Consider the following 230,686-nt stretch of genomic DNA (forward strand, 5'->3'; position numbering starts at 1 on the left):
CCGCTGCATCGGTGGCCGCGGCATACGCTCCGAACGCCGCACTGTTGATCGGGGCGCGGGCGCTGCTGGGCGCCGCCGGCGCGACATTGGCGCCGTCGACCCTGGCTCTGATCCGCTCCTTGTTTCCGCAATCGCGGGAACGCAGTGTGGCCGTGGGCATTTGGGCCTCTGCTTTTTCGGCGGGGGCGATTTTGGGTCCCATGCTCGGCGGCTTGCTGCTGGAGCACTTCTGGTGGGGATCGGTGTTTTTGATCAACCTGCCCGTGGCCGCCGTGTTGTTCGTCGGTGGCGTGGCGCTGTTGCCGGAACAGCGCAATCCATTGCCGGGCCCGTGGGATCCGCCCAGCGTCGGGCTGTCACTTCTCGGCATGCTCGGCGTCGTATACGCGGTTCAGGACGGGGTCGCCAATGGGTTCCACATCGACGCGCTGATCCTCGGCGTCGGCGGAGCCGCGGCCCTGGCGCTGTTCGTCAGGCGGCAGCTGAGCGTGGCGACGCCGTTGATCGAGGTGCGGCTGTTCGGCAATCACAGGTTCTCGGCAGTGGTCGTCGCCAACCTGCTGGCGGTACTGGGCCTTTCGGGCGTGGTGTATTTCCTATCGCAGTTCTTCCAGTTGGTCATGGGATACAGCCCGCTTCAAGCCGGGCTCGCTGAGCTGCCGGCCGCGGTGGGCGCGACCGCCTTCGGTGTGCTGGCCGGCGTAGCGATGCGCCATTCGTCGCAGCGGGCGATCCTCACCATCGGTCTGGCGCTGGTTGGTTCGGCGATGGCGTCGCTGTCGCTGATCGGGCCGCATACCGAGTACCCGCACGTCGGCGTCTCCTTGTTCGTCCTCGGTATCGGCCTCGGCCTGGCCTACACCGCCGCCAGCGACGTCATCCTCGCCAGCGTTCCGCCGGAACGAGCGGGTGCGGCCGCCGCGGTCTCGGAGACCGGCTACGAGCTCGGGACGGCGCTCGGCATCGCTACGCTCGGGTCTATCGTCACCGGAGTGTTCCGCGCCCTGATGGTGTCCTCCGGCACCGCCGATTCACTCCCCGACGCGATCGAAGCGGCAAAGCGCCTGCCCGATCAGAGGGGGCTGGAAGTGCTGGCGGTCGCAAAGAGCGCCTTCAGCAGCGCCCTCGCGGTCGCCGCGGGAATCGGGTCGGTCCTGGTGCTGGCGTCTGCCGCGGCTATCTGGGTGCTGCTCAAACCGGCACCGGCGCCGCCTGAGCCGCGCGCCGGCTCCCGAACTGGTCGCGCACCCGGGAACCGATGCCGTCCCCGGAAAGATGAACTGTGCAGGTCGCGGAACCGGCTGACAAGGCCAACACCTAACATTGCAGCATGCCAGGTATCCACCACTCCGCCATCTGCACGGGCGACGTCGAACGCTCGATGAAGTTCTGGCGCGATGGCCTGGGATTGACCGAACTGTTCGACCAGAGTTTCACCGGTGGCTGGCCGGAACTGTTCGGCGCCAAGACCGATCGGTTGCGGTCGGTTTTTCTTGGCGATCCGCAGACGCCCGACACGGGCATCGTGGAATTGGTTGTCTTCGAGGGCGCCGACGGTGCGCCGGTCCCACCCCACCGGCCCCGACGCGGATTCTTCCTGCTCTCGCTGCAGCGCGACGTCGATGAGACGCTCTCGGTCCTCGGGAATCTGGGCTTCAGCGACGGCGTTCGGCGCATCACGGTCTCGGCCCCGGGCGGCAAAGCGGTCGCGATGGCGGTCATCACCGCACCTGACGGCGTGCTGGTCGAGCTGATCGGTCCCGCGCAATGACGGCCTCGACCGCCTTGGTGACCGGCGGCGCGTCCGGCATCGGCCTGGAGGTCGCCGGGCTTTTGCGCGACGCCGGCCACCGGGTCGTGACGTGGGACCTGTCGGGCGCCGACATCGATTGCGACGTCAGCGATCCCGACGCCGTATCCGCGGCCATGCAACAAACGGTGCGCGAGCACGGGGTGCCGACCCGGGTGGTGACGTCCGCGGGTATCGGGTCGTCGGGCCCGTCGGGTCTGTTGCTCAAGCAGGCGCCCGCCGATTGGGAGCGGGTGCTGTCGGTGAACCTCACCGGCACCTGGTTGACCCTCCGCGCCGCCGCACGGGCCATGGTCGAGGCCGAGGTGGAGGGTTCGATCGTCGCCGTTTCCAGCATCAGCGGCACGGTGGCCGATCGCGACATGGGCGCATACTGCGTGTCGAAAGCCGGCGTCGACATGCTGGTCAAGGTCGCCGCGGTGGAATGGGGTACGTACGGCATCCGGGTCAACGCCGTCGGGCCCGGCGTGACGCGTACCCCGATGCTGCCCAACCCCGACGCGTGGCTGGGCTGGGCCGACGGCCTGTCCAGGCGGACCGCGCTCGGTCGCCTGGGTGAGGCCTCCGACGTGGCCGGCGCCATCGTCGGTGTCCTGGAACTGCCCTGGGTGACCGGTCAGGTGGTGCACGCCGACGGCGGCCTGGCCCTGCACAGCCCGATCGACGCATACGGCCAACTGGAGAAGCTGATGCGGTTGAAGAGATTGCGGCAGATCCGAGACCAGCGGGAGAAAGCCAAAGAGGCCTAGCTGCCGAAGTCGATCACGCCCCTGACGATCGTCCCGTTGAGCAGGTCGTCGTAGGCGTCGTTGACGTCGTCGAGGCGATAGCGCTTGGTGATCATCTCGTCGAGTTGCAGCTGTCCGGTCTGGTAAAGCCGGGCCAGCCGCGCGATGTCCGCCTTCGGGTTGCACGAGCCGAATATGGTGCCCGCCAGCGTCTTGTTCATCAGGATGAAGTCCTGCAGGTCGATGTTGACCGACCGGGTCAGCTGCGACGTCATGCCGGTGAGGACACACGTACCGCCCTTGCGGGTCAGCTTCACCGCGTCACGGACGTCGTCGGCGGTGATCAGGGACGGCGAGACCACCACGGCGTCGGCCATCACCCCGTAGGTCAGGTCCCGCACCACGTCGAGCGCCTCGGTGGCCGTCGCGGCGCTGTGCGTCGCACCGAACTGCAGCGCCGATTTCTGTTTGAACTCAACGGGATCCACCGCGACGATGTGTGCCGCGCCGTTGATCCGGGCGCCCTGGATCGCGCCGGTGCCGATCCCACCGACGCCGATCACCACGACGGTATCGCCGGCGCGCATGTTGGAGCGGTTCGCGACCGATCCGTAGCCGGTCGGAATGGCGCACGACAGCAGGGCGCTCGGTGCCAGCGGCAGGTGCGGGTCGATCTTCACGAGCGAATTCGTCGACACCACAGTGTGTTCGGCGAACGCGCCGACCTTGGCGATGTGCCCCAGATTCCGGCCGTCGGCGGTGTGGTGGCGGAAGGTGCCGTCGGTGGGCATCCCGGGGACCATGGTGCCGATGCCGACGTCGCAGAGGTACTCGACCCCGGTCGCACACCAGCGGCACTGCCCGCACACCGCGACGAACGACATCACCACGTGGTCGCCCGGGGCGAAATCGGTGACGCCGTCGCCGACTTCGCGCACGATGCCAGAGCCCTCATGGCCGCCGATCATCGGGAACATCGTCGGCAGGCCGAGCGAGCGCATCACCTCGTTCGGCGCCGACATGTCGCCCTTGAGGATGTGGTCGTCGGAGTGGCACAACCCCGCGGCGGCCAGCTGGACCAAAACTTCGCCGGCGCGCGGCGGGTCCAGCTCGAATTCCTCGACGGACCACGGCCCGCCGACGTCGTGCAGAATCGCGGCGCGGCTTCTCATGCGGCGGGGGTGAACGTGACGGGAAGCTTGTTGGGCGACCGGAAGGTGAGGCCGACGATCCCGGGCTCCTCGCCGGTTCCGTCGTCGTGCACGAAGGCCAAATGCTCGACGCGGTCCAACAGGCTGTTCAGCATGACGCGCGTCTCCAGCCGCGCCAGGTGCATGCCCAGGCACATGTGGATACCGGCGGCGAACGCGATGTGGGCGTGGCGCGGCCGGTGGATGTCGAAGGTGTTGGGGTCGGGCCAGCGGCTCTCGTCGCGGTTGGCCGAGCCCATGCACATGTCGACCTGCGCGCCGGCCGGTATTGTCTTGCCGCCTATGTCGATCTCCTCGGTGGTGGTGCGCATGACCATCGTCAGCGGGGTTTCGACCCGCAGGCCCTCCTCGATGGCGGCCGGGATCAGCGACCGGTCCCGCTGGACCATCGCCAGCTGCTCGGGGTGGGTGAGCAACAGGTACAACAGGTTGCCCGAGGAGCGGTAGGTGGTCTCCAGCCCGGCCGGCAGCAGCAGGCGCAGGAAGGCGATGATCGCCTCGTCGGTGAGCTTCTCGCCGTCGATCTCGGCGGCCACCAGGTCGCCGATGATGTCGTCGGTCAGCTTGCGGCGGCGCTGCTCCACCTGATCGAGGAAGTAGCCGTGCAGCTCGGCCGCCGCAGTGAGCCCGGCCATGATGTCGGTCGGGATCGAGATGAGGTCGAGGGACAACCGGCGGAACATGTCGAGATCCTCGGCGGGGAGACCGAGCAGCGTGGAGATGATCCGGGTCGGAAACTCGAACGTCAGCGCCTTCACCAGATCGGCGTGGCCGTCGTTCTTGATTTCGTCGATCAGTTGATCGCAGACCGGCCCGATGACCGACGGTTCCCACCGCTCCAGCGCGGTGGCGCGGAAGGCCTTGGCGACCAGGCTGCGGTGGTCGTGATGCTCCTTGCCGCCCATCGCCAGGATGGTGTGACCCATCACCAGTCCGATGGTCTTGTCGTACGCGGCCGAGGTGAACACGCGGTCGTCTCGGAACGCCTGAAACAGCCCGTCGTAGCCGAACAGGACCCATTCGTCGTCCGGTCGCAGTTCCTCCGGCATCTGCGAGTGGTCCGCCAGGGAACCGTGCCAGACCGGGTCGGTGCGCCGCATATATTCGAAGAACGGATACGGACTGGTCTCCCCGGTGAGGTCGAGGGTGACGGGTTGGCCGTCCGGGTCCGTGCTGAGCGTCATTCGCGCTCCTCCTGAGCAGCCGGGTAAGGCGGATAGGTGCCGAGGGAATGTCGCTATCATAGTATAAATAGCAACGAAGCCCAACGGCTTGTGGTTTCTCCAGGAGGCGGTGATTCTCAGGTGCCCGACCGGCGATTCGTGTGCTCCCTGGACGAACTGCCGCCCGGCGCGATGAAACTGGTCGACGTCGGCAAGTTCGGCGTCGGCGTCTACAACGTGGGCGGGGAGCTGTACGCGATCGTCAACTACTGCTCCCACGAGGGCGCCCCGCTGTGTCTCGGCCTGCTCGGCGGCACCAACGAGCCCGCTCCGGAATCGCCCGACGGGATACGCCGCGTCCGCGACGGGCAGATCGTCCGATGCCCTTGGCACAACTGGGAATTCGACGTCACCACGGGCCAAAACGTCGCCGATCCGCGCCGCCGCATCCGCACCTACCAGGTCGATGTCGCCGATGGAGAGGTGTACGTGACCGCATGACCCCCATGATCATCGACACCAACGTGCAACCGCACTTTCGCTACAACGCGGAGATACGGCGGTACCTGCCGGCCGCGCACCAGCTGCGGTCGATCCCCGACGTCGAGAAGCAGTGGTATCAGGCGCCGGGCGGCGACTACCGAGAGGACCTCTACGGGGACCACTACCCGGGTTCGGATCCCGAGACCGTCAGCCGGCACCTCTTCGATGACATGGGCGTCGATTACGCCGTCCTGAACCCGCTGACCCGCGGCAACATCGCCGACTACCTGCTGAACAGCCGAATTTGCGCGGCGGTCAACGACTGGCTGCTCGATCGCTGGCTGGAGCCCGACACCACCGACCGGTTCCGGGGCACCATCCGCGTCAACCCCGAAGACCCCAAGGGCGCCGTGGCCGAAATCGAGCGCCTCGCCGGCCACCCGAAGCTGGTGCAGGTCGGTGTTCCCATGCAGTCGCGCGAGCCGTACGGCAAGCCGATGTTCGAGCCGATCTGGGAGGCCGCCGCAGCGCACGGGCTGCCGGTCGCGGTCCACATCAACGGCGGCAACGGCGTCGACTACCCGCCCACCTTCGCCGGCCACGCGCACACCTATCCCGGATACGCGGCGTTCATGCCGCTGAACTACTTCGTGCATCTGGCCACGCTCATCATCGAGGGCGTGTTCGGCCGGCACCCGGGCCTGAAGTTCGTGTTCGCCGACGGCGGCTACGACATCCTCACCCCGCTGATGTGGCGACTGGACACCTTCTGGCTCTCGATGCGCGACCAGACGCCGTGGGTGGACCGCTATCCCAGCGAATACCTGCCCGGCCACGTCCGGTTCTGCTCCTCGGCCTTCGACGGCCCGACGGAGGCGGACGCGATGCAGCGGTGGATGGACTTCACCGGCAAGTCCGACCTGCTGATGTACGGGTCGGGCTATCCGCACTGGTCCACCTCGGCGCCGGACGCGACCGCCGACGGGCTGGATCCCGCCCAGCGCGACAAGGTGTTGTGGCGCAACGCCAGCGAGCTCTACGGGTTGAAGGAGCGTGTGTGATGACGACGATCGAACGGGTCGATTCGGCCACCGGTCAAGAGGACGAGATCGCGGTGACCATCGTCGACACCGACGTGCACCCCCTGCCGGTCTCGGCCGACGTGCTCAAGTCCTACGCGCCGGCCGAGTGGGTGGACAAGATCTGGCCGACGGCCAACGCGGTCACCCCGGTGCCGCATTTCTACGACACCCCGGACTCCTACAAGACGATGTCGCTGCGCCTGGACGCGGCCCCGCCGGGCGGCGGGGTCGCCGGCAGCGACCCGGATTTCGCCGCCAAGCAGTTGCTGCTCGATGCCGGCGTGAGCATCGCGACGCTAGAGCCGATGTGCGATGCCCAGCTGCCCCAGGCCGAGCACGTGCTCAAGTCGACCTACAACGACTGGCTCGCCGATGTCTGGCTGGACAAGTACAACTGGCACGGCCGCTGGCGCGGCTCGATCAGCATCAGCGCGCAGACGCCGGAGCTGGCCGCCCGCGAAGTCCAGCGGTGGGCCGGGCACCCGTACATGGCCCAGGTGCTGATGACACCCCAGACCCGTGGAATCCCTTTCGGCAACCCGCATTTCGACCCACTCTATGAGGCGGCCTCGCGCAACGGATTCCCGGTGGCCACGCACCTGATGGGCCAGACGCCGTTCGAGTTGATTCCGATCTACCCGGTCGGCAACCCCGCGCACTGGCACGACTTCTTCGCGTCCTGGCCGCTGCTGTATGTCTCGCACCTGATGAGCCTGGTGTTTGACGGCGCGTTCGACCGCCACCCCGACCTGCGGGTGGTCTTCGTCGAGGGCGGCTTCACGTGGGCGATGCCGGTCATGTCACGGATGGACCGGATCTGGGAAGCCCGCCGCGGCGACCTGCCGCACGTGCGGCGGCGGCCGTCGGAGTATGTGCGCGAACACGTTCGGTTCACCACGCAGCCACTGGAAGACGCCGACACCGTGCAGTTCCGCGAGTACCTCGAGATGATGGACGTCGGGGACAACCTGATGTTCTCGACGGACTACCCGCACTGGAGCTACGACTCGCCCACCTACGCGATCAACCGGTTCCCCGCCGACCAGCGGGAGCAAATCATGCGCGGCAACGCGACGGCCCTCTACGGGCTTCCGGCGACGGTCAAGGCGCTTCCCGGGGAGCGGTGACGCGTTGGCGGACGTGACGCAGACCAACCTGGCACGGCCCCAAGGCCTCACCCGAATCGACCCGGTGTTGCGCGAGGCCGCGATCGGCCTGGGCGTCGTGGAGTTCCGTGCCGAGACGCTGCCCGCCGAGCGCGAACAGGCCAACCTACGCGCCGCACAGCGGGCGGCGGCCGCCGACACCGACGGCGTCACCGTGGAATCGCGATCGATCTCCGGACCCGACGGCAAGCGGCTGGACCTTCGCCTGTATCGCGGGGCGGCGGGATCGCCGGCGCCGCTGGTGGTGTACGCCCACGGCGGTGGTTTCGTGACGGGGAACCTGGACACCGATCACGCCCAGTGCGTCGAGCTCGCACGTGACGCCGGCTGTCTGGTGGTGTCCGTCGACTACCGGCTCGCGCCCGAAAACCCTTGTCCGGCAGCTCTGGCCGACGTGGAGGCGGCGCTGCGCCACGTCGTCACGAATTCGGCGCAGTTCGACGCGGACCCTCGCCGCATCGCGGTGATGGGCCGGGATTCGGGCGCGGCGCTGGTCGCGGGCCTGGCCCAGCGGATGTTCGACGAAGAAGGACCGCCGATCCTGGTGCAGATCCTGCACCAGCCGATGCTCGACTCCGACACCACGCCGTCGCGGCGCGAATTCCAGCGCACGCCCGGCCTCAACGGCCCCGCGGTGAGCCGCGCGTGGAGCCACTACCTGGGCCACGCGGCCGCCACCGGCCAAGGCGTCCCCGCACACCGGGCCAACCTGGAGGGGTTGCCGCCCACGTTCATCAGCTGCTCCGAGATCGATCCGTGCCGCGACGAGGCCATCGGCTACGCCAACCGGCTGCTACACGCCTACGTTCACACCGAATTGCATGTCATCGCAGCGACATTCAACGGCTTCGACACGCTGGTTCCCGATTGGGTTGTCTCCCAGGAAAACCGGGCGCTGCACGCGCAGACGCTTCGTCGCGTGTTCGCCATGTAGGCGGCTAGATCGGGGTGAACTTGGTGATGAGCCAGTTGCCGCCGACCCTGCTCATGCGCACCAGCACGCTGCTGACCGCCACCGACGGCTGGGGGCTGTCCTTGGTCGACGTGACCTGATCGACGAACACCAGCACGACGGCCGAGTCGGGGTGTAGCTCCGACACCGCGGCGCCCGTCACCTTGGCCGTGGTTTTCATCGACTTCTGCTTGGCCATCGGGGCCACGGTCTGCTGACTGAATTGGTCGTAGTAGGACAAGAAGTCGCCGGTGAGGTGCTTCCTGGCGGCGGCGAAGTCCTTGTCGAGCGAGTCGTACGAGTACGACAGCAACGCCACGGTTCCGTCGGATCCGGCACGGGCCACCGTGCGGGCGACGTCGGTATCGGTCTGTTGATCGGGGCGGTACTGCTTGAAGTACAGCCACGTCGCCACGCCGCCGGAAATCAGCAGCAGCACAATCAGAACCGGCGCGACGATCTTGCGCAGGCCGGGCGGCAACCCGCGGCGCCGAGGTTCGCTTAGCTCCGCGGAGTCCTCCTCGTCGGCCTCGGGTTCCGCGGCGTCGTCGGCCGCGTCCTCTTCGGCTTCGGGGTCGACGTCGGCCGCGTCCTCTTCGGCTTCGGGTTCGGGTTCGGGTTCTGGTGCGGCCGAATCCATGTCACGCACTTCTTCCGTCACGGCACGTACTCGACTTTCGACATCTTGTACTGCCCGCCGACCTTGGCGACCGTCACCCGCAGCCGCCAGACCAACGGGGGCACGTCCTTTCCGGGTGGGGAATTGGTGACCTGCGAGGTCGCCGAGACCAACACCACCGCGGAGTTGCCGTTGATGGATTCGAGGGCGGCGGCGTTCACCGTCCCTTCGGTCACCGCCTTCGATTGGGTGACCACCGAGATGAAGTCGTTGGCCCGCTGCTGGAAGTCGTCTTTGAATTGCCCGGTGGAGCCGTCGATCACGCGCTGGATGTCTTCTCTGGCCTTGTTGAAGTCGAGGGAGATCATGTTGAGGACGCCCTGCTTGGCCCCCGCGATGAACGCCGCTTCCCGCTGTTGGTTTTGGGTCGCGTCGCGGTGTTGGAGCACCATGTATGCGCTGAAACCGGCGAAAGCGCAGATGGCGATGACGGTGGCCACCGCGGCGATCGCCGGCAACCGCCGTCGCCAGGCCGGTTGCTCCGTGACGAGTTCGTCGTATTCCGCGTCGTATTCCGTGTCGTATTCCGCGTCGTAGTCCTCTTCGTAATCCTCGTCGTCGCCGTACGCCTCGGCGGCGTCGGGCCGGCCGAGGGCCTCCCGACGCAGCCGTGCGGCGGCGGCGCGGGCCTTCGCCGCGGCGGCCAGCGCCTCGGCCGCGGCGGCCTCCGCTGCCTGGGCCTCCTCGAGCAATGCCCGCGCGTCGGGGTCGGGCTCAGTCATCGCGATTACCGCTCGTCACGACCATTATCGATTGAACTCCGGTATCTCTTACGGTATTGCTCATTGCTACCATCAGAATCTCCACGAACTGCGACGAGAACCGACCAGGCGGATGATCAATCACCCACACTTTCTCCCGAATCCTCCGGCATCATGACCGCTGTCGACTCTCCCGAAAAGATACTCTTCGCTTCCACAACCCAGGCCTTTCTACAAAAAGAAGCGCCGCTGCGTCGCGTCCGGGAACTGCACGCGGCCGGCGAGTCCTTTGACCCGGCGTGGTGGCGGCGCGCCGCCGAACTCGGGTGGACCGCGCTGCTGGTGCCCGAGGAGTTGGGCGGCGGCAGCGTCTCGGGCAGCGGTCTTCAAGATCTGGCCATGGTCGCCGAACAACTCGGCAAGACGGTGGCGCCGGGACCGCTGTATCCGGTCAGCGTCGTGCTCGCGGCGCTCGCCGAGTGCGCCGACCCGCGGTCGCACACCGACACCATCGAGTCGCTGATATCGGGCGAAACGGTGGCGTCGTGGGCGGTGAGCGAGCCGGGGCGGGGCTGGGCGCCGCTGGATCCCGCGGTGACGGCCACCCGGACGGACGCCGGCTTTCGCCTCGACGGCACCAAGGACCGGGTGGAGGCCGGCGCTCAAAGCGCGGTGCTGCTCGTCGTGGCGCGATGCGGCGACGAGGTTCGTCAGTTTCTGGTCCCGACGGACGCACCGGGCGTCCGCATCGAGCCCCAGCAGTCGGTCGACTTGGTGAAGCAGTACGCGCGGGTGCATTTCGACGGCGTGGTCGTGGACCCGTCCGCGGTCGTCGGCGGCGCGACCGAGACCGCCGCCCTCATCGACCGGCAGAGCCAGATCGCCCAGGTGCTGCAGTGCGCCGAGGTCGTCGGCATCCTGCAAACGGTGTTCGACTTCACCGCCCAATGGGCGTTGGACCGCCACACATTCGGGCGCCCGCTGGCGTCATACCAAGTACTCAAGCATGGATTCGCCGACATGAAGCTGTGGCTGGAAGCCTGTCGCGCCACCACCAACGCCGCGGTCGCCGACGTCGCCGACCGCTCTTCCAGCGCGGGCTTGTCGGCGAGCATCGCCAAGTCCTACGTCGGTGAGATGTCCGTGCGGGTCGTCCAGGCGTGCGTGCAGATGCACGGCGGCATCGGCGTGACGTGGGAACACGACCTGCACCTGTACCTGAGGCGAGTCACGTTGTATCGCGCCATGTTCGGCACGCCCGAGGAACACAACCTGAGGGTGTACGAGGCGGAGAAGGCGGCCCGATCGATGGCGAACGCCGGATGACGACCACCGAGTCTGTCGCCGAGTTCGCCGCTCGGGCCCGAGAGTGGTTGGCGGACAACATGCCCGCCATCGATCCCGAGGATCCACCGCCCGTCCCGCGCGACGACGAGCGATCGTGGCAGCGCGCCCGAGAACTGCAAAAGCGGCTCTACAAAGGCGGATTCGCCGGCATTTGTTTTCCCCGCGCGTACGGCGGCCTGGGCCTGGATTACGAATACCAGAAGGCGTTCGACTCCGAGTCCTTCGGTTACGAGATGCCGCTGATCCTCAATACCCCCACGTTCACCATCTGCTGCGCCACTCTGCTCGACACCGGCGCCGAGGAGCAGAAGAAGCGGCACATCGCCGCGGCCCTGCGCGGCGATGAGGTGCTGGTGCAGCTGTTGAGCGAGCCCAGCGGGGGCTCGGACCTGGCCGGTGTGATCACCCGGGCCGAACGTCGCGGCGACCGGTGGGTGATCGACGGCGCGAAGACGTGGAGCACCAGCGCGTTCGCCGCCGACTACGGACTGTGCCTGGCGCGCACCGACTGGGACGTGCCCAAGCACGAAGGCTTGACCATGTTTCTGGTGCCCATCGCACACCCGGGAATCACGTTGCGGCGCATCACCATGCTGAGCGGTTCGACCGAGTTCTGCGAAGAATTCCTGGACGGCGTGGATGTGGGCGACGACGCCGTCGTCGGCGAGGTCAACGGCGGCTGGGCGGTGGCCTCGCGGCAGCTGTATCACGAACGCCGGGCGGTGGGGCAGGGTTCCGAGTTCTCCAGCGGCAGCGGCAGCGAGGGCGGTTCCACTAAGCCCGTCGACTATGTGGCGCTGGCCGAGAAGGTGGGCCGGGCCGATGACGAACGGGTCCACGAGATGGCCGGGCGCGTGCTCGTGCACCGCGCCGTGGCCGAGCAGTTGATCGACCACGTTTACCGCAACGTCCGCGACGGGGTTCTGCCACCGACCGCCGGGACGCTCATCAGGCTCTTTCATTCCGAGACCGTGACCCTGGAGATGGACACCGCGCTCGCGATCGCGGGAAGTGCCGGGGTCGTCGGGGAATTCGGCGAGGGCCTAGAGGCCGGCCTGCGTTACCTGTCGCGGCAGAACGTCGCCATCGGCGGCGGCACCACCGAGATGGCCCGCAACGTCATCGGCGAGCGCGTACTGGGCTTTCCGCGCGAATACGCCGCAGACCGCGGGGTGCCGTTCAGTCAGGTGCGGCACGGTCAGGGTCTGGATCGCCGCTGACGTCGCTGACGAAGGGCATTTGGACCAGCGAGAGGACGTGATGCGCCGGGCTGCCGGGTGGGGCTACCAGCACGAGGGCGCCGCCCTGCGTCTGCGCCCGGTCGCGGGCGGCGGCCAGCGCGCTGACGCCGGCCGATCCGAGGTGGGTGACTCCGCTCAGGTCGACCGTCAAAGACCCGACGCCGGAGCGGCTTTCGACGGCGATCTGGCGATCCAGCGTGGATGCGGTGGTGGTGTCGACGTCGCCGCTCACGACGATGCGGCCGGCGTCGCCGACCAGGGAGACGAATTCGGCGGCGACGGGTCGGCGGCGGTGTGAGCGACCGACGATCGTGTCGGTGATGAAGTTGGCCGGTCGCGACAGCGGGTGGATCAGGCTGGCGGTCGTGCCGCCGGCGTCGTGCGTGATCTGCGCCTGCGACACCAGGGCCTCGGCCATCGCGAGTCCGCGCCCGCGACCGCTGGCGCCCTCGCGGTAGTCCTTCCACTGCCCGTGATCGATCACGGAGGCGTGCAGGTTTCCATCACCGGCCAGCGCGGCTTCGACAACGACGCCGTCGGGAACCTCGGTCGCGTACCCGTGTTCGACCGCGTTTTCGACGAACTCGGAGACCGCGTGCACAACATCACAGATGTCGTCGCCGTCGGCCCCGATCTCCGAGAGCCAGTCACGAAGCCGCGTGCGGACCGCGCGCGCCGCATGGATGGTCGCGTCCACGGTGATGCGCAGCGGTGGCAATGGCGTGCGTCGTTGCGCCGCGAGCAGCGTGACATCGTCCTGGTAGCCGGTCGACCGCAAAAGCAATTCCAGTGTCTCCGAACAAAGTCGGTCGATCGGGCGCCCCGGCGCATCGATGACGAAGCCGCCGCGGCCGCCGGCGATGTTGGCGGCCAACTCGGCGAATTCCGCGGTGCTGGAGCCCAGCGGCCGGCCAGGCCGCTCGATCAAGCCATCCGAATACAGCAGCACCGAATCGCCCGGCTCCAGCACCTCGGTGCGCACCGGGAATCCGGTGCCGCTGCCGAGGGGCCCCGCGCCCGACGGTTCCGCGTACCGCGAGCTGGCATCGGCGCTCACCAGTAGCGGTGGCGGGTGTCCCGCTGTGCAGTACTGGAATTCGCCCGTCGCGAGGTCGAGTGAACCGATGCACAGGGTGGCCGACTTGGAGCCCGGCACGTGTTCGCGGAAGCGATCGAGCGCCTCGAGCGCCTCGATGATGCTGTGCCCCAGCGAAATTTGCATGCGCAAAGCCGTGCGCAGTTGCGACATCACCGCGGCCGCCTCGACGCCATGGCCGACGACATCGCCGACGACGAGGACCAGCCGGTCCCCGAGGGCTATCGCATCGAACCAGTCCCCACCGACGGCGGTGTCTTGGGCGGCAACGAGGTATTCCGCCGCGATGTCGGCGCCCGGAACGACGGGCACCGACGGGGCCAGTAGCGCCTGCTGCATGACGATGGCCGAATCGCGCACGTTGCGGTAGCGCTCGGCGAGGTCCTCTATGCGCGCCTCGGCGGCCAGTCGCGCCCGCACCCGCTCGGTGACGTCGTCGAAGATGATCTGCACACCCTCGACCGACCCATCGTCCCCGCGGCGCGGTGTTACCACGAAGTCGAAGTACCGCTCCTGGATGCCCGATCCGTCGTAGTCGGCTTGCAGCCGCCACTCTCTTCCGGACTGGGATTCGCCCGTCTCGTACACGCGGTCGAACATCTGGTAGATCTGCTGGCTCTCCAGCTCGGGGAAGACCTCGACCGCAGGCTTTCCCACCGGGTTGCCCGTCGGACTGAACACGCGGTAGGCGGCGTTGACCGCGACGAACCGGTGGTCGGGCCCCTTCAGGCCGACCAGCATGGCGGGAACATTCTCGAAGACGCGGCGAACCTCGTCGGCCGCACCAACGGTCTTGTCCCACTCATTTTCGGCGACCAATTGGCCGTCCCTTCCACGGAACTTCGGTACGCGGTCGCATAACCAGGCCGGATGCATGGTATTTGCACACGTAGATGCCCAGATTAGCAACGAGTGTCATGTACCCGCTGCAACGCATTTGCTAACCGTCACGTGGCGCCTGCCGAGGTTACGCCGGATGTCGGCGGGTACCTCTGGTCACATGAGCGGGACCGCACGGCCACGGCGACTGACCGAATTCGGGTTGGCATGAACGATTTACTGCTGCAGTTTGTCGACGGGTGGCGGCCGGCGGCGTACGGCGCACTCAAGGCTTTGGCGTTATTCATCACCGCTGCAACGGCTTTCCGGCTCATGCTGCGGCGCACCATCGGCGAGTTCACGCCCTTCGACTGGGTCACCGCCGTCGCGGTGGGTGCCATCGTCGGGCGCACCGCCACCGCCGCCGACACCTCATGGCTCACCGGGGCGGCCGCCCTCGTCGCCTTGATCGCCGCCCATGACCTCGTCGCGCGGCTGCGGTTCGTCCCGTGGGTGCGCCGACTGGTCGACCCGCCGGTGCGGGTGCTGATCCGCGACGGCGAACTCGATGAGGCGAACCTGCGACGTTGCCGGCTCACGCACTCGGACCTGGAGGCGATCCTGCGCCAGCACGGTCACCAAACCCCCGCGGACGTTCGCCTCGCCGTGTTCGAGACCAAGGGCGTCGTTTCCGTCTTCGACGAAGCCGACCGCTCAGGCTGAGACGGGCTTCTTCGCGGGCTCGGAAACCTTCATCAGCTTCATCAGGTTGCCGCCCATGATCTTGGCGACGTCCTCCTCGCTGAAGTCGGTCAGCTCGTCGACGAAGGAGATGGGGTCCTTCAGCCCCTCGGGGTGCGGCCAGTCCGAGCCGAAGAGCACGCGATCGGTGCCCACCATCTTGACGATCTCGGTGAACCGGTCCTCCCAGAACGGGGTGATGTAGACGCAGCGCTTGAACGCCTCGATCGGGTCCTCGCTGAACGCCTGCGGCATCTTCTTGTAGACGCCCTTGAGGCCCTTGAACAGATCGGGCACCCAGTCGGCGCCGTTTTCGATCGACAGGATCCGCAGCTCCGGGTTGCGCGACAGCGCGCCGTGGCACACCAGCGCACCCATCGCGTCCAGGATCGGCCGATGGCCCATCGCGAAGCTGCGGAAGGCGGTCGGCTTGAACGGCAAGAACTCGTCGCCGGGCTCCCACACGTTCGCGAATTCGGAGTAACCGCTGTCCGAGGCGTGCATCGAGACCGGGATCTCGGCCTTGATGCAGGCCTGCCAGAAGGGGTCGAACTCCTCGAGGCCGAACGAGCGGCTGCCCTTGAAGCCGGGCACCGGCGCCGGGCGGACCAGCACCGTGCGGGCGCCGCGCTCCAGGACCCACTCGAGTTCTTCGAGCGCACGCTCGACGATCGGCAGGGTGATCACCGGGGTGGCGAAGATGCGGTCCTTGTAGTTGAACGACCACTGCTCATACATCCACTCGTTGAGCGCGTGAATGACGTCGTGGGTCATCTCCGGGTCGTCCTTCATCCGCTCTTCGACCAGGCTGGCCAGGGTCGGGAACATTAGGGCGTAGTCGATGCCGAGCTCGTCCATGACCTCCAGCCGCGCGCCCGGTTCACGGAAGGCGGGAATGGCCTTCATGGGCTCGCCCAGGATCTCGCGGTAGCTCTTGCCCTGCGCGCCGTGCCGGAAGTAGTCCTCCTGGGCCCCGGGCCGCGCGACCACCTCGAACGTGGGGTTGGGGATGTACTCGCTGATGTGGCCGCGCACCACGATCTTGGTGCGGCCCCGCACCTGCACGTAGTCGATGACGCGCTTGCGGTTCTCCGGCAGGTACTTGGTCAGCGCCTCCTGCGGCTCGTACATGTGGTTGTCGGCGTCGAAGACGGGGAAGGAAAGTTCGCGAGACGGCATGGCGATCTCCTTGGGACAAGTTTTGGGTTCTCGGTAGGTGGTAATGACGTTACCACTTTTGCGCGACGGGGTGTAGGGGGCCTAATCGTCGGCCGGGAGGCCGGCCGTCGGCGTCGGTCCGTTGATGATCGCGAAGTTCACCGTCGCGGTCGCGGCGAGCTCGTCGCCGTCGCCGTAGATGTCGACCTGCATGACCATCGCCCGGCGACCGGAGCGCAGCATCCGCGGCACCGCGCGCGCGGCGCCCTGCTTGATGGGCCGCAGGTAGCGGACGAACAAATCGGCGGTCGTCATGGTGGTGCCGGGCTGCAGGTATTCCAGCCCGAACTGTCCCCCCGCCACGTCGACCAGGGTGGCGATCAGCCCGCCCTGCAGGGCGCCGGACGTGTTGGTGACATGGGGGCTGACGGGCATCGTCATCGCGAATTCGCCGTTGTGGATGCCCGGTCGCATCCCGATTTGGGCGAACAGCTCTCCCAGCGAGGGCGTCGGCGACTCGTCGGTTTCGCGGATGCCGAGCGCGCGGCTGCAGAAGTCATAGAGCTGTCCGACGTCGATCGGTGTGCTGATCAATTCCGCGCCGAGCCAATGCAATCGCTGCGCGCCCATGATCGTCTGCATGACGATCGCCGCCGCGGCCCCGACATCGAGTCCCGGGTTGAAGACGCCCTCGGTGATGCCCTGCCCGACGATGTCGCGAATCAGCTGGTGCATCGGGGAGAGCACGCGGGCGTATTCGCGGGGGCGCGTCTCGGCCAGATGCTGGTTGTACAGGCTCAACGCCCTGTTCAGGCTGTCCTGGGTGCTCGATTCCGGTTGCTGGCTGATGCGGTCGATCACCAGCTTGAGCGCGGCGGTGCTGTCGAGTCCGTTGATCTCGGCACGCCAGGCCTGCACCGATTGCGCGATGGTCCTGTCGAACAGCGCCAGCAGCAGCTCGTCCTTGCTGCCGAAGTGCTGGTAGAAGGCCCGCAGCGAGGTCTTGGAGCGCGCGACGACCTCTTGGACGGTGAAATCGGTGCGTCCGGTTTCGCCCAGGATCGCGACGGCCGTCTTGATGAAGCGGTCGCCGCGCGTCACCTCGACTTCCTCGGTCGGTTCAGCCATGAGAATGAGATTACCGCGAGTGGCGTGATATGCGTGCAGCCAGAACGCCGGGGCGCTGACGCGAAAACCCGCATTTGCATCGGGCCGCGACAGCCGGTCGCTACCGTCGCAAATCGTGGACACTAGTGCTGCTCTGATTGAGGTCTGGCTGCGCCAGGACGACGACGAGATCATTTGCACGGTCGTCAGCGACGACGAAAGCACCTACGAACTGGACGTGGACGCGCTGTCGATGCGCGGCGCGCAGCGCGAGATGACCGGCTACTTCATCGACCAAAGCTACGAGCCCGCGGACCAGTGGCAGGTCGAGGTTGACGGCGCCGACGGCCCCGTGGAGACGGTGCGCAGGTTCAGACCGACGCGCTTTCAGGGCCAGGCCTCGAACGACGACGTCGCGGGCGACGCGCTCGACGCGGCCGAATTCACGGCCGACGAGTTGCTGCCGTAACGCCGGCCCTCCTCGCCTAAAACGGCGGTGGTTCGTCGTCGTCGGTGTGTGGTGGTAGGGCGAAGGAGCCGCGACGCAAGGGTTTTTCGGGGGCGAATCTGGCTTAAGCGGTCGCGGTGGCGCTGCGGGGGGCGGTCCGCATCGCCACGGGCTCTGACGGGGGAGTACGAAAAGGTCCACGTCCGCGCGAGCGGCCGACCAGTCGCTAGCCGCCCCGCGCCTCGATCAGCGCCGAGCGATTGACCTTCGTGGCCGCGGTGCGCGGGATCGCGTCGACGAACTCGACGGTCTTGGGCGCCTTGTAGTGCGCGAGGCGGCTCTTGGCGTACTCGATCACCTGCTCTTCGCTCAGTAACGCGCCGACCGCGGGCTGGACCACCGCATGAACGCGGCGGCCCCACTGCGCGTCGGTGAGCCCGATGACCACGACGTCGGCGATGTCGGGGTGGCCCGCCAGAGCCGACTCCACTTCCGCCGGAAAGACATTGGCGCCGCCGGTGACGATCATGTCGACGCGCCGGTCGACGATGTAGAGATAGCCGTCCTCGTCGAGGTAGCCGATGTCGCCGGCGGAACGGAAGCCGTCCTCGGTCGACGGCAGCGGTGGTGCCCCACCCAGGTAGCGCGATCCCGCGGCCATCGGCGCGCGCAGGTAGATCTCGCCGTATTCGCCCGGCCCAAGGGGCGTCCGCCCGGCGTCCAGGATCCGGATCTCCGTGTCCCGGAAACCGCGGCCAACACTGCCCGGATGGGCGAGCCACTCGTCGCCGCGTAACGCGGTCAGCCCGAGGTTCTCGGTCATGCCATACGCGGACACGATCTGCTCGGGGCTCAGCAGCTCGAACCAGGTGCGCATGAGCGAGGGCGGCATCACGGCGGCCCCCTGCAGGATGAAGACGACGCTGGACAGGTCGCGTCGGCGGATGTCGGGCCGCGCCGCGATGCGCGCCAGCATCGTGGGCGTGGCCGTGAAGTTGGTGATTCGGAAGCGTTCGATCACGTCCAAAACCAATGCCGCGTCGAACTTTTCGAGCACCACCAGGTGGTCACCGGCCAGCAGGAAGAAGAAGGTCGCAAAGCCATTGGTGTGGTACATGGGTGCGGGCACCATGATGGTCTGCGGCTGGGCGACCGGTGTCCAGTTCGACAGGAACGGCTCGCCGTGTTGGGGCGTCCACAGCGACGGCGCCAGGCTGAGGATCACCTTGGGGACGCCGGTCGACCCGCTGCTGCAGATGCCGTTCGCGTGCGGGGAGACGGCCGCGGGCAGCGGGCCGGCGGACTCACCAGCCGCGCGCGCCTCCAGCTCCCACCGGGTTCTTTCGTCGACGACGACGGCGGGGGCGATCACGTCGCGCACCCGGTCCCGTTCCCACTCGGGTAGATCCCAGTGGATGGGAACGGGAACCGCGCCGATCTTCCAGCATCCCAAAGCGCCGAGCACCAAATGCACGGAGTTCGGGATCGCCAGGGCCACAAGGGAACCCGGACCGGCACCGCTGGCGGCCAGCGCTCGCCCCCACTGGTTGGCGCGGGCGTCGAGCTCGCCGAAGGTCAGCGACTCCGCGGTGCCGTCGAGCGCCACCACCGTCACCGCGGGTTCGTCGCTCCGTTCTTCGGCGAGCTGCTGCAGTTTGGTTCCGAACGGGATGCCGTCTTCGAGCGGGTTGGGCGCCACGCCCGATTCAACAGGTTCGGTCGTCATGCGGGTACCGGCCCGCTGAACAGCGTCTCGAGGTGGCCGTCGCGGACGTCGGGGATCAGGCGCAGGGAGAGCGCCTCGGCGCTCAGCGGCAAGCGGATCAGCGGCTGGGTGTGCCGGTCGAGCACGCTGACGTCGGACTCGTCGCAAAAACCCAGGGCGCCGAGCAACTGGTGAGAGGTCCGCAGCACCTGCCGCGCGGTGTCGGCGGCCTTGTACCTGAGCAGCAGCGCATCGGCCGAATGCACCTGCACCGGTAGCGATTCCGGTCGGCTGATGGTGTATTTCGCGAGTTCGTGCAGGCCGCGTACCCCCACGGCGGCGTCCGCGACGGCGAACCTGACGGCCTGGAAATCCGCCAGCGGCTTGCCGAACTGGACCCGGGCGCGTACGTGTTCGGTGACAATGTGCAGCGACTGCTGCAGGGCTCCCAGAATCCGCCATGATCCCAGCACGAGATGAAGGTTAACGTCGCCGGCCGGAACGGTTCCGTCGGGTGCGCTCAATGTGGCCGGCACCAGGAACGGCCCCAGCTTGGCGTTGGTGCGCGACGCCGCCCGCGGGTGGTAGCGGTTGCCGTCCAGGTCGGCGGCGACCCAGTCGCCCGGCAGGTCGCCGTGGTCGATGCGCGGCGCCTCGGGGTTGACCAGGGCCAGTCGCGCGCCGTCGATCGCCAGCAGTTCTTCGACGACCGGATAGGGCAGGGCGGTCGCGCCGGCGGCCTGGCAGAGCACCGCGGCGGCCAACAGGTCGTCGTTCGCCGACCGGACGTCGAGCTCGAACGCGCCGACGTCGCGCAGGGCCGCCTGCGCGGCGTCCCGGATGCCGTCATCGGACTCGGCGCGCAGCGCCGCCGGGGGACCGCCCAACCGGGTCAGCCGCTTCGCGGCGACCGCGGCGAAGTCGCTGATATCTTGCGGCAGCTCGGTTTTCAACGGTGTTCTCCCAGAACGTCGCGGGCCACCAGCATTCGCTGCACCTCGATGGTGCCCGACGCCACGGTGGCGGCCTGTGCGTAGCGCCAATGGTCTTCGATGGCCCCGTGCAGGGGCGCCGACGTGCCGCTGTCGAGCGCGGCGGGGCCCAGCACGTCGAACAGCAGCTCGGCGACCAGCTGATCGCAGGTGGTGGTGGCGATGCGGGCGGCGCTGGCCGCCGCCCCCGCCGACGGGTCGTCCTGCAGCGAGATGGCCCGGTACGCCAGCAGCCTGGCCACCCGGAGGTCGGCGAGCGCCCGCACCCAGCGGGCGCGAATGGACTCGGGCAGCGAGTCCCAGTCCTCGCCGAGCTGCCTGCGCATCCGGTCCAGCAGCGACTCGCATCGCGCGTAGCGGGCGATGCCGACCCGCTCGAAGGCCAGCGCTTCCCGCATCACCCGCCAGCCGTCGCCGACCTCGCCGAGGACGTCGCCGGGTAAGGCCTGCACGTCGTCGAGGAACATCTCGTTGAGGTGATGGGGCCCCAGCATCGACCCGATGGGCCGCACGGTGAAACCCGGCCGGTCCATCGGGATGAGAAACAGGGTGAGCCGCTTGGGTTTTGGCGCCTCCGGGTCGGTGCATGCGGCCAGCACGCACCAGGATGCCATCAACGCATACGACGTCCACACCTTCTGGCCGGTGATGCGCCAGCCGTCACCGTCGCGCACCGCGCGGGTGCGCAGCGACGCCAGATCGGTGCCGGCCTCCGGCTCGGAGAAGCCCTGGCACCAGATCACGTCGCCGGACGCGATGGCGGCCAGGTGCTTGGCCTTCTGTTCGGCTGTGCCGTAACGCATCAGCGCGGGCCCGACCCAGTTGATCCCCATGTACTGCGGACCGCGCGGCTCGTGCTGGGCCCACATCTCCTCGCGCAACACCGTCTGCTGCCAGACCGAACCCCCGCCGCCGCCATGCTCTTTCGGCCACGCCAGCGCCAGCAGGCCCTCGGAGGCCAGCAGCTTGCAGAACGTCTCGGTGGTGGCCAGGTCTTGCGGGTTTTCCGTACAGGCGCCGAGGAAATCGGCGGGGATGTGGTTGGACACCAACTCGCGCAGGTGGTTTCGCAGTTGTGCGGCGTCTTCGCCGAGGTCGTAATCCATCGTCGTCATCCCTTCGGCAGCCCGAGCAGCCGCTCGGCGATGATGTTGCGCTGCACTTCCGACGTTCCGCCGTAGATGGTTGCGGCAAGCGCGTCCTGGCGTTCGAACAGCAAATCCGGATCGCTCACGCCATCCTCCCCCTTCGCAACCGCGGCCAGTTCCCAAACCCGTTGCAGGGTAACCGATCCGAGCAGCTTGAGAATGTCGGCCTCCGGGCTCGCCCGCCCCGCCAGCTCGCTGCCCAGCGCGCGGTATCCCGTGGCCCGGAGCGCCTCGGCGTCGGCAAGAAGCGAGCCGAGCTCGGCGCAGATGTCGTCTGTCGGGCGCGCCCCACGCACCGCGTCGAGCCCGCGCTTGATCTCGACCCAGTTCATGATCCAGATCATCTGGCGTTCGTGGTGCAGCGACGACAGCGCCACGTTCCAGCCGCCATGCAGCGGCCCGAGCAGGTTCTCCGCCGGCACCTCGACGTCGTCGAGGAAGACCTCGCAGAAGGTCTCGTCGGAGATCGACGCCATCCGGATGGGCTCGATCCTGACCCCGGGCGCCCGCAGGTCCAGGATCAGGCAGGAAATGCCGCGATGCTTCGGCGCCTCCGGATCGGTGCGCGCATACAGGGTGCACCACCGCGACAGGTGGGCGTGCGTGGTCCATATCTTGTGGCCGTTGACCCGGAAGACGTCGCCCTCTCGCTCGGCCCGCGTGCGGAGGCCCGCGAAATCGGATCCCGCCTCCGGCTCGGACATCCCCAGTGCCCACCACTCGTCGCCGCGCAGCAGGGGAACCAGCAGCCGGTCGATTTGGGCTGGTGTGCCGAACTGACGGATGCCGGGCGCGGCAACGCCGGGACCCTGAATGTTGGGCAGCTTGGGCGCGGATCGCAGCGCGCCCTCGATCCGGACCTCCATCGCGTCGCGCAGGCCCAGCGAACGGCCGCCGTGCTCGCGCGGCCAGGTCGGCTGGAGCCACCCGGCCTCGAACGCGGCCCGCTGGTAGTCCCGCCGCAGCGCCAGGTCCCAGCGGTACTCGCGATACCGCTCGTAGTAGTCCTTCGGCAGGAATTCCGTCAGCCACGCCGCGAATTCATCGACCACCGCGCTCATCCCGCGCCTCCCGCGAACCGGCGGCCCACCTCGTGGTAGAGCGCGCGGCTGTCGCCGAGCAGCGCGGCGCCCTGCCACGCGTGCCGGACGTAGAGGTGGATGTCGTGCTCCCAGGTCTGACCGAGGGCGCCGTGCACCTGCACCGCGGTGCGCGCGCAAGTGACCGCCGCGTCGCCGGCGGCCGCCTTCGCGAGCGCCGCGGCAGTCCAGGCGTCCCCTTCGTCCGGATCGGCGAGCCGGGCCGCCGCCGCGTAGGTGAGACTGCGCGCGCGTTCCACGGCGACGTGGTTGTCGGCCAGCGCGTGCTTGATCCCCTGGAAAGCGCCGATCGGCGCGCCGAACTGCCGACGCGCCTTGGCGTGCTCGACCGCGCGGTGCAGCGCGCCGCTGGCCGCGCCGACCAGGTCGGCGGCTGCGGCCACCAGCGGCGCCGCCAGCGCCGCTTCGAGCTCGACCGCCGCGGTGGCCAACGGCTCGGCGTCGATCTCGACGTCGGCGACCGGTTGCGCGGGGTCGGTCGATTCGCCCGCAAGGACGGTCACCCCGCCGGCGCTCTCGCAGCGCGCGACCGCGGCCACGACACCGTTGTCGGCGTGCGCGAGCGTGACGATCAGTTCGGCGCGGGTCAGGTTCGGCACCGCAACCGCCCGCCCGCGCAGGCGCCCGCCGCGCAAGGTCATGGGTGCGCCGGGCAGCCGTGACCCTTTGGCGTGGACGGCCAGGGTGGCGGCCACGCCGCCGGCGATGTCGGCGAGCACCGCGTCCAGGCCGCTGGACCGCAGGGCCCCCGCGGCCAGGCCGACGCTGCTGAGCAACGGGATCGGCGCGAGGGCGGCGCCGCATTCCTCGAGGACCAGCGCCGCCTCGACGGGCCCGTAGTCTCCGTCGGGCGCGGCCAGTTCCGTCCAGCCCAAATCGACAACCGTCTTCCACGGGGCACGCCACCGTTCGGGGTCGGTCAGGGCCTGACGCGCGGCGTCGGGGGGACACTCGGTGCGCAGGATGCCGCGCACGGTGTCGCGCAGCGACAGCTGCTCCGAAGTCAGTCCGACATCCATAAGACCCCTAACATAATAAAAATAGTAAACTAGCGGCTTTGTTGCAATCGGCGCGAGCATAGGTGGGCCCATGGTCGAGTGGTATCTGTTCCTGCCGCAGGTGCGGTTGTCCGCGGCCGACATCACGGAGCGGGCCCGACATGCCGAGGCCAGCGGTTTCGACGGGGTCGCGTTCATCGATCACCTCGAGGCACCGGGGCTGGCCGACGAAAACATCTGGGAGGCAATGGGCATCGCCACCTGGGTGGCGGCCAAGACGGAGCGGCTACGGATCGGCCACCTGGTGCTCTGCGACGCCTTCCGCCATCCCGCCGTGCTCGCCAAGCAGGCCGTCACCCTCTCGGACGCGTCGGAGGGCAGGTTCGAGCTCGGCCTCGGCGCGGGGTCCTGGCCCGCCGAATTCACCAGATTCGATGTGGGCCAGCAGGATCCGAAGGCCAGGGTCGAGCAGCTCGGGCGCCACCTCGAGCTGATCAGGCAGTACTGGGGCGACATCGAGGGCAGCGCCGCGCAGGCCCCGCGCAGAAGCCATCCCATCCCGCTGGTCCTGGGCGGCACCGGGCCCCGGATGATGGAACTCGTTCGCAGGTATGCGGATTGGTGGAACGTGCCGGCGAACCACCTGGACAAGCTGCCCGCGCTGGCCCCCGCCGCGGGGACCGCCCGGGTGTCGGTGCAGCAGATGGTGGGTTTTGTCCGGACAGACAGCGATCCGGACAAGGTGCGGGAGGTGAGCGCCCGGCGATTCGCCCACCTGGGGTCGGGCCTGGTCTGCGGGGACGCCGACGAATTGATCGGGCACTTCACCGGCCTGGCCACCCAGGGCGTCGAACGGTTCTATGTGTGGTTCGCCGATTTCGCCGTCCCGGGTTCGCTGCACGAGTTCGGCGAGGCGGTGATCAAGGCGTTCGCTGGCGCCGGCGCCGGGCTTCCGTAGGCACGACCGGCGGCCGGGCGTACGGTCCGCGCTGCACGGCGGACAGCCGGATCTCGGGCAGGTCGACCGACGGGTCGACGGTGTCGAGCCAGGCGACCGCCTCGGCGACGTCGGACACCTGGATCGCGTACATCTCGAAGGGAACGTCCTGCAGCATCTCGGTTTCCACCGGGCCGGGCGTCACGATGTGCACGGCGATGCCGTCGCGGTCCACCTCGAGCGCCAGGGCGCGGGCGAACGCGTTCATGCCGGCCTTCGACGCCGAGTAGGCCGTCCGCGCCATCATCGGCTCATGCGCCGCCGAGGACGAGATGAACACGAACCGCGAGCCCGCGCGCATCAGCGGCAGCGCGGCGGCGGTCACCACGAAACACGAATCCAGGTTGGCCGACAGGATGGTCCGCCACTGATCGAAGGTCTGCTTGCGCGCGTAGGTCCCGCCCAGCGTGCCCGCCGCGTGCACGACCAGGTCGAGTCGCTCCAAAGCGCTTATCGCGGAGGAGAATCCGTCCGGATCGGAGGCATCGGCCACGATGTGGCGCGCGCCGAGCTCCTCGGCGGCGGCGCGCAGCGGGGCTGCGCGGCGCGCCGCGAGCACCACGTCGTAGCCGAGCTCGCTGAGCTTGCGGCCGCATCCTTTACCGATCCCGCCGCTGCCGCCGGTGACTAGTGCGGTTCGCATCGACGTCAGGGGCGCCGGATGTCGCGCGGGCGGGGTCCCGAACGTGACAGGGCCTGCGGCGAAAGCGCATAGATGCGTTGGTCGGGGCGGCCGGAGAGCACGTAGGTCTGGGTGTCGGCGAGGTGGCGGCCCGCCATGCGCCGAGCGCGGTCGACGTCGCCCTCCGCGATGGTGTCGGTCAGCTTGACGTGCGTGTTGAGCACCGCACGGCGCTGGGCCAACGAGGGGTAGGTGCCGCGCGCGGCGCTCTCGTCCGCCCACTGCTGTTCGTGGCTGGTCCACAGCGTCTCCAGGCTGCCGACGACGGCGATGATGGTGTGATTCCCGCAGCCGCGAACAACGAGATCGTGGAACTGGCGGCCGATTTCGGTGAAGAGGCGACCGTCTTCGAGGTGCTCGGCCATGGCGTCGTTGACCCGCTTGAGCTCCGGCACCAACGTGTCCGCGCGGTCGGGCCGCTGGGCCGCCAGGGCGGCGCAGGCCGGCTCGAGTTCCCGCAACGCCGTGCCCAGGTCGGCGACCTCGACGGCCTCGCTCTGCAGCAACAGCCCGAGCATGTAGGCCGCGCTGGTCTTGGCGGGCGCGTGCACCACCGCGCCGCCGCGGTTACCCCGCCGCACGGAAACGAGCCCCTCGGTTTCGAGGATTCGCAGCGCCTCGCGCAAGGAGACCAGGCTGACGTTGAATTGTTCGACGAGCACCTCCTGGCGCGGCAGGAGATCGCCGTCGGCGAGTTCGCCGTCGATGATCTGGCGGCGCAACTCGTCGGCTACGATTTCGGCGATCCTCGGCGCCGACAGTCGGCGCCGGGCGTCGGGACCAATTCCCAGGGCGGTCATCCAATCCTCGCGGCTCGTCTGGCTTAGCTATTTTAGCAGTAATGGTATAAATAGCCGGGTGAGGCGCGAGCCCGGCAGCCGGCCGACACCGCTTGACCAATTGCGTGTCGTCGAGATCAGCGACCGGATAGCCGGAAGTTACTGCGGGAAGCTGCTGGTCGATGCCGGGGCCCAGGTGCGCAAAATCGAGCCGCCGCAAGGGGATTGGCTGCGTCGGTACTCGGCCAGCTGTTCGCCGGTGCCCGACGGTGGGACCTCGCCGTTCTTCGGCTATCTCAACGCCGGCAAGCGCAGCCTGACCGCCGCCCCGGACTCCGAACGGTGTCGGGCCGAACTGGCCGCCGCCGACGTCGTGGTCGTCACCGCGGGCCGGTCGCGGGCCGCGGCGCTGGGCGTCGATCCGCAGCGGCTGCTGGCCGAATCCCCGCGCTCGGTCGTCATCACGATCTCCGACTTCGGTTGGACCGGGCCGTATGCCGACCGCGCCGCCAGCGAGTTCACCCTGCAGGCCTGGGCCGGTTCGCCGGGCTTTCGGGGCGATCCCGCGGGGCCGCCGATCGCGATCGGCGGCGACCTGGGGGAGTACATGGGCGGGGTGTACGCGGCGTTCGGCGCGCTGGCCGTGCGCCGCCGCGTCGAGCGCGGTGGGCCCGGCGAGCACCTCGACCTGTCCATGCTCGAGGCGATGACCGCGATGCAGAGCAGCGAATGGCTGCATTCGCAGCTGCTGCGCGTTCCGCCGATCCGCCGCACCCTCGAAGTGCCGTCGATCGAGCCGGCCAAGGATGGCTACGTCGGGATCACGATGGTCACCGGCCAGCAGTGGCTCGACTTCTGCGCGATGGTCGAGTGCCCGCAGCTCGAGGAGATCGAACAGCTGCGTTTCCAGATCGGACGGTGGGCCTACCGCGACCTGATCCGCGAACAGATCGGCCCGTGGCTGGCCGAACGGACCGTCGAGGAGATCGTCGAACTCGGGCAGCTGTTCCGGCTGCCGATCGCGGCGCTGGGCAACGGCTCCACGATCCGCGATCTCGAGTACGTGAGGCAGCGAAACGTGTTCGCCCGCAACCCCGCCGGCTTTCACCAGCCCCGTCCGCCCTGGCTGATGTCGGCGTGTGACCCCGCGCCGCTGCGCGCCGCCCCCGCCCCCGGCGAGGCCGACGACGAACCGGCTTGGGAGGCAGACACATCCGAGCCCGACCCGGCGCGGCGTGGGCTGCCACTCGAGGGCGTCCGCATCGTCGACCTGACCGCGTTCTGGGCCGGGCCCGCGGCGACCCACCTGCTGGCCGCGTTCGGCGCCGACGTCATCAAGGTGGAGTCGATACAGCGGCCCGACGGCATCCGCTACTCGGGCGGGATGCGCAAAGATGTGGACGACTGGTGGGAGTACGGCTGGGTGTTCCACGCAATGAACACCAACAAGCGTTCCGTCACACTGGATTTGGGTTCCGGTGAGGGGCGTGATCTGTTCCTCGAGTTGGCGGCCGGCGCCGACGTCGTGATCGAGAACTTCTCGCCGCGGGTGATGGACCAGTTCGGGCTCACCGCCGACGTGCTGCTGAAGGTCAACCCGAAACTGGTCGTCGCGCGGATGCCGGCCTTCGGCCTGGACGGTCCGTGGCGTGACCGGGTCGGATTCGCCCCGACGATGGAGCAGATCGCCGGTCTGGCCTGGGTCACCGGGCTGCCGGAGGCCCCGCCGGTGGCGCCGCGCGGGGCCTGCGATCCGCTGGCCGGCGTGCACGCCGCCTTCGCCGTGCTGGCCGCGCTGAGCTTCGCCGAACGCACCGGCTCGGGCCAGCAGGCCGAGCTGCCGATGCTGGAGACGGTGCTCAACGCCACCGCGATACAGGCGATCGAATCCGAGGTGTTCGGGGTGACGCTGGGCCGGCGCGGCAACCGCGGGCACGGCCTGTCGATCCAGAACCTCTACCGCTGCGCCGGGGACGACGACTGGATCGCGGTCACCGTGCGCGACGACCGGCAGTGGCGGGCCTTGGTCGAGGTGATGGGCCGGCCCGACTGGTGCGACGGGGGCCTGGCCACCGTCGCCGGGCGGCGCGCGCGGGCCGACGACGTCGACCACCGGCTGCGGGACTGGTTCGCCGGGCAGCCGTTGGACTCGACGGTGGAGCGCCTGGCCGGGGCGGGCGTTCCCGCCGCGCCCGCGGTGTCCCCGTCGCTGGTCACCGAGAATCCCCAACTGCGCGAGCGGGGTTTTTTCGAGACGCTGGACCACGCGAGCACCGGTGCGGGCCTCTACCCCTGCCCGCCGTTCGCCAAGCTCGCCGGCCAGGACAGGTGGCTGCGTCGCCCGCCGCCGCGGCTGGGCGAGCACAATGGGGAGGTACTGCGCGATCGGTGCGGCCTGACCGACGATGAACTGGCGAAGCTGGCAAGCGGCAAAGTGATCGGGACCCGCCCGAAGGGCCTCGAAAAGTGAGCGCGAAGGAGGGCTTTCGATGCGCGTGACGGTCGACGAAAACATGTGTGAGGCCAACGGCTTCTGCGAATCGCTCGCCCCGGAGGTGTTCGAACTGGGCGACGAGGACGTGGTGCAGATCGCGGACGGTCCCGTGCCGCCGCGGCTGGAGATCGACGTGCGCGCCGCGGTGGACCAGTGCCCCAAGGCCGCGCTGCGCTTGATCGAGTGACGCCCTAGAGTGCGTCGCATGCGCGACATGACGAAGTACGCCGCGATGCGGCCCTACTTCGAGGTCGTCGCCGAGGCCCTGAAGGGTTTGGTCGACGGGATCGATTTTTTCGATATGCACGCCGAGGATGTGGTGGTCGAGTTCGTCATCACCGTCCCGGACTATCCACGCCGCATCGTCGGCCGCGAAGCGCTGGCCGAGCTGTACGCCGATTACGGGGAGTCCATCGTCCAGAGCGGCAGTAGCGACGTGTACCGCTATTACGACCCCGACAAGTCGGTGGTGATTCTCGAGTACACGATGCACGGCACGGTGGTGCGCACGGGCGCGCCGTACGTCAACCGATTCATCTCGGTGATCGCGGTCAAGAACCGCAAGATCGTGCACTGGCGCGACTACCTGGACCCGTTGGCGGTATTCGCCGCGTTCGGCGACGCGCCGGCGCCGTATTGAGCTAGCGCCGCTCGTTCAGCGATATCGCCATCTCGTCGTAGATCGACATGTTGGTGAGCAGGTTCGGGTAAGCCACGGTCGCCGGCCCGAGGGCGATGTCGTCGCAGCGCAGCAGCAGTTCGTCGAACACCGCGCGGAGCTCCGCGCGCGCCAGCATGGCGCCCAGGCAGTGGTGCGGTCCGCCGCCCCCGAAAGCGACCTGGGGGTTGGGCTGTCGCCCGATGTCGAAGGTGAAGGGGGACTCGAACACCTCCTCGTCGCGGTTCGCCGAACGCAGCATCGAGACCACCCGCTCGCCCTTTGCGATGTGTTGGCCGTCCATTTCGACGTCGACCTTCGCGGTGCGCGTCCAGTAGGCGACCGGCGACGCCCAGCGCAATACCTCCTCGACGGCGGGGGGGCGCAGCGCTTCGTGCTCGCGGTATCGCTGGATCTGCTCCGGGTTCTCCACGAACGCCTGCAGCCCGATGGCCAGCGCGTTCTTGGTGGTATCGCTGCCGGCGAACGCCAGCACGAAGAAGAAGAACTCGAGTTCGTTGGTGGGCAGGCTGAATTGCTCGCCGTCCTCGCCGGTGATCACCGCGGTCGCCAGCGTGCTCCAGATGTCATCGCTCGGATTGCGCCGCTTCTCCGCGGTGAGCTCCATCGCGTAGCCGAAGACGGTGGCGTACAGGTCGGTGTAGTCCTGCCGGGTCAGTCTCGGCCCGGGCGAATTGGCCTTGAGAATGCGGTCCAGGGAATCGAAGATTCGCGGCCGGTCGTCCTCCGGTATGCCGATGATGTCGCCGATCACCGTCATCGGCAGGGCGTCGGCGACGTCATCGATCCAGTCGCCGCCGCCCCGGTCGAGCAGCCGGTCGATCATCCCCGCGGCGCGCGCCCGGATGCCGTCTTCGAGTTTGCCGACAGCGCGCGGGTTGAACGCGCCCGAGATGAGCTTGCGGCGCTTGTTCAGCGCCGGGGGATCCATGTTGATGATGGTCGGGTACGACGAGAACATCCCGGCCGGCTGGATGGTCGGCCCATCGACCGCGGTGAAGGACTCGGCGTCGCGATGCAGCCGGACCGCGTGCCGGTGCTTGGTCGCCACCCAGAAGTCGCGGTGCACCGTCTCGGCCACCCCCGGGGTCAGGTCGTGGCGGAACAGGGGACTGGTGCGCCGCAGCTCGGCGAACAGATCGTCGGGAAAACCGTTGCGCCACAAGGCCAAATCGGATAGGTCCACCGCCGCAGCCGTCATCTGAAACCCCGCTTTCCGGACACGCTGAGCGCGCGTTGACGTTCAATGCTTAAGATAGTAAAAATAGACCTAATCGTCGAACTTGGAGCGCTTCGTGACGGACACAATTTCAGACTCGGCATCGGACTCGGCCGCGGATCCCTCGGAACGCGAGTTCGGGCAGGCAGGCATCGCGCTGTCGACCTACCGGTTCCCGACGGGCTGGTTCATCGTCGCCTTCTCCTCCGACCTGGCCGCGGGCCAGGTCAAGCGCGCGCACTACTTCGGCGAGGAGCTGGTGCTGTTCCGCACCGAGTCCGGCCAGGTGCACGTGATGGAGGCCTACTGCCAGCACCTGGGCGCCAACTTGGGCGTCGGCGGCACGGTGGAGGGCGAGAACATCGTCTGCCCGTGGCACGGCTGGCAATGGCGCGGGGACGGCACCAACGCCCTGATCCCGTACAGCAAGATCGGCTGCAAGAACAACGTCCGGATCCGCACCTACCCGAGCATGGAGTGGTACGGATTCATCCTGGCCTGGCACGAGCGGCACGGCCGGACGCCGTATTGGCAGCCGCCGGTGCTGCCCGAACTGGAAACCAACGAGTACTACCCGCTGCACCCGCACACCCAGATGCTCAACCGGGTCAAGGTGCATCCGCAGATGATCATCGAGAACGCCGCCGACCCCTATCACGTTCAATACGTGCACAAGGCCGCCAACCCCGCCACCACCGCGTCGTTCGAGGTGTCCGGGTACCACCTGCACGCGACCGTCAACGCGCATTTCGGCGGCGGGCGCGCGTCGACCTGGTTGACCCCGAACGGGCCGGTCGACGCCAAGATCATTTACGACAACTACTCGTTGGGCCTCGGGCTGGTCCGCTTCCCGAGCGACCTGGTGGCCACCATCCAGGTGACGGGGCAGACGCCGGTCGACGAGGACTACACCGACTACTTCTACACGCAGGCTTCCGTCCGCGAGCCCGGCGACACCGGCGACGTGCCCACCGGCCGCGCCGCCAAGTTCCTGGCGCTGCAGCAAGAGGTCATCAAGCAGGACTTCTTCACCTGGGAGAACATGAAATACCTGGAGAAGCCCAACCTGGCCCCCGAAGAGGCGCACGACTACGCCGCCCTTCGCCGCTGGGCGCACCGCTTCTACCCGGGCCCGCAGCCTTCGCCGTCGGACTTCGGCTACACCGCCGAGGGCGAGCCCGACCCGGCGGCCGCGAAAGCCTGATGCCGGGGCCCGCCGACTTCGGGGTCGACAGCTTCACCGTGCCGGCCGTGCTGGATCGGCGGGCCGAGCAGTACCCCGACCGGGTGATGATGTCGATCGCCGGTGTGGACGTGACGTTCGAGCAGATGCGCCGGCGGTCCCGCGCGGCGGCGCACATGCTGGCCGGCGCGGGCGTCGGCCGCGGCGACTGCGTGGCGTTGTTCACCGCCACCTGCCCGGAATGGGTGTACTTGTGGCTGGGCGCGGCGCGCATCGGCGCGGTGAGCGCGGCGGTGAATGCGGCCAACAAAGGCGACTTCCTGGTGCACACGCTGCGGCTGTCGCAGGCCAAAGTGATCTTCACCGATGCCGAGCGGCGGCCCCGCGTCGACGAGGTGGTGGAGCAGCTCGATACGGTGACCGCCGTTGTGATCCAGGATGATTCGCTGACCGCCACGTTGCACCTCGATGTCGACGTTCCGGTGACCGACAGCCCCGCCGCGGCGACGGACGTGGGGGTGCTGTTCTACACGTCCGGCACCACCGGGCCATCGAAAGCCGTTGCCACGACGTGGCATTACCTGTTCTGCGTGGCCGCGACCGCCGCGTCGGCCTGGGAGTTCGACCCGGGGGAGACGCTGTGGACGGCGATGCCACTGTTTCACCTGAGTGCGGCGCCCAGCGTGCTCGCCCCGATGCTGGTCGGTGGAACGACCGTGTTGGCGAAGGCATTTCACCCGGGCGAGGTCTGGGATGACATCCGCGCCCGCGGCGCCGTCGGTTTCGCCGGCGCGGGCGCGATGGTGTCGATGCTGCAGAATCTGCCCGCGGACCCGCGCGACGCCGAGCTGCCGCTGCGGTTCATCTCGGCCGCTCCCATCGACGCGAAGTCCTATCGCGAGATCGAAAAGCGGTACGGCTGCCGGATCGTCACGATGTACGGAATGACGGAAGCGTTTCCGATCGCCGTCAAAGGCGTGTCCGACGAGGGGGTGCCCGGAACCTCGGGGCGGCCGAATCCCCATTTCGACGTCCGCATCATCGACGAGCGCGGTGATCCCGTGCCGCCCGGCGCCGTGGGTGAGATCGCCTGCCGGCCCAAGCGCCCGCACGTGATGAGCGAAGGCTACGTAAGTCAGGGTTTGCGGGTGGACCCGCACCCGGAGTGGTTTCGCACCGGCGATTTGGGCCGACTCGATGCCGAGCAGAATTTGACATACGTGGACCGCGTCAAAGACGCGCTCCGCCGGCGCGGCGAAAATGTTTCCTCGGTCGAAGTGGAGGCCGTCGTCTTACGTCACCCCGCGGTGGCCGAAGCCGCGGCGGTCGGGGTCCCCAGTGAGTTGGGTGAGGACGACATCCTCTTGTTCGTGACGTTGCGCCCTGGCGCCGCACTGGATTGCGCGGAGCTGCTCGACTTCTGCGCCGCCAGGATGCCGTACTTCTGCGTGCCGCGATTTGTCGAGACGGTCAATGAACTCCCGAAGAACGTCATCGGAAGAATACGTAAAGATTTGTTGCGGAATCGTGGCGTAAATGAGGCCACTTGGGATCGCGAAGAACATGGTTATATCGTTAGTCGCTAAGTTAAGTTAGTGTTACATGAGGCAATTTACGCGTCATTTTCCGACACAGGCTGGAGAGCCACGATGACCCTGACCTATCAGCAAGAGCAGTTCCTCCACGCCGCGATGGGGCGCGCTGCCATCCTGGACCTGAGCGCCCGGCAGAATCGGGCCTACTCCGACGGCGACCGCGATCGCTGGATCGCCACCTTCCGCCATTCCGGCGCCAGCTACACCCGCGATGGCGATCTGTTCACCGATCTGCGTGCGGCCTTCGACGGCGGCGACGGGCAGCGCCTGGTCACCGTCGACCATGAGATCCACATCGACGGCGTCAACGCCAGCCAGCGTTGCGTCGCGGTCCTGCTCGCCGCCATGTATGGCGACACCACGCTCCGGGCCACCGGGACCTTCCGGGACACGCTGATCTACGAGCGCGGCGGCTGGTACTTCACTTCCCGTGTGCTCGCATGGGATTCGGTGCCGAGCCGGCACCCGCTCGTCATGTGAGCGACACCGCTACGTGGATCCGGACCTGAGCTACCAGCTGGCCTTCGGCAGCTATGACGACGCGCTGCGCATGGTCGGCGCCAAGAGCGAACCGCGCACCGCCGCGACCCCGGTCAGCGGCGCGCGCATCCAACTGTTCGCCGCGATGGTCCACGACGGGAATCGTTCGTTCTGGGACGCCGAGTTCGCCCGGGAGCGGTGGGGAGGGCTGCTCGCCCCGCCTGCCCTGTTGATGGGTTGGCTGATACCGCCGCCGTGGGAGCCGGCCGGTAGGCCGCCGGTGGCGTCGGTGGTGCTGCGGGTGCCGTTGCCGGGCACCACGTTCATCAACGCGGCCAACGAGGTCGAGTTTCTGCTGCCGATCGTCGAGGGCGATCTGCTCACCGTCGTGGAGGAACTCGTGTCGGTGTCGCCGGAGAAACGGACGCGGCTGGGGGTGGGTCATTTCGTCGAGACGCTGGAGACCTATCGGCGTCAGGACGGCGCCGTGGTGGCCACCTGCCGAAATACGTTGTTCCGCTTCACGCCTGGAGCGCCGTCGTGACCGACCTGGACTGGAACGCGATCGAGCTCCCCGTCGACCTGCCCGAGGTCGTTGACCACATCAGCTACCAGCGGGTCGTGGAAAACGCCGGTGCGACCTGGGACTACTTCCCCGGCCATTTCGATCCCGGCTACGCCCAAAGCCAGGGCAACCCGACGATTTATGTCAACACCATGCACCTCGCCGGGTTCGCCGACCGCGTCGCGACCGACTGGGCGGGCCCGAGCAGCCGCGTGGTGCGCCGCTCGATGCGGCTGGCCGGATCGGTCTACGCCGGCGACACCATGATCGGGCGGGGCCGGGCGGTGGCCAAGCGGCGCGACACCTCGGTGGACCCGCCGCGCTGCCTGGTCGACATCGAAATCCGGGTGACCAATCAGCATGGCGCCCTCTGTTGTCCGGTCGACCTCACCCTGCAGATGCCCGAATGCCGGCATGACGGATGACGACGCAGCCGAACTGCACCTGGCGGTGTGCCGACGGTTCGGCGAGGCGGTCCGGTCGGCGGAGGGCAACTGGGATCGCCGGTCGCCGTGCGAGGAGTGGGACGCCCGGGGAGTGCTCGAGCATGTCATCGGTTTCCATGACGTGCTGCTGTTGCGCCCCTTGGGTTTGAAGCCCGACCGGCCGACCGACGACGCGCAGGAGCGATGGCAACTGACCTACGATGCGCTGGCCGAGGCTCTTGAGTCGGGCGGGGCGAGGCGGCTGGATGAGTACCGGCTCATGCCGAATCTGACCCGCGACGTTCTGGTGCACACGTGGGACCAAGCCCGCGCGGTCGGCGCCGACGACCGGCTGGACCCCGAGTGGTGCGAGCTCTGCTACGCCGGTCTGCCCCCGGATCCCCGGACGCTGAGTTCAACGGGTATGTTCCACGGCCCGGTTCCGGTTCCCGGCGAAAGTGATCCTCAGGCAAGGCTTCTCGCGCGCCTCGGCCGCGATCCGTTCTGGAGACCGGGGCCGCTATAGCGGCGGCAACTTGCCCTTGCACACCAGCGTCTGAAGCTCGACGTACTCGTGCAGGCCCTCCGGACCGAACTCGCGCCCGATGCCCGACTGCTTGAAGCCGCCGAACGGCGCGCCGATGTCGAGCGTGTACATGTTGATGCCGTAGGTGCCGGTGCGGACGCCGGCCGCGATCTCAAGGCCGTGCGCGATGTCGGAGGTCCACACCGAACCGGCCAGGCCGTAGTCGCTCTCGTTGGCGATCCGGATCGCGTCCTCCTCGTCGCGGTAGCGCAGCACGGTCAGGACCGGACCGAAGATCTCCTCCCGCGCGATGCGCATGTCGTTGGTGGCGTCGGCGAACAGCGTCGGCCGCACGTACCAGCCGCGCTCCGACGGGCTGTCGTCACCGCCCAGGACGACGCGGGCGCCTTCGCTGCGGCCGGACTTGATGTACTCCTGGACCCGGCGCTGTTGCCGTTGGGCGACAAGGGGTCCGATGTCGGTCGCCTCGTCGGCCGGGTCGCCGACGTTGAGGCCCGACATCATGTCGGCCAGCGCGTCGACGACCTCGTCGTGGCGGCGATCGCTGACCAGGATGCGGGTCTGGGCGACGCACGCCTGGCCGTTGTTCATCAGGCCGGCCGATTTCAGCCCGGCCGCCGTCTTGGCGACGTCGGCGTCGTCGAGAATGATCGCCGCCGACTTGCCGCCCAGTTCGAGGCTGTAGCGCTTCAGCTGCTCGCCGCACAGCGTGGCGATCCGGCGCCCGACGGCGCTGGACCCCGTGAACGCGATCTTGTCCACGCCCGGATGGCGCACCAGCGCCTCGCCCACGTCGGTGCCGCCGGGGAGTACGGACACCACCCCTTCGGGAAGGTCGATCTGCTCGATCATCTCCGCCAACCACAAAGCGTCCAACGGAGTTTCGGGCGCGGGTTTGACGATGACCGTACAGCCCGCGATCAGGGCCGGAATCAGCTTGGGCATGATCAGGAATTGCGGCACGTTCCACGGCACGATCGCGCCCACCACCCCGACCGGGGCCCTACTCAGGTGCACCTCCCCGAGCACGCCCTGGCGGCGTTCGGTCCATGGGAAATCGCGGGCGGCGGCCAGCGCGAGGTGTATCAGCGACGCCGCGGCCGCGCCTTGGCCCAGTCGGCTGAAGCTGCGCGGCGACCCCATCTCGTCGGTGATCAGGTCTGCCATCTCGTCCATATGGCCGCCGTAGATCGCGGCGAGCTGTTCCACCTTGGCCATTCGCTCGGCATGCGTCATGCGCGGCCAGGGGCCATGGTCGAAGGCCTGCCGCGCGGCGGCGACGGCAGCGTCCACGTCCTCGGGCCCGGCCACCTGGACGTGGCCGACCGGTTCTTCGGAGTGGGGGGAGATCACCGCGAGCTGCTGCGGGTTGGCCGGCTTGCGCCACTGCCCCCCGACGAAGAGCTCGTCGTAGGAGCGATGGGCGGGATGTTCTGTCATCGGGCACTTCCTCGGGGCCGCGACCGTAATATCGCTATTGACGCTAACATAGCCAAAAAAGCAGCGAGGCCTGACATGACCAGCGATTGGCGCAGTTACCCGTTCCAGTTGGTGCCCGGGGATCCCCAACTGGATTTCCCCGCGGCCGAAGGCGAGCATCCCGATCAGGAGTCGGACACCTGGTTCATCGCCGGCCGGCTCGACGCGACCGACAGCGACCGGTCGTTTGCCTTCCTGACCATCTTCAACAAGAACCGGCCGGGCGGCACGGTGGTCGCGGACTTCTACACGTTGGCGCTGTTCGACCTGGACACCGGGGAGTACGGAACCTACACCGATTACGACATGCCGCCGGCCAACATGGAGCCGGGAGCGCGGCGCAAGCTCGACGTGGTGTCGGGTCATCTCGACATCAGCTACCACAGTGGCGCCGGCACCGCGTCGTGGACCACCTGCCTCGATGCCGAGGGGAAGCTGCTGCCCTTCACCTATCGGGTCAGCCTCGTCGGCGAGGATCACTCGGGCCGTCCGATGCGGCTGGACCTGGCCGTAACCCCAACGCGCGCACCGACACCGGTGGGCGCTGCCACCTACAACGGCAAGATCGTCTGCTTCGGCCAAAGCGAGACGTACTCGTATTTCCAGACCGGACTGACGATGACCGGGACCCTGCGCTGGGGGGACGTGGTCGAGCAGGTCTTCGGCAGCGGCGGTCACGTCGACCGGCAGTGGTTCCCGAAGTACGCCGGCGGCGGGGGATCGGGGGGCGACCCGCGCGCCAGGTCCCACGAGTGGCGCACCATCAACTTCGACAACGGCGTCGACTTGAGCATCTGGCGCCAGTTCGACCGCACGAACGGCAATGCGCTGCAGCCGTTTACCGGCGTCACGACGAGTCATCCCGACCCGGCGATACCGCCGCAGTGCGCCGAGGACGTCGAGGTCACGATCAGTAGCTACGTTCGCTGGCCGGAGGCGGTGCGACCGCTGTTGCGGCCGGCGGCCCCGGCGCGATACATGCCGGACCGCCACCGGATCACCTGCGCCACATTGCAATTGGACATCGTGGGGGAGCCGATGGTGCCCGCCCCGGCGCACGGCCTGCCGATCGAGTACATGGAGGGCCCCTACCGCTACCAGGGAACGCTGTGGGGCAAGCCCGTTTCCGGTTTTGCGTTCAACGAGCGCTCGCTGGCGCTCTACCGAGATTGGGAGCTGGTCGAGGTGCTGGCCACCACCGTCGCGAACGCCGATCCACCCGCCCCCGACCTGCAGGCGGCGGTGGATCGGGTGGTGCCGCTGGTGGCCGCCGGCCGTCGCGACGAGGCGGCTTCGTTGCTGGCCGGGGTGGCGCCCGTCGAAAACGCCGCGCTGGCAACCCTTCTCGAAGACCTGGTTACCGTGCTGTCGGCGGCCGATTGAGGCAGCGGCTCGCCGAGGCTGAAAATTTGCAGGGGTCTACTCGAACTTTTGCCGCGAATTTACAGCCTCGGCGCGGCGTGGTCCCCGGCGGCGAGCGCCCGCGCCCAGCTGATGTGGCGATGCTGCAGTCCCGGCTCGTTGCGGCCGAACATCAGCTGATCGCGGGCGCCCGACTCGAGGTTGGCCTGCAGGCCCTCGACCAGCCGGTAGTCCTCGTCGCGGACCGTGGCGTGCGCGTAGTCGAAAACGGCCTGGGCGCCGGCGGCCACCGATTCGTCGGAGAGGTCCAGCGGGGTGGAATTCTGGTGCACGGTGACCGACCTGCCCGGGCGGTCGCCGGGGTAGATCCGGAACAGCTCGCCGTTCGCGATGGTCACCGACAACACGATGTTGGGAAACAGCGCATAGATCACGACCATGTTGTGGAGCGGGTCCCAGCGCTCCTCGGGAACGTTGTCGAGTTCGAGGATCGTGTTGAGCGGGAAGATCAACCGGTGATGCGGGCCGTACGAGTCGAATACCGTGCAGTTGCTGCGGGCAATGGTGGCAAACGTCTGCCGGTGCACGGTGGCGAAATGATAGTTCTCCGAGAAAGTGTCGACCGCCAGCTTCCAGTTGATCGGGCAGTCGAGCTCCTTCTCGCCCAGCGGAGACCACCGTCCGATGCCCCACGAGTCGAGCTCGTCGCCCAGCGGTCCCAGGTGCGCGGCGACGTCCAGGTGCGCACCGGGATCCAATGCGACCCAAAGGAATCCCGCGTATTCCGCGGCGGGCAGCTCGGTCAAGCCGTCGGAGTTGATGGCCGCTTGCCCATCGCGACCAACCGTCCCCCGCAAGCGGGAAGTGCCCCCAGCGCCCGGCTTCGCCGCGCTTGCGGTCGCCGCTTGCGGGTTACGGCCACCCGCGGCGCCCGGCTTCGCCGCGCTTGCGATCGCCGCTTCCGGTTTACGGCGACCCGCGGCGCCCGGCTTCGCCGCGCTTGCGATCGCCGCTTGCGGTTTACGGCGACCCGCGGCGCCCGGCTTCGCCGCGCTTGCGATCGCCGCTTCCGGGAACCCCTCACGTCCCGGAAGTGCCACCAAGCGCCCGTCGTTGTCGTACGTCCACGCGTGGTAGGGGCAGGTGAATCGCTTCGCGCTGCCGCAACCCGTGACCACCCGCGACTGGCGGTGCAGGCACACGTTTTCGAACGCCTTGACCGACCCCTCGGCTGTGCGTGTCAGCAGGATCGATCGGCCCAGCACCGTCTTGGTGCAGTAGGAGCCCGGACCGGGCAGCTCCGAAACGTAGCCGACCAGTTGCGGACTGGCCATCAGCATCGCGCGGTCCTGGTCGTGGCGCTCGACTGACGTGTAATCGGCCGCGTCGACCAGATGCACGCGCGGCGCGAGATCGGTCGCCTTGTCGCGGGCCAGCTTCAAGGCGCGCCGCGTCAGGTCGACGAGCTGATCGCGATCCATTCGCCCAGTACAGACCTTGCGACGGTTGTAAGGTCAAGCCGTGGCTGAGCAGCTGCTCATCGGCGACGTCACGGCCCTGACCGGGATCGCGTCGGGCCGCATCCGCCACTACGAGAAAATCGGGTTGCTGCGCGCCGAGTATCTGAGCAACGGCTATCGGGTCTTCGACGTCGAACAGGTGCTCGAGCTGTTGCGCATCGACCTGATGAGAAGCCTCGGAGTGGGCATCAACGACATTCAGCGATTACTCGACGGGGGTCAGACGACCCTGGCCGGGCTGCTGGACGAGCACCGCACGCTACTGGTGCGCGAGCGCGAGCGGCTGGATCAACTGATCGCCGCGATCGATGCGGCCACCGATACCGGCGCCGCCGACGTAGACGAACACCTCCTGCGCAGGCTGGCGACGAGGCACCGCGACAGCATCGGCGTCATCGGCAGGCTCACCGCGCCGCTCTCCGCGCCCGTCACGGCGATGTACGCCCATCTGTTCGACGAATGGGAGCTACCGGTTCCCGCCTTGTTCGGGCAGATGGCGCTGCCGCCGGCGGCCAGCACGTTGTTGGAGCGACTTGCCGAGACGCCGGGACATCAAGTTCTCTTCGACCGGCTGCGCAAACTCGCCGGTGACGTGGTTGCGCTGGACGAACGCGAGTCGGCCGCAGCCGAACTCGCGCAGAGCTGGATCGACCAGCAGCTGGCCGACCCGTTGCCCGACGACGTGGTCGCCGTGCTGCGCGGCGTGCAGCCGTTGTTGACGCACGACCCGGTGATCGTCCAGGGCTTCAGGGCGTGGGCCGGGTCGATCAGCCCGGCGGCCGCCCGGTTTCTCGACGAGATCGCCCGCCAGACCGCCCGCCGCGGCCTGCAGGCCGTCAGCGTCATCGTGCTGCCCGCCGCTACGCCAATGTGATGCACATGTGACCTATGTGGCTAATGTGCCATATGTTGTTTGTGTCGTACCCTGTGGCATGTGTCGGTTTCGCGCCGTGACGTGCTCAAACTCGCGGCCGCCACGCCTGCGCTGGTAGGGCTGGGCGTCGCGGCCGCGTCGCTGCGCGCCGCGCCGGCCTCGGCGTCACTCGGCACCTTGCTGGACTACGCGGCCGGCGTCATCCCGGCCAGCCAGATCCGGGCCGCCGGCGCCGTCGGTTCAATTCGGTACGTCTCTGACCGCCGGCCCGGCGGCAACTGGATGCTCGGCAAGCCGATTCAGGTCTCCGAGGCCCGCGACCTGAGCAGCAACGGCCTCAAGATCGTTTCCTGTTACCAGTACGGCAAGGGCAGCACCGCCGACTGGCTGGGCGGCGCCGGCGCCGGGCTGCAACACGCGCAGCGGGGCATGCAACTGCACGCCGCCGCCGGGGGTCCGGCGAACGCGCCGATCTACGCGTCGATCGATGACGACCCGTCTTACGAGCAGTACAAACAGCAGATCGTTCCCTACCTGCGATCCTGGGAGTCGGTGATCGGGCACGAGCGCACCGGCGTGTACGGCAACTCGAAAACCATCGATTGGGCCCTGCACGACGGCCTGGGTTCATACTTCTGGCAGCACAACTGGGGCTCGCCGAAGGGTTTCACCCATCCCGCCGCGAGCCTGCACCAGGTGGAGATCGACAAGCGCAGCGTCGGTGGTGTCGGGGTGGACATCAACGAAATCCTCAAGCTCCAATTCGGACAGTGGGCCTAGGGCCCGCGGCGGTCCGTGTTCCAGCAAACACTCGTTCGCCCATTTTCGGGTGGAGCGGACCCGCGTCGCGCGGTTGACGCGGCGTCAGCGGCGCGTAAGCGACCCGATTTTTTTAACATAACGATTACATAACAATCGTGCCTTGAACAGCGCAGTTATAGCTACTCGACCGTAACCACCTGCACGCAGCAGGTTTGTTCGCGGCGCCCGCGCGGGCGGTTCAACGGGGTGTTACCCAGGACACGGTTACCCGTGCGTAGAACTCACCAGTAACCGTTCAACATGCAAAAAGGGCACTGATCCTTATGACACTCTTAGTACAGCCGGTGCCGTCCGCCGCCCCGCCGGCTCCACGGGGCGACCGCCGACGACACACCGGCCGGCCGTCCTCCGGCTGTGATTCGAAGGGGAATCGACGTTAAAGAGGCAGTCCCCTCCGTCGGGACTGGCCGAAAGACCGAGACGTAAAGACGCATGCAGGGAGATACAAAAGGTGACGATCCACGAGCACGACCGGGTGTCCGCCGACCGCGACGGGGCAGGCCCGCACAAAACCGATGCTCTGGTCGACCGCCTGACGGCCGGCGAGGCCTACGCCGTCGCGTTCGGCGGCCAGGGCAGCGCCTGGCTGGAGACCCTCGAGGAGCTGGTGTCGTCGGCCGGGATCGAATCTGACCTGGCGAATCTGGTCGGTGAGGTGGAGCTGCTGCTCGAGCCGGTGGCCAAAGAGCTGGTCGTGGTGCGCCCGATCGGTTTCGAACCGCTGACCTGGGTGCGCGCGCTGGCCGCCGAGGATCCCGTCCCGTCGGACAAGCACCTCACGTCGGCCGCGGTGTCGATACCCGGCGTGCTGCTCACGCAGATGGCCGCCGCGCGGGCTCTGTCCCGGCAGGGCATGGACTGGGCCGCGACGCCGCCGGTGGCCGTCGTCGGGCACTCACAGGGCGTGCTGGCCGTCGAGGCGTTCCGGGCGGCGGGCGCCCGCGACGTCGAACTGCTGGCGTTGGCGCAGCTCATCGGGGCGGCCGGGACCCTGGTCGCCCGCCGGCGCGGGATCTCCGTGCTGGGCAACCGCCCGCCGATGGTGTCGGTGACCAACGCCGACCCGGACCGCGTTCGCCGGCTGCTCGACGAGTTCGCGCAGGACGTGCGGACCGTGCTGCCCCCGGTGCTGTCGATCCGCAACGGGCGGCGCTCGGTGGTGATCACCGGCACCCCCGAGCAACTCTCCCGCTTCGAGCTGTATTGCCAGCAGATCTCCGACAAGGAGGAGGCCGACCGCAAGAACAAGGTGCGCGGCGGCGACGTCTTCGCGCCGGTCTTCGACCCGGTGCGCGTGGAGGTGGGCTTCCACACGCCGCGGCTGGCCGACGGCATCGACATCGTCGCCGGCTGGGCCGAGAAGGTCGGCCTCGACGCCGAGCGGGCCCGGAAGCTGACCGAGGCCATCCTGGTCGGCGGCGTCGACTGGGTGGACGAGATCACGCACGTTCACCAGGCCGGCGCACGCTGGATCCTGGACCTCGGCCCGGGGGACATCCTGACCCGGCTGACCGCGCCGGTGATCCGTGGCCTCGGCATCGGCATCGTGCCGGCGGCGACCCGCGGCGGTCAGCGCAACCTCTTCACCGTCGGCGCCGTTCCCGAGGTCGCCCGGGCCTGGTCGACTTACGCCCCGACCGTGGTTTCGCTGCCCGACGGGCGGGTCAAGCTGTCGACGAAGTTCACCCGCCTGACCGGGCGGTCGCCGATCCTGCTCGCGGGCATGACGCCCACCACCGTCGACGCCAAGATCGTCGCCGCCGCGGCCAACGCCGGGCACTGGGCCGAACTGGCCGGCGGCGGGCAGGTCACCGAGGAGATTTTCGCCGCCCGCGTCGAGGAGCTCTCGACGCTGCTCGAGCCCGGGCGCACCTATCAATTCAACGCGCTGTTCCTCGACCCCTACCTGTGGAAGCTCCAGGTCGGCGGCAAGCGGCTGGTGCAGAAGGCGCGTCAGTCCGGCGCGGCGATCGACGGCCTGGTGATCAGCGCCGGCATCCCGGACCTCGAGGAGGCCGTCGAGCTGATCGGCGAGCTCAACGACGTGGGCATCAGCCACGTGGTGTTCAAGCCCGGCACCGTCGAGCAGATCCGCTCGGTCATCCGCATCGCGACCGAGGTGCCGACCAAGCCGGTGATCATGCACATCGAGGGCGGCCGGGCCGGCGGCCACCACTCCTGGGAAGACCTCGACGACCTGCTGCTGGCGACCTACTCGGAATTGCGCTCGCGTCCCAACATCACCGTCTGCGTCGGAGGCGGCATCGGCACGCCCGAGCGGGCCGCCGAGTACCTGTCCGGGCGCTGGGCACAGTCCTACGGCTTCCCGCTGATGCCGATCGACGGCATCCTGGTCGGCACCGCGGCGATGGCGACGCTGGAGTCCACCACCTCGCCGTCGGTCAAGCGGATGCTGGTGGAAACCAACGGCACCGATCAGTGGATCAGCGCCGGAAAAGCCCAGGGCGGCATGGCTTCCAGCCGCAGCCAGCTGGGCGCGGACATCCACGAGATCGACAACAGCGCCTCCCGGTGCGGCCGGCTGCTCGACGAGGTCGCCGGTGACGCCGACGCCGTCGCCGAGCGCCGCGACGAAATCATCGCGGCGATGGCCAACACCGCCAAGCCGTACTTCGGCGACGTGGCGGAGATGACCTACCTGCAGTGGTTGCAGCGCTACGTCGAACTGACCATCGGCGAGGGCAATTCGACCGCCGACACCGCCGCGCCGGGCAGCCCCTGGCTTGCCGACACGTGGCGCGACCGCTTCCAGCAGATGCTGCAGCGGGCCGAAGCCCGCTTGCACGCGCGGGATTTCGGGCCTATCGAGACACGGTTCGACGATGCGGCGCTGCTGGAGCGCCCCGACGAGGCGATCGCGACGCTGCTCGCGCACTACCCCGACGCCGAGTCGGTGCAGCTGCACCCGGCCGACGTTCCGTTCTTCGTCACGCTGTGCAAGACGCTGGGCAAGCCGGTCAACTTCGTGCCGGTCGTCGACAAGGATGTGCGGCGCTGGTGGCGCAGCGATTCGCTGTGGCAGGCCCACGACGCCCGCTACGACGCCGACCAGGTCTGCATCATCCCGGGCACGGCCGCGGTGGCCGGCATCACCCGGATGGACGAGCCCGTCGGCGAGCTGCTGGACCGCTTCGAGCAGGCCGCCATCGACGAGGTGCTGTCGTCCAACGGTCAGCCGCGGGCCGTCACGTCGCGCCGGCTTGGTCGCCCGGACGTGACCGGACCGCTGGCCGTCGTGCTCGACGCGCCCGATGTGCAGTGGGCCGGGCGCACCACCACCAATCCGGTGCATCGCATCGCCGATCCGGCCGACTGGCTGGTGCACGACGGACCCGAAAGCCGCCGCGCCACACACTCTTCCACCGGGGCGCAGCTTGCGGTCGACGGCGAGCATGTTGTCCTGACCGTCCCGCTGTCGGGCACCTGGATCGACATCCCGTTCCACTTGCCCGCCAACACCGCCGACGGCGGCACACCGGTGGTCTCCACCGAGGACGCCACCACCGCCATGCGCGCGGTCCTTGCTATCGCCGCAGGGGTCGACGGCCCGGATTTCTTGCCCGCGGTCTCCGACGGGACGGCCACGGTGACGGTGGATTGGGACCCCGAGCGGGTCGCGGACCACACCGGCGTCACCGCCACCTTCGGGGAGCCGCTGGCGCCCAGCCTCACCACCGTGCCCGATGCGCTGGTCGGCCTGTGCTGGCCCGCCGTTTTCGCGGCGATCGGCTCGGCGGTCACCGACACCGGCGTCGCGGTGGTGGAGGGCCTGTTGAGCCTGGTGCATCTGGACCACGCCGCTCACCTGGTCGGCAAGCTGCCAACGGCGCCGGCCCAATTGACCGTTGCCGCAACGGCTTCGCGGGCGGTCGACACCGACATGGGCCGCGTGGTGCCGGTGTCGGTGACGATCACCTCGAGCGACGGCGCGCTGATCGCGACGCTCGGTGAGCGTTTCGCCATCCTCGGGCGCACCGGTACCGCCGAGCTCACCGACCCGGTCCGGGCCGGCGGCGCGGTCTCCGAGAACGCGACAGACACCCCGCGTCGCCGCCGCCGCGACGTCACGCTGGCGGCGCCGGTCGACATGCGCCCGTTCGCGGTCGTCTCCGGCGACCACAACCCCATCCACACCGATCGGGCGGCCGCGCTGCTTGCCGGCCTGGAATCGCCGATCGTGCACGGCATGTGGCTGTCGGCCGCCGCGCAGCACGCCGCGACCGCCACCGACGGTCGGGCCCGCCCGCCGGCCCGGCTGATCGGCTGGACCGCGCGATTCCTGGGCATGGTGCGCCCGGGCGACGAGGTCGACTTCCGGGTGGACCGCGTCGGAATCGACCAGGGCGCAGAGGTTTTGGAGGTCGCGGCGCGTGTCGGCTCCGACCTGGTCATGTCGGCGACCGCCCGGCTGGCCGCCCCGAAGACGGTCTACGCTTTCCCCGGCCAGGGCATCCAGCACAAGGGCATGGGCATGGAGGTGCGGGCCCGGTCCAAGGCGGCCCGCAAGGTGTGGGACGCCGCGGACAAGTACACCCGCGAAACGCTGGGCTTCTCGGTGCTGCACGTGGTGCGCGACAACCCGACCAGCATCATCGCCAGCGGTGTGCACTACAACCACCCCGAGGGGGTGCTGTACCTGACGCAGTTCACCCAGGTCGCGATGGCCACCGTGGCCGCCGCGCAGGTCGCCGAGATGCGCGAGCAGGGCGCCTTCGTCGAGGGCGCCATCGCGTGCGGACACTCGGTCGGCGAGTACACCGCACTGGCCTGCGTCACCGGCATCTTCGAACTCGAGGCGCTTTTGGAGGCGGTGTTCCACCGCGGCTCCAAGATGCACGACATCGTGCCGCGTGACGAGCTGGGCCGCTCCAACTACCGGTTGGCGGCGATCCGCCCCTCGCAGATCGACCTGCCCGACGACGAGGTTTCCGCGTTTGTGGCCGGGATCGCCGAGCGCACAGGGGAATTCCTCGAGATCGTCAACTACAACCTGCGCGGCTCGCAGTACGCGATCGCCGGCGCGGTGCGCGGTCTGGAGGCCTTGGAGGCCGAGGTGGAGCGGCGCCGGGAACTCAGCGGCGGGCGGCGCTCGTTCATTCTGATACCCGGCATCGACGTGCCCTTCCATTCGCGGGTGCTGCGGGTGGGCGTGGCCGAGTTCCGCCGGTCGCTGGAGCGGCTCGTGCCGCGCGACAAGGATCCCGAAATCATCGTCGGGCGTTACATCCCCAACCTCGTGCCGCGGCCGTTCACGCTGGACCGAGACTTCATCCAGGAAATACGGGATCTGGTGCCCGCCGAGCCGCTCGACGAGATCCTGGCCGACTATGACACCTGGCGTCGTGAGCGGCCGGTTGAAATGACGCGCATCGTCTTCATCGAGCTGCTGGCGTGGCAGTTCGCCAGCCCGGTGCGCTGGATCGAGACCCAGGACCTGCTGTTCATCGAGGAGGCCGCCGGCGGTCTGGGCGTGGAGCGGTTCGTCGAGATCGGCGTGAAGTCGGCGCCGACCGTCGCCGGGCTGGCCACCAACACCCTGAAGCTGCCCGAATACGCCCACAGCACGGTGGAAGTGCTCAACGCCGAGCGCGACGTTGCCGTGCTGTTCGCCACCGACACCGACCCCGAGCCGGAGGAGGACGAGGACGTCGTCCAGGCTCCTGCCGCGGTTGACATGGCCGAAAGCGCCGCAGCCGCACCGGCTCCCGCCGCAGCTCCGTCGGGCGCTCCACGCCCCGAGGACATCGCGTTCGACGCCGCCGACGCCACCCTGGCGCTGATCGCGCTGTCGGCCAAGATGCGCATCGACCAGATCGAGGAACTCGACTCCATCGAGTCCATCACCGACGGCGCGTCGTCGCGGCGCAACCAGCTGTTGGTGGACCTCGGTTCGGAGCTGAACCTGGGCGCCATCGACGGCGCCGCCGAGGCCGACCTGGCCGGGCTGCGGACACAGGTCACCAAGCTGGCGCGCACGTACAAGCCATACGGCCCAGTGCTTTCCGACGCCATCAACGACCAGCTGCGCACGGTGCTCGGCCCGTCGGGCAAGCGTCCGGCCGCGATCGCCGAGCGGGTCAAGAAGGCCTGGGAGCTCGGCGACGGCTGGGCCAAGCACGTCACCGTGGAAGTCGCGCTGGGCACCCGCGAGGGCACCAGCGTTCGCGGGGGCGCGATGGGTCACCTGCACGAGGGCGCGCTCGCCGACGCCGCATCCGTCGACAGGGTCATCGACGCCGCGGTCGCCGCCGTCGCCGCGCGCCGCGGCATCTCGGTGGCACTCCCGTCGGCCGGCGGTGGCGGTGGCGCGACCATCGACGCCGCCGCGCTGAGCGAATTCACCGATCAGATCACCGGTCGCGACGGTGTGCTCGCCTCGGCCGCCCGCCTGATCCTGGGCCAGCTGGGCCACGACAATCCGGTCAGCGCCTCGCCGGCGGCCACCGATGCCGAACTCATCGACCTGGTCACCGCCGAATTGGGTGCGGACTGGCCGCGTTTGGTGGCGCCGGTGTTCGACGCCAAGAAGGCCGTCGTGTTCGACGACCGCTGGGCCAGCGCCCGCGAGGACCTGGTCAAGCTGTGGCTGACCGACGAGGGTGACATCGACTCCGACTGGGTGCGGCTCTCCGAGCGGTTCGAGGGCACCGGACACGTGGTCGCCACCCAGGCCACCTGGTGGCAGGGCAAGTCGCTGGCCGCCGGCCGTCAGATCCACGCGTCGCTGTACGGGCGGATCGCCGCCGGCGCCGAGAACCCGAACCCGGGCCCCTACAGCGGCGAAACCGCCGTTGTGACAGGGGCTTCCAAGGGCTCGATCGCGTCTTCGGTGGTGGCGCGGCTGCTGGATGGCGGTGCGACCGTCGTCGCGACCACGTCGAAGCTGGACGACGAGCGGCTGGCGTTCTACCGCGGGCTGTACCGCGACCACGCCCGCTACGGCGCCGCCCTATGGGTGGTGGCGGCCAACATGGCGTCGTACTCCGACATCGATGCCCTGGTCGAATGGGTCGGTACCGAGCAATCCGAAAGCCTTGGGCCGCAGTCGATTCACATCAAGGATGCGCAGACGCCGACGCTGCTGTTCCCGTTCGCGGCGCCGCGCGTGGTCGGCGACCTGTCGGAGGCCGGTTCGCGCTCCGAGATGGAGATGAAGGTGCTGCTGTGGGCGGTGCAGCGGCTGATCGGCGGCCTGTCGAAGATCGGCGCCGAGCGCGACATCGCGTCGCGGCTGCACGTGGTGCTGCCCGGCTCGCCGAACCGCGGCATGTTCGGCGGCGACGGCGCCTACGGCGAGGCCAAGTCGGCGCTGGACGCGCTGGTGAGCCGCTGGCACGCCGAGTCGTCGTGGGCGGCCCGGGTGAGCCTGGCGCACGCGCTGATCGGCTGGACCCGCGGCACCGGGCTGATGGGCCACAACGACGCCATCGTCGATGCCGTCGAGGAGGCGGGTGTCACCACCTACTCCACCGACGAGATGGCCGCCATGCTGCTCGCCCTGTGCGACGTGGAGTCCAGGGTGGCCGCCGCCAGCAAGCCGATCGAGGCCGACCTGACCGGTGGGCTGGGCGACGCCCACCTCGACATGGCCGAGCTCGCCGCCAAGGCGCGCGAGGAAATGTCAGCCGAGGTCGCCGCGGACGACGGTGCGGCCGAGGGCACCATTGCTGCGCTGCCGTCGCCCCCCCGCGGATTCAAACCGGCGCCACCCCCGCAATGGGACGACCTCGACGTCGACCCGGCCGACCTGGTGGTGATCGTCGGCGGCGCCGAACTCGGCCCGTACGGTTCGTCGCGCACCCGCTTCGAGATGGAGGTCGACAACGAGCTGTCGGCCGCCGGCGTCCTCGAGCTGGCGTGGACCACCGGGTTGATCCGCTGGGAAGACGACCCCCAACCCGGTTGGTACGACACCGAATCCGGAGAGCTGGTCGACGAGTCGGAGCTGGTCGAGCGCTACCACGACACCGTGGTGGAGCGCTGCGGCATCCGAGAGTTCGTCGACGACGGCGCGATCGACCCCGATCACGCGTCCCCGCTGCTGGTGTCGGTGTTCCTGGAGAAGGACTTCGCGTTCGTGGTGTCCTCGGAATCCGACGCGCGGGCCTTCGCCGAATTCGACCCGGAGCACACCGTCATCCGGCCGGTGCCCGACTCGAGTGACTGGCAGGTCATCCGCAAGGCCGGCACCGAGATCCGGGTGCCGCGAAAGACCAAGCTGTCGCGGGTGGTCGGCGGCCAGGTGCCGACCGGGTTCGACCCGACGGTGTGGGGCATCAGCCCGGACATGGCGAGTTCCATTGACCGGCTCGCGGTGTGGAACATCGTGGCGACCGTCGACGCATTCCTGTCCGCCGGCTTCAGCCCGGCCGAGGTGATGCGCTACGTCCACCCGAGCATGGTTGCCAACACCATGGGCACCGGGATGGGCGGCGGCACGTCGATGCAGACGATGTACCACGGGAACCTGTTGGGCCGTAACAAGCCGAACGACATCTTCCAAGAGGTGCTGCCCAATATCGTTGCGGCGCACGTGGTCCAGTCCTACATCGGCAGCTACGGCGCGATGATTCACCCCGTTGCCGCGTGCGCGACCGCGGCGGTGTCGGTCGAGGAGGGCGTCGACAAGATCCGGCTCGGCAAGGCCGAAATGGTGGTCGCCGGCGGCATCGACGACCTCACGCTGGAGGGCATCATCGGCTTCGGTGACATGGCGGCCACCGCCGACACCGGCATGATGCGCGGTCGGGGCATCCACGACTCGAAGTTCTCCCGGCCCAACGACCGGCGCCGGCTCGGCTTCGTCGAGGCTCAGGGTGGCGGCACCATCCTGCTGGCGCGCGGTGACCTGGCGCTCAAGATGGGGTTGCCGGTGCTGGCGGTGGTGGCCTTCGCGCAGTCGTTCGGTGACGGCGTGCACACCTCGATCCCGGCGCCGGGCCTGGGGGCGCTGGGCGCGGGCCGCGGCGGCAAGGACTCGCCGCTGGCGCGCGCGCTGGCCAAGCTCGGCGTGGGCGCCGACGACGTCGCGGTGATCTCCAAGCACGACACGTCGACGCTGGCCAACGATCCCAACGAAACCGAGTTGCACGAGCGACTGGCGGACTCGCTGGGCCGCTCCGAGGGTGCGCCGCTGTTCGTGGTGTCGCAGAAGAGCCTCACCGGCCACGCCAAGGGCGGCGCGGCGGTGTTCCAGATGATGGGGCTGTGCCAGATGCTGCGCGACGGGGTGATTCCGCCCAACCGCAGCCTGGACTGCGTCGACGACGAGCTCGCCGGCTCCGCCCACTTCGTGTGGGTGCGCGAGACGCTGCGGCTCGGCGAGAAGTTCCCGCTGAAGGCGGGGATGCTGACGAGCCTCGGGTTCGGGCACGTGTCCGGCCTGGTGGCGCTGGTGCACCCGCAGGCGTTCATCGCCGCGCTGGATGCCGACCAGCGCGCCGACTACCAGCGGCGCGCGGAGGCCCGCCTGCTGGCCGGTCAGCGCAGGCTGGTTTCGGCCATCGCCGGGGGGCCGCCGATGTACGAGCGGCCGCCGGACCGTCGCTTCGGCCATGACGCGCCGGAGAAGAGCCAGGAGGCGGCGATGCTGCTGAATCCGGCCGCCCGGCTCGGCGAGGACGAGGCTTTCGTCGGATGACGTCGGTCATCCGATAACCTGGCCAGCCATGGGCATTGTCGGAGTGGGGATCGACGTCGTCTCCATCCCCGATTTCGCCGAACAGGTCGACCAGCCGGGAACCGTGTTCGCCGAGACGTTCACGCCGGGTGAGCGCCGCGACGCCTCCGACAAGAGCTCGTCGGCCGCCCGTCACCTGGCCGCCCGATGGGCCGCCAAGGAGGCGGTGATCAAGGCGTGGTCGGGCTCCCGGTTCGCCCAACGGCCCATGCTGCCGGAGGACATCCACCGCGACATCGAGGTGGTCACCGACATGTGGGGCCGACCGCGCGTGCGGTTGACCGGCGACATCGCCAAGCACCTGGCCGACGTGACGATCCATGTGTCGCTGACGCACGAGGGCGATACCGCGGCCGCGGTGGCCATCCTGGAGACCACGTGACGGCGCGAGCGTGCGTGTTGGTACACGACACGCCGGTAGCCGGCGGCATTCTGCGCACGCTCGCGGGATAACGGGACGCACATGAGCGCGATGACCGAGCGCGTGCGCGAGGTGTTGCCGTCGGTGCGCCGCGACCTCGAGGACCTGGTGCGCATCGAATCGGTGTGGGCCGACCCCGCCCGGCGCGACGAGGTGCACCGCAGCGCGCGGGCGGTGGCGGACCTGTTGTCGCAGGCGGGTTTTGGCGAGGTGAACATCGTCAGCGAGGGCGGGGCGCCGGCGGTCATCGCGCGGCATCCGGCGCCGCCCGGGGCGCCGACGGTGCTGCTGTACGCGCACCACGACGTGCAGCCCGAGGGTGACCGCGGCCAGTGGGCGTCGCCGCCTTTCGAGCCCACCGAACGCGACGGGCGGCTCTACGGCCGCGGCAGCGCCGACGACAAGGCCGGCATCGCAACGCATTTGGCGGCGTTTCGGGCGCACGGCGGCCAACCGCCGGTGGGCGTCACGGTGTTTGTGGAGGGCGAGGAGGAATCCGGCTCGCCGTCACTGGGCCGGTTGCTCGCCGCGCACCGCGACGCGCTGGCCGCCGACGTGATCGTCATCGCCGACTCCGACAACTGGAGCACCGACGTTCCCGCGTTGACCGTGTCGCTGCGCGGCCTGGTCGATTGCGTCGTCGAGGTCGCCACGCTCGACCATGGCCTGCACTCCGGTATCTGGGGTGGCGTGGTGCCCGACGCGCTGACGGTGCTGGTGCGGTTGCTGGCCAGCCTGCACGACGACGACGGCAACGTGGCCGTCGACGGCCTGCACGAAAGTACCGCGGCCACGGTGGATTACCCACCCGACCGGGTACGCGCCGACTCTGGCCTGCTGGACGGGGTGTCCGAGATCGGCTCCGGCTCGGTGCCGCAGCGCCTGTGGGCCAAACCCGCGATCACCGTGATCGGCATCGACACCACGCCCATCGAGAAGGCGTCGAACACGCTGATCCCGCGGGCCCGCGCCAAGGTCAGCATGCGGGTCGCGCCCGGCGGCGACGCCGAGGCACACCTGGACGCGTTGACGGCGCATCTGCGAGAGCATGCGCCGTGGGGGGCGCGGGTCACTGTCACCCGCGGCGACGTCGGCGAGCCCTACGCCATCGATGCCAGCGGCCCCGTGTACGACGCCGCGCGGGCGGCGTTCCGGCAGGCGTGGGGCGTCGAGCCGATCGACATGGGCATGGGCGGCTCGATCCCCTTCATCGCGGAGTTCGCGGCCGCCTTCCCGCAGGCGAAGATCCTCGTCACCGGCGTCGAAGACCCCGCTACGCAGGCGCACAGCATCAACGAGAGCCTGCACCTGGGCGTGCTGGAACGCGCGGCGGTCGCGGAGGCGCTGCTGCTGGCCGGCCTGGGCTAGAGGGACAGGTCGCGCCGCAGTTTGGCGACGTGGCCGGTGGCCTTGACGTTGTACTGCGCGACGGCGATCTTGCCCCTCTCGTCGACCAGGAACGTCGAGCGGATCACGCCGGTGACGGTCTTGCCGTACATCTGCTTTTCGCCGTAGGCGCCCCAGGCCGTGAGCACCTTGCGGTCGGGATCGGACAGCAGCGGAAACGTCAGCTTCTCGGCGTCGCGGAACTTGGCCAGCTTCTCCGGCTTGTCGGGGGAGATGCCCACCACGGCGACGCCGGCGTCGTTGAGGTCGCTGAGGTTGTCGCGAAAGTCGCAGGCCTGCTTGGTGCATCCGGGTGTGGAGGCGGCCGGGTAGAAGTACACGATGACGCGGCGGCCCTTGTAGTCGGCCAGCGACACCGTGTTGCCGTCGGCGTCGGGCAGGCTGAAGGAGGGCGCTTTGTCGCCCGGGGCGAGCCGCGTGGTCTCGGTCAACGTGAGTCCTTTCTGTTCACCGCCGCGTCGGGGTTGTCGCCGGCTGATCTAGGGTAGTGCCTCAGGTGCATAGGCGGACTGGGAGGACAGACACGTGGCGGACCGGGACCCCGAGGCCATCAAGCGGGACATCGACGTCGCCCGCGACCAGCTGGCGGCCACCGTCGATTCGCTTGCCGAGCGCGCCAACCCGCGCCGCCTCGCCGACGACCTGAGGGCGCGGGCGGTCGAATTCGTGAAGAAGCCCGTGGTGATCGCGTCGCTGGTCGGGATCTCCTCGGTCGTGGTGATCGTGGTGGTCCGCCGGGTCCGGGACCGCTGACAGCTAGGCCTGGCCGGCGCGGGCGCCGCTCTGGACGTGCACGGGAAGGTCGTCGGCCCAGGGCTGGGTGGTGACCATGTCGACGACGTCGATGTAGCCGCGCTCGAACTCACCGGTCGCCGCGTCGACGAGCCGGTATTCCTGCCGCTGGCGGTAGATGGGCTGCGCGTCGAGGATCACCACCCGCACCTCGCCGGGCTCGAACCCGCAGCGCTGCTGCAGCGCCTCGACGAGGCACTCGTTGTGCATGTGCCCGTCGCCGAAATTCCACCCCAGCACCATCGAGCAGAGGACTTCGCCCTCGCAGACGTTGTAGTCGTCCTCGTCGTAGCCGGCCAGCGCGCGATGCACGAGGGTGAACAGCGCGCGCCCGTGGGTGTTCATCCCGCGGAACGCCATGGCGAGGTGGAGCGGGACCAGGGTGTCTTCCTTCGACCCGTAGAGGCGCTCGAGCTGCAGGTGCTGCATCGGGCCCAGCGCGCGGGCCCCGGTGCGAAATTTGTCGTCGACCGAGGGCTTCACGCACCACAGCGTGGTATCCCAGTTGCCGGCGTAGTACCGCATGCCCGGGAGGAAGGAAACCTTGCGCGGGTACAGGTTTCCGACGACGACGGTGCCGGCGAGCACCACGAACAGAATGGCTACGGGCAGTGGGTTGTCGACGCTCGACAGCCCCAGCCGCGCGTGGGCAACGAACAGCGACAGCACCCCGAAGATCATGAACACGTTCCACTCCAGCGGCACGCCCATCGGGAAGGCCAGCAGGATGTTGAGGTGAAACACGATCATCACGAACGCGGCGATGGCGGTCGGCCAGCCGCCGTGGCAGAAGAACAGCACCAGCGGCACCAGCCCCTCCACCGCGGTCGAGAAGTGGGCGATGACACCGGCTAATGCGCTGGGCCGCAAGTCATCCGGATAGCTTTTGAACAGCGACCGCTTGAGGATTCCGCTGGGGATGAACGGGTTGTTCGCCAGCATCGTCGAGATGACGAACGGAAAATGCCGGGTGAGCTTTGAGGTTGCGGCGCCCAGCCAGATCACCATGAAGACCACCTTGGCCCCGACGATGATGTCAGCCCCGGAGAACAGGAACGCCAGCGCCAACGGTGCGTAGACCTCGCCGCGGGCGGCCAAAAAGATCACCTTGTCGCGCAGGCTGATCGCCGCGAGGACGGCCAGGACCGCGATGGTCTGCCACCGTGGCAGCACGCCAATTGCCGTGTCCAGGGCCGGTATTGGGCCGGTCCCGTCCGACACCAGCGCGATGACGAGCAGCGCCAGCAGGGCGCCGTAGAGCAGCGCGTCGAGCGGGGTTCGGTCGTTGCCGTTGGTCAGCGGCACCCTGCCCGGCCAGGGTGGCAACCGGGTGGTGCCGGGCCGCAGCCAGTACAGGATCGAGCCCATCGGTGGGAAGTAGCGCCCGGCCAGCGGGCCGAAACAGCAGCCGAGGCCGACGACCTCGAACAGCATGGTGTAGAGGACGGCCTTCTGGAACACGATCGGCTCGGACCACCACGTGCCCACGTCGGTGAAGCCGCCGATGCCCCTCGTCGACCACGCGAACAGCCAGCCGCCGAGGACGTACAGCGCGATCTTGACGCCGTACATGAGGTGCATCACCAACGGGGTGCCGAACCCGTTCTCGGCGATGTGGCGTGTCATCGGCACGATCCGCTCGGCGCGCGGCCGTTTGCTCAACTCGACGACGTCGACGACGGGCAGGTTGGGACGGATGAACCCCATGTGCAGCTCCTTCGACGCAGAAGAAACTACCGGCAGCGGCCGCTATCGCGCGGGCATATGAGATCGGTGCGCCGTCAGGGTTTCGAACCCGACCTCCGGCCTGCGGCAATTACGCCTTCAATAGCCAATTGGTCACAGGAATTGGCGGGCCTACGGGTCTGGTGGAAGCGCGGATTATCGTGCGGCCTTGGCGGCTTCGCGACGAGCCTTTTCTTTCACGTGGGTCGAGCAGGAATGTGCCATATCGCAATGGAACCGGTCACTGCATTCATGCGAGCAATAAATTGATGCCGCCGGAAGCCAGTCCGGATCGGACAGGTCACGCCGTCGGTCGTTCGGATCGAATGTGTGGCCGCAATGCACGCAGGTCTTGACCTTGGTCTTGGTAGCCATGTCGGTCAGGGTACGCGCCATTGCGCCGAATCGGTGCAGGTTTCAGACCCGTTCGAACACTCGACATTTCGCAAGACATCTTCGCCCCGCGAGTTAATTACTTACGAAACCAATTCAGTCGTCGTGGTCCTCGCCATCGCCACGATTCGACACGACCACGCGGCCATCTCAACGAGGTTGATGGGCGCGAGGTCAACGGAAAGTAAATCGGAGCCTTACGGCGAAATTGCATGCAGTGCATATCGCTTCCATGCCTCCGACTCGAACAATCGTCTCCGGGGCTTTAGCCCCACGATGCGACCATGGGCATCGCGGTGCCGAGCGTTGTTCACTGCTGTCCGCGCGCCAGTAACCCACCCTGACGTCACGTCGTCGCCCAGCAACCTGATCGGGTGGATACACGAGTGGTGCAGTTGCGGCCGGGCCGACGCGCGGCGCCGAGGCGACCGCGCACCGTCGGAATTAACTCGGCAGAAATGGCGTTGGCCACCGACGGCAAGCGCGACGAGACGAGGTGCCTTAACCTAAGTTCGTCGCACACTCCTAGTCGGGGGGACGGTGTTGACGCTTCTGAAGCGGGCATGGGTTCCGCTGGTGGTCATCGTGGCACTGATCATCGGCGGCGTTGCCGTGGGCCGACTCAACGGGGTCTTCCCAGGGCCCGGCCTGCCCAAGCCCGATCCCCGGGATGCGACCCCGCCGTATGCGGCCAAGACCGCCATCTACGAAGTCCTGGGACCGCCGGGGACGACGGGCGTCGTCAACTGGATGGATGCGGACGCACAACCGCACAAGGCCAACTTCACCACGTTGCCGTGGTCGCAGACGATTGTCGCCGAGATGCCCGGCATCTTCGCCTACGTGGTCGCCCAAGGTGACAGCGCCTCTATCGGCTGCCGGATCACCGTCGACGGCAAATTGGTCGATCAACAACAGGTCAACACGCGCGATGCGCAGGTCTCCTGCTTGGACAAATCGGCGTGACCAACGACACCAGCGACACCAGCGACACAGACGAAATCCCCGTCGCGCGGGAAGTTGAGCACAAGCCACGGGTGGCCCACGCCGTCCGCGTCCTCGCGCTGCCGATCGTCCTGATCTGGCTGCTGATCGCGGTCGGTGTCAACGTCTTCGTCCCGCAGTTGGAGAAGGTGGCCGAGGACGTCTCGGTGCCGCTCTCGCCATCCGACGCGCCTTCGGTGACGGGGATGAAGCACATCGGGGAGAAATTCAAGGAGTACGACTCCGACAACCTCGTCCTGGTGACCCTCATCGGTGACAAACCTCTTGACCAGGACGCTCACCGGTATTACGACGATCTGGTCCGAAAGCTGAAGCAGGACACCAAACACGTCGAGCATGCGCTCGACTTCTGGGGGCAGCGGTTTACGACCTCCGGTGTCGAGAGCTACGACCACAAGTCCGCCTACGTCCAGGTCAACCTGCGCGGCGACCAGGGCGGGGCCGTCGGCGACAAGTCGGTTGACGCGGTTCGCAAGATCGTTGAGGACTCCAAGCCGCCGCCGGGGGTGAAGGCCTACGTGGCGGGTCAGGGAGCCCTGACGGACGACACGATCGTGGTGGGTAACGCGAGCCTGTTCAAGATGACGATCATCACCGTCATCATCATCGCGATCATGCTGACGTTCGTTTATCGATCCATCGGCACCGTGCTGCTGACGATGGTGATTCTGTTCGTCGGATTGGCCACTGGCCGGGGCGTGGTTGCGCTGCTGGGCGACACCGGCATCATGGGCCTGTCGACGTTTGCCGTCAATATGCTGACGGCGCTGGCCATCGCGGCCGGGACCGACTACGCGATATTCATGGTGGGGCGCTACCAGGAGGCCCGGGAGCGGGGACTGGACCGCGAAGCCGCCTACTACGACACCTTCGCCGGGGTCACCAAGGTGGTGCTGGGCTCGGGTTTGACGATCGTCGGGGCGCTGGCCTGTCTGCATTTCACTCGGCTGCCCTACTTCAGTTCGTTGGCGTATCCGTGCGCAATCGGTCTGCTGGTGGTGGTGGCCGCCGGGGTGACCCTGACACCGGCGCTGATCGCGTTCGCGAGCGGCTTCGGCCTATTCGATCCGAAGCGAAAATTCAACTACACCCGGTGGCGCCGCCTGGCGACGGCCATCGTGCGCTGGCCGGCACCCATCCTGGCCACCGCCGTCATCCTGGCGATTGTCGGCGCCCTGGGATTGTCGGGCTTCAACCCGCGCTACAACGACCTGTACTACCTACCGAAGAGTGCGTCCTCGGTTCAGGCGTACGACGCGGCCGATCGACACTTCACCCAGGCCCGGCTGAACCCCGACCTGTTGATGATCGAATCGGACCACGATCTGCGCAATCCCACCGACATGCTCGTCCTGGACAAGATTGCCGGAGCCATCTTCCGGGTGCCCGGCATCGAACGGGTGCAGAGCATCACCAGACCTCTTGGGCCGCCGATTCAAGATGGATCCGTTCCGTTCCAGCTCAGTGTGCAAACCGCGCCGATCCGCAGCAACCTGAACTACCTCAAGGACCGCGTCGGCGACATCAAGAAGATCACCGGCTTCCTCGACACCCAGATCACCCTGTTGGAGCGCCAGTACGCGGTGACCCAGAAACTCGCGAACGCCGCGGACGACAGCTCGAAAACGACGGGGGAGACCGCGGCCATCACGGACGAAATCCGGGACCACATCGCGGATTTCGACGACTTCTGGAGACCGATTCGCAGTTACTTCTACTGGGAGAGGCACTGCTACGACATCCCCATTTGCTGGTCGCTACGAAGCCTGTTCGACGCCCTCGACGGTTTCGATCAACTGGCCGAGAAGTTTCACGCTCTCACCGGCGACCTCAATCAGACGGCTACGGCGACGCGCGAATTGCTGGCGATCATCCCTGAGAATATCGCCGTCACGAAGGCGATCCGCGATACGACTCTGACCATCTACAGCACGTTCGACAACCTGGTCGATCAGTTCGACCGACTGACCGACACGAACGCCGTGATGGGAAAGTCCTTCAACGACTCTCAGATCGAGAGCCTGTTCTACCTGCCCCCCGAAATCTTCCAGAATCCGGACTTCCAACTGGGGTTGAGCTTGATGGTGTCGCCGGACGGCAAGGCTGCTCGGTTCATCATCACCCACTCGGTGGACCCGGCGACGACGGAAGGAATCTCGTCGGTCGACAAGGAGCGCAATGCGGCCAAGGAGGCACTGAAACTCACCTCGCTGCAAAACGCCGACATCTACCTCGGCGGCACGGCCGCAACGTTTTACGACATCGCCAACGGCGCCAAGTACGACCTGCTGATCGCCGCAGTGGCCTCGATCCTGCTCATCTTCATCATCATGGTGATCGTCACCCGCGCCTTGGTCGCTGCGGGCGTCATCGTCGGCACGATCGTGATGTCGCTGGGGGCCGCCTTCGGGTTCTCGACGTTGATCTGGCAGCACCTGCTCAACTTCCAGTTGCACTGGGTCGCAACCGAATTCGCGTTGATCGTACTCTTGGCCGTCGGATCGGATTACAACTTGATGCTGGTGTCCCGAATCGAAGAGGAGATCGGGGCCGGCCTGAAAACGGGACTCATCCGTGGGATGGGTCTCACCGGCCCGGTCGTGACCGCGGCCGGTCTGGTGTTCGCCGTCACCATGGCCACGATGATCACCAGCGATCTGCGGGCGATCGGCCAATTCGGCACCACGATCGGCATCGGCCTGATGTTCGACACCTTCGTCGTGCGATCGCTCATCACGCCGTCGATCATGACGGTGATGGGACGGTGGTTCTGGTGGCCCAAGCGGGTACGGGTCCGCCCAGCCAGCCAGATGCTTCGCTCCGTCGGACCGCGCCCACTCGTTCGTGCACTGCTGCACCAGCCGCGACACGCGGTAGCCCCGGGCCCGCAAACGTAACGATTACGGGTCGTGCGCGCCGGTGAGGTGCGCCCATTCTGCTGTGAGTGCGCCGTCAGGGTTTCGAACCCCGGACCCGCTGATTAAGAGTCAGCTGCTCTACCAACTGAGCTAACGGCGCCGTGTACGGCCGAGACCGCGTACGCGACAATAACAGGCGTCCTGCCGCCAAGCGAAATCCCGATGTCGTCCAGGATAGCTGCCGAGCGACGCGCGATTTCTGTGCGGGGACGTCAAAAAAGCGTTCCGCAGTAGGGCGCCCGCTCGGTCGCGAACGCGGCATCCAGGTCGCGCAGCGCGCCGGGGCGCAGTTCGGTGATGCGGTCGGCCCGCAGCAGTTGGGACGCGCGGTGCGCCCCCATGTAGAGCGTCGCCAATTCGGCCAGACCGATTTCGACGTCCGCGGGCCCGTCGTGCGGTGTGCATTTGCCCGTGCCGTCACGGGTCTGGAGCAGGAACCGCCCGCCGGCGAGGTCGAGTGGGTCTGTGACGTCCAGCACTACGTCGGTGTCGGCGGAGTACACCCGCGCGCCAAGCACTTCGGGCACGTCGTTGATCCGCACCCACAGGAAATCGCTCATCCCGATCGTGGGCGCGGCACGCTGGTCGCGCAGCTTGAGGGGCAGCGGATCGTCGACCGGCAGGTCTATCTCGATGTGGTCGAACATCTCCAGCACCAACAGCGTCTGCAGCAGCTCGGTGTGGGCGTCGTCGGTGATGGCGAAGAAGTCCTCGACGATCACCGACCCGAACGGCGGCCGGAAAGCGTGTTTGCCCGCACCGATGACGCGGTAAGCCAGGAATCCGTCCGGATGGACGGTGAAGTTCAGCGCGGATCCGTTGCCCCGCTGGGTGGGCCTGTCCTCCAAAAAGTCCGCCCACCAGGCTTCGTCGCGCTCCACCGCGCCGGTGGTCACCGCGCACCATCGTTCGTAGATTTCCGGCAGCAGGCGCTTTGCCTCGTCGGCGTTGACTTCGCGCGCCCGGCTCCCGCTCGGCGCGTCACGCAGCTTCGCGAAGCGGCGGTCGATGCAGTAGGAGTGCGTGTAGCTCGCCACGCCGGCACCAAAACCGTCGTACATGGCGGTCTGGGTCGGGACGCCGCAGACGATCGGGTAGCCGCGCTCCAACAGTTTGCCCAGTCCCTGGGAGCTGAGCTGCGCCCATATCCCGGTTCCCTGGTGCGTCGAGGCGACCGCGATCATTGTCAGCCACGCGGCCCGCAGGCTCCCACCGCCGGGCACGGTGATCCGCGCGCGGTAGATGATGGACGTCCCCACCAGGGTGGGATGTTCCGGATCGGAGTGATCCTCGGCGACCAGGATGTCCTCGAGTTCCACCCGGCGTTTCCACGCTTTCACCGCGCGCGGGTCCACCGGGTCCCCGAAGGTGCGAGCTTGGTTCTCATAGACCGCCTGCCAGTCATTTTCGGTGGGGTGCCTGATCGTGATGGCGTCGTCCGTCGCGTTCATCGCTTGTCCAATCCGCCTACTGAGGTGCCGTTTCGGTTTCGATACCCGGGTGTCGGATCGCCAAACTTAGCCGCGGTGAGCCCCGGCGACGTGGGGCGTTCAAGCGGCCGCTTTCGGGTATAGGGATACGCGATGCTGCGAGGAATCACTCGGATTGCCGTCGCCACGCCGTGTCGCGCCGTCGCGATCGCCGTATCGCCCCCGTTAGGGGCCCCTTGATGGCCGGCACGTATTTCGCCGCCCTGCTGGCGCTGGCGTCCGCGCTGTGCATCGCCGGCGGTGACGTGCTGCAGCAACGGGCGGCGCACGGCATCACCGACCGGTCCGTCGGCCACGTCGCATTGATCGCCAAGCTGCTGCGCGACCCGCGGTGGTGGTGGGGGGCACTGCTGCTGGCGGCGAGCATCGCGCTGCAGGCCGCCGCGCTGGGGCGGGGTTCGGTGCTGCTGGTGCAGGCGCTGCTGATGCTGTCGCTGCTGTTCGCGCTGCCGATCAATGCCAGGGTCTGGCGCCGCAAGGTGACCGGTGGCGAGTGGATCTGGGCCGGCCTGCTGACGGCGGCGGTGATGGTGATCGTCATCGTCGGCAACCCGCAGGCCGGGCGGTCCGGCGCATCGCTGGGCACCTGGGTGGCCGTGGTCGTGGTGCTGGCGCCGCTGCTGGTGGCGTGTTTGGTGGTCGGCCGCATTCGGGGAGGCGCCCTGGCCGCAGCGTTGTTTGCGTTCGTCTCAGGGGCGCTGTGGGGGGTCTTCGCGGTGCTGACCAAGGAGGTCGTCGCCCGGCTCGGCGACGGCGGCTGGGCGGTGGCCCGCACCCCCGAGATCTACGCGTGCATTCTCGCCGCGGCGGGCGGCGTGGTGTGGAGCCAGGCGGCGTTTCAGGCGGGGCCCTTGAGCGCGTCGATGCCGACCCTGCAGGTGTCGCAGCCCGTCGTGGCGGCGGTGCTGGGTGTCGTCGTCCTCGGCGAGACGCTGCACACCGGTCGCGCCGGGATGTACGTCCTTGCGGCGGCCGGGCTGGCGGCGACGGCAGCCATCGTGAAACTCGCGCGCGTCGAGGCGGTCACCACGCGTGACGGGGTCCAGGCGCGGCGCCAAACCTCGGTGGACCAACCGGCGTAGACACTGGACAGCCGCCCCGCCGAGGCCGCATCGTGGGCGCCGAAAACCCATTACAATGCTTCCACTGTTCTGGTCAGCGGTGACCAAACTATGCCGATCGAATGTGGAAGGTCACTTGATGACGCCTTTGCGCAGACGCCGACCGTGGCTGGTTGCCGCCATGGTCGTGTTTGCTGTCGTCGGCGTTGCCTGCAGCGGCAGCCACACCGCCGCGCCGGTGAAGGTCATCTTCGACAAGGGCACGCCGTTCGCCGACCTGCTGGTTCCGAAGCTGACCTCCTCGGTGAACGACGGCGCCGTCGGCGTCACCGTGGATGCGCCGGTGACGGTGAGCGTCGCCGACGGCGTGCTGGGGTCGGTGACCATGGTCAACGAGAACGGGCGCTCGATCGGCGGTCAGCTCAGCCCCGACGGGCTGCATTGGTCGACGACCGAGCAGCTGGGCTACAACAGGCGCTACACGCTCAGCGTGAAGGCGCTGGGCCTGGGCGGCGCCGCGACCCGCCAGATGACCTTCCAGACCAGTTCGCCGGCCCATCTGACGATGCCCTACGTCAGCCCCGGTGACGGCGAGGTGGTCGGCATCGGTGAGCCCGTGGCGATCCGATTCGACGAGAACATCGCCGACCGCGCCGCGGCGCAGAAGGCGATCGTCATCACCACCAACCCGCCCGTCGAGGGCGCGTTCTACTGGCTGAACAACCGCGAAGTGCGTTGGCGCCCAGAGCATTTCTGGAAGCCCGGCACCGCCGTCGATGTGGCGGTGAACACCTACGGCGCCGATCTGGGCGACGGGATGTTCGGCGAGGACAACGTCAAGGCGCACTTCACCATTGGCGACGAGGTCATCTCCACCGCCGACGACACCACCAAGATGGTGACCGTGCGGGTCAACGGAGAAGTCGTCAGGACCATGCCGACGTCGATGGGCAAGGACAGCACCCCCACCGCCAACGGGATCTACATCGTGGGTGGGCGGTTCAAGCACATCATCATGGATTCGTCGACCTACGGGGTTCCGGTCAACTCGCCCAACGGGTATCGCACCGACGTCGAATGGGCCACGCAGCTTTCCTACAGCGGGGTGTTCGTGCACTCCGCGCCCTGGTCGGTCGGCGCGCAGGGCCACACCAATACCAGCCACGGGTGTTTGAACGTGAGCCCCAGCAACGCGGAGTGGTATTACGACCACAGCAAGAGCGGCGACATCGTCGAGGTCGTGCACACCGTGGGGCCGACGCTGCCGGGCACCGAGGGGCTCGGGGACTGGAACGTCCCCTGGCCGGTGTGGAAGGCCGGCAACGCCAACATCAGCTAGGCACGACGCCCGTTACTTTTCATTCATGTGGGCGCGACCTGGGGGGCGTAGGGTGCCCGGCCATGAATACTGCTTCGCCCGGGCCGGGGTGGTGGCTGGCCTCCGACGGAAATTGGTATCCGCAGCGGTGGGAAACCCGTTTCGTCCATTACACGAACGAGTCCCTGCCGGCGGTGATCGACGAGGCGAGTCGTCAGTCGAAAGCCTACGGGGAACAGGGCTGGGAGATCGTGGGCTCCTCGGTGCAGCGCAGCCAGGTCGCCCGCCGGTTCAAGGAGTATGACGAAGGCGGCGATCACTATTTCGAGTGGAGCATCGTCTGCACCCTGAAAAGGCCGCTCGCGCCGGGATAGACGCGCCTGACTTTTCGTGCGAAGGCCAGAGGGCAACCCGCCCCCTGGCCTCGATGCACGCTGCCGCTGGCCGAAGCGTGTTAGTCGCGGATTCCACGAATAGACCAGCAATTCGGCTAGCGCCGAGGGATTGCACTCGCCAGGATTGTCGGCAACCGCTGACGCACGCGATGAGCGCCTAATGGGCGTGCGTAAGAGATTCGACGTGTTCGCTGATGTTCTCGACCATCGCCTGGACCTGCTGCGCTCCAGAGGGTGTTGTGAAGCCGGGGCGGTGAATGATCCACCACAGATCGCTGCCGTGCTGCCTAGTCGGTCGCATATCGGGGCTCTAGCTTAGGTGCATCCGCCGGAGGCATTCCCCGCTACGGCGTGCCCTGCGCCTCCCGGATAAGTGCAGCGACGCGGGACTCAAGACCCTCAACAAACTCCTTGGCTGCTGGCAATGGGTCTACGTCAATCTGCCCCACAAGCAGCTGCTGTAAGAATATTGGGTTGTCCAACTGCCTTGCCTCGTTTTGTGCTTGTATCGCCGCTTGCTCTGCTTGTCTTAAATATTCTTGTTCTGCTTGTTCAATAGCCGTTCTCGCGTCTTGTATTCCTCCTTCTAAATGTTGCAAATCTCTGATTTGTGGTTCTGCATCTCTGAGAACCTGTAGAACTTGTTGTTGTACTGGTCCAAGTATTTGTCGTAGCCCTTGCACCGCTTGTGCGATACTCGTTTCCGTCGTGGTCAACCGTTGGTAGATTTGGCCTTCGGCATCGGTGTCGATCAGGAAGACCTGGTTGCCGACCTTCTGGAAATAAGTTTGGGCGAGCCCCTCGCCGCGCTCTACGACATGTATCTCCGTTCTAAAAATGCTTTGCATAAATTGATCGGTCCAACCCCAGGAGGCCCGTATATGTGGCCCCCAAGTATAAAGAAAGTCTTCAGTGTAAGGCCAGTGGTAAGGGAAGTTGCCCCCGATTGCAACGACTTCTCGTCCATCGGTATAGAGCAGCGCTCCGTCCTTGCCAAGCAGCTGAAGACCGTTGGCTACTATCCGCTGAGCCCGCATTAGCTGCGCCCGCGCGTGCGCATTCTGAGCGTTCGCAATTAGCGATCGTTCCAACCCCTCGAGAAAATTTTCCGTTCTGGGCGCGATGTTTCCAAGAAATTTGACACTTGCGGGCGCGGACGCTGCGAATGCTTTTGCGAGAAGTGCGAAGATAAATCCGACGACATTTCCCTCGTCAGCCCCCGGGGCCGCCGCCGCCCCAGATGCTGTGGCGCCGCCCATCAACCCCAGCACGTTGGCGGCCTCAGCCTCGACATAGGAGGACGCGCCGCCGGTCAAGGCCCGGACGAACTGGTCGTGAAACGCCGCGGCCTTGGCGCTCAGCGTGTGAAACTCCCGGCCGTAGCCGCCGAACAACGCCGCGACCGCCGTCGACACCTCATCTTGAGCCGCGGACACCACCTGCGTCGTCGAGGCCGCTGCCGTCGCGTAGGCCTCGTTAATCGCCGACCCGACACTTGTGAAGTCCTGCGACGCTGCGGCAAAAGCCTCCGGTATTGCAACGACGAACGACACACCAACCTCCTGACAACTTAATAGCGACGGCTACGGATTGTGGGGCCTGGCGTGCGGTCGGTAGGCGAAATCAATTGTTTTCAAATGGATTGCGGCATACGCGCTCGCCCTCTTCGCAGCTCGAAGTGAACACCGGGCTTATCCGGCCGCAGCTTTCCTTACACAGAGCCATGGAATCCTCCCGGCGTTTGGGTTTACGGTGCGCCTCGTGGACATCTACAACTTCTTTGGCCTGGACGAGGCGGACCTAGAGACGTGCAGGCAGGCCGTTGCCGAAGCACCGCCGATGACGAACGAGCAGGCCTGGGAGATCGGCCGGATCTGCGGCTGGATTCCGATGGAGCGCGACCCCGACGGCGAGGGCTGGCGACCCCTACCACAACACTGACCTGCTACTTTAAGTCTATCAGCGAATTGCATTTGCATAGCTCGACCCGATTTTCGCCGGGGAGAGGGATGGTGATTTGCCTGGGGTGTCCGGCCAGCCGGCGAGTTGGGGTTCCCCCAGGCAAAGGAGGCCGGAGCCCACGGCGACGTCACTGCCTTTTGAGTTCCGAGACGAGCAACGTCATCCTAATAGTAACTGGCTGCTCCACCCAGAATTGTGCTTCCACCCTTTGCAAGTGCTTCGGCGAAGAAATAGTAGCTTGCAAGCGCGGCGTCTTCGGAGAAATAGCGGCGTAGATAAGGAGACGTCAAGAAGTTCGACTGAAGTTTCTGGCGCAGCCTATACGTCGCCACAATCCCGCCGTTCTCATCGGGCCTCGCCTGTACGTAAACGGTGTATCCCTCTGCGATACTTCCGTGCATCGTTCCCGTGGCCAGGGCGATCAACGGATTCTGGGTTGCCGCGACAGACCAGTCCTTGAGTGACTCGTAGTCGAAGGATTGTTCTCTGTGCGCATCCGTGTATCCGGCGGGCGGAGCGGCCAGGTGCAGGTAGAACGCGATCTCGAAGTTGAACACATTGGACTTGACGAGAATGTCAAATCGCCGCTCTTTGTCATCAAACAGATGAAAGTGGCAGTACGAGCTTATCGACGAACGGGAGAATGTTTCGATTCGGTTGAATAAGGGTGGGTAGGGAGTGTCCCCAACCTTGTCTGACTTGGTTCCAACAAGGTAGATCTCAAGTTTCTTGCGCACAGTGTGACGCAAGAAACCTGCCACCATGCTGTCGATGCGCTCAGTACGAGCCCAGCTTGCACCCAGGATGCCAATCGCGACCGAAAGCACTGGAAGAGAGATTACGAGCAGCCCGCTACCAGCGGTGCGTTCAGCTTCACCCAGCGGGGTTAGGAGGAAGATAAACCCGACGACTACACCGGCGCTCAAGAGGCCGAGAGCTGTGACGGCCGCCCACAGCGGAAGAGCCAGAAGGTTGTCGGGCAGCTTCGACGATGACTCCTTGTTCTCTTCGGCCGCCATGTGCCAACCCTATTCCACTCCTGGTTCGATTGGCCTCCACTGAGGGAGAGTGCCGTTGCGACTTGAACACAGCGGTCCGACTTTTCGAGTTCATGGTCAGCCGCCTGCCACAGTTGCGGCGACATGGCCCGTTGGGATCGGTGCGGCGGGTTGCGACGGTATACCGCCCTCACTCCGTGCCGGGAATCGCTGGTGGCGTTGTGCAACCCTGCTCAAACTGAACCGCTGGGGATAGGTCACTCGTCGGCGGCGCCACCCTGTTCCGCGAGTACACGGTAGACGGTTGCACGGCTTACCCCAAGCGTGGTCGCGATGGTGCTCACCGACTCACCGCTGGCGTGCATCTGCCGCGCCAAAGCCATTTTCGAGTGGTCAAGCCCCTTGGGCCGTCCGATGTGCTGCCCTCGTGCCCGGGGTGGGCCGGTTTCGGGCTGGCGCTGGCGCCGCTCAACGTGGCCCAGCAGGTTCGCTCGATCAGGCTGTTCGAGATCTACAACTACGGCCCGTGGAACAACCCGCAGCTGGGTTTGTACGGTTTCGGCGAGGCCGACACGTCGTCCTCGATGATCCTCTTGCCCGGTGTGACGGCCAGCATTTGGGGACCCTCCGTCGCCATGTTGGCCGACGCGATGGGCGTGACGCTCGACGGCATCGACGAGGCGCACCACGTCATCCACGCCGACGAGGACTTCGAGATCGCCTCGGGCCGCATCGCCAACGGCACCGTGTCGGGCATGTCCTTCGAAATCAGGGGCATCGTCGATGGTGAGGCACGCATCGTGATCGAGCACATCACCAAACTGCGTCGGGAGGACTTTCCTGAGCACGGCCTCGACGACTGCTACCGGGTGGTGATCGACGGTGAGCCCAACATCAAGGTGGACATGTCGCTCACCTCGGACTTCGGCGACAGCACCCATGCCGGCTACATCGTCGCCGTCACGCCGGTCACGAACGCCATTCCCGCGGTCTGCGCCGCGCCTGCCGGGGTGCTGCCCTACCTAGACCTGCCACCGCATGGTGCACGCGGCCTGCTCTGACATCACTCCCGTTCGATCACGGGTCGACGGGGTCAGCTGAAAGAGCCGGCCGCGCTGATCATGGGAAGGTCGAGAAACGAGCAGACGCCGGACGGAGCGGCACACACGGTTGGGATCGAATTCACGACTCGCGCTGCTGTTGCCACGCAACCCGCCTTGGTCGGGTCGTCCTCGTCGAAGGTGACTTCGGCAGTGAATGATGGTGTGCCGTCCACGATTACCCGGAAGCCGCCGGAACCGATCGACGGCCAATGCGGTGCGACGTCGGGATGGATTCGGGTGATGTGTTCGACGGCGATCCTGGCTTCCGCGCCGACGATGCCGAGGAGTTCGAAGCGGTATCCGGCCACGGTGCCCTTGCCTATCGGTCCCATGGGGACCTCGAAGTCCTCGTCGGCGGCGGCGAGGTCGACCACGGTCGTGAGATCGTCGAGTGCCACGCCAAGGGCTTCGGCAAGCAGGAGGACCGGGCCGCCCATGCCTGCCGCCAGGATGTGTTCGGCGAACGCGTTGCCAAAGCTGGGGTCGCAGGTTGCGCCCCAGATCCCGCCGTGCGAGACGTGGTAGTTGGGCTGGTCGTACGTCGCATAACTGAGGCACTCCTGCGCGCGGATCGACCTGATGTCGCGGGAGATGCTGCTCAGGCTGAGTGCCAGTGCATCGCACATGAAGCCCGGTTCGATGCCGGTGCCGAAGAACGTGGTCCCTCCCGACTCAGCCGCGAGGCGCAGGCGGTCGTAAACGTCGTCGCCGAACGCCCGCGGGTTGGTCAGCCCGGAGATGCCGGTGGCCACGACGTTCTTGCCGCTGGCCAAGAGTCGGCACATGGTATCGACGCTTTCCCAGCCGTCGGTGCCGGGCTCCTTGGGGGACCCGGTGGGCTCTGCCGCCATGTATACGACGCAGTCGGCGGCCATCGCGACGAGATCATCGACATCATGGGTGGCGATCGGTCCATCCGACGGCAAGCCAGCCAGCTCCCCGGCGGTGCGCCCGATATTCTGCTCCCGTTTCACCCACACCCCGACGACGTCGAAAGCCGGGTCCTCGAGCAGGAAACGCAAACTGTGTGCCCCGGTGTTGCCGGTCCCCCATTGGATGACTCGGTGCGACACGGCAGCAACCCCTCGCCCACTGGTCACGGAGCGTCACGATCCAGCGGAAGCGGTGTCGGGGGAAGCGAACATCTTGGTGAGATCGAGCTGGCCGGACTGCACGGCGCCGAAAAATCCACCGTCGGTCACCAATGCTTCGCCGTTGATGTAGCTCGATCGGGGGCTGTTGAGGAAGATCAGCGGCCATGCCTGTTCCTCGGCGGTTGAGCGCCGCCGGATCGGGCCGACGAAGGCGTCGATGACGTTCTGCCCGGCGAATTCTACGAAGTGGGGCAGCATCGCGGTGTCCGTGGGGCCGGGGTTGATGCAGTTGAGCCGGATGCCATTGGTGATCAGCGTGGCGGCCCGGGACGCCACCCAGGCGTTGATCGCCTTCTTTGAAAACGGGTATGCGCCGACCGCCCCCATCTCCTCGTTGGCCTCGCACCACTGCTTGCCTTCGTCGAATCCGTCAGTGGACACGACTTCCATCAGCTGCTCCAGCTCCAGTTGCCACCCCATGGCGGCATTGGATGCGACCACGGCGATCGCACCGCCCGCTGGAATCTTGGGCAGGATCAGGTTCACCAGGTGCCGAGCCCCCACGAAGTTGACCAGCATTACGTCCAGACCGGAGAACGGCGGCCCGGGTAGGCCTGCGCAGCCGAAATAGCCGTGGACCGGCGCATCGATGGACTCTGCTGCCCGCTCGATGGATGCGCGGTCCCGCAAGTCCACCTCGAGCGCCCGGTCGACCGACGCCTCGGTGGGCCGCACGTCGAGCGCCGTGACCCGCGCCCCCAGCTTGGTCAAGATCGTCGCCGTCGCGGCGCCCATGCCGGACGCGGCACCGGTAACCACCACGTGGCGCCCCGCATATCCCAGTACGTCTTCCATGTTCCCTCCAACCAAGGTGACCGCGAAGATGATGACTGCCATAGACAGATATAACAGGTGCAAGATCAGGAACATAATATTCTCCATATAGGGATACGCTGCTAGCGTCTCCTGACATCGGCACGTCTGCGGCAGCAGGCCTGACTGGGCGATGCAGTTGGCGTCAAATTCTTGAGAGTGGAGGTAATGCGCGGTGAGTGAGCGGTGGGATTACGACGACATGTTCATCGACGGCGCCTGGACGGCCGACGACACGGTCGGGGTCATCGAAGTCATCGACCCGGCCACCGAGGAGGTCATCGGCTCGGTTCCCGATGCCGGTCTCAAGGCCACCCACGCGGCGATCGCGGCTGCTCGGCGGGCGTTCGACGACGGGCCCTGGCCACGGACGTCGCCTCGAGATCGGGCAAAGGTCCTGCGCCGATTCGCCGCCATCCTTGATGAGCGCCACGATTTCCTCAAGAAGCTGGTGATGGCCGAGTCAGGGTCGGTCGGCTTCCTCGCCGACATCATTCAGGTACGCGGAACGATTGACATCGCCGAGTGGGTTGCCGAGGCCATGGAACTCGCGGTGCGCTGGACCGAAGTGTCCCCGCCGGCCGGGGGGCCGACCGGAATGGCCGGACACGCTGTGGTGCGGGAGCCGCTCGGTGTGGTCGCCGCGATCACCCCGTTCAACTTTCCCTTCTTCCTCAACATCGTGAAGGTTCTGCCGGCCTTGGCGGCCGGCTGCGCCGTGGTGCTCAAACCGCACCAGTGGACGCCGCTGGACGCGTTCGAAATCGCCAAAGCAGCTCAGGACGCCGACCTTCCGCCCGGTGTGCTCAATGTCATCGCGGGCGGGCCTGAGGTCGGCGCGGAGATGACTACTCATCCGCTGGTCGACATGGTCACTTTCACCGGCTCGACCGCGACCGGGCGGGCCATAATGGCGGCCGCCGCCCCTACGGTCAAGCGCCTGCAACTCGAGCTCGGCGGCAAAAGCGCATCGATCGTCTTGGATGACGTCCCTGAAGACCATGTCGCCAACATGGGCATCATCACCTCGATGATCCATGCCGGGCAGGGCTGTGCCATCCAGACCAGGATGCTGCTGCCCGAGCACCTGCTCGACGCGTACGTGGAGGGAGCCAAGAAGTCGGCGGCGTCTCTCAAGGTCGGCGACCCCCGGGAGCCCGACACGCTCATCGGCCCGTTGATCCGAGAGCGGCAACGGGCTCGAGTGGAGGCATACGTGCAATCCGGTCTCGATGAGGGCGCCGAGCTGGTCTTTGGCGGCAAGCGGCCCGAGCACCTGGCCAAGGGGTTCTTTTACGAGCCGACGCTGTTCATCAACGCCCGCAATGACATGCGTATTGCGCAGGAGGAAATCTTCGGTCCGGTCCTCACGGTGATCACCTACAAGACCGAAGAGGAGGCGATTCGCATCGCCAACGATTCGATTTACGGACTCGGTGGCGGCGTCATCGCAGGTAATACCGCGCGCGGATTCAACGTCGCCCGTCAGATCCGGGCCGGAAACGTCTCGGTGCAGACGGTGGGGTCGCCCACCATCAATGCCGAGGCTCTGGGCAGTTCCGGTCCTGGCTGGTCGGCCAACCAGCCCAGCGGGGTGGGCATCACCGGTGTCTTCGGCGGATTCAAGCAGAGCGGCATCGGCAGGGAATGGGGCCACCACGGAATCGAGGAGTTCACCGAACTCAAATCCATTGCCTGGAGCTGAGTTGCGATCACCATCACGTGTCCGATAGGCGGGCTGGCTCAGCTTTAGCATGTTAACCTCGTCAGACAGCACCTAAGCGTTTCGCACTGGTAGAACATGATGGGCGCCATGCAAGGATTCAGTAGACGTCAGCGGAGGGCGTGCGGGAGACAATGAAGGCTCGATTGGCGTCGTCTGTCTCTGAACGAACCTGGGGTCTGCCACGTAACGAGAATCACGTTGTTGAGGGCGTGCATGACTGATCGGCTGAGCGCACCCCGTGCCTTCACCTATCGATACGATGGGTTGGCGCTGGCGTATGCGGAGATCGGCGACGGACCTCAGCCAATCCTGTTCGTCCACGGCGCGACGGCGACCGGCGAATTCGAGTGGGCTGAGCTGGCCGCTGCTCTGGGGCCGGGTTATCGCTGCATCCTGCCCGATCTACGCGGCCACGGCCGATCGGAATTCCGGCCGACAGCCATGACGGGGACCGCGGTCCGTTCCGACCTGCGCTATCTCATCGATTACCTGGGCCTGGGTCGCCCGCACATCGTGGGTTTCTCCTACGGCGCGGAGATCGCGCTCACGCTGGAGCTGGAGACCCCGGGAACGGCCCGATCTTTGGTTCTCATTTCTCCCGGGACCGGACGCCCCAGCGATTACCGCGCTCCGCGGCTCGAGCATCTGCACCGCACCTGGCCCTTCGCGCTACGACGCCTGCACGAGGCCACCCATGGCCCCGAGCATTGGCGCGACCTGGTCACGGCGCTACACGAGGACAGCGTTACTTGGCCCGAACTGAGCGATGAGGCGTTGGCTGGCATCGCGTGCCCGATTCTGTTGATGGCAGGCGAGCGGGACGAACGTACGCGTCAGCAGCAGGGTCGGCGGTTCGCGCAAGTCAATCCGCGGGCCCGATTTGTCGAGATCGAGGGCGCGGCGCATTCGGCCCACCAGAAGTGCCCAGATACGGTCAGGGGAGTTATCGGTGACTTCCTGGCCGAAGTCGACCTTGAGAGAGCGGAGCGTCATGGCGCGGTCAAGTGAGCTGAAGGCGACGAAAGATCATCAACCGGCGGAGGCGCCCGTACCGAGTTGGCAGAAGGACAGTGTCGATCGTTCGCTGCGCAACGCCCGCGCGCGTGCCCAGGCCCGCAGTGATCGCTTCGTCGCGGCGGCGATAGAGCTGCTCGGGGAGAGAGACGAAAGCGACTTCACGATTCAGGACGTCGTTGACAAATCGAACATGTCACAGCGGACCTTCTATACCTTTTTCGATGGCAAAGACAGCCTGCTGCTGGCGGTATACGAGACGATTCTGCGGACTACGGCGATGCCCATGATCCGGGAGCGGTGCGAGGGCATCGCGGATCCCGTGCTGCGGGTGCGGGCCTTGATGGAGGCACTGTCCGAAATCACCGCGATGCCGGCCCGACTGGCGCGCGGGCTCAGTGTTCTGCACCTGCGACTGGCCGAGTCCCGCCCCAATGACCTCGCTTACGCCTTGGAACCCTTGCATTCCTTCATCGTTGAGTTGCTCGAAGAGGTTGCTGATGCCGGCTTGCTGCGGGACGACGTCCCGCTGGCCACCCAGGCTGCGCTGCTTCAGGAGCTGCTGCTGGCGACGTCGCACTCCGCGGTGTTGTCCGGTGGGCGCTCGACCAGCGTCGATGACCTGTGGGCTTTCTGCTCGGCGGCCATCCTCCGGGTGGCAAGCTGACAGGCGTGGCGCCACCTGCTAGGTCACTGCGCCACTGATCTTGAGGTCGATCAGTTCGTCGTCGGACTTGCCGAGAGCCCGCAGAATGTCGTCGGTGTGCTCAGCGAATTGCGGTGCCCGCGTGAGCTGTACCGGCTTCTCGTCGAACTGGACCGGGTTGGCGACCAGTTCCCGCGGAGTGCCGTCGCTGTCGAGCACTTCGGCGATCAGGCCATTGGCCCGCAACGCCGAGTCCTGGCCCACTTCCCACGGGTCTTGCGCGATGGCCCACTGGCCTTCCATGCCGGCGAACCGGGTGACCCATTCGGCCAGCGACCGCGCGGCGAGTACCTCCTGCACGATCTCGGCCGCTGTCGTCGCATTGGTCATTAGTGCTTCAGCGGTGGAGAATCGCGGTTCGGTGATGAGGTCCTCGCGGTCGATGTGCCGACAGAACTCGGGCCAGTAGCGCCCGGGTTGGAGCATGGCCAGGACGAGCCACCGGTCGTCGGCGGTCCGGTAATTGCCGACCAGCGGGTTCGTCGGCGCCGAGTTGCCGGGAGCGCGGGGCGCCGGCGGGCCACCTTCCAAAAGTGCGAAACCCACCGGCAGCGCGTTGGCCCATGCGCCGACCCCGAGCAGGGATACATCAATGACAGAAGTCTCACCGGTGCGCTGCCGGGCGAACAGGGCGGCGGCGATGCCGCCGGCGATCGTCATGCCGCCCAACGAATCACCGTAGGCGCCCGCCGGCATCTTGCACAGGCCGTCGTAGTCCACCGGGGTGGTCCCCACCGCGCTGCCGGCTCGAGCCCAGAAGGCGGTGCTGTCGTATCCACCTTTCTCGCTGTCGGGGCCGCTGTTGCCGAAGCCGGATCCGCGGACGTAGATGATGTCCGGGTTGATCTTGCGGACGTCGTCGAGTTCGATGCCCAGCCGCCGGCGTGCAGCGGGCAAGAAGTTGGTCAGGAACACGTCGCTGGTGCGAATCAGTTCGTGCAGGACCCCCAACGCCCCGGGCTGTTCCAGCGCCAGGCCGATGCTGCGTTTGCCCCGGTTGGGGTGTTCCATCAACGGTGCGAAGGACCCGCTGCCGACCGGCATGCCCATTAGGGCGCTCAGGCCGCGCTGAGCATCACCCTTCTCCGCGTGTTCGACCTTGATTACGTCGGCGCCCCAGTCGGCCAGGACCGCACCCGCGGCCGGGACGAAGGTGAATTGCGCCACCTCGAGCACGCGGACGCCGTCCATCGGTCGGATCACTGTGTCTCCCTTACAGTTTCGGCGATGGGCTCAGCTGCTCGCCGGACGGACGTGGACCACGTCCATCATCACTTCGCGTGGCCGGGTGATGACGTCGTGCAGCACGTCGGCGACGGTGGCCGAGGTGAGCAGGTGGGTGCCGCTCATCCGGGTGAGGTAGCCGTCGGCTTCCCACAGCGGCCAGGCCTTTTCGAGGTCGCCCGGGCCGAAGTTCTCGTGGATCCCGGTATCTCCGACCGCACCGAGAACCACCAGGGTCACCCGGATGCCTTCTCGTCGCAGCTCCTTGCTCATGGCTCCGGTGAAACCGTTGAGGCCACGCTTGGTGGCGGCGTAGAGGGTCATCATCGGCATGTCGTCGAGGGTGATCTCCGAGGAGATGTTCATGATGTCGCCGCCGCCGGCCGCGCGCAGCAGCGGAATGGCCGAGCGCGTGGTGTAGATGGGAGCCACCAGGTTGGTGTTGATCGTGACGGCGATGTCTTCGTCGCTGGCTTCTTCGATCAGCCGAATCCGGCTGGCTCCTGCGGAGTTGATCAGGACGTCGATGCGGCCGAACTGCGCTGCGATCTGATCGAAGGCCGCGTGCACTTCGTGGCTGCTGGTGACATCGGTGACGATGGGGACGGCGCGGGGCCCAACGATCTCTACGACCTCATCGAGAAGCAATTTGCGGCGGGCCAGCAGCACTACCGTCGCGCCTTCCCGCGCGAGGCGAATTGCGGTGGCCCGCCCGACGCCCATCGACGCGCCGGCGACCACGGCGACTCGGCCCTCCATGCTCTGCGACATCACGCTCCTCATGCTTGCGTCTGCGGCCGTATCAAAATACGCGGATCATGGTGCATTTGCTGCGCACCTGTTCCTTGCACGCAACGCACATATCGTTCTACCATGACGCGTACGTGATAGTCATCACCTGGCCCGAGAAACTCGCGTCCGGCAATAGTGCAGAAGGAGTCGGTTGTGTTCTCAGGTGTCACCGGCAAAGAGGCGAAGGACTGGGCGTCGGAGCACCTGTGGGGCAACTGCAGTTCGCTCTACACCCCGTTCTGCGGCCTCGACGGCGACGAAATCGATTACGCGGCACTGCGTGCGCTGGTGCGGCACTGCCTGGTCGAGCTGGACCAGGACGGTATTTGGCTGACCGGCGGCATCGCCGAATTCTGGTCACTGACCACCGACGAACTCAAAGAAGTAGTCCGCGTCGCCATCGAGGAGGCCCGACGGGTCAAACCCCACGCGCTGGTGCAGGTGATGTCGAGCACCGACACCGCCAAGCAGGCCGTCGAGCTCACGCTGAACGCCCAAGAGCTGGGCGCCGACATCTGCTACATCCTGACGCCCTATTTCGAATGCTCCGGCAAGCCCGGTGTGCTGGAATACCTGCGCTACGTCGCCGACCGCACCGACATGCCGCTGGGCTTCTTCAACTCCCACTCGACAGGGCTGGTCCTAACCCCCGAGGAATGCGTCGAGCTCTACCGTGAGATCCCGGCGCTGTGCGGCCTGAAGAACGGGCTGCTCGACGCGGAGCACAGCCTCGCGATCCATCGGCTGGCCCCGGAAATGGTGTTATGGGAAGCGGCCGACGAGGCCGGGATCCGGTTAGGGATACCCCACCCAGGAGCGCTGGGTTCGGCGCTCTACCTCTACGAAAAGCCGGGCGCTCCGCTGTTCAGCGAGTGGCGGGCACTGCTGATACAAGGCGATTTCGAGCGCGCCGACGCCTTCGCGGCCGAGACCGGTTTGACCGCCATGCGCGAGGCGAGCCGCCGCTATCAGTCCCATCCCGCCCGCCCCGGAATGTTCACGCACTGGGGAGCCGGGTTCAAATTCGGCGCCTCGTTGCTCGGACTGCCCGTCGGCGACCACCCGGCCCGGCCGCCGCAAACTGCGTTCCCCGACGACCTGAAGCAGCCGATCCGTCAGGCCTATGTCGCCTCTGGGTTCATCGAGTCCTGAGAACGGAGAGCTGTAATGGAGGTGCGCGAATTTCGCGCCGGGGTGGGAGCCTGGATCGACGAGGTAGGAGAGGCGCTGGTCCCCGCGATCGAGGACCAAAGCGTTGACGCCCAGCTGCACCACCAACGTCGAGTGCAGCGGCTGCTATTCGACGCCGGCTGGATGCGCTGGGGATGGCCGACCCGGCTCGGCGGCCTGGGGGGCTCGCCGATCCTGCGCGCCGTCCTCGGCGAGGAGCTCACCGGCCGAGCACTGGTGCACACCACATCCTGGTCGATGCACGAAGTGCTCGGGCCGGCGGTGGCCGAGTTCGGCCGGCCCGAACTGGTCGAGGAGATCTTCCCGCGACTGTTACGCGGTGAGGAGTTCTGGTGTCAGGGGTTCTCCGAGCCCGACGCGGGCAGCGACCTGGGATCGATGCGGACATCTGCGCGCCCGCGCGGCGCCGACTGGGTCATCAACGGCGAGAAATTGTGGACCAGCTGGGCCCACCACGCCACCCGATGCGTCGTGTTGGCCCGTACCGGCGGTCCCGGATCGCGGGGTATCAGCGCATTTCTGGTGGACATGGACACGCCGGGGGTGAAGGCGAGCCCACTCGAGACGATGGCCGGTGTCGACGAATTCTGCTCGACGTCGTTCGTCGACGTTGAGGTCCCCGCGCAGCGCCTGCTCGGTGAGCTCGACGCCGGCTGGCGGGTCGCGCAGTTCATCTTGTCCTGTGAACGCGGCCCGATCTTCTGGCAGCGCGGTGCTTGGCTCGCCCACCACCTCCGTCTGCTCCTCGACGCCGCACGCGATGGAGCGTCCGCGTCGGCGCTCGGCGAGGCCTACCAGCTGTTGTGGGCCTTCCGCGCCACCTCAAAGAACACGCAGGACCGCATCGCTGCGGGTGATCTGCCGGGACCGGAAGCCTCGGTGGACAAGATCATGATCGCCGCCGCCGATCAGGCCGTGTTCGACGCGGCGCGCGAGCTACTGCGCGGCGGCATGGAAATCGACGACACCGCGGGCAGCCGGGCGTGGCGCCGCGAATGGGCCTACTCGCGCGCCGCCACCATCTACGGGGGCACCAGTGAAATCCAGAAAGACATCGTGGCTTCCCGGCTGCTCGGATTGCCGAGAAGCGCGTGACTCGCATTTCCCAGGCCCAAACCATCGACGCCGCCGAACGGGCGCTGCTGGCGACGACGATCCGCGGACTGGCGGAGGAACTCGACGGAGCCGAGCTTGCGCAGGCACTCGATGCGTTCGGGTTCGCCGACCTGCTCGCCGAGGCGCCCCGGGATGCGGTGTCGGCGCTGTTCACCGCGCTCGGTCGAACCGGATCGATGTCGACGTCGCTGCAGGATGTCCTGCTGCGACCGCTGGCCGAATACCTGCCTGGGGCGACAACAGGATGCAACGTCGTGCTGCCGGGCATCGGTGCCGATCTGGTCGGCGCGGCCGACGGCGAGATGCTTGCGGTGCGCGGCCTGGTCATCGGCGCGCAGCCGGCCCCGAGATATTTGGCACCGGTCGCGATCGGCGGTGAGCTGGCCTGGGTTGGCCTGCAGGAGTCCTCGGGGGTCTCGACCCGGCGGATCGATGGTCTTGATCCGGCGTTGGCGATGACCGAAGTCACCGGCGTCGAGGTGCTGGCCGACGTGATCCTGGCGGGCGAGCAGGCCGTTGCGGCCTGGGATGCGGTGGCGACCGTAGGCCGGCTGGCACTGGGATACCAGATCATCGGTGCGGTCGGCCAGATGATCGACCTGGCCGTCGACCATGCCCGCAGCCGAGTGCAGTTCGGCCGGCCCATCGGCTCCTTTCAAGCGGTTCGCACTCGCCTGGCCGACGCGCACGTCGCCCGCGAGGGCGCCGCCGCGGCCCTCGCGGCGGCCTGGGACGCGGACGACGCCGTTTTGGCGGGTCTGTTGGCGAAGTCGTTGGCGGGGCGTGCAGCCCGCATCGCCGCCACTCAGTGCCAGCAGGTGCTGGCCGGCATCGGCTTCACCGCCGAGCATCCCTTCCACCGCTTCTTGGCCCGCGCGCTGGTGTTGGATTCGGTGCTGGGTTCGGCCAGCGAACTGCCCGGGGTAATTGGTGCTCATTTGATTTCGGTCGGGGCGATCCCCCGGCTGGTGGACCTGTGAGCGGCGGCGGCGATCCGTCCGGCACGGACGCCCATCCCGCCGTCGTCGTCGACCGTCTCGGGTCGGTGGCGCGCGTGACCTTGGCCAGGCCCGAGAAGGCCAACGCCATGGATACCGAGATCACCGATGCCCTGCTCAGCGCGGTCCTGGCGCTGCGTGACGACCCTGACGTGCACACGATGGCGCTCACCGGTCAGGGCAATGCGTTCAGCGCCGGCGGGGACTTCGAGACCATCCGCGCGATGCGCGATGACCGCTCTCTGCGCGACACCGTGCTGGCCGCCCACCAGGAACTGTTCTGGGTCATGACGCGCCTGCCGTTTCCGACCGTCGCCGCCGTCAATGGCGCCGCGGTCGGCGCCGGCGTCACGGTCGCGCTGCTATGCGACCTGGTCGTCATGGCCGAAGACGCCTTCCTCAGCGATCCGCGGGTTTCGCTGGGACTGCTCGACGGCGCCGGCGGTTTGCTGCTCTGGCCGTTGCTGACCAGCCTGTCCGCCGCCAAGGAACACCTGCTCCTCGGGGACCGGGTCAGCGGCGTCGAAGCCCACCGCCTGGGGCTGGTGAACCGCGCGGTTCCCGCATCCGAGGTGTTGGAGGAGGCACTGCAGCTGGCCAACCGCCTCGCCGGGCTCCCGCCGCACGCCGTCCGGCAGGCACGCCAGCTGCTGAACTTCCACATCGATCGCGTCGCCGCGTTACTGCCGCATTGTGCCCGCGCCGAAAGCGAGTGTTTTGACACCGAGGAGCATCGCGTGCTGCTGGAGCGGCTGAGCGCACGAGTGGCAGCCAAGAAGACGGGGACCCCGTAATGGGCCGTGTCGCTTTGGTCACGGGCGGCACCCGGGGGATAGGTCGTGCGATCACCGACCGGCTGACGCACGCCGGTGTCGCGGTGGCCGCGGCGTACGCCCGCGACGCCGCCGCCGCGCACGCGGTGCGCGAAGAGGCTTCGCGGTGCGGGGCCATCGTGACGCTGCATCAGGCCGATGTCGGGGAGCCGTCGTCCTGCCAGCGGCTCGTTGCCGAGGTTCTCGAGCAGCACGGGCGGCTGGACTACTTAGTCAACAACGCCGGGATGGTCAACGAGCAACGGCTCAGCGAGGTCAGCCCTGAGGACTGGCAACGCCAGCTCGCGGTCAACCTGTCGGCTGCGTTTTTCCTCAGCCATGCCGCACTGGCGCACATGAGCCAGCAGCGTTTCGGGCGGGTGGTCAACATCGGCTCGGTCACGGCGCTGCTGGGCAGCCCGGTGCAGGTCGCCTACGGCGCGGCCAAGGGCGGCATCGTCGGCCTGACCAGATCGTGTGCTCGCGCGGTCGCCCGCAAGGGCATCACCGTCAACTGCGTGATCCCCGGCAGCTTTGACACCGATATGTCCGCCGACTTGGCATACACCGACCGGGACGCGGTGACGTCGATGATCCCGGTTGGGCGCTGGGGCCGTCCCGAGGAGCTGGCGCACGCCGTCGCTTTTCTGCTCGACGACCTTGCCTCCTACGTCACCGGCGCGGTCCTGACCGTCGACGGCGGAATGAGCATGGGTGGATGAGGATGAACCGAACTCGGCTCACCGCAACCGATATCGTGGCGCCGCCGGCCGCCCCGGACCGCCTCGCCGAATACCGCCGCTTCGGCTACATCAGCGACCAGACGATTTCTGCGTCGGTCGTCCGTGCCGCCCGTCAGTGGGGCTCACAGCCGGCCATCATCGAAGGCGGCCATCAATTGACCTACCAGGAGCTGCTCGAGGTGGTCGAACGTGCCGCCGCGTGGCTGGGCGGAGCCGGTGTCGGGCCCGGTGACGTGGTCTGCTGGCAGACGCCGAACTGGTGGGAAGCTCACGTGCTGGGTCTGGCGGTGTGGCATGCCGGCGCGGTGAGCTGCCCGATCGCCCCGTTCTACCGGGAACACGAGCTGCGTCAGGTCATCGAGCAGGTACGGCCCGCGGCTGTGGTGACCGCCGAGACGTTCCGCGGCTTCGCCCACGCCGAAGCGTTCGACGATCTGCTGGCCGGGGTCGGTCTCGCCGACGTCGCCCGCGTCGTGCTGCGAGGAACCCGGCCTGGCTGGTCGCCGTTCGACGTGGTCGTCTCGCACGGTCGGCGCCAAGAATCGGCGTCCGTCGGGGCCGACGATCCCTGCCTTATCCTCTTCACTTCTGGGACCACTTCGGGCGCCAAGGCCGCCGTGCACTCCTCGCGTAGCTTGCTTGCCGAAACCCGCCAGCTCGCCGGTGCGTGGGGCCTGTCGTGGGAGGACGCCGCCTACATGGCCGCCCCGCTGCAGCACATCACCGGCGTGCTCAACGCAATGACCATCCCGCTGCAGGTCGGCGCGTCTGCGGTGCTGGCCGACCGGTGGGAAGCGGACGTCGCGGTGGCCGACATCATGCGGCACCGGGTGACCTATTCGGCCGGGGCGACGGTGTTCCTGCAGGAATTGACCGACGCCGCCCGCGCCGCCCGCGTGCACATGCCGCTGCGGATGTTCGCCTGCGGCGGCGCGGCGGTGCCGCGCGCGGTCATGGAACGCAGCGAAGAGCAAGGGATTCCGGCCGCGCGCGTGTACGGCATGACCGAGCTTCCGACGGTGACGGTGATGAACCGCGCGCATCCGTTCGACCTGCGCGCCGAGACCGATGGCGCGATCGCGCCGGGGGTGCAGGTCCGGGTCGTCGGGACGGATGGCGAGCCGCTGGCCGCGGGCTGCGCGGGCGAACTGCTGGTGCGCGGACCGGAGCAGATGCTCGGCTACCTCGATCCTGACGCCAACCGGGCGGCCCTCGACGACGCGGGATGGTTCTCCACCGGGGATGTCGGTCTCGTCGACGGCGCCGGCTTCGTCACGATCACCGGGCGGGTCAAGGACGTCATCAACCGCGGCGGCGAGAAGTTCTCCGCCCGCGACATCGAAGACCTGCTCGTCAAGCACCCGGCGGTGCGCCACGCAGCCGTAGTGCCCGGACCCGACGCAAGGTTCGGCGAGGTACCCGTGGCGTTCGTCGTGTTCGACCAGCCGGGCCAAGCGTCCGCCGAAGACCTGTCCCGTCACCTGCGCGCCGCCGGACTGGCCCGCCAAAAGACCCCCGTCGCATGGCATTTCGTCGACGCCTTGCCGATGACGCCGTCGGGCAAGGTCAAGAAGTTCGAGCTTGTCGCGACCGCGGAGGAAAGGCTGGGATGAATCTCGATCAATTTCGCGCGATGCTCACCCTGGGCGACGACACCGACGGCCGCACCGTGCTGCCCATTCCTGACCCGGGCGTGGAGCGGATATTCGGCGGACAGATCATGGCTCAGCTCATCGTGGCCGCCGCACCGCCGGGATCGGCCAAGGCGGTGAAGTCACTGCAGATCGCGTTCCCCCGCGCCGGACGCGCCGCTGACCCGTTGTACCTGGACCTCGAGCAAACCCACGACGGCCGCTCGCTCGGGCATCGGCGGGCGGTGGCGTGGCAGGGCCAGGAGTCCGCCCGCCGGGTGGTCGCGACCGCGTCGATCCTCGTCGACCGCGCCGACCCAACCGAGCAAGGGTACGACTATCAATACAGCGCCGCCGCGGCCGGTGATCCGATGGCCGCCAAACCCATTGACTTCGCGGTGATCCCGGGCGAAGCCCGCCTGATCGGCGACGGCCTGGATGTCGAGGACGCCGTGGGCGCGGACCTGGCGTTCTGGATGCGCTGCCCGGACTTCACCGATACCGCGCTTGCCCAACCCGTCATTGCCTACATCTCGGACTGGCCGCTGATCGGCACCCTGCTGAAAGCGGTGCCCGGCGTCAGCCAGCGCGACGCCCACGTCAGCGTCCAAACCGGCGTCGTCACCCATTCGGTGTGGTTTCACCAACCGTTCGACGTCGCCCAGTGGCTGCGGGTGCAGATCCGTGGCGTGCGGTTGGGCGGTGGCCGCGGCTTCGGCGCCGGAGACGTTTACACCCAGTCCGGAACACATGTCGCGTCGTTCGCGCAGGAAAGCGTCGTGAGGACCCCCCCGAAAGGAATGCAGCCATGACAGCTCAACATTTCGTCCACTATGAGGTCGACGATCGGGTCGCGGTCATCACCCTGGACCGCCCCGAGGCCGCCAACGCCCAGACCCCGGGCATCCTCAAGGATCTCGACGTTGCCTGGCGGCGCGCCGACGAGGCCCCCGAGGTTCGGGTCATCGTCCTACAGACCACCGGTAAGCACTTCTCCGCCGGGCACGACATGTCGGGCACCGATCCGTCGGCCGACGGGCGCAGCCTTAGTCCGCAGCGCACCGATGGCAAGCTGCTCGCGGAGACCTACTACGACTGGGAGACCCGCGGCTACCTGGAGTACGCGAAGCGCTGGCGCGACATCCCCAAGCCGTCCATCGCCGCGGTGCAGGGCAAGTGCATCGCGGCCGGGTTGATGCTGTGCTGGCCGTGCGATCTCATCGTCGCCGCGGACAACGCGCAGTTCTCCGACCCGGTCGGCCTGATGGGCATCATGGGCGTCGAATACCACGCCCACACTTGGGAACTCGGGCCACGGAAGGCGAAGGAGATGCTGTTCACCGCCGGTTCGGTGACGGCCGAGGAGGCCCTGCGATGCGGGATGGTCAACCACGTCGTACCGCTGGACGACTTGCGTTCCGCCACAATGGATCTCGCTCACCGCGTCGCTCAGACCGACCCCTGGGCGCTGCGAATGGCCAAGCGGGCGGTCAACCACACCCTGGACACCATGGGCTTCTCGACGGCGATCGCGTCATGTTTCGACATGCATCATCTCGGCCACACCCGGGCGCTCGCCGCGACCGACGGGCAGACCGTCGTGATGGCCGACCTGGCACGGATGAAGGCCGCCGGCCGCAGCAAGTGAGCAGGTCCGCCGGCAAGGTCGCTTGGTCATGACTATCGGCGCAGCATTCGCTGGCCGTCAAAGCTGTTCCACGCTTGCGGGCGAAGCTCGATGATGACGCGGTCCTGCCGGGCCAACACCGCGGGGTCCAAGCCGGCCATTGTGCAGAACCGAGGGTAGAACCATTCGGCCGTGGACACGTCGTCATGCACGACTGCCAAGGTCCGGGCACTGATCATCCGGCCATGGGGAAGCGGTTTACCCGCGCTGGAAACGGCGACGGTGCTTCGCGGATCCGCGACTAAACAGGCGACCCGGGGACGGTCGCGGAAGGACGTCACCCAGAACGCATCGCGCTGAAACACGTAGGTGAGGAACGCTGACACCGGCGAACCGTCGCTGTTGAGCCACCCGACGGTGCACTCGCTCTGCACGGCAAGAAGCTGCAATCGCTCGTCATCAGTCAAACGGAAGGCTGCGAAATCCATCGGCCTTCCTTTATTCATGACGAAGACCGTTCGTCGCCAACAGCCTGACCAGTCCCTGGCGGTCGAGTTTGCCGGTCGGCAGCATCGGTAGCTCGCTTTCGGCGAGTATCGCGATGACCGTTGGCACCTTGAACCCGGAGAGGTTGGCGCGGGCATGGGCGGCGACGGCGTCGGTGGACAGCTGGGCGCCGTGCGCCGGCACGACGGCGGCACCGACGACTTCGCCGCGTACCGGATGGGGCAAGGCGACCACGAAGCTGTGCAGCACGCCGGGCATGGCGTCCAGGACCGATTCAACCTCGGCCGGTGAGACATTGGACCCGGCGGTCTTGATCAAGGTGCTGGCGCGACCGGTGAAGTGCAGATGACCGGCGTCGTCGAACCATCCGCGGTCCCCGGTGTCATACCAGCCGTCGGCGTTGAACACCTCGTGATGTTCCTGCTTGTAGATCCCGCTCATCAGGATCTGGCCGCGCACTTGGATCTGGCCGTCTTGCCCTGGCGGCGCCTCAACGCCCGCGGAGTCCACGATTCGGTGTTGCACGAGCCCGGGCAGTGGGATCCCCCAGGAGCCGCGCCGTTGTGGGGGCAGCGGGGTGTCGGGCACCTCGACCATGGTGTGCGGGCCGCCGGTCTCGGTCATGCCGAGCAGGTTGGGGGTCAGGTCGGGTTCGCTGGGTCGGCGTTCGGGTGGCAGCGCCTGCAGCATGGTGCCGCCCCGGACGCTGGATAGGTCTCGCTTGGCGAAGTCGGGGTGATCGGCCATGGCCTGGCTGGCCTGTGCCCAGCACGAGATGATGGTGGCCCGCTCCCGTTCCAGCAGCGCCAGCGTGGCACCGGGTTCGAAAACGTCCTGGGCCAGGATCGCGGCTCCGGTCGAGAGTGCCTGCAGCACCACCATGGTCAGTCCGCCCACCCAGAAGAACGGCATGGGGGAGTAGATGCGGTCGGCGGACGTGACGCCGCGGTGCCGAGCCAGGAGGGCTGCGTGGCGCACCAGGCTGCCGTGGGTGTGCGCGACGGATTTCGGTAGTGCCGTAGTGCCAGATGTCGTGACCAGCACGAGCTCATCGGACGGTCGGACCTCCTGTTCGGCGGAACCTGTCAGCGGTGCGACCGGGCCGGTACTGCCGGGCCACGGCGTCGTCCACGCCCGGTCGCAGGCGGGCCAGACGTGCACCCGGCGCAGGTAGGGGACAGCGGCAAGGGCGATCGCCGCGTCACCGTCGGCCAGGCCGGGCAGCGCGTCGGCTACCCGCGTAACGAGGTCGTGGCTTGCGATCGACCGGCCCATCAGGAGCACCTGGGTGTCGGTGTGGCGCAGCAGCCTGGCGAGCTCGGCGCCCGGAGCGAAGGTCGACAGCGGGACAGTGAGCGCGCCGATGCGGGCCGCGGCCAACCACGCGATGAGCCATTGGGCGCAGTTGGGGAACAGGATGCCGACGCGGGTTCCCTTGCCCACGCCCGAGGCCAACAGCGCGTCGGCCAGTGTTCTGGACTGCGCGTCGGCCTCCGCAAAAGTCAGCCGCTCCTCGTCGGTGACCAGGAACTCGCCGTCAGGCTTCGTGCGCCGCCGTGACAGCAGCTCGGGGACACTGCCCGGCAGGCCGGGGGGTGCCGGATCGTCCGACGCGGTCTGCGCCGCGCCCATCAGCCGACGTGCACCGGGACGTGCGAATAGCCGGCCACATTGGACATCGTTACGCGCCGCAAACCGTCGGTGTTGACGGCGAACCGCGGCCAGCGCTCGCGTATCGCGTGCAAGGCGACTCGGGTCTCGAGCCGCGCTAACCAGGAGCCCAGGCAGCTGTGGGCGCCGTATCCGAAGGCCAGGGTGGTGGCGCCGCCCCGCCTGATGTCGAATACGTCGGGCCGATCGTAGGTCCGGGGGTCACGGGTCGCGGCGCCGGTGACCAGCAGCGTGGGCGATCCCGCCGGGATGGTGCCGCCCTCAAGCACCACCTCGCGGGTGGTGAACCGGCCCTGGTATTGCGAAGGCGGATTGAGTCTCAGCATCTCCTCGATCGCGCCGGGTATCAGCCCGGGATCGGCGAGCACCAGCTGCCACTGATCGGGATTGTGGTGAAAGGCCATGACGCCGTTGCCCACCAGCTTGGTGACCGTTTCGCTGCCGGCCGCGGCAAGCAGCACCGCGAACGTGGCGATGTCCTGGTCGGTGAGCCGGTGCGTCACCCCGGTCTCGTCTTGGTAGGTCGCGGTCACCAGCCGGCTGATGATCAGGTCGTCGGGCCGGCGGCGCTTCTCGCGGGCCAGGTCCAGGAAGTACTCGCCCATCGCCATCGAGGCCGCGACTCCGCTCTCTGTGGCGAACGGATTGTTCTTCTCGCGGTGCAGGAACTCGTCGGTCCAGAGCCGTATCTGCTGGCGCTCTCCGGCAGGGACGCCGAGCATCGAGGAGATGATCTCCACGGGGAACAGCGCCGCGAAGTCGGCCACCACGTCGAATTCGTCTTTGCCCGCCAGGGCCTGCACGTAAGACGTGACGACGTCGGTTACCAGGGGCTCGAGGTTGGCGATCGCCGCCTTGGTGAACACCTGGCGCACCAGCTTGCGCAGCCGCTCGTGTTCCGGAGGATCCAAGAGGATCAACATGTTGAGGTCGTCGAACTTTCGGCGCATCGACAACGCGTCCAGGGTGACCCCGTAGGCGCTGCTGAACGTCTCCCAGTCCCGGTGCGCGGCCACGACGTCCTCATACCTGCTCAGCGCATAGAAATCCCAGCGTTCGCTGTAATACACCGGCGCCTCGTCGCGCATCCAGCGGTAGGTGTCGTACGGGTCGTCGAAGAAACTATCCGAGTACGGGTCGAACTCCATGGGGGAGCCGTCCTCGCGGGGTTTGGTGGCCGACCCCGCACCGCGATCCGTCGACATCTCAGGCGCCGACCCGCATCATGCTCGACAGCGTGCCGCCCATCACCATGGCGAGCTCGTCGTCGCTCAGCTCCGGGTGCCGCTCGGGGTAGCTGAGCGGATCGGCCAAGCCTTCCGGATGAGGGTAGTCCGAGCCGAAGAACAGGTGATCGATCGGCACCAGCTTCGCGAGTTCGGCGACGTTCTCCTCCCAAAACGGATTGAAGTAGATGCAGCGTTGGATCGCCTCCACGGGATCCTCGCCGTAGAGCTGCGGCATCTTCTTGCGGGTTTCCTGGAGGTTCTCCAGCAGCCGCGGCAGCCAGGTCGTTCCGTTCTCCACCATGCCGATCCGAAGCTCGGGAAACCGCGTCAGCAGGCCGTGGCAGGCCAGGGCCGCAACAGAGTCCTCGGCCGGGTTGCGCGCCAGGCTGTAGTAGGAGCGAAACGGCGACGGCTGGAACGGTCGGAACTCGCCGGAACCCTCCCAGTCGTTGGCGTACCGGGAATAGCCGCTGTCTGAGGCGTGCATGATGACCAGCACGCCGGTCTCGACGACCCGCTTCCAGAACGGGTCGAATTCGGGGAGCGCGAATGAACGCGGGCCGTGGAGCCCGGGTACCGGCGCCGGGCGGATGAGAATGGCGCGCGCACCGCGCTCGACCACCCAGTTCAGTTCGTCGATGGCCTTCTCCACGATGGGCAGGGTGATGATCGGCGTGGTGAAGATGCGGCCCTTGTAGTCGAATTGCCATGTCTCGTGCAGCCACTGGTTCAGGGCGTGAATGATTGTGTGGGTCGCCTCGGGGTGCTCGCGGAAGCGTTCTTCCACCAGACTCGCCAGCGTCGGGTACATCATCGACTTGTCGATGCCCTGTTCGTCGAGCAGCGCCAGGCGAGGCGCTGGTTCACGGAACGCAGGAATCGACTCGATCGCTTTCCCCAGAATCTCGCGGTGCGGTTTGCCTTCGGGGTTCCCGTGGTGGAAGTAGTCCTCCTGGGCGCCCGGCGCAGCGACCTTGTCGAAGGTCGGGTTGGGGATGTAGTCGCTGATCTGTCCCAGGGTGGCGATCTTGGTGCGTCCATCCACTTCCACGTACCGGATTGCGCCGTGGTACTCCGGCGGCAGGAACTTGGTGAGCGCATCGCGTGTCTCGTACATGTGGTTATCACCATCGAAGACCGGAAATCCCAATCGCGACGTCATTGAACTCCTCCTCGTGCGCGGCCAAGCGTGCGATGCCGAATGGCCCTACTCCAATCAATGTGACAATCAGGTGTTCGATTGACTCTAGCATCGAGTGCAGAAAAAGAGGATATAGGTTTACTTTTTCGTCGTGCTTCAGTCCGGGACCGGGTAACGTCCTTCTGCGACGGTGCTTGCGTGTTGCCGAATGTCGAGCCTTGTCACGATCGCCAGGAGGACTTAGGTGGATCTATCGCTGACGCGGGAGCAACGCGCGGTCCGCGACGCGTTCGCAGCCTTGTTCGGGAAACAGGCCACGCCACAGCGGGTGCGTAGTGCAGAGCCCACAGGTTTCGACCTACTGCTCTGGCGGCATTACGCCGACATCGGCGCGCTGGGTATAGGAGTGCCCTCGGACTGCGGGGGCGGGGACGGCGGCCTCCTCGAACTGGCATTGGTGGCCGAGGAAGCCGGCCGACGCCTCGCCCCGATCCCGGTCGCCGAGACCGCGGCCGCGGCCCGAGTGTTGGGTCGCCTGCGCGAGAAGGAACTGCTGGTACCGGTCCTGAGCGGATCGGTCATCGTGTCACTGGCCACCCAGCCCGGCTCGGCCACGCGCCAGTGGCTAATCGACGGCGCAATCGCGGACGCTGTGCTGGCCCTCGACGGCGACTCCCTGGTGTACATGAACCGCCCGGACGGCCTGTCCAAGACCGCACACCGCAACCTCGGGGGACTACCGCTGGCCCAGTGGCTCACTCCGGGCGCAATTACCGTCCTCGCCGAGGGGAGCGAGGCGCGCTCGATCTTCGACACCGCGATCGACGAGGTACGCGTGCTGCGCGCGGCGGCGCTGGTCGGGTTGGCTTCCGAGGCCGTAGCGATCGGCTCCCGGTACGCGATCGTGCGCGAGGCGTTCGGCCAGCCGATCGGAATGTACCAAGCGGTCGCGCATCCGTTCGCCGACGCGGTCACCGGTCTGGACGGCGCGCAATTGTTGGTGCGCAAGGCCTGTTGGGCGCTGGATTCCGCGCGGGACGACGCCGGCGCGCTGGCGGCGATGGCGTTTGTGTTCGCCGCCGAAACGGCCTATCAAGCGGCGACGCACAGCCTGCATGTCCACGGCGGATACGGGTTCATGGAGGAGTACGACATCCAGTTGTATTACCGCAGGGCCAAAGCGTGGGCGGCGGCGTTCGCCGATCCGCGACGCGAGTTGCTCACTGTCGCCGACCGACGGTTCGGCCCCGAGACGACCGAGGGTCGGTGACGCGATGGACTTCAGCGAACCTGAGAACTGGGCCCGAATCCGCCGCGAGGCAGAGGAATTCACCGCCGAACATGTCACTCGCGAGGTGATCGAGCACGAGCGCCGCACCGGCGACGGCGTTGATCGCGCCCTGACCCGCAAGCTGGGGGAGCGCGGCTGGATCGCCTCAGGCTGGCCGGTCGCCGACGGCGGCGCCGGGCTGGATCCCTTCGAGGCGGCCGCGCTGTGGAACGCATTACGCAAGGGTGGCGTGCCGACCGCGGGCCCTGGAACGACCATGCTGCCGGCCAACGCCATCCGCGCCACCGGCTCCGCAGAACTCAAGGCCAGAATCCTGCCAGGCGTCGCCGCCGGTGAAGTCCTTATCTGTCTGGGCTACACCGAGCCCGCGGGCGGCTCCGACGTGTTCGCCTGCGCGACCCGGTCGCAGCTCGATGGGGATGAGTGGATTGTCAACGGGCAGAAGATCTTCACGACGTTCGCCCATCTTGCCGACTATTGTTTCCTGCTCACCCGCTCGCAGCCCGGATCGGTGGGACCGCGGGGCCTGACGATGCTGCTGGTACCGCTGGACACACCCGGTATCGAGATCCAGGCGGTGCACACCATGGGTCACGAGCGCACCAACATCGTGTTCTACAACGATGTGCGGGTTGCCGACGCAAACCGCGTCGGTGAGGCGCACGAGGGCTTCGCCGTGATGCGGGCGGCGCTCGAGGCCGAACAGAATGTTGCCCCCGGTTCGCGCACGGGGTGGGTCGCTGACGATGCGCTGGAGTTCGCCCGCACGCACCGTGGACCCGACGGCGCTGCGCTGATCGCCGATGTCCTGGTCCGCGAGCGCCTGGCCCGAATGGCGATGGAAGCGGAGGTGGCCGACTTGCTGGACTTGCGGGTGGCCTTCCTCGACGCGGAGGGGGACAAGCCGGGCCCGGTATCGGCATTGTTCGGGCCGGAAAGCTACGTGCGCGCGTCGGCCGCGGCGATCGACATCGCGGGGGCCGCGGGCATGATCGACTGGACCGATCCGCAGACCGCGGTGGACGGCAACCTCGACGCGCACTATCGCAGTGCCGTGGCGACGACGATCTACGGGGGGTCCAGCGAAGTGCTGCGCAGCCTCATCGTGGAGAACCGGCTGGGATTTCCGCGTAGCCGTCCTCGGCGGTGACGTGCGCGCCACCCGGACAACACACCGAGAACCGAACGCGCTCAGAGGAAGTCACTGCCACCGTCGACGTTGAGGTGAGCGCCGGTCATATAAGTGTTGTCCGGTGAGGCGCAGAACGCGATGACGGCGGCAACCTCGTGGGGCAGCCCGAGCCGACCCAAATCCACCGACATGCCGTGACCGCGTCCCAGCAGTCCGAAGGCACCCACGGGGTCATCCGTCGCGATCCCGGCGGAGGCGAGCACCGGCCGTGCCCAGTCGGTGAGAATCGGACCCGGGGCGACGGCGTTGACCAAGATGGCATCGCTGGCGAGACTGCGGGCGAGGTTCTTCGTCACGCTGAGTAGCGCGCTCTTGGCCGCGGTGTAGCTCACCAACCCCGCCGACTGGTGCTGCACTGACATCGCGGTCACGTTGACCACCCGGGCCCACTCGGCGGCTCGCAGCAACGGCAAGGCCGCACGCACACACCGAACCGCGGACAGGACGCCCTGGTCGAATGCCGCCGTCCACTGCTCGTCACCCAGGTCCTCGAAGCGACCGGCATCCGTTGGACCGGCGGCATTGACCAGCACGTTGAGTCCGCCCCAGTGCGCGCCAACCGTGGCAAAGACGGTGTCGACGTCCGACGCCGAACTCAGATCGGCGGTCAACGCCAGTACTTCCGGACTGCCGGCGTCCGTCAATGTGGTTGCGGCCTCCGTCAAGCGGGCGTCGTTCCTGCCGATGATGCCGATCCGCGCGCCCTGTTCGGCCAGGCACACTGCGGTCGCCAGTCCGATGCCGCGGGTGCCCCCCGCGATCACCGCGGTGGCATCGGCGAATCCGAGATCCATGATCGTCGCCGGCTACTTGGGCGCGAACCGTTGGCCGGCGTCGAGTCGGATAGTCGACCCGTTAAGCATCTGGTTCTCGACGATGGACAGCGCCAGGGCGGCGTACTCCTCCGGCTTGCCCATCCGACGCGGGAAGGCCGCGTCGCGGGTCAGCTCACCAGCCATCTTCTCTGGAATCCGCGACGTAATCCCGGTCGCGAACAGGCTCGGCGCCACGGCGGTGACCCGGATGCCGAGGCTGCCGAGATCACGCGCCATGGTCAACGTCATTCCGGCGATCGCGGCCTTCGCGGCGCTATAGGCGACCTGCCCGATCTGCCCTTCGAACGCCGCAATCGAGGAGGTGTTGACGATCACGCCGCGTTCGTCGTCGTCGGGCTCGTTGCGGCTCATATGCCAAGCCTGTAACCGGTTCAGGTTGAAGGTGGCGATCAGGTTGAGCTCGATCACGGACCGGAACGCATCCAGGGAATGCGGCCCGGTCTTGGAAAGCGTTCGTGCTGATACGCCGCCGCCGGCAGTGTTGATCGCGATGTGCAGGGCTCCCAGGTCGTCGACGGCCGCCTCCAGCGCGGTCTGCACACGGTCGCTGTCGGTTACGTTGCACGGGTGAAACGACGCGCCGGCGCCTAATTCCTTGGCCACGGCGGCTCCGTCGGATGTCGGCAGGTCCAATACGGCGACTCGCGCACCCTGCTCTGCCAGGCGTTCGGCGGTCGCCCGTCCCATGCCCGAGGCGCCTCCGACGACCACCGCGGCGCTGTCCTTGACCTTCACACCAACCCCTGTCTGCTGTCATGACTGATTGTCCTCTTACGAGGTCATCACAGTACCGATTAGTAGAGTTACGCTCTACTATTACGGCCGATCATATATCCGTAATCTGTTACGGTTCGTGTTGGTTGTTCGTCGGTTGTGACCGGAGGTGTGATGACAGAGCCCGGCCCCGCCGATCCGGTTGTGCGGCCGTTGCCCCACACGAGCGTCAGCAGCGAGCCGTTCTGGACAAGCGGAGCCGACGGGCGTTTGCGGATCGCTCAATGCCAAACGTGCGCCCGGTACCACCACCCGCCGCGCCCCATCTGTCCGCACTGCCGCGGCGTCGAGGTGGCTATGACGCCGGTATCGGGACGCGCGACGGTCGCCGGCTTGACCGTGAACCATCAGCAGTGGCTGCCAGGCTTCCCGCCGCCCTACGTCGTCGCCGTCGTCGCTATCGCCGAAGACCTATCGGCCCGGCTCACCACAAACATCGTCGGCTGCGGCCCCGACCACGTCGCCATCGGACTGCGGGTCAAGGTGGTGTTCGAGCAGCAGGACGATATCTGGATTCCGCTGTTCGAACCCGATTCCGAGGCCGCCGATGCCGGCCCGGTCCCAGGGCCCCGTGATCTCACTCGCGACGTGCGGCCCATGTCGTCCACCCGCAAGTTCGAGGACAAGGTGGCGCTCACCGGGGTCGGGAGTTCGACGATCGGGCGTCGCCTCATGGTCGATCCGTTGTCACTGACGGTGACGGCGTGCCTGCGCGCCGTGGCCGACGCGGGCCTGACGCTGGACGACATCGACGGCTTGGCCACCTATCCGGGAGGACTTGCCGGGGGGATGTCGGAGGGCGGGGTCACCGCGGTCGAGGAGGCGTTGCGCATTCGGCCAACCTGGATTGCGGGTGGGGCTGAAGTTCCCGGGCCTACAGGCAGCGTCGTGTCCGCCATGCTCGCCGTCGCGGCCGGGCTATGCCGGCACGTGTTGTGCTTTCGGACCGTCTGGGAATCGACGCACACTGCCCTGGCCAGGCGCGCGAAGGCCGGGGGAGGGCAAAGCCGGGCGTCGGGCATGTTCGAGTGGCGCGCGCCGTTCGGCGCCATGTCGGCCGCCAACTGGATCGGGGTGAACGCCTCGCATTACTTCTGGCGCTACGGAGGCGACCGCGCCTCGACGCTGGCGCCCATCGCCCTGACGGCGCGCGCGAACGCGTCGCGCAATCCGGCCGCGATCTACCGTGACCCCCTTACCCTGGACGATTATCTGTCGGCGCGGATGATCAGCTCGCCGTTCGGCCTCTACGACTGCGACGTGCCGTGCGATGGGGCGATCGCGGTGATCGTGTCGTCGATCGACACGGCGGTCGACCGGCCGAAACCTCCGGTGCTGGTAGAGGCGGTGGGCACCCAGGTGCTCGATCGGATCTCCTGGGACCAGGACACTCTCACGCACGAACCGCAGGTATTCGGTCCGGCGACGCATCTGTGGAGCAGGACCACCCTCCGGCCGGACGATGTCGACGTCGCCGAGCTCTACGACGGATTCACCTTCAACGCCGTGTCGTGGCTGGAGGCGCTCGGGTTCTGCGGTGTCGGTGAGGCCGGGGATTTCCTTGACGGCGGAGCGACGATCGCGCTGGACGGGAAGTTGCCGCTGAATACCCACGGCGGTCAGTTGTCGGCCGGACGGACCCACGGCTTCGGCTTTTTGGCCGAGGCCATCGCGCAACTGCGCGGCGAGGCGGCCGAGCGACAGGTCGCCGACGCCCGGGTTGCGGTCGTCACTACCGGCGGCGGCACGCCCGGTGGGGCGCTGCTGCTGCGAGGGGGCAACTGATGCGGAGAACGGACGGATGAAGCTGGAACAGGATCCCGAGATCGATCAGTTTCGCGCGGAGGTCAGAGCTTTCCTCGAGAAGCACCGCCCGCCGGTGCGCACGATGGGGAAGGCCGGGGTGCGGGCGCCCGAAGCCGAGGACATTCCCGCCCTGCGGGCATGGACCGCCCAGCTGTTCGAGGCCGGATATATCGGCGCCGACTGGCCCGCCGAATGGGGCGGTATCGGCACCAAAGACGCACTCCGCGCGGCCGTCGTCGGCGAAGAAATGGCGCGGGCGCGGGTACCCATGCCGATCGGCGCCGGCCTGCTGGCCGCCGCGGCCCTCATCCACTGCGGGCGGCCCGACCAGCAGCGGCGCTACCTGCCCCGGATCCGGACCGGCGAGGACATCTGGTGCCAACTATTCAGCGAGCCCAGCGCCGGCAGCGACCTGGCGAGTCTGACCACGCGCGCGCGTCGCGACGGCGATGACTTCGTCGTCGACGGTCAAAAGGTCTGGACCACCAACGGCCAACACGCCCAACTCGGCTACCTGTTGGCCCGAACCAACCCCGATGCACCCCGGCACGCCGGCATCACCGCGTTCGTCCTGGACATGACGAGCCCGGGCGTCGAGGTGCGGCCCCTGCGCGAGATCACCGGCACCAGCGACTTCAACGAAGTCTTCTTGGATGGTGTGCGGATACCCGCGGACAACGTGCTCGGCGGAGTCGACCAGGGCTGGAAGGTCGCCACCACCAGCCTCGTCGAGGAGCGCTCCAGTGTGGGCACCGCGGGCATCATCCAGTTGCGTGCGGTGCGGGATGCGGTGGCGATGGCACGGTCACTGCGGCGCGGATCCGGCCCAGCGCTGGACAACGATGCCGTCCGCCAAGACATCGGCCGCCTCTACGCGGCCGCACGCGTCAGCGTTCGGCTGGGCCAATACAACCTGTCGCGCGCGTTGAGTGGCGATTCCGACCCCGCCGATGCGCCGTTGGCCAAGGTGCTCTACAGCGAGACCAATCTCGCGCTCACCGAGTTCGGACTCGGACTGCAGGGCACCGATGGGTTGCTCACCGAAGACGACCCCGAGGCGATCGCCGGCGGTTGGTGGCAGGACGCCTTCCTTTATTCGCGGGCTCTGACGATCGCCGGTGGTGCCAACGAGGTATTGCGCAACGTGATCGCCGAACGCTCGCTCGGATTGCCCAGGGAACCGCGCGGTTCTTGACGTCTTTGGAGGTAACTCGTGGACTTCACCGTGAGTGACGAACAACGGATGCTCATCGAAAGCACCCGCAAGTTGCTGGCACGCGAATCGCCGATCAGTCGCGTGCGCGAACTCGCCGGCCAGGATGAACACGGCTACGACGAGCGCGTGTGGCAACGGGGCGTGGAACTCGGGTGGGCCGGGTTACTCATCGCCGAGGAGTACGACGGTTTGGGGCGCGATCTGGTGGACGTTGCGCTGATCGCCGAAGAACACGGCAGGACGGTGCAGCCGGGCCCACTCATCGGTAACGCCCTTGCGGCAGTGGTGATCTCACAGTCGGGACGCCACGACCTGTGCTCGGAGATATTGCCGCTACTGGCCGGTGGCCGGGGTGTCGCAGCGTGGGCCTTCGCGGAGTCGCGCCAGCCGTGGGACGCCGAAGGAGTGTGCGCGGTGGCTACCGAACACGCCGGGGGCTTCCGGCTGAGCGGCATCAAGGTCGCCGTGCAGGACGCCGAGGTCGCGGGCTGGATTGTGGTCACCGCCCAACTGGGAGGCCGCCTGGCGCAGTTCCTCGTCGACCGGCGGGCCGCGGGAATCGGTGTGCGGCGACAGCACACCCTCGACATCACCCGGCGCCTCGACGAGGTCGTGTTCGACGATGTTGCGGTGCCGTCGTCGGTGCTGCTGCACGCAGGCGAGGCGGCGGAAGCGGCCGTGGCGCACCAAAATCGTTGTGGCGCAGTGCTCGTCAGCGCCGACAACATCGGTGTCGGTGAGGCCGTGCTGGAGATGACCGTCCAGTACGCAAAGCTGCGGGTGCAGTTCGGGCGCCCCATTGGTAGCTTCCAGGCCGTCAAACACAAGTGCGCGACGATGCGGATGTGGCTGCAAGCGTCGAAGGCAGCCACCTATTACGCCGCGATGGCCGTGGCCGCCGACGCAGACGATGCCGAGGAAGCCGCCAGCGTCGCAAAGGCTTACACCTCTGCGGCGATCGCCGCTCTGACCAGCGAAGCCCTTCAGGTGCACGGCGGTATCGGCTTCACGTGGGAACACGACCTGCATCTCTACCACCGCCGGGCCAGGGCGAACCAAGTCCTTTTCGGTGATCCCTACCTGCACCACGAGCGGCTCGCGGCGGCGTTGGAAACGGCGACCGCCTAGCCGATAGTGCGCTGGCCGAACTGGCGCGCCAGCCAGTCCGCGCTGTCGCGTGCCGCAGTTCGAGCCACCGCGGTGTCGGCGAACATGTCGAAGCCGTGCACGGCGCCCGCGTAGACGTGCAGTTCGGTGGGTACCGCCGCCCGGCACAGTCGCGCCGCGAAGTCGATCGACTCATCACGCAGACAGTCCGCCGTGCCGACACCAATGAAAGTCGATGGCAGACAGCTTAATTCGCTCACCCGCGCCGGCGCCGCATCCGCAGGAACGTCGTCGGTGCCGTACCGGTCGCCGAGGTAACTGCGCCAGCCGAACGTATTGGATTCCCGGGTCCACACCGGCAATCCCTCAAGTTGGCTCGATGGGGTGAGGCCGCGGTCATCGAGCATCGGATACTCCAGGTATTGAAATGCCAAGGGGACGTTCGCGCCGTCGCGGCACCGCAGGGCCAGGCCGGCAGCGAGTGCCCCACCGGCACTGCGTCCGCCGATCCCGATCCGCCGTGAGTCGATGCGCAGATCATCGGCGTGCTCGACGATGAACCGCAACCCGGCCTCGCAGTCGTCCAGCGGTGCGGGGTAGGAGGCTTCGGGTGCCAGCCGGTATTCGACGCTGATGCAGACACAACCCAATGAGCGGCACCACTCGATCATGCGCGCATCGTCCATGTGCCGGTTGCCGATCACCATCCCGCCGCCGTGCATCCAGTACAGGACGGGCGGCTCGTTGGCGGATTCGACGGGTCGCAGCACCGACAGTGCGACGCCATCGGGTTCGGTGGTCAGCTCGACGCGCTCGATGTCGGGCGCGGACTGCGGCTCGAAAATCGACCCGGCGCGCATGGCCGGAAGTTTGTCGAGCGAGAAGTCGAAATCCGGAAATCCGCGCAGGCTTTCGGCGATCTCCGGGTCGATCCAAGCGGAACGAGTCTTCGCCATCAACCGACACCCATCAGGTGCTTGCCCGCGCCCACGAGTCCACCGTCGACTCGAATGTCGCAGCCGGAGATGAACGCCGCGGCGTCGGATTCAAGGAAGGCCACCGTGGCGGCGATGTCCTCCGGGCGTCCAGGCAGCGGCCGGTCCGGGCGCTTGACCGGGGTCACCTCGATCATCACCGGAATGATCTCCTGACGATCCAGTTCCAGCCGGCCCATCGGCGTATCGATCAGGCCGGGCGAGATCGCGACGGTACGTCCGCCCCTCTTGCCCCACGGCGTGGCCAGCCGTTCGGCCAGCCGGGTAACACCGCGCTTGGCCAGGACGTAGGCCGTGGCACTGTCGAGCGCCCTGCCCAGGGCCTGTTCGATGGCAGTGAGGAACCCGTCGGCCAGCGGATCGTCCAACAACGGTTCGACGGCGGCGGGGACTTCGCTGTAGCCGGCGATCGATCCGATCAGGATCGCGGAGCTGCCCGGGTTGACCAACGGGAACAAGGCGTCGGTGATGCGCATCGATCCGGCCAAGTCCACATCGAGGACTGTCTCCGCGTCGGCCATGTCCGGTGAAACACCCGCGGTGTGAACGAGGCAGCGCAGGCGGCCAAGCTGGCGCACCCGATCGGCGAGCGCGGCGACGTCAGCCGGGGACGTCACGTCGCAGCGCAGCGTGTCGACGTCCGCCCCGGTCGCGCTCAGGGCCTTGCGTGCCTGGTCGAGCAGGTCCTCGCGGACGTCGACGAGCAGCAGACGCCCGCGGTCCGCGAGCGCGCGGGCGCAGGCCAGTCCCATCCCGCCCGCACCCCCAGTGATCACCAGAACGTTGTCCACAGTCATCGTGTCCTCTCATCGGTGGATCACTACCGGCCCAGTCACCAAACGAATCCGTCGACAGCGGCGGTGTGCCATTCAAGTAACTTAAAGCATGCGATAGAAGAGACCTAGGTTGTCTCCAAAAGAATATAATGGTCTACTCGAAGCATGAAGGTGACAGTCGAGCCGGACCTTTGCGAAGCCAACGCGTTGTGCGTGGCAGCCGCTCCCGAAGTGTTCGATCTTGTCGATGACGACGTCGTCAATATCCTGCTTCCGGAACCGCCGGCGGAGATAGAGCCGGCCGTAGTTGAAGCAGTGATCGCCTGTCCGAAGCAGGCACTACGGCTACTGATGGACTGATCGCTGTGGACCAGGCGGCCCTCTAATGCATATGTACGTTGCATAATACGAACTTATCGTTCTACTCTGAGGGAGGTCGGCTTGCGGCTGACGTGAGAGTGTGTTTACCCGCCTGTGTCATGAGGAGTCCCTATGCTGCCCGACGACGCCAAAATCATCTCCGTCGACGACCACGTCATCGAGCACCCCCGGGTGTGGCTGGACCGAGTGCCCGCCAAGTACGCCGACGTGGCTCCGCGCATCGTCAAGCTGCCCGACGGCAACGACACCTGGCTCTACGAGGGCAGTCAGTCAGGCAATTTTGCCCTCAACGCCGTTGCCGGTAAGCATCCCCGCGACTTCGGGATGGACCCGCGCAGCTACGACGACATGTTGCCCGGGTGTCATGACATCGCCGACCGCATCAAGGACATGGACACCGAGGGCGTGTGGGCGCAGCTGTGCTTCCCGAACTTCGGCGGATTCGCCGGCAGCACGTTTCACAAGGCCAAAGACAAGGACTTCGCCAAGCTCTGCATCAGCGCCTACAACGACTTCATCCTCGACGAATGGTGCGCCTATGCGCCCGAACGTCAGATCCCGCTGGTGATGGTTCCGTTCTGGGACATCGAGGCCTCCGTTGCCGAAGTCGAGCGCACCGCGGCCAAAGGCGCCAAGTCCATCTCCTTCATCGAGGCCCCGCACAAGATCGGGCTGCCCTCGTTTCACACTGACCACTGGGATCCGCTGCTGCGGGTCTGCGAGGAAGCCGGACTACCGCTGTCCATGCACTTCGGCTCCGGTGGCATGCCCCAGGGGCTCGCCCCCGACGGCGACCTGTTCATCGGCATCGCGTTGTTCGGGTTGAACTCGATGATGGCCACCGTCGACCTGCTGATGTCGGAGGTCTTCTACAAATTCCCCAAACTCAAGGTCGCGCTGTCCGAGGGCGGTATCGGATGGATGCCCTACCTGTTGGAGCGCATCGACTACTCGTTCGGCCGGCACAAGTACTGGTGCAACATCAACGCCGACAAGCTGCCCTCGGAGCTGTTCCGCGAGCACATCTACGGGTGCTTCATCTCCGACCGGTCCGGAATCGAGCAGCGCCACCGCATCGGCGTGGACAACATCATGTTCGAAAGCGACTACCCGCATTCGGATTCCAACTGGCCGCACACCCGCAAGCTGCTCGCCGAGCAGTTGGTCGACGTGCCCGACGACGAAGCACGCAAGATCGTCGAGCTCAACGCTCGCGCCGTGTACAACTTCTGGGCCTGAACGCCCGCGCGCGCCTCGAAAGGTGATCGATGACCGACCTCACACCGGGGAAGCGCCTGCGCAGCACGGTAAGTGGTACTGAGATCATCGTCGTACGATCTCCCGCCGCCCCGGTCGAGCTGTCGTGCGGTGGTCAACCGATGACGGCGAACCTGGCGGCGGGGGCTGCGGGCCAGCCAACCGCCGAGAACGACACCGTGCTCGGTAAGCGCTATGTCGACACCGACACCGGGCTAGAAGTGTTGTGCACCAAGGCAGGACCGGGTGTGCTCAGCGCAGACGGACGGCAACTCACCATCAAGGCACCCAATGCCCTACCGGCGTCGGACTGAGGGACGCAGTCGGTGAATGTTCTAACACTGCTGGAGATGGCGGCGACGGGCATGCCTAGCCGGGTCGGCATCGGGCGCCGGAAGCCGGCCGCGTCGGCTCCAGCGATACTGACCTATCCCGCGCTCCTCGAGCGGGCCCAGAGCGGGGCCGGCCTCCTGACCGAGAGCAACGCCGAGGAACTCGTCTATGTTGGCGTCAACGCTGACGACTTCGCGGTGGCACTTTTCGCCGCCGCGTGGGCGGGCGTCCCGCTGGTTCCGCTGAACTACCGCCTTAGCCGTGACGCGCTGGGAAGGCTGCTCGCGCGCCATCCGAACGCGCTTGTCATCTCCGATCTGCAGCCGCCAACGACAGGCCACGCCGTTACCGTGGCGCAGTGGCGGGCGGCGTGTGCCGAGCCGGCCGGCGATCCGTCGCGATGGTCGGACGATCCCGAAGCGGTCGCGGTGTTGCTGTATACCAGCGGGACCACATCCGAACCGAAAGCGGCTGTGCTGCGCCACCGCCACCTGACGTCCTACTTGCTGGGCAGCGTCGACTTTGGTGCGGCCGGTGAACAAGAAGCCGTCATCGTGAGCGTCCCGCCCTATCACATCGCGGGCGTCTCCAATCTGCTCAGCAACATCTGCGCCGGCCGGAGAGTGGTTTATCTGGACACCTTCACCGCCCAAGGATGGCTCGACTGCGTGCGCGCCGAAGCCATCACCCACGCCCTGCTCGTCCCCACCATGCTCGCCAAGATCACCGAACACCTCGGTCCGGCGCCCAACGCGGACGTACCCACCTTGACGTCTCTGGCCTACGGCGGCGCTAAGATGCCAATTCCCGTGCTGGAGCGCGCGATTCGGCTGTTCCCCGGAGTCGACTTCGTCAACGCCTACGGCCTGACGGAGACCAGCTCCACCATCGCTGTCCTCGGCCCGGACGACCACCGTGCCGCGCTGGACGGCGATTCGGTCGCGCACGCCAGACTCGGCTCGGCCGGCCGGCTACTTCCCGGCATTCAGGTCGAGATCCGGGGACCGGCTGGGCCGCTGCCTACCGGCAACGCCGGCGACATCTATGTGCGCGGCGAGCAGGTGTCCGGCGAATACCGCGGCGCGGGAAGTGTGCTCGACGAGAACGGATGGTTTGCCACCCGCGATCGCGGATGGGTCGACGAGGACGGCTACCTATTCGTGGAAGGGCGTACCGACGACACCATCATCCGCGGCGGCGAGAACATCGCACCGGCCGAGATCGAGGATGTCCTTCTAGAACACCCCGCGGTCGTCGAGGCCGCGGTGGTGGGAGTGCCAGACGAGCACTGGGGCCAAGAGATCGCCGCGGCTGTGGTACTGCGACCCGGCTGCATCGTCCACGCCGAAGAGCTGCGACAATGGGTGCGAAGCCGCCTGCGTGGGTCAAAGACGCCGACGCTGATCGCCATCCGCGACGCGCTCCCGCAAACCCCCACCGGAAAAGTTCTACGCCGCGAACTCCTCGCCGACCTGCTCGCCACGGGGCAGGCGGCCGACATATGACCAGTCATCTGCCGCACCAATCCTTCAACGGAAGCGAAAGCAATGCCTGACGCCCTCATTCTTTCCGCCGCCAGAACGCCCATCGGCAGGGCCCGCAAGGGCTCTCTGACGTCAGTCGATGCCTACCAACTCGCCGAGATCGCCGTCGGAGCGGCAGTCGAACGGTCACAGATCCCCGGCGCTGACCTCGACGACCTGTTTCTCGCGGAGTCCCTGCAGGGCGGCGGGGTGATCGGCCGAAACATCGCAGTGCGCCTCGGGATGACCAACGTGCCCGGGGTAGCGATCAACCGGCACTGCGCCTCCGGCGCCACCGCCGTGCAGCTGGCGGCCGCCACCATCATGGCCGGCATGGCAGACGTGATCGTCGCCGGCGGAACCGAAAGCGCAAGCACCATGCCACGGCTGACCAAGGTGGCACCCGGCGCACAGGAACCAACACCATGGTCGCCGCAGAGCCATCCGGATGCCCCCGGCATCCCCGCCTTCGATATGTCTGTCACCATCGGCGAGAACACGGCCCGGCTGCACGATGTCACCCGCGAGCAAGCCGACGCCTAGTCCGCCCGCTCACAGCAGCGAGCGCTCAACGCAATTGCCAAGGGGTACTTCGACGACGAGATCGTCACCGTCCCCATCAACCAAGGCCAAATGATGTTTGGCACCGACGAGCATCCGCGGGACACCACCACCGAAACGCTCGCCGGGCTGAAGGTCCTGCACCCGGAAATACCCGATGCCGTTGTCACCGCTGGAAACTCCGCGGGCATCAACGATGCCGCCGCCGCGCTGGTCATCGGCAGCTCAGACTGCGCAACCAGGCGAGGCCTGACACCGCTGGCACGGATCCGGGGTTGGGCGTCTGTCGGCGTAGAGATCGAGCACACAGGAATGGCACCCGTGAGCTCAATCCCGCTGGCGCTCAAGCGCAGTGGTCTCACGCTGGACGACGTGGACCTCTTCGAGATCAACGAAGCGTTCGCCACGATGGCCGTGGCGTGCACGCGTGACCTCGGATTGGACGAGTCAATCGTGAACGTGAACGGTAGCGGTATCAGTCTCGGTCACCCCATCGCAGCGACCGGCGCCCGGATGGTGGTGTCGATCGTGCATGAACTCGCGCGCCGCGATTCGCGCATCGGCGTGGTGGCGATGTGCGCCGGGGGTGGGATGGGCTCAGCCCTGGTAATCGAACGGATCTAGCTCAAACCGATCGGTCAGCGCTGGACGGCGAGCTTGGTGTATCGCCCGCCCAGCAACCATTCAGACACGTAGAGGTTGCCGTCGGCGTCCGTTGCGACAGAGTGCGGGGAATTGAAGCGATCGCTGCGGGGCAGCTGGGGAATTTCCGTACGCCCGTCGCCGGCTAGCGAATTGGGCCAGCCCGGCCGGGTCGGCCACCCTGGGGCCGCGTCGGGGTCGTCGCCGATGTACCCGAGCAGATTGTCCTCGGAATCGAGGACGGCCACTCGCCCATAGAGTTCGGCGACGACCAGCAAGTCGCCCCACTGCGCAAAATCGCTGGGGCTGTTGAGGAACTGCTCACCGAAGGTCCGCAGGTAGCGGCCTTCGAGATCGTAGACGAGCACGCGGGTGTTGACTCGGTCGGCGATGTAGAGCTCCGGGGCCGTTTTGCGGCGATCGATGTAGATTGCGTGTGGGCAGGCGAGTCGTTGGCCGACTTCCTCGCCGGTCAGTGTCGACCGATGGTTTCCATGCTTGTCGAAGCGGTGCACGACACCTGACCCGTATCCGTCCGCCACCCAGATGTCGCCCGCTCCACCGAACCGCTCCTCGTCCACGGCGCAGCCACACGGACAATACGGTCCCATCGGACCGGCCGGGGTGCCCGGATCCCGTTGGGGGACAGGCAACTCGGACCGGATCTGTCCGTCCAGGGTCATCTTCACCACTCGGGGTGCTCGGGTCTGGCAGTGGACTCCCTTGCCGAACATGGGAGCCCAGGTGGGGTCTCCGTCGTCGGCGCCGCAGCTGAACACGAATCCCGGATCGCTGACCCAGAGGAACTCGTCGTCACCCTCGCGGACGAGAGTGATGCCGTGGCCTTCGGTGAGGCCTGTCTCGGCCACGCGGAGGAGACCCCCGTCCGTGTCGAACGCGACGAGTTGTCCGCCGTGGAAACCGATGATCTCCCTACCGTCGGTGGCGACGATGGCATTGTGCACCCAACAGGACGACGCGCCTGGGACGGCGGGCAGATCTGCCCAGTCGGCCACCACGGCGTAGGAGGGTATGTTGTTGGGCCTGTGGGCATCTGGTGACACGACGCGCGCCATTCTGTCGCTCTACTCGCCGGTGGCAGCGGTACGACGCAGCTCACCGCGACCGGGCGATGTCGGCGAAACCCTCTCGGGCTCTGCGTCGTTGGTTTTGGACCACACCTCTCCCGCCTCGTCCTCGAACTGGATGCACACACAGAGGGAAGCGTTGGGTTCCAACGAGTAAAGGGCCGAAGCGTGTTGGTTTGGCCGCAGCCAGCGCGGGAAGTCCAGCGCACTGTGGGCAGCGAGAAGGTCCATCCGGCTGATCAGGAACGCCGGCCGCCGAGTTCGTAACACCCCAGCCGGGTCGATCAGTGGGTGATGCTCGTCGGGCCACCGACCACTCCTCAGCTTGGCGAAGACGTCGGCGATAGCCTGGTTGGAGCGTCTGACACCGGTGGATAGATCGTTGCCCTCGGAGTCGACGGCCTTCACCGAGACCTGTAGGTCGACGGCTAAAGAGGTGCCGTGATTCACCACCGTCACGGCCCAGGTCTGCGGTCCGAGCAATGCCACCGGAGTCCGGTAGATCGCCACCTGCCGAGCTGACGCGGCCCTTTCGAAGCACTCTGTCAGCGCACTGAGATTGGTGTCGGTCAGATCGGCGGTAATCGCGCTTTGCAAGCGGCTCTCGAAGTGAGCATCTCCGCGACCAATGTAGCGCGGAGAGACCCCTTCCCTCGTTAGTCGCTGCGTCACGTCGTCAAGCCAAGCCTGGTCGTCCGAACTGAGGCCGTGCGAAGGTGACTCGGCGACCAGCCAGGCTAGCACCAACTTGCCGGCCCGCTTTGCGCGCTCTACGTCGCCCATCACTTCAGCTACATCGGAGCGCATTGGGTCGAAGATGGCGATGAAGACGTCGTAGCGGTCGGCAATCCCAGTGGGCTGTGCTGAGCGATCGAGACGCTCAGCGTCAACGGTGCGGTGTTGCGGGGCTGAGGGCATGAGAACAATCTGGTGCCGCTGCGCGCTCGCGCTGTTCCACCTATTCACAGCATGACCTATGGCGGTGCGGAATCGATCCGTGTCGTCGGGCGAGGCGATCGCCACCTCCGCAACATGAGCAGGGAACACCGTCTCGTCTCCTCATCGATACATCGGCATCCAAGCGGCCAGCAGCTGATGATACAAGGTGCTCGTTTACTCTACCGATCCTTGCGTTTTGCGCGAATTACATCCTACTATGATGAACATATCCTTGTAGCGGGGCGCTGGCGTCCGGTTTGCGATATGGCTCGCAGGCGTTCGCCAATGAACAGGAGAGACATTGTCGGCCGACGGAAGTGTGTTCGAGTTCGAGCCGTTCAAGCCTGGTCGCCCTGAGCAGTTGCCAGCGGTTTACGAGGTCCTGCGAGAGCGGTTTCCGGTTTATCGGACCAGATCCAACATCTGGGTGATATCGCGATTTGATGACGTGAAGGCCGTGCAGTCGAGTCCCGATGTGTTCTCGTCGCGTCCCAACCCCTACGAGGGAGATTCGGTGCCGGCGGACGCTGAGATGAAACCCGAGGTCATCGAGCGACTCATGGCCCTGACCGCAGGGATCCCCGTCGATATGAACGAGATGGCCTCCGCCAAGACCATCGCTGCCGCGGACCCGCCCCAACACACCCGGATGCGGAGAATCGTGAGCAGAGGTTTCACGCCCCCGCGGATCAAGGAGATGGCCACCGCGATTACAGAGATCGTCGACCGCTGCCTGGGCGGTATCGGCGACCTGCCCCGCTTCGATGTTGTCGAGCGGCTGGCCGTTCCGCTGCCGGTGGAGATGATCTGCCACATCCTCGGTATCGACCGAAGCGAGTACGGCCGCGCCAAACGCTGGTCCGATGCATTCGCCGCGGCTGCGGGCGGCGAGTTCAACAGTCCCGCCGAACGCAACGAGTTGATGCTGAGCACCATTAAGGAGTTCAGCACGTACTTCGTGCCGTTGATCGATGCGCGGCGCGTTGAGCCGAGAAATGACCTGGTCAGTGCGATGGTCGCGGCGATCGACAACGAGTCTCTCAGCAATGTCGAAACGTTGATGGTGGCGATCACCATTATGGTTGCCGGCAACGAGACGACGACGAACCTCATCGGCAACACCGTGGTCGAACTGCTGTCCAACCCCGACCAGCTCAAACTATTGCTCGACGATCCGTCATTGCTGCCCAATGCTGTCGACGAGGCGAATCGGCTGACGGCGCCGATCCAGTTCGCGTTTCGTGAGGCGACCGAAGAGACCGAGGTTGCGGGTACGACGATCCCGAAGGGCGCGATCGTGGCGCTGCACATGGCCGCCGCCAATCGCGATCCCCGGCGCTTCGACGACCCCGACCGTTTTTTGATCACCCGTCCGGCCGCCAAGAACCTCTCGTTCGGCCACGGTATTCACTTCTGTCTGGGTGCTCACCTGGCCGGTCAAGAAACGCGGACCGCGATCGGCGGGTTATTACCCTTTCTCGACCGCCTGAAACTGACCGATGCTCCGCTGCAACGTAATCCGACGGCACTGCTCAACGGGTGGCGAAGGGTCGAATTAGCGTGGGTGTCGTAGTGCGCGGGGGAAATCGCAGTTGAACGCGGACGCATAACCGTGTTGACGGCCTCGATGCTGCTGGACCCCACTGTCCTGCAGGACCCCTACGACTTCGACGCGACGCTACGGGAGCCGACACGAAATTATCGCCCCCATCAACGGAATGGAACGTTATGACCGCTCGGTCCTTCGATAGCACTGACACAGGTGTTCAAGCAGCAAGCGAGATCAATCACACGCGACTCCACGCCGACGGGCTGGACCTCAGATATCGGCTCGATGTCGTTGCCCCGAGCGTGCTTGAGGTGGTGACCCACGCCGGCGGGTGGTTGTTCGACCGGGTGATGGCCGGGTGGGACGTTACTGTTTTTACCCCCGACCGCGCCGATGTGCGGCCGCTCCAGATCCTTGGAGTCCAGACCCTTAGCTTCGACCGCGCCTTCGTATCGAGGGACGATCGTCCGCGTCCGCGAGCTCTAGGGGTCGCGACTGATCTATTCGGCAGCGACTTGCGAGTGCGCAGGCGCGTATTGAAGGCTCTTGGTCGCGAGCGGATTGAGGTGACGCTGTGGGGTGAGGCACGGTCGGCGGAGCTCGACGGAACTACCGATTCGGTGCAGCATCAGCTGAGCGCGGCGGCGCGAGTATTCAAGGCGCAGGCGCTCGCGGCGGCGGCGGCCCCGAACGCGTCGGTCGGCATTACCGAGATGTTCCGCAGCAGGTTGAGTGGCTGCGCTTTGGTCGCCGACCTCGTCCCCGCCAGCTGTCACGTTAGTTAACCTGCCGTCGTGGATATCAACGCAGCTAGCGCAATAGTCACCGGGGGCGCGTCGGGCATCGGCGCGGCGTCTGCACGGCTGTTAGCCGCGAGGGGGGCGAAGGTTGTCGTTGCCGACCTGCAGGCGGACCGCGGGGCAGAGCTTGCCGAAAGTATCGGCGGCACGTTCGTCAGGGTCGATGTCACTGATACTGCGCAGATCGAGGCGGCCGTCAATGCGGCAGGCGACCTCGGGCCGCTGCGCGTTCTGGTCAACTCCGCCGGCATCGGCTGGGCCCAGCGCACGATCGGCAAGGACGGTCAGTTCGACTCGGCGCACAACCTCGACGCCTACAAGAAGGTCATCGCAATCAACCTGATCGGCACCTTCGACTGCATCCGGTTGGCCGCAACCGCGATGGGCCGCACCGAGCCGCTGGCTGGCGGCGAGCGCGGCGCGATCGTGTCGATGGCCAGCGTCGCCGCCTTCGACGGACAGATCGGACAAGCCGCATACTCGTCGTCTAAGGGCGGCATCGTGGGCATGACGCTGCCGGTTGCGCGCGACCTCTCCGCCGTCGGGATCCGGGTCAACACCATCGCGCCGGGCCTGATCGACACCCCGATCTACGGGGAGGGGGAGGGGTCAGAAGCCTTCAAGGCGAAGCTGGGCGAGTCCGTGCTGTTCCCACACCGCCTGGGCGACCCCGAAGAGTTGGCCTCGATGGTTGTCGAACTGGTGACCAACTCCTACATGAATGCTGAGGTCGTCCGGGTGGACGGCGGGATCAGGATGCCCCCGAAATAGACGTTCGAGGACGGCGCGACGGTCAGTGCCGTCGGCCTTCGACGAATACGCTTACAGCACGAGGTGGAGGACGCCTCGCCGTAGGGTCTCAGCCCTTCAATAGCGGTTCTGCCAGCTCGGTGATCGTCGATCGGCCCCGAAGCGTCGCGAACCCCCGCGTCACCCAGTATTTCTGTTCCAGGGTGTCGGCACCGGCAAGTGCGCTGCCCGACGCCAAGATTCTCGAGCCCCACTTCTTGGCGTGATCGGCCAAGCGCGCGGCCTCGTTGACGGCGTCTCCAACCACCGTGTATTCGTAGCGGTTCTCCGCGCCGATATTGCCCGCGAACACCGCACCGGCGGTCACTCCGATGCCGAAGTCCACGAGTGGCAGCTTCCTCAGTTCCGTTCCGAGCACACGAGCCGTCGCGAGTGCCGCCGACGTCGGTTCATCGATACCGATGGGTGCCCCGAATACGGCCAGGACGGCGTCGCCTTCGAACTTATTGATCAGGCCGTGCCGATGATGCACGGCAGCAACCACGATGCGGAAGAAGTCGTTCAGGATCTCCGCCACTTCCTCTGGCGGACGGGAGGCGGCAATCGCTGTCGAGCCCACCAGATCGATGAAGAGTATGGCGACGTCTCGAACCTCACCCGAGAGGGAGCCATCCTGTTTGAGTGCCTGGCGGGCCACCTCGGCACCAACGTGGCGCCCGAAGAGGTCCCGGAGGCGTTCACGCTCCTCAAGTCCTGCCACCATCCGATTGAACCCAACCTGGAGTCGCCCGATTTCGGAGGGCTCGTACACCTCGACGAGCGCCCAGTCCTGGCCGTGTTCCACCTCGGTCATCGCGACGACTACTTGACGAATGGGGTCCGAGATCGACCGGGCCACCAAGATCATCGCCCGCAATCCCAAGGCGAGCGACGCCGCCGCGAGCACCAGAATCGGCGTCTCGATCGGCGCTGACTTCTGCAGGAACAAGCCGTTGGAGCGTGAAAGGACGATCAACGCGATCCCGGCGGTGGGCAACGCGCTGAAGAGGACCCATGTAATCATCAGGCGTGCAAGTACACCCGGCATTTCGCCGGTCGGTGTTGCAGTCTTCATCGATGCCGCGAGGATGGGCCGCAGGACCCGTTGAGTTATCAGGTAACCCATCGACGCGGTGGTGGCACCGCCGAACAGAATGGCGGTACCAATCACCCACCCAACGGTGGCACCCGCACGGTGGTTGACCAGAACGAATACTGCCCCGCTGGCGACCCAGATACCGAACTGGACGACGGTTTGGCGGGGAGCTATGCGCATGGCCGCGCGCTGTTGAGCGCGCGTTGGTTCGGTGCCGTCGGCGAACCAACGGAACGACGGAACCATGTTCAAGACACCCGCCAGCGCACCGACGGTCGCCGAGATTGCGGCCAGACCGCACAAGGCGATCAGGTTCCTACTGGTGGAGAGCGGGCCAGGGTCCCCGCCGGTGTTTCGGGTGAGGGACACGACCACCAACGACACTGCGCCGGCCGCCAAGATATGCGCGGAAGTCAACGCAGCCGCATAACTGGCTCCAATCCGAATGGCTGCCTTGCGTCTGCTCGTCATTCGTCTTAGTTCTGGAATGGCTGGGTCGATCGGGAGGGCGGTCTGCGTGACGCCCGGATACAGGCAGGGCCAGACGTGGCAACGGTGCATGTCGTGCCATCTGACGCGGCGGGGCCGCGGCAATCCGGATCACCATGCACTTCCATAGGTAGAACATTACTTTCTTTTCATGCAGATAACGACTAGTCTATCGAGCATCAGATACTCTACTTCTGCGTGTGATGCCCTTTGCCGATCTCTGTGAGGATCCGTGACGCCGCAACCCGTCACGTCACCGCAATGGCGGCTAGAGCACACGCTGCACCATGCCGCGAGTCTGCATCCGCCGCCCCCTGTCATGCGGCCGATGAAGCGTCTTGCCAGTTCGACCGCGAAAACACAAACCCCGGGACGGAATAGTGACTGCGCTAACGAGACAGATTCCGCACTTCATTGATGGGAAGCGCACCGCCGGTGAGTCCACCCGCACCGCCGATGTCTTCAACCCCAGCACCGGCGAGGTGCAGGCGAAGGTGCCGATGGCCGGCAAGGCCGACGTGGATGCGGCGGTGGCCTCGGCCGTCGAGGCCCAAAAGGATTGGGCCGCATGGAATCCGCAGCGCCGCGCGCGGGTGATGATGCGCTTCATCGAGTTGGTCAACAAGAACACCGACGAGCTGGCCGAGCTGTTGTCCCTCGAGCACGGTAAGACGGTGGCCGACTCGCGCGGCGACATCCAGCGCGGTATCGAGGTCATCGAGTTCGCCATCGGGATCCCGCACCTGCTCAAGGGCGAATACAGCGAGGGCGCCGGCCCCGGCATCGACGTCTACTCGCTGCGCCAGCCGCTGGGCGTGGTCGCCGGCATCACGCCGTTCAACTTCCCGGCGATGATCCCGCTGTGGAAGGCCGGGCCGGCGCTGGCGTGCGGAAATGCCTTCGTGCTCAAGCCCAGCGAGCGCGACCCCTCGGTCCCGGTGCGGCTGGCCGAGCTGTTCGTGGAGGCGGGCCTGCCGCCGGGGGTCTTCCAGGTGGTGCACGGCGACAAGGAGGCCGTCGACGCCATCCTGCACCACCCCGACATCAAGGCCGTGGGTTTCGTCGGCAGCTCCGACATCGCGCACTACATCTACTCCACGGCCGCGGCCACCGACAAGCGGTCACAGTGCTTCGGCGGCGCCAAGAACCACATGATCGTGATGCCCGACGCCGACCTCGACCAGGCCGTCGACGCGCTGATCGGCGCCGGGTACGGCAGCGCCGGCGAGCGCTGCATGGCGATCAGCGTCGCGGTGCCCGTCGGCGAGCAGACCGCCGACCGGTTGCGCGCCAGGCTGATCGAGCGGATCAACAACCTGCGCGTCGGCCACAGCCTCGACCCCAAGGCCGACTACGGTCCGCTCGTCACCGAGGCCGCGCTGGCGCGGGTGCGCGACTACATCGGCCAGGGCGTCGAGGCGGGCGCCGAATTGGTCATCGACGGGCGCGAGCGCACCAGCGACGACCTGACCTTCGGTGACGCCAACCTGCAGGGCGGCTTCTTCATCGGCCCCACCCTGTTCGACCACGTCACCCCCGAGATGTCGATCTACACCGACGAGATCTTCGGGCCGGTGCTGTGCATCGTGCGCGCCCACGACTACGAACAGGCCCTGCGGCTGCCCTCGGAGCACGAGTACGGCAACGGCGTGGCGGTCTTCACCCGCGACGGCGACACCGCCCGCGACTTCGTGTCCCGGGTGCAGGTGGGCATGGTGGGTGTCAACGTGCCGATCCCGGTGCCGGTGGCCTACCACACCTTCGGCGGCTGGAAGCGCTCCGGCTTCGGCGACCTCAATCAGCACGGCCCGGCGTCGATCCAGTTCTACACCAAGGTCAAGACCGTCACCTCGCGGTGGCCGTCCGGCATCAAGGACGGCGCCGAATTCGTCATCCCCACAATGAAATAGGCGAGCCCTTGATGGGCAACCACTTCCGAACCGCCTCAGTAGCTTTCACACTCCAACAACGGAGCAGCAGTGAGCGAACCAGTCAACATCGAGGCCGCGATCAACGGCGCGACCCCGAAAAACTGTGAATCCGAACATGCCCGTGGCCGGAGACGAGATCGTTGTCGATGCGCTGGCTTGATTCGAGGCCGGGCGGCCCCTCGCGAATCGGTCACTTTTAATTCCGCAAACGAAGGTTCGCCAAGGGAAGCAGCGGCAACGCTTCCGCTAACGTTCACCACCACATCGCTGATTTCACTCTCTCAGCCAGGGAGGCAGTCGAGGTCTACCTGAGCCTCTGCGACAGGTAAGGAGAATCCATGTCTGAAGCCACTCAGTCCGATACGGTCGGTCCGTTCGCCCTCCAGGCTTGGCCCGTTGCTGCGGCGGCGATGATGCCTGGCTTCTGGTTTGCCACGCCGGCGATATGGGGGACAGCAGGACCGCTCGAACGGGAACGCGCATCGCTGATCGCGTGGACCCCAGCGATCAGAGAAGATCTGCGACGTGGTGGTGCGGCGGCACTACGGATTTCCTAATAATGACGCGCTCAGCTACGGCCACGGAATTTGCGACAAGGTCGGCCGGGGCGAGGGCTACGGGCAAGTCATGGGCGACTTGAAGCGTGATGTCACTCCCAGCGACGAGTTCGCGGCTAATTACCTCGTCTCATATGCAGTCGCTTGCTTTGCCCTGAGCTGATATGGCAGCTGCGGAACTCAGCCGCTAGGTACCAACCGCCAGGCGGAGCAGCCGCGCCCGGTACCTATTACATGCGACTGGGATTCAGCATGTTCTGAGCCTCAACGCAGATATGTCGCCAAAGGGGGAGAAACACGGCTGCAGTTTGCGGACTCGTCTGCTGCGCCAGGTTGCAATAGCGTTGCAACGGGTCCGCCGAAGGCAAAAGGCCAGAGGGCAAAAATACCCTCTGACCAGTGGGGTGGCTGACGGGGCTCGAACCCGCGACATCCAGGATCACAACCTGAGTGCGGAAACGCGGCATAACACGAGCATAAAGCCGGTTTTCTGATTGTCAATATCAACCCCACAAGTGGACAAAACCCGACGTGACTAGGCACGTTATGACTTCATAAGGGTGCGCTAGGGGTGCAACACGCTAGAGTTGCGCGCATGGCAACCCGCAAGCGGCAAGCCCCCCGGCAGCGGAGGGGGTGGGGGAAGCTCCGCACACTGCGCAGCGGGCGGATACAGGCCAGCTATGTCCACACAGACGGGCGCAGGTATTACGCCACCCACACCTACACAACCAGGATGGACGCCGAGGGCTGGCTGGCCAACGAGCGCAAGCTAATCGAAATGGGGGAGTGGACGCCGCCCGAGGACCGCGACGCGGTTAGATCGGCCCGCACCGCCACGGTTCGCGAGTACGCAAACAAGTGGCTTACCGAGCGCGACCTCGCGCCGAAGACCCGCCAGTTGTACCGGGAACTACTCGACAGCCGGATACTGCCAGCGCTGGGCGATCAGATGATACGCGCGGTCACGCCGGCCGATATCCGGTCGTGGTGGGTTGCGCTCGGCGCGGAGAAGAAAACTCCCACCCGTAACACCCACGCCTATCAGTTGCTCAAGACGATCTTTAACACTGCCCGCGAAGACAAAGCGGTTGCCGACAATCCGTGTCAGATCAAGTCGGCGGCTAAGCCGCCCAAGCCGCGCGACGTGCAAGCGCTAAGCGTTGCCGAGTTGGAGAAGGTGGCCGAGAAGGTGCCCGAGCGCTACCGCGCCGCCGTGCCCGTAGCCGCATGGTGCGGGCTTAGGTTCGGCGAGCTAATCGAGTTGCGCCGCAAGGATATTCACGTAACCGGAGACCGCATGGTGCTCAGGATACGTAGGCAGGCAACGTATGTGGGCAAAAAGCTTGAGGTAGGGCCACCAAAGAGCGATGCGGGTATCCGCGACGTTGTAGTTCCACCGCACGTTGCCGAGATATTGCGGGCGCACATGAAAACACACACCGGGCGCGGCCCGGAGTCGTTCGTGTTCACCACAACTCGCGGACTGCGGCTGTCCAAGACCGCGTTCACAAAGTCCGTGAAGGCAGGGTTTGCCGCCGTAGGAAAGCCGGACATGCGAATACACGATCTGCGCCACGTGGGCGCAACGCTGGCGGCGCAAGCGGGCGCGACGACGAAAGAGCTTATGGCCCGGATCGGACACGCCACCCCGGCGATGGCTATGCGCTATCAGATCGCGGCAGCTGATCGGGATGCGGCAGTCGCCGCGCGCATGTCGGAGCTGGCGAAGGGGTCACCGTAAAAATTTTTTCCACCGTTGACCTGCGCGTTTGATGCGTAGCCGCTTTGGGGTCTCAGGGAAAGTCGGACAAATGCGCAATGATTTGCGCATGGACATTATTGGAAAAGAAAAACCACTGCCGGCCAGGGTTACCATTCAGCGGGCGGCCGAATACCTCGATGTAACCGACAAGACCATTCGCCGCCGGATCGCAGACGGCACGTTAAAGGCGTACCGCGTAGGTCCGCGATTAATCCGCATCGACCGTGAATCGCTGCTCGCGCTTGCCCACGGCAAACCGTTAGGCATCGGCGCCGCATAAGGCGGATTACAACTTAATAGGCATGGAATGACAAAAGACATTGATATACGTGAGACCGACCCAGAGTACCCTAAGTATAGCTACACGCCAGATGGGAGGCCCTTCGGCCCGAAAGGTCCATTAAAGCCGTTTTTTGTTAGTGGACACCCCGCCTTTACGGCCTACGGCGACCGGGGCGAAAAGCGAACCATCCTGTTAGCGTCAGCGGTTGCCCGGGCTTACATGGGGGAGCCGGAACCGGGGGAGGAGCTGGTGTACCTAGATGGCGATATTGGGAATCCTCGGCTCGACAACCTTATTTACCGCCGTCCCGAGGCCGAACCGTGGTGGCGCAGCGAACAGGAAACTCCGCTTGAGCGTGAACACCGGCGAGTTACAGCGGGGCCGGGCAGCCACCTTAGGCCGCGATCAAATCGTTGGCGAGAAAAGCCGTGCGGCGACTATGGACACGGACGGCTAAAGACGACGGAATGGTGCAGGAATGGACACCAATTGTCGATGACGGGACAGCCCGACAGCAATACGGCAATTTGGGGCTACGGGAACCGAGTCTGCCTATCTTGCCAGGTCGGTAAGCCCACGGTGCGTTACGTGGCATTACCCGAAGCGGTCTAGTGAATTGGGTCACGGTGTTACACTTTTACACCTAATGTAACGTAAGCGATCTGCTAATGTTGTAGATATAGAGAGTGCGGAGCGCGTACCGTAGTCACGACCGTAGGGAGTGATTACGGCCTGGTCGCCGGATGGCGAACAGCTACTTCGCAAACCAATCACCGCAAAGCGGCAGGTACGTGCATTAAATAGTTTTGCTTCTGCCGCTAACTACCAGCCACAACGGCAACGCAACGGGTAAACGTCAACTTGAGCGGTTACCCGGCTTTGTCGTTGCCTTAGCCGGGAACGCTACTAACCAAACGAGAGGGAACACAGCACGACAATGACCGCAGTAATTAAACCAGCCGACGTGCAACACGGCGACGTAATTCTTGCCGGCGGAGAAACCCGCATTAAGGTAGATCGAATCGTGCGGGGAACGCTAGGTGACGTGCAAGCGGCGCTCGGTCATAAAGTCAACAAGCCCGATGACGCTACCGAACAGTGGCACTACTTTGCTGCCGCGCCGGTCAACGGCAAGGTCGCTCACGTCGTGGTACGCGGAAGCACGCCAGTCGCCAAGGTGAACTAATGGCGGCCACGCAGGTTAAGCCCTCACGCGGCAACGAGCCCTACACAATCAACGTGCAGCGCGACGGGTCAATAGACGTATCCCGCTACAGCACCAAAGGCCGGAACAACTCTCTTAACTTTCAGACCCGACAAGATATCGCCAACGTGTTTGAGGCGATATGCGCCGCGTTGGACAACCACATACTTACGAAAGATACCTAATGAGTAACGACGATCAGCCTATCGTGCTGAACACCGAAATGGTCAGCTACCACCCAGCCCTGCTGGGCAATAAGCCGGTGCTGGCCGTTCACTGGCACACAACCAACCTCGGAGGCACGACATTCGTGACCTTGCAGACGCCCATTCAGGCCCGCGCAATGGCCCGGTCGCTGATCGCGTATGCCGATGCGGTCAGCGAATACGAAGGCGGCAACGCTGCGCACGAGACCATTCCCGGGGAAATCACCATGCCGGGCTACCTGTGACGGCGGAGTGATCCGGTCATTCTGCATCGGTTGTGGCGACTACGTACCCAAAGGACAGTCACGCTGCGCAGCCTGTCGGCTACCAACGCGACAGCCAGACAATCGACACCCGGTCAGAACGACTAACCGATGGATACGGCTATCAAAGAAACTGCGCCGCATCCAGCCGTGGTGTACGAGCTGCGGCGCTAAGAACGACCTAACCGTGGATCACCGGCTGCCCATCGGACGCTTAGAGGAATTGGGCATCAGCCTGTACGACGAGGCGGCCTTAGCCGTCCTATGCCGCAGCTGCAATGCCCGCAAGGGCAACCGCTACACGGCAGAGGATGAGGCCGCAGTACTGGCCAGCGTCAACGCGGAGCCACGAAAGCGCGCAATCGGATAACGCCATGAAGGTGCCCGGTCAGCCGGGGAACCGGCCAACGCCCCACCGCAACCGCATAATGCGAAACCGAACGACCTAAGCGCAGGTCAACGCAGGTTCCCGCAACGCTAAGGCACGTTAGCTAGCTTCGGCTAAGCAGCGCCAAAGCAACCATCCCGACGCCAGGAAAGTAGCAGGTCAACGCACATTCAGGAGGGTAACCAGGGGGACCACCCCCCTCGCGCCGCGCCCTGCCTTGTACCGCTCAGCGCGGGGACGAATTAATGGCGGGCTCGCCTCGGCTGGCCTAACCGGAGCCGGTTTCGTCCTGCATCCTCTTGAGGATCGGGGCCAATTGCCGGGCCATCTCGGTATTGGTGAAGCCGAGCCGTGCCGTTTCTTTGTTGGCCAGATGTTCGCGGTAATCGTCGGCGGCGTCTTGAGCTGCCCGATAGCTGCGGTAGTCCTTTTCTGCCTTCATGCGCGCCAGCTCGGGCCGTAGCTTTTCTTCTTGCCACGGCATGACCTTTGCCGCTCCGCGACGGAGCTTTAGGCCGAGCTTCTCTGCGGCTCTGTCCGCGTCGAGGGTCTTGAGGCCGTATTGGCCGGCGAGGCGGGCGAGCGTCAGCGGCGGATCGTCCTGTGTCATTGAGCACAACTCGTTTCTGTCGAGGGGGCAGAAACGCGCAGTTCACGACAGACGGGGCCGCTCCACCAGGAAGACGATTTTCGCCAAAGCCGCACGGGGCGATGACAGCAGCGTCTAAGCTCGGTGTTGTTATCGGCAAATAACACGCTGAGCCCTGACGGAGAACCGCTCCTGTCAGGGCTTTCGCGTTCCTGGACCAAACGGTTCGTTTTAGTCCCCCTCATTATCTCATGAACTGACGACGGAAACGTCTAGTAACAACTGAATATGAAATGGGGGGTCAGTGCGACGTGGACCCAAGGGCGACGTAGACGAGTCCCCACTGCCGTTCCGGCCGCGTAAGACGGGTGTCGAGCGTTTCGCGGCCTTTGCGACGCGCTACCTAGTAGTGCCCAAAGGTAAGGGCGCCGGCAAACCGATGCGGCTCCGCCAGTGGCAGGTTGAGATGCTGCGGCCGTTTCTGGACCCGGACCCGCGCCCCGTTGTCGGCGCGATCATGGGGCCGCGAGGGCTCGGTAAGACGGGCATATTCGCGGCCCTGGGCCTCTACGAGTTGTTCACCGGCCCTGACGGCAACGAGATTCCGATTGTCGCAGTCGATGAGCGTATGGCGGGGCGGTTGCTTACGCCGGCCGCTCAGATGGTGGAGCTTAACCCCGTGCTGGCTTCACGGGCGCTCGTGTATCGGGACCGCATCGAGTTGCCCGGCAAGCGCTCCACGCTGACAGCACTACCGGCAGAGGCCAAGCGCATCGAGGGGTTGGGAACGTGGACGCTGGCGCTGGCCGACGAGCTGGGCGAGATTGACCCGGATACGTGGTCAACGCTGCTCCTGGGCGCCGGAAAGCTGGACGGCGCAATGGCTTTGGGAATCGGTACCCCGCCGAACCGTGACTCATCAGTGTTGACTGATCTGCGGGACGCCCACTTGGCCGATCCTGACGACCCGACCCTTGCGTTTGTTGAGTTCTCGGCGTCCGGCTTTGAACATCATCCAGTTGATTGCCCGCATTGCCTTGAGCTGGCGAACCCGCAACTGGACGACTTGTTGAGCAGGGACCGCGCTACTGCACTTCTTAAGCAGACGACAGAAGGTGAGTACCGACGCAAGCGCTTGTGTCAGGTGGTCGTTAGCAACGAGTCGCCGTTTATCGACGCTGATACATGGGATGCGCTCGGCACGGGCAGCGGTATCCCTGACGGCGCCGAGGTTGTGATCGGACTAGATGGCAGCCTGAAGGACGACAGCACGGCGCTTGTGGTCGGAACCGTTGCGGAGGCGCCACATTTTGACAAGCTCGCAGTGTGGGAGAAGCCGCCGGGCGATGAATCCTGGCGCGTCCCGGTACTCGACGTAGAGCAAGCCATTAGGGACGCGGCCAAACGATGGAAAGTCCGCGAGGTCGCGTTTGACCCGTACTTGTGGACGCGCTCCGCACAAATACTTGCCGCCGAGGGCTTGCCGATGGTGGAGTTTCGGCAGTCGCCGCAGCGGCAGACCGCGGCCACTAACGATCTTCACAGTGCGGCGGTCAATGGTCGGTTTACCCATTCTGGTGATGAGGCTCTGCGTCAACACGTCCTTAATGCGACAGTTAAAGAATCGGACAAGGGAATCCGGATTGCTAAAACGTCGCGTTCTCGTAGCGCCGGAAAAATAGACCTCTGCACGGCCCTCATGCAATGCCATAGCCGTTGTTCGTGGCTAGCATCCCAACCTAAAAAGCGTAAGCGCTACGGCGCAGCCTAAGAAAGTCAAAACTGAATATGGATTTAGAACTTCTAGTAGACCTATTGGAAGCGCTGGAAGCTCCGCAATATCGCTATGCCGAGCTGGAAAAGTATTATCACGGTCACCAGTCGCTAGCGTTTCTAAGCCCCGAGTCGCGCGCCGCGCTGGGCGAACGGTTCGGTCGGATGGCTACAAACCTTCCACGGCTGGCTATTGGTTGCCTCTCTGAACGTTTGCGCGTAACCGGCTTTAGTAACGCTAGCGTGTGGCCGTTGTGGCTGGCGAACGACTTGGATCAGCTAAGCGATTCCGCGCACCGCGACGCGCTGCTATTCGGCACGTCTTACGCGGTTGTCTGGGCTAATGAGCGAGGTAACCCGCAGGTGTCGATTGAGTCGCCTAAGCAGGTGACCGTGTTGGCCGACCCGGGCTCGCGGGAGATCGTTGCCGGCTTGAAGCGGTGGACAACTAAAACCACGACCGAAGCGGCCCTTTATCTGCCGGATCGCGTTATCCGCCTCCGCGCGAATAGCTTGGGCGCGGTAGCGACTCAATTCAACGTTGTCGACGAGATGGACAACCCGCTTGGCGTGGTTCCCGTGGTGCAGCTACGCAACGCGGAACGCATCCCGGTCGGGGCGCCTTACTACTATCCGGAGCGTTTGCTTGATTGGGGCTGGTCAGAAGTTCACGACCTTATTCCCCTGGTCGACGGCATTAATAAGCTGCTCGCCGACATGCTGGTGAGCGCTGAATACACGGCACGGCCACGCCGTTGGGCCACCGGCATTGAATTGATCGAGACGCCGCGCGTCGATGAAGACGGCAATCCGGTGCTGGACGACAACAACGAACCGATCATGGACGTTGTTTCGCCAATCCCCGAGGGTCCGCGAACCATGTGGAGCGAACAGGCCGAAGCCAAATTCGGCCAGCTCGACGGCGCAGCCCTAACCGGTTACGAGAACGCGGTTAACGTGCTGCTCGGGCAGATTATGGCGGTGGCTGCTTTGCCGGCACATATGGTCGGCATCTTCACCGACAACCCCGCGAGCGCGGACGCTTTGCGCGCTAGCGAGTCGAGTTTGACCGCGCGTGCCGAGTCTCGGCAAAAGATGTTTGGACGCGCTTGGGAGCGGGTGGGCCGGCTTATGGTCGCCGTTCAAGACGGCGCGGACCCCGACACCGTGGACGTTCGCACAGAGTGGTGCGATCCGGCCACGTCCAGCGCCGCCCAAGAGGCGGACGCGGTTACGAAACTCGTCCAGGCGGGCGTTCTTAGCCGCCTGGGCGCTTTGCGGCGACTTGGCTATACCGAGGATCAGATTCAACAGGAATTGGCCGATACAGCCGCAGACCGCGAAGCACAAACCGACGCGATTACTAAGCAATACCACCAAGCCCTTATGAGGAATGAACAATGAGCGATGAAGCGCGGCCCGATGCCGCAGAAGACGTCACCATTCCAACGCGGGCGGCCGAAACTGTAGCCGCCGATGCGACCACCGCAGAAACGACGCCAGACGCGCCAGAAAGCGATACAGCGCCAAATGACGAACCGGCAGAGGGCGCAGACACTTTTGACCGCGCCTATGTCGAGAAGCTACGGAAAGAATCGGCCGGCTACCGCGACCGCGCTAAGACCGCCGAGGACCGCGCCGACAGTCTGAGCAAGCGCCTTTTCTATGCGCGCGTGGCAGCTACGGGACGCTTAAGCGACCCTAGCGACCTTGAATACGACGAGGCGGCAGTAACCGACGACAATGCGCTCAACGCGGCGATTGACACGCTCTTGGAACTGAAGCCGCATTACAAGTCGCGGGTGCCGCGCGGCGAAGTCGGGCAGGGCCTTAAGGATTCCGCGCCGGCCCAAGTCGACCTATTGGGCCGGATTAGATCACTGGTCTAGCGGCCCAACGGCCCCTGATGGGCCACAAAGATTCAACCGTCCCGGTGGCGGTCATCTGTGAACAACTTAATAAACAACTTAATTAGGTGACAACTTAATATGACTATTGCAGTACCAGCGTCGAATGCGGCGCTTATTCAGTCAGAGGTTCAGCAACTTTTGGTGCAGCCTCTACAGCAGTCGAGCACGTTCTTGGCTGCTGGCCCGGTAATCATTGATTCGACTTCGCCGGTTCGCATTCCGCGTGTCAGTTCGGTTAGCGAGCCCGGGTTTGTGGCGGCCGGTGCGCAAATTCCCGACACGGGTGTCGGATTTGACGAAATCGACGCGCTGCCGTCTAGCATGCAAGCGCTGAAGTCTTGGGTGCCGATCTCTAACGAGCTTATTCGTGGTTCGGCGGTTAACGGGCTGTCGGCCATTTTGCAGGCGCGCGTGGTGACCGACATGGCGAACAAGCTGGACGACGCACTGTATAACGGCACGGGGGCGTCTAACACTATTAAGGGCATTCTGGCCCAGACCGGCATTCAGACCGGCACTCTGGACACCGCCGACCTTAATAGCGTGCTGGACGGCCTGGGTCTGCTGTTCGCGGCGAACGCGCAGCCCAGCCGGATTTTCGCTAACCCGTCCGATTACACGGCGCTGCGGAAGATCAAGACGACCCAGGGCGAATACGTGTTGGACCCGGACGCCCACGCGGATACGCAGTACAGCCTGTTCGGCGTTCCCGTGACCCTCACGAATCGCTTGGCGGCCGGCAAGCTGCTCATCACCGACCAGCGCTATGTGGTTGTGGTTCGCGATTCTGCGCCGAGCGTGTTCGTCAGCACCGAGCGTCTGGCCGACTTCGATAGCGTTGCTATCCGAACGGTCTGCCGGTATGACCTGGCGGTTACTCAGCCTGAGGCGGTCGTGGTTCTGACCAAGGCGTCGGGCTAGTTATGGCGTTCACCGCTGCCGATGTGGCCGCGTTCCTGGGGAAACCTGGGGATGCGGCCACTGAGGCTTACGCAACGACAGCGCTAGCGGTGATTGGCTCAATGGCGCAAAGCTACACACGCGGCCAGGGCTTCACCAACGGTGCGCCGGCCGACGACATAGCCGCTGCCATCTTTACCGCGACGCTCCGCTTCATGGCCAACAAAGACCAGCTTGAAAAGAGCAAGACCAAAGGCCCGTTCTCGGTCGACATTCGCGGCAGCTTTAGCGGATGGAACCTAGCCGAGACATTCGTTTTGAATCGCTACCGCAAGATGGCGACGAGTTAGAGACCTCCGCCGGATCGCCCGGCGGATTTTGTGAAGGACTTGAAAGGGGGAGGACGCTAGATTGCCCACCCTACGGAGACGGTCACCGCAACTTCACAACAACTAGAGACCGCCCGACGACGAACCCGTGCCGTCTTTTTGAAAACGGTTTGACGGCATTTAACGGGTTAGGCGGTGGCCGCTGTGTCCAGGCCCATCCTTCCTGGCTCGCACGGCCCGAGGGCGCCGGGTTTGACTTCGCTTCGACCCGGCGCCCTGTCCGCTCTCGCTACTACACTTCACGGCATGGGCGAACTGCTCGTATGGCTCTTTGTCGCCGCATTGGTGTTCGTCATCGTGCAAGCGATATGGCTACCCGCACTCATCCTCCTATGCGCGGTGATAGCCGCCTACGTAGGACTTAAGATCATTGGTCGAGTCGCCGCTATGCGGCAGGCCGATGAGGCCCGCGTCGCCGCATTGGTTCAGCGCGCCGACCGGGAGCACGCCGCGATCATGCGCGGAGACCTCGCCGCTGGCACTTACGGTCAGTACCCGGTGCCCGATGACTGCTGCCCGTTCGGGGCTACCGCTGCTCAAGCGCGTTGACTCTGGTGATCGTTTCCATGAGGGCCAACGCCACCTTGTCAAAGAGGTCTCCAATGTGCTGTCCGGCCTGATCTTGCGTCACCCCGTTGGTGAACGCATTCAGCAGAAAGTCACGGTAGGCCACACTGCTCGTCCAACGAGCTGGAATCTGAGAGCTGCGCACTGCCTGCGCGGCCTGCGCGTTGGGGGGGACGATGTAGCTGGGTTGGGTCATTAGACCTCGCCTTTCGTTTTGGTGATCCAAACCGCCACGCTATCTCCGGCCACCGACACTACGGCGGAGCCACACGCCCACAAAAGTGGCGGCAACAGGGAACGGCCCCGCATGTCGGCGGACACGGAAAAATCCCCACTGACGGCCAGCTGATCTCCCCGCTGGCGGTCATGAATTCTCCCCACTGACGGCCACGGATTTCCCCATTGCGGTCGTGTCGCTGCCGGTTGTCGGCGGCGGTGTCGGGCTGGCTGTTCTGGACCGAATGTGTCCAGGGCGGAAGGCCAGTAAGTGAAGAGCAGTGAGGAGATCATGGAGATTTTGGAGGCGTTTGATTTGACCGGCGGATTACGAGCGGCGGCGGCGTTGGCTGGCTGTGATCACAAGACGGTGGCTCACTACGTGGCGTTGCGCGATGCCGGGCTCAGCCCGGAGGAGCGGCCGCGGCGGGCGATGGCCATTGATCCGTTCCTGGACAAGATCGAGGAGTGGGTGGACCATTCGCAGGGGTTGATCCGCGCCGACGTCGCGCACGACAAGCTGGTTGCGATGGGCTTCGGCGGCTCGGAGCGCACCACCCGGCGAGCGGTGGCGGCGGCGAAGAAGTCGTGGCGGTCGGGTCATCGCAGGGTGTTTCGGCCGTGGGTGGCTGAGCCGGGGTTATGGCTGCAGTTCGACTGGGGCCAAGGGCCCACCGTCGCCGGTCGGCCCACGTTGTTGTTCTGCGCCTGGCTGGCCTGGTCACGGTTTCGGGTGGTGCTGCCCACCTGGGATCGCACCCTGCCGACCCTGCTGGGCTGTTTGGACGCCACGCTGCGGGTGATCGGTGGGGCACCGACGTATGCGTTGACTGACAACGAGAAGACGGTCACTGTCGAACATGTTGCCCGGGTACCGATTCGGCATCCCGACGTGGTGGCCGCGGGTCGGCATTACGGGATGACGATCCGCACCTGTGTGCCGGCTGACCCTCAGTCCAAGGGCGGTGCGGAGGCCACCGTGCGCATCGCCAAAGCCGATCTGGTGCCCACCGAGGCTAATCTGCTTGATGCCTACGCCACCTTCGCTGAGCTGGCCCAGGCCTGTCGTGACTTCTGTGAGCAGGTCAATGCCCGGCCGCATCGGGTGACCGGTCAGGTCCCCGCTGAGCTGTTGGTCGAGGAACGTGCACGGCTGCATGTGCTGCCCGCCCAACCGGTGGCCATTGCGTTCGGCCTGACCCGCCGGGTGGGCTGGGACTCCACGATCAGCGTGGAGGGAGTGCGCTATTCGGTGCCGCACCACCACATCGATGAGCGGGTCTGGGTGCGCTGGTGCGGTGAGGAATTGGTAGTCACCGTCATCGATGAAGCGGGCCCGGTCGAGATCGCCCGCCACGGGCGCGGGCAACGTGGGCGACCCCAGATCCGCGACGAGCATTACCCCAGTGACCATCCCGGAGGCCGCGCGCTGCCCGGGGACCGCACCCCACGCGCGGCCAACCCGGCCGAGGCCGCGTTTCTGGCTATCGGTGACGGCGCGGCCGCGTGGCTGACCGAGGCCGCTGCGTCCGGCGCGGCTCGGGTGCGCTCGAAGATGGCCGAAGCGGTGGCGTTCGCCAAACTGCACGGCTCGGTTGCCGTCGATCAAGCGTTGGGCACCGCGGCGTTGGCCGGCCGATTCGCCGATGCGGATCTGGCCGCGATCTTGACCCACCAGCAGCACGGGCCCAACGGCCCGCCGACCCGGGCCACCGAAACCCACAGCCTGCAACCCGGCACCGCCGGCTGGTCGGGGTTCGGCGCGACCAATCCCGGCGGTGAAAAGTGACCGCAACCAAAAAACCGGCAGTGACGGTCGGATCCGGTGTCGCCGGGCCCGCCACCCAGACCCTCGAGGAGGTGATCGCGTTAACCCGCCGCCTGCGGATGCCCTACCTGCGCAAAGCCATTGCCGACGTGGTGCCCACCGCCCGAGCTCAACGCTGGGACCCCGCCGAGGTGCTGCGCGTACTGCTTTGTGAGGAGATCACCGGCCGCGACGAAGCCACCCTACGGCTGCGGCGAGCGCGGGCGAACTTCCCGGCCGGCAAGACCTTCGCCGTTTGGGATGAAACCCGCTGCTCCATCCCCGCACCCACCCAGCAAGCCCTGCGCGGCATGGAATGGGTCGACCGGCGCGAGAACCTTTGCGTCTGTGGTCCCAGCGGCACCGGCAAGAGCCACTTCTGCGAGGCCCTGGGACAGCTGGCCATCGACACCGGACGCACCGTGGCCTGGTTTTCCATCGACGACCTCGGCGCCCTGGTACGCCGTCACCGCGCCGATGACTCCATCACCAAAGCGGTCCGCCGCATCACCCGAGTCGATCTGATCATTCTTGATGACATTGGCATGCTGCCCGTCGGCGAGGACGCCGCCGAAGGGTTCTATCGGCTTGTCGACGCCTGCTACGAAACCCGTTCGCTGGCAGTGTCATCCAATCTGCACCCGGCCGGCTTCGACGAACTCATGCCCAAGACCCTGGCCACCGCCACCGTCGACCGGCTGTTACACCACGCCCACGTCTGCGTCACCGAAGGCCAATCGTTCAGGCTCGCCCAAGCCACCACCGGCAAGGGGGTGGCGCCGCTACCCAACTGATCAACCGGGGAGATCCCACGTCCGTCCGTGGGGAGTACTCGTGGCCACCAGCGAGGAGATCTCCTGACCGTCAGTGGGGAGAACTACATGACCGTTGACACCCGCAGGCGTTTAGCCACGAGGCCGTTCCGCGCCCTGTCCGGACGTTGTGTGGTGCGCAAACCCTAGTTACATAAGTAAGTACCCGACGCCGACCACTCCCTACACGTGGCGTCCATATGGCTAAGCATCGCCTTGGCGCCGGCAAGCTCGGCGCCGCACGGGCATGTCCACGCCTCCGGGCAGTGCTCAACAATCACGCCACAGATCGTTTCGACCTGATCGCCGCAGAACGGGCAGCGGGCGCAGCCGTGTTGGCTGTCAACAGTGAGTGCGGAGCCGTAGCAGCGGGATTCCATTCCTATTCTCCTATCTATTGATTGGGCGTTAGCCGCCGTCATGGGCGACATGCCGCGCGCCGAAAACCCGCGAAGGGCGCGTTAAGGGTGCAAGGGGTCCGAGGAAAGAAAAAGGCCAGAGGGCGAAAATGCCCCCTGACCTGCTGGGGTGGCTGACGGGGCTCGAACCCGCGACATCCAGGATCACAACCTGGTGCTCTACCAGCTGAACTACAGCCACCATTGCCGCGAGCCGGTATCCATCACTGGGCCAACGAGCGGCGACCACCGATACTAGCCGGTGGGTGGCTCGGTGTCCGAATCGATAGTTCCGGTTGCGTTGTGTGGGCCTTGAAGATCGGCGACCACGATCTCGATTTCGCTGGTGGACGGACCCGGCGGCGGCACGAACGCGGTCCGCCGGTAGTACTGCAGTTCGCGGATGGATTCGTGGATGTCGGCAAGCGCCCGGTGGGTGAGCCCCTTGGTGGGCTGGCCGTAGTAGATGCGGGGGTACCAGCGCCGGCAGAGTTCCTTGATCGAGCTGACGTCGATCATCCGGTAGTGCAGGTAGGAGTCCAGCTTTGGCATGTCGCGGGTGATGAAAGACCGGTCGGTGGCGATCGAGTTGCCCGCCAGCGGCGCGGTCTTGGGCTGCTTCACGTGCGTGGTGATGTAGTCCAGGACCATCGCCTCGGCGGTCGCCAGGTCGACGGTGGAGGCCTTGACCTCATCGATCAGCCCCGAGCGCGAGTGCATTTCGGTGACCACCTCGATCATCGACGACAGCGCGGCGTCGTCGGCGTGGATCACCACGTCCACCCCGTCGCCGAGCACGTTCAGCTCGGCGTCGGTGACCAGGACCGCGATCTCGATCAGCTTGTCCAAGCTCAGATCGAGCCCGGTCATCTCGCAGTCGATCCACACCAATTCGTCGCGCACAGCGCTCAGCGTATGCGGGCGTCCGGCCTGTGCGAGCCCTGCCCCCGCGTGGCCTGGGGAAGTAGTGTGAGCGTTGCGACTGGGGAAGAGGGGCGAGCGCGATGACCACCGAATCGGCGGCGACACCCGCACAGCGAATCGCGAACGGCTACGCCGTCGAAGGCCAGGCGCTGGAATTGGGCACGGTCGTCGTCGACGGCGTGGCGGACCCGAGCGCGCAGATCCGCATCCCGCTGGCGACCGTCAACCGGCACGGCCTGGTGGCCGGGGCGACCGGCACCGGCAAGACCAAGACGCTGCAGCTGATCGCCGAACAGCTCAGCGCCGCGGGCGTGGCGGTGTTGATGGCCGACGTGAAGGGCGACCTGTCCGGTCTGGCCCGTCCCGGCGAGGCCAACGACAAGACCGCCGGGCGCGCGAAGGACACCGGCGACAACTGGGAGGCGACCGGGTTTCCGGTGGAGTTCCTGTCTCTGGGCACCGGGGGAGTGGGCGTGCCGGTGCGCGCGACCGTGGCCAGCTTCGGCCCCGTCCTGTTGTCGAAGGTGTTGGGGCTCAACGCCACCCAGGAGTCGACGCTGGGGCTGATCTTCCATTGGGCCCAGCAGGCCGGGCGTCCGCTGGTCACCCTGGGCGATCTGCGCGGCGTCATCAGCCACCTGGCCGGCGACGAGGGCAAGGCCGATCTCAAAGACCTGGGCGGTGTTTCGTCGACGACGGCCGGGGTGATCTTGCGGGCGCTGGTCAACCTTGCCGGCGAAGGCGGCGACACGTTTTTCGGCGAGCCGAAGCTCGATCCCCAGGATCTGCTGCGCGTCGACGACGGGCACGGCATCATCTCGCTGCTCGAGTTCAGCGGCCAGTCGGTGCGTCCCGTCATCTTCTCGACCTTCCTGATGTGGCTGCTGGCCGACCTGTACGCCAAACTGCCCGAGGTCGGCGACGTCGACAGGCCCAAGCTGGTCTTCTTTTTCGACGAGGCGCACCTGTTGTTCGCCGACGCGTCCAAGGCCTTCCTCGAGCAGGTCGAGCAGACCGTCAAGCTGATCCGCTCCAAGGGCGTCGGGGTGTTCTTCTGCACGCAACTGCCCACGGACATCCCCAACGACGTGCTGTCCCAGCTGGGCGCGCGCATCCAGCACGCGCTGCGGGCCTTCACGCCCGACGACCAGGCCGCGCTGTCCAAGACCGTCCGCACCTACCCCAAAACCGATGTGTACGACCTGGAGTCGGCGCTGACCTCGCTGGGGATCGGTGAGGCCGTCGTCACCGTGCTGTCCGAAAAGGGCGCACCGACGCCCGTCGCGTGGACCCGCATGCGCGTGCCGCGATCGCTGATGGCCTCGATTGGCACCGACGCGATCACCGCCGCGGCCAAAGCCAGTCCGCTGCAGGCGAAGTACGGCCAAACGATCGAACAACCGGCGCAGCCCCCGGCCGCCCCGCCAGCTCCGCAGGCCCAGTCGGACTATCCGCCGGTGCCGGCGGACTCGGTGCCCCCGCCGATGCCGGCGCCGGCTGAGCCGGCCGAGCCGAAGGGGCCAAGCTTGTTAGAAAGGCTGTGGCACGATCGTGAGGTGCAAAGCGCCGTAAACATGGGGATACGCGAAATTATCAAGGCCAAGTTCGGCGGTGGCGGCCGTGGTCGCCGGAAGTAACGCCTACCCGCCGCCGAGCTTCTTGTAGAAGCTGCCCACGATTGGCGCGACGATGGCGCGCGGCGCGTACCCGCTGGCCACCGACATGGCCTTCGACGTCAGACCCGGGACGATACGCATCTTGTTGCGCTCCAACGCATCCAGCGATACGCGGGCGGTGTGCTCGGTCGAGATCCACAGGAAGTCCGGGACCAGCTTTTCGACCAGGGACCGTTCGGCGTCATCGGGCAGATCGGTGCGCACCGGGCCCGGCGCCAGCAGCGTGACGTGCACTCCCGAGCCGCGCAGCTCACCGCGCAACGACTCGCTGAAGGTGTTGGCGAACGCCTTGGTGGCCGCGTAGGTGGCGTTGTAGGGGATCGGCGAATTGCCGGCCGCCGAGCCGGAAATCAGGATGCCGCCGGCCTTCCGCTCGACCATGCCCGGCAGCACCGCCAGCGTAAGGTCGTGCACCGCAACGGCATTCAGCTGCACCTGGGCCTTTTCGCCCGCCGGGTCGAGGCCCGCGACCGGACCGAACGTCGCGGTGCCGGCGTTGGCGCACAGGATCGAGATGGGGCGGGCGGCCAATTCGTCGCAGAGTTTGGCCCGTTCGGCGGGATCGGCCAGGTCGGCCGGCCGCACGTCGACGGCCACCCCGTACTCCTCGGTCAGCCGCGCGGCCAGGTCGTTGAGCAGCTCTTCGCGCCGCGCGGTGACGATCAGGCTGTGCCCGCGCGCGGCCAGTTCGGTGGCCAGCGCCGCGCCGATGTTTTGCGAAGCCCCGGTGACGACGGCGCGCGCGTCGGGACTGGGAGCTGGTACCGGCATGCGGCCAATGGTAGACAGGCGCCGCACTTATACAGTGCGGGGCATGAGTCAGCGTCCGGCCACACTGGTGCCGTCGCAGGTGGCGGCGTGGGCGCTGTGGGACTGCGGCTCGCTTGGGATGAACGCCATCGTGGCGACGTTCGTCTTCTCCGTCTACCTGACCGGCACCGTGGGGGCGGGAATGTCCGGTGGTACGTCGCCCGCGAGTTGGCTCGGTCGCTCGCTCGCGGTCGCGGGGTTGACCATCGCGGTCTTGGCGCCGGTCGTCGGGGTGTGGGTGGAAGCCCCGCACCGCCGGCGGGTGGTGTTGACGATCCTGAGCGGTCTCGCGGTCGCGTCGACCAGCGCGATGTTCCTGATCCGCGACGATCCCAGCTATCTGTGGGCGGGCCTGGTGCTGCTGTCGGCCACGGCCGCGTGCGGCGATCTCGCCGGTGTTCCCTACAACGCCATGCTGCGTCAGGTCTCGACGCCGCAGACGGCCGGGCGCATCTCCGGCCTGGGCGCGGCCGCCGGGTTTACCGGCAGCGTGGTCCTGCTGCTCCTGGTCTATTTCGGTTTCATCTCCGGCACCGGCCCGGTGCGCGGGCTGCTGCACGTGCCCGTTCACGACGGGCTCTACGTTCGGACGGCGATGCTGCTGACCGCGGCATGGTTCGCCGTGCTGGCGCTGCCGTTGCTGTTTGTCGCGCACCGGCTGCCGGGCTCCGGCGAGACGTCGCCCCCGGTGAGCATGCTGGGCGGTTATCGCAAGCTGTGGGCTGAGGTGAGCGCGGAATGGCGCCGCAACCGCAACCTGGTCTACTTCCTGGGGGCCAGCGCGCTGTTCCGGGACGGGCTGGCCGCCATCTTCGGCTTCGGCGCCGTGCTCGGCGTCAACGTGTACGGGCTTTCCCAGGGCGATGTGGTGGTGTTCGGCGTGGCGGCGAGCGTGGTGGCCGCGCTGGGCGCCGTCATCGGCGGGTTCGTCGACCACCGGATCGGCTCCAAACCGGTCATCGTGGGGTCGCTGGTCGCGCTGGTCGCCGTGTCGGTCACGTTGATGGCGGTGTCCGGTGCGCATGCCTTCTGGGCGTGTGGGCTGCTGTTGGCGGTGTTCGTCGGCCCATCGCTCGCGTCGTCGCGCGCCCTGCTGCTGCAGTTGGCGAAGGATGGCGGGGAGGGGGTCGCGTTCGGCCTCTACACGATGACGGGTCGGGCCGTCGCGTTCGTGGCGCCATGGCTGTTCTCCGTCTTCGTCGACGCGTTCGGCACCGTGCGCGCCGGCATCGGCGGGATCTGCCTCGTGTTGATCGCCGGACTGCTGGCGATGCTGGTGGTTCGCGTGCCGGCGCGCGCCGAACAGCCCGCGCAGGCCTAGTACCGGGAGACGTCAAGTCGCCCAACGTGCTCTCACGGCGAGGTTTCGACCGGTTTTCCGCCGTACGTGCACGCTCGGCGCGGCGGGCTACTCAGCCCTCCCCGCGATCGTCACGAACCCCGCGCGTCGCAGATCGTCAGTCCGGCCCCGGACCGCTGGCTCAGCTGCACCCCGTCGACGGTCACCGAACACGTGACGTTGTGGCCGAAGTTGACGACCGTGACGTTGGCCGGGTGCAGCGCCGACTTCGACAGGCTGACCTCTTTGGTCCAGGGCAGCACGACGTTGAACTCGGTCTGCACGACGTCGCCGGTGCCGATGTAGACGACGCTGATGGCCCGGCCTTCCCCGGTGACGCTGTAGACAACGTCTTGCATCACACCCGGGCCGGTCGTCTCGGTGGGCGGGCCCGACGCGGTCGGCGGCGGCAACGGCCGGAGGGTGCGCGACGGCGGCGACGTCCGCGTCGACGGGGTCGGCGTCGGGGTCTGCTCCTCGCTCGACCCGGGCATCGCGGGCAGCGGCGGGACGGCGGTCTGGTTCTTGATCGCGTCGTTGGCCAGGATCAGTGCGATCACCAGCGCGACGACCAGAAGCACCGCGGCCCCGGCGCCCAACCACAGCCAGCGCGGTGACTTCGGGCCGCCGGGCGGCGGCGGGGTCAGGCCCTCGATCGGCGCTTCGCCCGACGGGGGCAGCTCCTGCTGCCAGTACGGCGGAAGCTGCTTGGTGTCGTTGACATTGGACGCCCACTGCGGGCTGTATCCGCCGTAGGTGGGTGCATAAGGTCCGGCCTGGTCGGCGTACGCGGGGTCGGCGGGCGGCGGATAGGGCAAACCCTGCGGCCCGCGCGGTCCCGATCCCGGTAGAGGGGGACTAAACCGCTCGGTTCGACGTGGATCGTTCATGTCCACCTCATGGGTTGCAAGGGTACCTAAACCGGGCGGCTGAGCGGGGCTCACCTGAAGGGACGCGACTCAGGGGCACTGATTGCCGGCCCGTAGCGCGGCAACCGTCATCGCCCGCATGACGGCACGTGATCGCGCCGCACCGGCGGGCTTGGCGCGCGAATCGTCGGGGGACTTCAGGCTGTGCGGCGTCGAGTTGAGCAACCCGAATATCGCGTGGGCCGTCAGCCGGGCGTCGGCTTCGGCCAGCTTGGGATTGAGCTCGCGCAGCACACCCACCCAGACCTCGACGTATTGGCGCTGCGCCTTGCGCACCTGCTTCGCGGCCGACTCGGGCAGGTGCGCCAGGTCGCGGTCCTGGATGCGGATCAGGTCGGGTTCGCCCAGCGCGAAGTCGAGGTGGAAGTCGATCAGCTCGTCCAGCGCGGCGGCCGCATCTGCGTTGCGGGCCCGCGCGTTGCGGGCGCCGGCGAGCAGCCGGGTGCTGATCCCGACGAGCAACTCGACCAGCATCGACTCCTTGTTGGGGAAGTGGCGATAGATCGCCGGACCGCTGACCCCCGCGGCGGCGCCGATGTCTTCCAGGCGCACCGCGAGGAAACCGCGCTCGGCGAACAGGCGCTCGGCGGCCGCCAGGAGTTGCAGGCGCCGGTCGGACTTCAATCGGCTGCGGCGATTTGGGGGGTCGGGCTCTGGTGCGGACGTGGTCATGACCGCCCTCCATCTCGCCCGTTCGGTTAATCGCCACTAACTTAGCACGGGGTTGTTCGTGGTCTAGGTTGTTAAGCGAACCAGCCGGAGGCGCCGTGGCAAACCTTTCGTACGAGCGGGGTCCGAGCGAGCCCCGGCTGCTCGAGACGACGATCGGGGCCAACCTGGCGGCCACGGCCGCGATGCACGCGCAGCGCGACGCCCTCGTCGACGTCGTCGCCGGGCGACGCTGGAATTACGCGGAACTGCTGGTCGCCGTGCGGCGGCTGGCGACGGGATTGGTGCGAGCCGGGATCGGGGTCGGAGACCGGGTCGGCGTCTGGGCGCCCAACCGCTGGGAGTGGGCGCTCGTCCAGTACGCGACCGCGGAGATCGGCGCCATCCTGGTGAGCCTCAACCCCGCCTACCGGGCGCGCGAATTGGAGTATGCGCTAACGCAATCCGGTGTCGCGATGGTGATCGCGGCCCGGCGGTTCAAGGACGCGGACTATGCCGCCTTGCTGGACGAGGCGGCGCCGCGCTGCCCCGAGTTGCGCGACGTGGTGCTCCTGGACGGCGACCGCTGGGAGGAGCTCGCCGGCGCCGAGGCCGACCCCGTGGCGCTGGCGCAGATCGCGGCGACGCTGGATCGGCGCGATCCGGTCAACATCCAATACACCTCGGGCACAACGGGATACCCGAAGGCGGCGACGCTGAGCCATCGCAACATCCTCAACAATGGCTACCTGGTGGGCGAGCTGCTCGAGTACACCGAGCGCGATCGGATCTGTATCCCGGTGCCCTTCTATCACTGCTTCGGCATGGTGATGGGCAACCTGGCGGCCACCAGTCACGGCGCCTGCATGGTGATCCCGGCGCCCGGCTTCGACGCCGCCGCCACCCTGCGCGCGGTGCAGGCCGAACGGTGCACCAGCCTCTACGGCGTCCCGACGATGTTCATCGCCGAGCTCGCCCTGCCCGAATTCGACGACTACGACCTGGGCAGCCTGCGCACCGGCATCATGGCCGGCTCGCCGTGCCCGGTCGAGGTGATGCGCAAGGTGATCGAGCGCATGCACATGCCGGGCGTCTCGATCTGTTACGGCATGACGGAAACCAGCCCGGTGTCCACCCAGACGCGCAGCGACGACCCGGTGGCGCGGCGCGTCGGCACCGTCGGCAGGGCGGGCCCGCATCTCGAGGTCAAGGTGGTGGACCCGGCGGGCGGGCGGACCGTGCCGCGCGGGGTGGCCGGAGAGTTCTGCACGCGGGGCTACTCGGTGATGGCCGGCTATTGGAACGACCCCGAGCGGACGGCCGAGGTCATCGACGCCGACGGCTGGATGCACACCGGCGATCTGGCCGTCATGGACGAGTGCGGCTACGTCCAGATCACCGGCCGGATCAAGGACCTGATCGTCCGCGGCGGCGAGAACATCTCCCCGCGCGAGATCGAGGAGTTCCTGCACACCCATCCCGATATCGTCGACGCCCACGTGGTCGGGGTACCCGACGCGCGCTACGGCGAGGAGGTCATGGCGGTGGTCATGCTGCGCGACGCGTCGCCGGCGCTGACCCTCGAGGACCTGCGGGAGTTCTGCGCCGGGCGGATCGCGCACTTCAAGGTTCCGCGCTACCTGCGCATCGTCGACGAATTCCCGATGACGGTCACCGGCAAGGTCCGCAAGACCGAGATGCGGGCGCAGGCGATCGAGTACCTGCGTGACCAGGACTGAGCGCCGCCGGCCGCCCTGGACTCGGTGGCGTAGCCGGTGGTATCCTCAGCCCAGTTAATGAAGATTAACTGAAATTGGAGGCTGCTGCGGCGATGGACAAGGTGGTGGCGACAGCCGCCGATGCGGTCGCCGACATAACCGACGGCTCGTCTTTGGCGGTCGGGGGATTCGGGTTTTGCGGCATCCCCGAAGCGCTGATCGCGGCGCTGGTCGACAGCGGCGTCCGCGATCTCGAGACGGTGTCCAACAACTGCGGCGGCTACGGTGTCGGGCTGGAAGCCCTGTTGCACCACAAGCGAATTCGCCGGGCCGTCGCGTCGTACGTCGGTGACAACAAGGAATTCGCCCGCCAGTTCCTCGCCGGTGAACTCGAGGTGGAGCTCACCCCGCAGGGCACGCTGGCGGAGCGGCTGCGCGCCGGGGGCGCGGGGATCCCGGCGTTCTACACGCCCGCGGGGGTCGGCACGCCGGTGGCCGACGGCGGGCTGCCGTGGCGCTACGACGCCGCCGGTGCGGTGGCGGTGATGTCGCCCCCGAAGGAGACCCGCGAGTTCGACGGCGTGACCTACGTTCTCGAGCGCGCGATCCGCACCGACTTCGCGCTGGTGCACGCCTGGAAGGGCGACCGGCACGGCAACCTCGTCTACCGGGCGGCCGCCGCCAACTTCAATCCCGACTGCGCGACGGCCGGCAGGATCACCATCGCCGAGGTCGAGCACCTCGTCGAGCCCGGCGAGATCGACCCGGCCGCGGTGCACACCCCGGGCGTGTTCGTGCACCGGGTGGTCCACGTGCCCGATCCCGCAAAGCCGATCGAGAAGGTCACGGTGCGCCCGTGAGCGCGCCGACGACGATGCAGTGGGGGTACCGCCCGCTTGCGGGGGACGGAGCGATGCTGAGGAGCGGCGCTAAATGACGTGGAGCAGGGAGGCCCTGGCCGCCCGGGTGGCCGCCGAATTCGAGGACGGCCAATACGTCAACCTCGGCATCGGCATGCCCACCCTGATCCCCAACCACATCCCCGACGGCGTCACCGTCGTCGTCCACTCGGAGAACGGGATACTCGGTGTCGGGCCATATCCGCGGGCCGAGGCCGTCGACGCGGACCTGATCAACGCGGGCAAGGAGACGGTTACGACGATGCCTGGCGCGGCGTTCTTCGGCTCCTCGGCCTCGTTCGGGATCATCCGCGGCGGGCACCTCGACGTCGCGGTGCTTGGGGCCATGCAGGTTTCGGCCACCGGCGACCTGGCCAACTGGATGATCCCGGGGAAGATGGTCAAGGGCATGGGCGGCGCGATGGACCTGGTGCACGGCGCCCGTAAGGTGATCGTGATGATGGAGCACACCGCGCGGGACGGCAGCCCGAAAGTCGTTGAGCGGTGCACCCTTCCGCTGACCGGCGTGGGCTGCGTCGACCGCATCATCACCGACCTTGCCGTCATCGACGTGTGTGACGACGGCCTGCACCTCGTCGAGACGGCCCCCGAGGTCTCCGTCGACGAGGTGCTGGCCAAAACCGAACCGCCCCTTGCGCTGACCGGGAGGCACGCATGAGCACCGCCGTGGAAACCGCGCCGTCGTTCGCCGATCAGCACCGGCGCCTCGTCGCCGAATTGAACGCGAAGCTGGCGGCCGCGGCATTGGGCGGAAACGAGCGCGCCCGGGAGCGCCACGTCAGCCGCGGCAAGCTGCTGCCCCGCGAGCGGGTGGATCGCCTGCTCGACCCGGGCAGCCCGTTTTTGGAGCTGTCCCCGCTGGCCGCCAACGGCATGTACGACGACGAGTCCCCGGGGGCCGGGATCATCACCGGAATCGGTCGCGTGTCGGGGCGCGAGTGTGTGGTCGTCGCCAACGACGCGACCGTCAAGGGCGGCACTTACTACCCGATGACGGTCAAGAAGCACCTGCGCGCGCAGGAGGTGGCGCTGCAGAATCGGCTGCCGTGCATCTACCTGGTGGACTCCGGCGGCGCCTTTTTGCCGCGCCAGGACGAGGTCTTCCCCGACCGCGAGCATTTCGGGCGGATCTTCTACAACCAGGCGACCATGAGCGCCAAGGAAATCCCGCAGGTGGCCGCCGTTCTCGGCTCGTGCACGGCCGGCGGCGCCTACGTGCCGGCGATGAGCGACGAAGCCGTGATCGTGCGCGAGCAGGGCACCATCTTCCTGGGGGGCCCGCCGCTGGTCAAAGCCGCCACCGGCGAGATCGTCTCGGCCGAGGAACTCGGCGGCGGCGACCTGCATTCGCGGGTCTCCGGCGTCACCGACCACCTCGCCGACGACGACGAGGACGCGCTGCGCATCGTCCGCTCGATCGCGGAAACCTTCGGTCCGCGTGACGCCGGCCAGTGGGAGGTGCAGCCCTCGATCGAGCCCAAGCATGCCCAGTCCGAGCTCTACGACGTCGTGCCGCCCGACCCGCGCGTCCCCTACGACGTGCACGAGGTGATCGTGCGGCTGGTCGACGGCAGCGAATTCAGCGAATTCAAGGCCAACTACGGCAAGACGCTGGTGACCGCCTTCGCGCGCATCCACGGTCATCCCATCGGCATCGTCGCCAACAACGGCGTGCTGTTCAGCGAATCCGCCTTGAAGGGCGCGCATTTCATCGAGCTGTGCGACAAGCGCAAGATCCCGCTGCTGTTTTTGCAGAACATCGCCGGGTTCATGGTCGGCCGCGACTACGAGGCCGGCGGCATCGCCAAGCACGGCGCCAAGATGGTCACGGCGGTGGCCTGCGCGCGGGTGCCCAAGCTGACCATCGTGATCGGCGGGTCCTATGGCGCCGGCAACTATTCGATGTGCGGTCGGGCGTACTCGCCGCGCTTCCTGTGGATGTGGCCCAACGCCCGCATCTCGGTGATGGGCGGCGAGCAGGCCGCGTCGGTGCTGGCGACCGTGCGCGGCGAGCAGCTGACCGCGGCGGGCACACCGTGGTCGGGCGAAGACGAAGAGGCGTTCAAGGCGCCCATCCGCCAGCAGTATGAGGACCAGGGCAACCCGTACTACTCCACGGCGCGCCTCTGGGACGACGGCATCATCGACCCGGCCGATACCAGAACGGTTCTGGGCCTGGCCCTTTCGGTGTGCGCCCACGCGCCGCTGGACCCGGTCTCCTACGGCGTATTCCGGATGTGACCTGCAATGTTTGACACCGTACTTGTGGCCAACCGCGGCGAGATCGCCGTGCGGGTGATCCGCACCCTGCGCCGCCTGGGCATCCGATCGGTCGCCGTCTACAGCGACCCCGACGCCACCGCGCGCCACGTGCTCGAGGCCGACACGGCCGTGCGACTGGGCCCCGCCGCGGCGCGCGAGAGCTACCTCGACATCGACAAGGTCATCGACGCCGCGACGCGCACCGGCGCCCAGGCGATCCACCCGGGCTACGGGTTCCTCTCGGAGAACGCACATTTCGCCGCGGCCTGCGAACGCGCCGGCGTGGTGTTCCTGGGGCCGCCGACAAGAGCGATCGAGGTGATGGGCGACAAGATCACCGCCAAGAACGCCGTCGGGGCCTTCGACGTGCCGGTGGTGCCGGGCGTGGCCAAGCCCGGGCTGACCGACGACGAACTCGTCGCGGCGGCCGACGAGGTCGGCTACCCGGTGTTGATCAAGCCGTCGGCCGGTGGCGGCGGCAAGGGCATGCGGCTGGTGGACGACCCGGCACGACTGCGCGAGGCACTCGTCAGCGCCCGACGCGAGGCCGGCTCATCATTCGGTGACGACACGCTGTTTTTGGAGCGGTTTGTCTTGCGGCCCCGGCACATCGAGGTGCAGGTGCTCGCCGACACCCACGGCAACGTCGTCCACCTGGGCGAGCGCGAGTGCAGCCTGCAGCGCCGCCACCAGAAGGTCATCGAGGAGGCGCCCTCACCGCTGCTCGACGCCGAGACGCGCGCACGGATCGGCGCCGCCGCCTGCAACACCGCCCGCAGCGTCGACTACGTCGGCGCCGGCACGGTGGAGTTCATCGTCTCCGCGGACCGACCCGACGAGTTCTTCTTCATGGAGATGAACACCCGGCTGCAGGTCGAACATCCGGTCACCGAGGCGGTCACCGGCCTGGACCTGGTCGAGTGGCAGCTGCGGGTCGCCGCCGGTGAAAAGCTCGGATTCGCCCAGGACGACGTCGAATTGCGCGGCCACGCGATCGAGGCCCGCGTCTACGCCGAAGACCCGGCACGCGGGTTCCTGCCCACCGGCGGCCGGGTGCTCCAGGTGTTCGAACCGTCGGGTGACGGCGTGCGGGTGGACTCGTCGCTGCTGCCCGGCACGATGGTCGGCAGCGACTACGACCCGATGCTGAGCAAGGTGATCGCCCACGGTGGCGATCGCGACGAGGCGCTCGCGAAACTCGATCGGGCGCTGGCGCACACGATGATCCTGGGCGTGCAAACCAATCTCGAATTCCTGCGGTTCCTGCTCGCCGACGAGCGCGTGCGCGCGGGTGACCTGGACACCGCGCTGCTGGACGAGCGGCTGGCGGACTTCGCGCCGGCCCCGGCGCCCGACGACGTGCTCGCCGCCGGCGGCCTCTACCGCCAGTGGGCTCTGGACCGCCGCGCCCGAGGCAACCTATGGGCGGCGCCGACCGGATGGCGGGTCGGCGGCGACGCCGCACCGGTGCGCACCGACATGCAGACCCCGCTGCGCAGCGAGACGGTGTCGGTGTGGGGGCCGCCCGGCGCGGCCAGGGTGCAGGTCGGCGGCGGTGAGATCCACGCCGCCAGTGCGGAACTCGACGGCGCGCGGATGAGCGTGACGCTGGACGGGCTGCGCCGCGAATACCGGTGGGCCGAGGCCGACCGGCACCTGTGGATCGCCGACGAGCGCGGGGCCTGGCACCTGCGCGAGGCCGAGGAGCACGCGATCCACCGCGCAAGCGGGACGCGCCAGGCCGAGATCGTCAGCCCGATGCCCGGCAACGTGATCGCCGTGCAGGCCGAATCCGGCGCCGAGGTCGCCGAGGGCGACGTGGTGGTGGTCGTCGAGGCGATGAAGATGGAACATTCGCTGGCCGCACCGGTTTCGGGGCGGGTGGAGGTGCTGGTCTCCGTCGGCGACCAGGTGACGGTGGACCAGGTGCTGGCCCGGCTGAGTGAAGAGAGCAAGGACGAATCATGACGACATCGATTACCGCGGGGACGCTGCCCAAGGAATACGAGGACCTTCGCGACACGGTGGCCGACTTCGCGCGCACCGTCGTCGCGCCGGTGTCGGCCAAACACGATGAGGAGCACAGCTTCCCGTACGAGGTTGTCGCCAAGATGGCCGAGATGGGCCTGTTCGGGCTGCCGTTCCCCGAGGAGTACGGCGGCATGGGCGGCGACTACTTCGCGCTGGCGCTGGCGCTCGAGGAGCTCGGCAAGGTCGACCAGTCGGTGGCGATCACGCTGGAGGCCGGCGTCGGCCTGGGCGCGATGCCGATCTACCGGTTCGGCACCGAGGAGCAGAAGCAGAAATGGCTGCCGGACCTCACCGCCGGCCGGGCCCTGGCCGGGTTCGGCCTCACCGAACCGGGCGCCGGCTCCGACGCGGGCGCCACCCGCACCACCGCCCGCCTCGACGACGGCGAATGGGTGATCAACGGCACCAAGCAATTCATCACCAACTCCGGCACCGACATCACCTCACTGGTCACCGTCACGGCGGTCACCGGAAGCCTCGCGGGTGACAAGAAGGAGATCTCGACGATCATCGTGCCCAGCGGCACACCGGGTTTCACCGTCGAACCGGTCTACAACAAGGTGGGCTGGAACGCGTCGGATACCCACCCGCTGACCTTCGCCGACGCCCGCGTCCCCGAGGAGAATCTGCTGGGCGCCCGCGGGACCGGCTACGCGAACTTCCTGTCCATCCTGGACGAGGGCCGCATCGCGATCGCCGCGCTGGCGACCGGGGTGGCGCAGGGCTGCGTCGACGAAAGCGTCAAGTACGCCAAGGAACGCCAGTCGTTCGGCCAGCCGATCGGCTCCTATCAGGCGATCAGCTTCAAGATCGCCCGGATGGAGGCCCGCGCGTATGTGGCCCGCACGGCGTACTACGAGGCCGCCGCGAAGATGTTGGCGGGCAAGCCCTTCAAGAAGGAGGCGGCGATCGCGAAGATGGTCTCTTCCGAGGCCGCGATGGACAACGCCCGCGACGCCACCCAGATCCACGGAGGCTACGGCTTCATGAACGAGTATCCGGTGGCGCGCCACTACCGCGACAGCAAGATCCTGGAGATTGGGGAAGGGACCACCGAGGTGCAACTGATGCTCATCGCGCGATCGCTGGGACTCTCATGACGGATGCCAAGTCGATTGTTCAGCGGGGCTTGTGGTTTGAGGAGTTCGAGGTCGGCACGACCTACCTGCACCGGCCCGGCCGCACCGTCACCGAGGCCGACAACGTCTTGTTCACCACGCTGACGATGAACACCCAGTCGCTGCACCTCGACGCGGCGTGGGCCGCGCAGCAGCCGGGCTTTCGGGGCGAGCGGCTGGTGAACTCGATGTTCACCCTTTCCACGCTGGTGGGATTGTCGGTGGCGCAGCTGACGCTCGGCACCATCGTCGCCAACCTCGGCTTCTCCGAGGTGTCGTTCCCCAAGCCCGTCTTCCACGGCGACACGCTGTACGCCGAGACCGTGTGCACCGACAAGCGCGAATCGAAGAGCCGGCCGGGCGAAGGCATCGTCACCCTCGAGCACACGGGCCGCAACCAGCACGGCGACGTGGTGGCGCGCGCGGTGCGGACCACGCTGGTGCAGAAGCGGCCAGACACACAAACAGGCCCAGAGGAGTCGTGATGGACCTGCGCGCCGCCGGGCCCGGCTGGCTGTTTTGCCCGGCCGACCGCCCCGAGCGTTTCGCCAAGGCCGCCGCGGCCGCCGACGTGGTGATCCTCGACCTCGAGGACGGCGTGGCCGAGGCGGACAAGCCCGCCGCCCGCAAGGCGCTGCGGGAGACCCCGCTTGACCCCGAGCGCACCGTGGTGCGGGTCAACGCGGCGGACACCGACGAGCACGCCCGCGACCTGGACGCCCTGGCCGACACCGCGTACACGACCGTGATGCTCTCCAAGACCGAATCGGCCGCGCAGGTGAGTGCGCTCGCGCCGCGCGACGTCGTCGCGCTGATCGAGACCCCGCGCGGCGCGGTGTTCGTCGCCGAGATCGCCGCGGCCGAGGGCACCGCCGCCCTGATGTGGGGCGCCGAGGACCTGGTCGCCACGCTGGGCGGCAGTTCCAGCCGCCTGGCCGACGGCTCCTACCGCGACGTCGCCCGCCACGTCCGGTCGGCGACCCTGCTCGCGGCGGCGGCGTTCGACCGCATCGCGCTCGACGCCGTGCATTTGGACATCAAGGACATCGAGGGCCTGCGCGCCGAGGCCCATGACGCCGTCGCCGTGGGGTTCGACGCGACCGTCTGCATCCATCCCAGCCAGGTCGCGGTCGTACGCGAGGCCTACCGCCCCACCGAGGAAAAGCTGGACTGGGCGCGCAGGGTGCTGGCGGCGGCACGGTCCGAGCGCGGGGTGTTCGCGTTCGAAGGACAGATGGTCGATTCGCCGGTGCTCAAGCACGCCGCGATGTTGCTGCGGCGGGCGGGGGAGCCCGCGTCCGGGTAGGGCGCGACACGTTTTCGCCTCGGCCGTGATCAACGCGGCGTCTTCGCATTTGGGCGCATAATGGGGGATACGCCAGTCTCGCGGCGAGTGGAGACTTTCGGGTAGCTGGCGATCGCCAAGGAGGCGGCATGGCGGATGTGTCTCAGAAGCCGATGACCGTCGACCTCGATCCGGTGCAACTCGTCGCCGCCGACGGCACGCCGACGTCCGAAAGCCGTTACGGCCGGGGCCTTCCGCCGGAGACCCTGTGCTGGCTCCACGAGATGATGGTGGTCACCCGCGAGCTGGACACCGAGTTCGTCAACCTGAAGCGTCAGGGGCAATTGGCGCTGTTCGCCTCCTGCCGCGGCCAGGAAGCCGCCCAGGTCGGGGCCGCCGCCTGCCTGCGCAAGACGGACTGGCTGTTTCCCCAGTACCGCGAGCTCGGCGCGTACCTGGTGCGCGGCATCCCGCCCGGACACGTCGGGGCGGCGTGGCGCGGAACGTGGCACGGCGGACTGGATTTCACCAAGAAATGCTGCGCCCCGATGTCGATTCCGATCGGCACCCAGACCCTGCACGCCGTCGGCGCGGCGATGGCCGCGCAACGTCTGGGCGAGGATTCGGTGACGGTGGCCTTCCTGGGTGACGGCGCCACCAGCGAGGGCGACGTGCACGAGGCACTGAACTTCGCGGCCGTGTTCGTCGCGCCGTGCGTGTTCTACGTGCAGAACAACCAATGGGCGATCTCGGTGCCGGTGTCCAAACAGACCGCCGCACCTTCCCTCGCGCACAAGGCGATTGGCTACGGAATGCCCGGGATCCGGGTGGACGGCAACGACGTGCTGGCGTGCTACGCGGTGGTGGCCGAGGCCGCCGCCCGCGCCCGCGCCGGCGGCGGCCCGACGTTGATCGAGGCGGTCACCTACCGGCTCGGCCCGCACACCACCTCCGACGATCCGAGCCGTTACCGGACGCAGGACGAAGTGGACCGGTGGGCGGCGCTGGACCCGATCCCGCGCTACCGCGCCTACCTACAGGCCCAGGGGCTGTGGTCGGAACGGCTGGAGGAGCGGATTGCCGCGCGGGCGAAGCGGATGCGGGCCGAATTGCGCGACGCGGTGTTCGACGCGCCCGACTTCGACGTCGACGAGGTGTTCACCACGGTGTACGCCGAGATCACGCCCGGGTTGCAGGCGCAGCGCCAGCAGCTGCTGGCCGAGCTTGGGCGGCTGGAATGACCCAGCTCGAAGACCGTCCCGCGGCACCGGCCCGCGACGCGACCGTCACGCAGCCGTTGACCATGGTGCAGGCGCTCAACCGCGCGCTGCACGACGCGATGGCCGCCGACGATCGCGTCCTGGTGTTCGGAGAGGACGTCTCGGTCGAGGGCGGCGTGTTCCGGGTCACCGAGGGCCTGGCCGAAACATTCGGTGAGGCGCGCTGTTTCGACACGCCGCTGGCCGAATCCGCCATCATCGGCATCGCGGTCGGCCTGGCGCTGCGCGGCTTCGTGCCGGTGCCCGAGATTCAGTTCGACGGGTTCTCCTACCCCGCCTTCGATCAGGTGGTCAGCCACTTGGCGAAGTACCGCACCCGCACCAGGGGCGAGATCAACATGCCGGTCACCGTCCGGATCCCGTCTTTCGGGGGAATCGGTGCGGCCGAACATCATTCGGATTCCACCGAGTCCTATTGGGCGCACACCGCCGGTCTGAAGGTGGTGGTGCCGTCCAGCCCGGCCGACGCCTACTGGCTGCTTCGTCACTCCATCGCGTGCCCCGACCCGGTGATGTACCTGGAACCGAAGCGGCGCTATCAGGGGCGCGGCGCGGTCGACACCGCGCATTCCGAACCGCCCATCGGGCAGGCCATGGTGCGCCGGCCCGGCCGTGACGTCACCGTCGTGACGTACGGTAGCCTGGTGAACACCGCCGTCGCTGCGGCGGAAGAGGCTCAGCACCAACGGGATTGGAGCCTGGAGGTCATCGATCTGCGGTCGCTGGTCCCGCTGGACTTCGACACCGTCGCCGCCTCGATTCACCGGACCGGCCGCTGCGTGGTGCTGCACGAGGGGCCGCGCAGTCTGGGCTACGGGGCCGGCCTGGCCGCGCGCATCCAGGAGGAGATGTTCTACGAGCTGGAGGCGCCGGTATTGCGCGCCTGCGGTTTTGACACGCCCTACCCGCCGGCGCGGTTGGAGGGGTTGTGGCTGCCGGGGCCCGACCGGCTGCTGGACTGCGTCGAGCGCGCGCTGGGAATGCCATGAGCGCCGACGACCGGGTGATGTCGTTTCGGGTGCCCGATCTCGGCGAGGGGCTCGAAGAGGTGACGGTCTCGTGCTGGTATGTCGAGGTCGGCGCCGACGTCGAGCTCAACCAGGTGTTGTGTTCGGTGGAGACCGCCAAGGCCGAGGTGGAGATCCCGAGCCCGTACGCCGGGCGCATCGTCGAAACCAACGGCGCCGAGGGCGATGTGCTCAAGGTCGGTGCGGTGCTGGTCCGCATCGACACCGCACCCGGCCCGGCCGTCGTGCCCACGCTGGTCGGCTACGGCGCCGACGCCGGCATCGACGCCAGCCGACGGACCGGCCGCCCGCTCGCCGCCCCGCCGGTGCGCAAGCTGGCCAAGGAGCTTGCGGTCGATCTCGCCTCGCTGCGGCGCGACCGGGACGAGGTCATCACCCGCGCGGACGTGTTGGCCGCCGCTCACGGCACGGCGGATGACGTTAGGCCGGTCCGCGGCGTGCAGGCCAGGATGGCGGAGAAGCTGGCCCTGTCGCACCGGGAGATCCCGGCCGCGAAAGCCGGCGTCGACGTGGATTGCACCGCGCTGCTGCGATTGAGCGACCGTTCCACGGACCCCGACATCACGCCGTTCGTGCTCACGCTGCGGCTGCTCGTTATCGCCTTGGGACACAACGCGATTCTCAACTCGACGTGGGTCGACTCGCCCGAAGGCCCACACGTGCATGTCCATCGGGGCGTGCATCTGGGGTTCGGTGCGGCCACCGAACGCGGGCTGCTGGTGCCGGTGATCGCCGACGCGCAGAAGATGACCACGCGCGAGTTGTCCTGCCGGACTGCCGAATTGATCAAAGGCGCGCGCCAGGGCACCCTGACGCCCGCCGAACTGACGGGCTCCACCTTCACCGTGTCGAACTTCGGGGCGCTCGGGTTGGACGACGGAGTACCGGTGATCAACCATCCGGAGGCGGCCATCCTGGGCATGGGCGCGATCAGGCCGCGGCCAGTGGTCGTCGGCGGCGAGGTTGCCGTGCGCTCGACGATGGCGCTGACATGCGTGTTCGACCACCGCGTCGCGGACGGCGCGCAGGTGGCGCGGTTCGTCTGCGAGCTGCGGGATCTGATCGAGTCGCCCGAGACTGCCCTGCTGGATCTGTAGGCGTCAGGAGATGAAGCCTGTTTGATCCGGATCTGGTCGGTTTCGGTGTCCCGGCGGGTGGCCGCGGGCCGCACGATGCAAGTGTTCCGTCGGCGCAACTTTGATTGTTGAAAGTGTCCAGTACCCATTGACCATGTTGGTGTGCCCCAGGTCCGCCTCCCTACGATTTGGCGCCGGTTTTCGGTGGCATTAGTGCAGTTCGGCGGGGGCGGTCGCGTGGTTGCTGTCGCGCCGGAGGCGGCGACGGGGGAGAATCGATTCTTCGCGTTGATCAGCGCCACTGCGGCGCAGCGCAAAGGCATAGGGCGGGGAGGCGCCATGAAGACACCAGCAGCGGCGGCGATGGCGATCGGCATCACAGTTGCGGCAACGCCGCTCGCCCAGGCCGACGACCCGTGGATCGCGATGGCGATATCGGACTCCACAGGCCAGATCCAGGTCAGCGGAGGAACCAGCCAAGCCGACGCAGAAAAAAATGTGATGTCGGCGTGCCGCAAGACAATCAGCGACTGTCGCCTGTTGGCCAGCGGGCAAGGCGGTTGCGTCGCCATCGCCATGCCTCCCGCGCACACCAGATACTTCGGCGGTTGGGGTCCCACACGTGGCGACGCGGAGGCGGCCGCCGTCGCCAACTCCGGCGGCGGAACGGTCCTCAAAGACCACACCCACTGCGCGGGTGATCCCGCGAGCTAACGGCCGGCGCGGTGCTCGCCGAGACTCAAGCGACGGCGACCCGAGTCGTGTCGTGCGCGTGGTGGCAGTGTCGCGTTCAGCTCGGGTCTAGCGACGTCGCGCCGCGGCCAACCTGCTTGCGAATTCCGGTGATTGGATGGAGGACGCCTGCGGGTCGAGCTCCGCGCGCATGGCGAGGTCGTGTTGTTCGGTGTCCACCGACCCCGGGTTGATCGTGGCGCGCATCGTCGCCTTGGTCGCCAGCACCACCTCGCGGGGCGCGGCCGCGGGACCGGCGGCAAGCTCGAGCGCCGCGGCGACGGGGTCGTCGGCGACGCTGAGCGCCAACCCGTGCCCCACGGCCGATTGGGCGTCGAAGCGCATCCCGAACAGCAGGGCCGCGCGCGCGACCTGGGGACCCACCGCGCGTTGCAGCATCCATGTCGCGCCCCCGCCGGGATGGAGCCCCAGCTTTTGGAAACGGGCGTCGAACAACGCGCCGGGCCCCGCGATGCGCACGTCCGCCGCCAGCGCCAGGTTGAGGCCCGCGCCGACGGCCGCCCCGTTGACCGCGGCGATCGTGGGCAGCCGGCAATTGCCGACGGCCATGAACCCGTCGTAGATGCGCCGCAGCCCCGTCTCCGCCGCGCCGCTACCGGCAGCGCCGAGGGCGCTGAGGTCGGCGCCGGCGCAAAACGCCTTGCCCGCGCCGGTGACCACGACGGCGTGCACCTTGGGATCGGATTCCGCCCGCTCCACGGCCTCGCGCAGCCGCGCCGACATCTCGTCGGTGAACGCGTTGCGCCGATCCGGGTCGTTGACGGTGATGAGCGCGACGCGAGCGTCGACGCGGTACAGGACGGGGTCGGACTCGCTCATCCGGATAACGGTACTTGGCGCGCTCACCGGCCCAAACGCCCGCCAAGGATCCATTGAGAATCCCTCAAGCCTTCCTGCCGAAGCTCAGTTCACGAGCAGATCGATGCGGCAACTGACGGGAGGAGCACTTATGTGCACCACGGCGGAGAAGAAAGCGAACAGGAAACTCGGATTCCTCCGGTTGGCGATGGTCTCATCGGCCACCGCAATCATCATCGCGATCGGTATGGCAGTCGCCTACTTCAACCTTCCGGCCGCGGGCCACCCGTGCTCCGTGCGGAACGCCACCGCCCGCGACGCCGCCGGGCGCACGATGTGGTGCAACCCGACGGCGGAGGCGAGCCACGACGCAGTCTGGCAGTACGCGCCGGGCGCGTAGTTAATTTAGTGGCGGGTCGCCACCATCGGACCTAGTCGGTGAAGTCGATCCGAACCGACACCGGGGTCGTTTCCAGCGCCTTGACCATCCTGGCCGCGAGTCGTCCGAACTTGCGGGCACGCGCGACGACGTCGTCGTCCGGCCTGAATGTCGCGACCCCGGCGCGCCACTGATTGCCCTGTCGCATACGGACTTTCGGGTTGTCGGTGATGTTTCTGCCCCAGCCCGAGCGGGTGCCGTGCTGGCAGATCACCCACGCGCCGCCGTCGTCGAATTGGGCCGAAACCGGGACCCGGCGTGCCTGGCCGGTCTTGCGGCCGATGGTTTCCAGCTCGGTGGCCATGGTGGTGCGCACCCCGAGTGCGCTCAACCCCTTCACGGCCGGGTTGAGCAGATAGCGCCCGATCGCACGTTCCCTGCGGAACTTTCGCAGCGTCTTTTGCTCGTTGGTGCTCCTCATGGCCTCAGGCTAGTAGACCGATTGGTATAGTTCAACCCTGAATTGCGACGAAAGGCGGCGAATATGTCGGCGCGGGATGCCCTCATCGCCAGTGTCACGGGATTGGTGCGCCGGCGGGGTGTGGCCGGAACCGGCCTCAATGCGCTGCTGGAGGACAGCGGAGTCGCCCGCCGAACCGTCTACCTGAACTTTCCGGGCGGCAAAGCGGAACTCATCGCCGAAGCCACCCGCCTGGCGGGACAGGAGCTGACCGCGGTGATCCGGTCAGCGGATGACGGGGGCCACCCCGCCCAGGCGGTCCAGACCTTCATCGATGAATGGAAGGCGCAGCTGAGTGGGACGCAGATGCAAGCGGGATGCCCGGTCGTCGCGGCGATCCTCGGTCGGCATGACGCGCCGGCGGCCGCCCAGGCGGCCCGTGAGGCCGTTGATCAGTGGCAGATGATCCTCGCTGACCGGCTGGTCAAGTCGGGTGCCGATGGTGACAGCGCTCGCTCGCTGGCCACATTGACCGTCGCCGCCATCGAAGGCGCCGTCCTCCTCGCGCTCGCGACCCAGTCGACGGCCGCGCTCGATGATGTCGGGCGTCACCTGATCGAGGTCTTCAAGCTCCACCTGCCGGATCGGTAACCGTTGTACCGCAACGTGTTTGACGTCGAATGAACACATCCTTCCCGCGTGACCCGACATGGCGAAAACGGCCATATTCGGCGCCATGTCATGCCGCCGCCGGGCTTCCCGACCGCGGCTTCTCCCCGGCTGCGCCGGTTTCGCCGACGCCCTGCCGGTTCATGGGTATCGTCAAGCGCTGTGATTGAGTCTTCGATCCCCGTTGTGCTGCGCGAGCGGGCCCTGCTTCGGCCCGATGAGACGGCGTTTACCTACGTCGACTACGAGCAGGACCCGGCGGGGGTCGCGGAAAGTCTGACGTGGTCGCAGCTGTATCGGCGGACGCGGAACGTCGCACGGGCGCTCACAGCTTGCGGGTCCAACGGCGACCGCGCCGTGATATTGGCGCCGCAAGGACTCGAGTACCTTCTCGGCTTCCTGGGCGCCCTGCAGGCCGGTCAGATCGCGGTCCCGCTGCCGCTTCCGCTGCGGGGCGCGGGCGACGAGCGGGTCAGCTCGGTCCTGCTGGACGCGGCGCCGTCGTCCATCCTCACGACCTCCCCCGTCGCGGGCGACATCGCCGAGTACATCCAGTCAAGGCCCGGCGAGCGCGCGCCATCGCTCGTCGAGGTCGATCTGCTGGATCTTGACTCGGAGCCAGGATCCGCCACGGACGCCGAGACTCTGCCGAGCGTTGCGCATTTGCAATACACCTCCGGCTCGACCCGCACCCCAGCGGGAGTCGTGGTCTCGCACAAGAACATTCAGGTCAACTGCCAACAGATCATGTCCGCCTTCTACGAGGACGGGATCGCTCCGCCGGACACCACGGTGGTGTCATGGCTGCCGTTCTTCCACGACATGGGGCTGGTCCTGAGCATTTGTTTCCCGATCATGGCGGGATTTCGCACCGTGCTCACGAGCCCGCCGGCGTTCCTGCAGCGACCGGCGCGCTGGATGCAGATGCTGGCCAGCAACCCCCACGCTTTTTCGGCCGGGCCGAACATCGCTTTTGAATTGGCGGCGCGGAAAACTTCGGACGACGACCTGGCCGGGCTTGACCTTGGGGGCGTGCGCAACATCCTCAACGGCGCCGAACGCGTCAACCCCCCGACGCTGCGGCGCTTCGCCGAGCGGTTCGCCCGGTTCAACCTTCGCCCCGAGGCGCTGCGCCCTTCGTACGGTCTCGCCGAGGCCACGCTCTTGGTGGCCACACTGGAAACCGGTCTGCCACCGGCGACCGTTTTCTTCGAATCCGAAAAGCTGACCGCTGGCGACGCGCAGCGCTGCGCTGGCGGAGAAGGCATACCGCTGGTCAGTTACGGCATGCCGACGACGCAGACGGTGCGCATCGTCGACCCCGAGACCAGCATCGAATGCCCGCCGGGGACGGTCGGTGAGATCTGGGTGCACGGCGACAACGTCTGTTCCGGCTACTGGCAGAAACCGCAGGAGAGCGAACGAACCTTCGGCGCAACGCTTGTCAATCCGTCGGCCGGGACGCCCGAAGCGCCGTGGCTGAGAACCGGAGACCTCGGCTTCTTCTCCGACGACGAGATGTTCATCGTCGGCCGCATCAAGGACCTCCTGATCGTGTACGGGCGCAACCACGCTCCCGACGACATCGAGGCGACGATCCAGGAAATCACCGCGGGCCGCGTCGTGGCGATCGCGGTTCCCGACGACGACGGCGTCGAAAAGCTGGTCACCATCGTCGAATTCAAGGCCGGCGACGATCCGGACGAGGCCGCGCAGCGGCTGGGCGTCGTCAGACGTCAGATCACCGCGGCGATATCGAGGGCACATGAGCTGAGCGTCGCGGATCTCGTTCTGGTGCCGCCTCATTCGATCCCCCTCACCACCAGCGGCAAGGTCAGGCGGCGGGATTCCCTGCAACGGTATTTGCGCAACGAGTTCACCCGCTGGGACGAGCCGACCCGCCGGCCGGAACCGCGCGTGGCCGACGACACCGGTGCGGGCGCCGAGCCCGACTCGGATTGGGCGCAACGCCTGGGCACGCTGCGCCAGCAGCAACACGACCTGCTGCTCGGCGTGGTGTGCTCGCAGGTGGCAACGGTGTTGGGCAATTCCAGCCCCCAGGACATCGATCCCGAGTGCCCTTTCCAGGACTTGGGGTTCGACTCGGTGAAGGCAACGGAGTTGCTCGACCGGCTCAAGACCGAAACCAAGCTGGCCTTGCCGGCCACGCTGGCCTTCGACTACCCGACCCCGGACGAGCTGGCCACGCACCTGGGCCGGCTGCTGAGCGGACCGGTCGCGGCGGCCCCGCAGGCGGGATCGCGGGCGGAGTCGGACGAGCCGATTGCGGTGGTGGGCATGGCGTGTCGGTTCCCGGGAGGGGTGGATTCGCCGGCGGCGCTGTGGGATCTGGTGTCCGGTGGCGTCGATGCGGTGGGGGAGTTCCCGGCCGACCGCGGCTGGAATCTGGCGGAGTTGTTCGACCCCGACCCCGACGCGGTCGGCAAGACCTACACCCGCGTAGGGGGGTTTTTGGCGGAGGCGGCCGAGTTCGACGCGGAGTTCTTCGGGATCTCGGCGCGCGAGGCTCAAACCATGGACCCGCAGCAGCGGTTGCTGCTCGAGGTGTGCTGGGAAGCGTTGGAATCGGCCCGAATTGACCCGGCTGGCTTGGCGCGCTCGGAGACCGGGGTGTTCGTCGGGGCGTGGTCACAAACCTACGGCGCGGGCGGTTCCGATGGCGCGGAGGGATACGGGCTGACCGGCCTGTCCACCAGCGTGGCTTCCGGTCGGGTGGCATACGCGTTGGGGTTGCAGGGCCCGGCCATCACGATCGACACGGCGTGCTCGTCGTCGCTGGTGGCAACGCATTTGGCGTGTCAGTCCCTGCGTAACGGCGAGTCGGCTCTCGCCCTCGCCGGTGGTGCCACGGTGATGACGACACCTTCGGTGTTCACCGAGTTCGCCCGCCAGCGCGGGTTGGCCGCCGACGGGCGGTGTAAGGCGTTCTCCGCCAACGCCGATGGCACCGGCTGGGGTGAGGGGGCCGCGGTGTTGGTGCTGGAGCGGCTCAGCGACGCCCAGCGCAACCACCATCCGGTGCTGGCGGTCATCGCCGGCTCGGCGATCAACCAAGACGGCGCCTCCAACGGGCTGACCGCCCCCAACGGGCCGGCCCAACAACGGGTCATCGCCCAGGCCGCGGCCAACGCCGGTATCGGGCTGGATCAGGTCGACGTGGTGGAGGCGCACGGCACCGGCACCAGTCTGGGTGATCCGATCGAGGCGGGCGCGTTGATCGCCACCTACGGCAGCGCGCGCGACGCGCAGCGCCCGTTGTGGCTGGGCTCGATCAAATCCAACATCGGGCATACCCAGGCCGCCGCCGGGGTGGCCGGAATGATCAAGATGATCGAGGCCCTCAATCACGACACCTTGCCCCCGACGCTGAACGTGGATCGGCCCAGCCCGCACGTCGACTGGTCGGCCGGCACGGTGCGGTTGCTCACCGAGCCGGTGCCGTGGCCGCACGCCGATCACCCGCGCACCGCGGCGGTGTCCTCGTTCGGGATCAGCGGCACCAATGCGCACGTCATCCTCCAACAAGCCCCGCCGATCGAACCGGCCGAACAGACCAACGACGGTGTGGAGTTCGGGTTGGCGATGTGGCCGGTCTCGGCGCGCACCCCCGCGGCGTTGAGCGGGCAGGCCGACCGGTTGCACCAGCACCTGGTTTCCCACCCCGAGCTGGATCTGACCGACGTGGCCTACAGCCTGGGCGCCACCCGCACCCATCACTCCCATCGCGCGGTCATCACCGCCGCGGCAGATAGCGCCGACCCGCGCGACGACCTGCTGGAAGCGCTGGATGCCCTGCGCACCGGACAGCCGCACCCGCAGCTGACCAGCCACCATTACCTCGCCCACCTGCGGGGAAAGACCGTGTTCGTGTTGCCCGGCCAGGGCGCCCAGTACCCGGGCATGGGGCGTGAGCTCTACGAGCACCACCGCGTGTTCGCCGCCACCGTGGACGCCTGTGACGAGGCGTTGCGCCCGTTTGCCGACTGGTCGGTGCGTGACGTCCTGCGCCAGGACCCGGGCGCCCCGGCGTTGGACCGCGTCGACGTGGTGCAGCCCGTCTTGTTCACGATGATGGTGTCGCTGGCCGAGGTGTTGGCCGGCTACGGCATCGTTCCCGACGCGGTGATCGGCCACTCCCAAGGAGAGATCGCCGCGGCCTACATCGCCGGGGTCCTCCCGCTGCCCGACGCCGTCAAGGTGGTGGCGCTGCGCAGCCAAGCGCTCGGCGCCTTGGGTGGGACCGGCGGCATGGCCTCGGTGCTGCTGGATGCCGAACAACTGCGGCCACGCCTGCAACCCTGGGGCGCGGCGCTGAGCATCGCCGCGATCAACGGCCCGTCGCACACCATCATCAGCGGTGACCCCACCGCGCTGGAGGAGTTCACCGCCGCCGGTGAACGCGACGGTCTGCACATCCGGCACATCGCGGTCGACTACGCGTCGCACTCCGCTCAGGTCGAACCGGCACGCGAGCGCCTCCTGGCCGGCCTGGCCGGCCTGACTCCGATACCAGCGCGCATCCCGCTGTATTCCACGGTGGGACAGGCGGTTTCGGCCGCCCCGCTGGACACCACCACGATGGACGCCGACTACTGGTATCGCAACCTGCGCGAGCCGGTGCGATTCCACGACCGGGTAGTCGAGCGCCTGGGCGCCGGTGAGTGCACGTTCGTGGAGCTCTCCCCACACCCGGTGTTGGCCCCCGCCATCACCGACACCCTGGCACAGGCCGCGGGGCGGACCCAATCGTCGGTGGTCATCACGTTGCACCGAGACCGTCCCGACCAGGACAGCCTGGCCACCGCCCTGGCCCAGCTGCACAATCACGGCCACAGCCCGTCCTGGTCGGCGCTGTATCCGCACGCCCACACCGTCGCCCTCCCCACTTACCCCTTCGACCACCGCCGCTACTGGCTGGCCCCCGCCCCGAGCAGCGACGCCGGCGGGCTCGGCCTCGACGGCGCGGAACACCCCTTGTTGGGCGCCGTCGTCGGGCTGGCCGACCAAGACCAGGTCATGGTCAGCGGGCGGCTGTCGACCGGCACCCAGGGCTGGCTGGCCGGCCATCAGGTCAACGACACCGTGCTGTTCCCGGCGACGGGGTTCGTCGAGGTGCTCCTGCGGGCCGGTGAGCTCGCGGGCTGCCCGGCGATCGACGAGCTGGTGCTGCATACCGCCCTGACTCTGTCGGACCAGGCTCCCGCCGACCTGCAGATCCTGGTGCAACCGCTCGACGAGCAGGGGCGGCGCCCATTCACCGTGCACTCGCGCACCGGCGGTCAGCTTGCCGACGCGTGGACGCTGCATGCCAGCGGCGCGCTCAGCGCCGATCAGCCCACCGCCGGCACCCCGGCCACGCCGTCGCCGGGGGTGGAGGCGTTCGACCAGGACGACTTCTATGACGGGCTGGCCCAGCGGGGCTACCGCTACGGCGGTCCGTTCCGGTCGGTGCGGGGCATCGGCACCGACCCGGCCCGGCCTGATGTCGTCTACGCCGAGGTGTCGTTGCCCGCCGGGACGGACGTCGCCGGCTACGGCATCCATCCCGCCCTGCTCGACGCCGCCCTGCATCCGTTGGCCGCCGTGTTGGACCGCACCGACGGGGCGGACCCGGGGTCGCTGCGGGTGCCGTACGCGTTCACCGGGGTCACCCTGTATGCCACCGCCGCCAGCCAGCTGCACGTGCAGCTGACCCGCACCGGCGAGGACACGTTTGAGCTGCGCGCCACCGACCCCACCGGCGCGCCGGTGATCACCATCGGCGCGTTGACGTTGCGGGCGGTCTCCGACCAGATCGGCCGGCCTTCGATGGCCGGGCTATCCGACAGCCTGTTCGAGCTGACCTGGCCGTCGGCGCCCGAGCTGGCGGGTCCCCCGGGGGAGCAACCACCGGTGTGGGTGGATAAGGACCTTGCCTCGGTGACCGCGCCCCCGGAGGTGGTGATCTGGCCGCTGCCGCACGCCGACGAGTCCGATCCGCTGCGGCGCGCGCACAGCCTGGCCCGTGAGGTGTTGGCTCAGTTGCAGGGTTGGCTGGCCCGGTCCGATGCCGCGCACGCGCATTTGGTGGTCGTCACCCGAAATGCGGTCGGCGTGAGCGCTTTTGACGGGGTCCCCGATGCGGCGCACGCGGCGGCGTGGGCGCTGGTTCACACCGCCCAGAACGAGCATCCCGAGCGGATCACGTTGCTGGACACCGATGGCTTCGCGGCCAGCCAGGACAAGCTGTCGGCGATCGTTGTGGCGCGACCGGCCGGTGAGCCGCAGCTGGCCGTGCGCAAGGGTGTTGTCCACGTTCCGCGGCTGGCCCGCACGCCGATCCTGGCGGCGCCGGGTGGGCCCGATTGGCAGTTGGGGACCAGCCGCAAGGGTGATCTGGCCAATCTGGCGTTGTTGCCCACCGAGGCGCCGGACGCGCTGGCGGCGGGGCAGATTCGCGTGCAGGTGCGCGCGGCCGGGCTGAACTTCCGTGATGTGGTGGTGGCGTTGGGCGCCATCGCCGATGACGGCATGGGCAGCGAGGCCGCCGGGGTGGTGCTGGAGGCCGGGCCCGGGACGTCGGTGCGTGTCGGGGATGCGGTGATGGGGCTGTTTCCGCATAACGCGTTTGCGCCCACCGCGATCACCGACGAGGCGATGGTGGTGGCGGTTCCGGCCGGCTGGTCGTTCACCCAGGCCGCCTCGGCGCCGATCGTGTATCTGACCGCCTACGTCTGCCTGGTGGAGATCGCCGGGCTGGCGGCGGGGCAGCGGGTGCTCATCCACGCCGGCGCCGGCGGGGTGGGTCAGGCCGCGATCCAGATCGCCCGGCACCTGGGTGCCGAGGTGTTCGCCACCGCGCACCCCGACAAACAGCACGTGCTGCCCGGGCTGGGCATCGCCGCCTCGCATATCGCGTCGTCGCGCACGCTGGATTTCGTCGACACGTTCAAGGCGGCCACCGACGGCCAAGGCATGGATGTGGTGCTCAACAGCCTGGCCGGGGACTTTGTCGACGCCTCGCTGCAGTTGCTGCCCCGCGGCGGCAGGTTCGTCGAGATCGGCAAGACCGACATCCGGGTGCCCGCCGAGATCGCCGCGGCCCATCCCGGGGTCGACTACCGCGTCTACGACTTGTCCAGTGCCGCATCGGAATCCCTGCAGCCGGCGTGGGCGGCGCTGCTGCAGCTGTTCGCCGCCGGTGCGCTGCGGCCGTTGCCCACCACCAGCTACGGGCTGGTCAACGCGCCGCAAGCCTTCCGCGACATGAGCCAAGGGATGCATACCGGAAAGATCGTGCTGATCCCGCAACCGGTGTTGGACCCCGAGGGTACGGCGCTGATCACCGGGGGCACCGGCATGCTGGGGGCGCTGTTCGCCGAACACCTCATCACCCACTACGGCATCAAGCACCTGCTGCTGCTGTCGCGCAGCGGGCCCGACGCTGCCGGGGCGGGCGAACTGCACCAACGCCTGGCCCAGCTGGGCGCGCAGGTCACCATCACCGCCTGCGACACCAGCAGCCCGGCGGCGTGGACGACGGCGGTCAAAGGATGCTGCGGGGGAACGCTGTCCAGCGCCGTCGTCCACGCCGCCGGGCTGCTGGAGGACGCCGCGGTGAGCGACATGACCGCCGACCAGCTCGGTGCGGTCCTGGCCGCCAAGGCCGACGCCGCCTGGCATCTGCATCGCCTCACCGCCGACCGCGACCTGGCCGCGTTCGTGTTGTTCTCCTCGGCGGCCGGCATCCTGGGCAGCCCCGGGCAGGCCAATTACGCCGCCGCCAACGCCTTCCTGGACGCGCTGGCCCGCCACCGCCACCACACCCAACGCGCGGCCACCAGCGTGGCCTGGGGTTACTGGCAGACCCCGTCCGGGATGACCGCCCACCTCACCACCGGCGACCTGACCCGGCTCGCCGGCACCGGCCTGACGCCCATCACCAACGAACACGGCCTGGCCCTCTTCGACGCCGCGTTGACCAGTCAGCGGCCCAACGTGGTCGCCACCCCGTTCAACACCGGCGCGTTGACGCGCCAGGCTCGTCACAACACGCTGGACCCAATCCTGTCCGCCCTGACCCACATCCGCCCGCAAGCCGCCACCGCCAGCCCCCGCACCCTGGCCGCCCGGTTAGCCGCCGAAACGCCCCGGCAACGGCTCGACACGCTCACCGCGATGGTCACCGCCACCACCGCCGCCGTGCTGGCCCACCCCGACCCGGCCGCACTTGATCCCGACCGGCCCTTCAAGGACCTCGGCATCGACTCGCTGACCGCCCTCGAGCTGCGCAACACCCTCAACCAGCGCACCGGCCTTGTCCTGCCCGCGACCCTGGCCCTCGACCACCCGAGCCCCACAGCGCTCGCCTCACACCTGGCCGACCTGCTCACCGACACCGCCGCGCCCGCCGTCCCGGAGGCTCAGGTCAGCACGAATGGCGTTGCGCCGGTGGACGATAGGCTCGCGTATCTGGACCAAGCGGCGTTTCTGGCGCTGCGGGCGGTGCACGGCGCCCTGATTCAGGTCACGTGGATCTACAACCGGCCCGTCGACGTCGGGGGATTGCGGCGTTTTCACCGCAATCTCGGACGCGGGTTGCTGGGGCGCAGGATCGAACGGTCCACGCTGCCGTTCGCGCGTGATCGCTGGGTCGTGGCTGCGGCGTCGGCCGACATCGATTTCGCCCCGACGCCGCGGCCGCGCGCCGAGGTGAACGCGTGGGCCGACGAGCGGGCGCGCCTCCCCATCGACCCCGAGTGGGGACCCGGCTGGCATCTCGCGGTGCTGCCACTCGAGGACGGCGGGACCGCGGTCAGTCTGGTGGCGTCACACACGATCGTTGACGCCATCGCGTTCGGCCAGGCGATCGAGGACGCCGCCGAGGGCAGGACGCGCGAATTCGGTTATCCGCCTGCGGGATCGCGCACGCTGCGCCGGGCGTTGCGCGAGGATCTCCGGCAGACCGTCCACGACCTGCCCGACATCGCGCACGCGTTGGGCGCCGTGGCGCGAAGGGCCCGGCGCGACCGCCAAGAGCTCAGATCGTCGATGAAGGCGGCGCCACCGGCTCCCAAGACGTCCAATGGCGATCAGACGGTGGAGGTGCCGGCCCTGACCGCATACGTCGACCTGGCGGAATGGGATGCCCGCGCGAAAAGCCTTGGCGCAAGCAGCAACTCGCTGGTGGCGGGAATCGCGTGCCGGCTCGCGGTGCGGGTCGGTCGCGTCCAGGACGACGGAACGGTCACCCTGCGATTCCTGGTGTCGCTGCGGACCGAAGACGACACCCGTGGCAATGCGCTCACGAGCGTCGACGTGACGGTGGATCCCGCGCGCGCGGCGACGGACCTCGGGGACATGCAAGCCACGATCACGCAAGGAATCCTCGCCGCGATGGAGGACCCCGACAACGAGTGGTTGGCGCCGTTGCCGCTCGCCGCGCTGACACCGGTGTGGGCGGCCAGGAAGGTAGCGGGAATGGCGGCCGGCGGTTCCACCCTTCCCGTCACGTGCTCCAACGTCGGTGATCTGTCGCCGGCGGCGAACCGGCCCGACGGCACCGACGCCGACTACGCGTACCTGAGAAACCTCGAGCCCGACATCAAGAAGAGCACGCTCGAAGCCATGGGCGGGCAGCTGTTCCTGGGCTCGGGGCGGGGCCAAGGGAAGATGTTCATCAGGATCTCCGCCTATTTGCTCGACCGGCCGAATACGAAAGAAGAGCTGCGCAAGAACGTTTCGGCCGCGTTCGACGAATTCGATTTGAATGTGGAGATCGACTGCTGAGGTGTGGTACCCGGCCTTAGCCGGGCCGTTTCTCCTGCACCACAGTGTGTTTGGGCTGAGCCGACGCCGCCGGCCAAATCGGCTATTTACTGCGAAATCGCGTTGAATTATCATGGAAAATCATCGTGAACAAAAGATGAACACAAGGTAAACGGATTGACCGCGTAGCACGTTGCAGCGACGTGCGCCGTGAAGCCGGAGGGGCGGCGCAGGTACGCGTTGAGATGCAATTCGCCCGTCGATGACGGCCCGATCCAGAACGGATGTCCCTCCATGTTCATCGGCACCACCGGCCGCTCCGGTGCCCTGGTTACCGCCATCGTGTTGCTGTCGGGCGTTGCCATTCTGCGCGGCGGTGCAGCCGCGGCCGATCCACAAGACGACCGCTTCTTGGCGCTGCTCGATCAGGAGGGCATCCCCGCCCTGCAGGGTGTGCCGAACCTCATCGACACGGCCCACGACGTTTGTCGCACACTCGACGCCGGCATGCCGGCGGCCGGCCTCGTCGACGCGATGGTGAACAACGCGTTCGGCATCGACCCGGCCGAGCGCGAATACGCCCCGGGTCGCCTCGCGCGCACCGAGGCACGTTTCATCACCGCGGCAGTGGGGGCGTACTGCCCATACGACCAGGGCAAGATCGCCTCGATCCGGGCGAACCGCACGGGATGGAACGGGACGACGCGAAGCGATGCGCGGCAGGCGCGGCTGACAAGCCTGACCGCAGCGGTTCCCTCCGGAGAGATCACCGATCCCGATCCGACGCAGATTCCGGCGACACCGCCGCCGGCGGCGCAGATCCGGACTCCACGCCAGCCGGTGGCGGCGCCGCCACCACCAAAACAGCCGCCGCCTCCAGCCCAAAAGCCGCCGCCTCCGCCGCAACAGGTGGCCGAGCCGCCGCCGCAAGAGCCGCCGCCTCCTGCGGTCGGTCCTCAGCCGGGTGGCGCGGCCGGCGGGGGCGGCGGTGCTAGCGGCGGCGGTGGCGGCACCGGCGGTGGTAACGCCGGCGGCACCGGGGGTACCGGTCCGAGGGATCCCTCGCCGGGCTTTGTCAGGCTCGCACCGTAACGGCCCCAGACAACCGCCCGGCTAAAGGCGGCCTGCCACGAAAGTCGCTGCCTGACTGGGCATCCCGTTGTGCAGATAGGAGAGGTGCTCGGGGGAGAACAGCTCGTCATGCGTAGGCAGGGTCAAGAGCGCGCCCGGAGCGCACACCGGATCACCGGGCGCGCACAAGTCGACGGCCTTGGCCCCGTACCACGGGCTGAGCTCAGTTAGCGGCGCCCCCAGAAATCTGCCCGACGGATTACCGAACGTCGCGACCGCGGCAACGTGATCGGCCTCGTCCGCCGTGAGAATGTCGGGGACCAGGCCCGCGACCGGCGCCCGGGCGATGGTGGTCAGATCGATCACGCCCGCTCCTTGCGAATACCCGCCGAGCACCAGTTTGGTGTTCGGACAGGTGGCCACCATGGACCGAACGTGAGCGTGCGCATCGTTGGCGCCGGCGGATGCGGATGGGGCGAGATCGTCGCCGGCGGGGTAGTTGACCGGATACACCCCGAGGGACCGGCCGCCAACCTGGGAGCGCAGCGCATCGATGAATTGCTGTCCGACCCCACCGGCACCGGGCGCCTCGTCGGTGCCCCGGGCGAACGTCACCTCGGCATCGGGGCATGCAGCGGCGGCGGGGGCAATGAGGATCGGTGCGCTCAGCAGCGCCGCCCAGCTGGTGACCGCGGCGGTGCCCAGCAAACGGGCGAATCGGTGTGCGTTCACGTCCCAATGTTGACACGTGCGGTGCGTAGGGCGACACCCCTGAGCACCTGGTTATTGGAGCGGGGCGCTGGCCGCCAGCAAACCCAAAAGCAAAGCGGCCTCACATACTAAGTCCGTAATATCGCGTCATGAGGCTTGTCGCGATCACGCCAGGCGCGCATCGAGTCCTCGGCCCGGTGGCCGCCGCGGTTGTCGCGGTGGCATTGGTGATGGCCCCGGCCGCGACACCCGCCCCGATCGCGGGACTGACTCCGTCCGCATCGGCGGCGTGTCCCGACGCCGAAGTCGTTTTCGCCCGGGGGCGAGAGGAGCCACCCGGCGTCGGCGCAGTCGGCGACGCATTCGTCAATTCGCTGCGCGGCAAGACGCGGATGTCGGTCGGGGTGTATGGGGTGAATTACCCCGCCAACATCACCACCGGCAGCGGCGCGAACGACATAGGCGCCCACGTCGAATCGATGGCCAGAAATTGCCCGAACACACGCATAGTGCTCGGTGGTTACTCATTGGGTGCCGAGGTGGTTGACCGGGCGATGTGGGGCGGGCTGCCGACGGGTACGGATCAGCACATCGCAGCGGTCGCGTTGTTCGGCAACGGCACCCACGGGCCGGCGCCCGCGTTCGCCGGTAAGACGATCGACCAGTGCGCCGCCGGCGACCCCATCTGCGGCCGGGGCACGAATTGGCCGTCGCACCTGCAGCCCTCATACATCGGCTCCGGGCTGGTGGATCAGGCCGCTGGCTTCGTCGCCGGGAGGCTCTAGGCTGCAATCGTCGACATCAGGGGACGCAGCGTCTCAAACAGCGCCTGCCGATCACGAAGATAGAAGTGGCCGCCCCGAAGCAGCTGCACCGAGAAATCCGCCGTTGTGCGCGAACGCCATTCACGCAAGTCGGATTCACTCACCAGCGGGTCTTCGCTGCCGCCAAAGACATGAATCGGACACGGCAGTTCCGCGGTGTCGCCTTCCTCGTCCGTCATACACAGCCGCAAGTCGTGTCGAGTGGCGGTGAGGGCCCGCTCGTGCAGCGTGGGCCATCGCGTCAGTTGCGCAGGCAATCCGCCCAGATCGCGGAGGAGCGTTGCGAGCTGTTGGTCTTCGAGTAGATCCACGACATGCAGTGGCGGCGGCAGGTGTGGCGCACCGTACGCGGACAGGAATACCGCCCGTGGCGCCTGAGAACCCTGCGCCGCGCGCACGCACGCCAACCGGTACGCCAGCAGGGCGCCGAAACTGTGGCCGAAGAAGATATGTGGCTGATCGAGGGCGGATCGCAGCTGATCGTTGACCTCGTCGACGAGCTGCCGCAGCGTAGCGAAGCGCTGTCGGTCGCTGACCTCGACCGGAATTACCTCGACGGACGGCCCCAGCGCCTTCTTCCAGGCGTTGAACGCCAACCCGCCGCCCCCGGCATGGTGGAAGCAGAATAGCCGCATAGTGCCAGTCGCCTTACTCATCGTGGCTCACCGGAATCGCTGTCCCGCAAGCCCTTTGCGTTCAGCAGTTTCAGCTCCTCGGCCAGGACGTTGACCATCAAGCGGATCTGTTCGGATGAGTGACAGCTGGTCACTACGAAGCGCAGACGCGCTTGGTCTTGCGGTACGGCGGGGAAACGGACCGGGTCGGCATAGATACCGTGCCGCAGCAAAGCACCCGACAGCCGCATTGCCGTGCTCGTGCTGCCGACGACGCAGGCGATCATGTTGGTGCCCTCGCTGTCGGCGGTGTCGATGCCGGCTTCCCGGGCCAGGCTCGCGAAGAGCGCGGCGTTCACGCGCAGCCGGCGCAGATGTTCCACCAGCGCGGGGCGCCCTGTGGCCCGTTGTTTGGGCGCCGCCGGGGCGGCCACGTCGAGGCCGTGGGTGATGCTCATGTTGTGCTCCGTTTCCTTCGTGGGGTGCGACCCGAGCGGGCCGCGCTCACGGGTAGGAGCGTCAGACGGGTCTCACGCAGACACTTTTTGTGAGACTTTTTCCAACCAGCGACCCGGTGACAGACGCGGCCGCAGGTTGCTCAGACGTCTATCCGCATTTGTTGATGGGACCTTCCGAGGCGGATTGGAAGACCCTTTGTTCCCCCGGGCAATTGCGCCCCACAACGGGTTTGACACGTCCGCGACATGGCAAAGGTGCTAGCCGTGCGGGTACCACTAACCGCAACACGAGCCGTTCGGCATCAACCGACAATGATCCTTTTCCTCAACCGGCTCTGAACAGGACCGACTTCATGGCCTGCCCCGGGGTCGAGTGGAGTTGACATCGCCAATCCGTGGCGTCGTAAACTAACAATAGAAGCTCGTAGCTAACTGTCGACTCTTGATCAGAACGAATTGGTTTCAGATTGCCTGTGTTGATTCAACGGTTAAGGGAGTCGGAATGACGTTTCCACTTCCCCGCCTCGGCGCCGCGATCGTGGGTTGTGCCGCGGCGTGTGTGTTTTCCACCGGGGTCGCCGCCGCCGATCCGCCTGACCCGCACCAACCGGACATGACTAAGGGCTTCTGCCCGGGCGGTCGATGGGGGTACGGAAATTTGGCCGTGTGCGACGGCGAGAAGTACCCCGACGGGTCGTTCTGGCACCAGTGGATGAAGACCTGGATCGTGGGCCCGCAGTTCTACTACGACTGCGTCGGCGGCGACCCCGGTGGAAAACACACACGCCGCGGCACAACCCACGATCGCGGCGCCGAGGCGGGTAAGTGGAAACGTCATTCCGACTCCCTTAACCGTTGAATCAACACAGGCAATCTGAAACCAATTCGTTCTGATCAAGAGTCGACAGTTAGCTACGAGCTTCTATTGTTAGTTTACGACGCCACGGATTGGCGATGTCAACTCCACTCGACCCCGGGGCAGGCCATGAAGTCGGTCCTGTTCAGAGCCGGTTGAGGAAAAGGATCATTGTCGGTTGATGCCGAACGGCTCGTGTTGCGGTTNGTTCTACTACGACTGCGTCGGCGGCGACGAACCCCTGCCGGGCCCGCCACCGCCCGATGGGTGCAACGGGGCGATCCCGCCCGACCAGCCGCCCCCGCCGCCAACCTGATCTTGCGGCGCAGTGGCCGCGAAGCACTTTATTAATTCTTCTGAAGGCGTTGCATCCCTTTCGATTTCGACGGACGCGTTCAGCCGACCCGCTTCAGCGTGTAGTGGGCAATCGTCCGCCTCGGGTCGTCGGCGAGTCTCTTCACCTCCTGGCGGATGGGATCCACGGCACCGCCCAACACACCGGGGCAGCCATCGGGGCACCGGACTTCCCACCACGAATCCGATCGGTGTGGCGGCCACGCCGCGAGCTGGCCACCCCTCGGCTGATAACCGATCTCGGCCGCAAACTGCCTGAGATTGCCGACGTGATGCTGTGCCGGGCAGAAGAGGGAAACGTCGATGCCGAGGTTCTCGGATTCGTTCATGACGCCATTCTCGCCCTCCGGCGCGGCGGCGTGACCACAATCACGGAGCGCAGGTGGCCCGCCATGAGTGTAGTCAGTTGACTACACACTCGGGGTGTGGTGTAGTCAACTGACTACACCACCTCAAGGAGGACGGACCATGACCACAGCCCGCGCGCGGGATTGCGGAACCGATCTAGCCATGGCACTCGACCTCGCGGCACCCATCGGGGCAACCCGCGTCGACGAATGGGAAAGCATCGGGGCAGCCTTCAGGGTCTTCGATGGCCCGCAGTGGAGAATCACGCACATCGCCAACCACGGGCGATGCGCCGATATCGGCGACATCGTGGTGTCCGTAATCGGGCGGCAGTTCGCGGATGGGCGGGCCGAGCGAGAGATCATCATTGACGGCGCCTGTACCCCGGTCATCACGCCGGCCGAGGCGCGGACGCTGGGCAGGGCGTTGATCGCCGCCGCAGACGCGGCTGACGGGTGAATCGAGGCCCACGCCCGGTCCGCGGGGCATCGAGCTCCGTTGCGTCGCCCCAAATGGCGCGTGCAGTGCCCCCGGCACGACTCGAACGTGCGACCTAGGGATTAAGATTTGGGGGCTCTCGCAGTTTCTCGATTTTGCCTGTGTTGTCCTGTGCTACAACGTATTTGACTGCTGATCGGCATCGGTGAGAACCCGCCAATTACCGTCGAATCGTGGTCATTGGCGATGAATAAACGATGACTCGCCGTCCCTGTGCTGGAACGTGGATTGGTCGATCGCCATCGATACGTCGTTGCAGGAGTAGTATGCATTTTGTAGGCTTATAGCCTAAGCTTTGCATAGTCAAGTGAGTGAAATGGTTAACCGCAGAAATACCTCGCTTCCGGCGGTCCTTGCGAGCGCGCCGCTGCGAACCATCCGCGCCGAGGACGCCGGGGGTGCTTACGCGTTTCCCGGCCCAGAGCTGGCACGCCTGGCGGACAGAGGGCAACTACAGCGGGTGGCCCATGGCTATTACGTCGTCGTCCCGCAGGACATGATCGGTCGCGAATGGGTGCCGAATCTAGAGGCCGCGGCCGCCGGGATTGCGTCGGCGATCTACGGAGCGAACCACGCGGTCCTGATGGGTATCAGCGCCGCCCGTGTGCTCGGCGCCATCCCGAGAGCCCTGGCGACGGCCGTCGTCGCCGTGCCTGGTCAACACCGGCCAATTCGGCTGAAAGACCGCCAAGCGGTGGTCCGCTTCGTCAAGCGCGACACCGACAGGTTGGATGCCGAACGTATCGAGACACCCCTAGGACCGGCCATCGTCACCACGCCGGAACAGACCGTCCTAGACCTCGCGCAGCGTCCTGCGCTCGGAGACGCTCCCAACGAGGTGCCCGCGGCGATCCGCATGTTGTATGAGCGCAGCGATCACCAACGCCTGCAAGCTCTCGCGGCCGACCAACGCCGCACGGCATCGCTGCGCCGCGCCGAATCATGGGCCGCACCAGAAAAATGAACGATGACGAACGCGCCGAAGTCGCACGGCAGTTTGGCGTTGCACCCGAACAAGTCGAGCGTGACCATCTCATCTCTCATCTGCTGGCATTTCTCAGCCGGGACTTCAGCGAGCGGATTCAGTTCATCGGGGGCACCGCACTGGCGCGCACACACCTTCCGGCGGGCCGGCTCAGCGAGGACATCGACCTGATCGCCATCGACGAACGCGAAGCCCTAGCGGCCGATCTGGACGCGGCGCTGCCACGTGCACTGGCCCGAACCCACGGCAGACTCACCCTGGAACCCCTGTTTAGTGGTGTGGCCGATACCGTCACGGCGACACTGCGATCCGCCACCGGCGCGGTGGTCGGGATTCAGCTGCTGTCGGCGCGCGGCAGAGTGTTGTGGCCCTCGGAGCACCGCGTACTTGAGCAGCGCTACCGCGATGCGCCGACGGCCGAACTTATTGTTCCCACCTTGCCCGCGTTCGCTGCGTCCAAGACGGCGACTTGGGCGGACCGGCGGGCACCGCGCGACCTCTGGGACCTCTGGGCGCTCAGCAGAATCGAGGCCATCGACGCCGCCGCTCTAAAGCTGTATCGACGGTTCGGTCCGACCAATCAGCCGCCTGCTCCCGACGTGTTCAAGACGCCACCGCCCGACGCCGCATGGCAGTCGCAGCTCGCAGGCCAGACCCGGCTGACCGTCGGCGCGGGCGATGCCCTGGCCGCCGTTCGCGAAGCCTGGGCTCGCGCGGTTGCCGCCGAGCGTGGATGAATCGCAATTAACTTGCACGACCAAAAGCCCTAATTTCCAACATTTCTCAACCAGACTCAAGTCTTCCCAACGCCACCTTCAACCGCTCTATACATCTCGATCACTTCCCAAAACATCTGCACTGCAACAAGTTACAGTCACGACATCCCAAAATACCGCTGACGCATTGGCACAAAGGTGCAATACTGATTTGGTGGCGCACGGAGTGCGCCACCAAATCCCAGCCGCTGCAGCTGGTTTCGCTCGCTGATGTTGTGAGGTGGTCGCCGGTGTTGACGATCTCGCGGCTATCACGTTGGAGCATCAACTATTACAACGACACCGCCCGCCAGGCCGCTCAGCCCGGCCTGGATCGCCAGCGCGCCAACGGCGGGCTGGGGGAGTACTACTCCGAGAGCGGCACCCGAGCCCCGACGTGGCTGATTGCCGGCGAGACCTCCTGGCTCGTCCGACCTGCGCACAGCGGTGAATGTTGCCCTGCTCACCGAAGGCCCAGGAGTCTTCACCTCCTCCTCGGGCCACAAGCTCACGGCGCGCGTGGCGGCTGCGCGGATCGTCGCCCCGTCCAGCTCCGCCTGAGCCTCCGCCACACCGTATTGCGGCCACGCCGCCACGAGTGTCACCGGGCCGTCGGGGAGCGGGTGCACCCAAAACGTCAGTCCCACCGATACGCGTTCCCGGCGCCGCCGCCAGCCATCAGGATCACGTGTTCGGGATCGTCAGGACGCCGGGGGCCGCGGGTGGCAGGCGACCCGACCAGATCCAGTTGCGCCGAGGCCTAACCCGCTCCCAACCGCGTTCGGAGTGTGCGCACGAAAACCCTTGAAGCGCAACGCTTAAAGTTTGCTGTTCCGGGCCATCTGTCCGCATTGATGAAAACTCCGTTTGCGCTGCCGTGATTGCGCTAGGCTGTTGAGCGTTTTCGACAGGGCTCGACGACCGCGCCAGGCGACCGCCGGGTCGTGAAGTGCCGGTCGGAGGTACGCAATGTCGTATGTGATCGCAGCGCCTGACGTAATAGCCGCAGCCACAACAGATTTGGCGAACATCGGTTCGACAATTAGAGCGGCCACCGCGGCCGCGGCGCCGCCTACGACAGGCGTGGCCGCGGCGGCGGCCGACGAGGTATCGGCGGCTGTCGCCGAACTGTTCGGCTCACACGCGCAGGCCTATCAGGCGATCAGCGCTCAGGCGACGGCTTTTCACGGCCAGTTCCTAGCGCTACTAAAAGCCGGCGCCGGGCAGTACGCAGTCGCCGAGACCAGCATCAGTCGGGATCTGCTCAGCACCGTCAATGCGCCCACCCAAGCGCTCGTGGGACGCCCACTAGTCGGCAACGGCGCCGACGGGGTTGCCGGCGGCACGTTGGCGCAAGCCAACGGCGGGGCCGGCGGGATCCTTTTTGGTAATGGCGGGGCCGGGGCGACCGACGCGGCCGGACAGGGCGGGAACGGCGGGGCCGGCGGGCTGATCGGCAATGGTGGTGCCGGCGGCGCGGGCACTGGCGGCGGACGGCGGTGACGGAGGTACCGGCGGGGCCGGCGGCAACTCCGCGACCGGTCACGGTGGTGATGGCGGAGACGGCGGTGGCGGCGGCGGCCCCGGGCTGATCGGCTCCGGCGGTCACGGTGGCCCGGGCGGTGACGCCGGCACCGGCCCCGCCGGCAACGGCACCAACGGCCAGCCAGGCCAGTCCGGTTAACCTCAGCCCATGAACATCCCTTCGCCGTGTCCTAACTGCGTCCTGCGACTTCGGATCACCCGCATACACGACGACAAGTGGCTCACCCGCCAGGAACTCGCGGACCGTTATGGGCTGCCGGTCAAGACGCCAGCCGAATGGGCGACGAAAGGGACCGGACCACGTTTCGCCAAGATTGGACGACACGTGCGCTACCGACTGAGCGACGTAATTGATTGGGAACGTACGCGATTCAACGAGAACGAGCGCCCTTCGGCCTAACTGCCATCGGTTCATGTTCGACACATCTGTGCGGCCGGTGGAGACGGCTGCAGCTGCCCTACTAGCCCAACGCTGATGGCGGGCAGGCCTTCGCTGCGGATCGGGCAGCACGGCAAGGTGAAGCGCATATATCTCGGCGGGGGAGTATGGCTGGCGCGGTGTCGCTACCGCGACAGCGAGCGCGTGACGCGGATCGTCCAGCGCGTCGGCCCCGCCGACGAATTCGACAAATACGGCAAGCTCGCCGAGGACGCCCTGACCGAGGCCATCGCGGAACGGCGCCCGCCGAGCGGCCCGGACGCGATCGGGCTCGATACGCGAATCATGGCCTTGATCGAGCAGCACATCACGCGCCTTGCTGAGGATGGCCGGTCGGTGCGGACCCTCGATACCTACCGATACGACGCCACCAAGCTCGCCAAGTTCGTCGCCGGCGTGCGCGTCGGCGAAGCAACCCCGGCGCGCATCGACGCCGCCCTCAGGTCGATGCGAAACACACGGCCCCACGATGGCGCGCCGTGCGCGCACCCTCTTGCGGGGCGCGCTTCAACTCGCGGTGCTGAACAACGTCCTCGGCACCAATCCGGTGCGCGATGTGCAGTCGATCAGATCCAAGGCGGCTCCCAAAGGCGCCTCGGCGCTCACGGCCGAACAAGTGCGGGATTTGCTGACGAAGGTACGAGCATCCGAAGAATGCCAACGGCGCGACTTGGTCGACCCGATCACACTGTTCCTCGCGACCGGCCTCCGCCGCTGCGAGCTCCTGGCGTTGCGGTGGAGCGACTTTGACGCCGACGCCGGCACTATCGCCGTAACCGGCAAGGTGGTGCGCCAGAGCGGTATCGGCCTCACGCGCATCGACGAGACCAAGACCGCCGCCGGGCGCCGTACCATTCCGTTGCCGTCGTTCGCCGTCGCGCTTCTCAACGACCGCCGCAAGCGCCTGTACGTCGGCCAGCAGAGACGATCTTTGCATCCAGCAGCGGAACGGTTCGTGACCCGGAAAACTTCAACACCGCGTGGCGCATGGTGCGCGAGGGGCTTGGGATGCCGAACGTGACATCGCACAGCTTCCGCAAGACTGTGGCAACGCTCATCGATGACGCGGGGCTCTCTGCGCGGATCGGTGCGGACCACCTCGGCCACGCCAGGGTGTCGATGACCCAAGACCGCTACATGTCCCGCGGACGCGTCCACAACCAGGTCGCCGACCTGCTGGATCGCGCCGTGACGGACATAAACGATGAATAAACGATGACCGCCATTTTCAGAGGTCTCAAAAACCACCTCTGACCAGTGCCCCCGGCACGACTCGAACGTGCGACCTAGGGATTAGAAGGCCCTTGCTCTATCCACCTGAGCTACGGAGGCAATGTGCAGGTCAGTCTATCGAACGCGACACGCCCGAGGACTCGCCAAGCACGACGCGCCCGAAAAGTCTTTCAGCGGAGCGCTTATCGGTTATCGTGTGAGCCTCGACACACGGACAACACCGGTTGATAAGCAGCCGTTAACCGCAACGAAGCGTGTGCATAACGTCGAGGGGTGCGTTGATGAGCGTGGCCTTGAACTTGACTACGCGGTGCTCGCAGGCCGGTGCGCAGGCATTGCGACTGGCGGCCGACGCCAGGGACACCTGCCGAGCCGGCGCATTGTTACTGCGTGGCTCGCCGTCGGCGGTCGGCTGGGTCGCCGGCTGGCTCTCCACGGAATTTCCCCCGCACGTGGTCACCGGCCACGCGTTGTCGCGGGTCACGCCGCCGGCCATCGGCCGCGTCGGCGCCTCGTGGGCCGCGCAAAAGGCCGATCAGGCCCTCACTGCCGCGCTCGAAGGGTGCTTCGGGCCGGACTTCCGTGACCAGGTGCGCCACCCGGCGTGCGCCCAGACCGAGTGCGCCTCGCGCGGGAGTCTGCTGCGCCGGCCCGGGCCGCACCGACGCTACGCGGCGCAAACCTCCGACATCTCCTACGGTCCGGGCGGCGTCGCACACCTGCTCGACATCTGGCGGCGTCACGACATGGCGCCCGGCCGCCGCGCACCGGTCCTGATCCAGGTCCCCGGCGGCGCGTGGGCGATCGGCGACAAACGAGTGCAGGCCTACACGCTGATGAGCCGGATGGCCGAACTCGGCTGGATCTGCGTGTCGATCAACTACAGCAAGAGCCCGCGCTGTACGTTCCCGACGCACCTCATCGACGTGAAGAGGGCGATCGCGTGGGTCCGCGAGAACATCGCCGACTACGGCGGCGATCCCGACTTCATCGCGATCACCGGCGGGTCCGCGGGCGGGCACCTCGCGTCGCTGGCGGCGCTCACCCCGAACGACCCGACGTTCCAGCCCGGCTTCGAGGGCGCCGACACCGCCGTCCAGGCCGTCGCCCCGTATTACGGTGTCTACGACTTCACCGACGCCGAGAACATGCACGAGTTGATGCTGCCGTTCCTCGAGCAGTTCGTCCTGAAGACCCGCTACAGCGAAAACCCCGACCGGTTCCGGTCGGCGTCGCCGATCAGCTACGTGCACAACCAGGCCCCGCCCTTCTTCGTGCTGCACGGCGAGAAGGACGAACTGGTGCCCAGCGGCCAGGCCCGCGCCTTCTGCGCGGCGCTGCGCGACGCCGGGGCCGCGACGGTGGCCTACGCCGAACTCGCCAACGCGCACCACGCCTTCGACATCACCCCGACGGTCCGATCGCGGCTGGCCGCCGACGCCGTCGCCGACTTCCTGGGCGTCGTCTACGGGCGCCGCGCCTACCCGCTGATGGACTCGGTGCCGGTGCCGGCCACGTCCGCCAGCTGAGCGGGCGCCAAGTTTCGCGCAGCGGATCGCGCCTTTCACCGCCGCGGCATCCCGACTAGCGTTGGGTTTGCAATCCGGTTCGCGGCTCCGAGGCAGGAGGCTTGGTCGGCGGTGACAACGTTGGCGCGTCGAGTTCATCATGGCTGAGTCCGTCGGGAGCGTTAAGTTGTCCGACGAGCTCGGACCCGTCGACTATCTGATGCATCGGGGTGAAGCGAATCCCCGGACCCGGTCGGGGATCATGGCGCTCGAACTTCTCGATGCGACGCCGGACTGGGACCGGTTTCGCACCCGGTTCGAGAACGCCTCGCGGCGGGTGCTGCGGCTGCGGCAAAAGGTCGTGGTGCCGACGCTGCCGACGGCGTCGCCGCGTTGGGTGATCGATCCCGACTTCAACCTGGACTTCCACGTGCGACGGGTGCGCGTGTCCGGCTCCGGCACGCTGCGGGAGGTGTTCGACCTCGCCGAGGTGATCCTGCAGTCGCCGATGGACATTTCGCGGCCGCTCTGGACGGCCACGTTGGTGGAAGGCCTGGCCGAAGGCAAGGCCGCGACGCTGCTGCACGTCAGCCACGCCGTCACCGACGGCGTGGGCGGCGTCGAGATGTTCGCCGAGATCTATGACCTCGAGCGCGACCCGCCGCCCAGGCCGACGCCCCCGCAACCCATTCCGCAGGACTTGACGCCCAACGACCTGATGCGCCAAGGCATCAACCGCCTGCCGTTCGCCGTCGTCAACGGCGTCGTGGGCGCCGTGGCGGGCGCGGTGTCGGCGGCCGGCAAGGCGGTGCTCGATCCCGTGTCGACGGTCGGGGGAGTCGTCGGCTATGCCATGTCCGGCATGCGGGTGATGAACCGCGCCGCCGAGCCGTCGCCGCTGCTGCGCCGGCGCAGCCTGGCCTCCCGCACCGAGGCGATCGACATCCCGCTCGCCGACCTGCACAGGGCCGCCAAGGCCGGCGGCGGATCGATCAACGACGCCTACCTCGCCGGGCTGTCGGGCGCCCTGCGGCGCTACCACACGGCGCTCGGCGTGCCGATCAGCACGCTGCCGATGGCGGTGCCGGTGAGCCTGCGGGCCGACGCCGACACGGCCGGCGGCAACCGGTTCACCGGCGTCAACCTCGCGGCGCCGCTGGGCACCGCCGATCCCGTCTCGCGGATGAAGAAGATCCGCGCCCAGATGACGCAGCGGCGTGACGAGCCGGCCATGAACATCGTCGGATCGATCGCCCCGGTGCTGAGCGTGTTGCCCACGGCGGTGCTGGAGGGCCTCACCGGCTCGGTCATCGGCTCGGACGTGCAGGCCAGCAACGTCCCCGTCTATCCCGGAGACACCTACATCGCCGGCGCAAAGGTGTTGCGCCAGTACGGAATCGGGCCGCTGCCCGGGGTGGCGATGATGGTGGTGCTGATCTCCCGCGGCGGCTGGTGCACGATCACCGTGCGCTACGACCGGGCGGCGGTGCGCAACGAGGCGTTGTTCGCCCAGTGCCTGCTGGAGGGCTTCGACGAGATCCTCGCGCTGGCCGGCGAGCCGACGCCGCGCGCGGTGCCCGCCTCGTTCACCGAACCGGCCGTTTCGTCGCGATCGGCGGCGGGCTCGTGAGCGCCGCCCAGGAGCGCGGAACCCCAAAGCCGGGGGAGGACATGCGGCTGCCCGGCTCGGTGGCCGAAATCATGGCCAGCCCACCGGGGCCGAAGATCGGTGCGTTCTTCGACCTGGACGGGACGCTGGTCGCCGGCTTCACCGCCGTCATCCTGACCCAGGAGCGGCTGCTCCGCCGCGACATGGGGGTGGGGGAGCTGCTCAGCATGGTGCAGGCCGGCCTGAGCCACACCCTGGGCCGCATCGAATTCGAAGACCTCATCGGCAAGGCGGCCGCCGCGCTGGCCGGGCGACTGCTCGACGACCTGGAGGAGATCGGCGAGCGGCTGTTCGTCCAACGGATCGAGTCGCGGATCTACCCGGAGATGCGCGAGCTGGTGCGGGCCCACGTGGCCCGCGGCCACACCGTGGTGCTCAGCTCCTCGGCGCTGACCATCCAGGTCAACCCGGTGGCGCGCTTCCTCGGCATCTCCAACATGCTCACCAACAAGTTCGAGACCAACGAGGACGGGATGCTCACCGGCGGGGTGCAGAAGCCGATCCTGTGGGGTCCGGGCAAAGCCGCTGCGGTGCAACGCTTTGCGGCCGAGAACGGCATCGACCTCAAGGACAGTTACTTCTACGCCGACGGCGACGAGGACGTCGCCCTGATGTATTTGGTCGGCAATCCCAGGCCGACCAACCCCGAGGGGAAGATGGCCGCGGTGGCCAAGCGCCGCGGCTGGCCGATCCTGCGTTTCGACAGCCGGGGCCGCCTCGGGCTGCGGCGGCAGATCCGGACGCTCGCCGGCTTCGGGTCGATGTTCCCCGTCGCCGCCGGCGCGGTGGGGATCGGCGTGCTCACCCGCAGCCGGCGACGCGGCGTGAACTTTTTCACCTCGACCTTCTCCCAGCTGTCGCTGGCGATCGCCGGGGTGCACCTCAACGTCATCGGTGAGGAGAACCTCAACGCCCAGCGTCCCGCGGTCTTCATCTTCAACCACCGCAACCAGGTTGACCCCGTCATCGCCGGCGCCCTGGTGCGCGACAACTGGATCGGCGTGGGCAAGAAGGAGCTGCAGAAAGACCCGATCATGGGCACGCTCGGCAAGCTGCTCGACGGCGTGTTCATCGACCGGGACGATCCCGCTGCGGCGGTGGAGACGATGCACGAGGTCGAAGACCGGGCCCGCAAGGGGCTGTCTATCGTGATCGCCCCGGAAGGCACCCGGGTGGACACCACCGAAGTCGGGCCGTTCAAAAAGGGTCCGTTCCGCCTCGCGATGGCGGCCGGAATCCCGATCGTCCCGATCGTCATCCGCAACGCCGAGATCGTCGCCGCCCGAAACTCCACCGTCGTCAACCCCGGCACCGTTGACATCGCGGTGTTCCCGCCAATCTCGGTGCGGGACTGGACGATTGAGAACCTACCGGAGCGCATCGCGGAGGTGCGGCAGCTGTATCTGGACACGCTGGCCAACTGGCCGGTCGACGAGCTGCCCGAGGTCGATCTGTACGCCGGGAAGAACGCGGCGAGGAAGGCCCCGAAGAAGGCGCCGAAGACGACCCCGCAGAAGGCAAAGGCTCCCGCGAAGAAAGCGCCCGCCAAGAAGGCTGCCGCCAAGAAGGCGACGAAGAAGGTCGCACCTAAGGCAAAGCCGGCGAAGGCGAGCCCGAACGCGTCAGAAGTCGCGCTGAAAGACGGTGAGGCGCAACAGCCTCGAGGGCGGCCGTGACCAAACCGGCCGCGGATGTCAGCGCAATCCTCGCCGCCCAAGATTCGCTGATATTGGCGTCCATGACCTCGCCGGTGGAGCGGGAGCTGGTGATGGCCTGGGTGGGCCAGCAGCGCGCCGGCAACCCGGAGGTCACCTTCGAGGTGTCGGCGCTGCCGGAACCGGGGGCGGCGCCGACGGCGCTGTCCGAGCTTGCCGAACGGCTGGAGTCCGAATCGAACGACGACCGGTCGGTCGTGCCGGTGCGCGTGTTTTGGCTGCCGCCGGCCCAGCGCGGCAGGCTCGCCCAGTTGGCCGGGCTGCTTCCCGGCCAGGATCCCTACCACCCCAACCCGCGTCAGCAACGACACATCGTGCGCGACGATCCGCAACGCGCGCGGGTGGTGGCCGGCGAGCCCGCCAAGGTTTCCGAACTGCGCCAGCAGTGGCGCGACACCACCGTCGGCGACCACAAGCACGACTTCGCGCATTTCGTCACCCGGCGCGCCATCCTGGCGCTGGAACGCGCCGAATACCGCATCCTCGGACCGCAATACAAGTCGCCGCGGCTCGTCAAGCCGGAAATCCTGGCCTCCACGCGGTTTCGCGCGGGCCTGAAAAAGATCCCGGGCGCCACCGTCGAGGAAGCCGCGAAGATGCTCGACGAACTCGCCACCGGCTGGAGCCGGGTGTCCGTCGATCTCGTCGGCGTCCTCGGCAGGGCGCTCAGCCGAGGGTTCGATCCCGACATCGACTACGACGAGTATCAAATCGCGGCCATGCGTGCCGGGCTGGAAACCCATCCCGCGGTGCTGCTGTTCTCGCACCGCTCCTACATCGACGGCGCGGTGGTGCCGGTGGCGATGCAGGAGAACCGGCTCCCGCCGGTGCACGTGTTCGCCGGCATCAACCTGTCGTTCGGGGTGATGGGGCCGCTGCTGCGCCGCTCCGGCGTCATCTTCATCCGCCGCAACATCGGCAGCGACCCGCTCTACAAGTACGTGCTGCGCGAGTACGTCGGCTACATCGTCGAGAAGCGCTTCAACCTGAGCTGGTCCATCGAAGGAACGCGCTCGCGGACCGGAAAGATGTTGCCGCCCAAGCTCGGCCTGCTGTCCTATGTGGCCGACGCGTATCTCGACGGCCGCAGCGAAGACATCCTGCTGCAGCCGGTGTCGATCGGATTCGACCAGCTGCACGAGACCGCCGAATACGCGGCCTACGCCCGCGGCGGCGAGAAAACCCCCGAAGGCGTCGTCTGGCTCTACAACTTCATCAGGGCTCAGGGCGAACGCAACTACGGCAAGATCTACGTCCGCTTCCCCGAAGCGGTCTCGATGCGGCAGTACCTGGGACCGCCGCACGGGCCGCTCGCGCAGGATCCGGACGCCAAACGGCTTGCGCTGCAGAAGATGTCGTTCGAGGTGGCGTGGCGGATCTTGCAGGCGACGCCGGTGACGGCGACCGGTTTGGTGTGCGCGCTGCTGCTGACCACCCGCGGCGCGGCGCTGACGCTCGGCCAGCTGCACCACACTCTGCAGGACTCGCTGGACTATCTCGAGCGCAAGCACAACCCGATGTCGACGAGCGCGTTGCGGCTGCGCACCCGCGACGGGGTGCTCACCGCCGTCGACACGCTGTCCAACGGGAACCCCATCACCCGCGTCGACGGCGGTCGGGAGCCGGTGTGGCTCATCGGGCCCAACGAGCAACACGCGGCGGCGTTCTACCGCAACTCGGTGATCCACGCCTTCCTGGAGACCTCGATCGTCGAACTCGCGCTCGCCTACGCCAGGCGAGCGGAGAGCGATCGCGTCGAGGCGTTCTGGACGCAGGCGATGCGGCTGCGGGACCTGCTGAAGTTCGACTTCTACTTCGCCGACTCCGCGACGTTCCGGGACCACATCGCCGAAGAGTTGACGTGGCACGACGACTGGGAGGCGCACGTCGCCGCCGGCGGGGACGAGATCGAGGCGATGCTGTTCGCCAAGCGCCCGTTGATGTCGGACGCCATGTTGCGGGTGTTCTTCGAGGCGTACGAGATCGTCGCCGACGTGTTGCGCGACGCGCCGGCCGGTGTCGCCCAAAAGGAGTTGACGTCGTTGGCACTTGGGGTGGGCCGGCAACACGTCGCCCAGACCCGCGTCCGAAGCAGCGAATCGGTTTCGACGCTGCTGTTTGCCACCGCGTATCAGGTGGTGGTCGACCAGGATTTGATCGAACCCGCCGACGATCTGGCCGACCGACGGACCGCCTTCCGGCGGGAAATGCGGGACATCTTGCATGATTCCGACTACGTCGGGCGGATCGCGCGCAAGCAGTTCGTCGCCCGCGAGGCCAAAGCGCGTCTGGAGAGCCAGACTCGGTAGGCGCGGTGCGCCCAATACGCTGGGTGCATGACGGTCGACCAGCAGGTAGCCGCGCGTCGCGCGTGGGTGTGGCCACTGCTGATCGGCGTCGCCGGGCTGGCGGGCTGCACGGCGGCTGGGATCGGCGCCCTCTCGCTGGCGGACGCGCTGTCGGCCACCGGGTTGCCCGATCCGGGCCCGGCAACCACCCTGGGGCTGCCCTTCATCCGGGCGGCGGGGGAGATCGCCGCGGTTCTGGCCGTCGGGTCGTTTCTCTGCGCGGCGTTCCTGGTGCCGCCGCAGGCCAGCGGGGTGCTCGACGCCGACGGATACCGCGCGCTTCGCGTCGGGACGGTGGCCGCGGGCGCGTGGGCGGTGTGTGCGGCCCTGCTGGTCCCGCTGACCATCTCCGACGTCTCGGGTCACCGGCTGGCCGACCTCGACCCGGGCACGATCTGGTCGCTGGCCGGCCTGGTCAACACCGCCTCGGCCTGGCGCTGGACCGCGATCCTGGCGGCGGTGGTCACGCTGGCGAGCCTGCCGGTGCTGCGCTGGTCCTGGACGCCGGTGCTGGTCGCCGCGTCGTTGGTGACGCTGCTTCCGCTCGGGCTGACCGGTCACTCGTCGGCCGGCGGCTCGCACGACCTGGCGACCAACAGCCTGCTGATCCACCTCGTCGCCGCCAGCCTGTGGGCGGGCGGTCTGCTCGCGCTGCTCGCCCACGCGTTGCGCAACGGCGACCACACCGGGCTGGCGGCGCGGCGGTTCTCGGCGGTGGCGCTGTGGTGCTGGGTCGCCATGGCGCTCAGCGGATCAGTCAACGCGCTGGTGCGCGTGCTGCCGTCCGACCTGCTGACCACCGGCTACGGGCGGCTGGTGGTCGCCAAGTTCGTCGCGCTGTGCACGCTGGGGGTGCTCGGGTGGCGCCAGCGGCGCTCCGCGGTGGCGGCGTTGCAGGCCGACCCGGGCGCGCGCAGGGCGCTGATCAGGCTGGCGCTGATCGAGGCCGCGGTGTTCGGCCTCACCTTTGGCATCGCCGTCGGGCTGGGCCGGACGGCACCGCCGCCGCCTCCGGGCCGGTTGCCCACGATTCCCGAAGCCGAGATCGGCTACGACTTCGACGGCCCGCCCACCGTCGCGCGCATCCTGTTCGACTGGCGCTTCGACCTGATCTTCGGCACCGCCGCCATCGTCCTCGCCGCGCTGTACGTGGCGGGGGTGGTGCGGTTGCGCCGCCGCGGCGATCGCTGGCCGCCGGGGCGGACCGTGGCCTGGCTGCTGGGCTGCCTGGCGTTGCTGTTCGTCACGTCGTCGGGCGTCGGGCGGTACATGCCGGCGATGTTCAGCATGCACATGGTCGCGCACATGGGCCTGTCCATGGCGGTGCCGATTCTGCTGGTGCTGGGCGCCCCGGTCACCCTGGCGCTGCGGGCGCTGCCCGCCGCCGGCCGCGGCGATCCGCCCGGCATGCGGGAGTGGCTGCTGGCCGCGCTGCACAGCCGCCTGTCGCGGTTCCTGACCAACCCGGTGGTCGCGACGGTGCTGTTCGTCGCCGGCTTTTACGGGCTGTACCTGTCCAACCTCTTCGACACCACCGTGAGCAGCCACGCCGGGCATCTGGCGATGAACGCGCACTTCCTGCTCAGCGGCTACCTGTTCTATTGGGTCGTCATCGGGGTGGACCCGACACCGCGTCCCATCCCGCCGCTGGCCAAAGTCGGCGTGGTGTTCGCGTCGCTGCCGCTGCACGCGTTCTTCGGGGTGGTGCTGATGGGCACGCGCCAGGTGCTCGGCGCCGACTACTACCGCTCGCTGGGCCTTGCCTGGCACACCGACCTGATCGGCGATCAGCGATTGGGCGGTGGAATCGCCTGGGCGGCAGGCGAAGTGCCGCTGGTGGTCGTGATGATCGCGTTGCTGGTGCAGTGGGCGCGCAGCGACAGGCGCATCGCGCGGCGGCTGGACCGGGCGGCCGACCTGGACGACGACGCCGAGCTGACCGCCTACAACGCGATGCTGGCCGAACTGGCGCGAGGGGAAACGCCGGGGCATTCGCCTTGTTGAGGCGACCCCGGCTCGGGGCCTGACTAATCCACAGTCCCGCCTCCATCCACAGGGGCTGCCGGGGAGGGCCCGATTCAGGCCCCTTTGGCGCGCGGCGCGTCGGTAGCGACGAGGTCAATGGTCACCACACCAGAGAAATGCAACCGAGAAGGGATCAGCCCATGTTCGAAACCTCGCTTACCGTGGTCGGCCACATCGTCAACAACCCCGAGCGCCGACAGGTCGGCACGCAAGAGGTCATCAAGTTCCGCGTCGCCAGCAACTCCCGGCGGCGCACTGCCGACGGCGGCTGGGAGCCAGGCAACTCGCTGTTCATCAACGTCAATTGCTGGGGCAAGCTCGTCACCGGCGTGGGCGCCGCGTTGGGCAAGGGTGCACCGGTGATCGTGGTGGGCCACGTCTACACCAGCGAGTACGAAGACCGGGACGGCAACCGCCGCTCGTCGCTGGAGATGCGCGCGACCTCCGTCGGGCCCGATGTGTCCCGCGCGATCGTGCGCATCGAGCGGCCCGGCTATATCGGCCCGACGGCCGGCGACGCCACCACGCCCGCGACGGATGCGACCGACGCCGCTGGTGAGGACGCCGACGCCGGCGACAGCGGTGAGGCCGCCGAAACGGGGCCGCTGCCGCTGTCGGCTTAGCTGCGGGATCCGGCCTGCCGCGCCGTGCCTAGGATGGTCCGCGAGAACTCTCTCAAAGACCAGAAAGGCACAACCGCGGCATGGCTGAGTTCATCTACACGATGAAGAAGGTCCGCAAGGCGCACGGCGACAAGGTGATCCTGGACGACGTCACGTTGAGCTTCTTCCCGGGAGCCAAGATCGGTGTCGTCGGCCCCAACGGCGCCGGCAAGTCGAGCGTCTTGCGGATCATGGCCGGTCTGGACAAGCCCAACAACGGCGAAGCCTTCCTGGCCACCGATGCCACCGTCGGCATCCTGCAGCAGGAGCCGCCGCTGAACGAGGAGAAGACGGTCCGCGGCAACGTCGAGGAGGGCCTGGGCGACATCAAGGTCAAGCTCGACCGCTTCAACGAGGTCGCCGAATTGATGGCCACCGACTACTCCGACGAGCTGATGGAGGAGATGGGCCGGCTGCAGGAGGAACTGGACCACGCCGACGCGTGGGACCTCGACTCCCAGCTGGAGCAGGCGATGGACGCGCTGCGCTGCCCGCCGCCCGACGAGCCGGTCACCAATCTGTCCGGTGGGGAGCGCCGCCGCGTGGCGCTGTGCAAGCTGCTGTTGTCCAAGCCGGACCTGCTGCTGCTCGACGAGCCGACCAACCACTTGGACGCCGAAAGCGTGCAGTGGCTCGAACAGCACCTGGCCGCCTACCCGGGCGCCATCCTGGCGGTGACCCACGACCGGTACTTCCTGGACAACGTCGCCGAGTGGATCCTCGAGCTCGACCGCGGCCGCGCCTACCCCTACGAGGGCAACTACTCGACCTACCTGGAGAAAAAGGCCGAGCGGCTTTCGGTGCAGGGCCGTAAGGACGCCAAGCTGCAAAAGCGGCTGACCGAGGAGCTGGCCTGGGTCCGGTCGGGGGCCAAGGCGCGCCAGGCCAAGAGCAAGGCCCGCCTGCAGCGCTACGAGGAGATGGCCGCCGAGGCCGAGAAGACGCGCAAGCTCGACTTCGAGGAAATCCAGATCCCGGTCGGGCCGCGGCTGGGCAACGTCGTCGTCGAGGTGCATCACCTCGACAAGGGCTACGACGGTCGCACCCTGATCAAGGACCTGTCGTTCACCCTGCCGCGCAACGGCATCGTCGGGGTCATCGGCCCCAACGGGGTCGGCAAGACCACGCTGTTCAAAACCATTGTCGGGCTCGAGCAGCCGGACAGCGGCACGGTCAAGGTCGGGGAGACCGTCAAGCTGAGCTACGTGGACCAGACCCGTTCCGGGATCGACCCCAAGAAAACGGTGTGGGAAGTGGTCTCCGACGGGCTGGACTACATCGAGGTCGGCCAGAACGAGATCCCATCGCGGGCGTATGTGTCGGCGTTCGGGTTCAAAGGCCCCGACCAGCAGAAGCCGGCCGGTGTGCTGTCCGGCGGCGAGCGCAACCGGCTGAACCTCGCGCTCACGCTGAAGGAGGGCGGCAACCTCATCCTGCTCGACGAGCCGACCAACGACCTGGACGTCGAGACGCTGAGCTCGCTGGAGAACGCGCTGGAGAAGTTTCCCGGTTGCGCCGTGGTGATTTCGCACGACCGCTGGTTCCTGGACCGCACGTGCACGCACATCCTCGCGTGGGAAGGCGACGACGACAACGAGGCCAAGTGGTTCTGGTTCGAGGGCAACTTCGGGGCGTACGAGGAGAACAAGGTGGAACGGCTCGGCGTCGATGCCGCCAGGCCGCACAGAGTGACCCACCGCAAGCTGACCCGCGACTAGTGTCAGGGCTGCCCCGTTAAGCAGCGGGGCGACCGGACGCACACCCCGCGACGATGCGAGTTGGGAGCAATCGGCATGGCGATCGATCCCGGTGCCAAGCAGGACTTCAAGCCGTGGACCACGTTCAGCAAGAGTGACGACGTTCCCGACTGGATCGCGAATGCCTACATCGAGAGCTACCGCGGTCCGCGCGGCGACGAACCGGGCGCCGCAGGATCCGATCGCATCGACCCCGCGGCCCTGGTGACCCCCGCCATGCTGCGCGCCCACTATCGGCTCGGCGAGTGCCGCCCCGAGCGCGGCAGCTGCGTGTGCGTCCACCCGGCCGACGATCCCGCGGGATTCGGGCCCGCCCTGCAGGTCGTCACCGCCCACGGCAGCATGCTGCTGGACTCCGTCACGGTGCTGCTGCACCGGCTCGGGGTCGGCTACGGCGGCATCATGACCCCGGTCTTCGACGTCCATCGGGACTCGAACGGGGACCTGCTCAGCGTCGAACCCAAAGCGCCCGGCACGTCGCAATTCGACGGCGAGGCCTGGATATACGTCCCGCTGTCGCCGTCGGTCGACGGCAAGGCCCTCGCCGAGGTGGAGCGGCTGCTGCCCAAGGTGCTGACGGACGTCGAGCAGGTCGCCACGGACGCCGCGGCGATGATCGCCGCCCTGGCCAATCTGCAAGCGGCCGTCGCGGCCAACGCCGACCACCGCTATGCGGCGCCCGACCGCGAGGACGTCGCGGAGCTGCTGCGCTGGCTGGCCGACGGAAACTTCCTGCTGCTGGGCTACCAACGTTGCCGCGTGCACGACACCCGGGTGTCCCCGGACGGATCACCCGGCCTCGGGGTGCTGCGCACGCGCACCGGCTCGCGGCCCCGGTTGACCGACGACGACCACCTGCTGGTCTTGGCCCAGTCCGTCGTCGGCAGCTACCTGCGCTACGGCGCCTACCCGTACGCGATCGCCGTTCGCGAAAAGGGCGACGGGGACGCCGTTAGCGAGCACCGCCTCGTCGGGCTGTTCACCGTCGCCGCCATGAACGCCGACGTCCTGGAAATCCCGATGATTTCGCGCCGGGTCCGCGAAGCGCTCACGATGGCCGACGACGACCCCATCCATCCGGGCCAGCTGCTGCTCGACGTCATCCAGACCGTCCCGCGTTCGGAGCTGTTCACGCTCAGCGCCGAACGGCTGCTGGCGATGGCCAAGGCGGTGGTGGATCTGGGATCCCAGCGGCGCGCGTTGCTGTTCCTGCGGGCCGACCGGCTCCAATACTTCGTCTCGTGCCTGGTCTACGTGCCCCGCGACCGCTATACCACGCCGGTGCGGTTGCAGATCGAAGACATCCTGGTCCGCGAGTTCGGCGGGACCCGGCTGGAATTCACCGCTCGGGTCAGCGAATCGCCTTGGGCGCTCATGCATTTCATGGTCCGGTTGCCCGAATCCGATGCCCCGGTGAACGTTTCGGAAGACACCCGCGTGCGGATCCAGGGGCTGCTGAGCGAGGCGGCACGGACCTGGGGGGACCGCCTGATCGCCGCCACCGCGATGGGCACACCCGCGCACGCCGACGCCGAGCATTACGCCACCGCCTTCTCCGAGGTCTACAAGCAGGCCGTCGCACCCGAGGATGCCATCGAGCACATCGCGATCATCAACGAGCTGTCCGATGATTCGGTCAAGTTGGTGTTCTCCGACCGCGGCGAGGACGGCGCCGCCCAGCTGACCTGGTTCCTCGGCGGGCACACCGCGTCACTGAGCCAGCTGCTGCCGATGCTGCAGAGCATGGGCGTCGTCGTGCTCGAGGAGCGGCCGTTCACCGTCACCCGACCGGACGGGCTGCCGGTGTGGATCTACCAGTTCAAGATCCAGCCGCATCCGACGATCCCGTTTGCCACGACGACGGCCGAACGTAACTCCACCGCAGAGCGATTCGCCGAAGCGGTCACCGCCATCTGGCAGGGCCGCGTCGAGATCGACCGGTTCAACGAGCTGGTGATGCGGGCGAGGCTGACCTGGCAGCAGGTGGTGCTGATCCGCGCTTACGCGAAATACTTGCGGCAGGCCGGTTTTCCGTACAGCCAGTCCTACATCGAATCGGTGCTCAACGACCACCCGTCGACCGTGCGCTCCCTGGTCACGTTGTTCGAGGCGCTGTTCGACCCCAGGGTGTCGGGATCGCCGACCAGCCGCGACGCGCAGGCGGCCGCCGCCGCCGTCGCCGCCGACATCGACGCCTTGGTGAGCCTGGACACCGACCGCATCCTGCGCGCGTTCGCGTCGCTGGTTCAGGCCACCTTGCGCACCAATTACTTTGTGACGCGCGCGGGCTCGGCCCGGGCCCGTAATGTGTTGGCGCTCAAGCTCGATGCGCAGCTGATCGACGAGCTTCCGCTGCCGCGGCCCAAATACGAGATCTTCGTGTACTCACCCCGCGTGGAAGGGGTGCACCTGCGGTTCGGCCCGGTGGCCCGCGGGGGCCTGCGGTGGTCGGACCGCCGCGACGATTTCCGCACCGAGATCCTGGGCCTGGTCAAGGCGCAAGCGGTGAAGAACGCCGTGATCGTGCCGGTCGGGGCCAAGGGTGGCTTCGTCGTCAAGCGCCCGCCGCTGCCCTCCGGTGAACCCGCCGCCGACCGCGACGCCAGCCGTGCCGAGGGCGTCGCCTGCTATCAGTTGTTCATCTCAGGCCTCCTCGACGTCACCGACAACGTCGACCACGCAACGAAAAAGGTCAGCCCACCGCCGGAGGTGATACGCCGCGACGGCGACGACGCCTACCTGGTGGTGGCCGCGGACAAGGGCACCGCCACGTTCTCCGACATCGCCAACGACGTCGCCAAGTCCTACGGGTTCTGGCTGGGCGACGCGTTCGCGTCCGGCGGATCGGTGGGCTACGACCACAAGGCCATGGGCATCACCGCCAAGGGCGCGTGGGAGGCCGTCAAACGCCACTTCCGGGAGATGGGCGTCGACACCCAGACCGAGGACTTCACCGTCGTCGGCGTGGGCGACATGAGCGGCGACGTGTTCGGCAACGGCATGCTGCTCAGCGAGCACATCAGGCTGCTCGCCGCGTTCGACCACCGGCACATCTTCCTCGACCCCGCCCCCGATGCGGCGTCGTCGTGGCGCGAGCGCCAGCGGATGTTCGAGCTGCCGCGGTCCAGCTGGGACGACTACGACAAGTCGCTGATCAGCGAGGGCGGCGGGGTATACAGCCGCGAGCACAAGGCGATTCCGGTCAGCCCGCAGGTCCGCGACGCCCTCGGCATCCACGGCGCGGAAGAGGGGGCCACCGAAATGTCGCCGCCCGACCTGATCAAGGCGATCCTGCAGGCGCCGGTCGACCTGTTGTTCAACGGCGGCATCGGCACCTACATCAAGGCCGAATCGGAATCCGACGCCGACGTCGGCGACCGCGCCAACGACCCGGTGCGGGTGAACGCAAACCAAGTGCGCGCCAAGGTGATCGGCGAGGGCGGCAACCTCGGCGTGACGGCGCTTGGGCGCGTCGAGTTCGACCTGTCCGGCGGGCGCATCAACACCGACGCGATGGACAACTCCGCCGGCGTGGACTGTTCCGACCACGAGGTCAACATCAAGATCCTGATCGACTCGCTGGTCACCGCGGGCAAGGTCCGGGCCGAGGAGCGCAAGGAGCTGCTGGAGTCGATGACCGACGAGGTCGCGCGGCTCGTGCTCAATGACAACGAGGACCAGAACGACCTCATCGGCACCAGCCGCGCCAACGCGGCCAGCCTGTTGCCCGTGCACGCGATGCAGATCAAGTATCTCGAAGACCGCGGCCTCAACCGGGAATTGGAGGCGCTGCCGTCGGAAAAGGAGATCCACCGGCGCACCGACGTCGGCATCGGGCTCACCTCTCCCGAGCTGTGCACCCTGATGGCCCACGTCAAGCTGGCGCTCAAAGAGGACATGCTGACCACCGAGCTGCCGGAGCAGGACGTCTTCGCGTCCCGGCTGCCGCTGTACTTCCCGAAGCCGCTGCGCCAACGGTTCACCCCGGAGATCCGGACCCACCAGCTGCGCCGGGAAATCGTCACCACCATGCTGATCAACGATCTGGTCGACGCCGCGGGTATCAGCTACGCGTTCCGGATCACCGAAGACGTCGGCGTCGGTCCGATCGACGCCGTGCGCACCTACGTCGCCACCGACGCCATCTTCGGGGTGAGCGAGATCTGGCGGAACATCCGCGCGGCGGACATCCCCGTGGCGCTGTCGGACCGCCTCACGCTGGATACCCGGCGGCTGATCGACCGCGCCGGCCGCTGGCTGCTCAACTACCGTCCACAACCGCTGGCCGTGGGCGCCGAAATCAACCGATTCGCCGCGAAGGTCAAGGAACTCACGCCGCGCATGTCGGAGTGGCTGCGCGGAGATGACAAGGCGATCGTCGAAAAGGAGGCGGCCGAGTTCGCGTCGCAGGGCACGCCGGAAGACCTGGCGTACATGGTCGCCGCGGGCCTGTATCGCTTCAGCCTGCTCGACATCATCGACGTCGGTGACATCACCGAGATCGAGACCGCCGACGTCGCGGACACCTATTTCGCCCTGATGGACCGGCTCGGCACCGACGGCCTGCTGACCGCGGTCTCCGAGCTGCCCCGGCATGACCGCTGGCAATCGCTGGCGCGCTTGGCGATTCGTGACGACATCTACGCCTCGCTGCGGTCGCTGACCTTCGACGTGCTCGCCGTCGGAGAGCCCGACGAAAGCGGCGAGGAGAAGATCGGTGAGTGGGAACAGATGAGCGCGTCGCGGGTGGAACGGGCGCGCCGCACGCTCGGCGAGATTCAGGAAAGCGGCGCAAAGGATCTGGCGACGCTGTCGGTGGCGGCGCGCCAGATTCGCCGCATGACCCGCACCAGCGGACGAGGCTCGTCGAGTTGAGCGTCGGGTACGTCGCGCCGGTGCCGGTGCGCTGGTCGGACATCGACATGTACCAGCACATCAATCACGCCACCATGGTCACCATCCTCGAGGAGGCGCGGGTGCTCTTCCTCCAGGAGCCGTTCGCGGCCGACATCACCACCATCGGGCTGCTGATCGCCGACGTGCGGGTCACCTATCGGGGGCAGCTGCGGTTGACCGATTCGCCTCTGCAGGTGACCATCTGGACCAAAAAGGTGCGGACGGTGGACTTCACGCTGGGCTATGACGTGCGATCGGTCAATGCCGACCCGGCGTCGAAGCCCGCCGTCATCGCCGAGACGCAACTGGCCGCCGTCCATATCGAGGAGCAGCGGCTGGTGCGACTCTCGCCGCACCATCGGGAGTATCTGCAGCGATGGCTGAGGGAATAACGGGCGAGCGCGGAGTGTGGTTGCGCGACGCCGCGCACCGCGGGGACCTGGCCACGTTCGTCGATCACGCAATCCGCCTCGACGACGCCGCGGTCGTCCGGCTGCGGGCCCGGTCGCCCGGGCTGCTGACCGCTTGGGTGGCAACGGGTTTCGATGTGCTGGCCAGCCGGGTGGTCGTCGGCACGGTGCGGCCCGACGATTTGTCGGTGGCCGCGGACGCGCTGGCGCGCGGCCTGTCGGCGATGGACGCCTCGGGTTATGTCGATCCGGGCTTCGCGATGGACTCGGCGTGGCGGGGCGCGCTGCCGCCCGAATCAGGGTTCACTCACCTCGAAGACCTGCCGGCCCAGGTGCTGCTGGACCTGGCGCAGCGCGGCGCGCGACTCGCCAAGGAGGGCGGGAGTTCGCACGGCCCGCCGGTCTCGCTGCTCGACCAGGAGGTCATTCGGGTCAGCTCGGCCGGCGTCAGCGTCGGGCTTCCGATGCGCTGCGTGTTCGCCTTGACCGCAATGGGTTTCCTGCCGCAGCCGCCCGCCGAGGGCGCCGCCGCCGACGAGCTGGTGCGGGTGCGGATATCGCCGTCGTGGCTGCGGATCGACGCCAGGTTCGGCTCGGTGTACCGGCGCCGCGCTCACGCGGCGCTGCTGTTGCGTTGACAGGCTTGCGGGTCAGACCAGCCAGGCCGCCGCGTCGGGCGGCAGTTTGCCGTCAACCAACGGCGCGCTGGCCAAGATCAGCTCTCCTGGTGGCAACGCCATCGCTCGGCGGCCGGCATTCAGGGCACACACCAGGCCCCCGCCGCGGCGCCGGAAAATCAGGGTGTCCCGCGTCGCCGCCTGCCAATCCAGGCCGCCACCGGCGAATTCGCAACGGTCCCTGCGCATTTTCAGCGCCCGCCGAAAGAACGACAGCATCGAGTCGGGGTCCTCACGCTGCTTTTCGACGGTGAGCGCCGCCCAGTCCGCGGGCATCGGCAGCCAGGTGTCGGCGGTGGTCGAGAACCCGAACGGTGGCGCCTCGCCCGACCACGGAATCGGGACACGGCACCTGTCGCGGCCGCGTTCGGTATGCCCGGAGCGCTCCCACGTCGGGTCCTGCAACACCTCCTCGGGCAGGTCCAGGACGTCGGGCAGCCCCAATTCCTCACCGTTGTAGACGAACACCGCGCCCGGCAGCGCGAGCATCACCATCGCCATGGCCCGCGCCCGGCGCAGCCCGGCCTCGCCGCCGCCGTACCGGGTGACCTCGCGGCCCACGTCGTGGTTGGACAGCGTCCACGTGGGGGTGGCGTTCTCGAGGGCCGTGGCGGCCAGCGAGTTGTCGATCGCGTCGTGGATCGCGGTCGCGTCGAAGTCGATCTTGGTCAGCCGGAAGTTGAAGCCCAGATGCAGCTCGTCGGCCCGCAGATACTCGGCCCAGCGGGCGTTGTCCATGACCCACACCTCACCGATGGTCACCGCCCCGGGATAGTCGTCGACGATCGCGCGGATGCCGCGGTGGATCTCGTGCACGCTCGGGTGGTTGAAGCGCGGATCGTCATCGCTGTGGCTCAGCACCTTGACGTCGTCCTTCGCGTCGGGCAGGTCCGACGGCTTGGCCATCCCGTGCGCGACGTCGATGCGGAAGCCGTCCACGCCGCGTTCCAGCCAGAAGCGCAGCGTCTTCTCGAAGTCGTCGAAGACGTCGGGATGTTCCCAGTTCAGGTCCGGTTGCTCGGCGTCGAACAGATGCAGATACCACTGGCCGGGATTGCCGTCTGGTTCGACGATCCGCGTCCACGCCGGCCCGCCGAACACCGACGTCCAGTTGTTCGGGGGCAGCTCGCCGAGGGGACCGCGGCCGTCGCGAAAGTAGTAGCGCCCCCTCGCGTCGGCGCCGGGGCCGGCGGCCAGCGCCGCCTGAAACCAGGGGTGCTGCGAACTGCTGTGGTTGGGCACCACGTCCATGGTGATCTTGATGCCCCGCTGATGGGCCGCCGCGATCAATCGCTCGATGGCGGCCATCCCGCCGAACACCGGGTCGATGTCGCGCGGGTCCGCCACGTCGTAGCCGTGGTCGGCCATCGGCGAGACGGTCACCGGGTTCAACCAGATCGCGTCGACACCCAGGTACGTCAGGTGTTCCAGCCGGGCGGTCAGGCCGTCGAGGTCGCCGATCCCGTCACCGTCGCTGTCGGCGAACGACCGCGGATAGACCTGGTAAAAGACCGCGCTTGACCACCACGGCTCGTGGCTCATGTTGCTCCGTTCGGTTCGCAATCAGAAGGATGAATTGACCAGTGAGTGGGCGGCCATCTCCAGGTAGTCGAGCAACTCGCGCCGGTGCTCGTCGTCCAGGGTTTCCGAATCGATGGACGCGACCGCGGTGTGCATGCATCGCAGCCAGGCGTCGCGCTCGATGGGGGTGATCCGGAACGGGGCGTGCCGCATCCGCAGCCGCGGATGCCCGCGCCGCTCGGAATAGGTGCGCGGGCCGCCCCAGTACTGCTCGAGGAACATCCGCAGGCGCTCCTCGGCGCCCGCGAGGTCGTCCGCGGGATACAGCTGACTGAGAATCTCGTCCTCCGGCACCTGCGCGTAAAACCGCGACACGATCGCATTGAAGGTTTCGGCACCGCCGACAGCGTCGTAAAAGCTCACCTGATCCATCGCCTCCATTGTGGTGCATCGCCTCGGCGGCGAGGCCGGGCCTACCCTGCTGTTCACCGGAAAGACACGGCGCGCACCAGCAATAAGGGTGCGTTTGGCGGCGAATCATGGTGGACTATCCGCGGAGGATCTATGGCGCATGGCAAGAGACGCCGCAGCCACCGCAGTACCGGTGCCGCGGCAGGGTTGACCGGGCCCCCAACCGCGTCGTGCCTGCATAGCGTCGATACCCATCCGCCCACGCGCCACGAGAGCGCCTCGATCTGGAGCCGCCGACGGGTGTTGCTGCTGAATTCCACCTACGAGCCGCTGACCGCGCTGCCGATGCGGCGGGCCATCGTCATGGTCATCTGCGGCAAGGCCGACGTGGTGCACGACGACCCGGCGGGGCCGGTCATCCACTCCGCGACCAGGTCGATCGTGGTGCCGTCGGTGATCCAGCTGCGGTCCTACGTGCGGGTTCCGTACCGGGCCCGCGTGCCGATGACCCGCGCGGCCCTGATGCACCGCGACCGCTTCTGCTGCGCCTACTGCGGGGCCAAGGCCGACACCGTCGACCACGTGGTACCCCGCAGCCGCGGCGGCGACCACTCCTGGGAAAACTGCGTCGCGTGCTGTTCGACCTGCAACCACCGCAAGGGCGACAAGCTGCTCGCCGAGCTGGGCTGGGCCCTGCGCCGGGCGCCCCTGCCGCCGACGGGGCAGCACTGGCGACTGCTGTCGACGGTCAAGGAACTGGACCCGGCCTGGGCCCGGTACCTCGGCGAAGGGGCGGCCTGAACAATCCCGTGTCCGAGTGTGCGGGTAGCTCACCCGGTGGGATACGGTTTGCGTCGTGAGCCCTGCAGAGATTCACCTGTACTTCATCGGAATCCCGCTGGCGCTGGTGGTCGTGCTGTCCCTGCTGATCTGGCGGCATAAGGGACCCCACCCAGCGACCTACACGATGTCGGAGAAGTGGACCCACCCGCCGATTTTGTGGGCCGCGACCGACGAGGACGTCGGCGGCGCGCACGGCGGACACGGTGCCGCGGAGTTCTCGGTTGGAGGTGGCGCCAGTGGCACGTGGTGAAGTTGCGACGATCGAGCCCAGCGAGCTGCCCCGGGGGTCGGCGATCACCACCAGCGGACGAGTCTCGGGCGTGACCGAGCCCGGCGAGCTTTCGGTGCACTACCCGTTCCCGACCAAGGACCTGGTCGCCATCGACGACGCGCTGAAGTACGCCTCGCGCGCGTCGCGGGCGCGGTTCGCCATCTACCTGGGTGACCTGGGTAGCGACACCGCCGCGCGGGCCCGCGAAATCCTGGCCCACGTGCCGACGCCCGACAACGCGGTGTTGCTCGCGGTTTCCCCCGACCAGTCCGCCATCGAGGTGGTCTACGGCTCGGCGGTCCGGGGCCGCGGCGCCGAGTCGGCCGCGCCGCTCGGCGTGGCCGCCGCCTCGTCGGCGTTCGAGCAGGGCCACCTGGTCGACGGGTTGGTCAGCGCGATCCGCGTGCTCAGCTCCGGGATCTCTCCGGCCTGACCGGGTGCGCCCGGAACGCGCGAGGGTGCGCGGAATGCCGGGCTTTACGGCGTGTCGTCGTACAGACACGCACGCTCGCGGGTGGCGTTAGCCGGCGGCGTCGAACTTTCGGGCGTTCAGCGACCGCTTGACGCCGGCCTGGCCTTCCAGCACCAGGCGCCGCAGGGCCGGCGGAATGTCAGGATCGCCGAGGAACTCGTCGGCGGCCGCGATGCCGGCCTCGCTGATGTCCCAGTGGGGGTACAGGCCGATCACCACCGTCTGGGCGACCTCGCTGGATCGCCGCGCCCAGACTCCGGCGATCGCGTCGAAGTAGCGCGCGGTGAACGGCTTGAGCAGCTCGTGCTGCCCGGGCGGCGCGATGCCGGCGATCATCGAGCGCGCCGTGATGTTGGCCAGGGTGTCGTCCTCGACCACCGTCGTCCAGGCCTGCTCCTTCACCCGCAGCTGCGGCCGGGCCGCCGCCGCCTGGGCGCCGTGGCGCCTTCCGGCGGCGGTCGGGTCGCGCTGCACCTCGGCGTCGATGAACGGCGTCGGGAGCCCGTCGGCGTCGATCTCGCCGGCGGCGGCCAGCGCCGTCACCAGCCGCCAGCGCAGGTCGGTGTCGATCTCCAGGCCGGCCAACCCCAGCTCGGCGGGGTCGTGATCGAGCAGGTCGGCCAGCACCACGACGTGCCGCGTCGACAGCACCGACGTGCACAGCGTGTTGACGAACGCCAGCTGGTGGTCGGATCCGGGTTGCGCCGCGCGCGCCAGCTCCAGCAGCCGGTCGGCGAATTGCGGCCAGCCGTGCTCCCGCGCCCAGCCCGGCTCGGCGTAGGACGCCAGCGCGGTCTGTGCCTGCATCAGCAGCCGTTGCAGCACCCCCACCTCGGTTTCGGCCTGCACGCCGCCGGCGACCAATGCCACGAAGTCGCGGGCGCGCAGCTCGGCCTCGCGGGTCATCTCCCACGCCGCCGACCACACCAGCGAGCGGGGCAGCGGCTCGGCGATGTCGGCGATGCGCTCGAGCGCGGTCTGCAGCGACTGGGTGTCGAGGCGCAGCGAGCAATAGGTCAGGTCGTCGTCGTTGACCAGGATCAGTTTGCCGCGCGAAACCCCCACCAGTGCAGGGACTTCCGTCTGTGGTCCCTCGACGTCGAGCTCTTCGCGGTGCACCCGCACCAGCTTGCCGCTTGCATCACCGTCGTCGTAGATGCCGATGGCCAGCCGATGCACCCGCGTCTCACCCGCACCGGGCTCGGCGCCGCTTTGTCGCACGACGAACCGGGTGAACTTGCCGTCGGCGTCGACGTCGAATTCGGGTCGCAGCGTGTTGAGCCCGGTGGTCTTCAGCCACTGCCGGCCCCAGTCGGACAGGTCGCGGCCGGACGCCTGCTCCAGCGCGGCGATCAGGTCGTCGAACGTGGCATTGCCGTAGGCGTGGGTGCGGAAGTAGTCGCGCAGCCCGGCCAGGAACTGCTCCAGCCCGACGTAGGCGACGAGCTGCTTGAGCACCGAAGCGCCCTTGGCGTACGTGATTCCGTCGAAGTTCACCTCGACGGCGGCCAGGTCGGGGATCTCCGCGGCGATCGGATGCGTCGACGGCAACTGGTCCTGGCGGTACGCCCACGACTTTTCGACGGTGGCGAACGTCGTCCAGGCCTCGGTGAATTCGGTTGCCTCGCTTTGACACAACACCGACGCGAAGGTCGCGAACGACTCGTTGAGCCACAAATCGTCCCACCACGTCATGGTCACCAGGTCCCCGAACCACATGTGCGCCATCTCGTGCAGCACCGTCTCGGCGCGCCGCTCGTAGGAGGCGCGGGTGACCTTGCTGCGGAACACGTAGTCCTCGAGGAAGGTGACCGCCCCCGCGTTCTCCATGGCTCCGGCGTTGAATTCCGGGACGAACAGCTGGTCATACTTGCCGAACGCGTACGGCAAGCCAAAGTTCTTGTGGTAGAACCCAAATCCCTGCTTGGTTTGGGTGAACAACCGCTCGGCGTCCATGTGCGGGGCCAACGAGGCGCGGCAGTAGATGCCCAGCGGGATCTCGCCGTGCTCGTCGGTGTAGGAGTCCTTCCATTCGGCGTACGGGCCGGCGATCAGGGCCACCAGGTAGGTGCTCATCCGCGGCGTGGCGGCGAACGTGTGCACCCCGTCGCGGACCGACTCGGGGGCGCCGTTGGAAATCACCTTCCAGTGCTTGGGGGCGACGACCCGCACCTCGAAAGTCGCTTTGAGATCGGGCTGGTCGAAGCAGGCGAACATGCGCTTGGCGTCGGCGGTTTCGAATTGCGAATACAGGTAGGCCTCGTCGTCGACCGGGTCGACGAAGCGGTGCAGTCCCTCGCCGGTGTTGGAGTAGCGGCAGTCGGCGTCGACGACGAGCGTGTTCCGCTGCTCGAGCCCACGCAGCGGGATGCCGGTCGATTCCTCGTACCCGGACACGTCGAGTTCGCGGCCGTTGAGGGTGGCGCCACGCACCGTCTCGGCGGCGAGGTCGATGTACGTGTCGGCGCCGGGCAGCGCGTCGAACACGACGGTCGTGGTGGAGCGGAAGGTACGTTCGCCGGGCGCGCCCTTGCCGTCGGTGACGTCCAGGTGGATCTGGTAGCTGTCGACGGTGATCAGGGCGGCGCGTTCGACGGCCTGGTCGCGGGTGAGGTTAGGAAGGACCACGCGTCCAACTTACGTGCCGAGCAGGACGGGAACACCCGGGAGCGGCCTACGGTTGTGCCTGAAGGTGTCTTGACCGACGAAAGGACTGCGCTATGCCCGAGAAGAACCGAGCCGACTTCTGGTTCGATCCGCTGTGCCCGTGGTGCTGGATCACGTCGCGGTGGATCCTCGAGGTCGAGAAGGTGCGCGACATCGAGGTGCACTTCCACGTCATGAGCCTCGCGATCCTCAACGAGAACCGCGAAGGCCTGAACGACAAGTACCGCGAAATGATGAAGCACGCGTGGGGGCCGGTGCGGGTGGCCATCGCCGCCGAACAGGCCCATGGCGCCAAGGTCCTGGACCCGCTGTACACCGCGATGGGCACCCGGATTCACAACGAGGACAACAAGAACCTCGAGGAGGTCATCAAGCTGTCGCTGGCCGACGCCGGCCTGCCCGCGGAGCTCGCCGAGGCCGCGCACAGCGAAGACTATGACGAGGCGTTGCGCAAGAGCCACCACGCCGGGATGGACGCCGTCGGCGACGACGTCGGCACGCCGACCATCCACGTCAACGGGGTCGCGTTCTTCGGGCCGGTGCTGTCGAAGATCCCGCGCGGCGAGGAAGCCGGCAAGCTGTGGGATGCCTCGGTGACCTTCGCGTCCTACCCGCACTTCTTCGAACTCAAGCGGACCCGCACGGAGAAGCCCGAATTCGACTAGATCGCTAGGCGGCGACCCGCTGTGTAAGGATTGCGGGCATGCGCGTCTACCTCGGCTCTGACCACGCCGGATTCGAGCTCAAGCAGCACATCGTCGCCCACCTGAAGGAAGCCGGGCACGAGCCGATCGATTGCGGCGCGTTCACGTACGACGCCGAGGACGACTACCCGGCGTTCTGCATCGCCGCCGCGACGCGCACCGTGGCCGACCCGGACAGCCTGGGCATCGTGCTGGGCGGATCGGGCAACGGTGAGCAGATCGCGGCCAACAAGGTGCCGGGGGCCCGGTGCGCGTTGGCGTGGAGCGTCGAGACCGCGACGCTGGCCCGCGAGCACAACAACGCGCAGCTGATCGGCATCGGTGGCCGCATGCACACCGTGGTCGAGGCGCTGGCGATCGTCGACGCCTTTCTGAGCGCGCAGTGGTCGAAAGCCGCACGCCACCAACGCCGTATCGACATCCTTGCCGAGTACGAACGCACCCACCAGGTGCCGCCGGTGCCCGGCGCCCAGGGCTGAAGGTGCCCGAGGGGCACACCCTGCACCGGCTGGCCCGGCTGCATCAGCGCCGATACGGCGGAACGCCGGTCGCGGTGTCCAGCCCGCAGGGCCGGTTCGCCGCGGAGGCGGCCGTGGTGGACGGCCGGGTGCTGCGCCGCACCAGCGTGTGGGGCAAGCACCTGTTTCATCACTACGAGCCCTCTCGAGGCGGCCCGATCGTGCACGTGCATCTGGGCCTCTACGGCGCGTTCACCGAGTGGGAGCGTCCCGACGGCGCGCCGCTACCCGAACCGGTGGGGCAGGTGCGGATGCGGATGGTCGGCGCCGACTACGGCACCGATTTGCGCGGCGCGACGGTGTGCGAACTCCTCGACGAGGGACAGGTCAGCGCCATCCTGGCCAGGCTCGGCCCCGACCCGTTGCGCAGCGACGCCGACCCGGCGTGGGCGTGGGCGCGAATCGCCAAGTCGCGCAGGCCCATTGGCGCGCTATTGATGGACCAGACCGTCATCGCCGGCGTGGGCAACGTCTACCGCAGCGAGCTGCTGTTCCGCCACCGCATCGATCCGTTCCGGCCCGGGCGGGAGATCGGCGAGGCGGAGTTCGACGCGGCGTGGACCGACCTGGTGGCGTTGATGAAGGTCGGGCTGCGTCGCGGCAAGATCGTCGTGGTGCTGCCCGAACACGACCACGGTGCGCCGTCGTACCGGCCCGGGCGGCCGCGGACGTATGTGTACCGGCGCGCCGGCGATGCGTGCCGGGTGTGCGGCGGCCCGATCCGCACGGAGGTGCTGGAGGGCCGAAACGTGTTCTGGTGCCCGGTCTGCCAGAAGTGATCAATCCCGGACGCGGTCGATGAGGCCCAGCGCGGCGTAGACCTCGTTGCTCAGCGCGAGGCTGCGCGGATCCGCGTTGGCCTTGGTGGCGTCGAAACGATTCGCCACGTAGCCGTAGCCGATCCGGTGCTCCAGGTCCACGAACCCGAACGAGCCGCCCAGCCCGCCGTGACCGAAGATCCGGGGGTTGGGTCCGTTGACGCAGCGCTGGTTGAGCATGTAGCCCAGACCCCAGCCGTGGTCGGCGACGCGGGGGCCGAGCACCAAATCGGTGTCGAAACCGCCCTGCGAGACCCGGACCCGCTCCATGTGCTCACGACTCAGGAGCTTCTCCTGCGCGAGCGCGTTGTAGAAGGTCGCCAACCCCAGCGCCGACACCTGGCCGTTGGTGCCGGGGAACTCCAGCTCGCGCCACAAGCGCAGGTCGTGCGAGCCCAGTTCGTCGTCGGGCGCGAACCCCATCGCGATGGACAGTCCCGCCTTGGGGTGTTCGGCCAGGCTGGTCGGGTAGCCGGGCGCCTGCGCCTCGGCCAGCAGGTCCCTGGCGTGCGGCTTGTTCACCCGCTCGGCGCAGCGGCGCTGCTCGGTGGCGGGCAGGCCGATGTGGACGTCGGCGCCCAGCGGTTCGGCCATCTCGGTCCGCAGGTATTGGCCGATGGTGCGCCCGGTGACGCGGCGGAACACTTCGCCGACGATGAAGCCGAACGTGGTCATGTGGTAGCCCTGCGCGGTGCCCGGCTCCCACCAGGGTTCGGCGGCGGCGAGTTGCTCGCAGACGAAGTTCCAGTCGGCGACGTCTTCCCACCGCATCCGGGTGCGCGGTCCGATGACGCCGGAGCGGTGGCCCAGCACCATGGCCAGCGTGATGGCTTCCTTGCCCGCCTGACCGAACTCGGGCCAGTAGCGCGCTACCGGCGCGTGCAGGTCCAGCTCGCCGCGGTCGGCCAGCTGGTGCACGCAGGTGGCCGACAGCCCCTTGGTGCCGGACAACACCGTCGTCAGGGTGTTCTGTTTCCAGGGCCGGGTGCCGGCGGCGTTGGCCCAGCCGCCCCAAAGGTTGACGACGAGGTCACCGTCAACCCACACCGCCACGGCCGCGCCGACCTCTTTGCCCAGCACGAAGTTGCGCTCGAACGCGTCGCGGACACCGACGAACTTCGACGCGCACGAGCCGTGGATGTCGGCGTGGCGCATGGCCCCCCCCTGTTGGCGCAGGCAGTTACCGAGCGGGCGACGGGAATCGAACCCGCGTAGCTAGTTTGGAAGACTAGGGCTCTACCATTGAGCTACGCCCGCAAGCTTTAGTCGAGCGAGACTGTATCTGGCGGCGAACTTCAAATCTAATCGAAGCGGTTCTGTGATGGCTCCGTGAGGTCCCAGGGTCTGGACGGTCCCCTGCGAGGCCAATGCCCCCGGGCCGTAGGATTTCGAGGTCAGCGCGGGGTGTAGCGCAGCTTGGTAGCGCATCCGCTTTGGGAGCGGAAGGCCGCAGGTTCAAATCCTGTCACCCCGACCAACACTGGCCCGATCCACCGAACACCGAGGAGCACACCCGTGAAGAGCAGCGTCGAGCAGTTGAGCCCCACCCGGGTGCGCATCAACGTGGAGGTGCCGTTCACCGAACTCGAGCCCGATTTCCAGCGGGCCTACAAGGAGCTGGCCAAGCAGGTCCGGCTGCCCGGATTCCGGCCCGGCAAGGCGCCGGCCAAACTGCTCGAGGCCCGCTTCGGCCGGGAGGCGATGCTCGACCAGGTCGTCAACGAGGCGTTGCCCGCCCGCTACGGCCAGGCGGTCGCCGAGGCGGAAGTCCACCCGCTCGGGCAGCCCGACATCGAGGTCACCAAGAAGGAGTACGGCGAGGAGCTGGCCTTCACCGCCGAGGTCGACATCCGCCCCAAGATCGCCCTTCCGGAGCTCAGCTCGTTACAGGTCTCGGTCGACCCGATCGAGGTCAGCGACGACGACGTCGACGCCGAACTGGAGTCGCTGCGCGCCCGGTTCGGCACCCTCAAGGGCGTCGACCGGCCGGTCGCCGACGGCGACTTCGTCTCGATCGACCTGTCGGCCACCGTCGACGGCGAGGAGGTGCCGGGCGCGGCCGCGGAGGGGCTCTCGCACGAGGTCGGCTCCGGCCGGCTCATCGCGGGACTGGACGACGCGCTGGTCGGCCTGTCCGTCGACGAGTCGAAGGAATTCACCGCGCAGTTGGCCACCGGCGAGCACGCGGGCAAGGACGCGCAGGTCACCGTGACCGTCAGGTCGATCAAGGAGCGTGAGCTTCCCCCGCCGGACGACGAGTTCGCGCAATTGGCAAGCGAATTCGACACCATCGACGAGTTGCGGTCGAACCTGCGCGAGCAGGTGGGTCGCGTCAAGCGCGCCCAGCAGGCGGAGCAGATCCGGGACGCCACGATCGAAGCGCTGCTCGAGCAGGTCGACGTGCCGCTGCCGGAGGCCATCGTCAAGGCCCAGGTCGACAGCGCCGTGCACAACGCGCTGCACGGCTTCGACCACGACGAAGCGAAGCTCGCGGAGGCGCTGCACGAGCAGGGCAAGTCGCGCCAGCAGTTCGAGGTCGACGCGCACAACGCCGCCGAGTCCGACGTCAAGAAGCAGCTGCTGCTGGATGCGCTGGCCGACGAGCTGGACATCCGGGTCGGCCAGGAGGACCTGACCGAGCGGCTGGTGATGACCTCCCGGCAGTACGGCATCGAGCCGCAGCAGCTGTTCGCGTACCTGCAAGAGAACAACCAGCTGCCGGCGATGTTCGCCGACGTGCGCCGCGGGTTGGCCATTGCCGCCGTGGTCGACGCTGCGACCGTCACCGACACCGACGGCAACGCCATCGACACCAGTGAGTTCTTCGGCAAGCGCCCGGAGGGCGGCGAGGCCGTCGAAGTCAAGGGAGCCGAGGCCGAGGAAGCCAAGGTCGGCGAGGCCGTCGAAGCCAAGGGAGCCGAGGCCGAGGAAGCCGAGGGGGCCGAGGCCCCCGGCGACGGTGCGGAGTGACCCACCGTGACGCTGTGAGCGAACGCGGCCATTTCAGGGGCGGCGCGGCCGCCACACGGCGGGCCGGTTGGTTAGGGTCGGTGCATAGAAGAACTCGAGAAAGCAGGTAACCCAGTCGTGACTGAGATGCGTTCACCCTCGCAGGGCCTCAACCTCACGGACTCCGTCTATGAGCGCTTGCTCTCCGAGCGCATCATCTTTCTGGGTTCGGAGGTCAACGACGAGGTCGCCAACCGGCTGTGCGCTCAGATTCTGCTGCTCGCCGCCGAAGACGCCGACAAAGACATCTCCCTGTACATCAACTCGCCGGGCGGATCGATCAGCGCCGGCATGGCCATCTACGACACCATGGTGCTCGCGCCGTGCGACATCGCCACCTACGCGATGGGCATGGCCGCCTCGATGGGCGAGTTCCTGCTGGCGGCCGGCACCAAAGGCAAGCGCTACGCGCTGCCGCACGCCCGCATCCTGATGCACCAGCCGCTGGGCGGGGTGACCGGCAGCGCGGCCGACATCGCCATCCAGGCCGAGCAGTTCACGGTCATCAAGAAGGAGATGTTCCGGCTGAACGCCGAATTCACCGGACAGTCGATCGAGCGCATCGAGGCCGATTCCGACCGCGACCGCTGGTTCACCGCCCCGGAGGCCCTGGAATACGGGTTCGTCGACCACATCATCACCCGCGCCGCCCACATCACCAACGGAGAAGCACAGTGAACCCTCTCGATCCCCGGCTCCAGCCCCAGGCGCGGTACATCCTGCCGTCGTTCATCGAGCACTCGAGCTTCGGCGTCAAGGAATCCAACCCCTACAACAAGCTGTTCGAGGAGCGCATCATCTTCCTCGGCGTCCAGGTCGACGACGCGTCGGCGAACGACATCATGGCGCAGCTGCTGGTGTTGGAGTCGCTGGACCCCGACCGCGACATCACCATGTACATCAACTCGCCCGGCGGCGGGTTCACGTCGCTGATGGCGATATACGACACCATGCAGTACGTGCGCGCCGACATCCAGACGGTGTGCCTGGGCCAGGCCGCCTCGGCCGCGGCCGTGCTGCTGGCCGCGGGCACGCCGGGCAAGCGGATGGCGCTGCCCAACGCGCGGGTGCTGATCCACCAGCCGTCGCTGTCGGGCGTGATCCAGGGCCAGTTCTCCGATCTGGAGATCCAGGCGGCCGAGATCGAGCGGATGCGCACCCTGATGGAGACCACGCTGGCCCGCCACACCGGTAAGGACGCCGCGACGATCCGCAAGGACACCGACCGCGACAAGATCCTGACCGCCGAAGAGGCCAAGGACTACGGGATCATCGACACGGTCCTGGAGTACCGCAAGCTCTCGGCGCAGACGGCGTAACGCGGGCTCGCCGAGACTGTAATTCTGCAGCGAAAATGCGAGTAGCGGCCTGCAAAATTACAGGCTCGGTGAAAGTTCCGACGCCAACTCCGCGATGTCGGCCGGCCCCACGCGGCAGCAGCCGCCGATGATGCGCGCGCCGGCCGCGGCCCACTGCGCGGCCAATTCCGCCGAGAACCGAACGGCCCCCGTCCACGCGCGACCATCCCAGCGCTCACCGCTGTTCGGGTAGACGATCACCGGCTTGCCGACGGCCGCGGCCAGGGCGACCGCCGGCGCCACGTCGTCGGGCGCGCAGCAATTCACCCCGATCGCGACGATCTCGGGCACCCCGGCCGCCACGGCGAACGCGTCGGCAAGCGGCTGTCCGGCGCGGGTCCGCGTCCCGTCGATGGTGTAGCTGAGCCAGGCCGGCGTGCCGACGGAGCGGACCAGATCGACCAGGGCCTCGGCCTCGTCGACATCGGGCACCGTCTCGCACGCCAGCACGTCGGCCCCGGCGTCGGCCAGGGTCTCCAAGCGGGGCCGGTGCCACCGCGTCAAGGCCGCGACCGACAGGCCGTAGCGGCCGCGATATTCGGACCCGTCGGCCAGCGCGGCGCCGTACGGGCCGACCGAGGCGGCGATCAGCCCGGCCGCGCCGGCTTCGTCGCGCGCGGCCCTCGCGAGTTCGACGCTGCGGCGCAGCAGGACCGTGGCCGCGCGCCGGTCGATTCCGCGCGCCGCGAACCCTTGAAACGACGCCTGATAGCTGGCCGTCGTCGCGATCGTGGCACCGGCGCGAAAGTAGGCGGCGTGGACCGCGGCGATCTCGTGCGGCGCGTCGGCCAGCAGCCGGGCCGACCACAACGGGTCGGAAAGATCGTGTCCGCGTGCCTCCAGCTCGGTGGCCAGGCCGCCGTCGCTGATCAGTACGGATTCGCCGGGCCCACCGAACCCGGAAAACCGGACTGCCAATCCCACCCGGTAAATGTAGGGTTGTTGCAGCGGACCGGACTCGCTCGGGTAACGACCGCGACACGCCAAAGGCACGGAATGCGCGTCTCGGCAGTGAGGGGGCCGTCTAGCTATATGTTTCATTCAGACCGAAGCGCATGAACGTCCCACGAACTCCCTCGAATATCAAAGACGCGATTCAGCGGTAATGGTCGCGGGGGGCCCGAGCTAGCGGGTAGCGTCGGGGAATACATGCGGCATAGCACGACGAACGGCGAACAGGAAGTAGGCCCTCAGCACCATGGCGCGCATCGGAGACGGCGGCGACCTGCTTAAGTGCTCGTTCTGCGGGAAGAGCCAAAAGCAGGTCAAGAAACTCATTGCTGGCCCCGGTGTGTACATCTGCGATGAGTGCATCGATCTGTGCAACGAGATCATCGAAGAGGAGCTCGCCGACGCCGACGACGTCAAGCTCGACGAACTGCCCAAGCCCGCCGAGATCCGGGAATTCCTGGAGGGTTACGTCATCGGGCAGGACACCGCCAAGCGCACGCTGGCCGTCGCCGTCTACAACCACTACAAGCGCATCCAGGCCGGCGAGAAGGGCCGCGACTCCCGGTCCGAGCCGGTGGAGCTGACCAAGTCCAACATCCTGATGCTCGGGCCCACCGGCTGCGGCAAGACCTACCTGGCCCAGACGCTGGCCAAGATGCTCAACGTGCCGTTCGCCATCGCCGACGCCACGGCGCTGACCGAGGCCGGCTACGTCGGCGAGGACGTCGAGAACATCCTGCTCAAGCTCATCCAGGCCGCCGACTACGACGTCAAGCGCGCCGAGACCGGCATCATCTACATCGACGAGGTCGACAAGATCGCGCGCAAGAGCGAGAACCCGTCGATCACCCGTGACGTCTCCGGGGAGGGCGTGCAGCAGGCCCTGCTGAAAATCCTGGAGGGCACCCAGGCGTCGGTGCCGCCGCAGGGCGGCCGCAAACACCCGCATCAGGAGTTCATCCAGATCGACACCACCAACGTGCTGTTCATCGTCGCGGGTGCGTTCGCCGGGCTGGAGAAGATCATCTACGAGCGCGTCGGCAAGCGCGGTCTGGGCTTCGGCGCCGAGGTGCGCTCCAAGGCCGAGATCGACACCACCGATCATTTCGCCGACGTGATGCCCGAGGACCTCATCAAGTTCGGCCTGATCCCCGAGTTCATCGGGCGGCTCCCGGTCGTGGCCTCGGTAACCAACCTGGACATGGATTCGTTGGTCAAGATCCTGTCCGAGCCGAAGAACGCGTTGGTCAAGCAGTACACCCGGCTGTTCGAAATGGACGGTGTGGAACTGGAATTCACCGACGAGGCGCTGGAGGCGATCGCCGATCAGGCGATCCACCGCGGCACGGGCGCCCGCGGCCTGCGGGCGATCATGGAGGAAGTCCTGCTGCCGGTGATGTACGACATCCCGAGCCGCGACGACGTCGCCAAGGTCGTGGTGACCAAGGAGACCGTGCAGGACAACGTGCTCCCCACGATCGTGCCGCGCAAGCCGTCGCGCAGCGAGCGGCGCGACAAGACCGCCTAGCGTTTTCTCGATCCCGGCCGCCTGAGGCTTGAGTAGCTCCGACGCGGTTCCCCAGCGCCTGGCGCGCGCGCTGGACATACTGAACTTCCTGCTGGCCGATGTTCGCGACGGGTTGGGCCCGTACCTCTCCATTTACCTTCTGCTGACACACCATTGGGACCAGAGGTCCATCGGGTTCGTCATGGCGGTTGGCGGCATCGGGGCGATCGTCGCGCAGGCGCCGGCCGGCGCGCTGGTGGACCGGACGACGGCCAAGCGGGCGGTGATCATCGGCGGTGCGCTGACGGTCACCGCCGGATCGCTGGCAATGCCGTTGTTCCCCGGCTTCTACTCGATCTCGGTCCTCCAGGCGCTCACCGGGATCGCCGGCTCGGTTTTCGCCCCGGCGCTGGCGGCGATCACCCTCGGCGTCGTCGGCCCCCGACTGTTCTCGCGGCGGGTCGGACGAAACGAGGCGTTCAACCACGCGGGGAACGCGTCGGCCGCGGCCATCACCGGCGGCCTGGCATATTTCCTCGGGCCGGTGGTGGTGTTCTGGGTGCTCGCCGCGATGGCCGCAGGCAGTGTGCTCGCGACCCTGCGCATCCCGCGCGACGCGATCGATCACGACGTCGCGCGCGGCATGGACCACGCCGCCGGGGAGCCGCACCGGCAGCCGTCAAGGCTGGCGGTGCTGCTGCACAACCGCAGGCTGATGATCTTCGCCGCGACGGTCATCGCCTTCCACTTCGCCAACGCGGCGATGCTGCCCCTGGTCGGTCAGCTCCTGGCGCTGCACAACAAAGACGTCGGGACGGCGCTGATGGCGGGCTGCATCGTGGCCGCCCAGGTGGTGATGGTGCCGGTCGCCTACGTGGCGGGCGCCAAGGCCGATTCGTGGGGCCGCAAGCCGATCTTCCTGGCCGGATTCGCGGTGCTGGCCGCGCGCGGGTTCCTCTACACCCTGTCGGGCAACCCCTATTGGCTGGTCGGCGTCCAGCTTCTCGACGGCGTGGGGGCCGGTGTGTTCGGTGCGCTGTTCCCCCTCGTCGTGCAGGACGTGACGCACGGGACCGGCCGGTTCAACATCAGCCTGGGGGCGGTGACGGCCGCGACGGGCGTCGGCGCTGCGGTCTCGAACCTGGTCGCGGGCGCCATCGTGGTCGCCGGCGGCTACAACGCCGCCTTCGCCTTTCTGGGCGCCCTGGCCGCCGCGGGCTTCGTCGTGTATCTCGTGGCGATGCCCGAAACGGCCCCGCTACAGCGCGGCGCCCCGTCCGCACCGCGAACGTGACCAATACCACAGTTTTGGACTGTCCGCACCGCCGCCCTTGCCTGACTTCGGCATTGGGGACAAATCCGCTGCATGCAATGCTTTCGAGACGCCCATGCTCGCCTAAAAGCAGTGCCATAATTGGTACTACTAGTGACACACAAGGTCGAGCGTGCAGGAGTGGCCTCAACGGCGCGTAACCTAAAGCTCCAGCGCAGTGCCTATCCGGATGACGAATGGAAGGCGGATACGTGGATCCGAACGGCAGCGGAGCCGGGTCTGATTCTCACAATGGCTCCTCTGGGAATGGGTCGGCCGACCGCCAACGTCTAGAACAGGTTGTCATCCGATTCGCCGGGGACTCCGGCGACGGCATGCAGCTGACCGGCGACCGGTTCACGTCGGAGGCGGCGCTTTTCGGAAACGACCTCGCGACCCAGCCGAACTACCCCGCCGAGATCCGCGCCCCCGCAGGCACTTTGCCCGGGGTCTCTTCCTTTCAGATTCAGATCGCCGATTACGACATCTTGACCGCCGGCGACCGCCCCGATGTCCTCGTCGCCATGAATCCGGCGGCGCTGAAGGCCAACATCGACGATTTGCCGCGCGGCGGAATGGTGATCGCGAACTCCGACGAGTTCACCAAGCGCAACCTGACGAAGGTCGGCTACATCACGAACCCGCTGGAGTCCGACGAGCTCGAAGAGTACGTCGTGCACTCCGTCGCGATGACGACGCTGACCCTCGGGGCCGTCGAGGCGATCGGTGCGTCGAAGAAGGACGGCCAGCGCGCCAAGAACATGTTCGCGCTCGGCCTGTTGTCGTGGATGTACGGGCGGCCGATCGAAGCCAGCGAGAAATTCATCCGCGAGAAGTTCGCCCGCAAGCCCGACATCGCCGAGGCCAACGTGCTCGCGCTGAAGGCGGGCTGGAACTACGGCGAAACCACCGAGGCGTTCGGCACCACCTACGAGGTCTCCCGGGCGTCCCTGCCGTCGGGCGAATACCGCCAGATCTCCGGCAACACGGCGCTGTCCTACGGCATCGTCACCGCCGGTCAGCTGGCCGGCATCCAGGTCGTTCTCGGCAGTTACCCCATCACGCCGGCCTCGGACATCCTGCACGAGCTCTCCAAGCACAAGAACTTCAACGTGATCACCTTCCAGGCCGAGGACGAGATCGGCGGCATCTGCGCGGCGATCGGCGCCTCCTACGGCGGCGCCCTCGGCGTCACCAGCACGTCCGGACCCGGCATCTCGCTGAAGTCCGAGGCGCTGGGCCTCGCGGTGATGACCGAGCTGCCGCTGCTGGTTATCGACGTGCAGCGGGGCGGCCCGTCGACGGGGCTGCCCACCAAGACCGAGCAGGCCGACCTGCTGCAGGCGCTGTACGGCCGCAACGGGGAATCGCCGGTGGCGGTGGTGGCGCCGCGATCGCCGTCCGACTGCTTCGAAACCGCGATCGAGGCGGTGCGCATCGCGGTGTCGTACCACACCCCGGTGATCGTGCTGTCCGACGGCGCGATCGCCAACGGCTCGGAGCCGTGGCGCATCCCGGACGTTGGCTCGCTGCTGCCGATCAGGCACGCCTTCGCCAAACCCGACGAGCCCTTCCAGCCGTACAACCGCGACCCGGAGACGCTGGCCCGGCAGTTCGCCGTCCCGGGCACCCCCGGGCTCGAGCACCGCATCGGTGGCCTGGAGGCCGCCAACGGCTCCGGCAACATCTCCTACGAGCCGGTCAACCACGACCTCATGGTGCGCATTCGCCAGGCCAAGATCGACGGCATCGCCGTTCCCGATCTCGAAGTCGACGACCCGACCGGGGATGCCGAGCTGCTGCTGATCGGGTGGGGCAGCTCGTATGGTCCGATCGGCGAGGCCTGCCGGCGCGCCCGGCGCAAGGGCATCAAGGTCGCCCATGCTCACCTGCGCCACCTCAGCCCGTTCCCGCCGAACCTGGGCGACGTGCTGCGGCGCTACCCGATGGTGGTGTGCCCGGAGATGAACCTGGGCCAGCTGGCGCTGATCCTGCGTGGCAAGTACCTGGTCGACGTGCAGTCCGTCACCAAGGTGCAGGGCGTCGCGTTCCTCGCCGACGAGATCGGGCGCCTCATCCGCGCCGCGCTGGGCGGCACGCTGGCGGAAATCGAGCAAGACAAGAAGATGGTCGCCAGAATGGCGGCAGCAACGGTTGGAGCAGGAGCTAGCGAATGACCGACCTGGTTGGTGCGGACCTCGGGGTCACCCCGAGGCTGACCAAGAACGACGGCGTCCCCACGGTGTCTGCCGGGGATCAGCCGCAGAAGGCCAAGGATTTCACCAGCGATCAGGAGGTGCGTTGGTGCCCGGGCTGCGGTGACTACGTCATCCTCAACACCATCCGCAACTTCCTGCCGGAGCTCGGACTGCGCCGCGAGAACATCGTCTTCATCAGCGGCATCGGCTGCTCGAGCCGGTTCCCGTACTACCTGGAGACCTACGGGTTCCACTCGATCCACGGCCGCGCGCCGGCGATCGCCACCGGTTTGGCCTTGGCCCGCGAGGACCTTTCGGTGTGGGTGGTGACCGGCGACGGTGACGCGTTGTCGATCGGCGGCAACCACCTGATCCACGCGCTGCGCCGCAACGTCAACATCACCATCCTGCTGTTCAACAACCGGATCTACGGCCTGACCAAGGGCCAGTACTCGCCGACGTCGGAGGTCGGCAAGATCACCAAGTCGACCCCGATGGGTTCGCTCGATCAGCCGTTCAACCCGGTGTCGCTGGCGCTGGGCGCCGAGGCCACCTTCGTCGGTCGCGCGCTGGACTCCGACCGCACCGGGCTGACCGAGGTACTCCGCGCCGCCGCCGAACACCGGGGCGCCGCCGTGGTCGAAATCCTGCAGGACTGCCCGATCTTCAACGACGGCTCCTTCGACGCGCTGCGCAAGGAGGGCGCCGAGGAGCGGGTGATCAACGTCCACCACGGCGAGCCCATTGTGTTCGGCGCCAACGGAGAATACTGCGTGGTGAAGTCCGGCTTCAGCCTCGAGGTGGCCAAGACCGCCGACGTGAGCGTCGACGAGATCGTCGTGCACGACGCGCACGCCGACGACTCGGCGTACGCGTTCGCGCTGTCGCGGCTGTCGGATCAGAACCTCGACCACACCGTGCTGGGCATCTTCCGCAACATCAGCCGGCCCACCTATGACGACGCGGCACGCTCCCAGGTCCGCGCCGCGCAGGCATCCAAGCCGTTCGACTCGGCCGCGCTGCAGTCGCTGCTGACCGGGCGCGACACCTGGACCGTCGACTGAGGTGGCCGAGCAGATGCCCGACGCAGTGTCACTGGCCGGGGTGATAGTCGCTGGGGGAGAGTCGCGGCGCATGGGCCGCGACAAGGCCACCCTGCCCGGCCCCGGGGGAGCCGCCACGATGGCCGAGTATGTCGTCGGCGTCGTCGCGCAGCGCTGCGAACCCGTGTTCGTGATGGCCGCGCCGGGACAACCGCTGCCGCCGCTGCAGGCTCGCGTCATCCGCGACGACGTGCGCGGTCTGGGACCGCTGTCGGCAACCGGGCGGGGACTGCGTGCGGCCGCGGAGGCGGGCGCGCGGCTCGCGTTCGTCTGCGCCGTCGACATGCCGCTGCTGAACGCCGACGTGATCGACGATCTGGTCCGCCTCGCCACCGAGACCGACGCCGAGGTGGTACTGCCGTGGGACGGTCACAGCCACTACCTGGCGGCGGTGTACCGCACCGATCTGGCCGAGCGGATCGAGGCGCTGGTCGCCGCCGGCGAGCGCAAGATGAGCGCGCTGATCGACGCCTCCGACGCCCAGCAAATCGTGCTACCGGATTCGCGACCGCTGACGAACGTCAATACGGCCGCCGAACTGCGCGCGGTGGTGCGCCCCGGCGCCTGAGGGCGAACGTCCGCATTTTTGATCGGCCCACAATAAATTGATTTGTGCAAAGCCATTCTTTGGACATTGAATAATTGGCGCCGCGCATTTCCATATTGCCTTTCGCCGGGCCGCTTGAGCCGTGTCTCGTAACGCCTTGGCGCAACGCGACATTCGGCTGTCGCGCAGCGAAGCCCGGCGTTCGCCGGCCCCGGAATGCCGTCCGGCCGCGGCGAAATCGCCCGTCTGATGTGAAAGTCATTGAACTGGTGAGCATCCCAACAGGGCTCAGCAAAAGACCTTGCCGCACAGACATGTTCGTTCCCCGTCGGGCGGAATAGTTCAAGCCGGGCGCGTCGCTCGGCAATCGCGCGTATCTTGTTGTATAGTGCGCCGGTTCGCCGCCGTCGCCGATTGGGCCACCGGCCACAGAGTCGGTGGCCCCGGCCCGCTAACACGTGTGCCAGCTCACAAAATTGGCGTGATTCGGCTCACGATCCGATCGTTGTACCGGCCGCTGGGCACGTTTCGAAAAGGCGCGGCTGACCTGCAGAGATCGTTATGCGACCGCGCCGTGATCGGGTCGTTATCGAACCGAGATACCCGTTTACTGAAGATGACGAACGCGGCCGCGTTTCGTACGGTCCGTGTTAGCCCGAAAACGGGTTAACGAAAAGTAATCGACAATCGAATCACGGACCCGCGTGCGAGCGGGGCTGCGGGCGGCAGAGCCGCCTCGCGGCCCGGGGTTCTACCCCGCCGGGCAGATCGAGCGCCCGCCGCTGCGTGCCTGAACGAGACGGCACGTCCCAGAGCACCTTCGAGCACCAATCAAGCCTTCGACCCACCGCGGTGGGTCTGCTTTGGCGCGCGCGCACCGCGAAAGGAAGAAATTTGAAGAACGTCCGCAAGACGCTCATCCTCGCCGCGATCACAGGCACGCTGGTGACGGTGCCTTCCGCCACCGCCACCAGCGTGCCTGTGATCGCGGCGAGGATGAGCGTCTTGCGGACGTTCTTCAAATTTCTTCCTTTCGCGGGCTCACAAGGCGTACAGCGTGAACTGGGACGCCATCGCGCAGTGCGAGTCGGGTGGCAACTGGGGGATCAGCACCGGTAACGGTTTCTCCGGTGGCCTGCAGTTCACCTCGAGCACCTGGCACGCCAACGGTGGCTCGGGGTCGCCGTCCGGCGCCAGCCGCGAGGAGCAGATCCGCGTGGCCGAGAACGTGCTGCACACGCAGGGCATCGGCGCGTGGCCCGTCTGCGGTCGGCGCGGCTGACCGCAGTAGACGCACCTCCTGAGGGGTAAGTGATGCCGGGCCTCGCGGCCCGGCATCACTTGTCTCGGGCTCGGGTAGCGTCGGGTCGATGACCGCAACGCCTCGCGAGTTCGACATCGTCTTATACGGGGCGACCGGCTTCGTCGGGAAGCTGACCGCCCAATACCTGGCCCGCGCGGGAGCGGGCGCGCGGATCGCGTTGGCCGGCAGGTCGCCGGAGCGGCTGCGCGCCGTTCGCGACACCCTGGGCGACGCCGCGCAGGGCTGGGCGGTGCTGCCGGCCGACGCGGCGCAGCCGTCGACGCTGGATGAGATGGCCGCCCGGACCCGCGTCGTCGTCACGACGGTCGGGCCCTACACCCGATACGGGCTGCCGCTGGTCGCCGCGTGCGCGGCCGCGGGCACCGATTACGCCGACCTGACCGGGGAGGCGACGTTCGTCCGCGAAAGCATCGACCTCCATCACAAGCAGGCCGCCGACACCGGCGCCCGCATCGTGCACTCCTGCGGGTTCGATTCGGTCCCGTCCGATTTGAGCGTGTACGCACTGCACCGGGCCGCGCAGCGGGACGGCGCCGGCGAGCTCGGGGACACGCACATGGTGGTGCGCTCCATGTCCGGCGGGCTGTCCGGCGGCACCATCGCCTCCGGAGTCGAAATCATGGACACCGCGTCGCGCGACCCCGAGGCGCGCCGCCAGCTCCTCGACCCCTACACGTTGAGCACCGACCGGGGCGCGGAACCCGACCTGGGCCGGCAGCCCGACCTGCCCTGGCGGCGTGGTCGCCAGATCGCACCGGAACTGTCCGGCGTGTGGACCGCCGGGTTCTTGATGGCGCCCTACAACACCCGGATCGTGCGGCGCAGCAACGCGCTGCTGGACTGGGCGTACGGCCGGCGGTTCCGCTACGACGAGAACATGAGCCTCGGATCATCGGCCCTCGCGCCGATGGCGTCGGCCGTCGTGAGCGGCGTCGGCAACGCGATGTTCGGGCTGGGAAGCCGCTACTTCCGCTTCCTGCCGCGGCGCCTGGTGGAGCGCGTTGTTCCCAAGCCGGGCACCGGTCCGAGCGAGGCGGCCCGCGAGCGCGGCTACTACCGGATCGAGACCTACACCACAACGACCACCGGCGCCCGCTACGTGGCGCGCATGCAGCAGCGGGGCGACCCCGGTTACAAGGCGACCGCGGTGCTGCTGGGGGAGTGCGGCCTGGCCCTCGCGCTGGACCGGGACAAACTCTCCGACCTGCGCGGCGTGCTGACGCCGGCGGCGGCGATGGGCGACGCGTTGCTGGTGCGATTACCCGCCGCCGGTGTGTCGTTGCACGTTGACCGGCTGGGTGGGTGAGCTCCGCGCATCCCTAGAATTGACCGGTGACCGCCAGCCCCCGCCCCGCCGCCGACCCGCTGCCCAAGTCGTGGGAACCGGCCTCGATGGAGGACGCGATCTACCAGAAGTGGCTGGACGCGGGCTACTTCAAGGCGGACGCGAGCAGCACGAAGCCCGCCTACTCGATCGTGCTGCCGCCGCCGAATGTCACCGGCAGCCTGCACATGGGCCACGCGCTGGAACACACCATGATGGACGCGCTGACCCGCCGCAAGCGCATGCAGGGCTACGAGGTGCTGTGGCAGCCGGGGATGGACCACGCGGGCATCGCGACCCAAAGCGTGGTGGAACGCCAGCTCGCCGTCGACGGCAAGACCAAGGAGGACTTCGGCCGGGAACTCTTCGTCGAGAAGGTGTGGGACTGGAAGCGTGAGTCCGGGGGCGCCATCGGTGGTCAGATGCGCCGCCTCGGCGACGGCGTGGACTGGAGCCGCGACCGGTTCACCATGGACGAGGGGCTATCCCGGGCCGTGCGGACCATCTTCAAGCGGCTCTACGACGCCGGGCTGATCTATCAGGCCGAACGCCTGGTCAACTGGTCCCCGGTGCTGCAGACCGCGATCTCGGACCTGGAGGTGAACTACCTCGACGTCGAGGGCGAGCTGGTCTCGTTCCGCTACGGATCACTCAACGACGACGAGCCCCACATCGTGGTCGCCACCACCCGGGTGGAGACCATGCTGGGCGACACCGCGATCGCCGTGCATCCCGACGACGACCGTTACCGGCACCTGGTCGGCACCAGCCTGCCGCACCCGTTCGTGGACCGCGCGCTCGTCGTCGTCGCCGACGAGCACGTCGATCCCGAATTCGGCACGGGCGCAGTCAAAGTCACGCCCGCCCACGACCCGAACGACTTCGAAATCGGGCTGCGGCACGAGCTGCCGATGATCTCGATCATGGACGCCAAGGGCCGAATCGCTGACACCGGAACGCAATTCGACGGGATGGATCGTTTCGAAGCCCGGGTCGCCGTACGCGAAGCCCTTTCCGCGCAGGGCCGGGTCGTCGAGGAGAAGCGGCCCTATCTGCACAGCGTCGGGCATTCCGAGCGTAGCGGCGAGCCGATCGAGCCGCGGCTGTCGCTGCAGTGGTGGGTCCGGGTGGAATCGCTGGCCAAGGCCGCCGGCGATGCGGTTCGCAACGGGGACACCGTGATTCATCCCGCCAGCCTGGAGCCGCGCTGGTTCGCCTGGGTCGACGACATGCACGACTGGTGCATCTCGCGCCAGCTCTGGTGGGGCCACCGCATCCCGATCTGGTATGGGCCGGGCGGCGAACAGGTGTGTGTCGGTCCCGACGAGACGCCGCCGGAAGGCTGGGAGCAGGACCCCGACGTGCTGGACACCTGGTTCTCGTCCGCGCTGTGGCCGTTCTCCACGCTGGGCTGGCCGGAGCGGACGCCGGAACTGGAAAAGTTCTACCCGACAAGCGTTCTCGTGACCGGCTACGACATCCTGTTCTTCTGGGTCGCCCGGATGATGATGTTCGGCACCTTCGTCGGCGGCGACGAAGCGATCACCCTCGGCGGCCGTCGTGGGCCACAGGTTCCGTTCACCGACGTCTTTCTGCACGGGCTGATCCGGGACGAATTCGGCCGCAAGATGAGCAAGTCCAAGGGCAACGTCATCGACCCGCTGGACTGGGTCGAGGCTTTCGGGGCCGACGCGCTGCGGTTCACGCTGGCCCGCGGCGCCAGCCCGGGCGGCGACCTGTCCGTCGGGGAGGATGCCGTCCGGGCGTCGCGCAACTTCGGCACCAAGCTGTTCAACGCCACCCGGTACGCGCTGCTGAACGGCGCAGCCCTGGCGCCCCTGCCCGCCCAGACCGAGCTCACCGACGCCGATCGCTGGATCCTCGGACGGTTGGAAGAGGTTCGCGCCGAGGTTGATTCGGCCTTCGATGGCTACGAGTTCAGCCGGGCCTGCGAATCGCTCTACCACTTCGCGTGGGACGAGTTCTGCGACTGGTACGTCGAACTGGCCAAGACGCAGCTGGCCGACGGGCTCGCGCACACCACCGCCGTGCTGGCCGCGGTGCTCGACACGCTGTTGCGCCTGCTGCATCCGGTCATCCCGTTCCTTACCGAGGCGCTGTGGCAGGCGTTGACCAACCAGGAGTCGTTGGTGATCGCCGAGTGGCCGAAATCGTCGGGCATCTCGCTGGATCAGGTTGCCGCGCAGCGAATCAGCGACATGCAGCGGCTCGTCACCGAGGTCCGGCGGTTCCGCAGCGAACAGGGCCTGGCGGACCGGCAGAAGGTGCCGGCCCGCCTGGGCGACGTCGAGGGCGCGGGCCTCGGCGGCCAGGTGAGCGCGGTGACGTCGCTGGCGTGGCTCACCGAGCCGGGTCCGGGTTTTCACCCGTCGGCGTCTGTGGAGGTGCGCCTCAGCGGTGGCACCGTCGTCGTCGAGCTCGACACGTCGGGCACCATCGACGTCGCCGCCGAGCGCCGCCGCCTGGAAAAGGATCTGGCCGCCGCGCAAAAGGAGCTGGCGTCGACGGCGGCCAAGCTGGGCAACGCCGACTTCCTCGCCAAGGCGCCCGAGCAGGTGGTCGCCAAGATCCGTGACCGTGCGCGCGTGGCCCAGGAGGAAACCGAGCGGATCACCGGCAGGCTGGCCGCGCTGCAATGACCGAGCCGCCCGAGCGGGCCATCGAAGCGGCTCCCACACCGGATGAGATCGCGTCCCTGCTGCAGGTCGAGCACCTCCTCGACCAACGCTGGCCGGAAACCAAGATCGAGCCGAGCCTGACTCGGATCAGCGCCCTGATGGACCTGCTGGGGTCGCCGCAGCTGGGCTATCCGTCGATCCACATCGCGGGCACCAACGGCAAGACGTCGGTGGCGCGCATGGTCGACGCGCTGGTGACCGCGCTGGGCCGGCGCACCGGCCGCACCACCAGCCCGCACCTGCAGTCGGCGGTCGAACGCATCGCGATCGACGGCCTGCCGATCAGCCCGGCCCAGTACGTGGCGACCTACCGGGAGGTCGAGCCGTTCGTCCAGATGGTCGATGCGCAGTCGCAGGCCGACAAGGGCCCCCGGATGAGCAAGTTCGAGGTGCTCACGGCGATGGCGTTCGCCGCGTTCGCCGACGCGCCCGTCGACGTCGCCGTCGTAGAGGTCGGCATGGGCGGGCGCTGGGACGCCACCAACGTGGTCAACGCGCCGGTGGCGGTGATCACCCCGATCGGCATCGACCACGTCGACTACCTCGGCCACGACATCGCCGGGATCGCCGGCGAGAAGGCCGGGATCATCACCGGGGCGCCGGACGGCGCGCCGGACACCGTCGCCGTCATCGCGCGCCAGGTGCCCGAGGCGATGGAAGCGCTGCTGGCCCAGGCCGTGCGCGCCGACGCCGCGGTGGCCCGCGAGGATTCGGAGTTCGCGGTCCTGGGCCGTCAGATCGCCATCGGCGGCCAGGTGCTGCAGCTGCAGGGCCTCGGCGGGGTGTACTCCGACGTCTACCTGCCGCTGCACGGCGAACACCAGGCGCACAACGCGGCGGTGGCGCTGGCGGCGGTCGAGGCCTTTTTCGGCGCCGGCGCGCAGCGCCAGCTCGACGTCGACGCCGTCCGGGCCGGCTTCGCGGCCGTCACCAGCCCGGGGCGGCTGGAGCGCCTGCGCAGCGCCCCCACGGTGTTCATCGACGCCGCGCACAATCCCGCCGGTGCGGCCGCGCTGGCACAGACGCTGGCCGGCGAGTTCGACTTTCGGTTTCTGGTCGGGGTGATCAGCGTGATGGCCGACAAGGACGTGGACGGCATCCTCGCGGCGCTGGAGCCGGCGTTCGACTCCGTCGTCGTGACCCACAACGGTTCGCCACGGGCGCTGGATGTCGAGGCGCTGGCGCTGGCCGCCGGCGAGCGGTTCGGGCCCGACCGCGTCACCACCGCGGAGAACCTGCGCGACGCCATCGACGTCGCGACCGCCCTGGTCGACGACGCCGCGACGGAAAGCGATGCGGGAGAATCGTTTTCGGGCACAGGGATCGTCGTCACCGGCTCGGTGGTCACCGCCGGGGCCGCCCGCAGCCTGTTCGGTCGTGATCCGCAATGACCGACAACAATGCGGCGCCGCCCGCCGATCCGTGGAAGAGCTTCGGTGCGGTGATGGCCGCGACGCTGATCCTCGAGGCGATCGTGGTGCTGCTGGCGATACCGGTGGTGGGCGCCGTCGGCGGCGGGCTGACCGGCGCGTCGCTGGGCTACCTGATCGGCCTGGCGGTGGCGCTGGTCGTGCTGGCCGGGCTGCAGCGCAGGCCCTGGGCGATCTGGGCGAACCTGGGCATCCAGGTGGTGCTGTTGGCCGGCTTCGCCGTCTACCCCGGGGTGGGATTCATCGGGGTGCTGTTCACCGGGTTGTGGGCGCTCATCGCCTACTTCCGCGCCGAGGTCCGCCGCAGGCAGGAGTAGGGCCAAGCGGCAAAGGGTTCTGTACGCTGTCCGCCGTGACCGAACGGACCCTCGTACTGATCAAACCTGATGCCGTGGAGCGGCACCTGATAGGCGAGATCATCAGCCGCATCGAGCGAAAAGGCCTCATCATCGCGGCGCTGGAGCTCCGGCACGTCAGCGAGGAGCTGGCCGGCCAGCACTACGCCGAACACGAGGGCAAGCCGTTCTTCGGGTCGTTGCTGGAATTCATCACCTCGGGGCCGGTGGTGGCCGCGGTCGTCGAGGGACCCCGCGCGATCGCGGCGTTTCGGCAGGTCGCCGGGGGTACCGACCCGGTCGACAAGGCCACGCCGGGCACCATCCGCGGCGACTTCGGCCTGGAAACGCAGTTCAACCTGGTGCACGGCTCCGACTCGGAGGATTCGGCGAAGCGCGAGATCGCGCTCTGGTTTCCCGGAATTTAGCCCCGGCCGGGCCCCACGGCGTTTGCTGAAGCGCGTATCTCGGGTGCGGGTGGGCACGCCGAGTGATGTGGGATACTGACAGCGGGTGAACGTCGCCGGACCGGTTTCGGACACCCGAATGAAGACTTAGACAAGCGCGACCATCGCCACTGCCGTGATGTTGCGCCGCATGTCAGGCCGACATTCAGCACGGCGCCGAGCGAGTTCCACCCGAGCCGCTCGGGGCAAGACCATCACAAGCCTGGGAGAAGCGACCCGGGCCCATAGTGAAGCCCTCGCGTGGCCGCGTCGAAGCGACGCGCCCGGGGGCTTAAGGAGAATACGTGGTAGACAGTGCGCCACCTTCGAACCCACCGCGGGACCCGGTTCAGCACGAGGACCTGCCCGATCGCCTGAGGGTGCATCAGCTGGCCCGGGCGCTGGGCAGCACCAACAGAGAGGTGCTCGAGGCGCTCACCGCGCTCGACGGGCGGGCATGCAACGTACATTCGGGCGTCGACCGCGAGGACGCCCTCCGGGTCCGTGACCTGATTTTCGCCAAGCCGCTGCCCAACATCCCGGGCTTCAGCCACGCGGCGGCCAAACAGCAACCACTGCTGCTGCGGACCTCGACCGAGCCGGCCGAATACCTGCCGCTCTTCCAGGCCCCGCAGCCGGTGGAGCTCGGCGGCGGCGGTGACGCCGACGACGCCGGTGATTCCGACGAAACCGACGACGACGACGAGGATCAACCCGATCGAACGGCCAACAGGCGGCGGCGCCGCGGCAGGCGGGGGCGCGGCCGCGGGCGCGGCGAACAGGGCGGATCCGACGGTGACGACGACACCGACGACGACGCCGACTCCGACGACTCTGACGACTCCGACAGCGACGACGACGATGGTTCCGCGGACGCGGCCACCCGGCGCCGCCGCCGGCGCCGGCGGCGCAAGTCCGAAGCCGGCGACGACAACGACGAGGGCCTGTCGCCCGACGACCCGCCCAACACCGTGGTGCACGAGCGGCCGCCACGCGCCGGCAAGAACGGCGAGAACGGCGGCAGCTCCAACGCCGAGATCAAGGGCATCGACGGCTCCACCCGGCTGGAAGCCAAGCGGCAACGCCGGCGCGACGGGCGCGACGCCGGCCGGCGCCGCCCACCCGTGCTGACCGAGGCCGAGTTCCTGGCGCGCCGGGAGGCCGTCGAACGGATGATGGTCGTGCGCGACCGGGTCCGCACCGAGCCGCCGCACCCGGGGGCGCGCTACACCCAGATCGCGGTGCTCGAGGACGGCATCCTCGTCGAGCATTTCGTGACCTCCGCGGCTTCCGCCTCCCTGGTGGGCAACATCTACCTGGGCATCGTGCAGAACGTGCTGCCCTCGATGGAGGCGGCGTTCGTCGACATCGGTCGCGGCCGTAACGGCGTGCTGTACGCCGGCGAAGTGAACTGGGAAGCCGCCGGATTGGGCGGGTCCGACCGCAAGATCGAACAGGCCCTCAAGCCCGGCGACTATGTCGTCGTCCAGGTCAGCAAGGACCCGGTGGGGCATAAGGGCGCCAGGCTCACCACGCAGGTGTCGCTGGCCGGTCGCTACCTGGTGTATGTGCCCGGCGCGTCGTCGACCGGGATCAGCCGCAAGCTGCCCGACACCGAACGCCAGCGGCTCAAGGAGATCCTGCGCGAGGTGGTGCCGTCCGACGCCGGGGTGATCATCCGCACCGCGTCCGAGGGGGTCAAAGAGGACGACATCCGCAAGGACGTCACCCGCCTGCAGGAGCGCTGGCAGCAGATCGAGGCCAAGGCGACCGAGACCAAGGCGAAGGCCGCGGGCGCCGCGGTCTCGCTCTACGAAGAGCCGGACGTGTTGGTCAAGGTCATCCGCGACCTGTTCAACGAGGACTTTGCCGGCCTCATCGTCTCCGGTGACGAGGCCTGGAACACGATCAACGAGTACGTGAATTCGGTTGCGCCAGAGCTGGTTTCGAAGCTGACCAAATACGAGCCCGCCTCCGGGCCGGACGAGGCGAGCGGCCCGGACGTGTTCGCGGTGCACCGCATCGACGAGCAGCTCGCCAAGGCGATGGAGCGCAAGGTGTGGCTGCCGTCGGGCGGCACGCTGGTGATCGACCGCACCGAGGCCATGACGGTGGTCGACGTCAACACCGGAAAGTTCACCGGATCCGGCGGGAACCTCGAACAGACCGTCACCAAGAACAACCTCGAGGCGGCCGAGGAGATCGTGCGCCAGCTGCGGCTGCGCGACATCGGCGGCATCGTGGTCATCGACTTCATCGACATGGTGCTGGAGTCCAACCGCGACCTGGTGCTGCGGCGGCTGACCGAGGCGCTGTCCCGTGACCGCACCCGCCATCAGGTGTCCGAGGTGACGTCCCTGGGCCTGGTCCAGCTGACCCGCAAGCGGTTGGGCACCGGGCTGATCGAGGCGTTCTCGTCGTCGTGCCCGAACTGCGGCGGCCGCGGCATCCTGCTGCACGGCGACCCGGTCGATTCCGCCCCGTCGAACGGCCGCAAATCCGAGTCCGGCGGTCGCCGCGGCAGGCGCTCGAAGAAGAAGGGGGCCGAAGAGGCCTCCGACCAGCCCACCGTGGCCAAGGTGCCCGCACACGCTCCCGGCGAACACCCGATGTTCAAGGCGATGGCCGCCGGCGCGTCCGGGGCGGGCGGCCAGGATGAGCAGGGCGAGGAGGAGTCCGACGGGTCCGGTGAGTTGCTCACCGCCACGGTCGACGAGGAGCCCGAAGAGCGGGGCGGCGCCGACCTGGACGACGCCGACACCGATGACTTCGAGGACAACGACAACGACAACGACGACGACAGCGATGACGAGGACGAGTTCGACTCCGACGACGACCTCGACGACGAGGACCTCGGCGACGACGAGGACCTTGACCTGGACGACGACGAAGACGACCTGGACGACGAGGATTCCGACGACGACACCGCACCCGGCGGCAACGGCGCGTTCACGGCCGGACGTCCGCGCCGCCGCCGTGCCGCGGGCCGGCCGGCCGGCCCACCGATCCACGTGGACTGACCTGCGCCAACCCGGGGGGCCTTTGAGGCCGGTTTGACCCTGTAGCCGCTGGTCAAGTACCCTTGGACAGTTGTCGTCAGGCCAGACTGTGGCCGGCGGCGGGCGGGACCGCCGGGCTCCGGTTTCCACCGGGGGGCGACCCCGCACCCCAGACCCACCACGCACAGGCCGGTGGCACGCGCGCGGCTAGCAGAAAGAGGCAGGAGCAACGATGGCGACCTACGCAATCGTCAAGACCGGCGGCAAGCAGTACAAAGTCGCCGTCGGAGACGTGGTCAAGGTCGAGAAGCTGGACTCCGAGCCGGGCGCGAACGTGACGCTGCCGGTGGCCCTCGTCGTCGACGGCGCCAAGGTCACCAGCGACGCGGCCGCGCTGGCCAAGGTTGCGGTGACCGGTGAGGTGCTCGAGCACACCAAGGGCCCCAAGATCCGCATCCACAAGTTCAAGAACAAGACCGGCTACCACAAGCGTCAGGGCCACCGTCAGCAGCTGACGGTCCTGAAGGTCACGGGCATCAAGTAGCGAAGGCGATAGACATGGCACACAAGAAGGGCGCTTCCAGCTCGCGCAACGGCCGCGACTCCGCCGCGCAGCGGCTGGGCGTGAAGCGGTTCGGCGGCCAGGTCGTCAAGGCCGGCGAAATCCTGATCCGCCAGCGCGGCACCAAATTCCACCCGGGCACCGGCGTCGGCCGCGGCGGCGACGACACCCTGTTCGCCAAGGAATCCGGGGCCGTCGAGTTCGGGGTCAAGCGCGGACGCAAGACCGTCAGCATCGTCGCGGCCGGGCAGACCGCCGAGTAGGCGTCTTTGCCGGGGCCCGATGCGCGGCCCGCATCTCGCCCGCGGTAGTTGAGAGGACCCTCGATGCCTCGGTTTGTCGATCGCGTCGTCATCCACGCTCGGGCGGGTTCCGGCGGTAACGGCTGCGCGTCGGTTCACCGCGAGAAATTCAAGCCGCTCGGCGGCCCCGACGGGGGCAACGGCGGCCGCGGCGGCAGCGTTGTCCTGGTTGTCGATCCGCAGGTGCACACCCTGCTGGACTTCCATTTCCATCCGCACATCACCGCGCCCTCGGGCAAGCAGGGGATGGGCAACAACCGCGACGGCGCCGCCGGCTCGGACCTGGAAGTCAAGGTCCCCGACGGCACCGTGGTGCTGGACGTAAACGGCCGGCTGCTCGCCGATTTGGTGGGCGCGGGGACGCGGTTCGAGGCGGCCGCCGGCGGCCGCGGCGGCCTGGGCAACGCCGCGCTGGCATCGCGCGCCCGCAAGGCCCCGGGCTTCGCGCTGCTCGGCGAGCCGGGCCAGTCCCGTGACCTGACGCTGGAGCTCAAGACCGTAGCCGACGTGGGGCTGATCGGGTTCCCCTCGGCCGGCAAATCCTCGCTGGTGTCGGCGATCTCGGCGGCCAAACCGAAGGTCGCCGACTACCCGTTCACGACGCTGGTGCCCAATTTGGGCGTGGTATCGGCGGGGGAGCACACCTTCACGATCGCCGATGTGCCGGGTCTGATCCCGGGCGCATCGCAGGGCCGCGGCTTGGGCCTGGAGTTCCTGCGGCACATCGAGCGGTGCGCCGTGCTGGTGCACGTCGTCGACTGCGCCACGGCCGAACCCGGTCGCGACCCCATCTCCGACATCGACGCGCTGGAAGCCGAGCTCGCCGCGTACACGCCGACGCTGCAAGGGGACGTGGCGCTGGGCGACCTCGCCGAGCGGCCCCGGGCGGTGGTGCTCAACAAGATCGACGTGCCCGAGGCCCGCGAGCTCGCCGAATTCGTCCGCGACGAGATCGCCGAACGCGGCTGGCCCGTGTTTCTGGTGTCGACCGTCGCGCGGGAGGGCTTGCAGCCCTTGATCTTTGGGCTGTGGAAAATGATTTCGGAGTACAACGCCGCGCGGCCGCAGGTCGTACCGCGGCGCCCGGTCATTCGCCCGGTGCCGGTCGACGACAGCGGCTTCACCGTCGAGCCGGACGCCGACGGCGGCTTCGTGGTCACCGGCGCGCGGCCCGAGCGCTGGGTGGGCCAGACCAACTTCGACAACGACGAAGCGGTGGGCTATCTGGCCGATCGCCTGGCGCGCCTCGGTGTCGAGGAGGAACTGCTGCGGCTGGGGGCGCGGCCGGGTTGCGCCGTGACCATCGGGGAGATGACGTTCGACTGGGAGCCACAAACCCCAGCGGGGCAGCACGTCGCGTTGTCGGGCCGGGGCACCGATGAGCGGCTGGAACGCACCGAACGCGCCGGCGCCGCCGAGCGCAAGGCCGCACGCCGCCAGCGCCGCCAACGCGATGCCGAGGACGGTAAAACCTCGTGAGCGCCCATCGCGACGCCATCCGCACCGCGCGCAGCCTCGTGGTCAAGGTGGGGACGAACGCGCTGACCACCCCGTCCGGGGTGTTCGACGCCGGGCGGCTGGCCGGGCTGGCCGACGCGATCGAGGCCCGGATGAAGGCGGGCACCGACGTTGTCATCGTGTCGTCGGGCGCCATCGCCGCCGGGATCGAGCCGCTCGGATTATCCCGCCGCCCAAAGGATCTGGCGACCAAGCAGGCCGCGGCCAGCGTCGGACAGGTCGCGCTGGTGAACGCGTGGAGCGCGGCGTTCGCCCGCTACGGACGCACCGTCGGGCAGGTGCTGCTCACCGCGCACGACATCTCGGTGCGGGCCTCGCACACCAACGCCCAGCGCACCCTGGACCGGCTGCGCGCGCTGCACGCGGTGGCGATCGTCAACGAAAACGACACGGTCGCTACCAACGAGATCCGGTTCGGCGACAACGACCGGCTCTCGGCGCTGGTGGCCCACCTGGTCGGGGCCGAGGCGTTGGTGCTGCTGTCCGACATCGACGGGCTCTACGACGCGGATCCGCGAAAGGCGCGGGGCGCTAAGTTCATTCCCGAGGTGTCCGGCTCGGCGGATCTGGACGGGGTGGTCGCCGGCCCGGGCAGCGACCTGGGCACCGGCGGCATGGCGTCGAAGATGTCCTCGGCGCTGCTGGCCGCCGACGCCGGCGTCCCGGTGTTGCTGGCCGCCGCGGTCGACGCGGCGGCCGCGCTCACCGACGCCTCAACCGGGACGGTGTTCGCCCCGCGGCCGGATCGGATGTCGGCCCGCCGATTCTGGGTGCGTTACGCCGCCGAGGCGGCCGGTTCGCTGACCCTGGACGAGGGGGCGGTGCGCGCCGTGCTGCGGCAACGCCGCTCGCTGCTGGCCGCGGGCATCACCACGGTCTCGGGGCGGTTCTACGCCGGCGACGTGGTCGAACTGCGCGCACCCGACGCGACCCTCGTGGCGCGCGGGGTGGTTGCCTACGACGCCGCCGAGCTGGCCACCATGATGGGCCGGTCGACGTCCGACCTGCCCGGCGAGCTGCGCCGCCCCGCGGTGCACGCCGACGACCTGGTCGCGGTGTAGCCGACTAAGTGAACGGGTTGCTGTTGTCCTGCCACGCGGCCGATTCGGGACGCGGTCCGTAACGGCGGGCGTAGTCCTCGTGCATCTTGGCCTGCTTCTTGTTTTTGAGGACGTCGACCAGGTTCGGGTTGAGGCCATGCTGCGCCAGCCGGTGGCGGCGCCAGACCTTGTTCAGCGCAAGCGAAATCAGCAGGGCCCAGATGTAGAGCGGCACCGTCATTTCGGTATGCACGTACAGCGACGCGGGCAGCAGCCAGAAGGGTGCGAGAACGAACAGCGGTGGGATGGCCCACCGGATCATGTGCCGGCGCACGGCGCCTTTGCCCGCCAGATCGTTGGCGACCCAGTCGCGCATCGAGTCGGGTAGCTGCCGCCCGTACGAGTAGGCGACGTACTGCCAGGGGTTGGGTTTGGCGCTGGTCTTGGCTTTGTTCACAGTGACTCCTAGGGGTTCAGGTCTGCAAGGCGCCGGCCGCCAGGGCGGCCCCGTTGATCCGGGTGAGCACCTGGTGCAGGTGCCGCAGTTCGTCCATGTCGACGCCCAGTCGTGCGACCACGGCCGGCGGGATCTGCAGCGCACGCCGGCGCAGGGCGGTGCCGCCGGCGGTGAGCTTGACGTCGGTCGAGCGCTCGTCGACGGCGTTGCGGGTACGGGTGACGAGCCCGAGCGCCTCCAGGCGCTTGAGCATGGGTGACAGCGTGGCCGAATCCATCTGCAACGTGGCGGCGATCTCCTTGACCGACAGCGGTTTCTGCCTGCCCCCTGGTGTCTTGTGATGATCCCAGAGCGTCAGCATCACCAAGTACTGGGGATGAGTCAGCCCCAGCGGCTCCAACAGCGGCCGGTAGACCGCCAAAACGGCGCGGTTGGTGATGCTCAGCGCGAAACAGACCTGTTGTTCGAGGGCGAGCGGGTCGACGGCGGGTGCGGTCGGTGCGGTCACATTTATACCGTACGCTAATAATTAGCGCCCTAACTATTGGATTGGTCACAGGGCACTCGGCACGGCGGTCACGCCGTCGCGGACAAACGGCCGGTCCCGGGAAACTCAGGCCGGCGGCATCGCCTCGAGATACAGCGAGCCCCAGATGATTTGGGCCAACGCCTCGGCCAGCTCCGCATCGTAGGAGTCCGGAGCGGTCGGAAGATTCTGGTGGCAAGCCCGCTCGACCATCCAGGTCAGTGCGCTGGCGGTAGCGGTCGCGGGCAGTTCCGGGCGGATGGAGCCGTCGGCCTGGCCGTCCTCGATGACGCGGGCCACCCGCCCGGTGATGGCGGTCAGCAGGTTCTGATAGGTCGCTCCGACCACCGGGTCGTAGCCGGCCATCTCGTTGAGCGCGACGAGCACCGGTTGATGACGCCGGTAGCCGGCGACGAGGCCCGCCGTCGCGGCGCGGACGTCCGCGGGGTCGTGCCGCCACGCCACGCTCCACCAGCGGTTCGCCCTATCGGCGAGGTCGGCGAACACCTGGCCCGCGAGGCGGCGCAGCAGGTGGCCCTTGTCCTCGAAGTAGATGTAAAAGCTGGCCCGCGAGATGCCCGCCTCACCCGAGAGCCGGTCGACGCTGAGCTCGGTGAAGCTGGCGCCGTCGCGCATCAGCCGCTCGGTGGCCTCCAGCAAGCGGCGCTCGAGTTGCTCCCGCCGCTGCTGGCGCCCCTGTTCGCGACTGACCTGCGCTTTTCGGGTGACCGACGGCATTTGCCCAGTATAACCGAGTGCCTGACACATTGACTAGACACTATGTCTAGGCATATTGTCGGTTGCGACGTGTGATCGGGGTCATAACCGAGGAGGAGCAACGATGACGGTGACGGCGGGCAGGTCTGGCGGTTCCCGTGCCTACGACGCGATCGACCTGTCGTCGCGCGCGTTTTGGTCCATGACCGCGGCGGAGCGGGAACGTTCGTTCGCCGTGCTGCGCGCCAAGCGCCCGGTGAGCTGGCACCCCCCGGTCGAAGACGCCCTGATGTCCGATCCCGACGACCCCGGCTACTGGGCCGTCACCCGCCGATCCGACATCGTCGCGGTCAGCCGCAACAACGAGGTGTTCTTGTCCGGCAAGGGGGTGATGTTCGAGAACATCCCGCTGGAGCTGCTGGAGGCGTCGCAGTCGTTCCTGGCGATGGACCCGCCGCGGCACACCACGCTGCGCAAGGTCGCCCACGCCGCGTTTACCCCCCGGCAGGTCCGGCGCATCGAGGACTCGATCCAGGCGAACGCCAAGACCATCGTCGAAGAGCTTCGGGCCGCGGGCAGCGGTGCCGATTTTGTTGACCTGTGCGCCAAGGAGCTGCCCATCCGCACGCTGTCGGACATGGTGGGGATTCCGGAATCCGAACGCGAGCAGGTGGCGCACGCGACGGACGCCATGGTGTCGTGGGCCGACCCGGGCTACCTCGGTGGGCGCCACCCGATGGAGATCCTGTTCGAGAGCCAGATGTACCTGCACCAGGTCGCCGGCGCCTTGGCCGCAGAGCGCCGCGAACGGCCCGGCGACGACCTGTTCAGCAGCCTGGTGAACGCCGAGGTGGACGGCGATCGGCTGACCGACGCGGACGTGGCGGCGTTCTTCGTGTTGCTGTCGGTGGCCGGGAACGACACCACCCGGCAGACCATCAGCCACGCGATGAAGGCGCTCACCGACTTCCCCGAGCAGCGAGCGTGGCTGCTCGAGGACTTCGACAACCGGATCGGCACGGCGGTCGAGGAGTTCGTCCGTTGGGCCACGCCCGTGATGACCTTCCGTCGCACCGCCGCAACGGATTTCGAGCTGGGTGGCCAGCAGATCCGGGCGGGCGAGAAGGTGGTGATGTTCTACTCGTCCGGCAACTGGGACTCCGAAGCGTTCGAGAATCCGGAGCGTTTCGACCTGAGCCGCAGTCCCAATCCGCACGTGGGCATGGGCGGCGGCGGGGTGCACTTTTGCCTCGGCGCGCACGTGGCCCGCGCCCAGCTGCGCGCCATCTTCGGCGAGCTGCTCGCCCGGCTGCCGGACATCGAGGCGGGCGAGCCGACTTACCTGGCGGGCAACTTCATCCACGCCATCCGCAGCATGCCCTGCACGTTCTAGCGGGCGGGCAACGGCGCCAACTCGTCGAGGAGCAGCGCCAGCAACTCCGAGCACCCGCCGTCGACCTTCACGGTGGCCAGTTCGTCGCCGCGGGTCGGCCCCCGGTTGACGATCGCGACCGGGATGCCCCGCGCGGCGGCGTGGCGCACGAATCGGTAGCCGGAGAACACGGTCAGCGACGAGCCGGCGACCAGCAGCGCCTCGGACCGATCGATGAGTGCGAACGCCTCGGCCACAACGTCTTTGGGAACGCTCTCGCCGAAGTAGACGATGTCCGGTTTGAGCATCCCACCGCAGCGCGGGCAGTCGCGGTAGCGAAATGATGCGGTGTCGGAAACGGCGGCGTCGGCGTCGGGGGCCACCGCCAGGCCACCGACCGCCTCGGCGCGCTCGATAAACCCCGGGTTGAGCGCCTCGAGTTGGTCGGCGAGCGCGCTGCGGCTCAGGGTGTGGCCGCAGCCCAGGCACACCACCTGCGCGTAGGTGCCGTGCAGGTTGATCACGTTTCGGCTGCCGGCCTTGGTGTGTAGCAGGTCGACGTTCTGGGTGATCACGCCGGTCACCACCGAGGCGCGCTCCAGCGCGGCCAGCGCGCGGTGCCCGGCGTTGGGCGCGGTGTCGTGCATGTGCCGCCAGCCGACGTGATTGCGCGCCCAATACCGTTGCCGGAAGGCAGGATCCGACGTGAACTGGCGGATCGTCATGGGATTGCTCGGCGGCGAATCGGGGCCGCGGTAGTCGGGGATGCCGGAGTCGGTGGACATCCCGGCGCCGGTCAGCACCGCGACCCGGCGGCCGGCCAGCAGCGCGACAAGTTCGGGGGCGTCCACGCCTCGAGGGTACCGACCCCGTTTCCCCGCGCGAGGGTGCGTGTTTGCACACCGACACGCCGCGAAGCCTGGCATTTTGCGCACCCTCGCGCCGGGTCCGGTTAACCCAGGCAGTCGGCCGCGGTGGTGAGCTCCGCGGACATGTTCTGCTCCATCATCTTCAGCGCCGCCCTGCCCAGGTCCGCGTCGATGTGGGCAACGGCGTCGCTGGGGATCACGACGGGGAAGTGGCGCACGTAGGCGTCCAGCGCGGTGTAGAGGATGCACTGCTCGGTGACCTGGCCGGTGAGTATCAACCGCTTGGTTTCCAGGCGACCGAGCAGATAGGCCAGCGCCGTCGCGTAGAAGGCGCTGTGCCGAACCTTCGTCATGACCCGGCAGCCCTCCGACGGCACGATCGGCTTGACCAGATCGGGCCGCGCCCCGTTGAGCGCGGATCCGACGATGTCGGAGAACTGGGCCGTGAAATCGCCGTAGTTGTCGTTGACATAGACGAGGTCGACGCCGCCGGCCTGACGCGCGCGGCGGACCAGATCGGCGAGCGGGTCCATGATCTTCTCGACATTGGGTATGAGTTCTTCAGCGTCGGGATGCTGATACGTGTTCATCATGTCGACCACTACGACAGCGGTATCGCTCATACCGTTGGGGATACCCGAGGGGCACGGGTTGACACCGCTCGGGCGACAATGGGGGTGCGATGGATTTTTACAACAGCTACAGCCAGGGCTTTGTCCGGGTCGCCGCGTGCACACACCACACCACGATCGGCGATCCGGCGGCCAACGCCGAGTCCGTCCTGCGGTTGGCGCGCGACTGCCACGACGACGGCGTCGCCGTGGCCGTGTTCCCGGAGCTGACGCTGTCCGGGTACTCCATCGAGGACATCGTGCTGCAGGACGTGTTGCTCGACGACGTCGAAGCCGCCATCGAGGACATCGTCGCGGCGTCGGCCGATCTGCTGCCGGTGTTGGTCGTCGGCGCCCCGCTGCGCCACCGGCATCGCATCTACAACGCCGCGGTGGTGATCCACCGCGGTTCCGTGCTCGGTGTGGCGCCCAAGTCGTACCTGCCCACCTACCGGGAGTTCTACGAACGCCGCCAAATCGCGCCCGGGGACGACGAGCGCGGCAGCATCCGCATCGGCGACGTCGAGGCGCCGTTCGGTCCCGATCTGCTGTTCGCCGCCACGGATCTTCCCGACTTCGTGTTGCACGTCGAAATCTGTGAGGACATGTTCGTGCCGATCCCGCCCAGCGCCGAGGCCGCGCTGGCGGGGGCGACGGTGCTGGCAAACCTGTCCGGCAGCCCGATCACGATCGGCCGCGCCGAGGACCGTTGCCTGCTGGCCCGCTCGGCGTCGTCGCGGTGCCTGGCCGCCTACGTCTATGCCGCCGCGGGGGAGGGCGAGTCGACGACCGACCTGGCGTGGGACGGGCAGACCATGATCTGGGAGAACGGCGTCCTGCTGGCCTCATCCGAGCGCTTCCCCAGAGGGGAACGCCGCAGCGTCGCCGATGTCGACACGGATCTGCTGCGCTCCGAACGGCTGCGGATGGGCACCTTCGACGACAACCGGCGCCACCACCGGGCGTCGGCGGAGTCGTTCCGGCGCATCGAGTTCCGCGTCGACCCGCCGGGGGGCGACATCGGGCTGCGCCGCGAGATCGAGCGCTTCCCGTTCGTGCCGGCCGACCCGCAGCGCCTGGAACAGGATTGCTACGAGGCGTACAACATCCAGGTGGCGGGGCTCGAGCAGCGGCTGCGCGCGCTGGACTTCCCGAAGATCGTCATCGGAATTTCGGGCGGCCTGGACTCGACGCACGCGCTGATCGTCGCCGCGCGGGCGATGGACCGCGAAGAGCGGCCGCGCAGCGACATCCTGGCGTTCACGTTGCCCGGCTTCGCGACGGGGGATCGCACCAAGCGCAACGCGATCGAGCTGTGTCGCGCGCTCGGGGTCACCTTCTCCGAGATCGACATCACCGAGACCGCCAAGCTGATGCTCAAGGAGATCGACCATCCGTTTTCCCGCGGCGAGAAGGTTTACGACGTCACCTTCGAGAACGTCCAGGCCGGCCTGCGCACCGATTACCTGTTCCGGCTGGCCAACCAGCGCGGCGGGATCGTGCTGGGCACCGGCGACCTTTCCGAGCTGGGGCTGGGCTGGTCCACCTACGGTGTCGGCGACCAGATGTCGCACTACAACGTCAACGGCGGCGTCCCCAAGACGCTGATCCAGCACCTGATCCGCTGGGTGATCTCGTCGGGGCAATTCGAATCCGACGTGACCGATGTGCTGCAGTCGGTGGTGGACACCGAGATCACCCCGGAGCTTGTTCCCAGTGGCGAGGAGGAGGAACTGCAGAGCAGCGAGGCCAAGGTCGGACCGTTTGCCCTGCAGGACTTTTCGCTGTTCCACGTGCTGCGGTTCGGGTTCCGGCCGTCGAAGATCGCGTTCCTGTCGTGGCACGCGTGGAGCGACCCCGAGCAGGGCAATTGGCCGCCGGGATTCCCCGAGGACAAGCGACCGTCATACTCGCTCAAGGAGATTCGGCACTGGCTGGGGGTGTTCGTGCAGCGGTTCTACTCGTTCAGTCAGTTCAAGCGGTCCGCGTTGCCCAACGGGCCCAAGGTGTCGCATGGCGGCGCGTTGTCCCCACGCGGGGATTGGCGCGCCCCGTCGGACATGTCCGCGCGCATCTGGCTCGACGAGATCCAGCGCGAAGTCCCCGAGGACTAGCGCGAGCCGGGCGTTAGGCGCAGGCCCTCGCGCGACGCCAGCCCTGGTATTGCAGTTCGGCGAACAGCAGCGTGCCGACGCCGGCCGCCAAGTTCAGCGCGACGCCGGCCGACGTCAACGGAAAGACATCCGCGAGCACGAAAACGACGGCGCCCGCCGTGTACAGGAGATTGGCGGCAATGACGCCCATGCCGGCGCGTCGCACCGACGGCCTGGTGGCCAGTCCGAAAACGACCACGCCGTAGGCGATCAAGAAGACGCCCATTCCGTCCTCGAACGCCTTCGTGGTGCCCGACAGTTCGGCGAGCCGGCCCGCCAGCGGGATGCCGGCCAGGCCAACCAGTCCGCTGATGGCGGCGTCGGCCCGCATGGCAAGTCGAAGCAACCCGTCCCGAGTTCGGGTGCGGTCAATCGTCGTAACGGACATGATTTTCCTTTCTCGATGGCTGACAGCGATCGCCACCGAGGCTGCTCGTCAACCGCTGCCAGATCGACGCCAGACGCTGCCAACCCGTGCCAACCGCAGGTCAGCGGGCACAAAGACCTACCCACCGCATGGTGATGTAAGTGACGGATGGGGCGATCGGGTATCGAAAACGTCGGGCCGGGCCGCTCATCGCGTTAGCGGATGAGCCCGACCCCGGGGACGAACCGGCCCACGCTGGCCGCGTAGGCGCGATAGGCGTCGCCGTGCGTGCGCAACAGGTACGGCTCCTCGACCCGACGGACCTGCAGCTCGATCGTGGCAACGAGCAAGATAAGGCCCGCGAGGGCAACGACGTTCGGCGTCACCAGGACGATGCCGATCCCGAAAAGGAACATCGCGCCGTAGATCGGGTTGCGGATCCGGCCGAACATGCCGGTGTGCACCAGCGTGGTGGTCTCCGTGGTGTCGACCCCGATCCGCCAAGAATCGCCCATCTCGAGCTGCGCGTACACCGTCGCCGCGATGCCCGCCGTGGCCGCCACGATGCCGACGGTTTGGATGCAGACCTCGTTGAGCATCCGCAGCGGGCCAACCACCCTGGCCTCCTGCAGAATTGGGGCGCTCACCGCCACCGCCAGCGCGACCACGAAGCCGACGCCGGCGAGGCGCTCCACCGGGCCGCCGGTTCTGATGCCGCGAAAGCCGGTGGAGCCGGTGCGCCGGTACTGCAGCCAGCTGCGCCAGCCGAATCCGAGCACTCCGAAGATGGCGAAGAGCACCAGGGCCATGTCGGCAGCGGCTGTCGCTGGCATGCGAATTCCCATGACCGCCGTCATCGCCAGCGAGGTTACATCACCGCTCTCGGTCACCGAAAGGCTTCCCGCAGAGCGGCGTCGATCGCGTCGGCGCGCGGCGCGCAGTCGCCGGCGCCGGGCACCAGGGTGGCCAGCGCGCCCGCGGCGCAGGCGCGCCGCAGCGCTGTCAGCCGCTCGGCCCGGGCAGCCGGATTTGCGCTCGGGTCGCGCGGCCAGTTGGCGGCCAGCACGCCGGCGAACACGTCGCCGGCGCCGGCGGTGTCCACGGCCTTGACCGCCGGCGCGGGCACGGTGAACTCGCCGTCGGCGCCGCTGTAGCGGGCGCCGCGCGCGCCGAGGGTGACCACCAAATGGGTTGGCCGCCATGGCCATCGTTCGGCTTCGGCCTCGTTGGCGATCACCACGTCCGCGGCGGCCGCCAGTTCGGCCAAGCCGCTGCCGAGCCGGCCGGCGGGGGAGGCGTTGACGATGACGGCCGCCTCCGCCGAGCGGGCTTCCTGCGCCGCCGCCACCACCGTCGGCACCGGAATTTCCAACTGCGTCAACAGCACATCGCAGTCGCCGATCACCTCGCGCGCGCCGGCGCCGGCCAGCGTCAGCCGCCCATTGGCGCCCGGCGCGACCGCGATGGTGTTTTCGCCGTTGGCGTCGACCACGATGACCGCCGTACCGCTTGGCCCCGGCACGGTGACCATCCCGTCGAGGCCCACGCCGTTGGACCGCAGGTGCGCCTGCAGGCGTTCGGCGGCCGCGTCGTCGCCGACGGCGCCAACGAACTGGGCGCGCGCCCCGGCGCGCGCCGCCGCCACGGCCTGGTTGCCGCCCTTGCCGCCGGGCGCCGAGGTCAGCGACGACGCCAGCACCGTCTCGCCGGGGCGGGGAAGGGCATCGACGTCGAAGGTCAGGTCCAAGTTCACGCTGCCGACCACGCAGACCCGTGCCATGGCGCCGACGTTAGTCGGGTCGAATTGGGACACCGACAATGGCCATGCTCGGCACATTGAGGCTGATCCTTTTTCGGCAATCCCCAATATCGTGATGTGTGCGCGCTAGTCTGCAGCGTGATCGGTGCTGCATCCCGTCACAGGGAGGGAAAGGCCATTGACATCGACCCAGCTCAAGGGCGCCGAAGCGGGCACTAAAACGGACGGGGCAAATACGACTGAAATCGCCTCGGAAACCACCCCGGAATCCGACTCGGCCGAAAAGCCGCGCAGAGGCACGCGCCGGCCGCTGGTGTGGCACCGTTTTCGTTTCGGCATCCAGTCCAAGATCCTGGTCGCGATGCTGATGTCGGGCATCCTCGGCGTGGGGGTGATCGGGCTCATCGGGGCCATATCCGGCCGCAACGCCTTGCGGCAGGTCGAGTCCGAGCGATTGATCGAGCTGCGCGAGTCGCAGAAGAGACAGATTCAGTCGCTGTTTCGGGAGGTGACGAATTCCCTGATCGTCTACAGCGGCGGATTCAGCATCAACGAGGCCACCGCGGCGCTCACCGCGGGCCTGAACCAACTGGGCAACGCGACGATCAACCCCGCTCAAGAGCAGGCGCTGGTCAACTACTACGACAACCAGATGATCGCGCCGATCAAGAAGGCGACCGGCGACCTCATCGATCTGAACGCGGTCCTGCCGAGTTCCCCGGCGCAGAAATACCTGCAGGCCTACTACACCGCGCCGCCGCGGCCGACCCCCGACTCGCTGCCCGTCGAGGACGCCGGCGACGGCAGCGCATGGTCGGCGGCCAACGCCCGCTTCGATTTCTACATGCGCAATATCGTCACCCGCTTCGACTATCGCGACGCGCTGCTGCTGGACCTGCAGGGCAACATCGTCTACTCCGTCAGGAAGGGGCCCGACCTCGGGACCAACATCCTCAACGGGCCGTATCGGGAATCGAATTTGAAGGACGCCTACCAGAAGGCGCTGCGCTCCAACGACGTGGAATTCGTCTGGATCACCGACTTCCAGCCATATCAGCCGGCGCTCGACGCGCCCACGGCGTGGGTGGTCTCGCCGGTCGGCATGAACGGCAAGGTGGATGGCGTCATGGCCTTGCCGGTGCCGATCGCCAAGATCAACAACATCATGACCGCCAACAAACACTGGCAGGCCGCCGGCATGGGTTCTGCGACCGAGACATATCTGGCCGGCCCCGACGGCCTGATGCGTTCCGATTCACGCGAATTTCTGGAAGACCCGCAGGAATACCGCCGCGACGCCATATCCGCCGGAACTGCGCCCGACGTCGTCGAAAAGGCGATCCAATTGGGTGGCACGACGCTGGTACAACCGGTCGACACTGCGGGTTTTCGCGCCGCTCAACGCGGGGAGACCGGCACCGTCAGCGCCACCGATTACCTGGGCAATAAGGAATTGGAAGCCTATGCCCCACTCGACATCCCCAACTCCAACCTGCACTGGTCGATCCTGGCGACGCGCGACGACTCCGACGCGTTTGCGCGGCTGGGCAGGTTCAGCAAGACGCTGGTGATCGCGGTCACCGCGCTGGTGTTCGTCATCTGCGTGGCCTCGATGCTCATCGCCCAGGCGGCCATGCGCCCCGTCCGGCGCCTCGAGGAGGGCGCGCGGAAGATCAGCT

At 67.4% G+C, this 230,686-nt stretch carries 198 protein-coding genes, 5 tRNA genes and 11 pseudogenes (2 of these 214 running past the window's edge); 143 read left to right on the forward strand and 71 right to left on the reverse strand.

Annotation, left to right across the window (positions count from 1 at the left end; all coding sequences use genetic code 11):
- The 3 genes in view from MTAB308_RS24985 to MTAB308_RS24995 are tightly spaced (each overlapping or abutting the next) and all read left to right on the forward strand, a layout consistent with a single transcriptional unit that may run on beyond the window.
- Positions 1-1,385 carry the 3' portion of an MFS transporter gene (locus MTAB308_RS24985; RefSeq protein ID WP_077103091.1) on the forward strand. The gene continues 244 nt to the left of window position 1, outside the view, so only the last 1,385 of its 1,629 coding nucleotides appear in the window; its start codon lies off the left edge, out of view; the stop codon is at positions 1,383-1,385.
- The gene (locus tag MTAB308_RS24990) at positions 1,331-1,771 is read left to right on the forward strand and encodes a VOC family protein (RefSeq protein ID WP_077103093.1); all 441 of its coding nucleotides are present in this window, start codon (positions 1,331-1,333) and stop codon (positions 1,769-1,771) included. The genes MTAB308_RS24985 and MTAB308_RS24990 overlap by 55 nt, the downstream gene beginning before the upstream one ends.
- Positions 1,768-2,559, forward strand: a complete 792-nt coding sequence (locus tag MTAB308_RS24995; RefSeq protein ID WP_077103095.1) for an SDR family NAD(P)-dependent oxidoreductase — start codon at positions 1,768-1,770, stop codon at positions 2,557-2,559. The genes MTAB308_RS24990 and MTAB308_RS24995 overlap by 4 nt, the downstream gene beginning before the upstream one ends.
- Here the strand turns inward: MTAB308_RS24995 and MTAB308_RS25000 are convergent.
- The gene (locus MTAB308_RS25000; protein ID WP_077103098.1) at positions 2,556-3,710 is read right to left on the reverse strand and encodes a Zn-dependent alcohol dehydrogenase; all 1,155 of its coding nucleotides are present in this window, start codon (positions 3,708-3,710) and stop codon (positions 2,556-2,558) included. The two genes, MTAB308_RS24995 and MTAB308_RS25000, sit on opposite strands and share 4 nt — an antisense overlap.
- Positions 3,707-4,933, reverse strand: coding sequence for a cytochrome P450 (locus MTAB308_RS25005; RefSeq protein WP_077103100.1), 1,227 nt, complete (start codon positions 4,931-4,933; stop codon positions 3,707-3,709). Before MTAB308_RS25005 ends, MTAB308_RS25000 begins: the two co-directional genes overlap by 4 nt.
- Before the next feature lie 120 nt (positions 4,934-5,053).
- Here MTAB308_RS25005 and MTAB308_RS25010 point away from each other — a divergent pair, with 120 nt between their 5' ends.
- The 4 genes from MTAB308_RS25010 to MTAB308_RS25025 are packed head-to-tail and all read left to right on the forward strand — an operon-like array spanning position 5,054 to position 8,577.
- Positions 5,054-5,413, forward strand: coding sequence for a Rieske (2Fe-2S) protein (locus MTAB308_RS25010; protein WP_083746652.1), 360 nt, complete (start codon positions 5,054-5,056; stop codon positions 5,411-5,413).
- A 5-nt stretch (positions 5,414-5,418) separates the two neighbouring features.
- Complete coding sequence (locus MTAB308_RS25015) at positions 5,419-6,456, forward strand: amidohydrolase family protein (RefSeq protein ID WP_077104775.1); 1,038 nt, start codon at positions 5,419-5,421, stop codon at positions 6,454-6,456.
- Entirely contained in the window at positions 6,456-7,604 is a 1,149-nt protein-coding gene (locus tag MTAB308_RS25020; protein ID WP_077103103.1) for an amidohydrolase family protein, read from the forward strand. The genes MTAB308_RS25015 and MTAB308_RS25020 overlap by 1 nt, the downstream gene beginning before the upstream one ends.
- Positions 7,605-7,617: 13 nt before the next feature.
- Positions 7,618-8,577, forward strand: a complete 960-nt coding sequence (locus MTAB308_RS25025) for an alpha/beta hydrolase (protein WP_077103106.1) — start codon at positions 7,618-7,620, stop codon at positions 8,575-8,577.
- A 4-nt stretch (positions 8,578-8,581) separates the two neighbouring features.
- On the opposite strand, the gene MTAB308_RS25030 is transcribed toward MTAB308_RS25025, so the two are convergent.
- Both MTAB308_RS25030 and MTAB308_RS25035 read right to left on the reverse strand, forming a co-directional pair.
- The gene (locus MTAB308_RS25030) at positions 8,582-9,256 is read right to left on the reverse strand and encodes a hypothetical protein (RefSeq protein ID WP_077103108.1); all 675 of its coding nucleotides are present in this window, start codon (positions 9,254-9,256) and stop codon (positions 8,582-8,584) included.
- Entirely contained in the window at positions 9,253-9,996 is a 744-nt protein-coding gene (locus tag MTAB308_RS25035; protein ID WP_077103110.1) for a hypothetical protein, read from the reverse strand. The genes MTAB308_RS25030 and MTAB308_RS25035 overlap by 4 nt, the downstream gene beginning before the upstream one ends.
- A 153-nt stretch (positions 9,997-10,149) precedes the next feature.
- On the opposite strand from MTAB308_RS25035, the gene MTAB308_RS25040 reads away from it, so the two are divergent.
- Both MTAB308_RS25040 and MTAB308_RS25045 read left to right on the forward strand, forming a co-directional pair.
- The gene (locus tag MTAB308_RS25040; RefSeq protein ID WP_077103112.1) at positions 10,150-11,301 is read left to right on the forward strand and encodes an acyl-CoA dehydrogenase family protein; all 1,152 of its coding nucleotides are present in this window, start codon (positions 10,150-10,152) and stop codon (positions 11,299-11,301) included.
- Positions 11,298-12,542 (forward strand): acyl-CoA dehydrogenase family protein, encoded by a 1,245-nt coding sequence (locus tag MTAB308_RS25045; RefSeq protein WP_077103114.1) that lies wholly within the window; start codon positions 11,298-11,300, stop codon positions 12,540-12,542. Before MTAB308_RS25040 ends, MTAB308_RS25045 begins: the two co-directional genes overlap by 4 nt.
- Here the strand turns inward: MTAB308_RS25045 and MTAB308_RS25050 are convergent.
- Entirely contained in the window at positions 12,502-14,478 is a 1,977-nt protein-coding gene (locus tag MTAB308_RS25050) for a SpoIIE family protein phosphatase (RefSeq protein WP_077103116.1), read from the reverse strand. The two genes, MTAB308_RS25045 and MTAB308_RS25050, sit on opposite strands and share 41 nt — an antisense overlap.
- A gap of 228 nt (positions 14,479-14,706) precedes the next feature.
- Here MTAB308_RS25050 and MTAB308_RS25055 point away from each other — a divergent pair, with 228 nt between their 5' ends.
- Positions 14,707-15,201 carry a DUF421 domain-containing protein gene (locus MTAB308_RS25055; protein WP_083746653.1) on the forward strand — a complete coding sequence of 165 codons (495 nt, stop codon included), beginning with the start codon at positions 14,707-14,709 and terminating at the stop codon, positions 15,199-15,201.
- On the opposite strand, the gene MTAB308_RS25060 is transcribed toward MTAB308_RS25055, so the two are convergent.
- On the reverse strand, positions 15,193-16,398 hold the full coding sequence (locus MTAB308_RS25060) for an amidohydrolase family protein (RefSeq protein ID WP_077103118.1): 1,206 nt from the start codon (positions 16,396-16,398) through the stop codon (positions 15,193-15,195). The genes MTAB308_RS25055 and MTAB308_RS25060 overlap by 9 nt on opposite strands.
- 81 nt (positions 16,399-16,479) lie before the next feature.
- Positions 16,480-17,505: a hotdog fold thioesterase gene (locus MTAB308_RS25065; RefSeq protein ID WP_077103120.1), complete on the reverse strand. Its 1,026-nt coding sequence runs from the start codon at positions 17,503-17,505 to the stop codon at positions 16,480-16,482.
- Between the two features lie 115 nt (positions 17,506-17,620).
- On the opposite strand from MTAB308_RS25065, the gene MTAB308_RS25070 reads away from it, so the two are divergent.
- Positions 17,621-17,953, forward strand: a complete 333-nt coding sequence (locus MTAB308_RS25070) for a hypothetical protein (protein ID WP_077103122.1) — start codon at positions 17,621-17,623, stop codon at positions 17,951-17,953.
- 205 nt (positions 17,954-18,158) lie between these two features.
- Here MTAB308_RS25070 and MTAB308_RS25075 read toward each other — a convergent pair whose 3' ends face one another.
- The 6 genes and pseudogenes from MTAB308_RS25075 to MTAB308_RS25095 form a co-directional block, all read right to left on the reverse strand.
- Entirely contained in the window at positions 18,159-19,658 is a 1,500-nt protein-coding gene (locus tag MTAB308_RS25075) for a class I adenylate-forming enzyme family protein (RefSeq protein ID WP_077103124.1), read from the reverse strand.
- A complete protein-coding gene (locus MTAB308_RS25080; RefSeq protein WP_077103126.1) occupies positions 19,655-20,590 on the reverse strand; it encodes an acyl-CoA dehydrogenase family protein in 936 nt (311 codons plus the stop codon). The genes MTAB308_RS25075 and MTAB308_RS25080 overlap by 4 nt, the downstream gene beginning before the upstream one ends.
- On the reverse strand, positions 20,587-21,744 hold the full coding sequence (locus tag MTAB308_RS25085; RefSeq protein ID WP_173842229.1) for an acyl-CoA dehydrogenase family protein: 1,158 nt from the start codon (positions 21,742-21,744) through the stop codon (positions 20,587-20,589). Before MTAB308_RS25085 ends, MTAB308_RS25080 begins: the two co-directional genes overlap by 4 nt.
- On the reverse strand, positions 21,741-22,199 hold the full coding sequence (locus MTAB308_RS30655; RefSeq protein WP_425436357.1) for an acyl-CoA dehydrogenase family protein: 459 nt from the start codon (positions 22,197-22,199) through the stop codon (positions 21,741-21,743). Before MTAB308_RS30655 ends, MTAB308_RS25085 begins: the two co-directional genes overlap by 4 nt.
- Positions 22,200-22,214: 15 nt before the next feature.
- Positions 22,215-22,838, reverse strand: a pseudogene (locus tag MTAB308_RS30660) (acyl-CoA dehydrogenase family protein); the annotation flags it as partial.
- Positions 22,835-23,896, reverse strand: a complete 1,062-nt coding sequence (locus tag MTAB308_RS25095; RefSeq protein WP_077103130.1) for an acyl-CoA dehydrogenase family protein — start codon at positions 23,894-23,896, stop codon at positions 22,835-22,837. The gene MTAB308_RS25095 and the pseudogene MTAB308_RS30660, both read right to left, overlap by 4 nt.
- Positions 23,897-23,966: 70 nt before the next feature.
- Here MTAB308_RS25095 and MTAB308_RS25100 point away from each other — a divergent pair, with 70 nt between their 5' ends.
- Positions 23,967-24,833, forward strand: coding sequence for an LLM class flavin-dependent oxidoreductase (locus MTAB308_RS25100; protein ID WP_077103132.1), 867 nt, complete (start codon positions 23,967-23,969; stop codon positions 24,831-24,833).
- On the opposite strand, the gene MTAB308_RS25105 is transcribed toward MTAB308_RS25100, so the two are convergent.
- Together MTAB308_RS25105 and MTAB308_RS25110 are read right to left on the reverse strand one after the other, a co-directional pair.
- On the reverse strand, positions 24,796-25,515 hold the full coding sequence (locus tag MTAB308_RS25105; RefSeq protein ID WP_077103134.1) for an SDR family oxidoreductase: 720 nt from the start codon (positions 25,513-25,515) through the stop codon (positions 24,796-24,798). The genes MTAB308_RS25100 and MTAB308_RS25105 overlap by 38 nt on opposite strands.
- A gap of 5 nt (positions 25,516-25,520) precedes the next feature.
- Positions 25,521-26,354, reverse strand: coding sequence for a FadR/GntR family transcriptional regulator (locus MTAB308_RS25110; protein ID WP_077103136.1), 834 nt, complete (start codon positions 26,352-26,354; stop codon positions 25,521-25,523).
- A gap of 58 nt (positions 26,355-26,412) precedes the next feature.
- On the opposite strand from MTAB308_RS25110, the gene MTAB308_RS25115 reads away from it, so the two are divergent.
- From MTAB308_RS25115 to MTAB308_RS25125, 3 genes are read left to right on the forward strand one after another with little or no spacing between them, the layout of a single operon-like run.
- On the forward strand, positions 26,413-28,803 hold the full coding sequence (locus MTAB308_RS25115; RefSeq protein WP_077103138.1) for a CaiB/BaiF CoA-transferase family protein: 2,391 nt from the start codon (positions 26,413-26,415) through the stop codon (positions 28,801-28,803).
- A 19-nt stretch (positions 28,804-28,822) separates the two neighbouring features.
- Positions 28,823-29,014 (forward strand): ferredoxin, encoded by a 192-nt coding sequence (locus tag MTAB308_RS25120; RefSeq protein WP_077103141.1) that lies wholly within the window; start codon positions 28,823-28,825, stop codon positions 29,012-29,014.
- Between the two features lie 18 nt (positions 29,015-29,032).
- Positions 29,033-29,467, forward strand: coding sequence for a nuclear transport factor 2 family protein (locus tag MTAB308_RS25125; RefSeq protein ID WP_077103143.1), 435 nt, complete (start codon positions 29,033-29,035; stop codon positions 29,465-29,467).
- Between the two features lies 1 nt (position 29,468).
- Here MTAB308_RS25125 and MTAB308_RS25130 read toward each other — a convergent pair whose 3' ends face one another.
- Positions 29,469-30,707 (reverse strand): cytochrome P450, encoded by a 1,239-nt coding sequence (locus MTAB308_RS25130; protein WP_077103144.1) that lies wholly within the window; start codon positions 30,705-30,707, stop codon positions 29,469-29,471.
- Positions 30,708-30,801: 94 nt separating this feature from the next.
- Between MTAB308_RS25130 and MTAB308_RS25135 the strand changes: the two genes are divergently transcribed.
- The 6 genes from MTAB308_RS25135 to MTAB308_RS25160 all read left to right on the forward strand — a co-directional run bounded on the left by MTAB308_RS25135 (position 30,802) and on the right by MTAB308_RS25160 (position 35,499).
- Positions 30,802-31,929, forward strand: coding sequence for an aromatic ring-hydroxylating oxygenase subunit alpha (locus tag MTAB308_RS25135; RefSeq protein ID WP_077104779.1), 1,128 nt, complete (start codon positions 30,802-30,804; stop codon positions 31,927-31,929).
- Positions 31,929-33,494, forward strand: coding sequence for an AMP-binding protein (locus MTAB308_RS25140; protein WP_077103146.1), 1,566 nt, complete (start codon positions 31,929-31,931; stop codon positions 33,492-33,494). The genes MTAB308_RS25135 and MTAB308_RS25140 overlap by 1 nt, the downstream gene beginning before the upstream one ends.
- Before the next feature lie 63 nt (positions 33,495-33,557).
- The gene (locus MTAB308_RS25145) at positions 33,558-33,983 is read left to right on the forward strand and encodes a nuclear transport factor 2 family protein (RefSeq protein WP_077103148.1); all 426 of its coding nucleotides are present in this window, start codon (positions 33,558-33,560) and stop codon (positions 33,981-33,983) included.
- Positions 33,984-34,053: 70 nt separating this feature from the next.
- On the forward strand, positions 34,054-34,527 hold the full coding sequence (locus tag MTAB308_RS25150) for an FAS1-like dehydratase domain-containing protein (RefSeq protein WP_173842272.1): 474 nt from the start codon (positions 34,054-34,056) through the stop codon (positions 34,525-34,527).
- On the forward strand, positions 34,524-34,973 hold the full coding sequence (locus MTAB308_RS25155) for a MaoC family dehydratase (RefSeq protein WP_077103153.1): 450 nt from the start codon (positions 34,524-34,526) through the stop codon (positions 34,971-34,973). The genes MTAB308_RS25150 and MTAB308_RS25155 overlap by 4 nt, the downstream gene beginning before the upstream one ends.
- Positions 34,963-35,499 carry a maleylpyruvate isomerase family mycothiol-dependent enzyme gene (locus MTAB308_RS25160; protein ID WP_077103155.1) on the forward strand — a complete coding sequence of 179 codons (537 nt, stop codon included), beginning with the start codon at positions 34,963-34,965 and terminating at the stop codon, positions 35,497-35,499. The genes MTAB308_RS25155 and MTAB308_RS25160 overlap by 11 nt, the downstream gene beginning before the upstream one ends.
- On the opposite strand, the gene MTAB308_RS25165 is transcribed toward MTAB308_RS25160, so the two are convergent.
- Positions 35,494-36,960: an aldehyde dehydrogenase gene (locus tag MTAB308_RS25165; RefSeq protein WP_077103157.1), complete on the reverse strand. Its 1,467-nt coding sequence runs from the start codon at positions 36,958-36,960 to the stop codon at positions 35,494-35,496. The genes MTAB308_RS25160 and MTAB308_RS25165 overlap by 6 nt on opposite strands.
- 75 nt (positions 36,961-37,035) lie before the next feature.
- Between MTAB308_RS25165 and MTAB308_RS25170 the strand changes: the two genes are divergently transcribed.
- Positions 37,036-38,382, forward strand: coding sequence for a secreted hydrolase (locus MTAB308_RS25170; RefSeq protein WP_077103159.1), 1,347 nt, complete (start codon positions 37,036-37,038; stop codon positions 38,380-38,382).
- Between the two features lie 59 nt (positions 38,383-38,441).
- On the opposite strand, the pseudogene MTAB308_RS30495 reads toward MTAB308_RS25170, so the two are convergent.
- Both MTAB308_RS30495 and MTAB308_RS30500 read right to left on the reverse strand, forming a co-directional pair.
- Positions 38,442-39,170, reverse strand: a pseudogene (locus MTAB308_RS30495) (SRPBCC family protein); the annotation flags it as partial.
- Between the two features lie 282 nt (positions 39,171-39,452).
- Positions 39,453-39,842, reverse strand: a pseudogene (locus tag MTAB308_RS30500) (aromatic ring-hydroxylating oxygenase subunit alpha); the annotation flags it as partial.
- Positions 39,843-39,882: 40 nt separating this feature from the next.
- Here MTAB308_RS30500 and MTAB308_RS25190 point away from each other — a divergent pair.
- From MTAB308_RS25190 to MTAB308_RS25210, 5 genes are all read left to right on the forward strand, one after another.
- On the forward strand, positions 39,883-40,755 hold the full coding sequence (locus MTAB308_RS25190) for a MerR family transcriptional regulator (RefSeq protein ID WP_077103161.1): 873 nt from the start codon (positions 39,883-39,885) through the stop codon (positions 40,753-40,755).
- A 60-nt stretch (positions 40,756-40,815) separates the two neighbouring features.
- Positions 40,816-41,535 (forward strand): DUF1906 domain-containing protein, encoded by a 720-nt coding sequence (locus MTAB308_RS25195; protein ID WP_077103163.1) that lies wholly within the window; start codon positions 40,816-40,818, stop codon positions 41,533-41,535.
- A gap of 493 nt (positions 41,536-42,028) precedes the next feature.
- Positions 42,029-51,238, forward strand: a complete 9,210-nt coding sequence (locus MTAB308_RS25200; RefSeq protein ID WP_077103165.1) for a type I polyketide synthase — start codon at positions 42,029-42,031, stop codon at positions 51,236-51,238.
- A 28-nt stretch (positions 51,239-51,266) separates the two neighbouring features.
- On the forward strand, positions 51,267-51,659 hold the full coding sequence (gene acpS / locus MTAB308_RS25205; protein ID WP_077103167.1) for a holo-ACP synthase AcpS: 393 nt from the start codon (positions 51,267-51,269) through the stop codon (positions 51,657-51,659).
- Positions 51,660-51,740: 81 nt separating this feature from the next.
- Positions 51,741-53,066 (forward strand): dipeptidase, encoded by a 1,326-nt coding sequence (locus MTAB308_RS25210; RefSeq protein WP_077103168.1) that lies wholly within the window; start codon positions 51,741-51,743, stop codon positions 53,064-53,066.
- On the opposite strand, the gene bcp is transcribed toward MTAB308_RS25210, so the two are convergent.
- Positions 53,063-53,536, reverse strand: a complete 474-nt coding sequence (bcp, locus tag MTAB308_RS25215) for a thioredoxin-dependent thiol peroxidase (RefSeq protein ID WP_077103171.1) — start codon at positions 53,534-53,536, stop codon at positions 53,063-53,065. The genes MTAB308_RS25210 and bcp overlap by 4 nt on opposite strands.
- Positions 53,537-53,630: 94 nt before the next feature.
- Between bcp and MTAB308_RS25220 the strand changes: the two genes are divergently transcribed.
- A complete protein-coding gene (locus MTAB308_RS25220; RefSeq protein ID WP_066914420.1) occupies positions 53,631-53,858 on the forward strand; it encodes a DUF3618 domain-containing protein in 228 nt (75 codons plus the stop codon).
- 3 nt (positions 53,859-53,861) lie between these two features.
- Here MTAB308_RS25220 and MTAB308_RS25225 read toward each other — a convergent pair whose 3' ends face one another.
- Together MTAB308_RS25225 and MTAB308_RS25230 are read right to left on the reverse strand one after the other, a co-directional pair.
- Positions 53,862-55,604, reverse strand: coding sequence for a DUF3556 domain-containing protein (locus MTAB308_RS25225; protein WP_077103173.1), 1,743 nt, complete (start codon positions 55,602-55,604; stop codon positions 53,862-53,864).
- Positions 55,605-55,778: 174 nt separating this feature from the next.
- Positions 55,779-55,997 carry a ferric uptake regulation protein gene (locus tag MTAB308_RS25230; protein ID WP_077104781.1) on the reverse strand — a complete coding sequence of 73 codons (219 nt, stop codon included), beginning with the start codon at positions 55,995-55,997 and terminating at the stop codon, positions 55,779-55,781.
- Between the two features lie 561 nt (positions 55,998-56,558).
- Between MTAB308_RS25230 and MTAB308_RS25235 the strand changes: the two genes are divergently transcribed.
- Positions 56,559-56,981: an MmpS family transport accessory protein gene (locus MTAB308_RS25235; RefSeq protein WP_173842230.1), complete on the forward strand. Its 423-nt coding sequence runs from the start codon at positions 56,559-56,561 to the stop codon at positions 56,979-56,981.
- A complete protein-coding gene (locus tag MTAB308_RS25240; protein ID WP_077103177.1) occupies positions 56,978-59,917 on the forward strand; it encodes an MMPL/RND family transporter in 2,940 nt (979 codons plus the stop codon). The genes MTAB308_RS25235 and MTAB308_RS25240 overlap by 4 nt, the downstream gene beginning before the upstream one ends.
- 48 nt (positions 59,918-59,965) lie before the next feature.
- On the opposite strand, the gene MTAB308_RS25245 is transcribed toward MTAB308_RS25240, so the two are convergent.
- Both MTAB308_RS25245 and MTAB308_RS25250 read right to left on the reverse strand, forming a co-directional pair.
- Positions 59,966-60,038: transfer RNA gene (locus MTAB308_RS25245), tRNA-Lys, on the reverse strand.
- A gap of 112 nt (positions 60,039-60,150) precedes the next feature.
- Entirely contained in the window at positions 60,151-61,389 is a 1,239-nt protein-coding gene (locus tag MTAB308_RS25250; protein WP_077103179.1) for a GNAT family N-acetyltransferase, read from the reverse strand.
- Between the two features lie 218 nt (positions 61,390-61,607).
- On the opposite strand from MTAB308_RS25250, the gene MTAB308_RS25255 reads away from it, so the two are divergent.
- The 3 genes from MTAB308_RS25255 (at position 61,608) to MTAB308_RS25265 (ending at position 64,181) form a co-directional block, all read left to right on the forward strand.
- Positions 61,608-62,510, forward strand: coding sequence for a DMT family transporter (locus MTAB308_RS25255; protein ID WP_077103181.1), 903 nt, complete (start codon positions 61,608-61,610; stop codon positions 62,508-62,510).
- A 118-nt stretch (positions 62,511-62,628) separates the two neighbouring features.
- Positions 62,629-63,828: a L,D-transpeptidase gene (locus MTAB308_RS25260; protein ID WP_077103183.1), complete on the forward strand. Its 1,200-nt coding sequence runs from the start codon at positions 62,629-62,631 to the stop codon at positions 63,826-63,828.
- Between the two features lie 62 nt (positions 63,829-63,890).
- Positions 63,891-64,181 carry a hypothetical protein gene (locus MTAB308_RS25265; protein ID WP_077103186.1) on the forward strand — a complete coding sequence of 97 codons (291 nt, stop codon included), beginning with the start codon at positions 63,891-63,893 and terminating at the stop codon, positions 64,179-64,181.
- A 365-nt stretch (positions 64,182-64,546) separates the two neighbouring features.
- Here the strand turns inward: MTAB308_RS25265 and MTAB308_RS30380 are convergent, their stop codons facing one another.
- Positions 64,547-65,755, reverse strand: coding sequence for a PE family protein (locus MTAB308_RS30380; RefSeq protein WP_077103188.1), 1,209 nt, complete (start codon positions 65,753-65,755; stop codon positions 64,547-64,549).
- A gap of 208 nt (positions 65,756-65,963) precedes the next feature.
- Here MTAB308_RS30380 and MTAB308_RS25275 point away from each other — a divergent pair, with 208 nt between their 5' ends.
- Positions 65,964-66,143 carry a hypothetical protein gene (locus MTAB308_RS25275; protein ID WP_077103190.1) on the forward strand — a complete coding sequence of 60 codons (180 nt, stop codon included), beginning with the start codon at positions 65,964-65,966 and terminating at the stop codon, positions 66,141-66,143.
- A 185-nt stretch (positions 66,144-66,328) separates the two neighbouring features.
- On the opposite strand, the gene MTAB308_RS25280 is transcribed toward MTAB308_RS25275, so the two are convergent.
- Both MTAB308_RS25280 and MTAB308_RS25285 read right to left on the reverse strand, forming a co-directional pair.
- On the reverse strand, positions 66,329-67,183 hold the full coding sequence (locus MTAB308_RS25280; RefSeq protein WP_077103193.1) for a hypothetical protein: 855 nt from the start codon (positions 67,181-67,183) through the stop codon (positions 66,329-66,331).
- A 236-nt stretch (positions 67,184-67,419) separates the two neighbouring features.
- Positions 67,420-67,599: pseudogene (locus MTAB308_RS25285) on the reverse strand (helix-turn-helix domain-containing protein); the annotation flags it as partial.
- 198 nt (positions 67,600-67,797) lie between these two features.
- Here MTAB308_RS25285 and MTAB308_RS30010 point away from each other — a divergent pair.
- On the forward strand, positions 67,798-68,223 hold the full coding sequence (locus MTAB308_RS30010) for a hypothetical protein (protein WP_281253131.1): 426 nt from the start codon (positions 67,798-67,800) through the stop codon (positions 68,221-68,223).
- Positions 68,224-68,255: 32 nt separating this feature from the next.
- Here the strand turns inward: MTAB308_RS30010 and MTAB308_RS25295 are convergent, their stop codons facing one another.
- Positions 68,256-69,338, reverse strand: a complete 1,083-nt coding sequence (locus tag MTAB308_RS25295) for an NAD(P)H-dependent amine dehydrogenase family protein (protein WP_077103197.1) — start codon at positions 69,336-69,338, stop codon at positions 68,256-68,258.
- Positions 69,339-69,371: 33 nt separating this feature from the next.
- Complete coding sequence (locus tag MTAB308_RS25300) at positions 69,372-70,289, reverse strand: SDR family oxidoreductase (protein ID WP_245831487.1); 918 nt, start codon at positions 70,287-70,289, stop codon at positions 69,372-69,374.
- A gap of 118 nt (positions 70,290-70,407) precedes the next feature.
- On the opposite strand from MTAB308_RS25300, the gene MTAB308_RS25305 reads away from it, so the two are divergent.
- The 3 genes from MTAB308_RS25305 (at position 70,408) to MTAB308_RS25315 (ending at position 73,639) form a co-directional block, all read left to right on the forward strand.
- A complete protein-coding gene (locus tag MTAB308_RS25305; protein WP_077103199.1) occupies positions 70,408-71,937 on the forward strand; it encodes an aldehyde dehydrogenase family protein in 1,530 nt (509 codons plus the stop codon).
- Positions 71,938-72,171: 234 nt separating this feature from the next.
- Positions 72,172-72,966 carry an alpha/beta fold hydrolase gene (locus MTAB308_RS25310; RefSeq protein WP_077103201.1) on the forward strand — a complete coding sequence of 265 codons (795 nt, stop codon included), beginning with the start codon at positions 72,172-72,174 and terminating at the stop codon, positions 72,964-72,966.
- Positions 72,950-73,639: a TetR/AcrR family transcriptional regulator gene (locus MTAB308_RS25315; RefSeq protein ID WP_077103203.1), complete on the forward strand. Its 690-nt coding sequence runs from the start codon at positions 72,950-72,952 to the stop codon at positions 73,637-73,639. Before MTAB308_RS25310 ends, MTAB308_RS25315 begins: the two co-directional genes overlap by 17 nt.
- Before the next feature lie 18 nt (positions 73,640-73,657).
- Here the strand turns inward: MTAB308_RS25315 and MTAB308_RS25320 are convergent, their stop codons facing one another.
- Both MTAB308_RS25320 and MTAB308_RS25325 read right to left on the reverse strand, forming a co-directional pair.
- Positions 73,658-74,869 (reverse strand): CaiB/BaiF CoA transferase family protein, encoded by a 1,212-nt coding sequence (locus MTAB308_RS25320; RefSeq protein WP_083746654.1) that lies wholly within the window; start codon positions 74,867-74,869, stop codon positions 73,658-73,660.
- A gap of 42 nt (positions 74,870-74,911) precedes the next feature.
- Complete coding sequence (locus MTAB308_RS25325) at positions 74,912-75,673, reverse strand: SDR family oxidoreductase (protein ID WP_077103207.1); 762 nt, start codon at positions 75,671-75,673, stop codon at positions 74,912-74,914.
- Positions 75,674-75,847: 174 nt separating this feature from the next.
- On the opposite strand from MTAB308_RS25325, the gene MTAB308_RS25330 reads away from it, so the two are divergent.
- The 9 genes and pseudogenes from MTAB308_RS25330 (at position 75,848) to MTAB308_RS25365 (ending at position 83,833) form a co-directional block, all read left to right on the forward strand.
- Positions 75,848-76,846, forward strand: a complete 999-nt coding sequence (locus tag MTAB308_RS25330; RefSeq protein WP_245831488.1) for a dihydrodipicolinate synthase family protein — start codon at positions 75,848-75,850, stop codon at positions 76,844-76,846.
- 15 nt (positions 76,847-76,861) lie between these two features.
- Positions 76,862-77,479: pseudogene (locus tag MTAB308_RS30665) on the forward strand (acyl-CoA dehydrogenase family protein); the annotation flags it as partial.
- A gap of 66 nt (positions 77,480-77,545) precedes the next feature.
- Positions 77,546-77,980: pseudogene (locus tag MTAB308_RS30670) on the forward strand (acyl-CoA dehydrogenase family protein); the annotation flags it as partial.
- Positions 77,977-78,981, forward strand: coding sequence for an acyl-CoA dehydrogenase family protein (locus MTAB308_RS25340; RefSeq protein WP_245831489.1), 1,005 nt, complete (start codon positions 77,977-77,979; stop codon positions 78,979-78,981). The pseudogene MTAB308_RS30670 and the gene MTAB308_RS25340, both read left to right, overlap by 4 nt.
- Complete coding sequence (locus MTAB308_RS25345; protein ID WP_077103213.1) at positions 78,978-79,793, forward strand: enoyl-CoA hydratase/isomerase family protein; 816 nt, start codon at positions 78,978-78,980, stop codon at positions 79,791-79,793. The genes MTAB308_RS25340 and MTAB308_RS25345 overlap by 4 nt, the downstream gene beginning before the upstream one ends.
- Entirely contained in the window at positions 79,793-80,533 is a 741-nt protein-coding gene (locus MTAB308_RS25350; protein WP_077103214.1) for an SDR family oxidoreductase, read from the forward strand. Before MTAB308_RS25345 ends, MTAB308_RS25350 begins: the two co-directional genes overlap by 1 nt.
- Positions 80,534-80,535: 2 nt before the next feature.
- Positions 80,536-82,167 (forward strand): AMP-binding protein, encoded by a 1,632-nt coding sequence (locus MTAB308_RS25355; RefSeq protein ID WP_077103216.1) that lies wholly within the window; start codon positions 80,536-80,538, stop codon positions 82,165-82,167.
- Positions 82,164-82,997, forward strand: a complete 834-nt coding sequence (locus MTAB308_RS25360) for an acyl-CoA thioesterase (RefSeq protein ID WP_077103218.1) — start codon at positions 82,164-82,166, stop codon at positions 82,995-82,997. The genes MTAB308_RS25355 and MTAB308_RS25360 overlap by 4 nt, the downstream gene beginning before the upstream one ends.
- Complete coding sequence (locus MTAB308_RS25365; protein ID WP_077103220.1) at positions 82,994-83,833, forward strand: enoyl-CoA hydratase; 840 nt, start codon at positions 82,994-82,996, stop codon at positions 83,831-83,833. Before MTAB308_RS25360 ends, MTAB308_RS25365 begins: the two co-directional genes overlap by 4 nt.
- Positions 83,834-83,865: 32 nt before the next feature.
- On the opposite strand, the gene MTAB308_RS25370 is transcribed toward MTAB308_RS25365, so the two are convergent.
- The 4 genes from MTAB308_RS25370 to MTAB308_RS25385 are packed head-to-tail and all read right to left on the reverse strand — an operon-like array spanning position 83,866 to position 88,381.
- Positions 83,866-84,300, reverse strand: a complete 435-nt coding sequence (locus MTAB308_RS25370; protein WP_077103222.1) for a pyridoxamine 5'-phosphate oxidase family protein — start codon at positions 84,298-84,300, stop codon at positions 83,866-83,868.
- A gap of 10 nt (positions 84,301-84,310) precedes the next feature.
- Complete coding sequence (locus MTAB308_RS25375; protein WP_077103224.1) at positions 84,311-85,951, reverse strand: class I adenylate-forming enzyme family protein; 1,641 nt, start codon at positions 85,949-85,951, stop codon at positions 84,311-84,313.
- On the reverse strand, positions 85,951-87,195 hold the full coding sequence (locus tag MTAB308_RS25380; protein WP_077103226.1) for a cytochrome P450: 1,245 nt from the start codon (positions 87,193-87,195) through the stop codon (positions 85,951-85,953). Before MTAB308_RS25380 ends, MTAB308_RS25375 begins: the two co-directional genes overlap by 1 nt.
- A gap of 1 nt (position 87,196) precedes the next feature.
- Entirely contained in the window at positions 87,197-88,381 is a 1,185-nt protein-coding gene (locus MTAB308_RS25385) for an amidohydrolase family protein (protein ID WP_077103228.1), read from the reverse strand.
- Positions 88,382-88,604: 223 nt separating this feature from the next.
- Here MTAB308_RS25385 and MTAB308_RS25390 point away from each other — a divergent pair, with 223 nt between their 5' ends.
- Positions 88,605-89,630, forward strand: a complete 1,026-nt coding sequence (locus MTAB308_RS25390; protein WP_077103230.1) for an acyl-CoA dehydrogenase family protein — start codon at positions 88,605-88,607, stop codon at positions 89,628-89,630.
- Between the two features lie 4 nt (positions 89,631-89,634).
- Positions 89,635-90,801: an acyl-CoA dehydrogenase family protein gene (locus MTAB308_RS25395; RefSeq protein ID WP_077103232.1), complete on the forward strand. Its 1,167-nt coding sequence runs from the start codon at positions 89,635-89,637 to the stop codon at positions 90,799-90,801.
- Positions 90,802-90,842: 41 nt separating this feature from the next.
- Here MTAB308_RS25395 and MTAB308_RS25400 read toward each other — a convergent pair whose 3' ends face one another.
- Together MTAB308_RS25400 and MTAB308_RS25405 are read right to left on the reverse strand one after the other, a co-directional pair.
- Positions 90,843-91,637 carry an SDR family NAD(P)-dependent oxidoreductase gene (locus MTAB308_RS25400; protein ID WP_077103234.1) on the reverse strand — a complete coding sequence of 265 codons (795 nt, stop codon included), beginning with the start codon at positions 91,635-91,637 and terminating at the stop codon, positions 90,843-90,845.
- Positions 91,638-91,649: 12 nt separating this feature from the next.
- Positions 91,650-92,414, reverse strand: a complete 765-nt coding sequence (locus MTAB308_RS25405; protein WP_077103237.1) for an SDR family NAD(P)-dependent oxidoreductase — start codon at positions 92,412-92,414, stop codon at positions 91,650-91,652.
- Between the two features lie 153 nt (positions 92,415-92,567).
- Between MTAB308_RS25405 and MTAB308_RS25410 the strand changes: the two genes are divergently transcribed.
- The 3 genes from MTAB308_RS25410 to MTAB308_RS25420 are packed head-to-tail and all read left to right on the forward strand — an operon-like array spanning position 92,568 to position 96,603.
- The gene (locus MTAB308_RS25410; protein WP_077103239.1) at positions 92,568-94,238 is read left to right on the forward strand and encodes a thiolase C-terminal domain-containing protein; all 1,671 of its coding nucleotides are present in this window, start codon (positions 92,568-92,570) and stop codon (positions 94,236-94,238) included.
- A gap of 16 nt (positions 94,239-94,254) precedes the next feature.
- Complete coding sequence (locus MTAB308_RS25415; RefSeq protein ID WP_077103242.1) at positions 94,255-95,454, forward strand: acyl-CoA dehydrogenase family protein; 1,200 nt, start codon at positions 94,255-94,257, stop codon at positions 95,452-95,454.
- Positions 95,455-95,484: 30 nt separating this feature from the next.
- Positions 95,485-96,603 carry an acyl-CoA dehydrogenase family protein gene (locus tag MTAB308_RS25420; protein WP_245831490.1) on the forward strand — a complete coding sequence of 373 codons (1,119 nt, stop codon included), beginning with the start codon at positions 95,485-95,487 and terminating at the stop codon, positions 96,601-96,603.
- Here the strand turns inward: MTAB308_RS25420 and MTAB308_RS25425 are convergent.
- Both MTAB308_RS25425 and MTAB308_RS25430 read right to left on the reverse strand, forming a co-directional pair.
- The gene (locus MTAB308_RS25425; protein ID WP_077103246.1) at positions 96,600-97,538 is read right to left on the reverse strand and encodes an alpha/beta hydrolase; all 939 of its coding nucleotides are present in this window, start codon (positions 97,536-97,538) and stop codon (positions 96,600-96,602) included. The two genes, MTAB308_RS25420 and MTAB308_RS25425, sit on opposite strands and share 4 nt — an antisense overlap.
- Complete coding sequence (locus MTAB308_RS25430; protein ID WP_077103248.1) at positions 97,538-98,374, reverse strand: SDR family oxidoreductase; 837 nt, start codon at positions 98,372-98,374, stop codon at positions 97,538-97,540. Before MTAB308_RS25430 ends, MTAB308_RS25425 begins: the two co-directional genes overlap by 1 nt.
- A gap of 144 nt (positions 98,375-98,518) precedes the next feature.
- On the opposite strand from MTAB308_RS25430, the gene MTAB308_RS25435 reads away from it, so the two are divergent.
- The 5 genes and pseudogenes from MTAB308_RS25435 to MTAB308_RS25455 all read left to right on the forward strand — a co-directional run bounded on the left by MTAB308_RS25435 (position 98,519) and on the right by MTAB308_RS25455 (position 103,032).
- Positions 98,519-98,713, forward strand: coding sequence for a ferredoxin (locus tag MTAB308_RS25435; RefSeq protein WP_077103250.1), 195 nt, complete (start codon positions 98,519-98,521; stop codon positions 98,711-98,713).
- A 132-nt stretch (positions 98,714-98,845) separates the two neighbouring features.
- Positions 98,846-99,973, forward strand: coding sequence for an amidohydrolase family protein (locus MTAB308_RS25440; RefSeq protein ID WP_077103252.1), 1,128 nt, complete (start codon positions 98,846-98,848; stop codon positions 99,971-99,973).
- Between the two features lie 29 nt (positions 99,974-100,002).
- Positions 100,003-100,305 carry a hypothetical protein gene (locus MTAB308_RS25445; RefSeq protein ID WP_077103254.1) on the forward strand — a complete coding sequence of 101 codons (303 nt, stop codon included), beginning with the start codon at positions 100,003-100,005 and terminating at the stop codon, positions 100,303-100,305.
- Between the two features lie 12 nt (positions 100,306-100,317).
- A complete protein-coding gene (locus tag MTAB308_RS25450) occupies positions 100,318-101,829 on the forward strand; it encodes a class I adenylate-forming enzyme family protein (protein ID WP_077103256.1) in 1,512 nt (503 codons plus the stop codon).
- 42 nt (positions 101,830-101,871) lie between these two features.
- Positions 101,872-103,032 (forward strand): annotated as a pseudogene (locus tag MTAB308_RS25455) (thiolase family protein).
- Between the two features lie 14 nt (positions 103,033-103,046).
- Here MTAB308_RS25455 and MTAB308_RS25460 read toward each other — a convergent pair.
- Both MTAB308_RS25460 and MTAB308_RS25465 read right to left on the reverse strand, forming a co-directional pair.
- Complete coding sequence (locus tag MTAB308_RS25460; protein ID WP_077104786.1) at positions 103,047-104,069, reverse strand: NHL repeat-containing protein; 1,023 nt, start codon at positions 104,067-104,069, stop codon at positions 103,047-103,049.
- A 66-nt stretch (positions 104,070-104,135) separates the two neighbouring features.
- Positions 104,136-105,161: a hypothetical protein gene (locus MTAB308_RS25465; RefSeq protein WP_245831491.1), complete on the reverse strand. Its 1,026-nt coding sequence runs from the start codon at positions 105,159-105,161 to the stop codon at positions 104,136-104,138.
- A gap of 217 nt (positions 105,162-105,378) precedes the next feature.
- On the opposite strand from MTAB308_RS25465, the gene MTAB308_RS25470 reads away from it, so the two are divergent.
- The 3 genes from MTAB308_RS25470 to MTAB308_RS25480 all read left to right on the forward strand — a co-directional run bounded on the left by MTAB308_RS25470 (position 105,379) and on the right by MTAB308_RS25480 (position 108,197).
- The gene (locus MTAB308_RS25470) at positions 105,379-106,650 is read left to right on the forward strand and encodes a cytochrome P450 (RefSeq protein ID WP_245831492.1); all 1,272 of its coding nucleotides are present in this window, start codon (positions 105,379-105,381) and stop codon (positions 106,648-106,650) included.
- 155 nt (positions 106,651-106,805) lie between these two features.
- A complete protein-coding gene (locus tag MTAB308_RS25475) occupies positions 106,806-107,411 on the forward strand; it encodes a hypothetical protein (RefSeq protein WP_245831493.1) in 606 nt (201 codons plus the stop codon).
- A gap of 9 nt (positions 107,412-107,420) precedes the next feature.
- Complete coding sequence (locus MTAB308_RS25480) at positions 107,421-108,197, forward strand: SDR family oxidoreductase (RefSeq protein ID WP_077103262.1); 777 nt, start codon at positions 107,421-107,423, stop codon at positions 108,195-108,197.
- Positions 108,198-108,285: 88 nt separating this feature from the next.
- Here MTAB308_RS25480 and MTAB308_RS25485 read toward each other — a convergent pair whose 3' ends face one another.
- The gene (locus tag MTAB308_RS25485; RefSeq protein WP_077103264.1) at positions 108,286-109,782 is read right to left on the reverse strand and encodes an adenylate/guanylate cyclase domain-containing protein; all 1,497 of its coding nucleotides are present in this window, start codon (positions 109,780-109,782) and stop codon (positions 108,286-108,288) included.
- Positions 109,783-110,180: 398 nt separating this feature from the next.
- On the opposite strand from MTAB308_RS25485, the gene MTAB308_RS25490 reads away from it, so the two are divergent.
- The 8 genes from MTAB308_RS25490 to MTAB308_RS30675 all read left to right on the forward strand — a co-directional run bounded on the left by MTAB308_RS25490 (position 110,181) and on the right by MTAB308_RS30675 (position 116,379).
- Positions 110,181-111,710 carry a CoA-acylating methylmalonate-semialdehyde dehydrogenase gene (locus tag MTAB308_RS25490; protein WP_077103266.1) on the forward strand — a complete coding sequence of 510 codons (1,530 nt, stop codon included), beginning with the start codon at positions 110,181-110,183 and terminating at the stop codon, positions 111,708-111,710.
- A gap of 359 nt (positions 111,711-112,069) precedes the next feature.
- The gene (locus MTAB308_RS29090; protein ID WP_157901014.1) at positions 112,070-112,288 is read left to right on the forward strand and encodes a hypothetical protein; all 219 of its coding nucleotides are present in this window, start codon (positions 112,070-112,072) and stop codon (positions 112,286-112,288) included.
- A complete protein-coding gene (locus tag MTAB308_RS30505) occupies positions 112,263-112,451 on the forward strand; it encodes a DUF732 domain-containing protein (protein ID WP_342744184.1) in 189 nt (62 codons plus the stop codon). Before MTAB308_RS29090 ends, MTAB308_RS30505 begins: the two co-directional genes overlap by 26 nt.
- A gap of 432 nt (positions 112,452-112,883) precedes the next feature.
- Positions 112,884-114,032 carry a tyrosine-type recombinase/integrase gene (locus tag MTAB308_RS25500; RefSeq protein WP_077103269.1) on the forward strand — a complete coding sequence of 383 codons (1,149 nt, stop codon included), beginning with the start codon at positions 112,884-112,886 and terminating at the stop codon, positions 114,030-114,032.
- An 88-nt stretch (positions 114,033-114,120) separates the two neighbouring features.
- Positions 114,121-114,333 (forward strand): excisionase family DNA-binding protein, encoded by a 213-nt coding sequence (locus MTAB308_RS25505; RefSeq protein WP_173842274.1) that lies wholly within the window; start codon positions 114,121-114,123, stop codon positions 114,331-114,333.
- 940 nt (positions 114,334-115,273) lie between these two features.
- The gene (locus MTAB308_RS29095) at positions 115,274-115,522 is read left to right on the forward strand and encodes a hypothetical protein (protein WP_157901015.1); all 249 of its coding nucleotides are present in this window, start codon (positions 115,274-115,276) and stop codon (positions 115,520-115,522) included.
- A gap of 202 nt (positions 115,523-115,724) precedes the next feature.
- Positions 115,725-115,991, forward strand: coding sequence for a hypothetical protein (locus MTAB308_RS29100; RefSeq protein WP_077103273.1), 267 nt, complete (start codon positions 115,725-115,727; stop codon positions 115,989-115,991).
- Positions 115,912-116,379 carry an HNH endonuclease gene (locus MTAB308_RS30675; RefSeq protein WP_425436326.1) on the forward strand — a complete coding sequence of 156 codons (468 nt, stop codon included), beginning with the start codon at positions 115,912-115,914 and terminating at the stop codon, positions 116,377-116,379. The genes MTAB308_RS29100 and MTAB308_RS30675 overlap by 80 nt, the downstream gene beginning before the upstream one ends.
- A gap of 286 nt (positions 116,380-116,665) precedes the next feature.
- Here MTAB308_RS30675 and MTAB308_RS25515 read toward each other — a convergent pair whose 3' ends face one another.
- Positions 116,666-117,007, reverse strand: a complete 342-nt coding sequence (locus tag MTAB308_RS25515) for a hypothetical protein (RefSeq protein WP_077103275.1) — start codon at positions 117,005-117,007, stop codon at positions 116,666-116,668.
- Between the two features lie 283 nt (positions 117,008-117,290).
- Between MTAB308_RS25515 and MTAB308_RS25520 the strand changes: the two genes are divergently transcribed.
- The 6 genes from MTAB308_RS25520 (at position 117,291) to MTAB308_RS25545 (ending at position 122,507) form a co-directional block, all read left to right on the forward strand.
- Positions 117,291-118,757: a terminase TerL endonuclease subunit gene (locus tag MTAB308_RS25520; RefSeq protein ID WP_077103277.1), complete on the forward strand. Its 1,467-nt coding sequence runs from the start codon at positions 117,291-117,293 to the stop codon at positions 118,755-118,757.
- 17 nt (positions 118,758-118,774) lie between these two features.
- Complete coding sequence (locus MTAB308_RS25525) at positions 118,775-120,163, forward strand: phage portal protein (protein ID WP_077103279.1); 1,389 nt, start codon at positions 118,775-118,777, stop codon at positions 120,161-120,163.
- Positions 120,160-120,648, forward strand: coding sequence for a hypothetical protein (locus tag MTAB308_RS25530; protein ID WP_108637406.1), 489 nt, complete (start codon positions 120,160-120,162; stop codon positions 120,646-120,648). Before MTAB308_RS25525 ends, MTAB308_RS25530 begins: the two co-directional genes overlap by 4 nt.
- 99 nt (positions 120,649-120,747) lie before the next feature.
- Entirely contained in the window at positions 120,748-121,590 is an 843-nt protein-coding gene (locus tag MTAB308_RS25535) for a phage major capsid protein (protein ID WP_077103281.1), read from the forward strand.
- A 2-nt stretch (positions 121,591-121,592) separates the two neighbouring features.
- A complete protein-coding gene (locus tag MTAB308_RS25540) occupies positions 121,593-121,919 on the forward strand; it encodes a hypothetical protein (RefSeq protein WP_077103283.1) in 327 nt (108 codons plus the stop codon).
- Between the two features lie 285 nt (positions 121,920-122,204).
- Entirely contained in the window at positions 122,205-122,507 is a 303-nt protein-coding gene (locus tag MTAB308_RS25545) for a hypothetical protein (protein ID WP_077103285.1), read from the forward strand.
- Here MTAB308_RS25545 and MTAB308_RS25550 read toward each other — a convergent pair.
- Positions 122,485-122,721 carry a hypothetical protein gene (locus tag MTAB308_RS25550; protein WP_077103287.1) on the reverse strand — a complete coding sequence of 79 codons (237 nt, stop codon included), beginning with the start codon at positions 122,719-122,721 and terminating at the stop codon, positions 122,485-122,487. The genes MTAB308_RS25545 and MTAB308_RS25550 overlap by 23 nt on opposite strands.
- Positions 122,722-123,012: 291 nt before the next feature.
- Here MTAB308_RS25550 and istA point away from each other — a divergent pair, with 291 nt between their 5' ends.
- A complete protein-coding gene (istA, locus tag MTAB308_RS25555; protein WP_077097808.1) occupies positions 123,013-124,530 on the forward strand; it encodes an IS21 family transposase in 1,518 nt (505 codons plus the stop codon).
- 98 nt (positions 124,531-124,628) lie between these two features.
- Positions 124,629-125,342 carry an ATP-binding protein gene (locus tag MTAB308_RS25560; protein ID WP_083746431.1) on the forward strand — a complete coding sequence of 238 codons (714 nt, stop codon included), beginning with the start codon at positions 124,629-124,631 and terminating at the stop codon, positions 125,340-125,342.
- Positions 125,343-125,884: 542 nt separating this feature from the next.
- Here MTAB308_RS25560 and MTAB308_RS25565 read toward each other — a convergent pair.
- Together MTAB308_RS25565 and orn are read right to left on the reverse strand one after the other, a co-directional pair.
- A tRNA-His gene (locus tag MTAB308_RS25565) sits at positions 125,885-125,960 on the reverse strand.
- A gap of 53 nt (positions 125,961-126,013) precedes the next feature.
- Positions 126,014-126,661: an oligoribonuclease gene (orn, locus tag MTAB308_RS25570; protein ID WP_077103289.1), complete on the reverse strand. Its 648-nt coding sequence runs from the start codon at positions 126,659-126,661 to the stop codon at positions 126,014-126,016.
- Positions 126,662-126,762: 101 nt separating this feature from the next.
- Here orn and MTAB308_RS25575 point away from each other — a divergent pair, with 101 nt between their 5' ends.
- A complete protein-coding gene (locus tag MTAB308_RS25575; RefSeq protein WP_077103291.1) occupies positions 126,763-128,319 on the forward strand; it encodes a helicase HerA-like domain-containing protein in 1,557 nt (518 codons plus the stop codon).
- A 3-nt stretch (positions 128,320-128,322) separates the two neighbouring features.
- Here the strand turns inward: MTAB308_RS25575 and cmrA are convergent, their stop codons facing one another.
- Complete coding sequence (cmrA, locus tag MTAB308_RS25580; protein ID WP_077103293.1) at positions 128,323-129,129, reverse strand: mycolate reductase; 807 nt, start codon at positions 129,127-129,129, stop codon at positions 128,323-128,325.
- Positions 129,130-129,172: 43 nt separating this feature from the next.
- Here cmrA and MTAB308_RS25585 point away from each other — a divergent pair, with 43 nt between their 5' ends.
- Positions 129,173-130,489 (forward strand): MFS transporter, encoded by a 1,317-nt coding sequence (locus tag MTAB308_RS25585; protein ID WP_077103295.1) that lies wholly within the window; start codon positions 129,173-129,175, stop codon positions 130,487-130,489.
- Positions 130,490-130,599: 110 nt separating this feature from the next.
- On the opposite strand, the gene MTAB308_RS25590 is transcribed toward MTAB308_RS25585, so the two are convergent.
- A complete protein-coding gene (locus MTAB308_RS25590) occupies positions 130,600-131,397 on the reverse strand; it encodes an MmpS family transport accessory protein (RefSeq protein WP_077103297.1) in 798 nt (265 codons plus the stop codon).
- 69 nt (positions 131,398-131,466) lie between these two features.
- Complete coding sequence (locus tag MTAB308_RS25595; RefSeq protein WP_077103299.1) at positions 131,467-132,108, reverse strand: SACE_7040 family transcriptional regulator; 642 nt, start codon at positions 132,106-132,108, stop codon at positions 131,467-131,469.
- Positions 132,109-132,203: 95 nt separating this feature from the next.
- On the opposite strand from MTAB308_RS25595, the gene MTAB308_RS25600 reads away from it, so the two are divergent.
- The 13 genes and pseudogenes from MTAB308_RS25600 (at position 132,204) to MTAB308_RS25655 (ending at position 145,516) form a co-directional block, all read left to right on the forward strand.
- Positions 132,204-133,823, forward strand: coding sequence for an AMP-binding protein (locus tag MTAB308_RS25600; protein ID WP_077103301.1), 1,620 nt, complete (start codon positions 132,204-132,206; stop codon positions 133,821-133,823).
- Between the two features lie 92 nt (positions 133,824-133,915).
- On the forward strand, positions 133,916-134,662 hold the full coding sequence (locus MTAB308_RS25605; protein ID WP_077103303.1) for a CoA transferase subunit A: 747 nt from the start codon (positions 133,916-133,918) through the stop codon (positions 134,660-134,662).
- 1 nt (position 134,663) lies between these two features.
- Positions 134,664-134,735, forward strand: a pseudogene (locus MTAB308_RS30680) (16S rRNA (guanine(966)-N(2))-methyltransferase RsmD); the annotation flags it as partial.
- Positions 134,736-135,380 (forward strand): 3-oxoacid CoA-transferase subunit B, encoded by a 645-nt coding sequence (locus tag MTAB308_RS25610; protein ID WP_077103305.1) that lies wholly within the window; start codon positions 134,736-134,738, stop codon positions 135,378-135,380.
- On the forward strand, positions 135,377-136,963 hold the full coding sequence (locus tag MTAB308_RS25615; protein WP_077103307.1) for a carboxyl transferase domain-containing protein: 1,587 nt from the start codon (positions 135,377-135,379) through the stop codon (positions 136,961-136,963). Before MTAB308_RS25610 ends, MTAB308_RS25615 begins: the two co-directional genes overlap by 4 nt.
- A 6-nt stretch (positions 136,964-136,969) precedes the next feature.
- Complete coding sequence (locus tag MTAB308_RS25620; RefSeq protein WP_077103309.1) at positions 136,970-138,952, forward strand: acetyl/propionyl/methylcrotonyl-CoA carboxylase subunit alpha; 1,983 nt, start codon at positions 136,970-136,972, stop codon at positions 138,950-138,952.
- Positions 138,949-140,115, forward strand: a complete 1,167-nt coding sequence (locus MTAB308_RS25625) for an acyl-CoA dehydrogenase family protein (protein WP_077103311.1) — start codon at positions 138,949-138,951, stop codon at positions 140,113-140,115. The genes MTAB308_RS25620 and MTAB308_RS25625 overlap by 4 nt, the downstream gene beginning before the upstream one ends.
- On the forward strand, positions 140,112-140,618 hold the full coding sequence (locus tag MTAB308_RS25630; RefSeq protein ID WP_077103313.1) for a MaoC family dehydratase: 507 nt from the start codon (positions 140,112-140,114) through the stop codon (positions 140,616-140,618). Before MTAB308_RS25625 ends, MTAB308_RS25630 begins: the two co-directional genes overlap by 4 nt.
- Positions 140,618-141,439, forward strand: coding sequence for an HpcH/HpaI aldolase/citrate lyase family protein (locus MTAB308_RS25635; RefSeq protein ID WP_077103315.1), 822 nt, complete (start codon positions 140,618-140,620; stop codon positions 141,437-141,439). Before MTAB308_RS25630 ends, MTAB308_RS25635 begins: the two co-directional genes overlap by 1 nt.
- Positions 141,440-141,567: 128 nt before the next feature.
- Positions 141,568-142,659, forward strand: a complete 1,092-nt coding sequence (pdhA, locus tag MTAB308_RS25640) for a pyruvate dehydrogenase (acetyl-transferring) E1 component subunit alpha (RefSeq protein ID WP_077103317.1) — start codon at positions 141,568-141,570, stop codon at positions 142,657-142,659.
- On the forward strand, positions 142,656-143,687 hold the full coding sequence (bkdB, locus tag MTAB308_RS25645; protein WP_077103319.1) for a 3-methyl-2-oxobutanoate dehydrogenase subunit beta: 1,032 nt from the start codon (positions 142,656-142,658) through the stop codon (positions 143,685-143,687). The genes pdhA and bkdB overlap by 4 nt, the downstream gene beginning before the upstream one ends.
- Positions 143,684-144,823 (forward strand): dihydrolipoamide acetyltransferase family protein, encoded by a 1,140-nt coding sequence (locus tag MTAB308_RS25650; protein WP_077103321.1) that lies wholly within the window; start codon positions 143,684-143,686, stop codon positions 144,821-144,823. Before bkdB ends, MTAB308_RS25650 begins: the two co-directional genes overlap by 4 nt.
- Positions 144,824-145,141: 318 nt before the next feature.
- Positions 145,142-145,516 carry a DUF4189 domain-containing protein gene (locus tag MTAB308_RS25655; protein ID WP_077104794.1) on the forward strand — a complete coding sequence of 125 codons (375 nt, stop codon included), beginning with the start codon at positions 145,142-145,144 and terminating at the stop codon, positions 145,514-145,516.
- 87 nt (positions 145,517-145,603) lie between these two features.
- On the opposite strand, the gene MTAB308_RS25660 is transcribed toward MTAB308_RS25655, so the two are convergent.
- Complete coding sequence (locus tag MTAB308_RS25660) at positions 145,604-146,374, reverse strand: enoyl-CoA hydratase (RefSeq protein WP_077103323.1); 771 nt, start codon at positions 146,372-146,374, stop codon at positions 145,604-145,606.
- Between the two features lie 130 nt (positions 146,375-146,504).
- On the opposite strand from MTAB308_RS25660, the gene MTAB308_RS25665 reads away from it, so the two are divergent.
- On the forward strand, positions 146,505-146,753 hold the full coding sequence (locus MTAB308_RS25665; protein WP_077103325.1) for a hypothetical protein: 249 nt from the start codon (positions 146,505-146,507) through the stop codon (positions 146,751-146,753).
- A gap of 31 nt (positions 146,754-146,784) precedes the next feature.
- Here the strand turns inward: MTAB308_RS25665 and MTAB308_RS25670 are convergent, their stop codons facing one another.
- On the reverse strand, positions 146,785-147,213 hold the full coding sequence (locus MTAB308_RS25670; RefSeq protein ID WP_077103327.1) for a nitroreductase/quinone reductase family protein: 429 nt from the start codon (positions 147,211-147,213) through the stop codon (positions 146,785-146,787).
- 63 nt (positions 147,214-147,276) lie between these two features.
- Here MTAB308_RS25670 and MTAB308_RS25675 point away from each other — a divergent pair, with 63 nt between their 5' ends.
- From MTAB308_RS25675 to MTAB308_RS25685, 3 genes are all read left to right on the forward strand, one after another.
- Complete coding sequence (locus MTAB308_RS25675) at positions 147,277-147,843, forward strand: TetR/AcrR family transcriptional regulator (protein WP_077103329.1); 567 nt, start codon at positions 147,277-147,279, stop codon at positions 147,841-147,843.
- A 180-nt stretch (positions 147,844-148,023) separates the two neighbouring features.
- A complete protein-coding gene (locus MTAB308_RS25680) occupies positions 148,024-157,650 on the forward strand; it encodes a type I polyketide synthase (protein WP_077103331.1) in 9,627 nt (3,208 codons plus the stop codon).
- Between the two features lie 273 nt (positions 157,651-157,923).
- Positions 157,924-158,721: a DUF732 domain-containing protein gene (locus MTAB308_RS25685; RefSeq protein WP_077103334.1), complete on the forward strand. Its 798-nt coding sequence runs from the start codon at positions 157,924-157,926 to the stop codon at positions 158,719-158,721.
- Positions 158,722-158,742: 21 nt separating this feature from the next.
- Here the strand turns inward: MTAB308_RS25685 and MTAB308_RS25690 are convergent, their stop codons facing one another.
- Complete coding sequence (locus MTAB308_RS25690; RefSeq protein ID WP_216823694.1) at positions 158,743-159,432, reverse strand: cutinase family protein; 690 nt, start codon at positions 159,430-159,432, stop codon at positions 158,743-158,745.
- Positions 159,433-159,560: 128 nt separating this feature from the next.
- On the opposite strand from MTAB308_RS25690, the gene MTAB308_RS25695 reads away from it, so the two are divergent.
- Positions 159,561-160,196 carry a cutinase family protein gene (locus MTAB308_RS25695; RefSeq protein ID WP_077103336.1) on the forward strand — a complete coding sequence of 212 codons (636 nt, stop codon included), beginning with the start codon at positions 159,561-159,563 and terminating at the stop codon, positions 160,194-160,196.
- Here MTAB308_RS25695 and MTAB308_RS25700 read toward each other — a convergent pair.
- On the reverse strand, positions 160,193-160,891 hold the full coding sequence (locus MTAB308_RS25700; protein ID WP_077103338.1) for a thioesterase II family protein: 699 nt from the start codon (positions 160,889-160,891) through the stop codon (positions 160,193-160,195). The two genes, MTAB308_RS25695 and MTAB308_RS25700, sit on opposite strands and share 4 nt — an antisense overlap.
- Positions 160,888-161,307 carry a PLP-dependent aminotransferase family protein gene (locus MTAB308_RS25705; protein WP_077103340.1) on the reverse strand — a complete coding sequence of 140 codons (420 nt, stop codon included), beginning with the start codon at positions 161,305-161,307 and terminating at the stop codon, positions 160,888-160,890. Before MTAB308_RS25705 ends, MTAB308_RS25700 begins: the two co-directional genes overlap by 4 nt.
- A 502-nt stretch (positions 161,308-161,809) precedes the next feature.
- Here MTAB308_RS25705 and MTAB308_RS25710 point away from each other — a divergent pair.
- Positions 161,810-162,076 (forward strand): annotated as a pseudogene (locus tag MTAB308_RS25710) (hypothetical protein); the annotation flags it as partial.
- 482 nt (positions 162,077-162,558) lie between these two features.
- On the opposite strand, the gene MTAB308_RS25715 reads toward MTAB308_RS25710, so the two are convergent.
- Positions 162,559-162,846, reverse strand: coding sequence for a hypothetical protein (locus MTAB308_RS25715; RefSeq protein WP_077103342.1), 288 nt, complete (start codon positions 162,844-162,846; stop codon positions 162,559-162,561).
- A gap of 139 nt (positions 162,847-162,985) precedes the next feature.
- Here MTAB308_RS25715 and MTAB308_RS25720 point away from each other — a divergent pair, with 139 nt between their 5' ends.
- From MTAB308_RS25720 to MTAB308_RS30510, 7 genes and pseudogenes are all read left to right on the forward strand, one after another.
- Entirely contained in the window at positions 162,986-163,324 is a 339-nt protein-coding gene (locus MTAB308_RS25720; protein WP_157901017.1) for a hypothetical protein, read from the forward strand.
- A gap of 355 nt (positions 163,325-163,679) precedes the next feature.
- On the forward strand, positions 163,680-164,327 hold the full coding sequence (locus MTAB308_RS25725) for a type IV toxin-antitoxin system AbiEi family antitoxin domain-containing protein (protein ID WP_077103356.1): 648 nt from the start codon (positions 163,680-163,682) through the stop codon (positions 164,325-164,327).
- On the forward strand, positions 164,324-165,085 hold the full coding sequence (locus tag MTAB308_RS25730; protein WP_077103358.1) for a nucleotidyl transferase AbiEii/AbiGii toxin family protein: 762 nt from the start codon (positions 164,324-164,326) through the stop codon (positions 165,083-165,085). Before MTAB308_RS25725 ends, MTAB308_RS25730 begins: the two co-directional genes overlap by 4 nt.
- A 987-nt stretch (positions 165,086-166,072) precedes the next feature.
- A pseudogene (locus MTAB308_RS30685) lies at positions 166,073-166,784 on the forward strand (PE family protein); the annotation flags it as partial.
- 12 nt (positions 166,785-166,796) lie between these two features.
- The gene (locus tag MTAB308_RS25745) at positions 166,797-167,048 is read left to right on the forward strand and encodes a helix-turn-helix transcriptional regulator (protein ID WP_108637408.1); all 252 of its coding nucleotides are present in this window, start codon (positions 166,797-166,799) and stop codon (positions 167,046-167,048) included.
- A gap of 508 nt (positions 167,049-167,556) precedes the next feature.
- On the forward strand, positions 167,557-168,108 hold the full coding sequence (locus MTAB308_RS25755; protein ID WP_077103365.1) for a tyrosine-type recombinase/integrase: 552 nt from the start codon (positions 167,557-167,559) through the stop codon (positions 168,106-168,108).
- Entirely contained in the window at positions 168,015-168,299 is a 285-nt protein-coding gene (locus tag MTAB308_RS30510) for a tyrosine-type recombinase/integrase (protein ID WP_342744185.1), read from the forward strand. The genes MTAB308_RS25755 and MTAB308_RS30510 overlap by 94 nt, the downstream gene beginning before the upstream one ends.
- 46 nt (positions 168,300-168,345) lie before the next feature.
- Here MTAB308_RS30510 and MTAB308_RS25765 read toward each other — a convergent pair.
- Positions 168,346-168,419 (reverse strand) — tRNA-Arg (locus MTAB308_RS25765).
- 182 nt (positions 168,420-168,601) lie between these two features.
- On the opposite strand from MTAB308_RS25765, the gene lipQ reads away from it, so the two are divergent.
- The 10 genes from lipQ (at position 168,602) to MTAB308_RS25815 (ending at position 185,948) form a co-directional block, all read left to right on the forward strand.
- Positions 168,602-169,849: an esterase LipQ gene (gene lipQ, locus MTAB308_RS25770; RefSeq protein WP_077103367.1), complete on the forward strand. Its 1,248-nt coding sequence runs from the start codon at positions 168,602-168,604 to the stop codon at positions 169,847-169,849.
- A 139-nt stretch (positions 169,850-169,988) separates the two neighbouring features.
- Positions 169,989-171,458 (forward strand): wax ester/triacylglycerol synthase family O-acyltransferase, encoded by a 1,470-nt coding sequence (locus MTAB308_RS25775; protein ID WP_077103369.1) that lies wholly within the window; start codon positions 169,989-169,991, stop codon positions 171,456-171,458.
- Positions 171,459-171,499: 41 nt separating this feature from the next.
- Complete coding sequence (locus MTAB308_RS25780) at positions 171,500-173,173, forward strand: HAD-IB family hydrolase (protein ID WP_425436358.1); 1,674 nt, start codon at positions 171,500-171,502, stop codon at positions 173,171-173,173.
- Entirely contained in the window at positions 173,170-175,521 is a 2,352-nt protein-coding gene (locus MTAB308_RS25785) for a glycerol-3-phosphate 1-O-acyltransferase (protein ID WP_077103374.1), read from the forward strand. Before MTAB308_RS25780 ends, MTAB308_RS25785 begins: the two co-directional genes overlap by 4 nt.
- Positions 175,522-175,548: 27 nt before the next feature.
- Positions 175,549-177,564, forward strand: coding sequence for a bifunctional copper resistance protein CopD/cytochrome c oxidase assembly protein (locus tag MTAB308_RS25790; RefSeq protein WP_077103375.1), 2,016 nt, complete (start codon positions 175,549-175,551; stop codon positions 177,562-177,564).
- A 161-nt stretch (positions 177,565-177,725) separates the two neighbouring features.
- Positions 177,726-178,208 carry a single-stranded DNA-binding protein gene (locus MTAB308_RS25795; RefSeq protein ID WP_077103377.1) on the forward strand — a complete coding sequence of 161 codons (483 nt, stop codon included), beginning with the start codon at positions 177,726-177,728 and terminating at the stop codon, positions 178,206-178,208.
- An 80-nt stretch (positions 178,209-178,288) separates the two neighbouring features.
- The gene (gene ettA / locus MTAB308_RS25800) at positions 178,289-179,965 is read left to right on the forward strand and encodes an energy-dependent translational throttle protein EttA (protein ID WP_077103379.1); all 1,677 of its coding nucleotides are present in this window, start codon (positions 178,289-178,291) and stop codon (positions 179,963-179,965) included.
- Positions 179,966-180,040: 75 nt separating this feature from the next.
- Positions 180,041-184,879, forward strand: a complete 4,839-nt coding sequence (locus tag MTAB308_RS25805; RefSeq protein ID WP_077103381.1) for an NAD-glutamate dehydrogenase — start codon at positions 180,041-180,043, stop codon at positions 184,877-184,879.
- Positions 184,876-185,292 carry an acyl-CoA thioesterase gene (locus MTAB308_RS25810; RefSeq protein WP_068238996.1) on the forward strand — a complete coding sequence of 139 codons (417 nt, stop codon included), beginning with the start codon at positions 184,876-184,878 and terminating at the stop codon, positions 185,290-185,292. The genes MTAB308_RS25805 and MTAB308_RS25810 overlap by 4 nt, the downstream gene beginning before the upstream one ends.
- The gene (locus tag MTAB308_RS25815; RefSeq protein ID WP_077103383.1) at positions 185,277-185,948 is read left to right on the forward strand and encodes a DUF8010 domain-containing protein; all 672 of its coding nucleotides are present in this window, start codon (positions 185,277-185,279) and stop codon (positions 185,946-185,948) included. Before MTAB308_RS25810 ends, MTAB308_RS25815 begins: the two co-directional genes overlap by 16 nt.
- 12 nt (positions 185,949-185,960) lie before the next feature.
- On the opposite strand, the gene MTAB308_RS25820 is transcribed toward MTAB308_RS25815, so the two are convergent.
- Together MTAB308_RS25820 and MTAB308_RS25825 are read right to left on the reverse strand one after the other, a co-directional pair.
- Positions 185,961-187,529, reverse strand: a complete 1,569-nt coding sequence (locus MTAB308_RS25820; RefSeq protein WP_077103385.1) for a glycoside hydrolase family 13 protein — start codon at positions 187,527-187,529, stop codon at positions 185,961-185,963.
- A gap of 21 nt (positions 187,530-187,550) precedes the next feature.
- Positions 187,551-187,940, reverse strand: coding sequence for a globin (locus MTAB308_RS25825; protein WP_077104803.1), 390 nt, complete (start codon positions 187,938-187,940; stop codon positions 187,551-187,553).
- A 132-nt stretch (positions 187,941-188,072) separates the two neighbouring features.
- Here MTAB308_RS25825 and MTAB308_RS25830 point away from each other — a divergent pair, with 132 nt between their 5' ends.
- Genes MTAB308_RS25830 through MTAB308_RS25840 form a run of 3 tightly spaced genes read left to right on the forward strand, consistent with a single transcriptional unit; the run spans position 188,073 to position 189,466 of the window.
- Positions 188,073-188,720, forward strand: a complete 648-nt coding sequence (locus tag MTAB308_RS25830; RefSeq protein WP_077103387.1) for an HNH endonuclease — start codon at positions 188,073-188,075, stop codon at positions 188,718-188,720.
- A 55-nt stretch (positions 188,721-188,775) separates the two neighbouring features.
- The gene (gene ctaJ, locus MTAB308_RS25835) at positions 188,776-189,012 is read left to right on the forward strand and encodes an aa3-type cytochrome oxidase subunit CtaJ (RefSeq protein WP_077103389.1); all 237 of its coding nucleotides are present in this window, start codon (positions 188,776-188,778) and stop codon (positions 189,010-189,012) included.
- Positions 188,999-189,466, forward strand: coding sequence for a DUF5130 domain-containing protein (locus MTAB308_RS25840; RefSeq protein ID WP_077103391.1), 468 nt, complete (start codon positions 188,999-189,001; stop codon positions 189,464-189,466). The genes ctaJ and MTAB308_RS25840 overlap by 14 nt, the downstream gene beginning before the upstream one ends.
- A gap of 87 nt (positions 189,467-189,553) precedes the next feature.
- Here the strand turns inward: MTAB308_RS25840 and pepN are convergent, their stop codons facing one another.
- A complete protein-coding gene (gene pepN, locus MTAB308_RS25845) occupies positions 189,554-192,133 on the reverse strand; it encodes an aminopeptidase N (protein ID WP_077103393.1) in 2,580 nt (859 codons plus the stop codon).
- Positions 192,134-192,225: 92 nt separating this feature from the next.
- Here pepN and MTAB308_RS25850 point away from each other — a divergent pair, with 92 nt between their 5' ends.
- From MTAB308_RS25850 to MTAB308_RS25860, 3 genes are read left to right on the forward strand one after another with little or no spacing between them, the layout of a single operon-like run.
- The gene (locus MTAB308_RS25850; protein WP_077103395.1) at positions 192,226-192,837 is read left to right on the forward strand and encodes an Rv2466c family mycothiol-dependent reductase; all 612 of its coding nucleotides are present in this window, start codon (positions 192,226-192,228) and stop codon (positions 192,835-192,837) included.
- Between the two features lie 38 nt (positions 192,838-192,875).
- On the forward strand, positions 192,876-193,355 hold the full coding sequence (locus tag MTAB308_RS25855; protein ID WP_077103397.1) for a ribose-5-phosphate isomerase: 480 nt from the start codon (positions 192,876-192,878) through the stop codon (positions 193,353-193,355).
- A 2-nt stretch (positions 193,356-193,357) separates the two neighbouring features.
- A complete protein-coding gene (locus MTAB308_RS25860) occupies positions 193,358-194,173 on the forward strand; it encodes an Fpg/Nei family DNA glycosylase (RefSeq protein ID WP_077103399.1) in 816 nt (271 codons plus the stop codon).
- Here the strand turns inward: MTAB308_RS25860 and MTAB308_RS25865 are convergent, their stop codons facing one another.
- Together MTAB308_RS25865 and MTAB308_RS25870 are read right to left on the reverse strand one after the other, a co-directional pair.
- On the reverse strand, positions 194,174-195,367 hold the full coding sequence (locus MTAB308_RS25865) for a serine hydrolase domain-containing protein (protein WP_077103401.1): 1,194 nt from the start codon (positions 195,365-195,367) through the stop codon (positions 194,174-194,176). It lies immediately after the preceding gene.
- Between the two features lie 31 nt (positions 195,368-195,398).
- Positions 195,399-195,469 (reverse strand) — tRNA-Gly (locus MTAB308_RS25870).
- Positions 195,470-195,612: 143 nt separating this feature from the next.
- Here MTAB308_RS25870 and MTAB308_RS25875 point away from each other — a divergent pair.
- The 4 genes from MTAB308_RS25875 (at position 195,613) to clpP2 (ending at position 198,540) form a co-directional block, all read left to right on the forward strand.
- Positions 195,613-195,689, forward strand: a tRNA-Pro gene (locus MTAB308_RS25875).
- Positions 195,690-195,727: 38 nt separating this feature from the next.
- Positions 195,728-197,182, forward strand: coding sequence for a trigger factor (tig, locus tag MTAB308_RS25880; RefSeq protein ID WP_077103403.1), 1,455 nt, complete (start codon positions 195,728-195,730; stop codon positions 197,180-197,182).
- A gap of 126 nt (positions 197,183-197,308) precedes the next feature.
- On the forward strand, positions 197,309-197,899 hold the full coding sequence (gene clpP1, locus MTAB308_RS25885) for an ATP-dependent CLP protease proteolytic subunit ClpP1 (protein WP_077103405.1): 591 nt from the start codon (positions 197,309-197,311) through the stop codon (positions 197,897-197,899).
- Entirely contained in the window at positions 197,896-198,540 is a 645-nt protein-coding gene (gene clpP2, locus MTAB308_RS25890; protein ID WP_077103407.1) for an ATP-dependent CLP protease proteolytic subunit ClpP2, read from the forward strand. The genes clpP1 and clpP2 overlap by 4 nt, the downstream gene beginning before the upstream one ends.
- Positions 198,541-198,597: 57 nt before the next feature.
- Here clpP2 and mmuM read toward each other — a convergent pair whose 3' ends face one another.
- A complete protein-coding gene (mmuM, locus tag MTAB308_RS25895; protein WP_077103409.1) occupies positions 198,598-199,503 on the reverse strand; it encodes a homocysteine S-methyltransferase in 906 nt (301 codons plus the stop codon).
- Between the two features lie 274 nt (positions 199,504-199,777).
- Between mmuM and clpX the strand changes: the two genes are divergently transcribed.
- The 5 genes from clpX to mobA all read left to right on the forward strand — a co-directional run bounded on the left by clpX (position 199,778) and on the right by mobA (position 206,218).
- Positions 199,778-201,058: an ATP-dependent Clp protease ATP-binding subunit ClpX gene (clpX, locus tag MTAB308_RS25900; RefSeq protein ID WP_077103411.1), complete on the forward strand. Its 1,281-nt coding sequence runs from the start codon at positions 199,778-199,780 to the stop codon at positions 201,056-201,058.
- A 28-nt stretch (positions 201,059-201,086) separates the two neighbouring features.
- Positions 201,087-202,331: an MFS transporter gene (locus tag MTAB308_RS25905; protein WP_077103413.1), complete on the forward strand. Its 1,245-nt coding sequence runs from the start codon at positions 201,087-201,089 to the stop codon at positions 202,329-202,331.
- A 230-nt stretch (positions 202,332-202,561) separates the two neighbouring features.
- Complete coding sequence (locus MTAB308_RS25910; protein ID WP_108637473.1) at positions 202,562-204,526, forward strand: 2-oxoacid:acceptor oxidoreductase subunit alpha; 1,965 nt, start codon at positions 202,562-202,564, stop codon at positions 204,524-204,526.
- On the forward strand, positions 204,523-205,611 hold the full coding sequence (locus MTAB308_RS25915) for a 2-oxoacid:ferredoxin oxidoreductase subunit beta (protein WP_077103416.1): 1,089 nt from the start codon (positions 204,523-204,525) through the stop codon (positions 205,609-205,611). The genes MTAB308_RS25910 and MTAB308_RS25915 overlap by 4 nt, the downstream gene beginning before the upstream one ends.
- A 13-nt stretch (positions 205,612-205,624) precedes the next feature.
- Positions 205,625-206,218 (forward strand): molybdenum cofactor guanylyltransferase, encoded by a 594-nt coding sequence (gene mobA, locus MTAB308_RS25920; RefSeq protein WP_077104805.1) that lies wholly within the window; start codon positions 205,625-205,627, stop codon positions 206,216-206,218.
- 671 nt (positions 206,219-206,889) lie between these two features.
- Here mobA and MTAB308_RS29475 read toward each other — a convergent pair.
- Positions 206,890-207,219 carry a hypothetical protein gene (locus MTAB308_RS29475; protein WP_216823695.1) on the reverse strand — a complete coding sequence of 110 codons (330 nt, stop codon included), beginning with the start codon at positions 207,217-207,219 and terminating at the stop codon, positions 206,890-206,892.
- A 26-nt stretch (positions 207,220-207,245) separates the two neighbouring features.
- Between MTAB308_RS29475 and MTAB308_RS25930 the strand changes: the two are divergent.
- The 11 genes and pseudogenes from MTAB308_RS25930 to proB all read left to right on the forward strand — a co-directional run.
- A pseudogene (locus tag MTAB308_RS25930) lies at positions 207,246-207,479 on the forward strand (transglycosylase family protein); the annotation flags it as partial.
- 88 nt (positions 207,480-207,567) lie between these two features.
- Positions 207,568-208,827 carry a saccharopine dehydrogenase family protein gene (locus MTAB308_RS25935; protein WP_077103420.1) on the forward strand — a complete coding sequence of 420 codons (1,260 nt, stop codon included), beginning with the start codon at positions 207,568-207,570 and terminating at the stop codon, positions 208,825-208,827.
- A gap of 26 nt (positions 208,828-208,853) precedes the next feature.
- Entirely contained in the window at positions 208,854-211,505 is a 2,652-nt protein-coding gene (locus tag MTAB308_RS25940; protein ID WP_077103422.1) for a valine--tRNA ligase, read from the forward strand.
- Positions 211,502-212,935, forward strand: coding sequence for a bifunctional tetrahydrofolate synthase/dihydrofolate synthase (gene folC / locus MTAB308_RS25945; RefSeq protein WP_077103424.1), 1,434 nt, complete (start codon positions 211,502-211,504; stop codon positions 212,933-212,935). Before MTAB308_RS25940 ends, folC begins: the two co-directional genes overlap by 4 nt.
- Positions 212,932-213,291: a DUF4233 domain-containing protein gene (locus MTAB308_RS25950; RefSeq protein WP_077103426.1), complete on the forward strand. Its 360-nt coding sequence runs from the start codon at positions 212,932-212,934 to the stop codon at positions 213,289-213,291. Before folC ends, MTAB308_RS25950 begins: the two co-directional genes overlap by 4 nt.
- A gap of 35 nt (positions 213,292-213,326) precedes the next feature.
- Positions 213,327-213,737 (forward strand): nucleoside-diphosphate kinase, encoded by a 411-nt coding sequence (gene ndk / locus MTAB308_RS25955; RefSeq protein ID WP_077103428.1) that lies wholly within the window; start codon positions 213,327-213,329, stop codon positions 213,735-213,737.
- 323 nt (positions 213,738-214,060) lie between these two features.
- Positions 214,061-216,775: a ribonuclease E gene (gene rne, locus MTAB308_RS25960; protein ID WP_077103430.1), complete on the forward strand. Its 2,715-nt coding sequence runs from the start codon at positions 214,061-214,063 to the stop codon at positions 216,773-216,775.
- 211 nt (positions 216,776-216,986) lie between these two features.
- On the forward strand, positions 216,987-217,298 hold the full coding sequence (gene rplU, locus MTAB308_RS25965) for a 50S ribosomal protein L21 (RefSeq protein WP_067158787.1): 312 nt from the start codon (positions 216,987-216,989) through the stop codon (positions 217,296-217,298).
- Positions 217,299-217,312: 14 nt separating this feature from the next.
- Positions 217,313-217,579 carry a 50S ribosomal protein L27 gene (gene rpmA, locus MTAB308_RS25970; protein ID WP_077103432.1) on the forward strand — a complete coding sequence of 89 codons (267 nt, stop codon included), beginning with the start codon at positions 217,313-217,315 and terminating at the stop codon, positions 217,577-217,579.
- A 63-nt stretch (positions 217,580-217,642) separates the two neighbouring features.
- On the forward strand, positions 217,643-219,097 hold the full coding sequence (gene obgE, locus MTAB308_RS25975) for a GTPase ObgE (RefSeq protein ID WP_077103434.1): 1,455 nt from the start codon (positions 217,643-217,645) through the stop codon (positions 219,095-219,097).
- Positions 219,094-220,197, forward strand: coding sequence for a glutamate 5-kinase (proB, locus tag MTAB308_RS25980; protein ID WP_077103436.1), 1,104 nt, complete (start codon positions 219,094-219,096; stop codon positions 220,195-220,197). Before obgE ends, proB begins: the two co-directional genes overlap by 4 nt.
- Positions 220,198-220,201: 4 nt before the next feature.
- Here the strand turns inward: proB and MTAB308_RS25985 are convergent, their stop codons facing one another.
- From MTAB308_RS25985 to MTAB308_RS25995, 3 genes are all read right to left on the reverse strand, one after another.
- The gene (locus tag MTAB308_RS25985) at positions 220,202-220,633 is read right to left on the reverse strand and encodes a DUF5313 domain-containing protein (RefSeq protein WP_077103438.1); all 432 of its coding nucleotides are present in this window, start codon (positions 220,631-220,633) and stop codon (positions 220,202-220,204) included.
- A 16-nt stretch (positions 220,634-220,649) separates the two neighbouring features.
- Positions 220,650-221,141 carry a MarR family winged helix-turn-helix transcriptional regulator gene (locus tag MTAB308_RS25990; RefSeq protein ID WP_077103440.1) on the reverse strand — a complete coding sequence of 164 codons (492 nt, stop codon included), beginning with the start codon at positions 221,139-221,141 and terminating at the stop codon, positions 220,650-220,652.
- A gap of 105 nt (positions 221,142-221,246) precedes the next feature.
- Positions 221,247-221,897, reverse strand: a complete 651-nt coding sequence (locus MTAB308_RS25995; protein WP_077103442.1) for a TetR/AcrR family transcriptional regulator — start codon at positions 221,895-221,897, stop codon at positions 221,247-221,249.
- Between the two features lie 103 nt (positions 221,898-222,000).
- Here MTAB308_RS25995 and MTAB308_RS26000 point away from each other — a divergent pair, with 103 nt between their 5' ends.
- Positions 222,001-223,269, forward strand: a complete 1,269-nt coding sequence (locus tag MTAB308_RS26000) for a cytochrome P450 (RefSeq protein ID WP_077103444.1) — start codon at positions 222,001-222,003, stop codon at positions 223,267-223,269.
- Here MTAB308_RS26000 and MTAB308_RS26005 read toward each other — a convergent pair.
- Positions 223,266-224,099, reverse strand: coding sequence for an NAD-dependent protein deacetylase (locus MTAB308_RS26005; protein WP_077103446.1), 834 nt, complete (start codon positions 224,097-224,099; stop codon positions 223,266-223,268). The genes MTAB308_RS26000 and MTAB308_RS26005 overlap by 4 nt on opposite strands.
- 101 nt (positions 224,100-224,200) lie before the next feature.
- Positions 224,201-224,740 (reverse strand): cysteine hydrolase family protein, encoded by a 540-nt coding sequence (locus MTAB308_RS26010; RefSeq protein ID WP_077103448.1) that lies wholly within the window; start codon positions 224,738-224,740, stop codon positions 224,201-224,203.
- 59 nt (positions 224,741-224,799) lie between these two features.
- Here MTAB308_RS26010 and MTAB308_RS26015 point away from each other — a divergent pair, with 59 nt between their 5' ends.
- On the forward strand, positions 224,800-226,842 hold the full coding sequence (locus tag MTAB308_RS26015) for an NAD(+) synthase (protein ID WP_077103450.1): 2,043 nt from the start codon (positions 224,800-224,802) through the stop codon (positions 226,840-226,842).
- A 13-nt stretch (positions 226,843-226,855) separates the two neighbouring features.
- On the opposite strand, the gene MTAB308_RS26020 is transcribed toward MTAB308_RS26015, so the two are convergent.
- From MTAB308_RS26020 to MTAB308_RS26030, 3 genes are all read right to left on the reverse strand, one after another.
- Positions 226,856-227,269 (reverse strand): hypothetical protein, encoded by a 414-nt coding sequence (locus MTAB308_RS26020; protein ID WP_077103453.1) that lies wholly within the window; start codon positions 227,267-227,269, stop codon positions 226,856-226,858.
- A 194-nt stretch (positions 227,270-227,463) separates the two neighbouring features.
- A complete protein-coding gene (locus MTAB308_RS26025; RefSeq protein WP_077104807.1) occupies positions 227,464-228,081 on the reverse strand; it encodes a methyltransferase family protein in 618 nt (205 codons plus the stop codon).
- Positions 228,082-228,134: 53 nt separating this feature from the next.
- Positions 228,135-229,028, reverse strand: a complete 894-nt coding sequence (locus MTAB308_RS26030) for a ribokinase (protein WP_077104809.1) — start codon at positions 229,026-229,028, stop codon at positions 228,135-228,137.
- A gap of 223 nt (positions 229,029-229,251) precedes the next feature.
- Between MTAB308_RS26030 and MTAB308_RS26035 the strand changes: the two genes are divergently transcribed.
- On the forward strand, positions 229,252-230,686 hold the 5' portion of the coding sequence (locus MTAB308_RS26035) for an adenylate/guanylate cyclase domain-containing protein (protein ID WP_077104813.1). The gene runs 743 nt beyond the window's last position; 1,435 of the gene's 2,178 nt are visible here — the first part of the coding sequence; its start codon is at positions 229,252-229,254; the stop codon falls past the right edge of the window.

Origin of the sequence: Mycobacterium terramassiliense (assembly GCF_900157385.1) — a bacterium.
GTDB classification, from domain to species: Bacteria; Actinomycetota; Actinomycetes; order Mycobacteriales; family Mycobacteriaceae; genus Mycobacterium; species Mycobacterium terramassiliense.

Coding starts and splice junctions, on each gene's coding strand:
- MTAB308_RS25280 (WP_077103193.1), bottom strand. CDS start 67,183: ATGGCGGCCGAAGAGAACAAGGAGTCATCGTCGAAGCTGCCCGACAAC.
- MTAB308_RS25820 (WP_077103385.1), bottom strand. CDS start 187,529: ATGAGCCACGAGCCGTGGTGGTCAAGCGCGGTCTTTTACCAGGTCTAT.
- MTAB308_RS25380 (WP_077103226.1), bottom strand. CDS start 87,195: ATGTCGACGGATCGCGGTGCGGGGTCGGCCACCAAACCCCGCGAGGAC.
- MTAB308_RS25055 (WP_083746653.1), top strand. CDS start 14,707: ATGAACGATTTACTGCTGCAGTTTGTCGACGGGTGGCGGCCGGCGGCG.
- MTAB308_RS25020 (WP_077103103.1), top strand. CDS start 6,456: ATGACGACGATCGAACGGGTCGATTCGGCCACCGGTCAAGAGGACGAG.
- MTAB308_RS25265 (WP_077103186.1), top strand. CDS start 63,891: ATGAATACTGCTTCGCCCGGGCCGGGGTGGTGGCTGGCCTCCGACGGA.
- MTAB308_RS25325 (WP_077103207.1), bottom strand. CDS start 75,673: ATGTCGCAGAGCATGGAGGGCCGAGTCGCCGTGGTCGCCGGCGCGTCG.
- MTAB308_RS25720 (WP_157901017.1), top strand. CDS start 162,986: ATGACCACAGCCCGCGCGCGGGATTGCGGAACCGATCTAGCCATGGCA.
- MTAB308_RS25085 (WP_173842229.1), bottom strand. CDS start 21,744: ATGACGACGATGGATTACGACCTCGGCGAAGACGCCGCACAACTGCGA.
- MTAB308_RS25485 (WP_077103264.1), bottom strand. CDS start 109,782: ATGACGAGCAGACGCAAGGCAGCCATTCGGATTGGAGCCAGTTATGCG.
- MTAB308_RS25675 (WP_077103329.1), top strand. CDS start 147,277: ATGTCGGCGCGGGATGCCCTCATCGCCAGTGTCACGGGATTGGTGCGC.
- MTAB308_RS25530 (WP_108637406.1), top strand. CDS start 120,160: ATGAGCGATGAAGCGCGGCCCGATGCCGCAGAAGACGTCACCATTCCA.
- MTAB308_RS25365 (WP_077103220.1), top strand. CDS start 82,994: ATGACAGCTCAACATTTCGTCCACTATGAGGTCGACGATCGGGTCGCG.
- MTAB308_RS25805 (WP_077103381.1), top strand. CDS start 180,041: ATGGCGATCGATCCCGGTGCCAAGCAGGACTTCAAGCCGTGGACCACG.
- MTAB308_RS25045 (WP_077103114.1), top strand. CDS start 11,298: ATGACGACCACCGAGTCTGTCGCCGAGTTCGCCGCTCGGGCCCGAGAG.
- MTAB308_RS25630 (WP_077103313.1), top strand. CDS start 140,112: ATGACGGATGCCAAGTCGATTGTTCAGCGGGGCTTGTGGTTTGAGGAG.
- MTAB308_RS25395 (WP_077103232.1), top strand. CDS start 89,635: ATGGACTTCAGCGAACCTGAGAACTGGGCCCGAATCCGCCGCGAGGCA.
- MTAB308_RS25950 (WP_077103426.1), top strand. CDS start 212,932: ATGACCGACAACAATGCGGCGCCGCCCGCCGATCCGTGGAAGAGCTTC.
- MTAB308_RS25100 (WP_077103132.1), top strand. CDS start 23,967: ATGGTCGAGTGGTATCTGTTCCTGCCGCAGGTGCGGTTGTCCGCGGCC.
- MTAB308_RS25165 (WP_077103157.1), bottom strand. CDS start 36,960: ATGACAGAACATCCCGCCCATCGCTCCTACGACGAGCTCTTCGTCGGG.
- MTAB308_RS25255 (WP_077103181.1), top strand. CDS start 61,608: ATGGCCGGCACGTATTTCGCCGCCCTGCTGGCGCTGGCGTCCGCGCTG.
- MTAB308_RS25060 (WP_077103118.1), bottom strand. CDS start 16,398: ATGCCGTCTCGCGAACTTTCCTTCCCCGTCTTCGACGCCGACAACCAC.
- MTAB308_RS25730 (WP_077103358.1), top strand. CDS start 164,324: ATGAACGATGACGAACGCGCCGAAGTCGCACGGCAGTTTGGCGTTGCA.
- MTAB308_RS25660 (WP_077103323.1), bottom strand. CDS start 146,374: ATGAGCGAGTCCGACCCCGTCCTGTACCGCGTCGACGCTCGCGTCGCG.
- MTAB308_RS25375 (WP_077103224.1), bottom strand. CDS start 85,951: ATGGGCGCGGCGCAGACCGCGTCGGACGATCCGGCACCCCCCGGCCTG.
- MTAB308_RS25475 (WP_245831493.1), top strand. CDS start 106,806: ATGACCGCTCGGTCCTTCGATAGCACTGACACAGGTGTTCAAGCAGCA.
- MTAB308_RS25160 (WP_077103155.1), top strand. CDS start 34,963: ATGACGGATGACGACGCAGCCGAACTGCACCTGGCGGTGTGCCGACGG.
- MTAB308_RS29100 (WP_077103273.1), top strand. CDS start 115,725: ATGAGTAACGACGATCAGCCTATCGTGCTGAACACCGAAATGGTCAGC.
- MTAB308_RS25915 (WP_077103416.1), top strand. CDS start 204,523: ATGACCGACCTGGTTGGTGCGGACCTCGGGGTCACCCCGAGGCTGACC.
- MTAB308_RS25410 (WP_077103239.1), top strand. CDS start 92,568: ATGACAGAGCCCGGCCCCGCCGATCCGGTTGTGCGGCCGTTGCCCCAC.
- MTAB308_RS25310 (WP_077103201.1), top strand. CDS start 72,172: ATGACTGATCGGCTGAGCGCACCCCGTGCCTTCACCTATCGATACGAT.
- bkdB (WP_077103319.1), top strand. CDS start 142,656: ATGACCCAGCTCGAAGACCGTCCCGCGGCACCGGCCCGCGACGCGACC.
- MTAB308_RS25095 (WP_077103130.1), bottom strand. CDS start 23,896: ATGGATGTCGGACTGACTTCGGAGCAGCTGTCGCTGCGCGACACCGTG.
- MTAB308_RS25550 (WP_077103287.1), bottom strand. CDS start 122,721: ATGACCCAACCCAGCTACATCGTCCCCCCCAACGCGCAGGCCGCGCAG.
- MTAB308_RS25790 (WP_077103375.1), top strand. CDS start 175,549: ATGACGGTCGACCAGCAGGTAGCCGCGCGTCGCGCGTGGGTGTGGCCA.
- MTAB308_RS25755 (WP_077103365.1), top strand. CDS start 167,557: ATGGCGCGCCGTGCGCGCACCCTCTTGCGGGGCGCGCTTCAACTCGCG.
- MTAB308_RS25150 (WP_173842272.1), top strand. CDS start 34,054: ATGGTCGGCGCCAAGAGCGAACCGCGCACCGCCGCGACCCCGGTCAGC.
- MTAB308_RS25035 (WP_077103110.1), bottom strand. CDS start 9,996: ATGACTGAGCCCGACCCCGACGCGCGGGCATTGCTCGAGGAGGCCCAG.
- mobA (WP_077104805.1), top strand. CDS start 205,625: ATGCCCGACGCAGTGTCACTGGCCGGGGTGATAGTCGCTGGGGGAGAG.
- MTAB308_RS25540 (WP_077103283.1), top strand. CDS start 121,593: ATGGCGTTCACCGCTGCCGATGTGGCCGCGTTCCTGGGGAAACCTGGG.
- MTAB308_RS25440 (WP_077103252.1), top strand. CDS start 98,846: ATGCTGCCCGACGACGCCAAAATCATCTCCGTCGACGACCACGTCATC.
- MTAB308_RS25620 (WP_077103309.1), top strand. CDS start 136,970: ATGTTTGACACCGTACTTGTGGCCAACCGCGGCGAGATCGCCGTGCGG.
- MTAB308_RS25610 (WP_077103305.1), top strand. CDS start 134,736: ATGACGTGGAGCAGGGAGGCCCTGGCCGCCCGGGTGGCCGCCGAATTC.
- MTAB308_RS25435 (WP_077103250.1), top strand. CDS start 98,519: ATGAAGGTGACAGTCGAGCCGGACCTTTGCGAAGCCAACGCGTTGTGC.
- MTAB308_RS25560 (WP_083746431.1), top strand. CDS start 124,629: ATGCCCTACCTGCGCAAAGCCATTGCCGACGTGGTGCCCACCGCCCGA.
- MTAB308_RS25260 (WP_077103183.1), top strand. CDS start 62,629: ATGACGCCTTTGCGCAGACGCCGACCGTGGCTGGTTGCCGCCATGGTC.
- MTAB308_RS25585 (WP_077103295.1), top strand. CDS start 129,173: ATGAGTCAGCGTCCGGCCACACTGGTGCCGTCGCAGGTGGCGGCGTGG.
- lipQ (WP_077103367.1), top strand. CDS start 168,602: ATGAGCGTGGCCTTGAACTTGACTACGCGGTGCTCGCAGGCCGGTGCG.
- MTAB308_RS24990 (WP_077103093.1), top strand. CDS start 1,331: ATGCCAGGTATCCACCACTCCGCCATCTGCACGGGCGACGTCGAACGC.
- MTAB308_RS25015 (WP_077104775.1), top strand. CDS start 5,419: ATGATCATCGACACCAACGTGCAACCGCACTTTCGCTACAACGCGGAG.
- MTAB308_RS25575 (WP_077103291.1), top strand. CDS start 126,763: ATGACCACCGAATCGGCGGCGACACCCGCACAGCGAATCGCGAACGGC.
- MTAB308_RS25815 (WP_077103383.1), top strand. CDS start 185,277: ATGGCTGAGGGAATAACGGGCGAGCGCGGAGTGTGGTTGCGCGACGCC.
- MTAB308_RS26030 (WP_077104809.1), bottom strand. CDS start 229,028: ATGGCACGGGTCTGCGTGGTCGGCAGCGTGAACTTGGACCTGACCTTC.
- MTAB308_RS25145 (WP_077103148.1), top strand. CDS start 33,558: ATGACCCTGACCTATCAGCAAGAGCAGTTCCTCCACGCCGCGATGGGG.
- MTAB308_RS25650 (WP_077103321.1), top strand. CDS start 143,684: ATGAGCGCCGACGACCGGGTGATGTCGTTTCGGGTGCCCGATCTCGGC.
- MTAB308_RS25745 (WP_108637408.1), top strand. CDS start 166,797: ATGAACATCCCTTCGCCGTGTCCTAACTGCGTCCTGCGACTTCGGATC.
- MTAB308_RS25430 (WP_077103248.1), bottom strand. CDS start 98,374: ATGACTGTGGACAACGTTCTGGTGATCACTGGGGGTGCGGGCGGGATG.
- MTAB308_RS25545 (WP_077103285.1), top strand. CDS start 122,205: ATGGGCGAACTGCTCGTATGGCTCTTTGTCGCCGCATTGGTGTTCGTC.
- MTAB308_RS25065 (WP_077103120.1), bottom strand. CDS start 17,505: ATGGCTGAACCGACCGAGGAAGTCGAGGTGACGCGCGGCGACCGCTTC.
- rplU (WP_067158787.1), top strand. CDS start 216,987: ATGGCGACCTACGCAATCGTCAAGACCGGCGGCAAGCAGTACAAAGTC.
- rpmA (WP_077103432.1), top strand. CDS start 217,313: ATGGCACACAAGAAGGGCGCTTCCAGCTCGCGCAACGGCCGCGACTCC.
- MTAB308_RS25830 (WP_077103387.1), top strand. CDS start 188,073: ATGGCGCATGGCAAGAGACGCCGCAGCCACCGCAGTACCGGTGCCGCG.
- MTAB308_RS25635 (WP_077103315.1), top strand. CDS start 140,618: ATGGACCTGCGCGCCGCCGGGCCCGGCTGGCTGTTTTGCCCGGCCGAC.
- MTAB308_RS25210 (WP_077103168.1), top strand. CDS start 51,741: ATGAGCGCGATGACCGAGCGCGTGCGCGAGGTGTTGCCGTCGGTGCGC.
- MTAB308_RS25000 (WP_077103098.1), bottom strand. CDS start 3,710: ATGAGAAGCCGCGCCGCGATTCTGCACGACGTCGGCGGGCCGTGGTCC.
- MTAB308_RS25350 (WP_077103214.1), top strand. CDS start 79,793: ATGGGCCGTGTCGCTTTGGTCACGGGCGGCACCCGGGGGATAGGTCGT.
- MTAB308_RS25595 (WP_077103299.1), bottom strand. CDS start 132,108: ATGACCACGTCCGCACCAGAGCCCGACCCCCCAAATCGCCGCAGCCGA.
- MTAB308_RS25075 (WP_077103124.1), bottom strand. CDS start 19,658: ATGACGACCGAACCTGTTGAATCGGGCGTGGCGCCCAACCCGCTCGAA.
- MTAB308_RS25665 (WP_077103325.1), top strand. CDS start 146,505: ATGTGCACCACGGCGGAGAAGAAAGCGAACAGGAAACTCGGATTCCTC.
- MTAB308_RS26015 (WP_077103450.1), top strand. CDS start 224,800: ATGGATTTTTACAACAGCTACAGCCAGGGCTTTGTCCGGGTCGCCGCG.
- MTAB308_RS25995 (WP_077103442.1), bottom strand. CDS start 221,897: ATGCCGTCGGTCACCCGAAAAGCGCAGGTCAGTCGCGAACAGGGGCGC.
- MTAB308_RS25605 (WP_077103303.1), top strand. CDS start 133,916: ATGGACAAGGTGGTGGCGACAGCCGCCGATGCGGTCGCCGACATAACC.
- MTAB308_RS25110 (WP_077103136.1), bottom strand. CDS start 26,354: ATGACCGCCCTGGGAATTGGTCCCGACGCCCGGCGCCGACTGTCGGCG.
- MTAB308_RS25170 (WP_077103159.1), top strand. CDS start 37,036: ATGACCAGCGATTGGCGCAGTTACCCGTTCCAGTTGGTGCCCGGGGAT.
- MTAB308_RS25315 (WP_077103203.1), top strand. CDS start 72,950: ATGGCGCGGTCAAGTGAGCTGAAGGCGACGAAAGATCATCAACCGGCG.
- MTAB308_RS25120 (WP_077103141.1), top strand. CDS start 28,823: ATGCGCGTGACGGTCGACGAAAACATGTGTGAGGCCAACGGCTTCTGC.
- MTAB308_RS25225 (WP_077103173.1), bottom strand. CDS start 55,604: ATGGGGTTCATCCGTCCCAACCTGCCCGTCGTCGACGTCGTCGAGTTG.
- MTAB308_RS25130 (WP_077103144.1), bottom strand. CDS start 30,707: ATGACGGCTGCGGCGGTGGACCTATCCGATTTGGCCTTGTGGCGCAAC.
- MTAB308_RS25400 (WP_077103234.1), bottom strand. CDS start 91,637: ATGGATCTCGGATTCGCCGATGCCACCGCGGTGATCGCGGGGGGCACC.
- MTAB308_RS25370 (WP_077103222.1), bottom strand. CDS start 84,300: ATGGATTTCGCAGCCTTCCGTTTGACTGATGACGAGCGATTGCAGCTT.
- MTAB308_RS25715 (WP_077103342.1), bottom strand. CDS start 162,846: ATGAACGAATCCGAGAACCTCGGCATCGACGTTTCCCTCTTCTGCCCG.
- MTAB308_RS25795 (WP_077103377.1), top strand. CDS start 177,726: ATGTTCGAAACCTCGCTTACCGTGGTCGGCCACATCGTCAACAACCCC.
- MTAB308_RS29095 (WP_157901015.1), top strand. CDS start 115,274: ATGACCGCAGTAATTAAACCAGCCGACGTGCAACACGGCGACGTAATT.
- MTAB308_RS29090 (WP_157901014.1), top strand. CDS start 112,070: ATGTCTGAAGCCACTCAGTCCGATACGGTCGGTCCGTTCGCCCTCCAG.
- MTAB308_RS25525 (WP_077103279.1), top strand. CDS start 118,775: ATGGATTTAGAACTTCTAGTAGACCTATTGGAAGCGCTGGAAGCTCCG.
- MTAB308_RS25625 (WP_077103311.1), top strand. CDS start 138,949: ATGACGACATCGATTACCGCGGGGACGCTGCCCAAGGAATACGAGGAC.
- MTAB308_RS25775 (WP_077103369.1), top strand. CDS start 169,989: ATGGCTGAGTCCGTCGGGAGCGTTAAGTTGTCCGACGAGCTCGGACCC.
- obgE (WP_077103434.1), top strand. CDS start 217,643: ATGCCTCGGTTTGTCGATCGCGTCGTCATCCACGCTCGGGCGGGTTCC.
- MTAB308_RS25855 (WP_077103397.1), top strand. CDS start 192,876: ATGCGCGTCTACCTCGGCTCTGACCACGCCGGATTCGAGCTCAAGCAG.
- MTAB308_RS25250 (WP_077103179.1), bottom strand. CDS start 61,389: ATGAACGCGACGGACGACGCCATCACGATCAGGCACCCCACCGAAAAT.
- MTAB308_RS25705 (WP_077103340.1), bottom strand. CDS start 161,307: ATGAGCATCACCCACGGCCTCGACGTGGCCGCCCCGGCGGCGCCCAAA.
- MTAB308_RS26020 (WP_077103453.1), bottom strand. CDS start 227,269: ATGTCCGTTACGACGATTGACCGCACCCGAACTCGGGACGGGTTGCTT.
- MTAB308_RS25500 (WP_077103269.1), top strand. CDS start 112,884: ATGGCAACCCGCAAGCGGCAAGCCCCCCGGCAGCGGAGGGGGTGGGGG.
- MTAB308_RS25850 (WP_077103395.1), top strand. CDS start 192,226: ATGCCCGAGAAGAACCGAGCCGACTTCTGGTTCGATCCGCTGTGCCCG.
- MTAB308_RS25700 (WP_077103338.1), bottom strand. CDS start 160,891: ATGAGTAAGGCGACTGGCACTATGCGGCTATTCTGCTTCCACCATGCC.
- MTAB308_RS26000 (WP_077103444.1), top strand. CDS start 222,001: ATGACGGTGACGGCGGGCAGGTCTGGCGGTTCCCGTGCCTACGACGCG.
- pdhA (WP_077103317.1), top strand. CDS start 141,568: ATGGCGGATGTGTCTCAGAAGCCGATGACCGTCGACCTCGATCCGGTG.
- acpS (WP_077103167.1), top strand. CDS start 51,267: ATGGGCATTGTCGGAGTGGGGATCGACGTCGTCTCCATCCCCGATTTC.
- cmrA (WP_077103293.1), bottom strand. CDS start 129,129: ATGCCGGTACCAGCTCCCAGTCCCGACGCGCGCGCCGTCGTCACCGGG.
- MTAB308_RS25415 (WP_077103242.1), top strand. CDS start 94,255: ATGAAGCTGGAACAGGATCCCGAGATCGATCAGTTTCGCGCGGAGGTC.
- MTAB308_RS25385 (WP_077103228.1), bottom strand. CDS start 88,381: ATGACGTCGCGATTGGGATTTCCGGTCTTCGATGGTGATAACCACATG.
- MTAB308_RS25865 (WP_077103401.1), bottom strand. CDS start 195,367: ATGCGCCACGCCGACATCCACGGCTCGTGCGCGTCGAAGTTCGTCGGT.
- MTAB308_RS25360 (WP_077103218.1), top strand. CDS start 82,164: ATGAATCTCGATCAATTTCGCGCGATGCTCACCCTGGGCGACGACACC.
- MTAB308_RS25005 (WP_077103100.1), bottom strand. CDS start 4,933: ATGACGCTCAGCACGGACCCGGACGGCCAACCCGTCACCCTCGACCTC.
- MTAB308_RS25615 (WP_077103307.1), top strand. CDS start 135,377: ATGAGCACCGCCGTGGAAACCGCGCCGTCGTTCGCCGATCAGCACCGG.
- MTAB308_RS24995 (WP_077103095.1), top strand. CDS start 1,768: ATGACGGCCTCGACCGCCTTGGTGACCGGCGGCGCGTCCGGCATCGGC.
- MTAB308_RS26010 (WP_077103448.1), bottom strand. CDS start 224,740: ATGAGCGATACCGCTGTCGTAGTGGTCGACATGATGAACACGTATCAG.
- MTAB308_RS25230 (WP_077104781.1), bottom strand. CDS start 55,997: ATGGCTACCAAGACCAAGGTCAAGACCTGCGTGCATTGCGGCCACACA.
- MTAB308_RS25780 (WP_425436358.1), top strand. CDS start 171,500: ATGCGGCTGCCCGGCTCGGTGGCCGAAATCATGGCCAGCCCACCGGGG.
- MTAB308_RS25320 (WP_083746654.1), bottom strand. CDS start 74,869: ATGGACGGCGTCCGCGTGCTCGAGGTGGCGCAATTCACCTTCGTCCCG.
- MTAB308_RS25670 (WP_077103327.1), bottom strand. CDS start 147,213: ATGAGGAGCACCAACGAGCAAAAGACGCTGCGAAAGTTCCGCAGGGAA.
- MTAB308_RS25590 (WP_077103297.1), bottom strand. CDS start 131,397: ATGAACGATCCACGTCGAACCGAGCGGTTTAGTCCCCCTCTACCGGGA.
- MTAB308_RS25355 (WP_077103216.1), top strand. CDS start 80,536: ATGAACCGAACTCGGCTCACCGCAACCGATATCGTGGCGCCGCCGGCC.
- MTAB308_RS25655 (WP_077104794.1), top strand. CDS start 145,142: ATGAAGACACCAGCAGCGGCGGCGATGGCGATCGGCATCACAGTTGCG.
- MTAB308_RS25105 (WP_077103134.1), bottom strand. CDS start 25,515: ATGCGAACCGCACTAGTCACCGGCGGCAGCGGCGGGATCGGTAAAGGA.
- MTAB308_RS25685 (WP_077103334.1), top strand. CDS start 157,924: ATGTTCATCGGCACCACCGGCCGCTCCGGTGCCCTGGTTACCGCCATC.
- MTAB308_RS30675 (WP_425436326.1), top strand. CDS start 115,912: ATGCGGTCAGCGAATACGAAGGCGGCAACGCTGCGCACGAGACCATTC.
- MTAB308_RS26025 (WP_077104807.1), bottom strand. CDS start 228,081: ATGCCAGCGACAGCCGCTGCCGACATGGCCCTGGTGCTCTTCGCCATC.
- MTAB308_RS25515 (WP_077103275.1), bottom strand. CDS start 117,007: ATGACACAGGACGATCCGCCGCTGACGCTCGCCCGCCTCGCCGGCCAA.
- ettA (WP_077103379.1), top strand. CDS start 178,289: ATGGCTGAGTTCATCTACACGATGAAGAAGGTCCGCAAGGCGCACGGC.
- folC (WP_077103424.1), top strand. CDS start 211,502: ATGACCGAGCCGCCCGAGCGGGCCATCGAAGCGGCTCCCACACCGGAT.
- MTAB308_RS25695 (WP_077103336.1), top strand. CDS start 159,561: ATGAGGCTTGTCGCGATCACGCCAGGCGCGCATCGAGTCCTCGGCCCG.
- MTAB308_RS25125 (WP_077103143.1), top strand. CDS start 29,033: ATGCGCGACATGACGAAGTACGCCGCGATGCGGCCCTACTTCGAGGTC.
- MTAB308_RS25425 (WP_077103246.1), bottom strand. CDS start 97,538: ATGGCGAAGACTCGTTCCGCTTGGATCGACCCGGAGATCGCCGAAAGC.
- MTAB308_RS25725 (WP_077103356.1), top strand. CDS start 163,680: ATGGTTAACCGCAGAAATACCTCGCTTCCGGCGGTCCTTGCGAGCGCG.
- MTAB308_RS25140 (WP_077103146.1), top strand. CDS start 31,929: ATGCCGGGGCCCGCCGACTTCGGGGTCGACAGCTTCACCGTGCCGGCC.
- MTAB308_RS25505 (WP_173842274.1), top strand. CDS start 114,121: ATGGACATTATTGGAAAAGAAAAACCACTGCCGGCCAGGGTTACCATT.
- MTAB308_RS25445 (WP_077103254.1), top strand. CDS start 100,003: ATGACCGACCTCACACCGGGGAAGCGCCTGCGCAGCACGGTAAGTGGT.
- MTAB308_RS25535 (WP_077103281.1), top strand. CDS start 120,748: ATGACTATTGCAGTACCAGCGTCGAATGCGGCGCTTATTCAGTCAGAG.
- MTAB308_RS25935 (WP_077103420.1), top strand. CDS start 207,568: ATGACCGCAACGCCTCGCGAGTTCGACATCGTCTTATACGGGGCGACC.
- MTAB308_RS25825 (WP_077104803.1), bottom strand. CDS start 187,940: ATGGATCAGGTGAGCTTTTACGACGCTGTCGGCGGTGCCGAAACCTTC.
- MTAB308_RS30010 (WP_281253131.1), top strand. CDS start 67,798: ATGTTGGCCGACGCGATGGGCGTGACGCTCGACGGCATCGACGAGGCG.
- MTAB308_RS25300 (WP_245831487.1), bottom strand. CDS start 70,289: ATGTTCCTGATCTTGCACCTGTTATATCTGTCTATGGCAGTCATCATC.
- clpP1 (WP_077103405.1), top strand. CDS start 197,309: ATGCGTTCACCCTCGCAGGGCCTCAACCTCACGGACTCCGTCTATGAG.
- MTAB308_RS25040 (WP_077103112.1), top strand. CDS start 10,150: ATGACCGCTGTCGACTCTCCCGAAAAGATACTCTTCGCTTCCACAACC.
- clpX (WP_077103411.1), top strand. CDS start 199,778: ATGGCGCGCATCGGAGACGGCGGCGACCTGCTTAAGTGCTCGTTCTGC.